178 protein-coding genes, 12 tRNA genes and 10 pseudogenes (1 of these 200 running past the window's edge) are annotated in these 230,686 nt (G+C 41.9%); 118 read left to right on the forward strand and 82 right to left on the reverse strand.

Annotated features, from left to right (window positions below; genetic code table 11):
* The first annotated feature begins 84 nt into the window (after nucleotides 1-84).
* Together EGC80_RS12955 and EGC80_RS12960 are read left to right on the forward strand one after the other, a co-directional pair.
* Nucleotides 85-3,618 carry a PAS domain S-box protein gene (locus EGC80_RS12955; protein WP_124013380.1) on the forward strand — a complete coding sequence of 1,178 codons (3,534 nt, stop codon included), beginning with the start codon at nucleotides 85-87 and terminating at the stop codon, nucleotides 3,616-3,618.
* Between the two features lie 29 nt (nucleotides 3,619-3,647).
* On the forward strand, nucleotides 3,648-5,111 hold the full coding sequence (locus EGC80_RS12960) for a sigma-54-dependent transcriptional regulator (protein ID WP_124013379.1): 1,464 nt from the start codon (nucleotides 3,648-3,650) through the stop codon (nucleotides 5,109-5,111).
* A 63-nt stretch (nucleotides 5,112-5,174) separates the two neighbouring features.
* Here EGC80_RS12960 and folD read toward each other — a convergent pair whose 3' ends face one another.
* A complete protein-coding gene (gene folD, locus EGC80_RS12965) occupies nucleotides 5,175-6,029 on the reverse strand; it encodes a bifunctional methylenetetrahydrofolate dehydrogenase/methenyltetrahydrofolate cyclohydrolase FolD (RefSeq protein ID WP_124013378.1) in 855 nt (284 codons plus the stop codon).
* 291 nt (nucleotides 6,030-6,320) lie between these two features.
* On the opposite strand from folD, the gene EGC80_RS12970 reads away from it, so the two are divergent.
* From EGC80_RS12970 to EGC80_RS13020, 11 genes are all read left to right on the forward strand, one after another.
* Nucleotides 6,321-6,397: transfer RNA gene (locus EGC80_RS12970), tRNA-Pro, on the forward strand.
* Between the two features lie 86 nt (nucleotides 6,398-6,483).
* Nucleotides 6,484-6,560, forward strand: a tRNA-Arg gene (locus EGC80_RS12975).
* A gap of 8 nt (nucleotides 6,561-6,568) precedes the next feature.
* Nucleotides 6,569-6,644: transfer RNA gene (locus EGC80_RS12980), tRNA-His, on the forward strand.
* A 396-nt stretch (nucleotides 6,645-7,040) separates the two neighbouring features.
* Complete coding sequence (gene tig / locus EGC80_RS12985; protein WP_124013377.1) at nucleotides 7,041-8,345, forward strand: trigger factor; 1,305 nt, start codon at nucleotides 7,041-7,043, stop codon at nucleotides 8,343-8,345.
* A gap of 90 nt (nucleotides 8,346-8,435) precedes the next feature.
* Nucleotides 8,436-9,047, forward strand: coding sequence for an ATP-dependent Clp endopeptidase proteolytic subunit ClpP (gene clpP, locus EGC80_RS12990; protein WP_101030322.1), 612 nt, complete (start codon nucleotides 8,436-8,438; stop codon nucleotides 9,045-9,047).
* A 129-nt stretch (nucleotides 9,048-9,176) separates the two neighbouring features.
* Nucleotides 9,177-10,457, forward strand: a complete 1,281-nt coding sequence (gene clpX, locus EGC80_RS12995; protein ID WP_101030323.1) for an ATP-dependent protease ATP-binding subunit ClpX — start codon at nucleotides 9,177-9,179, stop codon at nucleotides 10,455-10,457.
* Between the two features lie 131 nt (nucleotides 10,458-10,588).
* Nucleotides 10,589-12,940, forward strand: coding sequence for an endopeptidase La (gene lon, locus EGC80_RS13000; RefSeq protein WP_124013376.1), 2,352 nt, complete (start codon nucleotides 10,589-10,591; stop codon nucleotides 12,938-12,940).
* Nucleotides 12,941-13,201: 261 nt separating this feature from the next.
* Nucleotides 13,202-13,474 (forward strand): nucleoid-associated protein HU-beta, encoded by a 273-nt coding sequence (gene hupB, locus EGC80_RS13005; protein WP_059745462.1) that lies wholly within the window; start codon nucleotides 13,202-13,204, stop codon nucleotides 13,472-13,474.
* Nucleotides 13,475-13,694: 220 nt separating this feature from the next.
* Complete coding sequence (locus EGC80_RS13010) at nucleotides 13,695-15,572, forward strand: SurA N-terminal domain-containing protein (protein ID WP_124013375.1); 1,878 nt, start codon at nucleotides 13,695-13,697, stop codon at nucleotides 15,570-15,572.
* A gap of 75 nt (nucleotides 15,573-15,647) precedes the next feature.
* Nucleotides 15,648-16,271, forward strand: coding sequence for a pentapeptide repeat-containing protein (locus EGC80_RS13015; protein WP_124013374.1), 624 nt, complete (start codon nucleotides 15,648-15,650; stop codon nucleotides 16,269-16,271).
* Nucleotides 16,272-16,419: 148 nt separating this feature from the next.
* The gene (locus EGC80_RS13020; protein WP_124013373.1) at nucleotides 16,420-17,334 is read left to right on the forward strand and encodes an AraC family transcriptional regulator; all 915 of its coding nucleotides are present in this window, start codon (nucleotides 16,420-16,422) and stop codon (nucleotides 17,332-17,334) included.
* A 411-nt stretch (nucleotides 17,335-17,745) separates the two neighbouring features.
* On the opposite strand, the gene fabV is transcribed toward EGC80_RS13020, so the two are convergent.
* The 7 genes from fabV to pspF all read right to left on the reverse strand — a co-directional run bounded on the left by fabV (nucleotide 17,746) and on the right by pspF (nucleotide 25,528).
* Nucleotides 17,746-18,948 (reverse strand): enoyl-ACP reductase FabV, encoded by a 1,203-nt coding sequence (fabV, locus tag EGC80_RS13025; RefSeq protein ID WP_124013372.1) that lies wholly within the window; start codon nucleotides 18,946-18,948, stop codon nucleotides 17,746-17,748.
* Nucleotides 18,949-19,053: 105 nt separating this feature from the next.
* Nucleotides 19,054-19,839, reverse strand: a complete 786-nt coding sequence (locus tag EGC80_RS13030) for a peptide ABC transporter ATP-binding protein (RefSeq protein ID WP_101030329.1) — start codon at nucleotides 19,837-19,839, stop codon at nucleotides 19,054-19,056.
* Nucleotides 19,820-20,827, reverse strand: a complete 1,008-nt coding sequence (locus EGC80_RS13035; RefSeq protein WP_124013371.1) for an oligopeptide/dipeptide ABC transporter ATP-binding protein — start codon at nucleotides 20,825-20,827, stop codon at nucleotides 19,820-19,822. The genes EGC80_RS13030 and EGC80_RS13035 overlap by 20 nt, the downstream gene beginning before the upstream one ends.
* Nucleotides 20,828-20,830: 3 nt before the next feature.
* The gene (locus EGC80_RS13040; protein WP_124013370.1) at nucleotides 20,831-21,721 is read right to left on the reverse strand and encodes an ABC transporter permease subunit; all 891 of its coding nucleotides are present in this window, start codon (nucleotides 21,719-21,721) and stop codon (nucleotides 20,831-20,833) included.
* The gene (locus EGC80_RS13045) at nucleotides 21,708-22,739 is read right to left on the reverse strand and encodes an ABC transporter permease (RefSeq protein WP_101030332.1); all 1,032 of its coding nucleotides are present in this window, start codon (nucleotides 22,737-22,739) and stop codon (nucleotides 21,708-21,710) included. Before EGC80_RS13045 ends, EGC80_RS13040 begins: the two co-directional genes overlap by 14 nt.
* On the reverse strand, nucleotides 22,740-24,365 hold the full coding sequence (locus EGC80_RS13050) for an ABC transporter substrate-binding protein (protein WP_124013369.1): 1,626 nt from the start codon (nucleotides 24,363-24,365) through the stop codon (nucleotides 22,740-22,742).
* A gap of 83 nt (nucleotides 24,366-24,448) precedes the next feature.
* Nucleotides 24,449-25,528 carry a phage shock protein operon transcriptional activator gene (gene pspF / locus EGC80_RS13055; RefSeq protein WP_101030334.1) on the reverse strand — a complete coding sequence of 360 codons (1,080 nt, stop codon included), beginning with the start codon at nucleotides 25,526-25,528 and terminating at the stop codon, nucleotides 24,449-24,451.
* Nucleotides 25,529-25,719: 191 nt separating this feature from the next.
* Here pspF and pspA point away from each other — a divergent pair, with 191 nt between their 5' ends.
* From pspA to EGC80_RS13085, 6 genes are all read left to right on the forward strand, one after another.
* On the forward strand, nucleotides 25,720-26,403 hold the full coding sequence (gene pspA / locus EGC80_RS13060) for a phage shock protein PspA (protein ID WP_101030335.1): 684 nt from the start codon (nucleotides 25,720-25,722) through the stop codon (nucleotides 26,401-26,403).
* 19 nt (nucleotides 26,404-26,422) lie between these two features.
* Entirely contained in the window at nucleotides 26,423-26,662 is a 240-nt protein-coding gene (gene pspB, locus EGC80_RS13065) for an envelope stress response membrane protein PspB (RefSeq protein ID WP_101030336.1), read from the forward strand.
* Nucleotides 26,649-27,044, forward strand: coding sequence for an envelope stress response membrane protein PspC (pspC, locus tag EGC80_RS13070; protein ID WP_101030337.1), 396 nt, complete (start codon nucleotides 26,649-26,651; stop codon nucleotides 27,042-27,044). The genes pspB and pspC overlap by 14 nt, the downstream gene beginning before the upstream one ends.
* A gap of 52 nt (nucleotides 27,045-27,096) precedes the next feature.
* The gene (locus tag EGC80_RS13075) at nucleotides 27,097-28,539 is read left to right on the forward strand and encodes a YcjX family GTP-binding protein (RefSeq protein WP_124013368.1); all 1,443 of its coding nucleotides are present in this window, start codon (nucleotides 27,097-27,099) and stop codon (nucleotides 28,537-28,539) included.
* A gap of 35 nt (nucleotides 28,540-28,574) precedes the next feature.
* Nucleotides 28,575-29,666 carry a TIGR01620 family protein gene (locus tag EGC80_RS13080; RefSeq protein WP_124013367.1) on the forward strand — a complete coding sequence of 364 codons (1,092 nt, stop codon included), beginning with the start codon at nucleotides 28,575-28,577 and terminating at the stop codon, nucleotides 29,664-29,666.
* A gap of 141 nt (nucleotides 29,667-29,807) precedes the next feature.
* Nucleotides 29,808-30,146, forward strand: coding sequence for a ComEA family DNA-binding protein (locus tag EGC80_RS13085; RefSeq protein WP_206191864.1), 339 nt, complete (start codon nucleotides 29,808-29,810; stop codon nucleotides 30,144-30,146).
* 77 nt (nucleotides 30,147-30,223) lie between these two features.
* Here EGC80_RS13085 and EGC80_RS13090 read toward each other — a convergent pair whose 3' ends face one another.
* Nucleotides 30,224-30,961, reverse strand: coding sequence for a YciK family oxidoreductase (locus EGC80_RS13090; protein ID WP_101030340.1), 738 nt, complete (start codon nucleotides 30,959-30,961; stop codon nucleotides 30,224-30,226).
* Nucleotides 30,962-31,220: 259 nt separating this feature from the next.
* On the opposite strand from EGC80_RS13090, the gene EGC80_RS13095 reads away from it, so the two are divergent.
* Nucleotides 31,221-33,707 (forward strand): VolA/Pla-1 family phospholipase, encoded by a 2,487-nt coding sequence (locus EGC80_RS13095; RefSeq protein WP_124013366.1) that lies wholly within the window; start codon nucleotides 31,221-31,223, stop codon nucleotides 33,705-33,707.
* 121 nt (nucleotides 33,708-33,828) lie between these two features.
* Nucleotides 33,829-34,839, forward strand: coding sequence for a protease SohB (gene sohB, locus EGC80_RS13100; RefSeq protein WP_164839466.1), 1,011 nt, complete (start codon nucleotides 33,829-33,831; stop codon nucleotides 34,837-34,839).
* Between the two features lie 82 nt (nucleotides 34,840-34,921).
* Here the strand turns inward: sohB and EGC80_RS13105 are convergent, their stop codons facing one another.
* On the reverse strand, nucleotides 34,922-35,989 hold the full coding sequence (locus tag EGC80_RS13105; RefSeq protein WP_101030343.1) for a DUF3083 family protein: 1,068 nt from the start codon (nucleotides 35,987-35,989) through the stop codon (nucleotides 34,922-34,924).
* A gap of 201 nt (nucleotides 35,990-36,190) precedes the next feature.
* Nucleotides 36,191-36,748, reverse strand: coding sequence for an arylesterase (locus EGC80_RS13110; protein WP_124013418.1), 558 nt, complete (start codon nucleotides 36,746-36,748; stop codon nucleotides 36,191-36,193).
* Between the two features lie 61 nt (nucleotides 36,749-36,809).
* Here EGC80_RS13110 and EGC80_RS13115 point away from each other — a divergent pair, with 61 nt between their 5' ends.
* Both EGC80_RS13115 and EGC80_RS13120 read left to right on the forward strand, forming a co-directional pair.
* The gene (locus tag EGC80_RS13115) at nucleotides 36,810-37,559 is read left to right on the forward strand and encodes an ABC transporter ATP-binding protein (RefSeq protein WP_101030345.1); all 750 of its coding nucleotides are present in this window, start codon (nucleotides 36,810-36,812) and stop codon (nucleotides 37,557-37,559) included.
* Nucleotides 37,559-40,042, forward strand: a complete 2,484-nt coding sequence (locus EGC80_RS13120; RefSeq protein ID WP_124013365.1) for an ABC transporter permease — start codon at nucleotides 37,559-37,561, stop codon at nucleotides 40,040-40,042. Before EGC80_RS13115 ends, EGC80_RS13120 begins: the two co-directional genes overlap by 1 nt.
* Before the next feature lie 56 nt (nucleotides 40,043-40,098).
* On the opposite strand, the gene EGC80_RS13125 is transcribed toward EGC80_RS13120, so the two are convergent.
* Nucleotides 40,099-40,356 carry a TIGR03643 family protein gene (locus EGC80_RS13125; protein ID WP_101030347.1) on the reverse strand — a complete coding sequence of 86 codons (258 nt, stop codon included), beginning with the start codon at nucleotides 40,354-40,356 and terminating at the stop codon, nucleotides 40,099-40,101.
* A 285-nt stretch (nucleotides 40,357-40,641) separates the two neighbouring features.
* On the opposite strand from EGC80_RS13125, the gene EGC80_RS13130 reads away from it, so the two are divergent.
* Together EGC80_RS13130 and EGC80_RS13135 are read left to right on the forward strand one after the other, a co-directional pair.
* Nucleotides 40,642-41,334: a pseudouridine synthase gene (locus tag EGC80_RS13130; RefSeq protein ID WP_124013364.1), complete on the forward strand. Its 693-nt coding sequence runs from the start codon at nucleotides 40,642-40,644 to the stop codon at nucleotides 41,332-41,334.
* A gap of 419 nt (nucleotides 41,335-41,753) precedes the next feature.
* Entirely contained in the window at nucleotides 41,754-42,251 is a 498-nt protein-coding gene (locus EGC80_RS13135) for a lactoylglutathione lyase family protein (RefSeq protein ID WP_124013363.1), read from the forward strand.
* 935 nt (nucleotides 42,252-43,186) lie between these two features.
* Here the strand turns inward: EGC80_RS13135 and EGC80_RS13140 are convergent.
* Nucleotides 43,187-43,636 carry a hypothetical protein gene (locus EGC80_RS13140; protein ID WP_101030352.1) on the reverse strand — a complete coding sequence of 150 codons (450 nt, stop codon included), beginning with the start codon at nucleotides 43,634-43,636 and terminating at the stop codon, nucleotides 43,187-43,189.
* Nucleotides 43,637-44,349: 713 nt separating this feature from the next.
* Between EGC80_RS13140 and EGC80_RS13145 the strand changes: the two genes are divergently transcribed.
* The gene (locus EGC80_RS13145; RefSeq protein WP_124013362.1) at nucleotides 44,350-45,246 is read left to right on the forward strand and encodes a LysR family transcriptional regulator; all 897 of its coding nucleotides are present in this window, start codon (nucleotides 44,350-44,352) and stop codon (nucleotides 45,244-45,246) included.
* 15 nt (nucleotides 45,247-45,261) lie between these two features.
* On the opposite strand, the gene EGC80_RS13150 is transcribed toward EGC80_RS13145, so the two are convergent.
* A complete protein-coding gene (locus EGC80_RS13150) occupies nucleotides 45,262-46,152 on the reverse strand; it encodes a TIGR01777 family oxidoreductase (RefSeq protein ID WP_124013361.1) in 891 nt (296 codons plus the stop codon).
* Nucleotides 46,153-46,233: 81 nt separating this feature from the next.
* The gene (gene folX / locus EGC80_RS13155; protein WP_101030355.1) at nucleotides 46,234-46,602 is read right to left on the reverse strand and encodes a dihydroneopterin triphosphate 2'-epimerase; all 369 of its coding nucleotides are present in this window, start codon (nucleotides 46,600-46,602) and stop codon (nucleotides 46,234-46,236) included.
* 157 nt (nucleotides 46,603-46,759) lie between these two features.
* Here folX and EGC80_RS13160 point away from each other — a divergent pair, with 157 nt between their 5' ends.
* From EGC80_RS13160 to EGC80_RS13190, 7 genes are all read left to right on the forward strand, one after another.
* Complete coding sequence (locus EGC80_RS13160; protein WP_124013360.1) at nucleotides 46,760-47,950, forward strand: AI-2E family transporter; 1,191 nt, start codon at nucleotides 46,760-46,762, stop codon at nucleotides 47,948-47,950.
* Nucleotides 47,951-47,988: 38 nt separating this feature from the next.
* A complete protein-coding gene (locus tag EGC80_RS13165; RefSeq protein ID WP_124013359.1) occupies nucleotides 47,989-48,897 on the forward strand; it encodes a class I SAM-dependent methyltransferase in 909 nt (302 codons plus the stop codon).
* A gap of 713 nt (nucleotides 48,898-49,610) precedes the next feature.
* Nucleotides 49,611-49,769 carry a periplasmic nitrate reductase, NapE protein gene (locus EGC80_RS13170; protein WP_101030358.1) on the forward strand — a complete coding sequence of 53 codons (159 nt, stop codon included), beginning with the start codon at nucleotides 49,611-49,613 and terminating at the stop codon, nucleotides 49,767-49,769.
* A 32-nt stretch (nucleotides 49,770-49,801) separates the two neighbouring features.
* Nucleotides 49,802-50,059, forward strand: coding sequence for a chaperone NapD (locus EGC80_RS13175; protein WP_101030359.1), 258 nt, complete (start codon nucleotides 49,802-49,804; stop codon nucleotides 50,057-50,059).
* A 2-nt stretch (nucleotides 50,060-50,061) separates the two neighbouring features.
* Nucleotides 50,062-52,551 carry a nitrate reductase catalytic subunit NapA gene (gene napA, locus EGC80_RS13180; RefSeq protein WP_124013417.1) on the forward strand — a complete coding sequence of 830 codons (2,490 nt, stop codon included), beginning with the start codon at nucleotides 50,062-50,064 and terminating at the stop codon, nucleotides 52,549-52,551.
* An 11-nt stretch (nucleotides 52,552-52,562) separates the two neighbouring features.
* Complete coding sequence (locus tag EGC80_RS13185) at nucleotides 52,563-53,027, forward strand: nitrate reductase cytochrome c-type subunit (RefSeq protein WP_101030360.1); 465 nt, start codon at nucleotides 52,563-52,565, stop codon at nucleotides 53,025-53,027.
* Nucleotides 53,028-53,035: 8 nt separating this feature from the next.
* Nucleotides 53,036-53,635 carry a cytochrome c3 family protein gene (locus tag EGC80_RS13190; RefSeq protein ID WP_372491452.1) on the forward strand — a complete coding sequence of 200 codons (600 nt, stop codon included), beginning with the start codon at nucleotides 53,036-53,038 and terminating at the stop codon, nucleotides 53,633-53,635.
* A 79-nt stretch (nucleotides 53,636-53,714) separates the two neighbouring features.
* Here EGC80_RS13190 and EGC80_RS13195 read toward each other — a convergent pair whose 3' ends face one another.
* From EGC80_RS13195 to EGC80_RS13205, 3 genes are all read right to left on the reverse strand, one after another.
* Nucleotides 53,715-54,725 carry a D-alanine--D-alanine ligase gene (locus EGC80_RS13195; RefSeq protein ID WP_124013358.1) on the reverse strand — a complete coding sequence of 337 codons (1,011 nt, stop codon included), beginning with the start codon at nucleotides 54,723-54,725 and terminating at the stop codon, nucleotides 53,715-53,717.
* 243 nt (nucleotides 54,726-54,968) lie between these two features.
* Nucleotides 54,969-55,319, reverse strand: a complete 351-nt coding sequence (locus EGC80_RS13200) for a YkgJ family cysteine cluster protein (protein WP_206191863.1) — start codon at nucleotides 55,317-55,319, stop codon at nucleotides 54,969-54,971.
* Nucleotides 55,320-55,480: 161 nt separating this feature from the next.
* Nucleotides 55,481-55,915 carry an excinuclease gene (locus EGC80_RS13205; protein WP_124013357.1) on the reverse strand — a complete coding sequence of 145 codons (435 nt, stop codon included), beginning with the start codon at nucleotides 55,913-55,915 and terminating at the stop codon, nucleotides 55,481-55,483.
* A 609-nt stretch (nucleotides 55,916-56,524) separates the two neighbouring features.
* Here EGC80_RS13205 and EGC80_RS13210 point away from each other — a divergent pair.
* The 6 genes from EGC80_RS13210 (at nucleotide 56,525) to EGC80_RS13235 (ending at nucleotide 64,117) form a co-directional block, all read left to right on the forward strand.
* A complete protein-coding gene (locus EGC80_RS13210) occupies nucleotides 56,525-58,219 on the forward strand; it encodes a DUF885 domain-containing protein (RefSeq protein WP_372491451.1) in 1,695 nt (564 codons plus the stop codon).
* 711 nt (nucleotides 58,220-58,930) lie between these two features.
* Nucleotides 58,931-59,968, forward strand: coding sequence for a sodium:calcium antiporter (locus EGC80_RS13215; protein ID WP_206191862.1), 1,038 nt, complete (start codon nucleotides 58,931-58,933; stop codon nucleotides 59,966-59,968).
* Between the two features lie 252 nt (nucleotides 59,969-60,220).
* Nucleotides 60,221-60,442, forward strand: coding sequence for a penicillin-binding protein (locus tag EGC80_RS13220; RefSeq protein WP_124013414.1), 222 nt, complete (start codon nucleotides 60,221-60,223; stop codon nucleotides 60,440-60,442).
* Between the two features lie 817 nt (nucleotides 60,443-61,259).
* Entirely contained in the window at nucleotides 61,260-62,138 is an 879-nt protein-coding gene (locus tag EGC80_RS13225; RefSeq protein ID WP_124013356.1) for a hypothetical protein, read from the forward strand.
* Nucleotides 62,131-62,364 (forward strand): hypothetical protein, encoded by a 234-nt coding sequence (locus EGC80_RS13230; RefSeq protein ID WP_124013355.1) that lies wholly within the window; start codon nucleotides 62,131-62,133, stop codon nucleotides 62,362-62,364. Before EGC80_RS13225 ends, EGC80_RS13230 begins: the two co-directional genes overlap by 8 nt.
* On the forward strand, nucleotides 62,357-64,117 hold the full coding sequence (locus tag EGC80_RS13235; protein WP_124013354.1) for a DUF2326 domain-containing protein: 1,761 nt from the start codon (nucleotides 62,357-62,359) through the stop codon (nucleotides 64,115-64,117). Before EGC80_RS13230 ends, EGC80_RS13235 begins: the two co-directional genes overlap by 8 nt.
* A 385-nt stretch (nucleotides 64,118-64,502) precedes the next feature.
* Here EGC80_RS13235 and EGC80_RS13240 read toward each other — a convergent pair whose 3' ends face one another.
* From EGC80_RS13240 to rmuC, 11 genes and pseudogenes are all read right to left on the reverse strand, one after another.
* A complete protein-coding gene (locus EGC80_RS13240) occupies nucleotides 64,503-65,597 on the reverse strand; it encodes a reverse transcriptase domain-containing protein (protein WP_233768500.1) in 1,095 nt (364 codons plus the stop codon).
* Between the two features lie 29 nt (nucleotides 65,598-65,626).
* Nucleotides 65,627-66,786, reverse strand: a protein-coding gene (locus EGC80_RS13245) for an IS3 family transposase (protein WP_407695556.1) whose coding sequence is annotated in 2 segments (ribosomal slippage) — nucleotides 65,627-66,513 and nucleotides 66,513-66,786 — 1,161 coding nt in all. Because the reading frame shifts where the segments join, the coding sequence is not laid out codon by codon here.
* A gap of 67 nt (nucleotides 66,787-66,853) precedes the next feature.
* Nucleotides 66,854-67,234: pseudogene (locus EGC80_RS13250) on the reverse strand (reverse transcriptase N-terminal domain-containing protein); the annotation flags it as partial.
* Nucleotides 67,235-68,116: 882 nt separating this feature from the next.
* Nucleotides 68,117-70,180: an exodeoxyribonuclease V subunit alpha gene (recD, locus tag EGC80_RS13255; RefSeq protein ID WP_124014200.1), complete on the reverse strand. Its 2,064-nt coding sequence runs from the start codon at nucleotides 70,178-70,180 to the stop codon at nucleotides 68,117-68,119.
* A complete protein-coding gene (locus EGC80_RS13260) occupies nucleotides 70,174-74,019 on the reverse strand; it encodes a UvrD-helicase domain-containing protein (protein WP_124014199.1) in 3,846 nt (1,281 codons plus the stop codon). The genes recD and EGC80_RS13260 overlap by 7 nt, the downstream gene beginning before the upstream one ends.
* The gene (gene recC / locus EGC80_RS13265; RefSeq protein WP_124014198.1) at nucleotides 74,019-77,774 is read right to left on the reverse strand and encodes an exodeoxyribonuclease V subunit gamma; all 3,756 of its coding nucleotides are present in this window, start codon (nucleotides 77,772-77,774) and stop codon (nucleotides 74,019-74,021) included. Before recC ends, EGC80_RS13260 begins: the two co-directional genes overlap by 1 nt.
* 103 nt (nucleotides 77,775-77,877) lie before the next feature.
* Complete coding sequence (locus EGC80_RS13270; protein ID WP_124014197.1) at nucleotides 77,878-79,929, reverse strand: transglutaminase TgpA family protein; 2,052 nt, start codon at nucleotides 79,927-79,929, stop codon at nucleotides 77,878-77,880.
* Nucleotides 79,926-81,044, reverse strand: coding sequence for a DUF58 domain-containing protein (locus EGC80_RS13275; RefSeq protein ID WP_124014196.1), 1,119 nt, complete (start codon nucleotides 81,042-81,044; stop codon nucleotides 79,926-79,928). Before EGC80_RS13275 ends, EGC80_RS13270 begins: the two co-directional genes overlap by 4 nt.
* Before the next feature lie 14 nt (nucleotides 81,045-81,058).
* On the reverse strand, nucleotides 81,059-81,970 hold the full coding sequence (locus tag EGC80_RS13280; protein ID WP_124014195.1) for an AAA family ATPase: 912 nt from the start codon (nucleotides 81,968-81,970) through the stop codon (nucleotides 81,059-81,061).
* A gap of 272 nt (nucleotides 81,971-82,242) precedes the next feature.
* The gene (locus tag EGC80_RS13285) at nucleotides 82,243-84,171 is read right to left on the reverse strand and encodes a transglycosylase SLT domain-containing protein (protein ID WP_124014194.1); all 1,929 of its coding nucleotides are present in this window, start codon (nucleotides 84,169-84,171) and stop codon (nucleotides 82,243-82,245) included.
* A gap of 141 nt (nucleotides 84,172-84,312) precedes the next feature.
* A complete protein-coding gene (gene rmuC / locus EGC80_RS13290; RefSeq protein WP_124014193.1) occupies nucleotides 84,313-85,809 on the reverse strand; it encodes a DNA recombination protein RmuC in 1,497 nt (498 codons plus the stop codon).
* A 355-nt stretch (nucleotides 85,810-86,164) separates the two neighbouring features.
* Here rmuC and msrP point away from each other — a divergent pair, with 355 nt between their 5' ends.
* The gene (msrP, locus tag EGC80_RS13295; protein WP_124014192.1) at nucleotides 86,165-87,202 is read left to right on the forward strand and encodes a protein-methionine-sulfoxide reductase catalytic subunit MsrP; all 1,038 of its coding nucleotides are present in this window, start codon (nucleotides 86,165-86,167) and stop codon (nucleotides 87,200-87,202) included.
* A complete protein-coding gene (gene msrQ, locus EGC80_RS13300; RefSeq protein WP_124014191.1) occupies nucleotides 87,202-87,807 on the forward strand; it encodes a protein-methionine-sulfoxide reductase heme-binding subunit MsrQ in 606 nt (201 codons plus the stop codon). The genes msrP and msrQ overlap by 1 nt, the downstream gene beginning before the upstream one ends.
* A gap of 12 nt (nucleotides 87,808-87,819) precedes the next feature.
* On the opposite strand, the gene EGC80_RS13305 is transcribed toward msrQ, so the two are convergent.
* Nucleotides 87,820-88,149 (reverse strand): hypothetical protein, encoded by a 330-nt coding sequence (locus EGC80_RS13305; protein WP_101030374.1) that lies wholly within the window; start codon nucleotides 88,147-88,149, stop codon nucleotides 87,820-87,822.
* A 320-nt stretch (nucleotides 88,150-88,469) separates the two neighbouring features.
* Between EGC80_RS13305 and EGC80_RS13310 the strand changes: the two genes are divergently transcribed.
* On the forward strand, nucleotides 88,470-88,934 hold the full coding sequence (locus EGC80_RS13310) for a lysozyme inhibitor LprI family protein (RefSeq protein WP_124014190.1): 465 nt from the start codon (nucleotides 88,470-88,472) through the stop codon (nucleotides 88,932-88,934).
* Nucleotides 88,935-88,987: 53 nt separating this feature from the next.
* Here EGC80_RS13310 and EGC80_RS13315 read toward each other — a convergent pair whose 3' ends face one another.
* From EGC80_RS13315 to EGC80_RS13325, 3 genes are all read right to left on the reverse strand, one after another.
* Entirely contained in the window at nucleotides 88,988-89,164 is a 177-nt protein-coding gene (locus EGC80_RS13315) for a DUF6435 family protein (protein WP_124014189.1), read from the reverse strand.
* Nucleotides 89,165-89,473: 309 nt separating this feature from the next.
* Nucleotides 89,474-89,674 carry a hypothetical protein gene (locus tag EGC80_RS13320; RefSeq protein WP_124014188.1) on the reverse strand — a complete coding sequence of 67 codons (201 nt, stop codon included), beginning with the start codon at nucleotides 89,672-89,674 and terminating at the stop codon, nucleotides 89,474-89,476.
* The gene (locus tag EGC80_RS13325) at nucleotides 89,646-90,851 is read right to left on the reverse strand and encodes an MFS transporter (RefSeq protein WP_124014187.1); all 1,206 of its coding nucleotides are present in this window, start codon (nucleotides 90,849-90,851) and stop codon (nucleotides 89,646-89,648) included. The genes EGC80_RS13320 and EGC80_RS13325 overlap by 29 nt, the downstream gene beginning before the upstream one ends.
* A 539-nt stretch (nucleotides 90,852-91,390) precedes the next feature.
* On the opposite strand from EGC80_RS13325, the gene EGC80_RS13330 reads away from it, so the two are divergent.
* The 3 genes and pseudogenes from EGC80_RS13330 to EGC80_RS13340 all read left to right on the forward strand — a co-directional run bounded on the left by EGC80_RS13330 (nucleotide 91,391) and on the right by EGC80_RS13340 (nucleotide 95,308).
* Nucleotides 91,391-93,097 carry an AMP-binding protein gene (locus EGC80_RS13330; protein ID WP_124014186.1) on the forward strand — a complete coding sequence of 569 codons (1,707 nt, stop codon included), beginning with the start codon at nucleotides 91,391-91,393 and terminating at the stop codon, nucleotides 93,095-93,097.
* A gap of 71 nt (nucleotides 93,098-93,168) precedes the next feature.
* Nucleotides 93,169-94,054, forward strand: a pseudogene (locus tag EGC80_RS13335) (IS1595 family transposase).
* Nucleotides 94,055-94,423: 369 nt separating this feature from the next.
* Nucleotides 94,424-95,308, forward strand: coding sequence for a DMT family transporter (locus EGC80_RS13340; protein WP_233768502.1), 885 nt, complete (start codon nucleotides 94,424-94,426; stop codon nucleotides 95,306-95,308).
* 480 nt (nucleotides 95,309-95,788) lie between these two features.
* Here the strand turns inward: EGC80_RS13340 and EGC80_RS13345 are convergent, their stop codons facing one another.
* From EGC80_RS13345 to EGC80_RS13370, 6 genes are all read right to left on the reverse strand, one after another.
* Nucleotides 95,789-97,669, reverse strand: a complete 1,881-nt coding sequence (locus tag EGC80_RS13345; RefSeq protein WP_124014262.1) for a methyl-accepting chemotaxis protein — start codon at nucleotides 97,667-97,669, stop codon at nucleotides 95,789-95,791.
* Between the two features lie 1,184 nt (nucleotides 97,670-98,853).
* Nucleotides 98,854-99,597: a cupin domain-containing protein gene (locus EGC80_RS13350; protein WP_124014261.1), complete on the reverse strand. Its 744-nt coding sequence runs from the start codon at nucleotides 99,595-99,597 to the stop codon at nucleotides 98,854-98,856.
* A gap of 199 nt (nucleotides 99,598-99,796) precedes the next feature.
* Nucleotides 99,797-100,864, reverse strand: a complete 1,068-nt coding sequence (locus EGC80_RS13355; RefSeq protein WP_164839556.1) for a DcaP family trimeric outer membrane transporter — start codon at nucleotides 100,862-100,864, stop codon at nucleotides 99,797-99,799.
* A gap of 218 nt (nucleotides 100,865-101,082) precedes the next feature.
* A complete protein-coding gene (locus EGC80_RS13360; protein ID WP_124014259.1) occupies nucleotides 101,083-102,216 on the reverse strand; it encodes a hypothetical protein in 1,134 nt (377 codons plus the stop codon).
* 54 nt (nucleotides 102,217-102,270) lie between these two features.
* Nucleotides 102,271-102,639: a cytochrome c3 family protein gene (locus EGC80_RS13365; RefSeq protein WP_124014258.1), complete on the reverse strand. Its 369-nt coding sequence runs from the start codon at nucleotides 102,637-102,639 to the stop codon at nucleotides 102,271-102,273.
* Nucleotides 102,640-102,644: 5 nt separating this feature from the next.
* Nucleotides 102,645-104,162, reverse strand: a complete 1,518-nt coding sequence (locus EGC80_RS13370) for a flavocytochrome c (RefSeq protein ID WP_124014257.1) — start codon at nucleotides 104,160-104,162, stop codon at nucleotides 102,645-102,647.
* A 341-nt stretch (nucleotides 104,163-104,503) separates the two neighbouring features.
* On the opposite strand from EGC80_RS13370, the gene EGC80_RS13375 reads away from it, so the two are divergent.
* Nucleotides 104,504-105,283 carry a TetR/AcrR family transcriptional regulator gene (locus EGC80_RS13375; protein ID WP_124014256.1) on the forward strand — a complete coding sequence of 260 codons (780 nt, stop codon included), beginning with the start codon at nucleotides 104,504-104,506 and terminating at the stop codon, nucleotides 105,281-105,283.
* Between the two features lie 85 nt (nucleotides 105,284-105,368).
* On the opposite strand, the pseudogene EGC80_RS13380 reads toward EGC80_RS13375, so the two are convergent.
* Nucleotides 105,369-106,892: pseudogene (locus EGC80_RS13380) on the reverse strand (methyl-accepting chemotaxis protein); the annotation flags it as partial.
* A gap of 323 nt (nucleotides 106,893-107,215) precedes the next feature.
* A pseudogene (locus EGC80_RS13385) lies at nucleotides 107,216-107,368 on the reverse strand (IS4 family transposase); the annotation flags it as partial.
* Between the two features lie 34 nt (nucleotides 107,369-107,402).
* On the opposite strand from EGC80_RS13385, the pseudogene EGC80_RS22720 reads away from it, so the two are divergent.
* The 3 genes and pseudogenes from EGC80_RS22720 to EGC80_RS13405 all read left to right on the forward strand — a co-directional run bounded on the left by EGC80_RS22720 (nucleotide 107,403) and on the right by EGC80_RS13405 (nucleotide 110,700).
* Nucleotides 107,403-108,205: pseudogene (locus EGC80_RS22720) on the forward strand (transposase).
* 760 nt (nucleotides 108,206-108,965) lie between these two features.
* Entirely contained in the window at nucleotides 108,966-110,027 is a 1,062-nt protein-coding gene (locus EGC80_RS13400; RefSeq protein ID WP_124014252.1) for a GmrSD restriction endonuclease domain-containing protein, read from the forward strand.
* The gene (locus tag EGC80_RS13405) at nucleotides 110,017-110,700 is read left to right on the forward strand and encodes an MAE_28990/MAE_18760 family HEPN-like nuclease (protein WP_124014251.1); all 684 of its coding nucleotides are present in this window, start codon (nucleotides 110,017-110,019) and stop codon (nucleotides 110,698-110,700) included. Before EGC80_RS13400 ends, EGC80_RS13405 begins: the two co-directional genes overlap by 11 nt.
* Before the next feature lie 306 nt (nucleotides 110,701-111,006).
* On the opposite strand, the gene tnpC is transcribed toward EGC80_RS13405, so the two are convergent.
* The 4 genes and pseudogenes from tnpC to EGC80_RS13430 all read right to left on the reverse strand — a co-directional run.
* Nucleotides 111,007-112,512, reverse strand: coding sequence for an IS66 family transposase (gene tnpC, locus EGC80_RS13415; RefSeq protein ID WP_124011563.1), 1,506 nt, complete (start codon nucleotides 112,510-112,512; stop codon nucleotides 111,007-111,009).
* Nucleotides 112,513-112,596: 84 nt separating this feature from the next.
* Nucleotides 112,597-112,947, reverse strand: coding sequence for an IS66 family insertion sequence element accessory protein TnpB (gene tnpB / locus EGC80_RS13420; protein ID WP_124011564.1), 351 nt, complete (start codon nucleotides 112,945-112,947; stop codon nucleotides 112,597-112,599).
* Nucleotides 112,944-113,246, reverse strand: coding sequence for an IS66 family insertion sequence element accessory protein TnpA (gene tnpA, locus EGC80_RS13425; RefSeq protein WP_124011565.1), 303 nt, complete (start codon nucleotides 113,244-113,246; stop codon nucleotides 112,944-112,946). The genes tnpB and tnpA (EGC80_RS13425) overlap by 4 nt, the downstream gene beginning before the upstream one ends.
* A gap of 184 nt (nucleotides 113,247-113,430) precedes the next feature.
* Nucleotides 113,431-114,531: pseudogene (locus EGC80_RS13430) on the reverse strand (IS3 family transposase); the annotation flags it as partial.
* An 82-nt stretch (nucleotides 114,532-114,613) separates the two neighbouring features.
* On the opposite strand from EGC80_RS13430, the gene EGC80_RS13435 reads away from it, so the two are divergent.
* Nucleotides 114,614-115,773, forward strand: a protein-coding gene (locus EGC80_RS13435; protein WP_407695556.1) for an IS3 family transposase whose coding sequence is annotated in 2 segments (ribosomal slippage) — nucleotides 114,614-114,887 and nucleotides 114,887-115,773 — 1,161 coding nt in all. Because the reading frame shifts where the segments join, the coding sequence is not laid out codon by codon here.
* A gap of 16 nt (nucleotides 115,774-115,789) precedes the next feature.
* On the opposite strand, the pseudogene EGC80_RS13440 reads toward EGC80_RS13435, so the two are convergent.
* Nucleotides 115,790-116,245: pseudogene (locus EGC80_RS13440) on the reverse strand (transposase); the annotation flags it as partial.
* A gap of 51 nt (nucleotides 116,246-116,296) precedes the next feature.
* Between EGC80_RS13440 and EGC80_RS13445 the strand changes: the two are divergent.
* From EGC80_RS13445 to EGC80_RS23020, 4 genes are all read left to right on the forward strand, one after another.
* On the forward strand, nucleotides 116,297-116,905 hold the full coding sequence (locus EGC80_RS13445; RefSeq protein ID WP_124014184.1) for a DUF4145 domain-containing protein: 609 nt from the start codon (nucleotides 116,297-116,299) through the stop codon (nucleotides 116,903-116,905).
* Nucleotides 116,906-117,324: 419 nt separating this feature from the next.
* Nucleotides 117,325-117,954, forward strand: a complete 630-nt coding sequence (locus EGC80_RS13450; RefSeq protein WP_124014183.1) for a hypothetical protein — start codon at nucleotides 117,325-117,327, stop codon at nucleotides 117,952-117,954.
* Nucleotides 117,955-118,123: 169 nt separating this feature from the next.
* Nucleotides 118,124-118,699 (forward strand): hypothetical protein, encoded by a 576-nt coding sequence (locus EGC80_RS13455; RefSeq protein WP_124014182.1) that lies wholly within the window; start codon nucleotides 118,124-118,126, stop codon nucleotides 118,697-118,699.
* Between the two features lie 347 nt (nucleotides 118,700-119,046).
* Nucleotides 119,047-119,196: a DUF4406 domain-containing protein gene (locus EGC80_RS23020; protein ID WP_372491497.1), complete on the forward strand. Its 150-nt coding sequence runs from the start codon at nucleotides 119,047-119,049 to the stop codon at nucleotides 119,194-119,196.
* A 138-nt stretch (nucleotides 119,197-119,334) separates the two neighbouring features.
* Here EGC80_RS23020 and EGC80_RS13460 read toward each other — a convergent pair.
* The 3 genes from EGC80_RS13460 to EGC80_RS13470 all read right to left on the reverse strand — a co-directional run bounded on the left by EGC80_RS13460 (nucleotide 119,335) and on the right by EGC80_RS13470 (nucleotide 121,816).
* Nucleotides 119,335-119,411: transfer RNA gene (locus EGC80_RS13460), tRNA-Pro, on the reverse strand.
* A gap of 315 nt (nucleotides 119,412-119,726) precedes the next feature.
* Nucleotides 119,727-121,517, reverse strand: coding sequence for a DUF3413 domain-containing protein (locus EGC80_RS13465; protein WP_124014181.1), 1,791 nt, complete (start codon nucleotides 121,515-121,517; stop codon nucleotides 119,727-119,729).
* A gap of 86 nt (nucleotides 121,518-121,603) precedes the next feature.
* Nucleotides 121,604-121,816 carry a YejL family protein gene (locus EGC80_RS13470; protein ID WP_101030423.1) on the reverse strand — a complete coding sequence of 71 codons (213 nt, stop codon included), beginning with the start codon at nucleotides 121,814-121,816 and terminating at the stop codon, nucleotides 121,604-121,606.
* A 182-nt stretch (nucleotides 121,817-121,998) separates the two neighbouring features.
* Between EGC80_RS13470 and yejK the strand changes: the two genes are divergently transcribed.
* A complete protein-coding gene (gene yejK / locus EGC80_RS13475) occupies nucleotides 121,999-123,027 on the forward strand; it encodes a nucleoid-associated protein YejK (protein WP_124014180.1) in 1,029 nt (342 codons plus the stop codon).
* A gap of 484 nt (nucleotides 123,028-123,511) precedes the next feature.
* Nucleotides 123,512-124,459, forward strand: coding sequence for a magnesium/cobalt transporter CorA (corA, locus tag EGC80_RS13480; RefSeq protein WP_124014179.1), 948 nt, complete (start codon nucleotides 123,512-123,514; stop codon nucleotides 124,457-124,459).
* 357 nt (nucleotides 124,460-124,816) lie between these two features.
* On the opposite strand, the gene EGC80_RS13485 is transcribed toward corA, so the two are convergent.
* The gene (locus tag EGC80_RS13485; protein ID WP_124014178.1) at nucleotides 124,817-126,067 is read right to left on the reverse strand and encodes an HD-GYP domain-containing protein; all 1,251 of its coding nucleotides are present in this window, start codon (nucleotides 126,065-126,067) and stop codon (nucleotides 124,817-124,819) included.
* 115 nt (nucleotides 126,068-126,182) lie between these two features.
* On the opposite strand from EGC80_RS13485, the gene EGC80_RS13490 reads away from it, so the two are divergent.
* Complete coding sequence (locus EGC80_RS13490) at nucleotides 126,183-126,878, forward strand: 2OG-Fe(II) oxygenase (RefSeq protein ID WP_124014177.1); 696 nt, start codon at nucleotides 126,183-126,185, stop codon at nucleotides 126,876-126,878.
* A gap of 91 nt (nucleotides 126,879-126,969) precedes the next feature.
* Here the strand turns inward: EGC80_RS13490 and EGC80_RS22905 are convergent.
* A pseudogene (locus EGC80_RS22905) lies at nucleotides 126,970-127,065 on the reverse strand (DNA-binding response regulator); the annotation flags it as partial.
* A 252-nt stretch (nucleotides 127,066-127,317) separates the two neighbouring features.
* On the opposite strand from EGC80_RS22905, the gene EGC80_RS13500 reads away from it, so the two are divergent.
* From EGC80_RS13500 to EGC80_RS13510, 3 genes are all read left to right on the forward strand, one after another.
* Nucleotides 127,318-128,172, forward strand: coding sequence for a putative selenate ABC transporter substrate-binding protein (locus tag EGC80_RS13500; protein WP_124014176.1), 855 nt, complete (start codon nucleotides 127,318-127,320; stop codon nucleotides 128,170-128,172).
* Nucleotides 128,172-128,849 carry an ATP-binding cassette domain-containing protein gene (locus EGC80_RS13505; protein ID WP_124014175.1) on the forward strand — a complete coding sequence of 226 codons (678 nt, stop codon included), beginning with the start codon at nucleotides 128,172-128,174 and terminating at the stop codon, nucleotides 128,847-128,849. Before EGC80_RS13500 ends, EGC80_RS13505 begins: the two co-directional genes overlap by 1 nt.
* 75 nt (nucleotides 128,850-128,924) lie before the next feature.
* A complete protein-coding gene (locus EGC80_RS13510) occupies nucleotides 128,925-130,442 on the forward strand; it encodes a PhnE/PtxC family ABC transporter permease (protein ID WP_124014174.1) in 1,518 nt (505 codons plus the stop codon).
* Between the two features lie 147 nt (nucleotides 130,443-130,589).
* Here the strand turns inward: EGC80_RS13510 and EGC80_RS13515 are convergent, their stop codons facing one another.
* Together EGC80_RS13515 and EGC80_RS13520 are read right to left on the reverse strand one after the other, a co-directional pair.
* Nucleotides 130,590-131,273, reverse strand: coding sequence for a LysE family translocator (locus EGC80_RS13515; protein ID WP_124014173.1), 684 nt, complete (start codon nucleotides 131,271-131,273; stop codon nucleotides 130,590-130,592).
* Between the two features lie 347 nt (nucleotides 131,274-131,620).
* Nucleotides 131,621-132,922 (reverse strand): dicarboxylate/amino acid:cation symporter, encoded by a 1,302-nt coding sequence (locus EGC80_RS13520; RefSeq protein ID WP_101030450.1) that lies wholly within the window; start codon nucleotides 132,920-132,922, stop codon nucleotides 131,621-131,623.
* A 224-nt stretch (nucleotides 132,923-133,146) separates the two neighbouring features.
* Between EGC80_RS13520 and EGC80_RS13525 the strand changes: the two genes are divergently transcribed.
* Entirely contained in the window at nucleotides 133,147-135,714 is a 2,568-nt protein-coding gene (locus EGC80_RS13525; protein ID WP_124014172.1) for a hypothetical protein, read from the forward strand.
* A gap of 103 nt (nucleotides 135,715-135,817) precedes the next feature.
* On the opposite strand, the gene trpA is transcribed toward EGC80_RS13525, so the two are convergent.
* Genes trpA through EGC80_RS13555 form a run of 6 tightly spaced genes read right to left on the reverse strand, consistent with a single transcriptional unit; the run spans nucleotide 135,818 to nucleotide 142,525 of the window.
* Entirely contained in the window at nucleotides 135,818-136,621 is an 804-nt protein-coding gene (gene trpA / locus EGC80_RS13530) for a tryptophan synthase subunit alpha (protein WP_101030455.1), read from the reverse strand.
* Nucleotides 136,614-137,825, reverse strand: coding sequence for a tryptophan synthase subunit beta (trpB, locus tag EGC80_RS13535; protein WP_124014171.1), 1,212 nt, complete (start codon nucleotides 137,823-137,825; stop codon nucleotides 136,614-136,616). Before trpB ends, trpA begins: the two co-directional genes overlap by 8 nt.
* A gap of 57 nt (nucleotides 137,826-137,882) precedes the next feature.
* Nucleotides 137,883-139,286 (reverse strand): bifunctional indole-3-glycerol-phosphate synthase TrpC/phosphoribosylanthranilate isomerase TrpF, encoded by a 1,404-nt coding sequence (gene trpCF / locus EGC80_RS13540; RefSeq protein ID WP_124014170.1) that lies wholly within the window; start codon nucleotides 139,284-139,286, stop codon nucleotides 137,883-137,885.
* Complete coding sequence (gene trpD / locus EGC80_RS13545; RefSeq protein ID WP_124014169.1) at nucleotides 139,279-140,322, reverse strand: anthranilate phosphoribosyltransferase; 1,044 nt, start codon at nucleotides 140,320-140,322, stop codon at nucleotides 139,279-139,281. The genes trpCF and trpD overlap by 8 nt, the downstream gene beginning before the upstream one ends.
* Nucleotides 140,322-140,924, reverse strand: a complete 603-nt coding sequence (locus EGC80_RS13550; protein WP_101034639.1) for an aminodeoxychorismate/anthranilate synthase component II — start codon at nucleotides 140,922-140,924, stop codon at nucleotides 140,322-140,324. The genes trpD and EGC80_RS13550 overlap by 1 nt, the downstream gene beginning before the upstream one ends.
* A 29-nt stretch (nucleotides 140,925-140,953) precedes the next feature.
* A complete protein-coding gene (locus EGC80_RS13555; RefSeq protein ID WP_372491498.1) occupies nucleotides 140,954-142,525 on the reverse strand; it encodes an anthranilate synthase component 1 in 1,572 nt (523 codons plus the stop codon).
* A gap of 448 nt (nucleotides 142,526-142,973) precedes the next feature.
* Here EGC80_RS13555 and rnm point away from each other — a divergent pair, with 448 nt between their 5' ends.
* The 4 genes from rnm to scpB are packed head-to-tail and all read left to right on the forward strand — an operon-like array spanning nucleotide 142,974 to nucleotide 146,057.
* Nucleotides 142,974-143,834, forward strand: coding sequence for an RNase RNM (gene rnm / locus EGC80_RS13560; protein WP_124014168.1), 861 nt, complete (start codon nucleotides 142,974-142,976; stop codon nucleotides 143,832-143,834).
* Nucleotides 143,831-144,448, forward strand: coding sequence for an L-threonylcarbamoyladenylate synthase (locus tag EGC80_RS13565; protein ID WP_101030476.1), 618 nt, complete (start codon nucleotides 143,831-143,833; stop codon nucleotides 144,446-144,448). Before rnm ends, EGC80_RS13565 begins: the two co-directional genes overlap by 4 nt.
* Before the next feature lie 42 nt (nucleotides 144,449-144,490).
* Nucleotides 144,491-145,279, forward strand: a complete 789-nt coding sequence (locus EGC80_RS13570; protein WP_124014167.1) for a segregation and condensation protein A — start codon at nucleotides 144,491-144,493, stop codon at nucleotides 145,277-145,279.
* A gap of 22 nt (nucleotides 145,280-145,301) precedes the next feature.
* Entirely contained in the window at nucleotides 145,302-146,057 is a 756-nt protein-coding gene (gene scpB / locus EGC80_RS13575) for an SMC-Scp complex subunit ScpB (protein WP_124014166.1), read from the forward strand.
* Nucleotides 146,058-146,445: 388 nt separating this feature from the next.
* Here scpB and EGC80_RS13580 read toward each other — a convergent pair whose 3' ends face one another.
* A complete protein-coding gene (locus EGC80_RS13580) occupies nucleotides 146,446-147,672 on the reverse strand; it encodes an RNA-guided endonuclease InsQ/TnpB family protein (protein WP_124693487.1) in 1,227 nt (408 codons plus the stop codon).
* A gap of 37 nt (nucleotides 147,673-147,709) precedes the next feature.
* Here EGC80_RS13580 and tnpA (EGC80_RS13585) point away from each other — a divergent pair.
* The 5 genes and pseudogenes from tnpA (EGC80_RS13585) to EGC80_RS13605 all read left to right on the forward strand — a co-directional run bounded on the left by tnpA (EGC80_RS13585) (nucleotide 147,710) and on the right by EGC80_RS13605 (nucleotide 150,686).
* A pseudogene (gene tnpA / locus EGC80_RS13585) lies at nucleotides 147,710-148,105 on the forward strand (IS200/IS605 family transposase).
* Between the two features lie 167 nt (nucleotides 148,106-148,272).
* Nucleotides 148,273-148,708, forward strand: a pseudogene (locus EGC80_RS13590) (efflux RND transporter permease subunit); the annotation flags it as partial.
* Nucleotides 148,709-148,988: 280 nt separating this feature from the next.
* Complete coding sequence (gene rluB, locus EGC80_RS13595) at nucleotides 148,989-149,861, forward strand: 23S rRNA pseudouridine(2605) synthase RluB (RefSeq protein WP_101030484.1); 873 nt, start codon at nucleotides 148,989-148,991, stop codon at nucleotides 149,859-149,861.
* Between the two features lie 192 nt (nucleotides 149,862-150,053).
* Nucleotides 150,054-150,383 (forward strand): hypothetical protein, encoded by a 330-nt coding sequence (locus tag EGC80_RS13600; protein WP_101030488.1) that lies wholly within the window; start codon nucleotides 150,054-150,056, stop codon nucleotides 150,381-150,383.
* A 217-nt stretch (nucleotides 150,384-150,600) separates the two neighbouring features.
* Nucleotides 150,601-150,686, forward strand: a tRNA-Leu gene (locus EGC80_RS13605).
* Between the two features lie 872 nt (nucleotides 150,687-151,558).
* Here the strand turns inward: EGC80_RS13605 and EGC80_RS13610 are convergent.
* Nucleotides 151,559-151,834, reverse strand: coding sequence for an HU family DNA-binding protein (locus EGC80_RS13610; protein WP_101030490.1), 276 nt, complete (start codon nucleotides 151,832-151,834; stop codon nucleotides 151,559-151,561).
* A gap of 486 nt (nucleotides 151,835-152,320) precedes the next feature.
* Between EGC80_RS13610 and EGC80_RS13615 the strand changes: the two genes are divergently transcribed.
* The 3 genes from EGC80_RS13615 (at nucleotide 152,321) to rplY (ending at nucleotide 154,965) form a co-directional block, all read left to right on the forward strand.
* The gene (locus EGC80_RS13615; protein ID WP_124014107.1) at nucleotides 152,321-153,748 is read left to right on the forward strand and encodes a L,D-transpeptidase family protein; all 1,428 of its coding nucleotides are present in this window, start codon (nucleotides 152,321-152,323) and stop codon (nucleotides 153,746-153,748) included.
* A gap of 261 nt (nucleotides 153,749-154,009) precedes the next feature.
* Nucleotides 154,010-154,561, forward strand: coding sequence for a DUF882 domain-containing protein (locus EGC80_RS13620; protein ID WP_101030497.1), 552 nt, complete (start codon nucleotides 154,010-154,012; stop codon nucleotides 154,559-154,561).
* Nucleotides 154,562-154,677: 116 nt separating this feature from the next.
* The gene (gene rplY, locus EGC80_RS13625; protein WP_101030500.1) at nucleotides 154,678-154,965 is read left to right on the forward strand and encodes a 50S ribosomal protein L25; all 288 of its coding nucleotides are present in this window, start codon (nucleotides 154,678-154,680) and stop codon (nucleotides 154,963-154,965) included.
* A gap of 88 nt (nucleotides 154,966-155,053) precedes the next feature.
* Here the strand turns inward: rplY and tamB are convergent, their stop codons facing one another.
* On the reverse strand, nucleotides 155,054-158,965 hold the full coding sequence (gene tamB, locus EGC80_RS13630) for an autotransporter assembly complex protein TamB (protein WP_124014106.1): 3,912 nt from the start codon (nucleotides 158,963-158,965) through the stop codon (nucleotides 155,054-155,056).
* Nucleotides 158,962-160,752: an autotransporter assembly complex protein TamA gene (locus EGC80_RS13635; RefSeq protein ID WP_124014108.1), complete on the reverse strand. Its 1,791-nt coding sequence runs from the start codon at nucleotides 160,750-160,752 to the stop codon at nucleotides 158,962-158,964. The genes tamB and EGC80_RS13635 overlap by 4 nt, the downstream gene beginning before the upstream one ends.
* 188 nt (nucleotides 160,753-160,940) lie before the next feature.
* On the opposite strand from EGC80_RS13635, the gene EGC80_RS13640 reads away from it, so the two are divergent.
* From EGC80_RS13640 to hrpA, 3 genes are all read left to right on the forward strand, one after another.
* Nucleotides 160,941-161,975, forward strand: coding sequence for an isoaspartyl peptidase/L-asparaginase family protein (locus EGC80_RS13640; protein WP_124014105.1), 1,035 nt, complete (start codon nucleotides 160,941-160,943; stop codon nucleotides 161,973-161,975).
* A 170-nt stretch (nucleotides 161,976-162,145) separates the two neighbouring features.
* Nucleotides 162,146-162,562 (forward strand): CBS domain-containing protein, encoded by a 417-nt coding sequence (locus EGC80_RS13645; protein WP_124014104.1) that lies wholly within the window; start codon nucleotides 162,146-162,148, stop codon nucleotides 162,560-162,562.
* A 77-nt stretch (nucleotides 162,563-162,639) separates the two neighbouring features.
* Nucleotides 162,640-166,515: an ATP-dependent RNA helicase HrpA gene (gene hrpA, locus EGC80_RS13650; protein ID WP_124014103.1), complete on the forward strand. Its 3,876-nt coding sequence runs from the start codon at nucleotides 162,640-162,642 to the stop codon at nucleotides 166,513-166,515.
* 1,258 nt (nucleotides 166,516-167,773) lie between these two features.
* Here the strand turns inward: hrpA and EGC80_RS13655 are convergent.
* Nucleotides 167,774-168,229 carry a hypothetical protein gene (locus EGC80_RS13655; protein ID WP_124014102.1) on the reverse strand — a complete coding sequence of 152 codons (456 nt, stop codon included), beginning with the start codon at nucleotides 168,227-168,229 and terminating at the stop codon, nucleotides 167,774-167,776.
* Nucleotides 168,230-169,125: 896 nt separating this feature from the next.
* Complete coding sequence (locus EGC80_RS13660) at nucleotides 169,126-169,905, reverse strand: hypothetical protein (RefSeq protein WP_124014101.1); 780 nt, start codon at nucleotides 169,903-169,905, stop codon at nucleotides 169,126-169,128.
* A 388-nt stretch (nucleotides 169,906-170,293) separates the two neighbouring features.
* Here EGC80_RS13660 and cysB point away from each other — a divergent pair, with 388 nt between their 5' ends.
* Nucleotides 170,294-171,271 carry an HTH-type transcriptional regulator CysB gene (gene cysB / locus EGC80_RS13665; protein ID WP_124014100.1) on the forward strand — a complete coding sequence of 326 codons (978 nt, stop codon included), beginning with the start codon at nucleotides 170,294-170,296 and terminating at the stop codon, nucleotides 171,269-171,271.
* Nucleotides 171,272-171,368: 97 nt separating this feature from the next.
* On the opposite strand, the gene purN is transcribed toward cysB, so the two are convergent.
* Together purN and purM are read right to left on the reverse strand one after the other, a co-directional pair.
* Nucleotides 171,369-172,013, reverse strand: a complete 645-nt coding sequence (purN, locus tag EGC80_RS13670; protein WP_124014099.1) for a phosphoribosylglycinamide formyltransferase — start codon at nucleotides 172,011-172,013, stop codon at nucleotides 171,369-171,371.
* Nucleotides 172,013-173,050, reverse strand: a complete 1,038-nt coding sequence (gene purM / locus EGC80_RS13675; RefSeq protein ID WP_101030538.1) for a phosphoribosylformylglycinamidine cyclo-ligase — start codon at nucleotides 173,048-173,050, stop codon at nucleotides 172,013-172,015. Before purM ends, purN begins: the two co-directional genes overlap by 1 nt.
* Nucleotides 173,051-173,290: 240 nt before the next feature.
* Between purM and upp the strand changes: the two genes are divergently transcribed.
* Nucleotides 173,291-173,917: a uracil phosphoribosyltransferase gene (upp, locus tag EGC80_RS13680; protein WP_124014098.1), complete on the forward strand. Its 627-nt coding sequence runs from the start codon at nucleotides 173,291-173,293 to the stop codon at nucleotides 173,915-173,917.
* Between the two features lie 131 nt (nucleotides 173,918-174,048).
* On the opposite strand, the gene EGC80_RS13685 is transcribed toward upp, so the two are convergent.
* Nucleotides 174,049-175,371: a Na+/H+ antiporter family protein gene (locus EGC80_RS13685; RefSeq protein ID WP_124014097.1), complete on the reverse strand. Its 1,323-nt coding sequence runs from the start codon at nucleotides 175,369-175,371 to the stop codon at nucleotides 174,049-174,051.
* Nucleotides 175,372-175,748: 377 nt separating this feature from the next.
* Between EGC80_RS13685 and EGC80_RS13690 the strand changes: the two genes are divergently transcribed.
* Entirely contained in the window at nucleotides 175,749-176,354 is a 606-nt protein-coding gene (locus EGC80_RS13690) for a peroxiredoxin (RefSeq protein ID WP_101030547.1), read from the forward strand.
* Nucleotides 176,355-176,494: 140 nt separating this feature from the next.
* Here EGC80_RS13690 and rnt read toward each other — a convergent pair whose 3' ends face one another.
* The gene (gene rnt, locus EGC80_RS13695; RefSeq protein WP_101030551.1) at nucleotides 176,495-177,160 is read right to left on the reverse strand and encodes a ribonuclease T; all 666 of its coding nucleotides are present in this window, start codon (nucleotides 177,158-177,160) and stop codon (nucleotides 176,495-176,497) included.
* 187 nt (nucleotides 177,161-177,347) lie between these two features.
* On the opposite strand from rnt, the gene EGC80_RS13700 reads away from it, so the two are divergent.
* From EGC80_RS13700 to EGC80_RS13765, 14 genes are all read left to right on the forward strand, one after another.
* A complete protein-coding gene (locus EGC80_RS13700; protein ID WP_124693488.1) occupies nucleotides 177,348-178,217 on the forward strand; it encodes a flagellar protein MotY in 870 nt (289 codons plus the stop codon).
* Nucleotides 178,218-179,602: 1,385 nt separating this feature from the next.
* Nucleotides 179,603-180,004 carry a tol-pal system-associated acyl-CoA thioesterase gene (gene ybgC, locus EGC80_RS13705; RefSeq protein ID WP_101030557.1) on the forward strand — a complete coding sequence of 134 codons (402 nt, stop codon included), beginning with the start codon at nucleotides 179,603-179,605 and terminating at the stop codon, nucleotides 180,002-180,004.
* Nucleotides 179,994-180,683 (forward strand): protein TolQ, encoded by a 690-nt coding sequence (gene tolQ / locus EGC80_RS13710; RefSeq protein ID WP_101030561.1) that lies wholly within the window; start codon nucleotides 179,994-179,996, stop codon nucleotides 180,681-180,683. Before ybgC ends, tolQ begins: the two co-directional genes overlap by 11 nt.
* Nucleotides 180,683-181,111: a protein TolR gene (gene tolR / locus EGC80_RS13715; protein ID WP_101030564.1), complete on the forward strand. Its 429-nt coding sequence runs from the start codon at nucleotides 180,683-180,685 to the stop codon at nucleotides 181,109-181,111. Before tolQ ends, tolR begins: the two co-directional genes overlap by 1 nt.
* Nucleotides 181,112-182,074 carry a cell envelope integrity protein TolA gene (gene tolA, locus EGC80_RS13720; protein ID WP_101030567.1) on the forward strand — a complete coding sequence of 321 codons (963 nt, stop codon included), beginning with the start codon at nucleotides 181,112-181,114 and terminating at the stop codon, nucleotides 182,072-182,074.
* A 42-nt stretch (nucleotides 182,075-182,116) separates the two neighbouring features.
* Nucleotides 182,117-183,445, forward strand: coding sequence for a Tol-Pal system beta propeller repeat protein TolB (tolB, locus tag EGC80_RS13725; protein WP_124014095.1), 1,329 nt, complete (start codon nucleotides 182,117-182,119; stop codon nucleotides 183,443-183,445).
* Between the two features lie 23 nt (nucleotides 183,446-183,468).
* Nucleotides 183,469-184,005, forward strand: coding sequence for a peptidoglycan-associated lipoprotein Pal (pal, locus tag EGC80_RS13730; RefSeq protein ID WP_101030573.1), 537 nt, complete (start codon nucleotides 183,469-183,471; stop codon nucleotides 184,003-184,005).
* A gap of 54 nt (nucleotides 184,006-184,059) precedes the next feature.
* On the forward strand, nucleotides 184,060-184,797 hold the full coding sequence (ybgF, locus tag EGC80_RS13735) for a tol-pal system protein YbgF (protein ID WP_101030576.1): 738 nt from the start codon (nucleotides 184,060-184,062) through the stop codon (nucleotides 184,795-184,797).
* A 522-nt stretch (nucleotides 184,798-185,319) separates the two neighbouring features.
* Nucleotides 185,320-185,395: transfer RNA gene (locus tag EGC80_RS13740), tRNA-Lys, on the forward strand.
* A 123-nt stretch (nucleotides 185,396-185,518) separates the two neighbouring features.
* Nucleotides 185,519-185,594: transfer RNA gene (locus tag EGC80_RS13745), tRNA-Lys, on the forward strand.
* 89 nt (nucleotides 185,595-185,683) lie between these two features.
* Nucleotides 185,684-185,759: transfer RNA gene (locus EGC80_RS13750), tRNA-Lys, on the forward strand.
* Nucleotides 185,760-185,848: 89 nt separating this feature from the next.
* Nucleotides 185,849-185,924, forward strand: a tRNA-Lys gene (locus tag EGC80_RS13755).
* Between the two features lie 171 nt (nucleotides 185,925-186,095).
* Nucleotides 186,096-186,171 (forward strand) — tRNA-Lys (locus EGC80_RS13760).
* 89 nt (nucleotides 186,172-186,260) lie between these two features.
* A tRNA-Lys gene (locus tag EGC80_RS13765) sits at nucleotides 186,261-186,336 on the forward strand.
* A 171-nt stretch (nucleotides 186,337-186,507) separates the two neighbouring features.
* On the opposite strand, the gene EGC80_RS13770 is transcribed toward EGC80_RS13765, so the two are convergent.
* A protein-coding gene (locus tag EGC80_RS13770; protein ID WP_407695557.1) for an IS630 family transposase occupies nucleotides 186,508-187,576 on the reverse strand; the annotation gives its coding sequence in 2 pieces (ribosomal slippage) (nucleotides 186,508-187,071 and nucleotides 187,073-187,576; 1,068 coding nt in all).
* A 265-nt stretch (nucleotides 187,577-187,841) separates the two neighbouring features.
* Between EGC80_RS13770 and EGC80_RS22445 the strand changes: the two genes are divergently transcribed.
* A tRNA-Lys gene (locus EGC80_RS22445) sits at nucleotides 187,842-187,930 on the forward strand.
* 505 nt (nucleotides 187,931-188,435) lie between these two features.
* On the forward strand, nucleotides 188,436-189,587 hold the full coding sequence (locus EGC80_RS13775) for a DcaP family trimeric outer membrane transporter (RefSeq protein WP_124013795.1): 1,152 nt from the start codon (nucleotides 188,436-188,438) through the stop codon (nucleotides 189,585-189,587).
* A gap of 69 nt (nucleotides 189,588-189,656) precedes the next feature.
* Here EGC80_RS13775 and EGC80_RS13780 read toward each other — a convergent pair whose 3' ends face one another.
* The 3 genes from EGC80_RS13780 to acs form a co-directional block, all read right to left on the reverse strand.
* The gene (locus EGC80_RS13780) at nucleotides 189,657-189,917 is read right to left on the reverse strand and encodes a GrxA family glutaredoxin (protein WP_124013794.1); all 261 of its coding nucleotides are present in this window, start codon (nucleotides 189,915-189,917) and stop codon (nucleotides 189,657-189,659) included.
* Nucleotides 189,918-189,996: 79 nt separating this feature from the next.
* On the reverse strand, nucleotides 189,997-191,730 hold the full coding sequence (locus EGC80_RS13785) for a DEAD/DEAH box helicase (protein ID WP_124013793.1): 1,734 nt from the start codon (nucleotides 191,728-191,730) through the stop codon (nucleotides 189,997-189,999).
* A gap of 286 nt (nucleotides 191,731-192,016) precedes the next feature.
* Nucleotides 192,017-193,969 (reverse strand): acetate--CoA ligase, encoded by a 1,953-nt coding sequence (gene acs / locus EGC80_RS13790; protein WP_124013792.1) that lies wholly within the window; start codon nucleotides 193,967-193,969, stop codon nucleotides 192,017-192,019.
* Between the two features lie 256 nt (nucleotides 193,970-194,225).
* Here acs and EGC80_RS13795 point away from each other — a divergent pair, with 256 nt between their 5' ends.
* Nucleotides 194,226-197,648 carry a hybrid sensor histidine kinase/response regulator gene (locus EGC80_RS13795; protein ID WP_124013791.1) on the forward strand — a complete coding sequence of 1,141 codons (3,423 nt, stop codon included), beginning with the start codon at nucleotides 194,226-194,228 and terminating at the stop codon, nucleotides 197,646-197,648.
* A 600-nt stretch (nucleotides 197,649-198,248) separates the two neighbouring features.
* Here the strand turns inward: EGC80_RS13795 and bioA are convergent.
* A complete protein-coding gene (gene bioA / locus EGC80_RS13800) occupies nucleotides 198,249-199,583 on the reverse strand; it encodes an adenosylmethionine--8-amino-7-oxononanoate transaminase (protein WP_124013790.1) in 1,335 nt (444 codons plus the stop codon).
* A gap of 114 nt (nucleotides 199,584-199,697) precedes the next feature.
* Here bioA and bioB point away from each other — a divergent pair, with 114 nt between their 5' ends.
* From bioB to bioD, 4 genes are read left to right on the forward strand one after another with little or no spacing between them, the layout of a single operon-like run.
* On the forward strand, nucleotides 199,698-200,750 hold the full coding sequence (bioB, locus tag EGC80_RS13805) for a biotin synthase BioB (RefSeq protein ID WP_124013789.1): 1,053 nt from the start codon (nucleotides 199,698-199,700) through the stop codon (nucleotides 200,748-200,750).
* 6 nt (nucleotides 200,751-200,756) lie between these two features.
* On the forward strand, nucleotides 200,757-201,953 hold the full coding sequence (locus EGC80_RS13810) for an aminotransferase class I/II-fold pyridoxal phosphate-dependent enzyme (protein ID WP_233768504.1): 1,197 nt from the start codon (nucleotides 200,757-200,759) through the stop codon (nucleotides 201,951-201,953).
* A gap of 21 nt (nucleotides 201,954-201,974) precedes the next feature.
* The gene (locus EGC80_RS13815; RefSeq protein WP_124013788.1) at nucleotides 201,975-202,733 is read left to right on the forward strand and encodes a methyltransferase domain-containing protein; all 759 of its coding nucleotides are present in this window, start codon (nucleotides 201,975-201,977) and stop codon (nucleotides 202,731-202,733) included.
* A gap of 7 nt (nucleotides 202,734-202,740) precedes the next feature.
* Nucleotides 202,741-203,448, forward strand: coding sequence for a dethiobiotin synthase (gene bioD, locus EGC80_RS13820; RefSeq protein ID WP_164839559.1), 708 nt, complete (start codon nucleotides 202,741-202,743; stop codon nucleotides 203,446-203,448).
* Nucleotides 203,449-203,678: 230 nt separating this feature from the next.
* Here the strand turns inward: bioD and EGC80_RS13825 are convergent, their stop codons facing one another.
* From EGC80_RS13825 to EGC80_RS13835, 3 genes are all read right to left on the reverse strand, one after another.
* Entirely contained in the window at nucleotides 203,679-204,704 is a 1,026-nt protein-coding gene (locus EGC80_RS13825; protein WP_124013786.1) for a GGDEF domain-containing protein, read from the reverse strand.
* 154 nt (nucleotides 204,705-204,858) lie between these two features.
* Nucleotides 204,859-205,764, reverse strand: coding sequence for a hypothetical protein (locus tag EGC80_RS13830; protein ID WP_124013785.1), 906 nt, complete (start codon nucleotides 205,762-205,764; stop codon nucleotides 204,859-204,861).
* Nucleotides 205,765-206,202: 438 nt separating this feature from the next.
* Nucleotides 206,203-206,637: a DUF413 domain-containing protein gene (locus EGC80_RS13835; RefSeq protein WP_124013784.1), complete on the reverse strand. Its 435-nt coding sequence runs from the start codon at nucleotides 206,635-206,637 to the stop codon at nucleotides 206,203-206,205.
* A gap of 108 nt (nucleotides 206,638-206,745) precedes the next feature.
* Between EGC80_RS13835 and EGC80_RS13840 the strand changes: the two genes are divergently transcribed.
* A complete protein-coding gene (locus tag EGC80_RS13840) occupies nucleotides 206,746-207,600 on the forward strand; it encodes a LysR family transcriptional regulator (protein WP_124013783.1) in 855 nt (284 codons plus the stop codon).
* Between the two features lie 17 nt (nucleotides 207,601-207,617).
* Here EGC80_RS13840 and EGC80_RS13845 read toward each other — a convergent pair whose 3' ends face one another.
* Nucleotides 207,618-207,989: a diacylglycerol kinase gene (locus EGC80_RS13845; RefSeq protein ID WP_101030617.1), complete on the reverse strand. Its 372-nt coding sequence runs from the start codon at nucleotides 207,987-207,989 to the stop codon at nucleotides 207,618-207,620.
* Nucleotides 207,990-208,601: 612 nt separating this feature from the next.
* Between EGC80_RS13845 and EGC80_RS13850 the strand changes: the two genes are divergently transcribed.
* Together EGC80_RS13850 and EGC80_RS13855 are read left to right on the forward strand one after the other, a co-directional pair.
* Nucleotides 208,602-209,450 (forward strand): DNA ligase, encoded by an 849-nt coding sequence (locus EGC80_RS13850; RefSeq protein ID WP_124013782.1) that lies wholly within the window; start codon nucleotides 208,602-208,604, stop codon nucleotides 209,448-209,450.
* Nucleotides 209,451-209,598: 148 nt separating this feature from the next.
* A complete protein-coding gene (locus EGC80_RS13855; protein ID WP_124013781.1) occupies nucleotides 209,599-210,084 on the forward strand; it encodes a low molecular weight protein-tyrosine-phosphatase in 486 nt (161 codons plus the stop codon).
* Between the two features lie 76 nt (nucleotides 210,085-210,160).
* On the opposite strand, the gene ylqF is transcribed toward EGC80_RS13855, so the two are convergent.
* Complete coding sequence (gene ylqF / locus EGC80_RS13860) at nucleotides 210,161-211,102, reverse strand: ribosome biogenesis GTPase YlqF (RefSeq protein ID WP_124013780.1); 942 nt, start codon at nucleotides 211,100-211,102, stop codon at nucleotides 210,161-210,163.
* Between the two features lie 130 nt (nucleotides 211,103-211,232).
* Nucleotides 211,233-212,072: an isopenicillin N synthase family dioxygenase gene (locus EGC80_RS13865; RefSeq protein ID WP_124013779.1), complete on the reverse strand. Its 840-nt coding sequence runs from the start codon at nucleotides 212,070-212,072 to the stop codon at nucleotides 211,233-211,235.
* A 159-nt stretch (nucleotides 212,073-212,231) separates the two neighbouring features.
* Between EGC80_RS13865 and EGC80_RS13870 the strand changes: the two genes are divergently transcribed.
* The gene (locus EGC80_RS13870; protein ID WP_124013778.1) at nucleotides 212,232-213,149 is read left to right on the forward strand and encodes a bifunctional methionine sulfoxide reductase B/A protein; all 918 of its coding nucleotides are present in this window, start codon (nucleotides 212,232-212,234) and stop codon (nucleotides 213,147-213,149) included.
* A gap of 199 nt (nucleotides 213,150-213,348) precedes the next feature.
* Here the strand turns inward: EGC80_RS13870 and rne are convergent, their stop codons facing one another.
* A complete protein-coding gene (gene rne / locus EGC80_RS13875) occupies nucleotides 213,349-216,729 on the reverse strand; it encodes a ribonuclease E (protein ID WP_124013777.1) in 3,381 nt (1,126 codons plus the stop codon).
* Nucleotides 216,730-217,357: 628 nt separating this feature from the next.
* Between rne and rluC the strand changes: the two genes are divergently transcribed.
* The gene (gene rluC, locus EGC80_RS13880; protein ID WP_101030639.1) at nucleotides 217,358-218,314 is read left to right on the forward strand and encodes a 23S rRNA pseudouridine(955/2504/2580) synthase RluC; all 957 of its coding nucleotides are present in this window, start codon (nucleotides 217,358-217,360) and stop codon (nucleotides 218,312-218,314) included.
* Nucleotides 218,315-218,345: 31 nt separating this feature from the next.
* Nucleotides 218,346-218,999: an HAD-IA family hydrolase gene (locus EGC80_RS13885; RefSeq protein WP_198554720.1), complete on the forward strand. Its 654-nt coding sequence runs from the start codon at nucleotides 218,346-218,348 to the stop codon at nucleotides 218,997-218,999.
* Between the two features lie 180 nt (nucleotides 219,000-219,179).
* Here the strand turns inward: EGC80_RS13885 and EGC80_RS13890 are convergent, their stop codons facing one another.
* Nucleotides 219,180-219,818: a Maf family protein gene (locus EGC80_RS13890; RefSeq protein WP_124013776.1), complete on the reverse strand. Its 639-nt coding sequence runs from the start codon at nucleotides 219,816-219,818 to the stop codon at nucleotides 219,180-219,182.
* 247 nt (nucleotides 219,819-220,065) lie between these two features.
* Between EGC80_RS13890 and yceD the strand changes: the two genes are divergently transcribed.
* The 12 genes from yceD to EGC80_RS13950 form a co-directional block, all read left to right on the forward strand.
* On the forward strand, nucleotides 220,066-220,590 hold the full coding sequence (gene yceD / locus EGC80_RS13895) for a 23S rRNA accumulation protein YceD (RefSeq protein ID WP_101030645.1): 525 nt from the start codon (nucleotides 220,066-220,068) through the stop codon (nucleotides 220,588-220,590).
* Between the two features lie 18 nt (nucleotides 220,591-220,608).
* Nucleotides 220,609-220,779 (forward strand): 50S ribosomal protein L32, encoded by a 171-nt coding sequence (rpmF, locus tag EGC80_RS13900; protein ID WP_101030648.1) that lies wholly within the window; start codon nucleotides 220,609-220,611, stop codon nucleotides 220,777-220,779.
* A 15-nt stretch (nucleotides 220,780-220,794) separates the two neighbouring features.
* Entirely contained in the window at nucleotides 220,795-221,823 is a 1,029-nt protein-coding gene (gene plsX, locus EGC80_RS13905) for a phosphate acyltransferase PlsX (protein WP_101030652.1), read from the forward strand.
* A gap of 8 nt (nucleotides 221,824-221,831) precedes the next feature.
* Nucleotides 221,832-222,791: a beta-ketoacyl-ACP synthase III gene (locus EGC80_RS13910; RefSeq protein WP_124013775.1), complete on the forward strand. Its 960-nt coding sequence runs from the start codon at nucleotides 221,832-221,834 to the stop codon at nucleotides 222,789-222,791.
* A 33-nt stretch (nucleotides 222,792-222,824) separates the two neighbouring features.
* A complete protein-coding gene (gene fabD / locus EGC80_RS13915) occupies nucleotides 222,825-223,751 on the forward strand; it encodes an ACP S-malonyltransferase (RefSeq protein WP_124013774.1) in 927 nt (308 codons plus the stop codon).
* 10 nt (nucleotides 223,752-223,761) lie between these two features.
* Entirely contained in the window at nucleotides 223,762-224,508 is a 747-nt protein-coding gene (fabG, locus tag EGC80_RS13920; RefSeq protein WP_101030661.1) for a 3-oxoacyl-ACP reductase FabG, read from the forward strand.
* Nucleotides 224,509-224,671: 163 nt separating this feature from the next.
* Nucleotides 224,672-224,905, forward strand: a complete 234-nt coding sequence (acpP, locus tag EGC80_RS13925) for an acyl carrier protein (protein ID WP_011496723.1) — start codon at nucleotides 224,672-224,674, stop codon at nucleotides 224,903-224,905.
* A 162-nt stretch (nucleotides 224,906-225,067) separates the two neighbouring features.
* Nucleotides 225,068-226,309, forward strand: a complete 1,242-nt coding sequence (gene fabF / locus EGC80_RS13930) for a beta-ketoacyl-ACP synthase II (protein ID WP_101030663.1) — start codon at nucleotides 225,068-225,070, stop codon at nucleotides 226,307-226,309.
* A 119-nt stretch (nucleotides 226,310-226,428) separates the two neighbouring features.
* Entirely contained in the window at nucleotides 226,429-226,917 is a 489-nt protein-coding gene (locus EGC80_RS13935; protein WP_124013773.1) for an acyl-CoA thioesterase, read from the forward strand.
* Nucleotides 226,918-226,933: 16 nt separating this feature from the next.
* The gene (locus EGC80_RS13940; RefSeq protein WP_124013772.1) at nucleotides 226,934-227,809 is read left to right on the forward strand and encodes an NAD(P)-dependent oxidoreductase; all 876 of its coding nucleotides are present in this window, start codon (nucleotides 226,934-226,936) and stop codon (nucleotides 227,807-227,809) included.
* Between the two features lie 407 nt (nucleotides 227,810-228,216).
* A complete protein-coding gene (gene cctA / locus EGC80_RS13945) occupies nucleotides 228,217-228,552 on the forward strand; it encodes a tetraheme c-type cytochrome CctA (RefSeq protein WP_101030672.1) in 336 nt (111 codons plus the stop codon).
* Between the two features lie 602 nt (nucleotides 228,553-229,154).
* On the forward strand, nucleotides 229,155-230,686 hold the 5' portion of the coding sequence (locus tag EGC80_RS13950) for a nitrate reductase (protein ID WP_124013771.1). Its footprint extends 1,258 nt past the window's final position; the window shows 1,532 of its 2,790 coding nt (coding positions 1-1,532); the start codon lies at nucleotides 229,155-229,157; its stop codon lies beyond the right edge, outside the window.

Genomic DNA, 230,686 nt, shown 5'->3' on the forward strand with positions numbered 1-230,686 from the left:
ATTGCAAAATGCAACAGCCTCATCCATAGTAATTGTATAAGACGTTTATCAACGTTATTTGCTGGTCCGTAAGGGAGAGGAAATTTGTCTTTTCGATTAAAAACGATTATAGGAGTGGCACTGATTGAAGCCATATTGCTATTTATTTTGGTCTACACCAGTATTGATTACCTCAAACAATCTAACCAGTCTGAAATTGAGAAACGAGCGAGCCTAACCACGAGCTTATTTTCGGTAGCGGCTAAAGATGCGCTAAATGAGTTGAATAAAACCACCTTAAGAGAGCTAGCCAAAGAGCTTAGTCACAAACAAGAAGTCAGCTACGTTTATATTTTTAAAAATAATCAACTTATCGTCGCAATGCACAAAGAGTCCAGCAATGTTATATGGGGCGTTGATGAAGTAGGCCAAATTGATGAACAAAACAATATTTTTGATATAAACAGGCCAATAATTAAAGATGGGCTTGATATTGGGGCTGTTCAAATCGGATTTGATCGCTCTGGATTTGATGCCTTTTTAATCCAAGCTTCTAGCCGGCTTTTATCTATTGCGGCTGTTGGAATACTCCTCGTCGCACTATTTTCTTGGTTATTAGTTGTGTATTTGACTCGTAATCTGATGCAATTACAAATAGCCTCAAAACTTATTTTGCAAGGTAAAACCGGGGTACAAATACCGGTTGTCGGTAAAGATGAAATTGCTCAAACCACCACTGCTTTTAATCAAATGGTACAAAATATTGATTCAAGAGCTCATGCCTTAACGGGAGCAAACGTCAGATTAAATACTATTTTAGAATCAGCTGCTGACGGATTTGTTATCATTGATGTTAACGGCTTGATTACTGAAGTGAATAAATCCGTAACCCGTCTTTTTGGCTATAGTAACGAGGAGCTGGTGGGTGAAAATGTTTCGATACTGATGCCAATAGCCGATCGAGAAATGCATGGCCACTATATAAAGCGTTACCTTGACGGGGCTGAAGCTAAGATAATCGGTACCGGTAGAGAGTTAATTGCTGAGCACAAAGACGGACATCAATTTCCTATTGAATTGTCAGTGTCTAAAATGGTCATTGATAACAACATTTTATTTTTGGGATTTATTAAAGATCTTACTGCAATAAAGCTTAATCAGAAAGCGGCTGAACGAAGCCAGTCAATTTTACTGACGACGCTTGAGGCAAGCCAAGATGCATTAATTACTATTGATATTACCGGTAGTGTAGAAGAATTTAATCCAGCAGCGATTAAGCTTTTTGGTTATTCCCGCGAAGAAGTGTTAGGTAAATACTTAGAGGATTTAATTATTCCTAAGGCATTTCAACAAGCTCATCGAAAGGGTATGGAACATTATCGGCAAACGGCCAAAGGGGCTGTGTTGCACAAACGGATTGAGGTACCCGCCCACAATAAAGACGGTAAAGAGTTTCCCATTGAGTTAAGGGTCATACCTATTCAGCTGGGAGATGATATTTTATTTACCGCATTTGTACGGGATATTTCTGAGCAAAAATCAAAAGAAGAAGAGTTGCGGCTTGCCAAAGAGCAAGCTGAAGCCGGCAGTAAAGCAAAATCACGCTTTTTAGCCACCATGAGTCATGAAATCCGCTCGCCATTAAATGCCGTGCTGGGTAGCGTTGAGTTACTTTTGGGGTCGTCGCTTCAAAAAGAGCAACGAATTTATGTTACAACGGCTAAAGAAGCGGGCGATGCGCTATTAAATACCATTAACGATATTTTAGATTTTTCTAAAATTGAAGCTGGGCAAATGGTGCTTGAGTCTCATGAGTTTGAACCCGATAACCTAGTAGCTCAGGTGCTGCAAATCCTTGCCAATAAAGCATTAGAAAAAGGCGTGCATCTTGCCAGTTATATTAATCGCAATGTTCCACAGCGTTTAGTCGGTGATCCTCAGCGGCTTCGTCAAGTGATCCATAACCTGGTTGACAATGCGATTAAGTTTTCAAACTCAGGCTGTATTACTGTAGAAATGTGGATACCTGATAGTCATAAAGAACGCGTTGAGCTATGTTGTTCAATATCAGATCAAGGTATTGGTATCAGTGAGGATGCTCAAGCAAAGCTATTTGTTGAATTTTCCCAAGTTCACGACACCCATACCACTAATTATAAGGGGACGGGTTTAGGGTTAGCGATTTGTGCCGAATTGGTACGAATGATGGATGGTGATATCTCGGTGGAAAGTGAACTTGGTAAAGGCAGCCGATTCAATTTGTTTGTGACGCTAGATAAAAGTACCAAAGCAATAAATCATTATGCAAAATTACCTGAACATTCTCGAGTGCTGATTATTCACCCTGATAAGCAATTGTGCAAATTGGTAAAAAAACAGTATATAGAATACGGTGTAAAAATAACGTATATAAATGATGTCGCTAACGTTTTTAAACTATCGCGAGTTCGGGGACAGTTTGACCTCATTTTACTCGATGATTCATACATTATGTCGGTTGATAGAAAGTTATTGAAAATTTTACATAATGACTTTTTATTGCCACAAGGTATTTTAGCTGCATTGAGCACTGGAGTGAATACTCAAGTGTCGCAACTATTAAATGAAATGGGCATAGAGCAAGTCGTTAACAAACCCCTTAGTCGCGCGATGTTGCTAAATCTAATCAGCGGATCAACCCAAGAAACCAAACTTGAATCGCAACAGCGAGATAATTTTTCATTTCCTCAACACTGTAAAATCCTCTTGGCTGAAGACAGTCCTGCAAATCAAATGGTTGCAGGAACGATGCTGGCTAAACAGGGGGCTAATATTGAGTATGCTAATAATGGTGTAGAAGCGGTTAACATGGCGCTTAAAACTGACTATGACATCATTTTAATGGATATTCGTATGCCAGAAATGGATGGGTTAGAGGCGACAAGCCTTATTTTACAGCAAAAACCTAAACAAATTATTCTGGCGATGACAGCCAATGTATTCAAAGAAGAGTTAGAGGCTTGTACTCAGGCAGGAATGCTTGATTTTATTGGTAAACCAGTCAATAGCAAAGATTTGATCGACGGTGTCGCTAAGTGGGTCAATAAAGCGCAAACATCAACACGCGATGAGCCAGACGATCAAGTCGAAATAACTTCGCAGCCTAAGATGGCGCTTGAATTACCGCATAGTGTTGATTGCCCCTCAGAGGAACAATCTGAGGAAGACATTAACATGAATTTATCTTTATCACTGTCGCCAAACAATGATATTGCTGCTGTCCAAAGCAATATATTGCAAGAGACTAAGATGAACATTGGCCTATTAAATTTTGATGTAATAGCTACTTTAGTCGATGTTATTGGCGAAAAAACCTTAAAGAAGATGCTAAAGGTCTTTTGCCAAGAAGTACAAATGAGAATAGAAACATTACAAAGACTAGGACCTGACGGTGACATGAGTCGAATTGAAGATGAAGCTCATACCCTAAAAAGCAGTTCTGGTAGTTTTGGGGCTGCAGCATTGTATGAAGCCGCTAAAACGTTAGAAGTGGCTTCAAGAGAGGGCAAGGATCCCATAGCAGAATTATTAGAACAGACTATTGTCATAGCAAATCAAAGTGTTGATGTAATTAAACAAATTTATCAATTAGATGATTGAAGATTCATTTCAGCAACTGAAGGAACATTATGGGATTTCGAGTCGTTTTAGTCGAAGACAGTATATCTTTAGGGGCGCTTTATACCGAATACTTATACAGCGAAGGTGCCGATGTCACTTTAGTGCATTATGGTGAAGATGCGCTAACAGAAATACATCGTCAACCGCCAGATATACTTATTCTAGACATCAAACTGCCTGATATGTCTGGAATGGATATTCTTGCTCAGGTGAATGAAAGCCATCCAGATATTACAGTGATAATGATCACCGCTCACGGCACTATTGATATTGCTGTAGATGCCATGCGATCCGGTGCGTTTGATTTTTTAGTTAAGCCATTTGACAGTAAACGTTTAGCGATAACGTTACGTAACGCGTTGAAGCAAAGGCAATTAGTTAAACTGGTTACACAGTATGAAAACAGCCTACCCAAAGCCAACTATCAAGGGTTTATAGGTGAGTCATTAGCCATGCAAACCGTGTATAAAACGATTGATTGCGTCGCTAATAGTAAGGCATCGGTGTTTATTTTTGGTGAAAGCGGTACTGGCAAAGAGGTCTGTGCACAAGCTATTCATAATGTTGGTAATCGCAAGCATAAATCATTCATAGCACTCAATTGTGCTTCTATCCCAAAAGAGTTGATCGAGAGTCAGATTTTTGGTCATACCAAAGGCGCTTTTACTGGGGCGGTGAGTCAGCGAGATGGGGCTGCAACACAAGCTGATGGTGGTACATTCTTTCTTGATGAAATCTGTGAAATGGAGCTTGAACTACAAAGCAAGTTACTGCGCTTTATTCAAACCGGAGTATTTCGTCGAGTGGGGGGAAGTAAAGATGAAAAGGTCGATGTGAGGTTTATCAGCGCCACCAATAAAGATCCTTGGCAACAAGTGCAAGAAGGCTTGTTTAGAGAAGACCTGTATTATCGATTGCATGTTATCCCGATTGAGTTGCCTCCACTCAATCAGCGCGGTAAAGATATTTTATTAATTGCCAATAAACTGTTAAAACAATACGCGAAAGAAGAACAAAAAAACTTTAAAGGCTTCAGCGCTGCAGCTCAAAAGCAACTTCAACTATATGCTTGGCCTGGCAATGTCCGACAGCTACAGAATATTGTTCGCCAAATTGTGGTATTGAACAATGCCGATGAAGTCGAAGTAGCCATGTTACCCTCGCAAATCAGCAAACCGTTATCAAATCTGGTTCAGGCTCCTAGTGTGTATGGTGCTAATCAAACCGTTGCCGTTATGCAAACTGCGCCGACAAGTTCTGCACAACCTGAAAACAGCACTCTTGATAATACGCCATTAAGTGACATCAATACGGTCGTGATTGAAGCCTTATGGAAAACTGAGAAGCGAACGATTGAAACCGCAATTGAACTTTGCGAAGGCAATATCCCAAAAGCGGCAGCTATGTTAGATATCAGCCCCTCTACGATATATCGAAAGAAGCAATCTTGGGATGATATGGAGCTTAAATAGTCGTGTTGCTGTGTAACAAAAAAACCTGCAAATACAGGCTTTTTGTCATATCGCTGCACGATGTTAACTATGGTAGTGCTCGCAAGCGTATAAAGTATTTTCAAGCAAACTGGCAATGGTCATCGGGCCAACTCCACCAGGAACCGGGGTAATAAATGCCGCATTTTCAGCGGCAATATCAAATTCAACATCACCCACTAGGCGACCATTATCCAAACGAGTGATACCAACATCAATAACAATCGCGCCGGGTTTTATCCATTCGCCAGGAATAAACCCTGGTTTACCCACCGCAACAACCAACAGATCGGCCTGACGGACTTTTTGTTCTAAGTTTTTAGTAAAACGGTGACAGGTTGTGGTGGTACAACCGGCTAATAATAATTCCAGTGTCATTGGACGACCGACAATATTTGATGCACCCACCACGGTAGCATCTAGACCATAAGTATCGACACCGGTTGATTTGATTAAGGTCATAATGCCCATAGGGGTACATGAACGTAGCACTGGAATGCGTTGTGCTAAACGGCCGACATTATAGGGATGGAAGCCATCAACGTCTTTATCTGGACGTATACGTTCAATGACCTTTGAATCATCAATATGATCAGGTAGAGGCAGTTGTACAAGGATCCCATCAATGCTTGGATTAGCATTACACTGGTCGATTAGAGCTAATAGTTCTGCTTCAGTAGTGTTGATGTCGAGGTCAAACGATTGCGATTCAAAACCGACTTCCTCACAAGCTCTGCGTTTACTGCCAACATAAACTTGAGATGCGGCATCACTGCCCACTAAAAGAACCGCAAGTCCTGGCGCGCGAAATCCAGCTTGTCTACGTACTGCTACTTTTTGTTTTAGTGTGGTGCGGATAGATTGTGCAATGGCTTTACCGTCAATAATTTGAGCAGTCATGGCTGTTGAGTTTCCTTTGAGTGGCGCGGGTGTTGAAGTCAATTGTCGATCGGCGGTTATTCTAGCAGGCGTATTGAAGAGTGTCATTTGCTAGACGAGGAAAATACAGTTAATAAACTATTCGCGCTATGATACTAATCATAGTTTTTGCTGCTAAATTCGGCATATAGCATTTAGGGGTAAAAAAATCGTTGACGATAGCAAGGTGACTCGTTAATATGCGCTCCGTTCTCGAGACAACCTTGTTATTGTTTATCGATAATATAAAACTCGAATACAAGACTAGATTTTCGGTGATTAGCGCAGCCCGGTAGCGCATCTCGTTTGGGACGAGAGGGTCAGAGGTTCGAATCCTCTATCACCGACCAAATTAAATGTTATTTGCTATCATAGTGAGTAACAGAACAAGTAAACTTGTTCAGCCAGACAGGATACAGCGTTTAGCTGTGACCATGCGCCCGTAGCTCAGTTGGATAGAGCACCCGCCTTCTAAGCGGGTGGTCGCAGGTTCGAATCCTGCCGGGTGCACCATTTCAGTGGTGATTGTAGCTCAGTTGGTAGAGTCCCGGATTGTGATTCCGGTTGTCGTGGGTTCGAGCCCCATCAGTCACCCCATTTTTTCTGATTAACTCAAACTATCGAATAAAGACCCTTTATGGGTGTCGTTATGTTCGTTTTGGTCACGATAATTATTTTGCTGCAGAGCATTATCAACCTAAGTCAACAATCTCATTTCGCACATTAAACGTGCAAACACATCAAAATTGATCACAAGTCGGCTTTTTTATCACGTAAATCGACCTTTTCAGGCTCGACTCTGTTAAAAACGGTAGCTATAATGTCGCGTCTTGATAAATATCAAAAATAAGCTAACTGCACCAACAGCGTCTTCAGCATCATTAATATCGCTGTGCTGGGTGTCAGAGCTAAACCCGTGGTCAAGAAACGAATATCTAATGGTTGAGTTGTCGACCATTACAAAGAACGTTAGACATATTTCGAGGTAAAACAATGCAAGTTTCTGTTGAAACAACTCAAGGCCTAGAGCGCCGCCTAACTATTTCTGTACCTGCTGAGCAAATCGAGAAATTGGTTAAAGACAATGTATTGCGCGAAGCAAAGCGTGCTCGTCTTCCAGGTTTCCGCCCAGGTAAAGTACCTATCGGCGAAATCAACAAGCGTTATGGTAAAGCCATTCGTCAAGACATCACTGGTGAAGTGATGCAACGCAACTTTATTGAAGCGGTTGTGGCTGAAAAGTTGAACCCAGCGGGTGCACCCGTATTTACTCCTGGTACAACTGAAGGCGAAACATTTGAGTTCGTTGCTACGTTTGAAATTTATCCAGAAGTGGTACTAACTGGCTTAGATAACATTGCCGTTGAACAGCCTAAAGCTGAAGTAAATGATGCAAACGTAGACACTATGATTGAAACGTTACGTAAGCAGCACGCTACTTTCGCTGCGGTTGAACGTGAAGCAGTTGCTGACGATAAAGTTAAAATGAACTTTATTGGTACTATTGATGGTGAAGAATTCGAAGGCGGAAAAGCTGATGATTTCGAACTTCAATTAGGCAGCAGCCGTATGATCCCTGGTTTTGAAACCGGTATCGTAGGCCATAAAACCGGTGACGAATTCGAAATCGAAGTGACTTTCCCTGAAGATTACCATGCTGAAAACTTGAAAGGTAAAGCGGCTAAGTTCGTTATTACCTTAACTGAAGTTCAAGCGGCTAATCTACCAGAAGTGAATGATGAGTTTGCCTCTTTGTTTGGTATTGCGGAAGGTGGCTTAGACGCACTTAAGACTGAAATTCGTAAAAACATGACTCGCGAACTAGAGCAAGCGTTAAAAGCGAATGTGAAAGAGCAGGTCATTACTGGTTTACTTGCAGCAAACGACATTACCATTCCTAAAGCACTTGTAGAGGGTGAAGTGAATGTACTTCGTCAACAAGCAATGCAACGTTTTGGTGACCAAACTGAAAATATGCCAGAACTTCCGGCTGAACTTTTCACAGAACAAGCTGAGCGTCGTGTTAAGATTGGTTTGCTATTAGGCGAAGTGATTAAGACCAATGAGCTAAAAGCTGAAGATGATCGTGTCAATACATTGATCGAATCTATGGCTTCAGCGTATGAAGATCCGTCAGAAGTTGTGTCATACTACAACTCAAATAAAGAACTTATGCAAAACATGCGCAATGTAGCGCTTGAAGAGCAAGCTGTTGAAGCTTTGTTAACATCAGCAAAAGTAACCGTTAAAGACGTCGCTTTTGAAGAATTTATGAACAAGGCTACCGGACGAGCGTAAGCTAAGCTTGACTTAACAAGCCGTTCGCCATTTATAATGGCTCGTATGAGGTTCCTCATGCGGGCCATTTTTATTTTAGGGAAATGAATAATGCATAAAGCACCAGAATCAGTACTCAATGCGCTTGTACCTATGGTTGTTGAACAAACAGCGAAAGGTGAACGTTCTTATGATATATACTCTCGTCTATTAAAAGAGCGAGTCATCTTTTTAGTTGGCCAAGTCGAAGAACACATGGCTAACCTCATTGTTGCTCAACTATTATTCCTTGAGTCAGAAAGCCCAGATAAAGATATTTATTTATACATTAACTCTCCCGGCGGTTCCGTAACGGCAGGCATGGCTATTTATGACACTATGCAGTTCATTAAGCCTAATGTGAGCACTGTATGTATTGGCCAAGCTGCGAGTATGGGCGCCTTCTTATTAGCCGGTGGCGCTAAAGGTAAACGTCATTGCTTACCGAACTCACGAGTGATGATCCATCAGCCATTAGGTGGTTTCCAAGGTCAGGCATCAGACATAGCAATTCATGCTAAGGAAATCCTAGGCATCAAGAATAAATTAAACCAAATATTAGCTGATCATACTGGCCAGCCGCTAGAAGTGTTAGAGCGTGATACTGACCGTGACAACTTTATGAGTGCTACACAAGCTGTTGAATATGGTATTGTCGATTCATTACTAACAAGTCGCGGCTAAAACGGGTAGCTGATTTTTTAGTTACATTAAGGTATTCTGTATTGAGAGACGTTCGGTCATCAATGTGGTTATGATAAGTATCTGCAAGCAGGGCTTAGGTTAGCTTAAGTTGTAAACAGAGGTAGAATAATGGTCGATAACAAAAATAACGGTGACAGCGGCAAATTGCTGTACTGCTCTTTTTGCGGAAAAAGTCAGCATGAAGTGAGAAAACTCATTGCTGGTCCATCAGTTTATGTATGTGATGAGTGTGTTGATTTGTGTAACGACATCATCCGTGAAGAAATCAAAGAGATTTCTCCTAAGCGTGATGAAGACAAGTTGCCGACACCCCATGAGTTACGCAAACATCTTGATGACTACGTAATAGGTCAGGATCAAGCTAAAAAAGTGTTAGCCGTAGCGGTATATAATCATTATAAGCGTTTACGTAATGGCGCAATGAAAGATGGTGTTGAACTTGGTAAAAGTAACATTTTACTATTAGGCCCAACCGGTAGCGGTAAAACATTATTAGCTGAAACACTTGCACGCTCACTGAATGTCCCTTTTGCTATGGCTGATGCAACCACATTAACCGAAGCTGGTTATGTGGGTGAAGATGTTGAAAACATCATTCAGAAGCTACTGCAAAAGTGTGATTACGACGTTGAGAAAGCCGAGCGTGGCATCGTCTATATTGATGAGATTGACAAAATCAGTCGTAAATCAGACAACCCTTCAATTACTCGTGATGTGTCGGGTGAGGGTGTTCAGCAGGCGTTGCTTAAGTTAATTGAAGGCACTGTTGCTTCAATTCCGCCACAAGGCGGACGAAAGCATCCACAACAAGAATTCTTGCAAGTGGATACGTCTAAAATTCTGTTTATCTGTGGTGGTGCATTCGCTGGACTTGAAAAAGTCATTGAGCAACGTGCACACACAGGGACTGGAATTGGCTTTGGTGCAGAAGTAAAAGGCGAAGCAGATAAAGCGACTATTTCACAGATCCTTAGCAAAGTAGAGCCTGGTGATTTAGTGAAGTTTGGGTTAATCCCTGAATTTGTTGGTCGTCTACCTGTTGTTGCTACGCTAACCGAGTTAGATGAAGCAGCATTAGTACAGATTCTATCTGAGCCTAAAAATGCATTAACTAAGCAATACAGTGCATTATTTGAGATGGAAAATGTCGAGCTTGAATTTCGTGATGATGCATTACAAGCTATTGCTCATAAAGCCATGTCACGTAAAACCGGTGCCCGTGGATTACGTTCTATTGTTGAAAGCATCTTGCTCGATACCATGTACGATATTCCATCGACTGAAGGCGTGATCAAAGCGGTTATTGATGAATCAGTAGTGAAAGGTGAATCAGTTCCTATTTTGATTTACGAAAATACAGAGACACAGGTTGCTTCAGGCGAGCAATAATTGCTCTGATAGCAAGTAAGTTGATAAATAAGGAGTCCATTGGGCTCCTTTTTTCGTATTGCCCATTGAAACTGATAACATTACCCCAATATAATTATTATTAAGTCTATTTCATTAAACGGAATCGAGCCATGACTAAAGAGCGTGAAGCGCATATCGAACTCCCCGTATTACCACTGCGAGATGTGGTGGTATACCCACATATGGTAATTCCGCTATTCGTAGGACGGGAAAAATCAATTCGTTGCCTTGAATCGGCAATGGAACAAGACAAGCAAATTTTATTAGTCGCTCAGCGAGACGCTGATCTTGACGAACCGACCAAAGACGATATTTTTGATATTGGTACGGTAGCCTCTATTTTACAGTTGCTTAAATTACCAGATGGCACGGTTAAAGTATTAGTTGAAGGTGGTCAACGAGCCAAAATCAAGCAATACATCCAAGAAGAGGCATTCTTTACTGCAACAGCAGAATACCTCGAGTCACAACAGTTAAGTGACAAAGAGGAAGAAGTGCTAGTTCGCAGTGCGATTGGCCAATTTGAAGGCTACATTAAGCTAAATAAAAAAATCCCACCTGAAGTATTAACGTCATTGTCAGGTATTGATGAAGCCGCTCGTTTAGCTGATACCATGGCTGCACATATGCCATTGAAGCTTGAAGACAAGCAATCTGTGCTAGAGATGATCAATGTCGGTGAGCGTCTTGAATACCTGATGGCAATGATGGAATCGGAAATTGACTTGCTTCAAGTTGAAAAACGTATTCGTACCCGTGTTAAAAAACAGATGGAAAAAAGTCAGCGCGAATACTATTTGAATGAGCAAATGAAAGCCATTCAAAAAGAGTTAGGCGACATTGACGAAAGCCATGATGAATTTGAAGTGTTGGCGCGTAAGATTGAAGACGCTGGCATGCCAAACGACGCAAAAGAAAAAGCCATTGCTGAGTTGAATAAGCTCAAAATGATGTCACCAATGTCAGCTGAAGCCACTGTTGTGCGCAGCTACGTTGACTGGATGACTGCGGTGCCTTGGAAACAACGCTCTAAAATTAAGCGTGACTTGGCCAAAGCACAAGAAGTACTTGACGCAGACCATCATGGGCTTGAAAAAGTCAAAGAACGTATTCTTGAGTATTTAGCAGTACAAAGCCGAGTTAGGCAGCTTAAAGGGCCCATTTTGTGCTTAGTAGGACCTCCAGGCGTGGGAAAAACCTCGTTAGGTCAATCTATCGCTAGGGCTACTGGTCGTAAGTATGTTCGCGTTGCATTAGGCGGCGTGCGTGATGAAGCAGAAATTCGCGGTCATCGCCGTACTTACATTGGTTCTATGCCAGGTAAAGTCATTCAAAAGATGGCCAAAGTAGGCGTTAAAAACCCATTATTCTTACTCGATGAAATCGACAAAATGAGTTCCGATATGCGTGGCGATCCATCGTCAGCGCTATTAGAAGTACTCGATCCTGAACAAAATGCAACGTTTAACGATCATTACCTCGAAGTCGATTACGACTTATCTGATGTGATGTTCGTTGCTACGTCAAACTCAATGGATATTCCAGGCCCTTTGCTTGACCGTATGGAAGTTATTCGTTTAGCCGGTTATACCGAAGATGAAAAGCTTAATATTGCTAAGAAACATTTATTGAGTAAGCAAATTGAACGTAACGGCCTTAAAGCAAAAGAAATCAATGTCGATGACAGCGCTATTTTAGGCATTATTCGTTATTACACTCGTGAAGCGGGTGTGCGTTCATTAGAACGTGAATTGTCGAAGATTTGTCGTAAAGTAGTTAAGCACATTCTGCTTGATAAAACGGTCAAAGTGATTGACGTTAACCAAGATAATTTAAAGTCATTTCTAGGTGTACAACGTTTTGATTTTGGCAAAGCAGAATCGAACAACCAAATTGGTCAAGTGACTGGCCTTGCATGGACTCAAGTCGGCGGCGATTTGTTAACCATCGAAGCCACCTCAGTAGCAGGTAAAGGTAAATTAACCTATACCGGTTCGCTGGGCGATGTGATGAAAGAGTCTATTCAAGCAGCAATGACGGTTGTACGCGCTCGAGCAGAAAATTTAGGCATCAATAACGACTTTTATGAAAAACGTGATATTCATGTGCACGTACCAGAAGGCGCGACACCAAAAGACGGTCCTTCAGCCGGTGCAGCAATGTGTACCGCGTTAGTGTCTAGCTTAACGGGTAACCCAGTGCGCAGTGATGTTGCTATGACAGGTGAAATCACCTTACGTGGTGAAGTATTGCCCATTGGTGGCTTAAAAGAAAAGCTATTAGCAGCGCATCGCGGCGGAATTAAACACGTATTAATTCCTCAAGAAAATGAACGAGATCTGGAAGAAATTCCAGCCAATGTGATTGCAGATTTAACCATTCATCCAGTACGTTGGATAGATGAAGTGTTGAAATTGGCGCTTGAACGACCAGTTGAAGGCTTTGAAGTGGTCAAAAAATAGCTTGTTAGTTAAAAAGTTGCTATAGAGCATAAAAAAAATGAAAAAAGGGGCTTAACAAAGCGCTGACCTGTGGTAGCCTAGGTCGGTGGAGAGTCAGTCGCACCAAGCCCTTGGGGCATCTGACGTAGAGCTGTATCCAATTTCATTTTTTGGTTTTCGTACTAAGTTTGGTGTGTTATCAAACTTATAAAATAAAGCCTCCGCAGACTGCTCTAATCATAGATTTGGTTGCGGCGCGACAATAACATTCAAGGGGATGACATGAACAAATCTGAACTAATCGAGAAAATCGCATCTGGTGCTGATATTTCTAAAGCTGCTGCTGGCCGCGCACTGGATTCTTTTATCGCTGCGGTAACTGAAGGTCTTAAAGATGGCGATAAGATTTCTCTAGTTGGTTTTGGTACTTTTGAAGTACGTCAACGTGCTGAACGTACTGGCCGTAACCCACAAACGGGTAAAGAAATTAAAATTGCTGCTGCGAACATTCCTGCGTTCAAAGCGGGCAAAGCGCTAAAAGACGCTGTTAATTAATTATTAACAACGTGGCCTTTGTAAGGCATTCGTAAAGTAAGCACTGCTTAGGCGGTGCTTTTTACGAAAAGCAACCTGTAATATGCGCGGCATAATACATGTTGGGAGTATTGGGTTTTACCCGTGGTAGCGTCTGATAACTCCATATAATTTACAATAAGGCGCAGCCACAAGGTGATGCGCCTTTTTATTTTATTAATCGCAACAAGCGAGAATTCAGATGTTAGAAAAAATTCGTGAAGGATCACAGGGGATTGTTGCTAAAACAATTCTAGTCCTTGTGATACTTTCTTTTGCTTTTGCCGGTGTGAGCAGTTATTTAGGCTCAAACACGGGTGTACCTGCTGCAGTTGTTAATGGTGACGCAATCGCCGCCAACGATCTAGAACAAGCTTTTCAAAATGAACGCTCTCGTATTGAGGAACAGCTTGGCGAAATGTTTACCGCATTAGCGGCTGATGATTCTTACATGAACGGCATTAAACAAGGTGTATTAGATCGTTTAATTGCTGATAAACTCATTGATCAAGCTGCTTATAAATTGGGCTTACGTGTATCTGATGAGCAAATCAAACAAGCGATTATCGAAGAACCTGCATTTCAAACTGATGGTCAATTTGACAATGAACGCTACCTAGCAGTATTGCGTCAGTTAGGCTATCAAACCACAAGTTTTAGAAACATGATGCGTGTTGATATGACTCGTCGTCAGTTACTCACCGCACTAGTGGGCAGTGAGTTTGTTTTGGATGGCGAAGCTAAGCAGCTTGCACAAGTTCAAGGCCAAACCCGTGACATCCGCTACTTAGTGGTCGACTCAACACCTTTTTTATCAAGTGTGTCGGTGTCTGATGAAGAAGTGCAAAGCTATTACGATGCTAATTTATCGCAATATATGAGCCCTGAAAAAGTCAGTCTTGAGTATGTTGAATTGAATGCTGATGAAATGGCTAAAAACAGTGAAACCTCTGATGAAGAAGTAAAAGCTTATTACGCCGATAACAAAGCACAATATAAAACGGCTGAAAAACGTCTTGCTGCGCATATTTTTGTTGCCGCAACCGATGACGACAGTGCAGATAAAGCCAAAGCTGACGCCATTGAAGCCAAGTTAATAGCGGGTGAAGATTTTGCTGAAGTGGCAAAAACTGATTCTGATGAACAGCTTAGCGCTCAACAAGGTGGTAAGCTAGATTGGTTTGAACAAGGTGTAATGGATCTGGCATTTGATGAAGCACTTTTTGGATTACAAAAAGATCAAGTCTCGTCAATTGTAAAAAGTGAGTTTGGCTATCACATTATTAAGCTACTTGATTTACAAGCCAGCCAAGCGACATCGTTTGACGACGTTAAAGCCAAAATAGTAGCACAGCTGCAACAAAAGAAAGCGCTAGATGTATACTATAGCTTACAAACTAAGCTGGCTGATACCAGTTACGAAATCCCTGATTCTTTAGCTGAAACCGCGCAAGCTGTTAATGCGAAAGTACAAACAACTCAGTTATTTTCTCGTGACGACGTACCTGCTAAATTTAACACCCCAGAGCTTATCAAAGCGGCGTTTTCTGACCAAGTGTTAGCCAGTGGCATGAACAGCGATGTGATTGAACTTGCGCCAAACCATGTTGTGGTGATTCGCATAAAAACACATCAAACAGCAGGCATCATCAGCTTAGTTGATGTTAAAGCGGGTGTTATTGAACGTTTGAAGCAAGATAAAGCCAATGACGGTGCGCGTGATAAAGCCGCTGAATATATGGCGCAGTTAAAAGCGGGTAATAACACCTTAACCGGTGCAACCTTAACCGCCTTGCCTAAATTAGGTCGTTTCAATCAAGACATCGACCAAGCCATTACCAACAAAGCCTTTAAGATTGCTGCTCCTACTGAAAACAGTGTCACTATTGACACTGCATCATTAGCTACTGGTTATGCGGTTATTGTTGTTGATAAAGTCAATGAAGCAGAAGGCATCAATGACAAGCTGATCAATACGCTTAAACAACGTATCGCGCCTCAATACAGTGAAGCTGATTACCGTGCTGTGATCACCTCACTAAAAGCGGTTGCTGAAATTGAGTATCCTGTTGCTGACTAATTAAGTCATTTTAATAGTAAGTAATAACAGAAGACCTAGGCTAGCCTAGGTCTTTTTTTTAAAGGTAATATAGGCATGAAACCATTAACCAGCGGAGATGATATTGAGCGGTTTGAGTTATCGCATTATTGCGATGAGACGTTTGAGCTTATCAAGCAGGGAGTCTTGCAGATTAAGCTGGTTATATTTGAGCGATGTCAGTTTATTCAATGTGATTTGAGTCAGAGTGATTTCAATCACTGCCAGTTTATTGAATGTGTCTTTAGTCAATGTAATTTAAGCGTGTTATCTGTCGTCGCCACTGAGTTTGATGATGTTATTTTTCGCGACTGTAAGGCCATAGGTATTGACTGGACTAAAGCTCAGTGGCCGCAATTTATGACTCAAACCAGCATTAAATTTGAGCAATGTTTACTCGATGGTAGTAACTTTTACTCGCTTCATTTACCCGAGATAACATTGGTAGATTGTCGTGCCCACGATGTTGATTTTAGAGAAGCCAATTTAAGCAAAGCCGATTTGCGACGGACAGATTTTACTTTAAGCCAATTTAGTCATACTAATTTAAGCGGTGCTAATTTTACCGATGCAAGCAATTATCACATTGACATCACCCGTAATGAGGTTAAACAAGCCATATTCAGCCGATTTGAAGCCTTGAGTTTGTTAGAAGGCTTAGATATTCAATTAGTTGATTAATTTCATTATTCCAATTTTGGTTAAACTTTGGCTAAACAATGGCTAAAGATTAGGTATTATTGCCTGCGCACAAGCAACAAGTTAATTTACATTAGTTAGGTTCTGATAGCGATCGGGATGTGATGACTTACACCCAAAAGGAGACGACATGAGCCATAGACTTGATCAGGCATTTGAGCGAGCATTAGCTTATTTAGATCAGCATTTACATGAGCCGTTTGACCTGGGAATGTTAGCTGATATTGCCGATATACCACAAAGCCATTTTGAAGCGCTATTTTATGCGCTGTATCATATCTCCATTGACGCCTATGTAGAATTACTAAAAAGCCTAGAAGCCGCCCATTTATTAGGTTTTGCCAAGCAAGTTTCTCTGACTACAATCGCGGCTAAATTGGCCTATCGTAACGAACAGCACTTTATCGAATCGTTTACTCGCAGTATTGGTCAAAGCCCTCAATCATTCCAACAAGCGCCTGATTGGGGCAACTTTTTTGCTAAGCAACAACCGCTTAAATCGTTTCAAGCAGATGTTAGTCAGCAAGAGAAGCAACCCTCAGTTGATATTGTATCGTTTGATACGCAAGCATTAGCGGTGATGGAACATCATGGTGATCCGGCTTTATTACCTCAAACTATTGCGCGATTTATTGAATGGCGTCGACAGTTTGCTTTATCTCCTACAAGCGGTAGAACCTTTAATTTGCTTTACTCAAGCTCGGAGTTATCTGCTAAAACGCAATATCGAATTGATATTGGTGTATCGTTAAATACCGAGACACAAGCAAGGTTGAACCCTTTAGCGTTAGAATCGAGTCAGATTAAGCTCAAAGAGATCCCTCAGGGACGATGTGCGAGGGTTAAATACAATGGTGATGATAATGGTATTACGGCGGCAATAGGCTACCTGTATCGCGATTGGGTTAATGCGAATGATGTTACCCTAAGAGATTTCCCCTTATTTTTAGAGCGACTCGTGATTGCTGATAATGAGTTTGGTGACCCTCAGCCAAAACAACAGCAAGACTCACAACAAGTACTGATTTATTTACCGATTGTTTAACCTCAAACCATCACGGGCTGACCATGGTCAATAAATATTCACTTATTCACTATTAATATAGGGATCTAATGCTGACTTCAACCCTCAAAGAGCAGGTATAAAGGGCGTTTATTACTTGTGAGTCATCACTACTATCCGCATGAGGTTATTGAATCATGTCATCCCAGACAGGGTAATCTAGCCACGATAGCCTAAAAAGCTAAAAAGAGACAGATATGGGTGAATGGCAATTAAAGGTGAGGGCAACGACGAGATTTGGGCATTTTTGTGTGTGCCCGGCTCAAAAATAGTAAACATCTTTCAGGGCGGGACTGGAGTCATAAAAAAGCCGTAATGCAGGGCATTACGGCTTTTTACGTTAACGTGCTATAACTGAGCTTCTAGTTCACTTATGCTTCCTGTTCACTTATGCTATAGCTCAATCACATCAAACGTGACACTCGGATCAACGTCGGCTTCATAATCAATACCATCAATACCAAAGCCGAACAGTTTTAAAAACTCTTGTTTGTATTCATCGTAGTCAGTTAATTCACTTAAGTTTTCAGTGGTGACTTGCGGCCATAAATCACGGCAATGCTGCTGAATTTCTTCGCGAAGTTCCCAATCATCAAGGCGTAAGCGATTTTCGCTGTCAACAGCTGGTGTTTGGCCATCAACACGGTATAGGCGTTCACTGAATAAGCGGTAGATTTGTTCAATACAGCCTTCATGTAAGCCTTCTTGACGCATTTTCTTAAATACCATCGCGATGTAAAGTGGCATTACGGGAATTGCTGAGCTCGCTTGTGTCACCACACTTTTTAACACCGCAACGTTAGCTGAGCCACCCGTAACTGATAATTTGCTGTCAAGGGCGTGAGCTGCGCGGTCTAAATCCATTTTGGCTTTACCCAAGGCGCCATGCCAATAAATAGGCCAAGTCAATTCGGTACCAATGTAGCTATAAGCAACCGTTTTGCAATTGTCAGCTAATACGCCAGCTTCGCTTAGCGCACTCATCCATAATTCCCAATCTTGGCCGCCCATTACCGTGATGGTGTCAGCAATTTCTTGCTCAGTAGCAGGCTCTACAGAGGTATCAATAATGGTGTTTTTGTTGGTATCAACAGCCGTGGCAGTATACGTTTGGCCAATTGGTTTAAGTGATGAACGGATAACTTCACCGGTGTCTGGCAATTTACGAACTGGAGAAGCCAGTGAGTAAACCACCATGTCGATTTGACCTAAATCTTGCTTGATAAGCTCAATAACTTGTTGCTTTGCTTGATGGCTGAATGCATCACAGTTAATGCTTTTTGAATACAGGCCTTCTGCTTTGGCAAACTTGTCAAATGCCGCTGTGTTGTACCAACCGGCAGTACCGGGCTTAGTTTCAGAACTTGGTTTTTCGAAAAACACCCCGATGGTGGCGGCGTCGCTACCAAATGCTGAAGCGATACGAGAAGATAGGCCATAGCCACTTGAAGAACCGACAACCAGTACTTTTTTTGGCCCATTAGCCATTTTGCCTTTGGCTTTAATTAGTTCGATTTGTTCTTTTACGTTCGCTTCGCAGCCAACAGGATGAGTCGTGGTACAAATAAAGCCACGAATTTTAGGTTTAATAATCATATTTAAGCTTCTTCCTTTAACATTGGCTCTAGGATAAATAGTTCGGCGACTAAATGGCACTGATTTTTGCTAAAAAGGTCTCAAAACCATAGTGGTTGGAGCAGTTTAGCGCTTTTGCATAAATTGACTTTGCTCTTTAATGAGTCGCTGGGTGTATTCATGCTGTGGTGCGGTAAACAAGGCCTCAGTGGTGGATTTTTCAACCATATGACCATTTTGCAGTACCATAATTTTATCACTTACATGACGGATAATATTGAGATTATGTGAAACGAAAATATAGGATAAACCCATCTCTTTTTGGAGTTTTAATAGCAGATTAATAATTTGAGATCGAACCGATAAATCCAGTGCTGTCAGCGCTTCATCTGCAATAATAATTTTGGGATTAAGCATTAATGCCCGCGCAACGGCGACACGCTGCTTTTGGCCTTCTGAAATCATGTGCGGATAAAAGTCTGCGTGCTCGGGCAATAAGCCGACTTTTCTTAAGGTTTCAATGACCAAGGCTTTACGTTCCGTTGAATTTAATTGTGTATTAAATCGCAACGGTTCTTTAAGCAAGTTACCAATGGATAAACGTGGATTTAGCGAGGTGGTTGGATCTTGGAAAATCATTCTAATTAACCGACATCGCTGCTTTAAATTATGCGTTTCTAATGTTTCACCTTCAAAAAATATTTCGCCGCCACTACGTTGCTCTGCACCGACTAAAATTCGGGCAAGGGTACTTTTGCCTGATCCCACTGTTCCCACAATTGCCAGTGTTTCACCGCGCTCGAGTTCAAATGAGACTGGAGACAATGCCTGATAATATTGAGGTTTAAAACGCTTATAACCGGTTAAGTATTGCTTACTTAACTCAGTCACTTTAAGCAATGGTGTCGTCATCTTCTTGCTCACTTTTATAAGGGAAATGGCAGGCAAAATAGCGGTCTTTAATATGTTCAAGTTTAGGCTGTTTTACACAAGTTCGCTGCGCTTCAGGGCAACGTGGGCCGAGTCGACAACCCGCGGGTAAATGTTGCAGAGACGGTGCCGACCCTTGCAGTGTGGGTAAGTTAGCTTTGTGACGCATTTTTTTAGTATGATCAGGTAGGTTTTTTAATAATGCCCGCGTGTAAGGATGATAGGGCATGGCCACCATTTCGTTAACGGGTCCTGATTCCATAACCTGACCACTGTACAGAATGGTTAAGTTGTCACACCAATGCACCATGGTTTCGAGCTCATGGCTGACCAATAAAATGGACACATTTTGCAGTTGATTGAGTTGTGATAATAATCTAAAAATCTGCGCTTGAGTATTAAGCTCCATAGAGTTGGTTGGCTCATCGGCAATGAGTAGTTTGGGATGATTGGCGACAGCCATTGCAATCATGACTTTTTGGCATTCGCCTTCAGACAATTCCCATGGATAGCATTTCATTAGCATTTTGGGTTTTTTTATACCCACTTTGTGGAGCCATTTTTGCGCGTTTAAATAGGTCGCATGACTGCGTCGCCAAAAAGGAATATTTTTATTGGGCACCATAGCTTCAATTAATTGACTACCAATGGTTTTAACCGGATCTAAACTGCCTGAAGGATCTTGGAAAATCATCGCCATTTCGCTGCCCATTAGGCAACGCCGTTGTTTGGCATTCATTTCCAATAAGTTTTTTCCATCCCACATCATACGATCGGCAATAATATGCCAATTAGGACCCAACACCCCCAAAATCGCTTTGGCTAACAAACTGCGCCCAGAGCCTGATTCGCCAACCAGCCCATGAATTTCACCTGGGTTGATTGTCAAACTGACTTTTTCGAGCACTTTTACAATGCCCTCGGGGGTATCTAGTTCAATCGTGAGATTACGAATATCGAGTAAAGGCATAAGTTAGTTTCTTATCGGTGCAAGCGCAGAACGTAAACCATCACCAACTAAGTTAACCGATAACACGGTAAACAAAATGGCGATACCAGGGATACTTACGGTCCAAGGTGCGAGCAGTAAATTATCAAGCCCTTGTGCGACCATCGCCCCCCACTCTGGACTCGGTGCCTGAGCTCCGAGGTTTAAAAAACCGAGTGCAGCGATATCTAATATCGCCGCAGAGATTGCCATCGTGACCTGAATAATCACCACATCCCATACGTTGGGCATAATCACATACCAAAAAACTTGCAATGAGTTGGCACCGTCTAGTTTTGCTGCAGTGACATATTGTTTTTGTAGCTCTTCATGAACGGCTTGATGAATAACACGGACAAATTGTGGAACCATCGCGATCCCCACGCCCCAAAACACATTATTAAGTCCTGGCCCCATAACCGCGACCACTAAAATGGCCATTAATAATGAAGGAATAGAGAGGAGTGCATCTAATAAGTGACCCAGAATACTCGACTTAATACCGCGCATCATTCCTGAAAGCGAACCAATAATAAAGCCAAAAAACAGCGAAGCCGCCACAATAAGTAGTGACATACCAAAGGTTAATTGTACGCCGTGTAAGATGCGGCTAAAAATATCTCGTCCAAGATCGTCAGTCCCAAGAAAGTGTTCTACTGAACCGGCAGGATCCCATGATGGCGGCAATAGTAATACTTGTTGGTCTTGCATCTCGGCCGAATAAGGCGCGATGATCGGGGCGAAAATAGTTAATATTAATAAAAATATGACGGCCCATAGACCGATTACGGCAAATGGATTAGCCGAAAACGTTTTCCACATTCGCCACAGCGGTGAGGCAATATGATCTTCTTGGTAAATTTTAATTCGAGGCATACAATTCCTTTCTGCTCATTGGATTGATTGCGGTATGAAGCAAATCAATCAAAATGCTCAAGAAAATGATTAATAATGAGACAGATAAAATGCCTGCTTGAATGACGGTATAATCACGCTGATAAATGCCCGAAACTAACCAGCTGCCTACACCTGGCCACGAAAAGATAACTTCAACCACGATGCCATAGCTAGCAAACGATCCCAGCATTAAACCAATACTTTTTAGCACTGGAATTAAGGCGTTGGGTAATGCATGGCGCAACAGTATTTTAGCTGTGTGTAAACCTCGCGCTTCAGCGGCTCGAATATAGGTTTTATTCATTACATTTAAAATGGCTTGTCGAGTGATCCTCACCACCAATGTAAAGGGAAGTACCGCTAAAGTGACTGCGGGTAATATCAAGTGCAGTAAAGCATCATGAAATGCCGGAATGCGATAAGCAGAATCAGATAATAAGGTATCTATTAACATGAAGCCCGTGACAGGTTCAATTTCATAAAGTAAATTAATTTGGCCTGAAATCGGCAACCAGCCTAAATTGACTCCAAACCACATAGATAGGGTTAACCCCAGCCAAAATACCGGGATAGAATAACCCGTTAAAGTGACCGCTAAAATACTATGTTGAAGCGCTTTATTATTGCTTAAGGCAGCCAGAATACCTATGGGAACCCCAAAGAACACCGCAATAAATCCTGAAAATAACGACAGCTCAAATGAAGCAGGCAATACTGAAGCCAGTTCCTCTGAAACCTCTTGCTGCGAGTTACTGGATATCCCTAAGTTACCCGACAAACGCTGGCGTAAATAGGCAGTAAACTGCAATAATTGATTATCGTTTAATTGATAATCTTGTTCAATTTGCTGTTTTTGCTCAATCGTTGGGTACTGAATCCCCGACAGCGAGTAAGTTTTACTGACAGGAAATTGTCCCGATGCCATAAATAGCACTGCTATCATTAACAGTGATGTGGCCATAAACAGCGTTATGCGCCTAAAGAGGTAACGCCACATTTATTGGTTTTCCTCTTTTGTTTTGGTTGTTCCGGCAAATGAAATGCCGCCATAAGATCTAATTTGCATGCTAGTAATATTGTTCTTTTTCAAGACCACTTTTTTAGCGTGAGCAAGTGTCACCATAGGAACTTGATCGCTGATAATCGCTTCGGCGGTTTGATAAAAAACTTTACGTTCTGGTTGAGTTGAGACACTTTGGGCTTGGGTTAATAAGTGTTCAAAGTCTTTTTGGCACCAGCGAGAGCGATTATTGTTAGAGGCTAATGCTGCGCAGCTTAATAACGGGGTAAAAAAATTATCGGGGTCGCTATTATCAGCATTCCAACCAATGAGAACCGAATCATAATTAGAACTGGCTAACTTCTGGGTGAACACGCTCCAATCATAGCTAATGATATTAAGTTTTACCCCAATACGGGCTAAATCTGCCTGAATAAGCTCCGCTGTTTTCAGTGCGCTAGGATTATAAATCCGCGCCACAGGCATGGCCCACACATTAATGGATAAATTAGATACGCCTGCTTGTTGCAGTAAAGCTTTGGCTTTTTCAGGGTTATATTCATTAGGCGATAAGTTTTTCGAATAAGCCCATGATGCTGGAGGCAAAACCCCTGTAGCCTCTACGGCGGTATCATTATATACCACGTCTAAAATATTATTCTTATCGATAGCATGTGCAAGCGCTCGCCTTACCCTAACATCATCTAATGGCGGTTTTTGGGTGTTAAATGCCCAAAATGCCACGTTCAGTCCGGGTTTGGTATCGACAATAATATCCTTATGTTGGTTAAGTACTGCAAGCTCACCCGCTTTGGGCAATGCTGAAACACTGCAGTCTCCGGTGATTAATTTGGCAATGCGCGCGGTGCTTCTTGGGGTAATATCAAACACCAATTGGTCTATCTCAACCGTGGGTCCCCAATAGACTGGATTCTTTTTATAGCGAATATATTCATTTTTAACATACTGATTGAGCTGAAAAGGTCCTGTGCCTACAGCGTAATAATCAATATCTTCAGGCTTGCCCTGGGCTAAAAGTTGATAACCATATTCTGCCGATAACACTACGGCAAAATCAGTGGCGAGATTAGATAAAAAAGAAGCATCTTTACGCACTAAATGAAAGATAACTTGGTAATCGTTTACTTTTTCAATTTTATCGATTAAATCAGCAAAACCTATACTTTGAAAAAATGGATAACCGGTTCTGCTGACTAAATGATATGGGTGCAAGGGGTCAATTATACGGTTAAATGAAAATAACACGTCGTCGGCATTAAAATCTCTTGTAGGGGCAAAGTGCCGCGTCTTATGAAAGCTAACATGCTCACGCAAGGTAAATAGATAACGTAACCCATCATCGGAGATTTGCCATGATGTTGCTAAGCCGGGAGTCATCTCGGCTTTTTGTTGGCTGTAATTCACCAATCTGCTGTAAATCTGATGTGAAGTGGCATCAATAGTGGTGCCAGATGTGACAAGCTGGGGGTTAAAACTTTCGGGATTACCTTCGCTACAATATACGAGACCAGAAGGTAATTGTGCTTGTCCGCATGCAGCCAACATAACGCTGGATAGACATAGAGACATCAGCTGGTACCAACGTTTTACTATAACAGGCATGGTGTGATCATATTTTATCGATTTTGAGTGGTTATTTTAACAGTGTTCATTGCATTGGGGCAATGAGCATATCCAAGCTTCATTCAGCTCTTATCGAGTAAGTTGTACTTTTTCAAAATACCACGAAGTTGATGATAGCTTAAGCCTAATAAATCGGCGGTTTTTTTCTGATTATACAGGCCTTCAGCCAATGCGCGTTGCAATAATTCTATTTCACTGTTTTCGGTATATTCTTTAAAATCTATTGGAAATTCGATGCTACTCAATACGGCTGATGTGTCGGTGTTAATACGGGACTCAATGGGCTCAGCAACAGAGGCCGTGGCATGTTCAATCTGCATAGCTTGACGTTCTCGGGTTTTGACTCTATTTACTGGACGGTAGGGTGATGCAAAAGGGTCTAAAATAATATGATCAATTTCTTGGCCATCAGTCCCTTCGCGATAAACACTTCGCTCGACGACATTTTTTAATTCACGGATGTTCCCTGGCCAGCTGTGCATCATTAATTGTTCTATCGCCAGCGGACTAAAACCGCCAAAATATTCCAGTGATAATTGTCTTGCCATGCCAATAGCAAAATATTCTGCTAATGTCATGATATCTTCGGTTCTATGTCTTAATGGAGGTAAGGTGATTACATCAAAGGCTAAACGGTCGAGTAAATCAGCTCTAAATTCACCATTTTCTGCCAAGGTCGGTAAATCTTCATTGGCGGCACAAATAAGCCGAACATCAGATTGAACTGTTTTACTGCCACCCACTCGTTCAAATTCACCATATTCGATGACACGTAATAACTTTTCTTGGATTAATCCCGAGGTGTTTGCGAGTTCATCTAAAAAGAGTGTTCCACCATCAGCGCGTTCAAAACGACCTTCGTGCCGACCTTTTGCGCCAGTAAATGCACCAGACTCATGGCCAAAAAGCTCAGTTTCGAGTAAATTTTCACTTAGTGAAGAACAATTAAGTTTAATAAAGCTTTGATCCCAACGAGGAGATAAGTAGTGTAGTCGTTCTGCAATTAATTCTTTGCCAGTGCCGCGCTCACCAATAATGAGCACAGGCTTGGATAATGGCGCGACTTTAGACACATGTTCTAATACTTCAAGTAATGCATTAGATTGGCCGATGAGATTATTTTGCTGAAATTGTTTACTCACAGTTAGCTACTCGCAAAATTGTTAGTGATTTAGACTAATAATTGGTGAAAATCATAATAAATGGCTTGAGTGTTAAAAGAAAGCAAAAGTTAAATATTTGTTTAAGTGTATGATATTATTTAACTTGTAAATATTGGCACGTAATGTGTATTACTAACTGCGACATCCACGTTAATTTTGAGGAACACATTATGGGAATTTTCTCTCGCTTCGCTGATATCGTTAATTCAAATATCAGCTCAATACTTGATAAAGCCGAAGATCCAGAAAAAATGGTCCGTCTTATCATTCAAGAAATGGAAGACACTATTGTTGAAGTACGTTCAACCTCAGCGAAAGTATTGGCTGAGAAAAAAGAATTACTTCGTCGGATTGCTCGTGTTCAAGAGCAGGTTCAAGATTGGCAGAATAAAGCTGAGTTAGCGTTATCCAAAGATCGTGAAGACTTAGCCAAAGCTGCTTTGAGTGAAAAACAAAAAACAGTTGGTTTACTGCAAGCTCTTGAAATGGAACTGCAAGTTGTTGAAGAACATGTTGCTCGTTTAAAAGATGAAATCGCTCAACTTCAAGAAAAATTGAATGATGCCCGTGCTCGTCAAAAAACCATCATTATGCGTAAGCAAACTGCCACTTCACGTTTAGAAGTAAAAAAGCAGCTTGATTCAAGCAAAATCGATGATGCGATGATGAAGTTTGAACAATATGAGCGTCGAGTTGAAGGGATTGAAGCACAGGTAGAATCATATGATTTAGGTAAAAAGAACGTTCTCGCTGACGAGTTTGCAGCATTAGAAGCAGAAGACTCTGTCAATGACGAATTAGCAGCATTAAAAGCAAAAATGAGTGCAAAAGCACAACCTAAATCTAAAGCATAAATTTATTCAGAGGTGAGTTATGGATATGGATCTTCTTATTGCACCAATTATCATCTTTATGGTGATTGTGGCACCTATCTGGTTGGTTCTTCATTATCGCAGTAAGCGACAAGTGAGCCAGGGACTCACTGAGGAAGAATTTAATCAGCTTAATGGTTTAATTGCTAAAGCTGAGAAAATGAGTAGTCGCATCGAAACATTAGAAGCGATTTTAGATACTGAATCACCAGAATGGAGAGCAAAACATGAGCTCAGCTAATGGTCGTACTTTATACCGCAACCCCAAAAGTGGTAAAGTGGCTGGGGTGTGTTCAGGTATCGCTGATTATTTTAACTTTGAAACATGGCTAGTACGTGTCATCGCTGTGTCGATATTCTTACTCGGTGGCTCAGGGTTTGTGTTTGTTATTTATATTGCCTTATGGATGATATTAGATATTAAGCCACAGAACTTACAACACAGAGATCAGCACAAAGATATTGAAGTTAAAAAGAAAGTTTGGCAAGCGGGTGAACCTGCAAAGCAAGCGTTGTTTGATGTTAATCGTCAATTTAATGGATTAGAAGTCCGTTTACGACGACTCGAAGAACATGTCACTTCAGACAACTTTGATCTTAAACGCCAAATAAATAGTCTTTAATCCTACTAATGGGCGGTTTTCCGCCCGTGTTTTTGGGGAGCCATCAGCCATCATGAGATTTTTAGATCGTTCCTTGTTTCACGTCACTCAAACCGCGCAATCTTTGGTTCATCGTAGTACCGACCGTCATGTTAGGTTAGCTGTGACTGGATTATCAGGTGCAGGTAAAACGGCTTTTATCAGCGGATTAGTTAACCAATTATTGCATGCCGGGAAAGGGGCCAAGCACAATCCTTTACCATTATGGCAAGTGGCGCGCGAAGGTCGATTAATTGCCGTCAACCGTGCCATGCAACCTGATTTAGATATTGCCAGTTTTGATTATCAAGGTGCAATAAATGCATTAAGCTCGTCGCCTCCCTATTGGCCCGCTTCAACCAAAAATATTACTGAATTACGCTTGGCGATTAAGTATCAGCCACAACAAGGCTTGTTAGCAAAGTTGACGGATACCGCAACCTTGTATGTCGATATTGTTGATTATCCTGGTGAGTGGTTACTTGATTTACCTATGCTTAAACAAGACTTTACCCATTGGTGTTTGTCGCAACAGGCCACCGTGACATGTTTAAGCCATTCACCTTTATTTGCGGCATTTAATCAGGCAGTAGAGCAGTTAGACTTAAGCCTATTAGCGGATGAACAACAACTTAAGCACATTGCTGATTTGTATCAAACCTTATTGGTTGATTTGGTTCGGCAACAGGGGTTTTATCACGCCCAACCAGGGCGTATGTTATTACCGGGTGAATATGAAAATACCCCGTTACTGACATTCTTTCCATTGATTACCTTGAGTCCAATTCAGCATTCGGAATTATCTGCAAGCTCAAGTGATTCAAATTATCACGTACTTAAACGGCGTTATGAACAGTACGTATCACAAGTCGTTAAGCCCTTTTATCGTGACTACTTTTCTCGATTTGATCGCCAATTGGTATTAGTTGATTGTTTAAATGCGCTTAATCATGGTCAGGCGCAATTTAATGACATGGGCCGTGCACTTAACAGCATTATGGAGAGCTTTCAATTTGGTCAGTCGAGTTTAATAAAACGTCTGTTTTCACCGCGGATTGATAAAGTTTTATTTGCTGCTAGCCAAGTAGACAGAGTGACCCGTGATCAACAGAGTCATGTGCTCAGTTTGTTAACCGCAATGCTACAACAAAGCCAGCATTATGCCAATTTTGAAGGCAGTGAAGTTGAAACCATGGCGATAAGTGCGATTAAGGCCACTCAACATGGGATGGTCAATATTGATGGTGTTCAACAAGAAGTGGTAAAAGGGACTGGGCTTGATGGTAAGAAAGTGACCTTATATCCTGGCGATGTTCCGGCATCATTACCTGATGCAGCATTTTGGCAACAACAAGGATTTAGTTTTAGTGCTTTTCTGCCGCCTAATTTAAGTCATATTCATGATCACAATCCGCAATTTGAACACATTCGTCTCGATCACCTTTTAGAGTTCCTATTAGGCGATAAATTGTCTTAATGGATTTATTTTGAGCAATAATTTGGGCCTTAGTTATGAATGAATCTACACATAGTTCGCCGATAAAGAAATCGCAAATATTTACGGAGTCAGACTTAATCGTGACTCAAGAGGCGCATTCCAAAGCGGATCCTATTAAGCCCGCTAAACCGTTTGAAGACATTGACTTTATTTGTGAGAAATCCTTAATAGAATTACCAGCCTCAATGGAAGACAGCATTAAACCTGCAACACCCAAGCGTTGGTCACTATTGGCAAGATTATCGATTATTGGTTTGGTGTTCTTCGTCATAGTTCAAACCGTGATGGGGTTAATTGACTCTCTTCAGCAAAGTCCGTGGTTATTTGGTTTTTATGCAACAGTGTTATCCATTGTTAGTGTATGGGCGATGGTGTTGACCCTTAAAGAATGGCGTAAATTAGTTAATCTTAAAAAGGTGAGTGACCATCAAGCGAAAGCTGAACGGTTGTCGCAAAGCATGCAAATGGGTGAAGCTAAACAATTTCTGGCACCAATATTAGCCAAATACCCAAATAACGAGGCAAAGCAACAATATCTACAAGCCTGTAGCCATGAACATAATGATGCTGAAATCGTTGTATTATTTGAAGATATTGTGTTGTCTGAACGTGATCTACTTGCTAAAAAGCGAGTTAATCGTTTTGCTGCAGAGTCGGCATTATTATTAGCGGCCAGTCCGCTCGCCGCGCTGGATATGGCTATTATTTTGTGGCGTAATCAAAAAATGATCAATGAAGTCGCTGCTATTTATGCGATTGAGTTAGGTTATTGGAGTCGGATAAAACTTATTCGTAGCATTGTGGTTAATCTTATTTACGCGGGGAGCACAGAGGTGATTACCGATTTAGGGACCCAATTATTATCGGTGGAAATGACCGGCAAGTTATCTGCCCGAATTGCACAGGGGCTCGGTGGCGGTTTACTTACCGCAAGACTCGGTTATCAAGCTATGAGTTTGTGTCGCCCTATTGCATTTAATAAACACAATAAGCCTAAATTATCCCACGTTCATCAGCATTTATTGGGTGAATTAAAGCAGTTTACCTCGTCAATGATGTCCAAAAACAAATCGAAACAAACTCAGCCTGTTGATAAGAACGAATAAAATATGTGTTTTTTTTGTACAATGTGAGTTTATTGACTACAGTTAGCCTCCGATCCGGAAACCCTACGCGTTCCGAATCGTTCGAGCTTGGTAATGGAGAAGGACGCATACCAGCAAATTAAGGACAGAAAGGAGAATCTAATGAAATCACCATTGACATTAACTGCAATATTTATGGGTTTATGCTGTTTGTTAAGCAGTCATTCTTACGCCGCAGAAACGGCAAAAACAATGGCAGAACCTACACAGAAAATGACAAAAGCGATTAAAAAAAAATCAACTGATATGCAAAAGGTCAATATCAATAATGCCAGTGTTGAGGAATTACAAGCCCTCAAAGGTATTGGTCAAGCGAAAGCAAAAGCGATAGTTGATTATCGAACCAAAAATGGCAAATTCACCGATTTACAACAGTTAACCATGGTGACAGGTATTGGCGATAAGCTAGTGAGCCAGAATACCGAGAATATGAGTTTCTAAACGAGACTGTTATTAAAAATTAGAATTAAAACTAAAACGGAAGCAATTGCTTCCGTTTTTTTTCGACGCTGCATTACTTACTGAGCATTTAACGCTTGGCCATTTGTGTCGATAGAGCCATTGCCCATCAAAAATAAATAACTAGGCATAATTTCTTGTGCTGTTTTTAGGGTTTTTGGATCTTCACCAGGATAAGCCTTTGCCCGCATTTCAGTGCGAGTTGCGCCAGGATTAATACTATTAACTCGTACCGAAGTGTTATCACACTCATCGGCTAATACTTGCATCATTCCTTCGGTGGCAAATTTAGAAAAAGCATAAGGTCCCCAATAAGCTCGACCTTTACGGCCAACACCGCTTGAAGTAAACACAATTGAAGCATGCTCGGCTTTACGCATTATAGGCAATAATGACTTGGTCATGATGGCTTGAGCCGTGACATTAACCTTTAAAATGGTTTCAAGAGAGGTTAAATCAATATGCTCAAATGGGCCTAATGCTCCCAGTTGAGATGCGTTATGCAATAAACCATCTAAATGACCAAACTGCTCAGCAATGGTGTCTGCCATATCAATATAATTCTGTTCAGTCGCGCCTTTCATATCTAAAGGCACAATGGCAGGCTTTGGATAACCCGCATTGACAATTTCATCGTATACGTTTTCGAGTTTTTTGACGGTCTTACCGAGTAAAATTACCGTTGCGCCGTGTTTGGCAAATTCGATTGATGCTGCACGACCAATCCCGTCTCCAGCGCCCGTAACTAAGATTGTTTTGTTATTGAGTAAATCTTTTGCAGCTTGATATTCCAACATGATTGATTATTTCCTCTTAGCGCAATCGCCCGTCAAATCTAGTACCGGATAAAAAATAAACGACCGTTTGAAACAAATGATTAATAATTGTATGCCAATAGGTCATACGTATGTAACAAACTTGTAGCTAACTCAATAATTTTACGTTAACTTGAGAATAGTTAAGGACTAACATAAGTCCTTATGGTCGCATGATTGGACTTATTGTGACTAGTTTTTGGGGAAAAAAAATTATTAAAACAAGATTTGGGGAAAAAAGATGAAAAGACTCATTTTGGGTGTTGCAATAACATCTGCTCTTGGCTTAACAGCATGTGGTGGTGACAGTTTTAACGAAGCCGTAGCGAATGCTGAGCCGTTAGTGCCTGTTTCACATATGCAGTTTGATCCTGCTAATAGCCTAGTACCATTACCAAACGATTTACTTTTTAGTGGCACAACCGATGGCACATTATCTATCCCTGGCGAGGCCAGCGGTAACTATACTGATCCTCAAATCGCATTAGGTGCATTAGATGGCTGGTCAACTAGCTCACCTATTACGGTTACTGTTGAACTTGCTAATGATTTACAGGGCAATGCGTTAACGTTGGATGCAGCCTCTGTGTTTCAACCGGGTGCGGTGCGTATGTTCGAAGCGACGGTGGGCGGAGCATTATCAAGTGATGCTGAGTGTCAATCAGCACCTTCAGTTTCTGCCTGTAAAGTGGGTGAAGAGCTTCAATTTGGCGTTGACTTTGTATCAAAAGCATCAGGCAATAAAGTTGCCATCGTACCGCTTAAACCATTAAAAGCTGGCCAGTCTTATATCTACGTGACTACCGATCTTATTCAAGATTCGTTAGGCCGTGGTATTGCTCCGTCTACTACATATGGTCTGTTAAAGTTAGATTTTGAAACTCAGCAGCTTGAAACAGAACAACAAAAAATGCTCCAGTATCTCGTTAACAGTTATGAGAAAGGCGTTGCTGCAACACATGGCGTTGACCCTGAGTCGATTAGTTTTTCAGGCTTATTTACCACTCAGTCCGTAGCTGATGTGTATGAAACCACTAAATTATTGATGGCGTCTAACCCAGCCTATATGCCTGCATTTGCAGAAGCGATAACGCCAACGGGATACACTGTTGCTCAGGCTGCGGGATTAACTGTAGAAGACGGTGCAGCATATGTTGTTGCTGACATGGCCGATCTTTACACCGCAAAAATTAAGCTGCCTATTTACGGTGATTGTTCATCTGCAACTTGTACTATTCCAATCATCGATGGTGCCCCAACAGCCCCCAATGGTCGCTGGTTTGCTCAAGGCGACAGCCCGGTATCAGTATTATTAGCACTACAGGCCGGTACATTAAGCCAAGCTAATTATTTTGCCCAAGCATCTGACAACGGTGTTGACCCTCAAGCAGCGTTGAGCAACCCAGCACTGCTTGCAGGTAAGCAGTGGAAACTTGACGATGGTACTGCAGCTGACACCACTAAACATTTAACTAAGTTTAATCCTATTCCGGCTATCCAAGGTTATGAAACTGTTGCCGTTCAAATTACCTTACCCAATGCGGCTAAGCTTGCCGCATTTACTGCTGCTCAAGGGGGTACGTTTGTACCACCAACCAGTGGTTGGCCAACAACGATTGCACTGCATGGTTTAGGCGGTGGTAAAGAAATGGCGCTTGCTTATGCCGGCACTTACGCTGCTGCTGGTGTTGCCACTATCGCGATAGATATGCCATTACACGGTGCCCGCTCATTTGATTTAGACAAAGACGGCATTTATGAAATATCTGCTACAGATCCTTCATTTGGTCCGGTAGTGGGTACACCTGATGCGTTTACCAATGGTAACCCATTAGTGTTTGTCAATATTTCAAGCACACTGACAGTACGTGACAATTTCCGTCAAGCAACCTTAGACCATTTAGGTTTAAGATTATTATTGACTGGAATGGCGCAACAACTCGCTGCGGCAAGTCAACCTCAAGTATTTGATGTATCTAAAATGAGTGCTCAAGGTTTGAGTTTAGGAGGCATTGTGGGTACCACATTCTCAACCTATGCGAGTACCGGATTAGTTAATCCTATGACGGGTGATGCTTTACCTAACGCTTATGCAATTAATGCAGCATCGTTAGTGGCGCCATCGGGTGGTTTAGCGGGTGCTTTTGCTGGATCTGCGGCGTTTGGGCCAGTGTTGTTTAGTAACATTACTGCCTCTAGCACTTTCATGGATCTTGTGACGGCGGCTAATACAGCAGGTTATGAGCCTGGTACCCCAGAATACGCAGCATTAGTGCAGGCGGTTTATGCTGGCTTTATTCCTACCTTTGCGTTTGCAGTGCAAACGGCTATTGATTCAGCAGACCCGATTAACCATGGTGAGAAATTAGCGTCTACCGGTTTACCTGTGCACCTGATCGAGATTGTCGGTGATGGTGCTGGTAATTTACCAGACCAAACCTTACCTAATAGTGTTGAAGGTTTCCCATTGTCGGGTACTGAACCATTAATAGCTTCGTTAAGCCTAGATTGTGTTGATACAACAACGCCTGGTTCTGGTGCGGTACGTTTTTCTAAAGGTCATCACAGTTCGATTGTGAGTCCTGGTGAGACACCTGCAACAGATGGTATGGCAATGCAAGCTACTGTTGAAATGCAGTCTCAAGTAGCAGGTTTTGCAAAAACAGCTGGTTTAGGACAAGCGACGATTGTTGTGAATAATAGTGATGTGATCCAAAGTTGTAACTAATGCTTACTAATTAGTATGTAATATCTTAAAAAACCCAGCAATTAGCTGGGTTTTTTATTGTCTACTTATTGGTTATTGCTGTTAAAATACCGCAGATTGTCATCCCTGTATGGAGCGAAATTTGGAATTTTTATATGAATACGGCCTGTTTTTAGCAAAAGCGGTAACAATTGTTGTCGCTATTTTAGCGGTAGTAATATTTGTACTGGCTAGCAGCATGAAAAACAAATCTGATAAAGGTGAGTTAAGACTGACTGATATTTCAGATGAGCTGCTGCAACTTAAGCACCAGTTAAAAGAAGAGTTACTGCCTAAAAAGCAATTTAAAGCCTATGAAAAGCAAGTGAAAGCAGACGAAAAAGCCGCTGAAAAACAAGCTTTAACCAAAGGCAAAGTGTTCGTTATTGATTTTAAAGGCAGTATTGATGCCAATGAAGTCGCGTCATTACGTGAAGAAGTCACCGCTATTCTAACCATTGCTGATAAAGATGACCAAGTGTTGGTGAATGTTGAAAGTGGTGGCGGTATGGTTCATGGATATGGTCTAGCTTCAAGCCAATTAGATCGCTTGCGTCAAGCTAATATTCTGTTGTCTATCTGCGTGGATAAAGTGGCGGCGAGTGGGGGTTACATGATGGCGTGTGTGGCAAACAAGGTGTATGCCGCTCCTTTTGCGATTGTCGGTTCTATTGGCGTAGTGGCACAGGTTCCTAACTTTAATCGCTTGCTTAAAAAGCATGATATTGACTATGAGCAGCACACTGCCGGTGACTTTAAGCGTACCTTAACCATTTTTGGTGAGAATACCGATGAAGGCAGAGCTAAGTTCCAACAAGAACTCGAAGAAACTCATGTATTATTTAAAGAGTTTGTTGGCCGTTACCGTCCCAATATGGACATTGCCAAAGTGGCAACAGGCGAACATTGGTATGGACAACAAGCCATTGATTTAGGGTTAATTGATGAAGTATCTACCAGTGATGATGTGATTTTAACTTTAGTTAAGACCCATCAAGTGATCAAAATAAAGTATCAAATGAAGAAAAAGCTGGCTGATAAAATTGCCCATGGTGCATCATTATCAGTAAATACCGTGATGAATCGTTTAGCTGAGCGTAACCAGTCGGTGTAGCATTACATTGTGAGTGATTGGATAGATCAAAAAACGACAGCTCATGCTGTCGTTTTTTTATGCTAGAAAAACCTCAATATGATTAGGCTTTGTAACTGATGTGTTGATGAAAACGTAAAATAACATCTGCATGTTCTTTATCGATGTCTAGCTCATTAGTAAAGAGACGTAAAGCGTCTTCTACTTGGTTCATGAAGCGGCCATAACCTTCGTCTGTTTCATCACTTTTACCCGCTACAATGACAAACCGGAAAGCATCTACAAGCTTATTGGCATCCCAGTGGCAAATAGGTTCAGGTGATTCAGTGTGAGGGTCAAACCCGATCATCTGAAACTCGTTGGTGCTGGTTAATTGCTCATACTTACTGTTACGTACAAGTGGCAACTTACCGTTAGCAACAACAGCAACACGATTTAACTGCTTACTGCTTGTCGCTTTGAAAAACTTATCGCATAAATTTTTATACAGACTTGAAAAATCAGTTGTATCATTTGCAAGCAATTGCTTTTTGATACGACGCTCAACCGGAATGTTAATGGTGACATAATTAAGCGTGCTCACATCGTCTGGTAGCTCGCAGTGACGACGATGATAGCGGCTGTCTACTGCGCGTAATTTATAGCCGTATGTTTCTTTGAGCCCCTTGGATTTTGCAAAAAAGTCATATGAAAGATGCTGGTGGTCACGCACTTTAATCGGTACATCTTTGACGGGTAATAACGGTTTTAACTCAGCAATAAATTTTTGCACATGAGAATGGAATTCAGCTGAATGGCTACGAAGATCTTTACCTGTGGCTAAAAATACAATTCTGAGCTTTCTGGCTCGAAAACCTGCAACGCTGTGCAAACTGTTTGCTTCATGATGGGCTGGATTATAGAAAAAACGTAATTGCTCTTCTGAGTTTAAGCAATAGGCTTCGTTGTGGAAGCGTACCATAGGTAATTTGTCGGTGGTGACAACGTGGACGTTGTACAATTCTTGCTTTTCAGCTAATTGATAAACTAATTTACTGAATTCATCGTAACAATTTTCTAAATCACTGTATGCGTTAAGATATTCATCGGTTAACGGGAAACCAATGGTAATGTATTGATTTTTACGTGTTGCGGTTGGCAAGTATACTTTTTTTTGACGACTGACGGACATATTATTTCCTTATTGCCTTAGTTGTTGTCTAAAGTTTATCGTTATTTATTTATTGTTATTTATTCACTGTTAATTATTCATGGTTATCTAATGTGCTAGCTGTGCTCATTTTAAACATTGGAGCTTAAATTAAAATGACTTTCGATCACTTTATTAAAAAAAAATTAACATTTTGAGCTAAAGTCAAACAAACTGAGCGATTTACTCTACTAGTGCCTGAGTGATCCAAGGTAACATCCACTGCGTAATCATCGGTTGAGCCTGTTCATTAGGATGAATGCCGTCGCGTTGCATTAATGTTTTATCGATGGCGATATCTTGCATAAAAAACGGTATCAGCTTAATCGCGTATTCTTCGGCTAATTGATGGTAAGTCTGAGTAAAAGAGCTGGTATATCGGGGACCGTAATTGGGTGGCACCATGATTTCAGTCAGTAAGACTTTGGCGCCATGTTGCTGGGATAGGTTAATGATTTTTGTAAGATTTGATTTCAATTTATCGGGTGGAAAACCACGCAGGCCATCATTGCCTCCTAACGCAATTATAATTAGATCGGGTTGGCTTGACCTCAGTAAACTCGGGAGTCTACGTAATCCACCCGCGGTGGTTTCACCACTCACCGAACCGTTAATAATGTGGGCGTTTGGCAGTTCATCACGGAGTAATTGTACCCAGCCTTGGTTTTCTGCCATACCATAGCCTGCACTTAAACTATCACCTAATATCAGAATCGTGGCAGCATAGGTTGGTGCGCACATCATTATCACTAAAAGCACGCTAGTAAGTACGCGTTTAAGTGACGAATATAAGAAGGATTGTATGTCTAATAATATCGATCGAAATATCAGTGCCATTACTGTAACTAACCTCAATAAAACTGTCGTGACCCAAGAGGGAGAGTTGACTATCCTCAACGGCATTAATATAGAAGTCAAGCAAGGAGACAGTATAGCCATTTTGGGACCATCAGGTTCAGGTAAGTCGACACTATTGGGATTACTTGCGGCGTTAGATACGCCTACCTCAGGTGAAATTGTATTAGATGGCGTAGCATTATCAGGCTTAAATGAAGAGCAAAAAGCTGCGCTACGGAAACAAAAAGTCAGTTTTATCTTTCAGTCATTTATGTTGGTCGATACGTTAACGGCCCTAGAAAACGTGATGTTACCTGCTGAGCTTGCTGGGGTGAAAGATGCCAACCAAAAAGCCCAATCGATGCTCGACCGAGTCGGTTTATCTCATCGATTAAATCATTTACCCAAACAATTGTCCGGTGGGGAGCAGCAACGTGTCGCCATCGCACGGGCGTTTATTTGTGAACCCAAAGTCCTGTTTGCAGATGAACCGACAGGTAATTTAGACAGTGTTAACGGTGATAAAATCGCTGATATGTTATTTGCCCTCAATCAAGAGAGTGATACTACGCTTGTGCTGGTGACCCATGATTTACATTTGGCCAAACGTTGTGCTCGGCAATTAGTGATGGAAAATGGTCATTTGTCAGAACCCTATTTAGATACCAGTGTGACCGAACATAAGCATTCACAGCCTTTAGCGGAGGTTAATTAATGGAATGGCAAATTGCGTGGCGATTGTTTAAACGAGAACTGGCTCAAGGGCAGTTAATGCTTATTGTATTGGCCATTACGTTAGCGGTGTTATCAGTAACGGGCCTTGCGCGGGTGAGTGAGCGTTTACAAGTGGCCATTAATGGCGAAGCCGCTAACTTTATTGCCGCCGATCGTATTATTGATTCGCCGGTTGAACTTGACCCACAATTGCTGACACTGGCAGATAAAATAGGCCTGGCTCACGTCACGAACATGCAATTTAACTCGATGGTATATTCGGGCAATAAGTTTCAGTTAGTCACGGTAAAAGCGGTAGGTGATGGTTATCCGTTAAAAGGCGATATAGAGCTGAGTAACGGTATCACTAGAGCACTGCCACAAACGGGTCAAGCTTGGTATGAAAACCGTTTAGGTGGTTTGCTTGGCTTCCCAAAAACCATTGAATTGGGCAATAGTGAGTTATCGCTTACAGAAGAGATTAGCCGTTTACCTGATGCTGGCTTTAATCCGTTTGCCTCCTCGCCGGTGTTACTTATCCGTTTAGATGATGTGGCGGCAACCGGCATTATCCAACCGGGCAGCAGGGTGACTTATTTATACCAATTTACCGGTAATGCTGAACAACTAGTGGCGTTTGAACAGCAAGCCAAACCTCTACTGAATAACAGCCAGCGCTGGGTGGATGTGCAATCGGGAGATTCTCCTATTGCCTCAGCAGTGCAGCGTGCTGAGCGCTTTCTGTTGCTCGCCAGTCTACTCGGCATTGCTTTAGCGTGTGCCGCGATTGGCATAGCCGCCCAGCGTTATTGTCAGCGTCATTATGACGTAGTGGCCATGCTAAAAACCTTTGGTGCTTCGGGTCAGCAAATTCGAGTATTATTTGGACTGCATTTGTCGTTAGTCACACTACTGGGTATTGTCCTTGGTTTGCTGGGCGGGGTATTGCTCGACCTTGGGATTACCGCTTTTTTACCGGCCGAAATCGCCGCTTACTCACCCCCGTATTTCCGCCCCATATTATTAGGGGTTAGCACGGGATTGATCAGCGCATTTATGTTTTCCGCATATCCATTAATGCGTTTATTGGCCATTCCGCCGTTAAGGGTATTGCAACGTCAATTAGAAGGCTTGCAGCTAGGCATGTGGTTGCATCTGTTATTAAGCTTGGCTGCGATGGCCTTGTTGGGTTATTTATATTCAAGAAGTTTAGCGTTGACCATGACGGTGGTACTCGCGGTGATGTTGTTGGGAGTCTTATTGAGTGTGCTGGGGTTTGTGATGATCCGCTTTGGTCATGGCATTGGCATGAAAACCACTAATCCTTTTCAATTGGCTTTAGCCGGACTTCGTCGTCGTGCGCGGCAAAACGCAGTACAGTTGGTTGGTTTTAGCAGTGCACTGGTATTGCTGTTAACCATATTAGCGTTGCGCCAAGATTTACTCAATGAATGGCAGAAACAGTTACCTGAAAATGCCCCCAATTACTTTTTAGTCAATATAGCGCCAGAAGATGCTAAGCCACTTGATGACTTTTTAACCCTCAATCATATTAAAGCAACCGATATTTATCCTGTGGTTCGTGGGCGACTGACTCACATTAACGACGAGGAATTGATTTCAGGTAAGCAGGCAGAGAACGGTGTTGAAGGGCGTGTGGGTATTTCACGCGAACTTAATTTAACCTATCGTGAAACCTTACCGCCGAATAATACCTTACTCGAAGGCGCATTTAACCTCGCTGGCGATGATGTGTCGGTCGAGTCTGGTGTGGCAGATCGACTCGGCATTGTAATGGGGGATACACTAACTTACCTCATCGATAATCAATCATTTTCGGTTAAGGTTGCCAGTATCAGGCAAGTGCATTGGGAAACCTTACAACCCAATTTCTTCATGATCTTCACCCCTGAAGCACTCGCGCCGTTTGCTTATACTTCTATGGCAAGCTTTCATCTAAATGATGCGCAATTGGCGGCCGATGGAAGCCTGCTTAGCGCAAATCAAGTGGTATTGCAGTTAATTCAACAATTCCCCACGGTATCGATTATCGATGTCGGAGCGATTGTTCGGCAGTTACGGCAAATCATTGAGCAAGTGTCATTGTCGTTGTCTTTGGTGTTGGTATTAGTGTTACTGGCCAGTGCTTTGGTGTTGGTTGCGCAAACGGAGGCGGGAATGGCGACTCGGCAGCGAGAGCTCGCCGTGTTGCGTACTTTTGGCGCCTCCGGTTGGCTGCTACGCGCTTCAACGGGATTTGAGTTTGCCATACTCGGTGCTATTGCTGGCTTGTTGGCGGTGATTGTGGCCGAGTTTGCCTTGTTTATGTTAAAAACCCAAGTGTTTGATCTGGTGGTTTATATGCATTGGCCATGGTGGGTATTAGCCCCTGTTGCGGGGGCGGCAATTGTGTCGATATTAGGTATTTGGCGCTGTAGGCAATTACTCAATATGTCCTGTAGTGACATGCTCAAAGCCGGTTAGGTTGGCACCAAAAAAGGAGATGATGATTCATCTCCTTTTTTACTTCGTTAGTCGGGTTACTTTTTTTGTCTTGGTTTGTATTGTGTAGGACAATAACCTCTATCAATGCCTAGAGGACGTAATTTAAGGTGTTTGGTTTTACGGCCACTGACACGTGATCGCCATAACTTAAAACTATTAGGTTTAAGCGCTAGGCGCATCAGTTTGATCACATTGGACTCGCTTAAGCCGTAAAGGTGTTCAATGGCTTCAAATGGGGTTCGGTCTTCCCAAGCCATTTCAATAATTCTTGAGGTATCTTGAGGTGGTAGCATTGCTTTTCAACGTCTTGATTGGGTTTGCAGACTAATACGTTAGTCGATTCAGTTTAGATTAGTGCGTTAAGGTAAATGTGCGACAGAAAATTAGCTTTAAGCAAATTTTTTATTGCAATGATGTTTATGGGGTTTGCGTTAAGTGTCGGTGCTACATTTATTGACGCTTTTTTACTTGAGTAATGTGTTTGCTATTACCCTAATAATACAAACAGCACTTGACGTCTGTGGCATAATCCCCTCAAGTAGCCAATAAAAAATGATTACCCCACGTTAAGGTTATTTATGCGTCTTGATCGATTTATTTGTAAAAGTACTGAGCTATTAAGGTATGACGCGATCCAACTAATTCATAGTGGTGAGGTGTTGGTTAATGGTGTGGTTGTTAGGAATGAAGCTGTTCAGGTTCATGAAAATAATGAAGTTAGCTTAAACGGTCAAAAGCTTGCAGCTCGAGCTTTTCGCTATATGTTAATCAATAAACCAGCCAATACTCTTTGTTCGAATGTCGATGGTGTCTATCCGTCGTTATTTTCGTTAATTGACGTCGAACGCCCATCTGAGTTGCACATTGCCGGACGATTAGATGCCGACACAACCGGATTAGTGCTTATTACCGATGATGGTCGTTGGACATTTGCTATCACATCTCCGTCTGGACAATGCCATAAAGTTTACCGGGTTAAATTAGCTAAGCCGATAGCCGCAGATGCTTGTGAGTCTTTTTTACAAGGCATTGCTTTGCAAGGGGAACAAGAGCTGACATTACCGGCGCATTTGCTCATTATCACACCTCAAGAAGTATTGCTGACTTTAACGGAAGGCAAGTTTCATCAAGTAAAGCGTATGTTTGCTGCTATTGGTAATAAAGTGTTGTCTCTTCATCGTGAAAGTATTGGTGCTGTGAGTGCCGATGTAGCAGCAGGGGAGTGGCGTTATTTAACCGATGTGGAAATTCGCTCATTTGGTGATAAATGACTCTGCAGTCATATTACGCCTCTGCCAGATAATCTGTATCCCCACCAAGCGATTGCATAACCATCAGTTATTATCTGAATTCGGGTGTAAACCATTCCAGATTTACCCGCTAAATTATCAAAAATAAATCTTAACAGACTAAATATGCCACTGCTTAGGCTAAGATCCTATAATCAAATAAGGTGCGATTAATAGATGATTTTATGAGTTTGTTGATAGATTTATCCCCGTAGATATTTACAGATCTCGATTAGAATACCTTAACTAGTCGCTTTTTTATTGAAGCCCCCCATCATCGCAAGTGTTTTTGATAATATAAAATTATTAAAATAATACTAATTGAAAATTTAACGCTACAAAAAATAATAGCTATACTTTCTTTATTGAAACTAACCACCCAATAGTAAGGAAGTCATAACATGGTTTATCCTCGTACATTTAGCCACATTGGTATATCAGTACCAGACTTAGAAGCCGCCGTTAAGTTTTATACAGAAACGCTAGGATGGTACATCATTATGGAGCCTACGGAGATTGTTGAAGATGGATCGGCAATCGGTGAAATGTGTACTGACGTATTTGGTGCCGGTTGGGAGCACTTCCGTATTGCGCATCTATCAACGGGTGATCGTATTGGTGTTGAACTTTTTGAATTTAAAAACCAACAGAACCCAGAAAACAACTTCGAATATTGGAAAACGGGTATCTTCCATTTCTGCGTACAAGACCCCGATGTAGAAGGACTAGCAGAGAAGATTGTTGCTGCTGGTGGTAAAAAGCGTATGAAGGCTCCTCGTTACTATTATCCAGGTGAAAAACCATATCGTATGATTTACATGGAAGACCCATTTGGTAATATTTTGGAAATTTACAGCCACAGTTATGAGTTGACTTATGCAGATGGTGCCTATAAATAAAGCGTATTTATACACTATAGGAATGTGAGGGGATTTAAGGTTCATGGATAACTTTGTGTGAGCGAGCGTATAATTTATTACAGATTAGATAATGAAAAAGACCACCATTTTAGGTGGTTTTTTTATTTTAATCTAGGTCTGCTAAGTCATCACCTTTAATGGGTGCCAATGCCAATAACCTTCGATATTAATCAGTGAGTAAACTTAACCTAAAATTTGTAATCCGTTAGGCTATTGGCTTTAAATGCGTCAATCATTTATTTTTAATGAGGTTATAAACCGTTTTTATACTTCAATATAAAATTAAGCTTCAGCGTCTACATCCGTAACTGAAATACCAATATGTGAAAAACTACTTAGATACTTATTATTCAATTTAACCGCTTAATACCGCTGTGTTGCCTCTTATGCCGCATGAGTTGATAACGTGAGTGCATAAGATTATGTGGTGGCCATGAATGATTAAAAATACGTAAAATAAAAAATCTTTCTGATCATTTTTATTAACAGTGACGTTAGCACTGACACAAAGGATATTCATTGTCGATAGTAATAAAGTGTTATCAACATGCTTTAGCTATCCATTCTAAATATCCCATGCCATAACCTTGGAAGAACTTTGTTACTATCGGGCAGATATGTTGAGACGGCGGCAAGTTTAAAACAGGCAATCGCATTAAAACCTAATTTAAATATCACTCGTATCGAACTCGCAAAACATTATAGGGATTGAGATCGCAACAAAAAATTGAATTTACAGCAAATATACTCGAGTCCTTCTACCAAAAGTTCCTGTGGGATATAAATATAGTCAAAGCGATGGATCAGATAAAGCTCTTAACGTTGGCCATTTAAATTCAGCGGCGTTAGTTGCCATTGGCCTTGATTTTTAATTCAGCGCCCTTTAGCTTCTCCGCAAAAAAGCGCTTTATTAATTATTTCATCATGATCTCACGCATGCGATATTCACCCGTTAACGTCCTCACTTCAGGGTATTTTGCTGAAATTTCGTTAGACATTTTTTGATCCGCCTCACTCCACTTCTTCATGAACGCTTCATACTTCTTTTTGTTAGGCTCTATGTCTGCGCCATTAGCCATGGTCACTACTAATAACATATTAAAATCACCACTCACGGGCAAGTCACTAGCATAGATTTTCCAGTCTTTGATAAAGCCTAGCTCTTTTTCAATTTTAACCGCTTTAACCCAACTTCCACTCAGACCGGCCAAATATACATCAGACATATTAGGGTCCACTTTAACGGTAGTGATTACCATAATTTCGGTACCTAGATCGTAATCTTCGTAAATTTCTAATCTATCTTTGGCAAATAATGTAGAACTAAACACAACGCAAGCTAATGTAATTAATATTCTTTTCATTTTATTTTCCTTTTTTATAATTAATTAAATCGTTTGTTTTTTGAACTTTTTAATAATAGTAAGGAATTAGGCACAGTCAAGTCACTCTAAAGTTTGACATTTTAAAAAATGAGTTTTATAAGCGTTGGTGAGGATTGCAAAAACTAATCGTATTAACTAGCGGGTCATGCAGGGGGAATTCAAGTTGTTTTAATCAAGATGAAGACTTAAAGGCATAATGTTGTTCGGCAACGGGTCCTGCGTTGTTCAACCTCTTGCATCTGACCTCCATGGGCGGAGGGAATGCCTTATTTTGTCATTCGTTAGACTATTCACTTTAAATCAATTAAATATCGATTTTTCAACGAGGTGATACAGGTTTTATACTTCAGTATAAAAATGTAACTTCAGCGTCTATATCCGTAACTAAAATGCCAATATGTGAAAAACGACTTGGATATGTATCACTCACCTTAACCTCTTAACCTCTTAACCTCTTAACCTCTTAATTTCTTAACAATGCAGTCGTGTTGTCCGTTATACCGCCCGAGTTAATAGCGTTACTATATGAGATGGTGTGCTAGTTATAAGTTATTAAAAATACTTAAATTGATAATTTTTTGTTATTATCATTTTATTATCAATGTTCATTATCAGCAGTGACGTTAGCATTTGCACAAAGGATATTCATTGTCGATAGTAATCAAGTGTTTGGTGTAAAATAGAGGCGCGATATGTTAAATCAACAATGGTTAACCACCTTCATTAAACTCGTGGAAGTAGGGCATTTCACTCACACCGCCGAGCAGCTTTTTATGACTCAACCCGGTGTCAGTCAGCACATTAAAAAGCTTGAACAGCAGGTGGGTGTTGATTTGCTTATCCGAATAGGGAAAAGCTTTGAGCTAACCGAGGCGGGGATTATTTTATATCAACGAGCATTGGTTTGGCAGCAACAACAACGGCAAGTTTTGTCACAATTAGCGGTGGATGATGAGCACATTGGTGAGTGTCGTTTAGCTTGTTCTGGATCGATGGCACTATTGTTATATCCCCATCTAATTGACTACCAGTTACCGCATAAGCAATTACAAATCTCACTGGAAGCGGCGCCCAATCACCGCATCATCGATAGTGTAATGGCCAATACCATTGATGTCGGCATTATCACTCAGTCGATTAATATGGACGATTTGGTCGTCACCCCATTAGCCACACAAGCATTGTGTTTGGTATTACCTGAGTCGTGCTCATATCAATCGGTCACCTTTGAACAGTTAATGGCCCTTGGCATGGTCAGCCACCCCGACGGCATGCATTATTGGTCGCAAATAACCCAGCAGTATTTTTCCGATAAACAAGCGTTAGCGATGCAGGTGCCGATCCGAAGTTACGTTAATCAACTGAACCAAATTCTGGTGCCGGTAGCCAAAGGATTAGCATTTGCTGTGTTACCACAATTTGCTGTAGATCATTTTGCGCAACCAGAGCATATTCGAATTGCATCTTTTGCCACTGAGCAAACAGCTCATGTAGTCGTGAGTGAACCATTGTTCGTCATTTATAAAAAACATCGACCACTCGCTCGACGCTATGGTCCTATTATCGATAAAATTAAACAATGGGTTTAGCCATTACTATAGAAACTAGTTAATCACTTGTTGTAATGCACTGTTGATGTCGCGGTATTGAAACCCAAAGCCTGCCGCTAAAGTGCGTTTTGGCAATACAAATTGACCTGTAGTGAGTAATTCTGACATTTCACCCATTGCCAGCCTTAATGCTAATGGTGGCGTGGTTATTTTGGTGGGACGATTTAATGCACTGCCTAATGCTTTAGCAAATTCTGCATTGCTAACAGGCTGAGGCGCGGTTGCATTATAGATGCCTTGTAAGTTTGGATTGCTGAGTAAGTAGCACAATAATCTAATTAAATCATCGATGTGGATCCAACTCATCCCTTGCTCACCATTACCTATTGGGCCGCCTAAACCAAGCTTGAATGGGGGTAACATTTTTGCCAATGCGCCGCCATTTTTGCCGAGTACAATACCAATGCGCGTGATACACACTCTGGTATGTTGCGATTGAGCTTGAAGGGCAATGTTTTCCCATTCCTGGCATATATCATGGCTAAATTCAGCATTAAAACCACTGGTTTCATCAATAGGTGTGTTGCCTTGTCGGCCATAGTAACCGATGGCTGAGGCGCTAATAAACGTATGCGGTGGATTGGTGCTTTTACGGATAAGCTGAGTTAAGGCCGAAGTGATGTCCCAACGGCTGTCGCAGATCAGTTTTTTTTGCTTGTTGCTCCAACGTTTATTGACTATAGGTTCGCCTGCAAGGTTTATTACTGCATCAATATCGTTAAGATCTGGTTTGTCTGCAAGGGTTTGCCAGTATTGATGATGGCTGCCAAGAAGACTTTTTCCGTTACTAACATTCCGCGTCAATATGATCAGCTGGTGCTCGCCAAGCGATTTGACTAATTGTTTACCCACAAATCCTGTTGCGCCTGTTATTAGTATTCTCATGTAAATCCCCCTTTACTCAATGTAGCTATATACGATAATAAGCTTAAAAAATGATCACAAATTCTGCGAGTAACATAGCTGCTACTGCGGCTTTTGGTAGCATAATTCCATCGACACTGAGTCTGCAAAGCGCAGTGCATGGGGTTTATCGATTTCAACACTGGCAAATTCAACCCAATCATGTTCACTGGCAATAGAGAGGGTTTGATGCGTTAAGTTTTCTAATAAAGAAAATCGGTTATTCTCAATCAAGGCAATGATTTTTTTAGTAATAGTGCGATAATTCAATGCATCTGCTACGTTGTTACTGTTGCGGGCTTTATCGGCACAATAATGGATCACCACGTTGATGATAACATCCTGTTGATTATTAATTTCTTCTTCTTTGATACCAATAAAAGTACGTAAACGTAAGTTTTTAATGCGTATAATGGCAGTTTCTGGTTTCATATTATGTCAGTAAGTCCCTGAAAGTGGTTGAATGCCAATATTGGCATCAGCTGAATATGAATAGACAATAATTTTTAACTTAGATTGCAATATGTTACTGGGTTTAGCTTAGCATATAGAATCATTTTAATAAGCAACAATAAGGATTTTTCACCCTATGAAAGGAATACAACAATCCCCCATGGCTGTTCGCAGTTTTGTGGTAATGGCCTGCGTGGTGATTATTTTAGCCGGGATTAAAACGGCCAGCCCTATCGTGGTGCCTTTTGTCTTATCTGCATTTTTAGCAGTGATTTGTAATCCTGCCATTCGATTGATGTCGCGTTTTCATATCCCTAAATGGCTGTCGATCATCTTATTAATGGGTTTTATTGTGTTAATGGGACTGTGGCTGGCCAGTTTAGTTGGCAGTTCAGTGAATGAATTTTCCCAGCAAATGCCGTTGTATCGTCAGCAATTAATTGAGCAATTTGCTTGGGTGCTTGAAAAACTGCAAAGCTTTAATATTCAGATATCTAAGCAAAAAGTGCTCGACTACTTTGACCCTGGTATGGCGTTATCCATGACCACCAACATGCTCTCTGGGGTCGGCAATGTCATGGCTAATTTATTTCTGATCATCCTGACCATAGTGTTTATGTTATTTGAAGCACAATCGTTACCTAAAAAATTCCATTTAGCGTTAGATGACCCCGATATGCGACTCCAGCAAATCGATAAGTTTTTACATTCGGTTAATCAATACATGGTGATAAAAACCTTAGTCAGTATAGCCACTGCGATTGTGATAGGCATTGGCTTGAGCATCATTGGGGTTGACTATGCGTTGTTGTGGGCGGTGATTGCTTTTCTGTTTAACTATATTCCTAATATTGGGTCCATTATTGCCGCCATCCCAGCCGTGTTATTGGCTTTTATCCAAATGGGTCCGGGTGCTGCGGGTATTACCGGTTTACTGTATGTGGGTACCAATATGGTGATGGGCAATGTGGTTGAACCACGTTTTATGGGACGTGGCCTTGGACTGTCTACCTTAGTGGTCTTTTTATCATTAATTTTTTGGGGCTGGCTGCTTGGCTCTGTTGGGATGTTGTTGTCAGTGCCATTGACCATGATTGTTAAAATTGGTCTTGAGTCGAGTCAATCGGGTAGTTGGTTGGCTATTTTATTATCGGATGATGTTGAGGAAACGCTCAGTGGATCTGCTAGTCATACTGAGGGCGACACTTTAGCCGCGACTGAAACAGAATCGAGTAAGGGTGTTGGCAATGATATTGGCAATGCCGCTGAAAATGATAACGATAACGACAATGCTGTCAAAGCCAAGTCATCAACCACTGATGCCTGATCCTATCGATTGTATAAGCTGATAAAGTAAGAGAGTGTATGAAGCGTTTTTTACAAGTACTACCCAGTTTGACCCTAGGTGATGATGTTTGCCGCTTATTTCACGGTCGTGGAGGGTTATATGCAGGCGATGAGCATCTGTGTTTAGATTGGTACAAACCGGTGTTATTACTCACCAGTTTTAAAATGCTCGAAAGCGAGCAACTCGATGAATTAGTGACTGCTATCGTGAATTTTTGGCAACAACAACGCCCAAATGAGCCACTTAATTTGGTCTACCAATACCGCCAAGGTGGCCAAACCTTGAGTGAATTGTTGTATGGACAAGTACCTGAACAGCACGTGGTCAGCGAAAATGGCGCGCATTTTTTAGTGCATCTTTTGCGCGGACAAAACCACGGTTTGTTTTTAGATATGGCCAACGGCCGAGCTTGGGTCAAGCAGCATGCTAAACATAAAAAAGTGTTAAATTTATTTGCATATACCTGCGGTTTTTCGGTAGTCGCTTTGCAAGGCGGCGCAGATGAAGTGGTTAACATGGACATGAGTAAAGGAGCGTTAAGCATTGGTAAGCAAAACCATGTATTAAATGACTTACCTGCTGGGGCGCGTTATTTAGGCCATGATATTTTTAAATCTTGGGGTAAGCTAACCAAGCTTGGCCCTTATGACTTGATTGTGGCCGATCCACCCAGTAATCAACGCGGCAGTTTTGTCGCCACTAAAGATTATGATCGGCTACTAAAACGCCTGCCTGATTTACTCGCTCCACAAGGTGAAGTGTTGTTATGTTTAAATGCGCCCGAGCTAGGTTGTGATTTTTTGATGCAACAAGTGGCTAGCACTGCGCCAACATTAACTTATGTTGAGCGAATTGCTAATCCGCAAGTTTTTGCAGATATTGATGAGCAAAAATCATTAAAAGTACTGCGTTATCGCCTTAATTAATCTATTTATGCTGACGAACATATCAAACCGATACTGAGTATCGGTTTTTTTATTTAATTTGGCGAGAAAACCCCATCATCCGAGCAAAGTGAAAGTCGTGGGGGGGTGTTTTTCAAGGGAGTTGGCTAGGGTGTTTTTTTTGAACCAAGATTGAATATTTATCTTTAACTCGGTTTAGCGCGGCATTTATAATCTTAAGCTGTGATTATTCATTTACATAATCAATACCCGAGCCGCCATGTTACATCAAGTGTCATTTCAGTCCTCTCTTGCGCAATTCAACAACATCGCGACGGTTAAATTCTGCTAGCGATAGGGAGTCTTGTTTAGTCAATTAAGGTCACTGCAATTAAAATTTGTTTATTCAAGCACTAACGCCTCAGCGCACATTTCAAACCCCGGCTATCAACCATTACCTAACCTTTAATCGCGGGAAGCCTCTCATTGTGTCTTATACTCAATGTTAGTAAAGGGTGAAGTTGGTCATAACATCGGTAAGTAAGTCTTTATTTAATCAATATTTATGCTTAATAACCCTCAACTTGATAATGATTTATGTAAATTGATGATCTAGATCATATTAACCTCGTTTTACCAATTTGTGAGTATATAGTTTGTTCTTTGATTAGCGCTAAAATTCTCACGAGTCCTAATGATGAAGCAGCAAAGTGATGATAATTTGTTGCTTTTTATCCCCCACTCTTGGAGGGTCCATGAGTAATGATACCGAAAGCAAAAAGGGTCTGGAGTTAAAGATTTTTATCTTTTTGACTGTTTTTTTAGCCCCCATTTTATCTGTGTTACTGGTTAGCGCACTTGGATTTAGCATCTGGTTTAGCCAAATTTTAACCGGGCCGCCAGGCGCGGGTTAATCCTCAAAATATAAACAATATGAGAGCGATATATGAGCAATGAACTGCACGTAACCAGCCTAATTGTCCAAGTACACCCAGATAAAATGGCTGACGTAAGACAGCAAATTATGGCGATCGAGAATGCTGAGTTATCAGCCAATAATGACGTTAAATTAGTCGTCGTCGTTGAAGGCCCGAGCCAAAGATCCTTGATGGATGATATATCAACGATTAATGCTATTCCGGGTGTGTTGACTGCCACCATGGTGTATCACCAAAGTGAAGAGCTTGAAGAAGGTGAAGTATGAATATGAATAGACGCGATTTTATGAAAGCCAATGCCGCTATCGCAGCGGCAAGTGTTGCGGGCTTAGCGTTACCAACGAGTGCAAGTAACCTAATCACTAGCTCTGAGCAAACCAAATTAGAATGGAACAAAGCCCCTTGTCGTTTTTGTGGCACAGGTTGTTCCGTCATGGTTGCCACTCGCGATGGTAAAGTCGTTGCCACTCATGGCGATGCAAAAAGTGAAGTTAACCGCGGCTTAAACTGCATTAAAGGTTATTTCCTGTCTAAAATTATGTATGGACGTGATCGTCTGCAAACGCCAATGTTACGTATGACGGACGGCAAGTATGACAAACATGGTGAATTTACTCCTATTACATGGGAGAAAGCATTCGATACTATGGCTGAACGCTGGAAAGCCACCATAAAAGCCAAAGGCCCAACAGCGGTTGGTATGTTTGGTTCTGGTCAGTGGACTGTGTGGGAAGGCTATGCCGCGGTTAAGCTAATGAAAGCCGGTTTTGGCTCGAACAATATCGATCCTAACGCTCGTCACTGTATGGCATCTGCGGTCGGTGGCTTTATGCGCACCTTCGGTATTGATGAGCCAATGGGTTGCTATGATGATATGGAAGCGGCCGATGCGTTTGTGCTTTGGGGCTCAAACATGGCAGAAATGCATCCTATTTTATGGACTCGTATAACTGATCGTCGTTTAAGTGCGCCACACGTTAAGGTGGCGGTATTGTCTACCTTTGAACATCGTTCATTTGATCTTTCTGATTTATCCATAGTGTTCACCCCACAAACCGATTTGGCGATGCTTAACTTTATTGCCAATTACATTATTCAACATGACAAAGTCAATAAAGATTTCGTTAAAAAGCATGTGAATTTCCGCAAGGGAACTACCGACATTGGTTATGGTTTGCGTCCTACACACCCTTTAGAAATGAAGGCCAAAAACGTGGCGACGGCAGGTGATTCTACGCCGATGACTTTTGACGAATTTGCCAAATATGTTGCCGATTACGATGTTGAGTCAGTCAGTAAGTTATCGGGTGTACCAGAACATAAGCTCATCGAATTGGCTGAGCTTTATGCTGATCCTAACCGTAAAGTCACCTCATTCTGGACCATGGGCTTTAACCAACATACTCGTGGTGTGTGGTGTAATAACCTGATTTATAATATTCACTTGCTAGTGGGTAAAATTTCGACTCCAGGTAACAGCCCATTCTCATTGACAGGTCAACCCTCTGCTTGTGGTACCGCGCGTGAAGTGGGCACATTCTCACATCGTTTACCTGCAGACATGGTAGTGACTAACCCTGAGCACAGAAAGCGTGCCGAAGAGATTTGGCATATTCCAAGTGGCATTATACCGCCTAAACCGGGTTATCATGCGGTTGAGCAGAACCGTCGCTTAAAAGACGGCGATCTCAATTGCTACTGGGTTCAAGTGAACAACAATATCCAAGCGGGCGCCAATATTAACGAAGAAGGCTTGCCGGGTTATCGTAATCCAGAAAACTTTATCGTGGTGTCTGATGCGTATCCAACCGTCACCACTCAAGCTGCCGATTTGATTTTACCTACAGCCATGTGGGTCGAAAAAGAAGGTGCCTATGGTAACGCTGAACGTCGTACCCAGTTCTGGCATCAAATGGTCAAGGCCCCAGGTGAGTCACAGTCAGACTTATGGCAGTTAATGGAGTTTTCAAAGCGCTTCACTACTGACGAAGTATGGCCAGCTGACGTGTTAGCGGCTAACCCTTCATTTAAAGGTAAAACCTTATATGAAGTGCTTTATCAAAATGGCAACGTTGATAAATTCCCATTAGCCGACGCTGACCCTAAGTATTTGAATGATGAAGCTAAGCACTTTGGTTTTTATGTCCAAAAAGGCTTGTTCGAAGAATACGCTACCTTTGGCCGTGGCCATGGTCACGATTTAGCTGACTTTGATGTGTACCACAAAGAGCATGGTTTACGTTGGCCGGTCGTCGATGGCAAAGAAACTAAATGGCGTTTCCGTGAAGGTTCTGATCCTTATGTTAAAGCCGGTAGCGACTATGAGTTTTATGGTAAGCCTGATGGCCGTGCGGTTATCTTCGCATTACCTTACGAACCTGCTGCCGAGTCGCCAGATGAAGAATACGATATTTGGTTGTCTACCGGTCGTGTGCTTGAACATTGGCATTCAGGTTCGATGACTCAACGTGTCCCTGAGCTTTATAAAGCCTTCCCTGATGCGGTGTGTTTTATGCATCCAGATGATGCTAAAAAGCGTGGTTTACGCCGTGGTGATGAAATTAGAGTGATATCTCGTCGTGGTGAGATTAAAACCCGTATTGAAACCCGTGGACGTAATAAGCCGCCAGTTGGCTTAGTATTTGTACCTTGGTTTGATGCCAGCCAACTCATTAATAAAGTAACGTTAGATGCGACAGATCCACTGTCAAAACAAACAGACTTTAAAAAATGTGCCGTAAAAATTGTTAAGGCTTAAGGAGACAGACCATGAAAACAGGTAAATTATTATCGATTATCGCGTTATTAGGTTTCTCTGTAAGTGTAATGGCTACCAGCGTACCTGAAGACAAAATCGACACATTACGTTTAGCACCAATCAATATCGAACCGACACCACCTGCGATGCAAAAGGTGGTCAATAACGATGTTAAGCAGGTACGTAGTTATCCGATGCAACCACCGATTATCCCACATAAAATTGATGGTTATCAAATTGATCTTAAAGTGAATAAGTGTCTCCAGTGTCATTCTCGTACCAGTGGCTCACCCGCGCCAATGGTCAGTGTGACTCACTATATGGATCGGGATAATAACTTCTTAACTAATCTATCACCACGGCGTTATTTCTGTACTCAATGTCATGCACCGCAATTAGATGCCAAGTTACTAGTTGAAAATGACTTTATCGATATTGAACAATTAATTAAAGCGAAAGCCGCGGTTAAGCATTAGGAGTGACTATGTTTGCAAAACTGTTTGAGCAACTAAAACTGGTGTGGAAAGTATTGCGTCGTCCGAGTGTCCATTACAGTTTAGGCTTTTTGACTATCGGCGGGTTTATCGCTGGAGTAATTTTTTGGGGTGGATTTAACACTGCTTTAGAACTCTCCAACAGTGAGCAATTCTGTATTAGTTGCCATGAGATGGAAAATAACGTCTATAAAGAGTTACAAAGCACCATTCACTTTACTAACCGCAGTGGGGTACGTGCAACGTGTCCAGATTGTCATGTACCACATAACTGGACCGATAAAATTGCCCGTAAAATGCAAGCGTCTAAGGAAGTGTGGGGTACAATATTTGGTACGATTAACACGCGTGAAAAGTTTGAAGGTAAGCGTCGCGAGTTGGCTGAGCATGAATGGAAACGCCTTAAAGCCAATGATTCGTTAGAGTGTCGAAACTGTCATAACTTCGATTATATGGATTTCACTCGTCAGTCTACGCGTGCATCACAAATGCATTCAACGTCTCTGGCTAGCGGTGAAAAAACCTGTATCGACTGTCATAAGGGGATTGCACACGAATTACCTGATATGGCGGGTGTAGAAGGGTTCTAACTTATTGGTTAATGTCATCATAAAGGCCAGCAATTTGCTGGCCTTTGTTTATTTTATCGAGCTGACTTAAGTAAAACGCTTACGTTAAATCAAGCTGTTGTCCAATCGCATCAATTAAATATTCAGTGAAATCGTGACCATGGTTTTGCAACATTTTCGGGAACATTGAAATAGGTGTTAATCCTGGAAAAGTATTGATTTCATTTAGGAGGATTTGATTATCTTGGGTTAAAAAGAAATCGATGCGCGATAAGTGACGTAATTTCATTCCTTTAAATGCTTTTACCGCATAGTCACGAATTTGCTGACTGATTTCAGGGCTGAGGTTATCTGCCACTACGTCGGTACGAGCTTGACTATTTTTGGCGTACTTTTCTTCAAACGAATAAAAAGTATTGGTATTACAAATAATCTCCCCAGGCAAGGTTGCCACCACATTACCTTGGTACTCATAAACGGCCACTTCTAATTCACGCGCATGGATCGTTTGTTCAACCACGACATAAGGGGCATAACGAAACGCGTCTTGTAGCACGTTGGCAATATCAGCTTTCACATCGACTTTATAGCAACCGACCGATGAACCTTGCGAGGCCGCTTTCACGAATACCGAGCCCCAATTGTCAAATGCCGCTTCGGTTTGTTTAATCGCATCAGCATTTAATTGGTGTAAGAAAATGTATGGCGTATTAGGGACGCCTAAGGCCGAAAACCACATTTTTGCGGTGACTTTATTAAAACAGTTGCTCGATGCTTCTGACTCACAACCAAAGTAGGGCAGTTGGATTAAATTAAAGTAAGATTGGATATCGCCTGTCTCACCGGGAAAACCATGAATGCACGGAATAACATAATCAACAGGCCATATTGGGGATCGGTCATCTTCAAAACGGATTTCACGACGGTTGGTTAAATCGCATGATTTACCGTCTTCTGTATGATAATGTCCGCGCTTGTCGAGTACTAATTTAAGTACTGAAAATTTATCTGACTTAGCCAGAGATGACTCAAAAAAACGGGCCGACATCAGCGAAATATCATGTTCAGCACCGCCACCGCCGCATAATAACAGCAGATTGACTTTTGGCATGGTTACTCCTGGAAAAGGTAAAATATAAGCTGGAAATGGGCCGGAACAAGCAAGGTTATTCGCCCTGAAAAATTGTACTTATGATAAAGACCGACGGCTATAAAGTGCAAGCAAGCGTTAACATTATTTCAGCTTTGGGAGCAGATTTTTTAATAAAATAAGCTGTGAAGGCTCGGTGCCACGATTTACGCTCAGCAACATGTAGTGATGATATTTTAGTCATGTTGATTTGGTCATGTTAATTTATTCTGGTAAATATTTCTTACGCTCAATAATACATTCATAATCAGCCATTTCAAACTCACGGCATATTAACGGACGCTTTTCGTAAATCGAACACATCATAGTGTCTCGGTCTAACGCCGCGCACCAACCATCATCGAGCCGCAGCATCACTTCTCCACCCCAAGAATCGTTATCGATATACTCATCAGGCACCCCTGTTTCAGTAATCAGCATTACTTCAAGACGGCAGCAACAGGCTTGGCAAGTTGAACACGTCACCGCTACGGGCTGTTCTGCAGAGTTTATTGCTAGGGGAGTCGCTGACTTATCGGCCGACTCAGGGAACATAGTAATGATATTGGTGGGCATTAATGGCTGCTGTTAAACATTTTTGCTAAGCATACCGTAAATTAATCGCGATGACGTTATTTTTGGTTAAATAACCGCACATCTGTGCCCTGGTTGAGGTTAAATCATCATTATATTGAGACTTCGCCAAGCAATTCGGTGAATGCTTGGCTGTTAATGGGTTATAATTTGACCACTTTTCCAGTCAGTGCAACGCCAGCAACGAAAGTGCCTGCACCGCATTGGAAAGTGTCATTGCTGCTAGTCAGATTGTTTTTATAATTAGATTTTATTTCAATGACAGCATTACCGCCCTCTCTAATTGCACGCTCTTTGAGCGTAATCATTGCCGATAAAAATACCCAATGGCAGGCTTCAAGATCTGATTTATTAAAGGCATTAGTTTTTTTGCTAGTACTGAACTCACCAAATTGTTGCTGAGGTTCGCCATAAACTTGATCGCCAAAATAAAAGCTTATATCTGTGCCAAGTTTATTATTTGCTTGCTCTGTGCTTAATGCATCGGTGACAGAGTAATTACCAATATCATCGCGGGCAAAAGAGGTGGCTGGAATTAAGCAAAGTGCCAGTGTGATGGCCGCTAGCGTGTTTTTCATAGGGTTAAATCCTTTTAATTGCTGTTGTTTTAAGACGATAGAAATCCATTACTCGAAGCAAAATAACATTAACTCACTGATTTTACGACTATCAATAAGGATTATTTAACTCTGTAGGTATCAAATAAAATTTGATAAAACAAAGATTCACTCATCTGGTCATTGATTAAGCCTAGTGCTTTTCCTCGTCAAATAGTCACAAAAGGCTATCGTCATCCAAGCTGAAAAAAATGATGTTATTGAGTTAGAAGAACAGGCGTAAGAGAAATGGCATCGTTGGTCCACTTTGCTCGCTTCAATTTTGTTTGGGTATTTACACTCGGTTACTGTTTAAATTCCTGAAATAATATCAAAATTCTGCAAGCTCACCTATTGCGTGTTAACTTATTGTTAACAATGTCGACTGTCATTATTAGCGTAATAATCGTCATGCTTATTTTCGTCATGTAGGTATTTCAAAAGGAAGGGATATGATTAAGAAATCATTAAAATGGATCGCAGTAGGTACCTTAGGACTCGCGACACTGGGGGGGGGGATTTGCCGCACACGAATGGTATGCAGACAAACCTTTTTTATTTAGGGCTTATCTCGACCGAGCATTGGTCAAAATGGCCTTTAAAGACCCAAAAACATTAACGTCATTAGGCTTTCTTGAGTCAGTAGGAATAACAGGTCATAACGCTCACTTAGATAATGTTGACCCCGCCAACGATCAAGTTATGTTTGATGAATTGGTCGAGTTTCGTAAGGGGTTAATGCAATATCAAAATGTTGATTTAGATGAAAATCAACAACTGTCGAAAGACGTGGCCTTGTATTTATTAGATATGTTGGATGAGTTCAAAAAATATCAATATCATAATTATCCCGCTAACCAAATGTTTGGTATTCAAAGCGCTTTTCCAAGCTTTATGGAATCGACTCACCAAGTGAATACTCTAGAAGATGCGCACAATTATTTGTCACGATTAGGAGAAGTTAATCGCAAGTTTGGTCAATATTTATTGGGGCTTAAGAAACGCGAACAAATGGGCATCATTCCTCCACGTTTTGTTATTGATCGCGTGTTAGATGAAATGCGCGGTTTTATCGCTACTCCTGCCACAGACAATATTCTGTATACCTCATTACAAACCAAAATGGATAAAGCTGAGGACATCAGTGACGAAGATAAAAAAACTATTTTAGCCCAAACCGATGTCGCTATTCGTGATGCGGTATACCCAGCTTATGACCTGTTTATTGATTACTTTGATACCTTAAAAACGAAAGCCGGTACTGACGATGGTTACTGGCGTTTGCCTGATGGTGATAAAGCGTACAAATTAGCATTGCGATTTTTTACCACTACAGATTACAGCGCAGATTATATTCATGACTTGGGCTTGTCTGAGGTGGCGCGTATTCACCTAGAAATGATGGCCATTTTTGACGCTGAAGGTGTTGATGTTTCAAATGGATATTTGGCGGCAATGAATGAGTTTTCTGCCAGACCAGAGTTTTATTATGACGATTCAGATGCAGGCCGCGCACAAATTCTAAAAGATTATCAAACAATATTAGATGAAGTTGACCAAGGATTAGGTGAGACATTTAATATTCGCCCTAAAGCGGGAATGGAAGTGGTCCGTATTCCTGAATTTAAAGAGAAAACAGCACCAGGTGCGTATTACCAAGGTCCATCATTGGATGGTACTCGTCCAGGACGCTTCTTCGCTAATTTGTACGATATCAAAACAACGCCTAAATACGGCATGAGAACCTTAGCCTATCATGAGGGGATCCCGGGGCATCATTTTCAAGTTTCTATTGCGATGGAACTGGAAGGTATGCCACTTATTCGACGTTTTGCCCCTTTTACAGCCTACATCGAAGGTTGGGCTCTTTATGCTGAACGCTTAGCCTATGAGCAAGGGTTTCAAAAAAAACCTGCAGATAATATTGGTCGTCTTACGGATGAGTTACTGCGAGCAGTAAGGTTAGTTGTCGATACAGGGCTTCACCATAAAAAGTGGACCCGAGAGCAGGCTATCGAGTATATGGCCAATAATACCGGCCGTGCTGAGCGCGATGTGGTGTCTGAAATTGAGCGCTATATTGTAATGCCGGGTCAGGCGACATCTTATAAAGTGGGTATGATGAAAATTTTAGAGCTGCGTCAAAAGTCAAAAGACAGCTTAGGCGATAAGTTTGATCTACGCGAGTTTCATGATGCAGTCTTAAAAAATGGCGCGATGCCTCTGGACTTACTTGAGCGGGTTATCGACAGTTATATTGCGGCCAAGCAAGCAGAAACGACATAAGTCGTCATAAGTTAGCCATAAGTTAGCCTCAATCAGAGCTGTTAACTTGATTTACGCTCTAAAAACCAGTTGCATCACAACTGGTTTGTTAACTTTTTGTCCCGGTAATCCCGCCTCGTTATTACACCATTATCTTCATTATTATTTTGCTATTACTTGAATATGCCTGCAGAAAATAGGTTGAAAATAATCACCGAATTTGGCCATTCATTTAAAAATGCAGTAGGTGCTTTACTGACATTAACCGAAGATGGTGAAAGTGTAGAGTGAAAACGAGCTTGAAAAACACCGGCAGAGGGACCTCATCCAGCCAACACTGGCTCTGTGCTTAAATACTAGTTTATAAAACTAACCACTTCTTTAACTTGATTCGTATTAAGCCTTTCTGCTGAGTTGGACCTGGCATATTGGTCACGACGATTACACATCTCGAGGGTAATTAATGAATGAAATCTATCTTATTCCCGTTTGAATAGTCGTAAAAGTGCATAATCTGGATTAAGCATCGGCCAAGTCCAACAAGCGATTTATGCCTTGCAAAAAGAACAACCCATGAAGACTAAATTGTTATCTTGAATACAGATTCACTGGCGCCGTCTGTGTTTATTCCAAACGGGTTATTAAGCTAGCAAACTTACCTCAATCATAGGTATTCAAAAAAGGCTGTTGACTGCTATTATTGAGTTCTAACAGGATGTTTGGAGTACTCACATGATAGTCGACCCAGGCAGCTGGTCGCTGGCGGTTGTTGTGACAGCCTTCGCTGGCATCACAACTATCATCGGTTGGTTTGGTATCAAGATGACTAAAACCGCACGCGACCTTGCCCACAATACGGGCTTAGGTGAAGCACTTATGGGAGCGGTTTTCATTGGTGCATCAACATCGCTGTCTGGGATCACGACTTCCGTTTCAGCCGCTGCCGCGGGATACGCGGAACTGGCAGTAAGCAACGGCTTAGGAGGCATAGCGGCACAAACCGTGTTTCTTGCTTTAGCTGATATTGCATACAAGCGCGCGAACCTGGAGCACGCAGCTGCATCCGCTGAAAATCTATTCATGTCAGCCTTTCTTCTGACCTTACTAAGCATCCATGCGCTAGCGTTATCTTTCCCGACTATCAGCTTCTTCGCCGTCCATCCGGCGACGGTGATTGTGATCTTTGCATATATTTTTGGTGTTCATCTGCTGGCCCGTATGCACCACATGCCGATGTGGTTTCCGAGAAAGACGGCCGACACTGCATCAGAACCAGCGGGTCACCGCTATCGCAGCCGTTACCTTTGGAGGCTCTGGCTACAATTTATCGGCTATGCGGCTATTGTCGCCTTGGCTGGTTGGGGTCTCGCGCAACTTGCAATACCTCTTGGGGATAAAACGGGTTTGTCACACAGCATTGTCGGCGGAGTGTTTACGGCCGTCTCTACGTCAGTTCCTGAACTCGTTGTCGCCATCACCGCGGTTAGGATGGGCGCGCCAAACTTGGCTGTCGGTGATATTATCGGCGGCAATGCATTTGACACGCTATTCATCGCAGCATCGGATTTAGCCTATAGAGAAGGCTCTATTTATGCTGCCATTTCGAGCGCCGAGCAATTCTGGCTCGCCAACTCGATGCTGATGACATGTGTGCTTATCATGGGATTGATCTATCGTGAGCGCCACGGGCTAGGGAACATTGGTTTGGAAAGTGTTATTTTGCTGATGTTGTATTTCGGAGGGATAGCTACTTTATTTGTATCCCCGTAGCGCGGTTCAAAATCCTTTTGTTGAAATACGGGATGTTAACCATGAGAGAGCGGCCTAATAAGCTAGCCAAAGGTATCTAGAGAAAGTTGGGCCATATAATGTAGCATGGTTATTTTTACTCCAGCGGACCGACATAACTCGCCTGGTTTTTACTTACACAATCAATCGCAAGTCTGCGTGAAGTGGTCAAGTTAAATAAGGCGCTTTAAAATCCAAACAATTAGATGAGGAATTTTTTATATGAGTGAGGAAATGAGTGAAAAAATGAATGGACCTGCTTTAAACGCATTGAAAATTGCGTTTACCTACATGCCTAAATCAATTGAAGTCACTAAATATGAGTATGGTGATGATTACAAAAAGATATTAGATCACATTGAAACCGTTAGGGGAATGTTATTGATTAATGATGTTGATCCTGAAGAGGTTTACGGTGAAATCAACCCTGAGAGCACGCCCAATTCATCATATTGATTTAGTGGTGTTGAGTGTCGTTAGGTGATATAGCGATAAAAATGGAACGGTAATAGTAGTGCAGGTAACCCAGTGACGTGCTGGCAGTCGACAACCCATTTTTTGGTAACGTCTTGGGTTGCTTAATCTAGTGTTTTGGGTGAATGTTTCAAGGGTAGAAAAATGGGTGGCACGATTATACTAAGTCCTCAACACCTTTTGTATACTTCGGTTGATAAAAAACTTCCATCACCTAGAGGAATTAGGCTTAGTGTGGAGAAAACTAATGTCATAAATCGGATGTTGGTCGAGAATAGTCACAGATATGTCATCTCTGATCGTCAATGCTCTCAAATTGGTGAATTTCATAAGAGGCTAGTGCTTCCTGAGGAAGTGAAGTATGAGTTATCTAAATGGAAAGCGCTGAATGAGCATCATGCTTATAATGAAAAAGAGTTCTATTCGAAAAAATATGTTTAACAATCTTTAAGGATTAAAGGTACTTTTTCTAATCTACTTTTGTAGCGCGTCGCGAGGTTTGGCAAAACAATCGAGCTGAAGCTCGGTATGCGGCGAAATGGTCTTCACTTTAATGCTGGTTGGACTTGATAAATTTGATTGAGAAGTATTTCCGCCCCTCTAAACCAGACCAATCTCTATTAGCTAAAACTAATCTGGATCTTGTTATATTCCTTTTAAAATAAGGGTTTAATATGCTATCGTCGAATAGTAATCAGACCGTAGTCCCGTTATCTAACTGAAACCGTAAGCTAGACCTATTCAGGGAAGAAATGAGTGCTTTGGTGACATTAAGTTAAAACCTAATAGAGCGTTTTACATGGATAACATTTTACGAGAAATTATAAAAACAAAGCTTGTAAGCCTAAAAGGAACTGCTTTTCAAGATGGTATGGATCGGGTTTACTTGTGTATACATGGCTCAACAGAGTTCCAAAGAGTCAAGCAGAAGCGAGATGGTGGTTCAGATGGGATTTTGAATGGAGACACTGTATTAGCAGCTTATGCCCCTGAAAAATATAGCTTAACTGATTTTAAGAAAAAAACTAAAGATGATTTCAGTTCATATAGTAATAACTGGGCAGCTACTCATAAGGGGTGGAGAGTCGTAACTAATTTAGAAGCTACCGCTCAAATGATTCAACACGTTGAAAAGCTTAAACCTGACTCTACAATCATATGTATAGAAGCTTTACTCCAAGAAATTAATGAACAAACATGGTCAAAAAAAATAACAATTTGCAGATCATTAAACATTCCTGAGCATTACTTATCAAACGATGTTATTTCTACTGTTATAGAAGATTTAATAAAGATATGTGAGGAAGGTCAACCATTCGAACCCTATAAAAAGCCAGCATACATCCAAGATAAGATTAAGCTTAATGTAAGTGAAGATAATTGGGATATGTTCTTTGATGAGTATGAAGAATCTCTCGCTATTTTTCCAATAGTATCAAGCGTGGTAGGGTGTGCAAGACAAGAGAGTGTAGCTGCGATAAGAAGTAAAATCCGCTCTACATACTCTATTTTTTCAGGTAGTTTTGAGTGTAAAATGAATTCATTAGTTGAAATCATGGGGCAAAATAAAGCAGTGCAGGATGATTATTACCGCCATAATATGAGAATCGTTATGCTTTACTTTTTCGAACAATGTTTATATGGAAAGAAACCCTCCTCGGAGACTATCAATGGTTAATGCTCATATAGAAATGGATTTGAATAACCATGTTTCAGTTATCTCATCAAAGATAATCCAGTTAATCAAAGCTGGAGGAGAGATGATAATAGAAACGTTGATGAAACAGTTTTTGAAGAAATACGAAAACTACACGCCAGATCAATTTATGGAAGGCATCTTGTTTTTATTCTCTTTAGGCTGCCTCACCATCAATGATTACAAGGTAATATTGAAAAATGTTTAAACTTACGTCTCTATCTTCACCTACAGACCTATTTCATAAAATTGTATTCAAGGATGGTCTGAACATCATTCTAGGTAGATACTCAAAAGCGGGAAAAGACATAAATGGCATTGGGAAAACAACCATAATCAAATTTATTGATTATTGCCTACTATCTGACGGTGTTAAGGCTGATTTCTTTAGCGAGAAGTATTCTTTTTTGAAAACAGAAACTGTAAAACTTGAATTTAAACTCGGTAACAACAACTGCTCTATAGAGAGAGGGTTTGAAGATAGAAGGAAAGTGCTGTACAGAGTTAACGATGGTGCTCTAAACGAGTTTACCGATACTGACCTCCGTTTAATCCTAGGTGCTGAAATGGGGAAAGGCCAGTCAGGGGTTTACGACCCATTGTGGTTTAGAACACTAATGTCTTTTTACCTACAGAATGATCATAACTTTTCTCAAAGAGACCCAAAAAATGTTCTTAAATTTACAGTAGGGAAGCGTCAACCAGAGTTATTCGCCTACATTTTCTTTCTATTAGGAATCGATAATACTTTAATTTGGGATTTTGATAATAACAGCGTTGAGTTAAAGAAATTACGATCTGACCAATCCAGAATTAATAAGCAAATCACTGAGCAAACAGGTAAGTCTATTGAAGATTTTCGTGGCGAGTGTGATGCTATAGTCAGAAAGATTGATAAATTGGAATCGGGGTTAGATAATTATAATTTTGACGAAAACACCTCTAATATTGAAAGTAAGATCCTCATTCTAAATAGTGACATTTCAGAACTTAATAAGCAGCGTATAGCCTTAGCTAGTAAGTTTAAACAAATTAAAGAAAGCCTAAAAATTGATATAGATGTTGACCCAAAAGATGTAGCCAACTTCTATTCTCAAATACACTCTGAATTCTCTGATTTTATTCTTAAAAGTCTTGATGAAGTCGTTAAGTTTAGAGAGGATATTTCTTCCAATCGAAAGAAGTTCCTAAAAGAAAGAGAAGTGCAATATCAAAACAAGCTTAATTCTATTAAGACAAAGGTTGTAGGGCTTGAAGAAAATCGTTCAAAATTATATGGAATGTTAGATGAGCAATCTGCTTTTGACGCTTTGAAATCTGCCTATTTAAACCTAATTGATGAGAAGGCTAACCTGTCTGGACAACTGGCATATATTGAGCAATTGGACTCTATTGAAGAGGCAATAGCGGATAGAAAATTGGGAGTGGGGAACACAGTAAAAAACATACTTGCTGAGAAGCCAACTCTTGCTAAATTGAGTCAAGATATTAAAAATGTATACCTAGACTTAGTCGAAGGCTCTGTTGATATTGAAAGTTCGGATATTAGCCCATATTTCAACATTGAGTTCAAGGCAAACCAAAACAGCCCAGTTAAACTGAGTTTAGAAGTCCCACGAGGGAGTTCATTGGGTAAAGGCAGGTTTAAGATCCTTGCGTTTGACCTTACAGTTTTCATTTGCTCACTAAAGGGGGGGAATAACTTACCAAGTTTCATGATTCATGATGGAGTATTCCATGCGATTGCTCATAAGACTCGAATTAAGTTTCTAAATTATATCAATAAGATGCTAAATTCCTTCGAAGATGTACAGTATATAATCACTGTAAATGAAGACGAGATAATCTTTCCCGAACTTGAAGGTGTTTCTGTTGCCTTAGATTTTAAGCTAGAGGACAGGACTCTAATAACGCTAGAAGATAAGCCTGAAGCCATGTTTCTTAGTAAAGAGTTCGGTTAAGTCGTGAAGGTATTACAAACTAAATAAGCTCCTGAAAAAGATAAATATAGCCACCCACAATTCAGGATAAATTTTGAAGCTATGACTAAAAGATAAATATAGCCACCCACAATTCAGGATAAATTTTGAAGCTATGACTAAGCTGAAATTATCGTCGTTGGATTGAAATTGTTATTGATAAAGGGGGCTGAGAAAATTAGGGATTTCGAATAAACTAAGATACTTTTTCTAATCAATCTGAGATTGATTAGGCTCAATACTCTAACAAGCTTTTGTCGGATAGGCGGCACTTGTTACCAAGTACCGCCCTCCTAAGAACCGTACATGCAACTTTCACTGCATACGGCTCAAGCCTCCACTAAGGCGTGTTCTGTTACCCAGCACCCTATATAGCAGCCAAGACAGGATCAAACCAAGAGTTTCTGCTTTCCTTTACCCGCTTGCGCTTACCTAAGTAAACTTCATATTCTGGGTCGTAAGGCGTCGCTGCACTCCTGATTTTCACATGTCTTTTTATCGGCGTTTGAGCTATCTGAACCAGATTAAAATGGCAGTCCATGTTGGCAATCTTCTGCCAGCCGTGGAATTGCCACCCACCTATGCGATTCATGTAGTATTTTCGACGTACCCAGTCTTTGCTTTTCGTGGGGTGACGCCTTACCGCCCATCGCCATAAAAGCCAGAAAAGTTGATGGCCTACATAACCGAAAACTTGCTTTGCAACACTGTGGCGATAATAGTTCGCCCATCCTCTCAGTTTCGGATTCAATATTTTGATTAAATCATTAACAGGTATTGTGGGATGTTTTCTGATGAATTCACGTAGATTGCTCAAAAATAATAGAACGTTGCTCTTGCTCGGTTTAATGAGCAGTTTGCCTTTGTACTTCCTGATATTGAATCCCAGAAAGTCAAAACCATCATTGATATGAGTAATGTGTGTTTTCTCATCAGAGAGTGTTAAGCCCCTTTCCTGTAGAAAGCCAATGAGTTGCGGCTTGATTTCATTAACTAGGACTTCTTGCGAAGAACCTGTGATGACAAAATCGTCTGCGTATCCGATAAAGTTGACTCTATTCCCTGTTTTACAGGCAATAGACTTAACCAACTGTTCTAACCCAGCCAGCGTGAGCAACATCAGCGTTGGGGAGATTATCCCACCTTGTGGTGTTCCTTCAGCTGTTTTATAGAACAATCCTTTATCAATATAACCACATCCAAGCCATTGTTTCAGCATTCGTTTATCTAATTGAATGTTGTCGATAAGCCATTGATGACCAATCTTATCGAAACAGGCTTTGATGTCACCCTCAAGAACCCATTGGCTAGAGCGCTTCATACATAAACATTTGAAGCACTGTGCAATTGCATCTGCTGCGCTTCGATTAGGTCGAAAGCCATAGCTATTGAGGTCGGCTACCGTTTCCGAAATAGGCTCCAAAGCGAGAAGATGAAGCGCTTGCTGCGCTCTATCTATCATTGTAATGGTCAAGTATTTCTGGAGAGATTTTAAGCCGCTTTTTTTAACTCATTATATTTCTGATGTGGCGTCTTATAATCTATTGCCGAATGTCTGCGTTTGTAATTGTAGAACTGAATATATTGCTCAACCACGCTCACTACTGCGCTGTGATTGGTAAAAGCTAAACGGTTTAATCTTTCAGTCTTTAAACTCCTAAAAAATCGTTCCATCACCGCATTATCCCAACAATTTCCTCTACGACTCATACTTTGTTCAATGCCTAAGTGCTTTAGCTTTTCTCTGAACACCTTAGCTGAGTACTGACAACCCTGGTCTGAGTGAAACATCAACTCCTGTGTATTTGGCCTCTGACGTTGTATCGCGTTATTTAATGCCGCTGTCGCTAACGCTGCATTGGGTTGGCTTGATAAGGCATACCCAACGATTTCTTTGGTCCCTAAATCAAGTACACAGGCTAAATAACTCCACCCCTGATGTGATTTTATATAGGTAATATCACCCACCCAATGGGTATTATAAGTCGTAGGGTTAAACTGTCGTCTAAGCAAATTAGGTGCGTAAACTTGCTCCTCACCTTGATTTGGATAGTAATGCTTTTTCTTTGGCTTAATCGCTATTAATCCCAATTTTTTCATTACGCTAGCTATGGCGTAAACCCCAACCTTACAATTTAAATCTAATAAATCAGCCTGTATTCGACGTTTGCCATACGTCGAGTGTGACTCAGAGAAAGCTTGCTCTATCAATTGTATCTGAGCCTGTTTTTCAACGCTTTTTGGGATCGGTTTGTAATAGAGACTACTACAACTGATCTCGAATACTCGGCATAATTCACTCATTTTAAAGCCTGGGTTTGCTTTCTTTACTTCGCGCATCATTTTAAGTTTTGATTGTCTCGAATGAAGAAAGCTGCAGCCTTTTTTAAGATATCATTATCCCTCATGGCTTGTTTTAGTTGGGCTTCTAGAAGCTGTATTCTTCGTTGTTCTTCAGTTAATGCTTTGACATTTTTCGGTGTTTTACCGGCTAATTCAGCCTGGTACTGCACTTTCCATCTAGACACCGCAGATTTACCTGCACCTGACATATCTTCAATTTGCTTGTTCGTGTAACCCTGTTCGACCATCAGCTTGGCATATTCTAATTTTTGAAGAGGGCTGACAGTGATTTTAGTTTTTCTAATCATAATAAATACCTTTAAGATTTTGCTTATTTTAAGCTATAAATCTCTACAGTTTCATTAGACCATTACACATGCAGGGTATGCCTAAAGGTCTGAGTTTGCCGTTTTTCTTGGGGATGTAGATACGCCTGAGCGGTTTGGCATGATAGCCTTTTCGACTCAGTTGATTCACCGCAGTCATACAACGAGCATCAGTGTTCCAAATGATGCCGTCAATTCCTGGTGTTTTGCTGCCTTTATTTTGAGAAACTCTTTTAACAGCAAGCAATTTTGCTGATGTAGAGTGGGTGAGTATCCACTGCAATGCTTTCGACTTACCGTGTTTACCTTCTCGGGTTGCTTTTGCAATGCGCATTTGAAGCTTTAATACATGTTGCTTAACAGCCTTCCAGTTAATGGATTGCCATTGAGTGCTGTCAGAAGAGGCACTAACTTCGTTTGAAGCCATCATTTGCGTTTCTCCTTGAATAAAGTTCTTCAAATCATCTTGCAACGGGAGACCAGCTAGAAGTCAGCTCGCTTTCGCGCCAGATAACAACCTGTATCCATATCATTACAATGCGGCATTTGCTTTTTCTAGCCTCCTTTACCTGCATTACTATCGGCAGTCTTCGCAGACCACTTTCCCAAAGGGAGCAATACAGGCTTACCCTGTTCCGTATGTCACGCAACGTCAGGTTAGATGCCCACTATAGTGCGGAGAGCGTATCGATCACGAAAGAATACTGGACAATTTCTTTCCAACTCTCATTGCCATTTTGGCCACAGCGTATAAACCACTTCCGCTGTTTCTCGTATAACGCACCTTACATGGATTCACTTACGTTCATCATACTGACACCCTAGCACTTACCCGATTTGTGGTTATCAGGAAGAACATCCTCTCACGATTCTGTTCCCATTCGGCAAAAGCCGAATATCGTTACATTGTCAGACTCGCTGCTTTATTCAGAGTCTTAGGGGCACCTGGTGATACAGATGGTTCACTCTTATCGCGGTGAACAGCGCTTCATACGACCTCAGGTCGCACGTCCAAAAACGAGTTAGTTGATTATCTTTTATCATGTTCTTGTATAGATTTTACCTCCAGACAACCATGAAGTTAAATCGAAGATAGTTAAATTACAGGTGCAGATGAGTCAGTGAGTATCCAAAACAGGGACGTTTTGGTTAAGCCCACATGGAGGTGCTTGTGGCGTCTCACTTAATCATCTGCACATAAGTCTGCGGCAGGCAATTAACAACAATGAACAAAAAGTTTAGCTAAAGCCTAGTAAGTACGAATTAAGGGAATAATTATTTAGCACTACTCTCCCCACAATTAGCCCCACAATTAGCCCCACAATCTCCATGCGAGTCCTGATGCGCGGGATGTGGCTTGTTTGCTGGCTTTTTCAAATATCATGTTAGTGCCTAAACAATAGAAATGGTTCTTTGCGCGGGTGATGGCGGTGTAAAGCAGTTCTTTACTGAGTAACTGCCATTGGGCTGGGCTGGGCTTATGGGGTAATACAAAGCTGACCTTATCAAACTCGCTGCCTTGGCTCTTATGTACTGTCATGGCATAGCAAGTGTCGTGGCTCGGTAAGCGTGCCGGTAATACTTTGAGCAAGCTGCCATCGGCCATCACAAAGTGGGCCATTAAGCGACTCGGCTTAGTGCTGTCTTGCAAGATTAAGCCAATATCGCCATTAAATAAGCCTAAGTTGTAATCGTTACTTTGAATAATGATTGGTCGACCTAAATAGAATTCATGGTGTGGATTAATCAGTTTGGTCTGTTTAAGGCTGTCGGTGATGGCGATATTCATGCCCTCAACACCAAACTCACCGGCGCGCATGGCGCACAACACCCGATAGTGATTGAAGCTGTCGATGATGGTTTGTTCTGAATGGGGCAATGTTATGACACTGTCTTGTACATCCGCTTGATCCAACATCGTCTGCTGATTTATCCTTTGCTGATTTTCTTGCACCAAACTTAGATACTCACCATAAGCTTGTACCGATAAGGTCAATAACGCTTGTTTGCCGCTGTTATCGCCCAGGGCGTTATGTTGATGCTCAAACCAGTTTAATTCGGCATGTTTTTGTAGCCATACTTGGCGGATTGCACTGACATTGGATTGATTGACCGCACTCGCTAACAGCCCAATACCCGCATCGCCTTTAAAACGATGGCTGTGCATCAGCATGCATAAACTGTCACCCATTTTTGGCAGTGGATCAATAAACTGACTGACATCTTGTTGGGTTAATTGCCCAATTAACTTGGCCTGCTCGGCGCTGTAGCGCATTGACCACTGTGATGTGTTTGCTTGGCTAGACTGTTTTAGGCCAACACAAATATCCGCCAGTACTGCGCCTGCTTCTACCGAGGCTAATTGGTCTTGATCACCTAATAATATCAAACGGCCATGAGACGGTAGGGCGCTGAGTAATTTATACATCATAGGTAAGTCGACCATTGATGCCTCATCGACAACCAATAAATCTAACCGCAGTGGATTATGTTGATAATGCCTAAATTGATGCGAGTTGGGGATCACCCCCAATAGTCGATGCAATGTTGAGGCTTCTTCAGGAATTTGTTTTAGCGAATCGATTAATATTTTCGCCAATGCTGGGTCGCTGACTTGGGTTAGCTCTTGCAGTAAACGCTGTTTAGACGCCTTGATAGACTCACTCAATCTTGCTGCCGCTTTACCTGTGGGCGCGACCAAACGAATTGTTAGCGCCGATTGGGTCAACAGTAACAATAATAATTTAGTCACTGTGGTGGTTTTACCAGTTCCTGGGCCGCCAGTGATCACCGCTAATGCCTTGGCTAATGCGGTGGCAGTGGCAATTTTTTGCCAGTTAAACTGCTTGTTATCGCTGTCTTCTGCGGCAAATAAGCACTCGATAAGTTGCGGCAGGTTGGTGTGAGTTAACTCGTTTTCAATCGGTTGATGGGCCAGTTGGGTTAACTTAGCGGCGACTTGAGTTTCAAAGAAATGGTACTTGTTTAAATATAAGCGCCCATGCTCAAAAATCATCGGGGTGTTATCGCCCGGCTGACCCACAGCGTCGAATAAACAAATTTGATCAATCAATTGTTGATGGTTGAGTTTGATAGAGCAATTGATCTCAGCATGACGATAGCTGTCTTCTGCCATCGGATTGGCTAAATCAATTTGATCGATGACTAAACAACTGTGCTGATTAGACAATTGCTGACTGAGCAAGGCGCAAATGAGTAAAAATAGCTGCGATTGTGCTTCGGTGATGCTTGGATCGTTATTGATAGTTTCAATATTGGCCAGCTCTAAAGCAAAATGCCGATCGAGCGCGGTAATGAGTCGCTGCTGTTGCCAAAGCTGGAGTAACTGTGTGATCGGGTGGCTGAGCATTAACATGATGACGTCTCCGGTGCACGATTGTCGGTCTGACCTGAAAATAAGCGGTCGAGTTGTTCGATTAATGCTTGCGGTGGTTTGTCATAAAACACCCCCGCACCTGGGTGCTGTGGATGCATACCGCGCAAAAACAGATAATAACAGCCGCCAATATGCTGCTGATAATGGTAGCCCGGTAATCTGAGCGACAAGTAGCGATGCAGCGCCAAGGTATAGAGGATGTATTGTAAGTTGTAGCGATGACTATCAATGGCTTTAGCCATAGCCGAGTGAGTGTAATCGCTATATTTATCACCCAAATGATTAGACTTGTAATCGGCGATAAAGAATTGACCTTGGTGTTCAAAGGTTAAATCGATAAAGCCTTTTAGCATGCCTTTTAAGGTGTCAAAGTCGAGTCCGCCGACATAACCGTGTTGCTGCAAAAGGTGATTTAATTTTGATGCTTGTAAGGTTGAAATCGGCAAGTAAAACTCCATTTCGACCATTTTTTGCTGCATGCCTAATTGGCTCAATGTCACCGCCGAAGTGGGTTGAGCTTGGCTATTATCTATAGCAGACAGTGACGCATCCTCTGACGCTGACGCGGTAATTAATGGCGCGGAAAACGATGGCGGAATAAATAGCGGTGCGGTTAATATTTGCTGATACCAAGTGGTTAACGGATCATGCCAAAGGGTTTCATCAAAACCATATTGTTTCATGGCTTTAGCCAGTGCTGGTGGCAGTTCGCTGTCGGCTTGGGTGAAATCAAATAGTTCTAACACTAGATGCATAAAACTACCGGCATTGGCGCCACGCTCGAAACTAAAGCGATCCAGTACCGGTTCGGTGATAACGTCATCTTGCAACTGTAATTGGATTAACTCGTCACTGAAATCTTCATCATCGGCGCCGGGCGCGACTCTTTCATGTGGCAGGTGTTTGACTAAGCCTGAATAACTGCCCACCCGCCAAGCTAAGCTCTTTGCGCGATTCACTTTTTTGGCCATTAAGGCGTCATTATTATCATTGATATCTGCGAGTACTGAATCGTCAATATCGCTGGTTAAACATTGCACACTCATCGCCGGTAAGGTCGCAATCGCATTCACTCTGGCTTGAATAAGGGCAAAGTCAGTTTTCTTGTCGGTAATACCTAATAAATAACCGATACCGGTTTCATGCAACTGGCTGCTGATCCCAGCCTTTAACTGGCGGCTTTGGTTGGCAATATACACATAACACACGTAAACCGGTCGTGTTAACGCCACATACAGCAGGCGTAAATCTTCGGCGAGGGTTTCTTGTTTCAGTTGCTCCCAGCCTTCGTCGGTGGCGTCGACATCCCAAATAAGCTGCTCATTTTTATGGTACATCATAGGTGCTGGGCGTTTTTTATTGCCACGGGCTAAGCTGACAAACGGCACAAAGCACACTGGATACTCTAGGCCCTTACTCTTATGAATGGTGACAATTTGCACCAAGTTCTGTTCACTTTCTAAGCGTAGTTGCTGCTCATCACCACCATTGTTACCAATCAGTTGTTGCTCGTACCAGTTAATAAGCGCGCTGCTGCCATCGAGTTCAGTGGCTTTTTGCTGCAGTAATTCGGCTAAATGCCTAAAGTCGGTTAAGCGTCTTTCACCCGATGCTTTTAAATCTGCTGCGTTGTCTTCATCAGCATCATTGAAGTTACTGTCAATGCTAGTGTAATGGTCATCAACATCGATGGCCTCGGAGGTTAATGATTGCGACAAATAGCGGTGGATCAGTTGGGTTTCGCTGGCAAAGTTAAGCAGCGCTGGCATTACGCCGCGCTGTTGCCACAACTGATGCCAATGTAGAAATTGATCTAATACGTGCTGACGTTGCTCTTCATTCTGATTAAATTGATGAATGCGTTGGGCATTAAAACCGACCAGTTCGGTGGCGAGTGCGGCGCGGATAGCGCGTTCATCTTTGGGCGTGGCTAATGCGTACAGTAGAATCGCCATTTCACGGGCTTCAATGGTGTTAAATACACTGTCCCGGCTTAAAAATACTGCGCCAATTTTACGGGCTGATAACGCGGCTTTCATTATTGCGGCTTCATTACGGTCGCGCACTAATATAGCAATATCTTTAGCGATTAACGGCTCGCCTGGACGATCTAGGCTTGCATGGACTTTACATAACCCTTGTTGTGCTTCGGTGAGTAAGCGCTTTATTTCACTGGCCGCATCAGCGGCTAAGCGCTGCCTTGCGGTGGTTTTATTTAGGCCGTTAACATCGTCTTCTGCTAATAAGCGGATCCGTAGTGCTGCGGGATTTGGCTTAGCTTCGCTAAGGTGTTTATTGGCCGCCGATGAGGGTGTTTTGACACTATCATAAGGAATGGCTTGGCTAATAAAAGGATCGTCATGTTGGCTGAATAACTGATTAACCCCATTAACTAACTGAGTCGATGAGCGGTAATTAGTATCAAGATTATAATGCGCTTGAGTTTGTTGGCGCGCGGCAATATAGGTATAAATGTCAGCGCCACGAAAAGCATAAATAGCCTGTTTGGGATCGCCAATCATTAATAAGCTTAAGTGACCTTTAGGCGTATCATTTTGTTGAGCCTTAGCAGATGTATCTGGGGTTAACTCAAGTTGTGAGGCTAACGGCTGCTGATACACCTGATTGAAAATAGTAAATTGCAGTGGATCGGTGTCTTGGAATTCATCAATTAACGCCACCGGAAACCGCTTAGCAATGGCATGGGCGAGGGTGATTGGATTTTGGCTTAGCGCCATGGCTAAGCTGAGCAACAAATCATCTGGGGTCATTAAGTTGCGTTGCTGTTTTTGGCCGGCAAAACGCTGACGTATTCCCTCACGGGCACGCACTAAAAACGACGGGATCAGCTCGTTAATCAGTTCCAGTAAACGCTCAATATGATCCAGTAATGGCGCTTCAGTTGCCGTCGGGATCACGCCACCTTTGTTGAGCTTTAGCTCGGACAATGCTAACTGTTCAAGCGCTTTTAATGGCGGTAATCCCTGGCCAAATTTAACCCAGTTAGTCACGCTGTCAAACAGTTGGCTAAGCTTAGGGTAGCCGTCGGCGGCTTTACCAAAACGTTGGCCGTTTAAGGGTAACGATTGTAATAATTCCAGCGTGTTGTCGTGCAGGCTTTGCCAAAGTAAGGTAAAGCGGCTGATGCTTTGGCTTAGCTGTTGTTGCAGTTTTTCAAAGGCTGGTGGTTGTTTTGATAGCACAGCTTGGCTGGCACCTAATAATGGTCGCAGCTTTTGGGCTAAAACATCGGGTTCTGCAAACACATCACTAATGGCTTGGGCCAAAAAGGGTGGCAATGGATAACAGACTTCACGCCAGAAATCGCGCACCGCATGGTGTAAAAACTCACTGTCATCGAGAGTAAACTCTGACTCAAATAACAATGATGATTCAAATGCCATGTCGGACAACACCCGTTGGCAAAAGGCATGAATGGTGAAAATAGCCGCTTCATCTAACGACTTTAAGGCTAAATCTAAGCGTCTTAAGGCTATTGGGCGCTCAGCCTCTGAGGTGTCTTGGTAAAGTTGTTCAATAAAGTCATCATTAACGGCTAAGCCTAAAAAACGCTTAAACGCTAAGTTAATCCGTTTGCGAATACGGTCTCGCAGCTCTTCGGTTGCGGCGTTGGTGAAGGTGACTACCAAAATTTGCTCACAACTTAACGGCGATTGCTCACCGTGACCGAGTAACAAGCGTAAATATAAACCTGAAATAGTATAGGTTTTGCCGGTCCCCGCACTGGCTTCAATTAAGCTGGAGCCGGAAAAAGGTAAGGTGAGGGCATTTAGCGGTGCGACGTTAATAGGCTCCATTATTGCGCTCCTTGTTGGGCTGCGCTGGAAATGAATTGCGCTTGAATGTCTACCGCTGTGCCACTGACAAAGGGTTCTAATTCCGCCAGTTTATCTTTGTGATATTGGCTTAACATGGGCTGCAGTAATTGGTTGGCTAACGCGCCAAATGTCGCTTCACCAAAGTCGTCTGGGAAATGAAATAACCGCTGGTTATGTGGATCGTGACCTTCACCAAATTTATTTTGGCCATCATCCCATTTTTGCTGGGCTTTGAGCAGCTTTTCATCATGATCGCCTTCGGTTTCAACATAGGTAAAAGCTGTTTTAGGCATAAAACACAAGGGTTGAGCTTGGCCTTGAATAAAACCAGTGATAAAGCGCATCAATTGCGCTTTGGCTTGCTCGGCAGTAATTGGTGCAAAGGCATGAAAATGACCAATGTCGAGTAGGTAACTAAATTGATTTTTACCTAAGCCCGACGTTGACGAATTGGCCATAGCATTGATGCACAAATGGCGTAAGTATACTCGAATAAAATCCCGTCCGTGGGCGGTGCCTGGGCGGTAATTAACTAAACCTTTAGGCAAAATATCGTCAATACGCCCGACAAGATTCACTCGCACCTTTGGTGCATGCTCTTGTGCTGGTAAATCCTGCACCAGTAGATCAAAGTTAACATCCACATGTAAAGTGTGCATGGCTTGTTGATCTTGTAAAAATTGTACCCGATTAATCAATGGCGATATATCGCGTAAATATTGGCTGATTAACAAGTCGTCAAACGGCGCCATCGGCAGTTCACCACTGGTTTTGAGCTTGCTGAGCAACTCATTATCAGGGCTGTCGAGTTGGTGTTCAATGGCATTGTCGAGCATTCTTGATTGCAGTAAATAGCGCTCGAGTGCATTTAAGCTAAAGGGTTCGTCGTTGTCATCGGCTTGAATATTGAGCGACAAATCCACTTTTAAACTGCGGTTAAAGAAAAATTGCGCCGGATTACGATAAAAACGGATTAATGACGATAACTCAAGCTCGACCACTTTAATCCCTTCACTATTGATTTGAGTGTGGGCAAATACCTCATCGGCTTGTTCGACCGATAAAGGTAATGCTTGCTGGAAAAAGTGATTATTGATGGTCGCATTGGCTGGTGGCGGGCACCATTGGGCATTAAAACTGTGTTGTAATTTGCTTAAGCTATCGACAGCTTGTTGTGTGTCGCGAAACAGTTTAGCGTCAAAAGGTTGTAATGGTTGTGCTTGAATGAGCTGGGTTAATACGGCTTTGTCGGCGTCATCAAGGTTGATATCAGCTTGCTGTTCAAGCTGCTGCACCATTTTTTGCGGCAGGTAGCTTAGTTGGCAATATTCCACTAACTCAGAGACTAACATCGACGCAATACGCTCAGCGTTATCGCGTTCACTGTGGCCAATATAACTAATATACAGTTGCTCTCTGGCTGACAATAACGCCTCTAAAAACAGGTATCGGTCGTCTAATCGGCGCGAACGGTCACCTTTTTTAGGGCCAAAATGGGCCATTAAATCAAACCCGACAGGATGTTGTACCCGTGGATAGACGCCGTCATTCATGCCCAGCAAACACACCACCTTAAAGGGAATAGAGCGCATGGGCATTAAAGTACAAAAATTGACGCTGCCGGCAAGATAACGTTGGCCGACTCGGGATTCTGTTAAGCGTTGATTAAACCATTGTTTCAACACTTCGATATTCACTTGGCCTTGATGACCGGCACTGTCAAGTTCGGTGTCGAGGGTAACCAAGGCGTCGCGAATGGCTTGAATCTGCTCGCGTTCATCATCGTCTGTGTCGTAACAATCGGCTAGTAACTGCTGTAATTGCTCGAGGCGTTCAGTTGTACTGAAGTCGCTGGCAAATAACGTAAAATAGCGGTCAATGGTTTCTAAAAAGTTGAGCAGTTTACCTAATGCCTGTGATGACTGACCTTCAATGCCTTGTACCATTAAGGTGTCGCGGTAAATGTCGGCCTCGTCGTTAAAGGCGTAACCTAGGATTAAACGCTTAATGCCAAATGCCCATGAGTTTTGTGTAAAAGGTTGCACGCCTAATTGGCTGCGCGTTTGTTCACTGCGCCCCCAACGCACATTGGCATCATCTAACCAGCGGCGGATCAATGACAATTCGTCATCATCGAGTTGGAAGCGGCGCAAAATGGCCGGCACTTCTAAAATACCGATAATGTCCGTTAGGCCAAAGCGACTTTGATTGATGTTTAACAGGCTTAAAAAGCTATTAATTAATGGTGACTCTTGCGCCGCGCCTCGGTCGGCAATGGCATAGGGAATATAGTAGTCGCCTTTTTGCGGGTTTTTATCGGCAAAATACTGACTGTTGGCGGTGCCAAATACCGCATCAATATAAGGCGCGTAAGCGGCCACATCGGGCATCATGATCACGATATCTTTCGGGGTTAATTCACTGTTGTTAGACAGTAACGCTAAAAGGTGATCATGTAAGGTTTCTACTTCTCGCAGGGCACTGTGGCAACTGCGCAGCGTAATCGAATCATCGCTGGGTAATAATTCACGGCGAGCATGAATATCTTGGTATAAATCTGCATTTGGCCCTAATGGCTGGCCAAGAGTTTCCATTTGTAGGATATCGTATTGCACCCCGTGCAGCAGGTTGTTGGGCTCGGGTTCCACATAACAATCGTAACCAAAGTCGGTATGTTCTGGCGGTAGGCCAAGCATTAAATCGAGCAGTTCACGGCCCATTTGACCATTATTGGCCAATATCGGGTTACCCACTTCTAGCTTGTCTTCCCAGTCTTGGTCGAGTTGTTTTTTGTTGGCGTATTGCAGTGCCATGCGAGCGCGGGTTTTGGGTTCAATAATGTCGCCCCAATAATGCTGGCAAGGGCTGAGTGATAACATAATAACGTCAATACGACTGGCCAAGTGGTACAAGACATCCAGCGTTTGCGGCGGCATGGAGGAAATACCAAACACGTATAATCGTGCGGGTAGCATGGATAAGTCAGTGTCTGGATTGGCTAAGGTTGCGATTAAGTCGGCATGCAAATTGGCGCGATGATAATGGCTGGCGTGTAAATGGTGTTGGTTATAGTCGATTAATGCCCGCCACAGGATCGGTTGCCATTGTTGGTTTTCATCTAATGTAAGGCGATTGTCTAGGCTCGATAATGGCTGGTTTTGCTCCCACGCTAAAATCCACTCGGGGCGATAGACTAAGTATTGGTCAAAAATATCGGCAATACGGCCACACAATTGAAACAGCTTAATCGCGTCATGTGACTGATTGAGTTGCAATAAGGCGTGGGTATTTGCTGTATGAACATCGGTATCAGTATTCGCGTCTACACCTACATCTGTATCAGCAACATCAGTTGATGCATCTATTGTGGTATCTACTTGCGGTGATAAGTATTGTTTTAGCGGACTAAAATCAGGGTTATCTAACAGACTGGGTAATAAGTCCATCAATTTCCACGTCATGGCGGCTTTGGTAAAGGCGTTATCTTTTGGCACATTAGGCAGCAAGTCATGGCACAACTGCCAGGTAAAACTTGATGGCAAAGGGAACGATAATGCGGCAGCGATACCATTGTGTTTAGCAATCTCTAAGCGTAGCCAAGTCGACATTCCCGGGCTTTGTACTAACACATGCTCACTGGCTAATAAACTGACGTTATCTAAGGGAATGGCCAATAGTTTGGCCAGTTGTTCAGATAACACTTCCATCTGATTAGATTGAATTAAAGTAAGCATGGGCAACCCGCTAATTTGAGATTAATTCATTCTATGGACTCTGTCTGAATTCATCAATCAAAACCGTTAATAATCAGAATGATTGCTGATGTTGTGCCCAACATCAGCGGCGCAGAAGTCGCAGCCGTAATCGACGGTATAACTGCTTAAATTGTTGCTGCCGTTGCTGTGCTTGTTGCACCGTGAGCGGTTGGTATTTAAGTGCCACAAAGGCATTGCTCAAGGCAGTAAAGTCAGAGGCTATCTGAGGTGATAGGGCGCTTAAATGTGCGTTAACCGCTGCGGCGTAATCAGACGAGGCTTGGCCTTGTTGGCGGGCGATGCCTTTTTGAGCTAAGCGCTGACAAATGATCTGATAACGTTTATTAAGCGGGTCTTGTTGGCGGTCAACATTGAATAACCCCGCGTAGTAAGCAATCATCAGCGCGATGATCATAAAGCTGAAAATCATCAATAAAGCGATTTTACTGCTACTCACATCACCCAATAATCTTGCTAACACTTGCTGTTTTCGTTGTTCGTCAAAGCCTAGCACCCACACGCTCCAATAATAATCGACACTGGCAAGCTGTTGACGCAACTCGTTTAACCATGGGTATTGCTTCATGTGCAGAGAACTAAAAGGACTGTCTTGTAAGTAGCTGCTTTGGCTGTCAAAAGTGGCATCAAAACCATCGAGTATCCGTTGCGGTGCGATCATCGCGGTAGGATCAAAGCGTTGCCAACCTAGGCCTTCAAACCAGACTTCGGTCCAAGCATGGGCCATGTATTGATAAACGCTATAGTAACCCGCTTTAGCATTGTACTCGCCGCCTTGATAACCCGTTACCATCCTGGTTGGAATACCACTGGCACGCGCCATAAATACCATTGCAGAGGCGTAATGGGCACAAAATCCGGCCCGGTTTTCAAACATAAAATCATCTATTTGCTGCCCACCGACACTGGGTGGACTTAACGTGTAGTAATAGGCTTGCACGGAAAAGTAATTCATCATGGCATTGATGCGCGCCTGTGGGTCGGGATAATCTTTGGCAAATTGTAAGCCGAGTTTGCGCGTTTTCGGGTTGCTATTGGACGGCAACGTGAGGTTTATCAGTTTGGTATTGCGGTCGAGTTTGGGGTCCATAATGAGATCTGGATATGACGTCACCCGATAGCTCATACGTTGATCGACAGGTCTTAATGAAAACAAACGATAATCCGCTAATTCAACCACGAGATCATTTTGGCTAAACGCTTCATCTAAACCATACAACCATTTTTGATGACTGGGTTCGCTAATGACCACGTAGTTAATTTTCCTACTCATATCATTAGCGCTAGGTGCTTGACGTTCGGGCTGTTGAAAATAGGCCTGATGCTGTACCTGCTGAATACTGGGGTCTTGGCGCCAGGTTTTGCCATCATAATTTTCCATCACCAAGGTGCGCCAGTAGAGATCTTTATTGGCCGGACCTAAGGTACTGCCGTCTGGGTTTTCAAAACCGGCTCGAAAAGCTAATTCAGCAGAGCGGGTTAACTTGCTAATGTCACCAAAGGATACTTCATCGGATAAACCCGTTGTGGCGGCTTTCATGTTCGGTACTAACCACAGTGGGCTTAATCGTGGAAATACCACAAATAGTAAGATGGCTAATGGCAAACTCTGCAGCACCAATTTAAGGCTAAAACTGAGGTTGGCGGCTTTATTCGACTTATCTTGGTAAACACTGATTAACACCCCGGTATTGAGTACTGTTACCGCCAACAAGTGCAAGGTATTAAGCATGCTTTGCTGATCAAGCAAGGTCAGCGCGATTAGAAAATAGCCCACTAAGACAATGGCTTTAACGTCTCGGAGTTCCCGCATTTCAATGTATTTTAACGCATAACCTAGGATTAATAAGTTAACCAGCGCATTGAGTAACCCTATTTCACTGGACACCAATGCGAGGGTAATGGCGGCGCCAATAGCTAAGGAGGTCACCAGTATTTTGGGTGGTGCGGCCACTTTACCGAGAAAAATCCCGACTCGCCAAATAAAACAAATGGCACAAATGCCAAGACTCCATAACGTAGCTTGTTCATGCAAGGGACTGAGGATGGCGACATTGGTGATTAATAACCAAAATAAGGTATTACGACTAATAATAGTATCAAAGTTATCGGTCATAATGGCTCACCTACTGACGAGTTTGTCACATGACTTGGACTAAAATCTGGATTCATATTCGCGGGTAAATGATAAGTCCCAATGGCTGTTTGGCAGGCCACTCGGTGTGCTTCGCCTGTTTGCTGGTTGATGATATGTTCATCCAGTATTAAGCCAAATATTTGTTGGGATTGGCTTAGCTTATCGACTTGCCATGCTAATTTACTGAGCTTGTGTTCAATGTTATTCCCCGACGTATTGGCTAATGTTAACCACACAGGTAGCCCTTCAGGTTCAGCAAATTCTTTGGTTAACATCCCTTTGTCTTGAGCCCATTGTTTCCACGCGACTTGTTTGAGTGATTCGCCTGGAATATAGCTGCGTAAGCCTTTGTAGTCGTCAACGCCTGGATGCAATTTGCCGTGTTCATATTGTGTGTCATTGTCGCTGATGTGGCTTGCCAGTTTGATATCACACACTTCTGGTTTGGCGAAAATAACATGATGAATGTCTAAGTCGACATAGGACCAGGCGCGGCATAATCCTAACGGGAAGTACGATGAGACTTTGATCCGTCCCGGATTTAATCGACCGCGTTTGGTGTGTTCAAACACTACGGTTGCAATGGTTTGTTCTTGCATTCTCTTCACGCGAGCATGGCGCTGATGGCTAAATTGCAAGCAAATCTGCTGGTGGGTGGTATCGGGATTATCTTGTCGAGTATGGCCGGTTAACATGATCGGGAATGGCATACTGTCATCAGCGTAGGCATGTGGCGGCGTGACGGCCTTGAAGGTTAATCCTGCTAAATTTTTGTAACTGTAAATAATGCAGGTATGGAACACACTGGCGAGTAATAAGCTTAAGCCAATCACTAAGTTGTTTTGATAATTGGTGCCAAATAAATACAGTAAGACGATCAATCCAAGCCAAAACAGACCAAAACCACTGGGTAAGATAAAAATGCCTTTATGGCTGAGGGTAACTTGTTTTTGCGGTGGCAGACGTTTACTTATCCATCTTGACCAGCGTTGTGTCAACCATGAGGGTGTTAGGCGACTTAATCGAGATGGCTTGAACGCGCCACTAGCATCATGTGGTGAAGCATGCTTTTTTGCTGTTGTCGATTTAGCCATGAGAGCCAGTACCGTTAACGTATGGGGTTGACGCTGGCGAGTATGGTGTCAGACAAAGCTTGGCCTTGAAATTGACTACTGCTGCGAATGCGATGTTCGGCAACCGAGGCAAATACCGCCTGAATATCTTCGGGTACCACGTACTGGCGCTGATGAATAAAGGCCCATGCTTTGGCTGCTTGTAATAGGGCAATACTGGCTCGTGGCGATAAACCGTTGGCGGTATTGTGTTGACGAGAAAAATCCACCAAGGCAATTAAATAATTAAGTACCGCATCAGAAGCTGACACTTGGGCCACTTGTTGTTGCAACAGCATCAGCTCTTGCGGGGTTAAACATTGTGATAATGATGCCGGTTTACTGGCTTGGGTGTGCGACTTTAACATGGCTAACTCGGCTTCGGCGCTGGGATAGCCGATGGAGATCCGCATCATAAACCGGTCAAGTTGCGACTCGGGTAAAGGGAAAGTACCCGCTTGATCAACCGGATTTTGGGTCGCAATAACAAAAAACGGTGAGCTTAGTGGGTGGGTGATCCCATCAATGGTAATTTGTTGTTCTGCCATGGCTTCGAGTAAAGCACTTTGGGTTTTAGGGCTAGCGCGGTTAATTTCATCAGCCAGTAACATTCGATTAAACACCGGGCCTTTGTGAAATATAAACTGTTGTTGCTCTTTACTGTAGATGGATACTCCAAGAATATCAGCAGGTAACATATCACTGGTAAATTGGATCCGCTGATAACTCATGCCTAAACTGCTGGCAATGCCTTGGGATAAACTGGTTTTACCCATGCCAGGTAAATCTTCAATCAGTAAGTGACCTTTGGCGAGGATACAAGCGACGGCAAGTTTGATTTGCTCAGGTTTACCTAGCAAAACTTGGCTCAGTTGATTGAGTAATGTTTGGATATTTGATTGCGACACGAAAACTCCAACTTTTAGTCATGAACCATTATCGGTTGATTATTGATTATCGATTACTGTATCTAGTGATGGTTTGTCGTTATCGCTTAGCGTTATGGTTTGTCGTTACCGGATCAGCATAAGCGTAATGGGTTAAATCGCAAATGATTATCAACAATTATTGAGTCAGCAGAGAATGGTGATCATACGTTACCCCTGCGACTTGTGTTAAGTAATAATAGCCGCCACGTTGTGGCGGCTATTATTACTAACGACGAGTAAACTGGTCATTATTAATAACGATGGCTGAACTCTTTTGAGCTAAACATCCCCAAACTTGGATTATCTTTGTGTTGAAAAATCATTCTGTAACTGAGCACCGCTTGCACATATTCACGGGTTTCAGTGTATGGAATTGTTTCAATAAAGCTCATCACATCTAAGCTTCCTTTAGAGACTTTTAACCAGCGTCGAACACTCCCGGGACCGGCATTATAAGCTGCCGTTGCGAGCACCCTATTTTGATCAAACTGTTTAAGTAATTCACTGTAATACGCACTGCCCAACATAATGTTCACTTTAGGGTCGTACAGGTCTTTTATGCCATTAAATCGTATTTTGTTCTTTGTAGCGGTTTGCTTGGCGGTGGCGGGCATTAATTGCATTAACCCCCTGGCACCCACACCTGAAGTCGCATAAGGATAGAATGCACTTTCTCGACGAGAAATCGCCCGGATCTCGTCAATGTTTACCGTGAACTTTTTACTGGCTTTGACAAATTCATCATTGGCGGCTTTAGGAAAACGTAAGGCTAATGAATTCCATAATTGCCCTTGAATGCTCGATTCGACACTAAAAGCATGCCAGCCGTTATTTAAGGCCAATAGGCCATATTGTGCCTTCATTTCGCTGTTGTGGCGGCGCATTAAATAGAGCCATTCGTTACGGGCATCAATCTGTTTATCTAAGGCCATTAATTCAATCACGCGAGCAAGCCCTGGGTCTTGGTGTAACCTGGCTTGCAACTCGGGGTTGGGTGCCAAATTATCATCATTCATCGCCAGAGGTTTACCTAAGGCTTCAGCGGCATTAAAACCGTAAAAATTACGTTGGCCACTTAAGCTTGACTGTAATTTTATCGCCGCTGTTTTGTCGTGGCGAGAGGTCATCTTAGCTTGCCAATATTGCCAGCGCGGATCGGCTTTACCTTGATCGCTCAGCAAGGCTAAATACTTCTCTACGGTAGTAAAGTCTTGCTCACCAATGGCCCAACGTAAGCGAATTTCGTATAGGTCATCAGATTTAATTAAGGGCAGCATGGTATCAATGTGTGACACCAGTTTTTCATCTTGCTTAATTAATGCTCGGCGGACTAAATAGCGATTAAGTTGGCGCCCTTCAACGTCGGTGAAACGATTGGTTTTTTGGTATTTAACATATAATTTAATCGCTTGATGTAAATCTTTGAGTGCCAGTTTACGCAATCCGGCATCGACAATATCACCTATGATCGGTTTAGAACTGGCAAATTTTTTCATATGACGCAAACGATTGGGATCGCGATAAACAGACAATAATAACTTGGCTTCGTCATCATGTTGGGTGACTTTTTGCGATAAATAACTCAGCAAACTAGATTGCCCTGCATTAAAACTCAGCAGCATACGGGCCCAGAGGAGTTCTTGTGTGCGGTAGCCCGCTTTAGTCCATTGGTTAATCACGGCATCACATTCTTTTGGACGTGAGTAACCATGAACCCATAAACGTTCTATCCCCTTGTATGCCATAGTGTTATTACCTGCATCAAGTTGTGCTTGGTAATAATAACACTGTAGACGTACATCATTAGGCGTGTCTGGGGATATCACCAGAAAGTCTTGCCAATGTTGTTTGTTCCCCGCATGGAGCAGGTATCGATAACGGGCGTTATTGTATAACGGGGTGGTATCAAATTGGTTAATTGAATTCAGTGCCGTTTGCCCAGAAGATCGCACTATGCTATCGATATTAGCGTGGTAATCGAGGTAAACCGTTAACGGATAATCGGCTAATTTTTGACGTAATGCTTGATACTTGTCGAGTTGATTGTTATCCAGTGCTTGACGAGCATCGAGATAGTTTTGCTGTTGCGATGTCAATGCATGAGCTTGGCCGAAAAAGGCCAATGATGTACAGAGTAATAATGCGCCAGTAATAAAAGTGTTTGCCCAAGTGTTACGCATTTAAATGTGAATCTCCGCCTCAGTATTTCATTTGCTACTGAGTGTTTGTGATAAGTGTTTGCGTTAAGAGTTTGTTGTACGTGTTTTGTCACTATTAGGCTTGTTGATTAAATAAAGATTAATAATTACTCCTGCTAGCCGTTAAATATTTTGTTGATGGGTTTCGGCTGACTCATCTAGTGCACGGTTAAGCAATTGTTTGTCTAACTGTTTGCTGGTGTCGACTCCAAATTGCTGCATCTGATGCGCTTGTCTAATGACATTGCCTTTGCCTGACGATAATTTTGCCATGGCACTTTGATAGCTTTTATCTGCCGTATCTAAGGCGCGACCGAGCTTTTCCATATCTTCAAGATAACCACATAATTTGTCATAAATGCGGCTTGCTTGCTTGGCAATATTTTGTGCATTTTGATTTTGATATTCATAACGCCATATATTATTGATAGTGCGTAAGGCCACCAGTAAATTGGTAGGACTGACGAGCATAATATTTTGTTCAAGCGCGAAATTGACTAAGCTTGGATCGTATTCAATGGCCAGTAAAAAGGCGGGCTCAATTGGGATAAACATAAGCACATAGTCCAAACTCTTGAGGCCGTGCAGCTTATGATAATCTTTTTGGCTTAGGCCTTTAATGTGCTGCCTAATCGACAGTGCGTGTTCTTTTATGGCTTGATCTCGAATGTCTTTATCTTCGCTATTAAAGTAACGTTCATAGCTGACTAGCGACATTTTTGCATCGATCACCACGTCTTTTTGCTCGGGTAAATGCACGATAACATCGGGTTTAAAGCGCTTACCATTGTCGTCTTTTAAATCTTGTTGTGTTTGGTACTCATGGCCTTCGCGCAAACCACTTTCTTGTAATACGCGATCTAAAATGACTTCGCCCCAATTACCTTGCTGCTTGTTGTCACCTTTAAGTGCATTAGTCAGGTTAATGGCGTCTTGGCTCATTTTTAAATTAAGATCACGTAAATTATCTAATTGATGTTTTAACGCGCTACGTTCAGATTGTTCATGAGTATATGACTCTTGAATTTGACGTCTGAAGCCTTCTAATTGCTGCTTTAACGGCCCGATTACGCCGTCTATTTGTGAGACATTTTGTTGTTTAAAGCTTTCACTGCGCTCTTCAAAAATTCGATTGGCCAGGTTTTCAAATTGCAGTTTAAGGCGCTCTTCTGCTGACTCGAGTAGAACAATTTTATCTTGTAATGACTTTTGCTCTGTTTCTGCTTTGACCAAAATGGTTTGTTGCACAGCGTTCGACTTGGCTAAATTGAGTTGGGATTCCATTAAACGATGCTGGCTATCGACCATTTGTTGCTCGACGACATTAACCCGATCGGCTTTGGTTTCTGCGCGAGACAGCTGAGCAATCAGTTCTTCTATCTTATGTTGCAGATGATTACTGTGATCGATTTTATCATCGAGTTTATCTTGTAACCTCGACATCTCAATATGCACTTCATTAAGTTGTTGAAGTGTTTGTTGTTCATGTTGAAGTTTTAGCTGCTCCCATCGTTTACGAGTTAATCGTTGATTGATGAGGGCGCCAATTAAAAAGGCAAGGAACGCGACAGCAATCAGAGCTGCAATTTGAGGGGGAGTTAACGACACTGCAAAAGGCATAACAATAACCGATAGAAGATAATGGTTAAGGGTCGCACGGCTAATAAACGCCTGCAAGGGGCAAAACAAGGATTGGATGAAATATTGTTGTTAATGATTAAATTTAAATCTACCTGTAACTTGAGTTCGTATCAACTGTCATTATGGCGGCGGTTATTGTGCTATTTTACTGACAAATTATGACCAAATCTGCTTTTGGCGGTTTTTAATAGTATGTTGAATTAACAAGATCAGTACGTTGAATTAAAAACAGCAATACGTTGAAATAAAAAACCAATGTAACCTGTCTATTGAGAGATGAAGAGCAGATTTTGGTCTCGATAGGCTGTCGACAAACATTTATAAGAGGTGATTTATGGCGGGTAATAAACGCTTTACTAAAGGCATACTTAAACGGGCTCCTTGGCATCTTGCCGATAATCAAGTTACACCTGAATCGGTATTTAATGATCGCCGTAATATCGTTAAAGCCTTAGGTTTAGGGGCGTTAGGGGCCAGTTTGCCGGGGCAAGTTCAGGCGGGTATTTTTGATCTATTTGGTGAACAACAAGCCAAAAATCCCTTTACTACTCAAGGCCTACAATACGCAACACCGGCAAAGTTTGTATTGCCAAGTCCTAAAACACCAGAAGATAAAATCACTCGTCATAATAATTTCTATGAATTTGGTAATAGTAAGTCGGATCCTTATGACAATGCCCAAGGTTTTAAGGTTGATCCTTGGACGTTAACCATTGACGGCTTGGTCGATAAACCCATCACCTTAGATTTAAATGAACTGACGACACGTTTTGCTCTGGAAGAACGCACTTATCGCCTACGCTGTGTTGAAGCGTGGTCTATGGTAGTCCCTTGGGTGGGTTTTTCGTTAGCCAGTTTACTCAAACAAGCCGGCGTGCAAAGTAATGCAACTCATATCGCTTTTGAGACCTTGTTTGATCCTGAGCAAATGCCAGGGCAAAAGAGTCGCTTAATGGGGGGCGGGATCCATTATCCGTATGTTGAAGGCTTAACGGTTGCCGAAGCGATGAATGATTTATCGTTTTTAGCGGTAGGCTTGTACGGTAAAACGTTGCCGCCACAAAATGGTGCTCCAATCCGCTTAGTCGTGCCTTGGAAATATGGTTTTAAAAGTATCAAGTCTATTGTGCGTATTCGGGTGATGGATAAACAACCTCCGACAAGCTGGAATCAATTGGCCTCAAGTGAGTATGGTTTTTACGCTAATGTAAACCCAGAGGTGGATCATCCTCGTTGGTCGCAAGCCTCTGAGCGCAGCATCGGAGAAGGCGGCTTATTCTCTGCTAAGCGTATTCCGACCCAAATGTTCAATGGTTATGCTGATTCAGTGGCCGATTTATATAAAAATATCGATCTGAGGAAGTTTTACTAATGCGCATAAGTCCTCGAGGACTGTTTTGGTTAAAGGTGTTATTGCATATTAGCTTTTTATTGCCCGCCTTTTATCTGGTGACATTAGTGTTAACTGACAATGCGGGTGGCGATCCGGTGCAGTATATTATTCATTATACCGGTATGGGCGCGATTAATAGTTTATTAGCCACGTTATTGATTTCACCCATCGCCAAACGTTTTAAGATAGCGGCGCTAATGCAAACTCGCCGTTTGGTGGGCTTGTATGTGTGTGCTTACGCACTATTGCATATTAGTGCTTTTATTAGCTTAGATTTGCTGTTTGCGTGGGGATTATTGTTTGAGGAGGTGATCAAGCGGCCTTATATCTTAGTCGGCGCAGCAACATTAATTATTATTGTATCACTGGCGTTAACCTCGCCTAATGCTATCAAACGACGTTTGGGAAAGCGCTGGCAGTCATTGCACAATTGGGTTTATCTGGCTGCCATATTGGCACCGATCCATTTTTATTGGTCGGTAAAGTCAGAGATTATTGAACCCAGCATCTATATTGTTTTATTTGCCGCGCTATTGGTTTACCGCAAAGACAGTATTTATAAATGGTTGAAACCGAATAAATAACCTACGTTATTACTAACGGCGCAATTTTTGATTGAGGCCGTTGGTTGAAAATGCCGCAAACACCGTAAATATCATGACTGATACCATGATTATGGCCAATCTTAACCAAGGCTGTTCGAGTGCAATGCGCATATCGATGAAATTGAACGTGGTTACTGCCCACACAAATATCACGCTGATCAGTAAGCCTATCTTGAGTAATGTGTATACAAATGAATGTTTAATAAACATCAACAAGGGCAAACTTATGGCGATAATGGCCAATATATGCTGATCAAAGCGTAAAAAATGGGCGCCCAATAATAGGTAAGCCAAGCTGATAATGGTTACTCGCCACCACATGCCAATTCTCCTCAATAACGCGTAATAACAAATGTAATTATTAACGTAACAACTCGCGCAATCATTAAGAAAATCACTAGCGCAACAGCTGACGTTGACCTGTGCAGCATAACGTTAAATGAATGGCTATTCTTGATTGTGGTTCACAGATCACTTAATTACCTCTGCTCGGGGTAATAAAGGACCATCAAACCGCTCTTTGTCCTGCTATCTGCGTTGATTTGCAAGCGGCACGCTATTGACGCGTCAATGTACCTTGTGAGTAAAAAAATGCTAAGTTTGATATGACATAGGTTGAAAGACTGTAAGGAGTATTATCAATGAAACAATATATCATCCTAGTATTACTGGGTTGCACTATGGTGTTAAGTGGCGGGGGTTGGGCGCAAGAAACTGACTATCAAGCAAGTGTGCATCAAGAAACAGGCCATGAAGTAGCGGTTGACTGTAGTAATCCGATTAACACCCTTGAAATTAATGACTGTGCTAGGCAGCAAGCCGATGATGCACAAGTAATATTGGACAAGTATATGGCTAAAGCCAATGAGCAATGTCATGATTATCCAAAGGCGCTTGAAGCACTACATCTGTCTCAACGAGACTGGCTGCCATATCGAGAGTCTTATTGTCATGCTATCTATGAGTTATGGCGAGATGGGACTATAAGAGGTGCAATGTACCATGGATGTATGCTGCAACTTACTGTGCAGCGCACTCATAATATTTGGCAACATTATTTAACGTATATGGACTCCAGTGAGCCTATATTACCCGAGCCAAAATAATGATCTCCAATAAGTGGGTAATGGCTCCCGAATTCAGATAATAACTGTGACGATTATTTACTTGCAGCCTCTAGTGTGACTATTTTAGCCCAAATCTGTTCCGATTCTGCGGTTAGCAGAGAATAGGTCTTTATATCGCCTTTACGCTGTGCTTGCATGGCTTGCTCCAGTATTGAATCATAGCTTTTACGTAATTTTTTGACTGGATCTGGCTTTAAAAATGAAAACATTGTTTGGCTCTTTGTGATGGCTAATAGCATCAGATACGAAGTAACTGAGGTTATAGCCCATTATAATTAACGGTTTTCTACTGGATTTTGCTATTTATGCAAAGATGGTTTGCTGTTTGTTCGGTCAATAAATTCCCCATAATTAGCCAAGCTGTGGGAGATGTAGACTGATGACATGCATTATGAACGCAACACTTTTCAAAACACTTTTTAACTGCTTATATTGGCTAATGTAAGCTTTCTCCTTGTTGTATTATTCTACCTTGGCGTGAGTCTTCAGCCGCCAAGGTAAATCATTTTCTAATGGGATTATATTGGCCCATTCAGCATGTCGGCGATGACATTTTCATCTACAATGTTATCGCCAATGAAGTAGATAATGTCATCTACAAGGTCATCTATAATGTCATCTACAAGGTCATCTACACTGTGATCTACAATGTCATCTACACTGTGATCTACAATGTCAGCAATAAGGTGATTAAGCAGGGCATTGCTGCAATTGGGCATTTTTCTTGCTCATTTGCAGATAACTTAACAGCCACATTATGAAGCCGCCAGTAAATAGCACCGCCGCAACATAACCCGTCTCGTTGGGTAATGCACCTTGTGCGATAACCATGCCGCCTACCCAAGGGCCGATGGCATTGGCGATGTTAAATGAACACTGCACCAAGGCACCTATCATGGCGTGGCCGTTTGGTGATACATCCATCAGTAAGGTTTGAATTAAGGTGGCTAAGCCTAAACTGCAGCCAATAAAGAAAATCACCGCATACAATAGCCAAATGTTATGGCTGGCACCGACGTAGGCAAGCGAAAATATAATCATACAAATTAAGGCTATGCCTGTGGTGTATAAAGCCGCACGATCGGCCGCTTTGCCTAATACATAGTTACCCAATGTACAACCAATACCAAACATCACCATCGCGATTGAAATTGTGTATGCCGGCGTTTGGGTGACCACTAAAATGGTGTCGGCAATATAAGTGTAAATACAAAATACGCCGCCAAAGCCAATAATCACAATACCTAGAATTGACCAGACCAATTTATTTTTCAACACGCCAAATTCATTGATTAAATTTGACGGCTGGCTGTTTTCTATTTTAGGGATCACTACATACACGCACGCCAGTGCAACTAAGGCCAGAGCTGATGCACCCGCCAAGCAATAGCGCCAGCTTAAATTTTGCCCAACTAAAGTGACAATTGGCACCCCGACGATAGTGGCTATGGTTAAGCCCATAAACACTTTGGATATATAGCTGGCGCGTTTATCTTGTGGGGCAATATCGGCGGCTAATAATATGGCCGCGCCAAAGTAAGCGCCATGGGGCAGGCCACTTAAAAAACGAAACACAATCAGCTGCTCAAGTGAGGTTGCCATTGCACTTAAGCCATTGGCGATAAACATTAATGTTAGAAAAATAACCAAGGCATGGCGTTTTTTCATGTTGGCCGTCGTCAGCATTAAAATCGGCGCCCCGACAACAACCCCTATCGCGTAAGCACTAATGGCATAACCGCTCTGTGACGGTGTTGAGGAAAATGTTTCGCTGATTAAGGGCAGCATTGGCATCATCGAAAACTCCGATAATCCCAATATAAATGTGCCTAAGGCTAATACCAGCAAAATGGCGCGAGTATTAAGTTGACTTGGTAACGTTGCCGCCGATGCCATAAAAATCCTGTTAGTGATAAGAGATAAATAGTGATAAGTACGACTTCACTACTGAGTACATGGCGATAGAGACAAGCACCATTTGGGCTTGAATGTTGCAGACAAACAAGAAGCTTTATCTGTCACACAAAAAGTGTCCGAATCGAGCTAAACATCATCGCAATAATAGTAATGTCGCGATTGATTGTTTTAGATTATCGACGGTAAGGTGAAAAAGTATGGGCGTTTATTCGATATTTAATCAAACGTTTTATAAATTAATTATTCATTTAAACAGATGGTTATGATTGTTTTTTTGTGATTTTTTTGATCTAATCAGTGGCTGTAATGTAATCATGTAGTTAATTAAAGCGGTTAATGCTGTTTAAAATGGATTATTGAAATATTCACGTTCTACAGTGTAACAAATCCCTTCCGTCGGCATCAATCTTTAGTCTAATTACCGCCGTTTTTTACTTGTGAGTGACCCCATGTATTGGTTAGTTTGAATAAGACTAATCATAATATTCATTATAATAATAAATGCCATGGAGGCTTCAATGTTTATCCCGCCAAATCAAGCAACATTTCCACTAACGTTAAGTGAATATCATGGTGCCACTTCAACTACGCTGATTGATAACACCATTGGCCAATATTTTGATGATATTGCTAACACCTATCCAGATAATCTTGCCGTCGTCGTTCATCATCAAGATATCCGCTGGAACTATCGCCAGTATCAAGCAAAGATTGATGCACTTGCCACAGGCTTATTGAAACTAGGTATTCAGCCCGGGGATAGAGTAGGGATCTGGTCACCCAATAATATTGAGTGGTGTTTAACCCAATTTGCTACCGCTAAAATTGGTGCAATTATGGTGTGCATTAACCCAGCTTATCGCCCCGAAGAGTTAGAATACTCCCTGAATAATGTTGGCTGTCGCGCAGTGATTTGTGCCGATAAATTTAAGTCCAGTAATTACCTGCAAATGTTGAATGAGCTAGTGCCAGAATTAAGCAGCAATCTAGGTCACTTATCTGCTCGCGCATTACCCGAACTTGAGTTTGTGATCCGCATGGGGATTGACAAGACACCAGGCATGCTTAACTTTAACGATTTGCTGGTTGATGTTAACGCCGATGACCAACAAGCGTTAGCCACTATTGCTGATACACTCAACAGCCATGATTCGATTAATATTCAATTTACTTCTGGCACCACGGGTAGCCCTAAAGGCGCGACGCTATCGCATCATAATATTTTAAATAATGCCTATTTAGTGGCGGAGGCAATGAAGCTTACTCCTGTCGATAAATTGTGTATTCCTGTGCCGCTATATCATTGTTTTGGTATGGTATTAGGCAGCTTATCTTCTATTATTTACGCTTCAGCGGCTGTGTACCCAAGTGAGTCTTTTGATCCACTAACCACCTTGCAAATAGTGGCACAAGAGCGCTGCACCGCATTACATGGCGTGCCGACCATGTTTATTGCAGAGTTAGAACATCCACAATTTAACCAGTTTGACCTTAGCTCACTGCGCACTGGCATTATGGCTGGCGCCACTTGCCCCGAAGAAGTCATGCGACGAGTACAAGAACTGATGTACATGAAAGAGGTGCTGATTGGTTACGGACAAACCGAATGCAGCCCGTTAAACCACATTACTGAAATAGATTCTCCCATCGAAAAACAAGTGCTCACCGTTGGCCGAGCATTGCCACACACCGCAGTGAAAATTATCAATGAATTTGGCGACGTGGTTGCTATTGGTCAACCCGGTGAAGTGTGCAGTCGAGGCTACTGCATTATGCAAGGTTATTGGAATGACCCCGCTAAAACCGCTGCAACCATCGACAGTGCTGGTTGGTTACATTCGGGCGATATCGGTCAAATGGACGAGCTGGGTTATGTGCAAATTGTGGGTCGTATTAAAGACATGATCATCCGCGGCGGCGAGAATATTTACCCACGAGAAATTGAAGAAGAGCTCTACAGCCATAAGGACGTGCAAGACGCGGCAGTATTTGGCGTGCAAAGTGACAAATATGGTGAGGAGGTGTGCGCCTGGATTAAAGTTCGCGCCAATGCCGACATTACCGAAGACGATATTCGTCATTTTCTAACTGAAAAATTCGCCTATTTTAAAGTGCCGCGCTACATCAAGTTTGTCGACCAATACCCCATGACCGTCACTGGCAAAATTCAGAAATTTAAAATGCGTGAGTTAATGTACGAGGAGTTACATAAAGCGATAAATTAACATGCCTATGCATCTGACTCAGTTTTGGCCTATTCTTATAGTATAAATCAAGACTAGAAGTGAGATCTGCTATGAAAATGCCTGAAACGAGTTTTTTTTGAATGGCAACGTCAATTCAGCTCTGAAACTGATTGCTTAAATCACATTAAGAAAATGAGATGGCCTAATGGTTTTGTTTGCCCTAGATGCTCTTGTGAGCATGCCTATGAGCTTACAACCCGCAATTTATATGAATGCAGTCAATGTCATAAACAAACATCGGTCACAGCAGACACATTATTCCACGGTAGCCGTATTCCTATCACTAAGTGGTTTTGGGCTATCTACTTTTTAGGCTCAGATAAGGGCAGTATTTCAGCATTAAGACTGAGTAAGCACATTGAAGTTAATTGGCGAACGGCACGTTTGATATTAAGTAAGCTGAGAACAGCTATGGGCCATAGAGACAGCTTATATAGACTGTCAGGGGTCATTGAAATTGATGATTCGTTAGTGGGTGGCAAAAGCAAGGGCAAGCGTGGACGTGGAGCAGGAGGTAAAACACCTGTTTTAGTTGCCGTTGAAAGCAAAGGAAAAAGAGCTGGATTTATTGCTATGCAGGCTGTGAATAGCGTTTGCCATGATAGTGTTGAAAAGTTCGTTGCCAAACACTTAACGAGACAGCAAAAAGTGCATACAGACGGCTTACCTGCGTTGAACATTATAGATAAGACTCAACAACATGAAGCGAGGGTTACCCCCAGTGAGCTTGTTGATGAATGGCTGCCTTGGGTTCATATTGCCATTGGTAACTTAAAAGCATTTTTACTTGGGACATTCCATGGTGTTTCAGGAAAGTACCTACAAGAATACCTGAGCGAGTTCTGTTATCGGTTCAATCGTAGACAAATGGAAAGAGAAATACCTAACAGATTGTTAAATTTGGCAATCATTCACACGCCAATACATTCTTACTGAGCCAAGTGCATAGGCATGTAAATTAATGTTTTGCGTGTAATCATTTAAGCCCAGTGTTGAGTTATCGCACTGGGCTTTTATATTGAAGGGCAATCTATTTGGAAGTGAAGTAGATACTTCACGCGGCGGACGAGTACAGCATTAATTGGCTTAGACATAACCGTCATAACATTGATCTAATTGACACAGCCTGACTTTCGACAAAAAGTTTGAGTTTGAGTTTGAATTAAACACAGTTGTAAATAAATGATGTTTTCTCGATAGCTCATGGTGAGTGATACCATTGGCAACTTATTTTGTGTAATGGCTCAGAACGGTAGCGCCAACACTTTTTCAGCTGAATACAATCTACCCATTGTTGGAGTTATTTTGAATAATACTAAAGGTAGTCTTTTTATGGTTGCCGCGATGGCAGCATTTTCTATTGAAGACATGCTGATTAAATCGGCAGCCGAAACCACTTCTATTGGTTTGATTTTAGCGTTATTTGGTTTCGGTGGAATGTTGGTTTTTATGCTGCTGACTTGGCGTAAAGGTCAAACAATTTTACATCCAGCACTGATGTCTAAGCCAATATTGATCCGTGCGGCGTGCGAAGTCGTTGGCCGATTCTGTTTTGCATTGGCTATCACGCTAACGCCTTTATCGAGTGCATCAGCTATTTTGCAAGCCACACCGTTGATCGCAATGATAGGTGCAGCCTTATTGTTTGGTGAACAGGTTGGCTTTAAACGCTGGATTGCCGTAATGGTTGGTTTTTGTGGCGTGTTGATGATTATTCGCCCAGGCCTTGATGGCTTTGAAGTAACGTCTTTATTTGCGGTGGTGGCGACCTTAGGTTTTGCTGGCCGCGATTTAGCAACCCGTGCAGCTTCGCCGGTATTGTCTAATATGCAACTTGGGGTGTATGGATTTTTTGTGTTAATCCCTGCGGGCATTGCGATACAGCTATACCAACACGAGCCATTACAACTCGGTTCAACTGCCGCAGCACAAATTATCGGTGCCATCGTGTTTGGGGTGATGGCTTATAATGCCCTCACCATCGCTATGCGCGCTGGCGATGTATCGGTTATTTCTCCTTTTCGTTATACCCGTTTATTATTTGCCTTAGGCTTGGGGATATTTATATTTGGAGAGTCCCCAGATTTAGCTACCCTACTTGGAAGCTTGCTGGTGGTATTAAGCGGCGGATATACCCTAATCCAAACGCGTAAAACAGTCACAGCAAGTTTGATAAAGAATAGCGCATGAGTAGAGTGAGTTGATTTACTTTACAAATAACATGCCACCCAGCCTAACTCTGCGTTAGATAAATGTGTTGATAAATACCTAATGACCATTAGTGTCAAAATGCAGTAATTTAAAATGCGCCAATTGATACGATAAATTGAGACCTTAGTTTGAGTGATTGCGCGAATTGATGTTGATGGGGTCTGGCACTCGTCGCCAATCGGTCTTCCTACTGACGAGGTTCAGCCCAAAGCGCTTGAATGAGCAGGTTAGCTTCGCTGATATGTGAAAGTGTCGACGGTACTTATGTAAATTATTTTTTATGTACACCAGAAGTGGCCGAAAAAGCATCGTTCAATAGTTAAATGCTAACGCTTTGTTGATCATCAAAATGGTGTCAAGTCAATCTCGGTGAACGCTTATATTGGCAGCATGTCATAGCCCTCAATATCACCAAAAGTAATGATCTTTCGATGATATTGAGGAATACTTAAGTCTGCCTTAAAGCTTAAATTTGCTCACAATACCATTTAGAGTATTCGCCATTCCGCCCAGCTCATTTGCAAGTTCGGTAGTGCTATCGGCGTGCTTATTGGTTTCTTTTGCCGAATCATTGATCTCCAGCACACTCTGGTTAATTTCCGCGGCGACCTGAGTCTGCTGCTCTGATGCTGTGGCGATCTGGTCATTCATATTAAGAATAACAGAAACAGAAGTGGTGATTTGTGTCAGGGATAGGTTTGCTTCCTCTGTCTTGGTCGACGTTTGTCGAGCGAGCAGCGTACTCTTGCCCATTTGATCTACCGCTTTTTTAGCCTCTGTTTGAAGCTTTTCAATCATCATAGTGATCTCATTGGCGCTATCTTGTGTTCGGCTTGCAAGGTTTCGAACTTCATCTGCGACTACCGCGAATCCGCGACCTTGTTCACCAGCACGTGCCGCTTCAATGGCAGCATTTAGAGCCAAAAGATTAGTCTGATCGGCAATGCCTTTAATCACATCGAGAATGCTACCAATATTGACCGTTTCTGCCTCAACGTTTTCGATGACATGGGTGACACCGTTCATCTCATTGACCAGTAAACGGATATTAGCATTCATATCCTCGACCACTTTCATTCCAACCTCAGAATATTCGCTAGCGCCCTGGGCCGACTCTGCCGCTTGCAGTGCACTTCGTGCTACTTCATCGACGGTGGAGGTCATTTCGTTCATCGCGGTCGAAGTCTGCTCAAGCTGGACTGTTTGTGCCTTCGAGCCATCACTCATCGTTTCGGCAGACGATGAAAGCGAAGCAGAAGAGCGATTAAGATCATTTGTTGTGTTATTAATATTGGCGACAATGGCCCTAAGATTCTGTGCCATGGCGATCACATTGCCATAAATACCATCCTCCTGCCCGGAAGAGGATAAATTCATACTCAAATCTCCCTCTGCTACTTGCTTAACCATGTTTGATATTTCAAGTGGTTCCCCGCCAATAGGTTTGTAAATAAGGCGAATAACCATCTGGTAAATAACGGCCATGAGTACAATCAGGGAGATTATAATCAAAATAAGAGTATCATATAGATTATTAAAACTAGCAGCTTCTATGACTTTCATCGATTCATAGCTAGCCACAGTCCAATTACGGACTTTCATTTTATGACTTGTGACAAAGTAATCGCCCAAACCCGGAGCCGTGTACGTCATCGACTTGTTTGAGTCAGATATTACCTTGTATTGCGGGCGTAATTCGAATATGTTCTTGCCAATATTGTCTTTTACCTCACTCGATACTATGTAGCCATCGCTGCGGTAAACGAACATCTGATTGTTACTGGTAAGAGATGCAACAAAATCACTAAATAACTTAACCGGGACATTGATTAACACCACCCCAGAAATTTCCCCCTGGTGCATAATAGGCACTGAAAGGCCAAATACTTCGACGTTCTTGGTGACATCGACAAAGGATGTGCTGACGACGTAGCGCTCACCTGCAAAAATATTTATGAACCACTCACGCTTGGCCGTGATTGCATTGAAATTAGCGACAACCTCACCGTCACTAATCAGGGTGCCACCTTTCAAGCCTAAATAGATCCCCGCTTCACCACTAATCGTCTTGGCTATTTCCTCAACGGTGAGGTTTGCTCGTTCCAGATCAAGTTCGCCATTTTCATCGAAAAAGAATGCAGCGGAATCGATCACATCGAAAAATCGCATTAATTTTTCATCTAATGCCTGAGCCACCAGTTTAGATTGTGTTTCAACCTTGTCTTGGTAACTGACCTGGCTGAATTCTGCAAAGTTTTGATAAGCAACGATGGATACCAGCAACACCATAAAAAAAGATAACGAGGTAAATAGCCCCGTTATTTTGTATTTCAACAACATAAATATTCAGCCCATAATGTAAAATAAACAATCAGAGATGTTTCAGCTAATCATTACAGACGTGATCAGAAAAACGTGATTTTTAATTGAAGATAAGGTACAAATAATGTTTATAATTAGCAATTTATTTGCGCCAGACTTTTGAAGTCTTCAGCAACAGGGTGTGTATGTGTAACCTATATCCACTTATGGAATTAATTCCAAATAAATCAATATACAGTGGTCTATAAAATAGTCACTTTTTAGAGCCTAAGCAAAATAATTGGTCTGATCCATTTGGCGTCAACCCACTCGATAGTGCAGGGCAACCGCATGAACGTTTTTCACTCACAAATTGTCCGATAAACATTCAATAATTGTACGGCCGTTAAGCTGAAAACAAGCGCGGATTAATGCAATCGAGTCCACCTTCATCACATAGGTGAATTATTAAGCACTCATGCGGTCGCCCTGCTCGATAGTGTGTAACAAGGAAGGAGTCTATGAAACAACGTTAAATGAGAATAGATAGGTAAAATAAAGATAATAAACCGTATGAAACCCCATAAAGTAAATTTATTTATTCGCTAAATTAGTCATTCAATTCTGGATATCTTTAATGTTTATATAATACTTTTTTAATATAAACTAAACACGATGTTTTTCTGTATCCGAATAATAATATTAGCTGGTATTTTTGTGTGTAACACAAATAAAAACCCTCTTTTTTAAGTACAAAAATATAATCTAAATTTAACGATATGGATGTCAATTCTTGATGTTCTTAATAAAATAAAAATAACATGGACACCCATCTTAAAATACTATTTTGAAATGGTAAATAAAGCGTAGTTGAATGGCTAACATTTAGTCATTAGGTGTGGCTGGCTATGTTAAATATTATCTTCAACATACAAAATATATTTTTATTATTATAGTGTTATGAAATTAATTCTGGTTTGTCTCGTTTGAGCTGGGTATTTGTTCTGTATCTGTTAATTAGCTTAATATGAACAATGAAACTAGGTAGTTCAGAGAATCTATCCAATATATTATGCTCAGAATTGGATTAATATAGTGGGACTGGAGTTTGAATGATGTGACTATTTAAGGGGGGGCTTACTGTGCGGCGAGCAGATAGTGTATAGGGTGTTTACTTGCAGATATTACGGCCGATTATTCTCGGCCGCAAACGTTAAAATCAGTTATTTTTTGAAGAACGCTTTGTTAGTGCCATATGGACCTAAGTTTAGATCGCGCTTACGAATTTTATCCACACGATCGAATGCTTCTTCTGCAACATGAAGGTTCTTCACGTCTTTACGCCAGTAGTACTTGAAGCCATCGAAGTGAGCATTCTTTGGATACCAGTACATCACACCTAAACCTTTATCGCTCATGATTGGTGTATTGTGAATGGTGGCGCCTGGAATGTAGAAGTACTGGCCCGTTCCCAAGGTTTGGAATTTGTTGTCGGCAAGGGTCTTGCCTTCGCCGTTAACCACGTAATAACACTCAGGTTGACCATGGAAGTGTGGTGCGTGATCTGATTTACCACCATTGGTGATACCCATTACCGTTGGGCTGTCTGAAAGCTCTTTCCACAGATATCCAACTGGCGCATTTTTAAGTTCACAGTTCTTGGCTTCCATGATGTTGCCTTCGTCGTCCATGGTCTTGCAGAAGCGCTGATCTAAGGCAATGCTGGCATTTGACTGGATGCTGTTAAAATCAATTTTGCCCGCTTCCCAGTCGGCAATATAGGCTTCAACCATTGGGTCGCTACACTGGGAAGGCATAGTATCTTGTGGCGAATATGGCGTGCTGTCATAAGGAACCGGCGTTATCTGCTGGAATGGTAGTTGTACGTGGTTACACTGTGGACCCGCAGCCAATGCCGTGGTTGAAGCGAGTGCGGCAAGGCCGAACATAATTTTTAGTTTCATCATTCATATCCTGTTATGGCTTGATGCCCGAAAGCTGCGATATTGTGCTTGTTCTTTTGGGCTTGAACTAACAATAAAGTGATAATGGTACTGTAAAGGTGAATTGGATCACGCGCCCTTTTTAGCAGCAAACTTATTCGTGACACAGCTCGCGAATAATCTTACCTATCGGCTGAGTTTATGACGTTTTTTCACATGACCATTAAATATGGAACTGCAGGGTGAACTGGGCATAGTGAGATTGCCCCGTTTGTGTCTGCGTGTTTGACCATGAGTATTGGTTGTCGCTGATCTGATAATGACCAAGCTCAACACCCACTTTTAAGGCCGGGGTTAAGTTGGTGAACAGGTTTACACCGAAGTGGCTCCGATCGGTTTGTTCAACTTGAGTTCGGGTATGACCATAAAAAATGGTTGAGCGGGTGGTCTCACTCCAGAAGTGCCGATAGGCGAGCATCGCCGAACTTGTGGTTTCTATTTCACCTTGAATGATATCTTTAGCTGCATCAGTTCCGACATAACGGCCCAGATTGCCATAGTGTAGCTGAAGTCTCAGATCGTCTTTACCAAAGGTATTTATTTTAGCCGCCAGTGAACCGCCCAGACCTAGTTGGGCCGTCTCGCTGGGGTCGAGGTACCTGACTAAGCCTGACAGTGATACATTTCCCCAGTGGCCTTGCTGGTCATAGCGGATGATGGCATCGGGGACATAGTCATTGCTGGTCTCTATCCAGTTGGTTTGTTCCGGGCTATTGCTGACCTGTGTGCCATAGGTATAAGGGTTTTCCAATGCGACCTGCCAGTGACCCGTCTGGTATCTCAGTAGGGCTTGTCTCACCATCGCTTGCCCTACTAAGGGACCGCCAAGATCTGCCGTTTCGGCGAAGGTGCTGGTGTTAACTAATGTTGACCAGGTTTGGCCGGCCGTAAACGCCTCATATTGGATCATCGCATGTCTGACTCTCGGGCTGTAAGAGTTCGATATCACCGGGTTGCCTTGGGAGGAACCGACAAAATCAATCTCGACAAAACCACTGACGTCTCCCTGTGTCAGCTTGAGGTTAAATCGACTCTCCTGAGCGCCAAACTGGGTACGTTTCGCCTCATCCTGAATCGATCCATCTCCATTCCAGCTGGGTTGAAATGCAATGGTGCCGTCGACGTAGCGGGCATTGGTCTTGATAAAACCACCTAATTCATACTCAGTTGCAATAACTGTTGGGGTGGGGAGGAAAGTCAGTAATAGGGTGAGAGGTAAAGATATTTTTATGTTCATAATCTTCTACATGAAGGGATGGAACTAAAAAAAAGCCCTATCAAATAGGGCTTTTTTCAATAATTTATGGGGAAATCAGTAAGTAAAAGTCATGGACTGATATGAAACATGATCCGTATTTAAATCAGAAGTTTGAGCTACTATGCTGGCACTAAAAATCAGGTTCAGATGCGGGAGCGGCATTGAACCTGAGATGACTTAGCTTTTGGTGACTAGAAGTAATAACCAAAGTTGATGTTGACGCGCTTGTCCCAATCATTGCCCGCTTCAGGCAGACCGACGTGATCATTGTTGGCGGTTGAGAAGGTCATGTTTTTACCCATGACGAAATCGAACATAGTATAAGTTGGGCCTGCAGATACTGCGCAACCTGTGACGTTCTGCATGCTGTTGTCGTAGCTGCTGTCATCGACGTCAGGCGTCATAATGCCAAAATCGTTATAGCACTTCACGCTACCCCAGTCTGTTTTGAAGGTCTTAGCGATATTGGCGTTATAGGCTTGGCCTTTAGAAGCGATCTCGTATTGCCAGCTAACTACAGATACACCAATCTTATTTGAATCGACCGCATCAGCGGCATCATATTCATACTGCATCGCTTGAAGTTGTAGGTTCCAGCTATTGTAACTGCTGTCTAAATGAAGCGCCGCGGCGTAGCTATCACCGGTATTGCCCGTTTTATTGTTGTAGATCTGACCATACTGAACAGAACCACCGAAGGTTGTTGAACCGCCTTTATGTTCTGCTGTGTAGGTCTGACGCACGTTAACTTGGTTTGTCTCTTCGTTGTTATACTCGTTGCCATTGATGGTGCCAGTATAGAGATCGGTCGCGTAACGCTTATTCTCGGTTGGACCATATTCAGCATTCTTGTAGAAGGCTAAATCTGTATGCCAGCCATTGCTGTTATAAACGGCCTTAACCCCAACATCGTGGTCATCTTCGAAACCTAAGTAGTAAGGTAGACCAAACCACCAGCTGTTAGAGATAAAGCCACGGTTACCAAATGGTACCTTGTTGATACCAAACTGTAGCTGCCATTCAGGATCGATATTGTAGATACCGTATCCGTATTTGATGTATTCAGTGCTTGAGGTGAAACGGTACTCAGCGGCTAATCCCCAATCGCCTTTCTTACCGTTAAACTTGATAGCGGCCATATCGAAGGTCAGATCGCCAGCCTTGTCTTTAGACGCTTCACTGTAATCTTTGTAACCATAGTTAACACGTACCGCGCCGCCTACGTTGATACCGTCTTCTTGCTCTTCTGCACTGGCGCTAAAGCCAGTTAGTGCTACCGCGGTTGCCACCATCGACAACATGAACTTGGTGGATTTTTTCATCATCATTACCCATTTAGTATGTTTATATTTATGTTTCTGTTTAATGTTTTGAACTCGTTACATCACATCGAACCAGGTACGGTGACACTCGGCGCAGACGGGTGCTTTTTTCTCGTGTTCGCCGTGACAAGCTAAACAGCTGGCGCCCTGGTTGTAGTGGAATGATTTATGAGGATTGGCTTCTTCGATAGCAAGCTTTGACTTGTCGATCTCAATACTGTTGATGTCGCCATGACATTCGACGCAGGCGCTATCGGTCGCATTCTTTTTTCCTGAACCTTGATGGCAGCTCTGACAGCCATCCTCATAGATAAACTCATGATTGGTTCGGCCTTCAGTATTGCCCATCATTTTCACTAAATCGCCGGCAAATGCGCTCGTTGACAGGGATAGTCCTACGAGTAAAGCCAATAGTAATTTGCTCATGTTGATCACCCCTGCAGGTCGCTTTTAATAGTTTCAGATACAACGATACCCATCGCCATACATTCCAGACAGGAGGTCGAACTCAATCGAGCCTCACCATGGACGCCACCTGTGACTTCACCTATGGCATAGAGCTTTTTGATTGGCTTCATGGAGCGACCATCGATAACCCGAGCCCCGATATCTGTCTTTAAGCCACCCATGCAGTAGTGCACCTTAGGCCAGACTCGAGATACGACGAATGGCGGCTTTAGCTCGACAGCCGTATCCATCTTACGACCGAAGAGAGGATCCTGACGTGTGCTGACTTGAGCATTAAACTCTTTCACGGTCTGTTTTAACTGAGTCAAAGGGATATTGAATTTTCCGGCCAATTGCTCGAAACTATCAACCTTCCATGCCATCTCATCACGAAGTGCGCGAACAACTCGGTCATCATCCGGATGATCTTTGTGGTTAAAGAAAACGACGGGGTAGGCTGGAGAACCATCTTGGTAGCGGTTCTTCATGATAGCTGCCGAGCAAGTCTTACGATCGGCTCTTTCATTCATGTAACGCTTACCATTCAGTACGCTGACTGAAATGCCTTCATGCCAGCCGATAGAGAGTAGGGCATTTGACCAGCCGAAGCCTCCTTCATCGGGTGAGCCCCAATGACCAGTTTGGATCATGCTCATATGAACAGGAAGCGCTCCTTGGGCCATGGCTGTTAGGGTGACTTCACCTGTCGCGCCTAGGGCATTAGTACAATCGAGGGATGGATCAAGAGAGGGATCGACAGCGGCACGCAGCTCCATATTGCGGGCAAAACCGCCATTGGCGAGAACGACTGCCTTGTTTGCCTTGATAAAGATGCTCTTACCGGTTGTAAGATCTGGGAAACGGTAGTTTTGACGTACCTTAAGGCCGATGATCTCCTGTCCATCCATGATGAAATCTTCGATGTAATGTTGGAGGCGATAATCGATCCCCTCTTTTACACCTGTTTCATAGAGCTTGGTGGTGATGTCGCCGCCAGTGCCATGTTGAGTCCTGATGGCACGAGCCTTGTTATGGCCACCGACCTGAATGTTAAAGCCTTCACGGAACTTAACACCTGTTTCGATACACAGCTGGTAAACGTCCAGAGCATGGTTGGCAATATTGCTCAGTATGGCCTCATTGGCCATGCCTCGCCCCGAAATCATCTGATCCGAGACTAACTCTGCTGGGCTGTCATCGGCTATCCCCTGGGCGAGTTGGATTGGATTTTTAGGGATCGCCAGCCAGCCGCCATTGATAGCCGAGTTACCACCGATAACCTGCATTTTTTCCAGCACCAGTACTGAGCCGACACCACTACGCTTAGCGTTTAACGCCGCAGAAAGTCCCGCAAAACCTGAGCCAACAACGATCACATCGGCCGACTCGTTCCACTTTATTTCGCCGCATTCACTGGCCATGACAGTACCCGGCATAGTCGATGCCAGCCCGCCCAGTGCCGCTCCGGCACCCAGTTTTAAAAAATTTCTTCTATTTTGCATTTGTGTACCCTCAACTTAGGAATGACACTAAGATAAAGGGAACCAGCGGCAGTAAAGGTGAACTAAATCACGGGTTTTTTTCAGTGACAAACTTATTCGTGAGTCATGTCTCGAATAAATTTACTCACGAGCAACTCCATATTTAACGGCCTGTAAAAATGTTGGAGGAATTTGATAGAGAGTTATTAAACTTTGCCGGAATGTTTATTTGACGTGATTCACAAAGGCCATGAATAACTATTCATTTACGTGAGATATCTCCCGATTGTTAATGGTGTCGCTATAACATCCGCTAGCGTTGAGACCATACTCATAGCATTTAGAGACAGAGAGTATGTAAAATGAAATGCCCGACAGATGCACTACCTACATTAAGGTGTAATCAAATTTTAGATGCTGCAGAGTATCTGATTGAATCACAGGGAGTGGTATCTTTTAGGTTTTCTCAACTCGCGAAGGAAGTGGGCTGCTCTACGGGAACGCTGTATAAGTATTTTGAGCGGAAAGAGGATGTTTTAGTCTGCCTGTTTCTTCGAAGTGCAACCTCAAATCACCTCCAAATCTTTATCGATAAGTACCCGGAACTGACGGCCCAAGAGAAAGTCTTATTGCCAATCTTGTTTACATTCGAAACCATCAAGCGCAGCAAGAGTTTCTTTACCCTGCGATCTGTGTCGGTCAATACTATGGTTTGGCAGCTGGCCAGTGATGAGAAGGTGAAGCGATTTAAGAAACGTATCAATGCATTCTGGGAGTGGTTTACCGCCTCTCTTCATCAGGCGGTCGACAATGGAGAACTTGAAGCAACACCATTGCAGATTAAAGAATTGGTACAGGGGATCGTATTTTATCTTACAGGCTCTCTGACCCAGTTTGAGAGTGAATTAATTGCGCCCGAATATATGTCTAATCATCGTGAGACCTGCTACCGACATCTTTCAAGGTTGATGGCGCAATACCGATGGAAAAAGCCGTTTAATCAGGCCCTGTTTGATTCCCTAGAAGCGCAAACGACTCAATTTTTCAATAAACACTTCCGTGACCATATGACGTGTGCGGCGTGTAGTGCACTGGCTAACGCACGTGAAAATAGTGTGACTCAATGCAGTCGGTTTGAATGATTAGCGAGTTAAGCTGTTTCAAAAAAAAGCCTTCGAGCTAAATCGAAGGCTTTTTTTCACTATCTATTTGAACTAATCGTTGAACCTATACCTTGAACTGGCCTAGTGTCGATGATATATCAGTGGCTAACGCCTGCAGTTGCTGTCCGGCTATCTCTATCTGCTGAGCTCCCAGGGCCGACTCATCGGATGCCTCTCTGATGTTCTCAATATTTTGATGCAGGGCATCGACCACCACACTCTGCTGCTCTGTCGCCGAGGCTATCTGGGTATTCATATCGGCAACCACATCGATATCGGCACTGATGTCACCAAATGCCACGGAGGTGAGTTTTGCCTGCTTAACACTCGCATCCGCCTTTTGTCTGCCTAAGTCTATGGTGTGTACCGCCTCCTCGACTTGATTTTGCATGCCCAGGATCATTCGTTCTATATCTTGCGTCGACTGTTGTGTTCGCATCGCTAAGGTGCGCACCTCATCGGCGACAACCGCAAAGCCGCGGCCATGTTCGCCTGCTCTGGCGGCTTCGATGGCGGCATTGAGTGCCAATAGGTTGGTTTGATCGGCAATCGACTTGATCACATCTAAGATACTGTTGATATCTTGGGCCTCCTGTTTCAGGCCATTCATCGCGCTGACAATCTGATGGACTGTGTCGGACAGCTCATTGATGAAGGTGATGTTATCCTCTACTAATACCTTGCCTTTCAATGCTCTGTCTTGAACCGTTAGTACTGATTTTGCTGCATCAGCGGCGTTGCGGGCGACATCGGTTATGGTTGCGCTCATCTCCTGGATAGCCGTTGCCACTTGATGATTTTCATGTTGATGCTGGGTAAGCAGTTCTCGTGAACGGCTGGTGATCACCGACATCTCACCAGTAGCACAATCTAATACGGTTTGACTCTGCTGCATTTCGATAACGATCTGTCGGACTTTCTCGGCAAACTGATTAAATCCGATGGCCAATTGAGCCAGCTCATCTTTACTCGATATCGCGAGCCTGACGGTCAGGTCGCCATCGCCCTGAGCAATCTCTTCCATCGCAAACGTAGTCGCATTTAGTGGGCGGGTAATTGAGCGAATAACCAGCATCGACGCGATAAAGATCATCGTTAATAGCAGACTAAAAAATATTAATTTCTTTTTAATGAGCTGAGCAAACTCGGCATCAATATCATCGGTATAGACGCCAGTTGCTAATATCCAATCCCAAGGACGGTATAACTTAACAAACGTCACCTTGGGCTCCAGAGCAGAGGAGCCAGCTTTAGTCCAGACATAATCGACATAACCTTCGCCTCCTTTGCGTACAGCATCGAGGAAGGCAACATAGACTTTTTTGCCCGTGGGGTCGGAAAAATTTATCAGGTTATTGCCCACATCTTTCTGGCTGGTGCCATGGGCCAATTGTTTGGCGTCGGTATCAAAAATCCACAGGTAGTTCTGCCCTCGGTAACGCATTGCAGTAATTTCAGATATGACCATCTCCTGAGCCTCAAAAAGGCTCATCTCACCACGCTCGACCGACGCTTGTGCTCGCTTGAAAAGGGACAGTGCGGAATTAACTACACTGCTGATTTCAGCTTGTCGTTGTGTCAACATTTTTGACTTTTGGCTAAAGGACTCGTATCCGGAGCTGACGATAAACGCCAGCACTACAAAGATTAATAGCAGCCAGATCCTTTGAACGATAGAGAGCTGATTTAGCATTTTTTTTTCCAGTGGTAATTGAAGATAATTTAGTTCGTGCTAAATTTTGTTTTTATATTGTTTTTCATTTGCATGTTTTGTGTTGTGATGATTACCGCGAATAACTTTTCCGGTGTTCTTGGCTTGTGTGTTTGCACAAAGTTTTGTTTATGCTAGGGAAAAGCCTTCGAGTTACGTCGAAGATAAATGGGGTCAGAGTCTGAGGGATCCCCACGAATTTAATAGCATGCTTGTGGATCCTTGATTAAATCTTGTGGCGTCTTGATCCCTGTTAGCCAGTGAGACTTCAGCAGCCTCAATGACTTATCTTTGTAGGCTCTTAATCCTATAAATTGGTTTGATAAAACATTACGATGTTTGATCGAATTTGCTAACAAATAACATGGCCACCCATCCTAACTGCTTATGCAATGGCATAAAGGTTTTAAAGGTACCTTACTGTCACACAAGTTTGTAAAAGGTGAAGACTTAAACGAATTTGAACGTAAAACAGTGAATGATTGTATAACCCAATACCGACAACGCTTAGTTGATATCAGTTGGTTTATGCGTACCTTAAGTGAGCCGATTGCTCGAATGGCCAATAAAGAAGATAAGTGCACAGGCAGGTTTTATTCTCCGTCATCCATGGTTCTCACCCTTCGGGCCAGCTAAAGCTGTTCAAATTCATTCCCGATGAATTTGTGGGAAGGGCGGTTTACCTTTTCTTTTATAAATAGCCAAGCATTATTAGACAAAGCAGCCGTTCTGAGCTGTATGGCCTATGTCGACCATTATTTATTAATAGAAAGGCCTATCCGCGCCAAAATGACCACCCCCCCGAAACCTCAGACTACACCAGCATTCAACGCCGAATACACTCAGCGATAAAAGGTGAACAACCAACAGAGTTATTGCCTTTTGTGGGGAATGAGCGTGTAAACATGCCTAATGGTTTAATGTTCAGTGTCAAAGACTACATAGTGCTGGTGGAAGATACTGGGCGAATTGTTCGAGAGGATAAACGGGGTGCAATTAGTTCAAGCAGTCAAACTATTCTTAATAGACTAAACATACCTGCCGAGAACTGGTTAAAAATCACTACAGAGTTTGGTTCATTATTTAAAGGTGCTGTTGGGGCGTTACCTGCCTTAACAGAATATTGTGAGCATCTAGAGCGAAAGCTACGCCAAGGCGCTTCAAACTCCCAGCGCTGGTTGTGTGCCTAAACGCTAACTCTTAACTCCATAACACCACTCTCCACTTGATTGATATCAAGCTTTCCTGCCGCGTTAAATCGACCATATTACTGACTGATTGACCATCGAGTACTAATTTGTTAAACCATCCTGTTGAATTTGCTCGATGATAAAATTATACAAAGTGATCGCAACTCAAATAGAAAGGGGTTATGTTGTTACTTCAAAAAATGGGTGGCTATGTATTTCGTCAAACTGCCAGCGTTGGTTGTGTGCCTAAGCAATCATTTCTTAATCCCACAAAACCATCTTCCACTTGATTGATATCAAGCTTTCCTGCTGTGTTAAATTGACCACATTACTGATGGATTGGCCATCGAGTGCTAATTTGTTAAACCATCCTGTTGAATTTGCTCGATGATAAAATTATACAAGGTGATCGCAACTCAAATAGAAAGGGGTTATGTTGTTACTTCAAAAAATGGGTGGCTATGTATTTGGTTGGCTTTAGATTAATAACGACTCTAGCCCATTGAATTAAGGTGCTTTTGTTAAAAAATAATATACATAACGAGCCATATCATTCTCGGTTATCTAAATTCTCGCTTTCGTCCAGACTAAAGAGTGATTGATTTGAGATATTTAAGCTGATAAGTTACTAAAATTATTAATAATTAAATTGATATGGACGCTGGTTTTTGGTTAACTTCTCAGAATGTTTATCGGAATTCACGCTAAAACGATAGAAGCTCCCGAGGCGCCAGTTTAAAATTTAAACTAAGGATTAGAATTGAATATTATAAAAATTCAAGAGCAACTTGACTCAAATCGTAGATCTGTTGCATTTGATAGTTACGACATTACGTTAAAGCAACTTTATGACATGGTTCTTGAAGGGATGGTTGATATAGCCCCTGAGTATCAACGCCATTTTGTTTGGGATTCAAACAGACAATCAGCTTTAATTGAGTCACTTTTCCTAGGAATACCTATTCCAAGTTTATTTATGGCGTCTAATCGAGATGCATCTTGGGAAGTAATTGATGGACTTCAAAGACTAACGACAATATTGAATTTTATCGGAAACGATAATGAGCTTAAAAACATATTAATTAAGCATGAAAAGTTAAAATTGTCAGGGCTTGAGAAATTAGATTCAATGAATGGGTTGATATATGACGACTTACCAAAATCCATGCAGTTTATGTTGCAAACTAGGCCGTTAAGAATAACCGTTTTGAATGACAGGAGTGATTTTAATGTTAGGTATGATCTATTTGAGAGGCTGAATACTGGTGGCGTAACCTTACACGAACAAGAAATTAGAAACTGTGTATATATCGGTCCATTTAATGATTTTATAAAAGATTTATCGGTAAATTCTGATTTTAGAGCTGTTGTCAAAATGACTGCAAATGCAGAGAGAAGTGGTAGTTACGAAGAGCTTGTTCTTAGGTTTTTCGCTTACCATGAAGATGCTGAACAGTTTGTTCATAGCGTGAAAGGTTTTTTGAATGAATTTATGGAGAAAAAAACAGAGTCATTCAAAGATAAAGAAAGTAAAGAGTTGAAAAAAATATTCCAAAATACTTTCAAGGTGCTTAGAGATAATTTGCCTGATGGTATTGTTCGTGGTGCTAGAAAGAATATAACTCCAGTAGTTTTATATGAAGCAATTTCAGTAGGCTGTGCTAAGGCAATAGGCAGTGGTGAAAATTATGCCCCCGAAAAACTAGAAGCACTGCTTAATGATCCAGAAGTAAAAAAGTCTACTACGGGAGCTACGAATAGTAAAAAAATGGTACTCAAGAGAATTAATATCGTAAAGGATACGTTGGTTAATGGCATTTAATATTGTACGAGCTAACTCAAGAGAGCGGTTTAGTGAAGTTCAAATCAACCTGAATTACATTGAATCAATTGAGCCAGATGGAGAGGCTACGCCCGAAGTTAAGATAATGAGGGGGCTTTATTACGTGCACCTTTATTCTGCGTTGGAAAAGGCATTAAATGAAACAATTGAACAAACGATCCTTATAATAAAAAGTAAAAGCATTAAGAACCTGCATTTTTCTACGCCATTCAATGTGATTTCGTTGAATTCTAAAATGCAAAGTTTTAAACAGTGCGGATATAAAGAATACTTCGATAGATCATCTGAGGTGTTTGGAAATATTGACTCAGAAAATATATTCGATATAAGTAATACTATATTTTCTCAAAACCTACAAAATGTTTGGTATAAAACTATTCAGGATACAATTCAAAGTTTCGGGGCAACACCTATCCAAGTAGAACCGAGAGTAAAGTTAACCATCGATGAAATAGTTGATAAACGAAATGCTGTTGCGCACGGGCGTGAAACACCTATCGTAGTCGGAGAACGACATCGTTCTAACATACTAAGAACTAAGACTCAAGAGATACAAATGGTAATAGAGCAAGTCATTTCTACTTTTGAAGAGTACATTGCTAACTACGGATTTCTAAAACCACTTTATATTCAAGAGTATAGCTTGGCTTAATAGGCTTCTAACAAGTGTATGAACTCGGATTTTTTCCCGTGCTTCGCACTCCAAAATAAACCAGTAATACAAGCGTTAGGTGCAATAAGGAAATCCAGTTTTGGCACATGAAAATACTATTCCATTAATATCAAAGACAGCATTTAGCTGTCCCCATTGTGGCGCATATACAACTCAGCATTGGTATAAAATGAATGCTGCCCCTTATGATGAAGATAATCGAACCCCGATGATTCCTGATGAATCACTAGCTGAGAAATTCCGAAACGAAGTAAGCGGTCAATTAAGCGGTGGAGCCCGATATCATCAAGCTTTTAGATCGGCATGCCAAGGTAATAAATCACTTAAATCAGCAAATTTATCCCGTTGTGGCAGTTCCGTGAAAAGTTTTTGGAAGTAAAAGTACGGGTTAATATCGTTGGCACGGCAAGTCATCACCAAGCTATAAAGTGCAGCACTGGCTTTTGCACCATTTACCGATTGGCAGAACATCCAGTTTTTCCGCCCCGTCGTAAACGGCCTGATATCGCGTTCAGTGACATTATTATCAATGCCTAATTCACCTGATTCAAGGTAACGCCTCAGTTTTTCCCACTGATTCAATGTGTACTTGATTGCTACCCCAATTTTACTTTTGGGCAGGACTGTTTTCTCGCTTTTTTCTAACCATTCATGCAACGATGTTAAGATTGGCTCAGCCTTTTCCTGCCGGAGTGATTTTCGCTTATCGGGCGGTAATGTTTTTGCCCGCTTTTCTATTGCATACAGTTTTTGAATATAATTGATACCGACTGTTGCTTTGCCGGTTTTCTTCGGTTGCACCGCTAAGGCATCGTGGAATTTGCGTCTGGCGTGTGCCCAGCACCCGACTGGCATTATTCCTTCTATATTGTCGTAAACACTGTAACCATCACATTGTAAATATCCGGCATAATCTGCTAGAAATGCTTCTGGGCAACTGCGTGCACGACTCGGTTGATAATCATAAATAACAACAGGGTTATCGCTAAATTCATTGCTGCGATAGACCCACATATAGGATTTAGTTGCTGCTTTTCTATCTGGTTCATCCAATACTTGCACCGTTGTTTCATCTGCGCACAGCGTTGATTGAGCGAGTAGATTAGCTTTCATCGCAGCAATTAACGGCCTAACTAATTCGGCACTGGCTATGCACCAATTGGCCAGTGTAGCGCGGCTAATATTTAAACCGCCACGGGCAAATATGTCGGTTAACCGATAAAGCGGTAGGGCATCACAGTATTTGGCGGTCACCACAGCCGCAAGCGCTTCAGGGCTGGCGATACTCTGGGGGATCGGCTGTGCAGGCTTAGGCGCGGTAATGACAGAGGTACTGGTTGATGTTGTTTCACATTCACGGCAAGCATACTTGGTTTGCCTGTGCTTAATGACGCTGATCTTCTCTGGAATAATGTTGACTTGTTCGCTTTCTTGCACACCGCATTCACGCATCACATGACCACAGCAATCGCACATAGGGCTGTCAAGAGTATAAGATCTTTCTTCACGTTCAAGGTGCTCAGGTAATCGTTTTCGACCCGTTTTACCTTGTTGTTTATTTTCATTTTTATTTGTGGATTGATCCTGCTCAGCTTCATTGAATGTGCCTTTCGGCATTTTCTCACTGCGTTGACCAAACTGCTTATTGCGGTTGAGTTGCAATTGTTCCAAAGCGATATTAAGGCGGTTTTCCAAGTCTTTATTTTTAGCATTGAGCACCTGATTTTCATGCTGCAACATTGCCAGCATTTTTTTTAGTTGTTCAATATTATCAGGCTGTTCAGTTGTCATTAATTAGCGTTCAAGACCAATAGATAGCGCTAGTTTGCCTGCTGTATTTGATCATGCAACCGCTATTTAGCGATCCAGTGATGATCACCTCACTGTCAGGCCATTTAAGGGTTTATGCCCATGGGATACTTCTAACGATAAGCCTGATAGTAACCAATTTAGCTGATGCTGGTTGATTGTCAGCGCGTCTTGTTCGTCGTTAGCGCCAGGCCACTTAAAGCGACCTTTTTCTAGCCGCCGATAGTAAAGCCAAAAACCATTAGTATCCCAAAATAAAATCTTAATTTTGTCCCGGTGGCGATTACAAAAAATAAACCAGGCTTGATTCAACGGATCCATTTCCAATACATCACTGACGATTAAAGATAAGCCATCAATGGCTTTACGCATGTCGGTATGGCCGGTAACAAGATAGATCTGCTTATGTGGTGTCATGCTGATAGCACGCGTAAAAATTGTTGTAATTTGCTTGGCGCTAATGAGGCTGGAAAAGAAAACAGATAGCCGTTGGGCAATGCCAGCGTGAGTGGCTGGTCAGGTTTAATTTCAGGAAAAATCAGCGGCACCACTTTTTGCTTAGTTGATGACGAATGCGGGTTAAGTTTTTTAGTCCACGCATAAAATGTAGATAGGGTTAAGTCATTGGTTTTACAAAATTCAGCTTTGGTTAATTTACTTTCAGTTTGCTGCTGAAAAATGCGTTGCCAGTATTGTATTTTATCGTTTTTTGACATGATTGTTTTCCTAGATTTAGTTAGGAAATAATCATGTCACATTTGAAGATTATTGGTATGTGCGGTTAATTGAGCGCTTACGAAACGAAAGAGATATTTCTGAAGAAGAAAAACATGAATTTATCAAATGGGTCAACGACATGCACGGTGTTTTTCAAGGTAGTTGGCACTCTTTACTTAAATTTTAAGCTGCATTTCTTGTTTCTGTTTCAGACTTCTTATCTGGGTTCAGTGTGACTTCACCTACAGCGTCACAATTCCTTATACCGTTTGGCCAGCGTTTAGGATTTCTTGACCTCGCTTCCTCTAGCACTATCTTACGCTTAGATAAAATAGTCCTGTCTTGCATCGCATGACGCTCACTCGGTGACACAAAGTTGAGCTTGCTGTGTTTATGCTTAGTATTGTACCAAGTCACAAATACTTCGACCCATTCTCGTGCTTCGGTGATGCTTTTAAAGCCAGAGCTGGGCCATTCTGGCCGATACTTTAATGTTCTAAACAGCGACTCGGAGTAAGGGTTATCGTTACTGACACTCGGGCGGCTTAATGACGCGGTAACGCCCAACTCTTCAAGCTTGGCTTTCATTGTTAACGACTTCATCGGAGCACCATTATCTGAGTGCAATACCAGTGGCTTCTTAAAGCATTGCTCACGCAGCATATTGCGTTGCATTAACTCGGCCGCTAGCTCACCACATTCACGTTCATGGACTTCATAACCCACAACCTTACGGCTATAAATATCCTCAAACATATATAGATAATAAAAGCGTCCTTTGATGACCGAAGCTAAATAAGTGATATCCCAAGACCACACTTTGTTCGGCCCATCTGCAACATAAGCATCTGGTTTACTTCTTTTTGTTATGCTTTGGCTTCGTCCACGTCGATTTAATTGAGCATTGGCTTTTAACACTCGGTAAAAACTCGACTCTGAAGCGATATAGACCCCTTCATCAAGCAGCGTCGGCACGATTTGTGAGGGAGGTAGACTCGCAAACCTTGCCTCATTCGAGGTTGCCAGTATCAGCTTTTCCTCGTCATCACTAAGCTTGTTGGCTGGCTCCTGTCTTACCGCCGAGGGCCTTAAATCAGCTTGTACTTTTCCTGCTCGATACCAGCGCCGATACGTCCGCTTACTTAGCTCTGCTTCAGCGCAAGCCTTGTAAAGACGTGCACCGTGGGCATACGCTTCTTGTATTAAATTCACCAATGTTATGCGCTTAGGCAAAGGCGTTAACTCTCCTCGTTGTCGTCCTCCCAAAGCGCATTGAGCTTTTTTCTAAGCACCAGTAAATGTAATGGTCTAATGAAACTGTAGAGATTTATAGCTTAAAATAAGCAAAATCTTAAAGGTATTTATTATGATTAGAAAAACTAAAATCACTGTCAGCCCTCTTCAAAAATTAGAATATGCCAAGCTGATGGTCGAACAGGGTTACACGAACAAGCAAATTGAAGATATGTCAGGTGCAGGTAAATCTGCGGTGTCTAGATGGAAAGTGCAGTACCAGGCTGAATTAGCCGGTAAAACACCGAAAAATGTCAAAGCATTAACTGAAGAACAACGAAGAATACAGCTTCTAGAAGCCCAACTAAAACAAGCCATGAGGGATAATGATATCTTAAAAAAGGCTGCAGCTTTCTTCATTCGAGACAATCAAAACTTAAAATGATGCGCGAAGTAAAGAAAGCAAACCCAGGCTTTAAAATGAGTGAATTATGCCGAGTATTCGAGATCAGTTGTAGTAGTCTCTATTACAAACCGATCCCAAAAAGCGTTGAAAAACAGGCTCAGATACAATTGATAGAGCAAGCTTTCTCTGAGTCACACTCGACGTATGGCAAACGTCGAATACAGGCTGATTTATTAGATTTAAATTGTAAGGTTGGGGTTTACGCCATAGCTAGCGTAATGAAAAAATTGGGATTAATAGCGATTAAGCCAAAGAAAAAGCATTACTATCCAAATCAAGGTGAGGAGCAAGTTTACGCACCTAATTTGCTTAGACGACAGTTTAACCCTACGACTTATAATACCCATTGGGTGGGTGATATTACCTATATAAAATCACATCAGGGGTGGAGTTATTTAGCCTGTGTACTTGATTTAGGGACCAAAGAAATCGTTGGGTATGCCTTATCAAGCCAACCCAATGCAGCGTTAGCGACAGCGGCATTAAATAACGCGATACAACGTCAGAGGCCAAATACACAGGAGTTGATGTTTCACTCAGACCAGGGTTGTCAGTACTCAGCTAAGGTGTTCAGAGAAAAGCTAAAGCACTTAGGCATTGAACAAAGTATGAGTCGTAGAGGAAATTGTTGGGATAATGCGGTGATGGAACGATTTTTTAGGAGTTTAAAGACTGAAAGATTAAACCGTTTAGCTTTTACCAATCACAGCGCAGTAGTGAGCGTGGTTGAGCAATATATTCAGTTCTACAATTACAAACGCAGACATTCGGCAATAGATTATAAGACGCCACATCAGAAATATAATGAGTTAAAAAAAGCGGCTTAAAATCTCTCCAGAAATACTTGACCATTACAAAAGCCGCTGTTTCTGCTAACGCCTTCTCTTTGTAGCGTAGCTCTCGTTGCAGGGATTTGATTTCTGCTTTGTCTGATTTGGCTTGCTGCTTAATCGTTTTGGCTTGAACTTCACTTGTCGTAAAGCCCCCTAAACAATCTTGTTTCCACTGCTGAACTTGTTCTCGAAACAAACCATTTTCTCGGCAATATTGGCTTACTTCAGCTTCAGACATTGGCGCTGTTTCAATGAGAACGGCAAACTTAGCTTCGGCCGACCAATCATTACTGGTCAATTTTTTACCTGGCACTGGGCGACCCTCTTTTTTAGCTTTATCGCGCCAATGATACAGGGTTTGGTAGGCGATCCCTTCACTACGTGCCACTTCCATGACGGTCATATTGTGGGGAGGCAATAACTTCTTTAAAACTGCTTTTTTACGTTCAGATGAATATCGTGCCATTGAGCTCTCATTGACCGCCCCCTCTATTTAATTATTGGATGATTTTAAGGGATGACAACAATCCTGACACAGGGGGTGCATTCAGGAAAACCTTTTTTCGAGAGTTCAAATGGCAGCCTATATTGTGCCCCTGTTGTTCAAAACTGTAATATTTCACGTTGCTATAACTGCAAAGATATATCAGTTTGGATACACGATAAAATTGTATATCCAAATACTAAGATTGATATTAAGCCAAACTCTGATCTTCCAGAACATATTCAAGCACTATTTAATGAAGCTAGAGAAATTGCAGAACTTTCACCGAAAGGTGCGGCTGCTTTACTGAGGCTATGTATCCAGCACCTTTGCAAGGAACTAGGTGAGAGTGGTAAAAAGATAGATAAAGATATTGCTAGCTTGGTTAGTAAAGGGCTTAACCCTTTAGTTCAAAAAGCACTGGATGTTGTTCGAGTAGTAGGTAATGAAGCGGTTCATCCGGGAGAGATTAATTTAGATGATGATAAAGGAATCGCTATTAAGCTTTTTGGTTTAGTTAATTTAATTTCAGAGCAGATGATTTCACATCCTAAACACGTTGAAGCTTTGTATGGTGACTTACCTGAAGATAAGTTAAAAGGCATTGAACAGCGAAATAACAAAGCGCTGGAAACAAAATAAAGCACGTAACAATAGCTTTAAAGTGTTACTAAAACAGTTGGTTAGGTTTCGTTGCACTCCACATTAAAACCAACTATTTAGTCCGCTTAGCGCGGCGTTGAACCAAGCCGCTGCGCGGAGCCAAATGAGGACTCAATCGCGTATATTATCCTCATTGAATCAGCCAAGCTTAAAGATGTATGATAGGAAAATACGATGAAAAGGAATTTCAATGAAAAACTTACCCACTACTCGATATCAATTGACTCACAACTGCTCTGTAGCCCAGAGCCAGCATCAAAAAAAGCAAATCCTTATAGCATAAAGCGTACCAATTAACCTGGACTCGGCAACAACCAAGTCCAACAAGTGATTTGTGCCATGCAAACGGTGCAACGCACAAATACTAAAACGTTATGTGGCAAGGAACATCGAACAACATGGGTGATGAATTTAAGCTCTGGATATTTGGGCTATATGCTGTAATTATTTTATTTGGGATGGGCGGTGCGGTCTGGACCGTAAAAAGAAGAAATGAGAAAATAAATAACCTACAACAGGATTTGAAAAGCAAAATTAAAAATGATTTTGAGTTAACTTCACAAGATATTACTTTAATAGGGAGTGCATATGATTTGTCTGCGTCCAGTTCAAGGTTAGCACTCTATCGTGTTTATAAAGATATCGATAAAAAAGATGATTTTAAAAAACTCAAAACTTTAGTTGAGCAACTTCAAAAAGATGAACCTTTTGATACAATGCCAGATGAAGTAAAACCTTCTTTATCACGAATCTCTAATTTAGCCTCGGATTCCCCCGTGGACTCTGATAAGCATATACTTACACCAATTACGAATATACTAACTAAATATCAAGATTTACTTGAAGAACAGAAGAAGACTAAAAAACAAGCCAGTATTGCGTATACACTCACCGTTGCTAGTTTTTTTGTAGGTGCTATAAGTTTGTATTATGCTTTTGTAAGTCCATCGGCAAAAGATATTGCTGCTGAACTTATTCAAATAGAAGAAACAAATTCACATAACAACAAGCCAATTAAGCCGGACTAAAAACAGTTTGCTGTTTTCGTTCCTCAAGCATTTTAGCCAACTGTAATTCTCCGCTTATTGCGGCCTTGAACTAAGCCACTGTGCGGAGCCAAATTAGTGCTCAATCGAGTATGTTATCTTCATTGAATCAGCAGGTTACCTTCACTTAAATATTACAAGGACTTATAAATTGGATTATAAAAAGAGATTAGAAGAAGCTTTTTCTAAAACAAAAAACCTTGATTTTACAATAGATATTCCGCTATTTCCTTTAAAAGTAGTCATTCCGAAAGAAATTAAAAAACATATTTTTCAGTTATGTACGGATGCATTAAACCATTATGGCTATGTCAGTTCTTCTGAACTTGCTGCTAAGTGTACACCTGTACATTTAATGATTCAAAGCCACCTGAAATCAAATCTAAACATAGATAGTTGTATCACAATCGGTGACCTATATTGGGATGATTACATTTACTGTGAAATGACTGGTGATAGTATAAAAAAAGAACTTGAAAACCCAAAAGTACACGAGACAATAAAAGCGCATGTATGGTTAACACTTCTTGATGGTACTATTCTAGATTGTACCGCCCAGGCACATTTAGATTTATTACAAGATCGCGGTGTGCACCCAGCACATGAATGTATAATGCTAGTTGAACCAAATAAGTCCGAAGATGCTAAGTCTGGTTACCACAGACCGTTTCTTTTAGGTACAGACTTTTTAACGAAGACAGGAATGGTACGGGTAGGCTACTTATAATCTCAATTCACTAAATTTAGCATAATGTTATTCAGCGTGTTAAAGCGCTATTGCCCTATTCTTATTTGCAGCAAATCACTTAACCGATAACTTTTAAATCTAGTTTTGAAAAATATCGGTTTTACATATCACGAAAACCCAAACACCTCACGCCATATGTGGCGTAAAACACGCCATATATGGCGTGTTTGCGGCCCTTGAAACAGGGTATATTTAGATATGCTTGATACGACTACGTAACTGGCTTTGCTTCTTCTCTGGTTCCTCTTTGCGTTCACTCTCGTTACATCCTCGCCGTTGGGCTCCTTTATAGGATCCCATTTTTTTGCTCGCTATTTGGTGAACACATGATCCGCAAAAAGGTGTATATCGCCGGGCCTATGTCTAGTTTGCCAGATTGCAATCGCCACGCATTTAACTTAGCTGCACAAGTGCAAAAGTCGTTAACCAAAGCTAAAAGTGCCACCAACCTAATAAGATTACACTTTAGACATTAGAAAACCTTATTATGAAAATAACGTAAGTTGTAATTGTAGAGTTGATGGTTTGACCGGATTAATAAAATTTATGTATTGTTTTTAGACACAAAAAAGCCTGTAAACATATGATGTATACAGGCTTTTCTATTTTAGATTTGGTCGGTATGAGGAGATTTGAACTCCTGACCCCTGACACCCCATGACAGTGCGCTACCGGGCTGCGCTACATACCGAATTTTTTGCTAGTGTTTCACAATGTTAATGCGTCCAATATTCATCTTCAGCTAGATTTGCAAAACATCACTTAGTTAGTCTATTAGCTTTGGGGTGACTAAGTGAATAAGCACTTTATCAACTGTAATTAACTAGTGCAAGTAGTTAATTATCAGCCATTTATCAATTGATTATAAAACATCCATTTGCTGAAAAGCCTAGATTACTCACTATCGAAATATACCATTAAGATTAAGGATCTGGTCGATAATGAAGGGGCTATAGATTGTGAATGCGACCACTGAGGTTATTGCACACACAATCAATAGTGTTAACTATTGATTGAAGAGCCTGCGACCTTCGCGCATCACTTGGATCAATTCTGGCGCACTCAACTTTTTATCCAAGCGTTTGCTATAGTCTAAATCGTAAATGCGGTATTTGCCGAAACGATCTAATACGGTTATCTCTGATTTTTGATAAATGGCAAAGCGGCGGCTGTCGCCAATATATACCCAGGTTTCATTGTTGGGCTCAAGTAAACCGCGGCCTGAGCTGTAATCTGTGCTTGGGTTCGTGCAGCCTAAAACATGGCTAAGCAAGGTTGGCGCGATGCCATAATGGCTGGTGCGGTAGTTGATTTTATTACTGTGACTATTTGGCCAATGAATAATAAGTGGCACGTTGACATTATCTGGCGATAAATTACTGCGAGCATCATTAGTGTTGCTGGTAAATACTTGGCCGTAAGTGCCGGTGATCAGCACGACGGTATCATCACTGACGTTATCGAGTAGAGTAGCCAGCTGTTGGTCAATAAAGTTAAGTGATTGACGATATTGATTAAACAACACTTTTTGTGCCGGCTTTAATGCCACGTGAGGTTTAACGGTTTGTATGCCTAGAAAACCTACGGGGGTGTCGTAGTCTTTTGGTGCAGTAAGGTTCACTAGGGTAAACCACGGTTGTGTTTGGTTAAGTTGCCATACATTTACTGCATTAATAGTGTTGATGTCGGCATCGGCGCTGCCATTTCTACCTTCACTGGTGTGCATGTGTATATCGTTAAACATGGCACTATTGGCAATATATTCATCACTTTTAGGCGCAAACATGGCCAATTGATAGCCTTGCTGCGTAAGAATGTTGGTTAAGATCGGGCTGGTGCTATCAAACTCTTTGCGATCGCTATAATTGCCTTGTAAACCATACATTAAGGTAAACATGCTGGTTTCAAAGTCAATGCCACCAGTATAATGATCCATAAAGCGCTGATTTTGATTACGGTATTGACTTAAAAACGGCATGGTGACCTTGTCGACCATGTCTGCACGAAGGCTGTCTATGCTAATGACAAGAATATTTGGCTGGCTGTCTACAGTACATTGCATCGGGCTGATGGGATAGCTCAAATTGCGTGATTTAGTATTGCGATATTCAGTTGACCGCATGCTGCTGTCAATGCCATGGTTTTCCATAAATGATCGTGCTGTTGCAGGGTATGACACTGGGTATGCATCGTCAAAACGGGTGATTTCGGTTATGTTTGTAGCATCGGCCCAAATATGCAATAAATGGCTGCTGACAAAGCAGATACCAACAAACAGTACGACTTTGTTGCCCCATTGTTTTTTCTGAATTTTGTCGATGCGTTTCCACAAAAAATTGGCAACCGTGAGTTCAACAACCACAATAACGATAGGGGTAACAATGTATGAGGTACTGTGTAATAGGGCGTTGAGGTCTTGCCAGGCTAAATCGAAGGCAAAGGGGCTTAAGTGGATGCCGTAGTCATCATAAATAATAGTGTCATATAGCAGAGCATATAATCCAATTGAGGCGATAAATGCAGCAAAACCGCGTAAAATTTTAGAATAAGGAAGCAATAAGGTAATCGGGAAGATAAAAATTAAGTAAACGATAAAGGCTAAAAACGTAAAGTGACCAATGGTACTGATGGCAAGATATGACCAACCAATAACGGATTCTGGGTAGCCCACACTGCCAATATATCGAGCGCCAATTAACATCGCCAATATGCCATTAAAGAAGGCAAACCAGTGACCCCAATTAACTAAGCGTGACACTTTATCACGCGTCATTTGCTGCTTTTTACGCTCGATCATGTTAACTCGTATTCCTGCATTATTATCAAAGACTATTCTCAGTGTAACTGATTGTTAGCCTTAGCGATAAAAATTTATTGAGTCGATTACTTAACCGACTGTGTTAAGGCTTTGGCAAATTGCTCCGCGACTTTTTGACGTGATTCACCTGGGACTTTTTGCTCGAGTAAATGCGTCACGCAGTTACCTAATACCATTAGGCTTAAATCGGTGGGGGCTTGATGCTTAGCGAGAACTGCAAGCAGCTCGCTGATAAGTGCTTCAACTTGAGTGTTTGTATATTTAGATTGAATTGCCATAGTCAGAAAACGTCAATAAAGAATGAATTAGCTGCACATAATAACGGATTTAGTCGTCGCTCGCCTCAAGTTTTATTCGGTCTATGTAAGGAATATCGTAAACCCTGTTCGATTTACACGCTTGGTCTGATATCATTCTTTCATAAATTATCATCTGCGACAGACTAGGATTAACAAGGCTTATGAGCATTAGGATTGAGCAAGCAATTATTCACGAAATCTCTCAAGACAGTCAGGGGGAAATGCGCTGTCGTTTACGCCCGCAACCGTTGTTTAATACTCACGCTGTTGAAACCATGTTAGAAGAGTTACATCAAACCTTTACGGGTAAAGCGGGTAAGGGGTTTGGTTTTTTTGGTACCAGTGGTGATGATGGCGAAGCCAATGATGCTTTTTCTAATGCTCTGACAGGATATCGCAGTAGCGATTTAGGCTTTGTTGAATTTAGTGGCCAAGCGAGCCAATTGTTACAGCAAGAACTGGCCAAGTACGATTTTAGCCAAGGCGGTTTTTTATTGATGTCTTGCTACACCAGCATGACGAGCGATTATTTGTTTGTGGCGCTATTAAGCGCGAAGTCGTCGATGACGGTGTTAGATGATATGGAATTGTCGCAAAACAACCATTTAGATTTAAACAATATTCAACTAGCCGCGCGAATTGATTTAACCGAGTGGCAGGCAGATAAAAGCTCTCGTAAGTATATTTCGTTTATTCGTGGCCGCGCGGGCCGTAAAGTGGCTGACTTCTTTTTAGATTTTATGGGCTGTGTCGAAGGCGTTAACATCAAAGCGCAAAACAAAACCTTGATCCATGCGGTTGAAGATTTTGTGTCGGGCAGTGAGTTAACCAAAGATGAACGCCAAGAGTGTCGCAATAAAGTGTTTGAATATTGTTCTGAACGAGCGGATTCAGGGGATGCGATTGAAGTAAAAGATTTAGCCGACGAGTTAGCCGACACGGGTATGGATTCATTTTACGATTTTGCTTGTGGCGGCAGTTATGAGTTAGATGATGAGTTTCCGGCAGATAAAGCCAGTTTACGTAGCTTGAAGAAGTTTTCAGGTACCGGCGGCGGGGTGACATTGAGTTTTGATAGTGGGCATTTAGGTGAGCGGGTTATTTATGACCCGATATCTGACACTCTTTTGATTAAAGGTGTGCCGGCCAATTTGAAAGACCAATTGGATCGTCGTTTAAAAGGCGATTAATTTAATTTTAACCGGTTATATGTTGTTTATGTGTTTTAATCGCGCCCTATTTGGGCGCTTTTTTATGAGCGAATATACTGACACCAAGTCATGTAAGTCTAACTCGGGTTATGTTTTTTTGAATGTGCGAGCAACTGAGGCTGATGTTGGGTATGTTAGGTATTACTTCACGAGTGATGTTTCCGTTGAGTGGTGCGATGCGTTACGCTAATGAGTAGTAAAAAGTATGCCAACTATTTACATCAATACACTTAACCGTAACGCTGGATAAGCGTTGAGGTTACTTATAGTTAGACAGTGTAAGTCAGTCTGAACTCATCACTGTGATATTAGAATTTATATAACTGCTTATATTAAGTGGTACGATTTTTGGCGCTATTGAACATTTTACTTTTCATTCATTGGTAGTTGGGTAAACTAGCGCCACTTTTTGAGTGTTTATGTTTGTTATGCTTTGTATGGCCTAACAGACTTTGGGGGAGCGATGATCACTGCATACGCCTATCAAAATAGAGAATTAATCACCACCGAATTGAAGGTTGGCGATAAAGTGCCCGAGTCGACCTTGTGGTTAGATTTATTAAAACCCGACGACGAAGAGCGCAAATGGTTGAGATTATTTTCTGCTGAAGAAGTCCCTGATGAAGAAGATATAAATGAAATTGAAGCCTCAGCGCGTTTTTATCAGAACAAAGATGGCTTACATATTAACTCGTTGTTTCCACAGCGAGTGAGTTCAGATGTACGTGCTGTGAACGTGTCATTCAACTTGCGTGAACGTTTCTTGCTGACATTACGTGAAGAAGATGTGGGTCTTATCCGTTTATTACGTAATTACTTACGTTTAGGCCGCTTGGATATTACGACTCCACAGGGGTTATTGTTAGAGTTGTTTAATTTAAAAGTAGATTATCTATCTGACTTAATTGAAGACGTGTACAGCGTATTAGAAAATGTCGGCGAGCAAGTGTTTAATGACGAAGAGCTTGATGACGTGTTTAAACTAATCATCTTGCAAGAAGATTCTAACGGTAAAATTCGGTTAAGTTTATTGGATACTCAGCGTTCACTTCGTTATATGCAACGTTATTACCGAGACAGTTTATCGGATGAAAATTTAAAAGATATTCGTGAGATGTTATCGGATATTGAATCATTGATGCCACACAGTCAGTTTATTTTCGACAAGTTACAGTTCTTGCTGGACGCGGCTATGGGCTTCAGTGGTTTGCAACAAAACAAAATTATTAAGATATTTTCGGTATCGGCAGTGGTGTTTCTTCCTCCTACATTGATTGCTAGCAGTTATGGGATGAACTTTCATATTATGCCTGAACTCGATTGGCGATTTGGCTATCCGATGGCGGTCGCATTAATGCTTGCCAGCGCGGCGGGAACGTATTTTTTCTTTAAACGAAAAGGTTGGTTATAGCAGCAATCTATCTGACAAGATTAACGCCATCAATTGTTGTCAGTTGATGGTTTTTTTACACCCAAAAATAACGGAAGTGGGTATTAGTTATCTGAACTGACCTTAAGACCATTATTGTTTAATTGGACTCAATAACCCAAAAAAGCCACGACTTACTTCAACATTATGGTGGTGTCATATTGATCTTTCATTGTTAGATAAGGGCCTGACGGAAAGCAGTAATACGTAACCTCAACTCAGAATAGATGCTGAAATAGGCTGTTTTATAACCGTTTATAATTCCACGTTGAGGTTATTTAGTTTGCAACGTTGAAATGAGCCAGTGATTAACAAAAACAGCGTTATTTCTCTAGCCCACTAGTTTTGGCCAATACCTACGCTAATTTTTTCTCTAGGATTTAAGTATTTATGGACTTTTTCAGGTAATGCTGCGGCAGGTAGACTGCGGACAATACTCAGGCCTTCATCTTGTAAGCTAATGATTGGGGCTAAATCTTTAGGTACCAGTTGATCGTAAACCACAATATTAGGGCACAACAGCTTCTGTAAATTTACCGACATAACCATCGCAAATTGGCCACTGGATAACTCAATAATACTGCCAGGCGGGTAAACACCTAATATTTTGATTAGTTTACTAATGTATTCAGTATTTAATTTACTTTTATAATTTTTATACAACAACCCCAAGGCGATACTGGGCGTTTTCCCCTTGATTTGGTTGGTTCCATTACACAGGTTGTCGTATTCATTAACCACCGCGATCAACTGTGACAGCTTGTCTAACTTGTCGGCTTTGAGCCCTTGTGGGTAGCCACTGCCATCTAAAAACTCGTGGTGATTAGCGATTAACGGTCTGGCTTCATCCGGAAAACTGTCAGCCAGTTTTAACAAGTTAATACCCATCAGCGGATGTTGTTTTATAAAATTTTGTTCAGGTGTGGTTAGCGCCAGTCGTTTATTGAGGATATTGCTGGGTACTTTTAATTTACCTATATCGTGAAATAACCCACCAATACCAATAATTTCAACTTCTTCGCGGCTCCAGCCTAGCTCTTTTGCGGTTAACATACTTAACATGGCGACGTTGAGTGAATGGTGATAAATATGCTCATCATTTTTAGCATCGCCCATTAAATGCAAGGCTAAATTGTCGCTATTAAGTAGCATGTTGGTCATGTTGCTGATGAGGTCTTTCACTTCACTGACCGCATTGAGTGGCCGGCTACTGATTTTAGAGACCATTGAACGCATCATCGACACTGAGCGATTAAATTGTTGTTCGGTTTTCTTTAAATCTCGTTTGAGCTTTTGTTGCTCATCTATTTTGGCCGACTTCTGGCTGATCATTTGTTCTTTTAGTGCGTTTAGGGCCTGCTCGTCGGGTTTTGGGATGTTGGCATTCTGGGACGTTACAGGTTCAACATCACTCTTTTCGGGATCAAAAAAAACATCTTTTAGACCTAAGCCTTTGATAAGTTCGATTTGTGCCGCGTCTTTAATTTTAAAACTGCTAAACAGGAAAGGGTGGTCTTTCCAGGAAATCGGCAAGCGGATAAAGGTGCCAACTTGTAATTGTTCAACAGAGATTTTTTGGTTTTTTTTCATATTCAATCGATAGTTACTTTGAAGAACAATGAGCTATGTTATGCATTGCCCTTTACAGGCACTTAAATTGCGTGGCAGCATACTACTATAAATTTATTAACAATAGTTACTCCCTATGGATTTTATTGAAGTATATCCCAATGCGATAAGTAATGATTTATGCGATCGCTTAATTGCGGCATTTGAAACGCATCCGAGTGTGGGTCCTGGCCATACAGGTGCTGGTGTCGATACCGAAAAAAAACGCAGCCGTGATTTAATGTTAGATGCTTGTGATGATTTAGCCGAATTAAAAAACGAACTATTAGCGGCGACGTTTACTCACATCAGCAACTATTTTACTCAGTATTCATTAACTTTAATGGGGTCGGTGTCAGTGCAAGTGACTGATGAAAACGGTCAACCACAAACCTTAACACCTGATAATTTTGCGGCATTGGGTCAACCAAGGGCGGCGGCGTTAACTAAGTACCTGTATCGCAGTGGTACCATCAATGTGCAGCATTATCAGCAAGGTGTAGGTGGCTATCCACATTGGCATTCAGAGCAGTTTCCACAGAAGGGCCATAATGAAGCACTTCATCGGGTGGTGTTATATATGTTTTATCTCAATGATGTGGAAGAGGGGGGTGAAACGGAGTTTTACTATCAGCAACGAAAAATAAGCCCTAAAAAAGGCACCATGGTGATAGCACCTGCCGGTTTTACTCATAGTCATCGTGGTAATGTTCCCATTAGCAATGATAAGTATATTGCCACTTCGTGGGTGATGTTTAATCGTGCCGAGCAGCTTTATGCGCCATTAAGTTAGCGATTACTGTCGGGTAAAGCGAGTGATAGCATTATATGCTTAGGTGCTTATACGGTTAGTTGCTTAGTTGCTTAGTTGCTTAGGCTTATACGGTTAGCGCCACTTGCACTTGATTACCCAGAGTTGATAACGGCACTGGTAAGTGATGTGACAAAATAGGATCCTCTTTAATGACTACTATACGCATAATTGATCCTTGTTGAACCGTCACTATTTTGAAATTTGTTGTTTTGATATTAGCTGACAAGTTGATCTGGTTGAGTATTGAACAGGCTTATAGTGGCCTTTATATAGCGTTTTGTTGCGAGAGTGACAATAACCAGCGTTATTTTAACTGCTATTTTTGCTCATGTTTGTCACATTGAATTCGCTTTTCGATGTAATCAAGGATCAGGTACGGTAGAATAGCCGCATTGATAAAATACCTTCCAAGATTGAAATGAAACTAACACACTTATTATCAGCAAGTTTTTTAAGCTTATTTTCGACGTTTGCATTAAGTGCAACCTTTACCTTTACTGCTATACCCGATGAAGATGAAAGTCAGCTTCGGACTCGGTTTGATAAAGTGGCCGTTTATTTGTCTGAGCAATTGGGCGTGGACGTTAAGTATATCCCGGTAAAGTCTTACTCCGCTGCGGTAACTGCTTTTCGTAATAATCAGGTACAACTTGCATGGTTTGGCGGTTTATCTGGTGTGCAGGCGCGCCGCTTAGTGCCCGGTTCAGAGGCGATAGCACAAGGATTTGAAGATCAGTCTTTCAAGAGTTATTTGATAGCTCATCATTCTACTGACATTACCCCTTCAGATAATTTCCCTTTACTCAATGATTATACCTTTACATTTGGCTCTAAAGATTCAACTTCAGGGCGTTTAATGCCGCAGTATTTTATTGAGCGCAACTTAGATAAGCCGATTGAAAAGATTTTCAAACGTATTGGCTTCTCGGGTGATCATAGTCGTACCATTAGCCAAGTTGAAGCCGGTGTATACCAAGTGGGTGCGGTTAATTATAAAGTGTGGGACACAGCCGTTGAAAAAGGTGAGGTTGATACCAGCAAAGTTAAGGTGATTTGGGAAAGCCCTAGCTATCCAGATTATCAATGGACTGTCCGTGCTGGTGTAGATAATGCCTTTGGTGAAGGTTTTAAAGAAAAGTTAACCCAAGTATTAATTGGGATGACGGATAAGGATTTATTAGCCAGCTTTCCGCGTCAATCGTTTGTACCTGCCCAAAACAAGGACTATGAACCAATTGAGCGTGTCGCGAAAACAATCGGAATGCTTGATTAATGTTGTCGTTGACCGATGTTGATTTAGGTTATAGCCAGAAAATTATTTTACCTAAGGTTAACTTGTCATTTAAGGCAAATGAGCATGTGGCCATTTTAGGCCCTTCTGGCGTGGGTAAAACCACGCTGTTGCATTACTTATATCAACAACTGTCTGAGCAAACGTGTTTGTGTTCTCAAGCACAAGGGCTGGTTGATAATTTATCGATATATCATAATGTGTTTATTGGTGGGTTAGCGCGTTATTCTCGTTGGTATAATTTGGCTAATTTGCTGTTGCCGTTTAGCAAACCACAACAACAAATAGCCGTTCTTTGTCAGCAATTAGAGTTAGCGGTGCCGCTGCAACAAAAAGTCAGCGAATTGTCGGGCGGCCAACGTCAACGTGTGGCATTAGCCAGATCGTTATTTCAACAACAAACTATATTTATGGGTGATGAGCCCTTTTCTGCGTTAGACCCATTAATGGGCTTACGATTATTAAGCTTGATTAAGCAAACACATCAGAGTGTGATTTGTGTGTTGCATGATGCCGAATTAGCGTTAGCACATTTTGACCGTATTATCGTGATCAGCGATGGCAAAGTGGCCCTAGATGATAAAGCCGATCAATTATCTCTGGCTTATTTGTCTCAGCATTACGCATTATCTGATGTACCAAAACATGATGTGGCATAAATATGAGCATGTCGATGTTGCTAAGCACATTTTTTATAACCGACTTTTTATCATTCTGTAACAGCCTCTTCTATTATGCCTAAAACCATGACTTTTAGTGGCCGCTCTTTTGTGGGTCACTGGCAGAAAATCACTGTGTTACTTTTATTGATGGTAGCTGTGTGTTGGTTTTTTGCCGATACAGAAATCATTGCGCTCGAACCTTGGACTGAGCTTGGGCGTATGATGCAAGGCTTTATTCATCCCGACTTTTTTGCGACAGAGTATTTGCTTGATGCTCTGTGGCAAACCATCAGTTTTGCGCTGCTTGGGATCACGATTGGGTTGCTATTGGGGTTTCCACTGGCATTGTGGTATCAACATCCTTTGATTGCGGCAATGTGTGCATTTATCCGTGCTATTCATGAGATATTTTGGGCGTTGATATTTTTACAAATATTTGGTCTTTCAGCCATTACCGGCATTTTAGCCATTGCGCTTCCTTATGCTGCTACGTTTGCCCGTGTGTTTGCTGATATTTTACAACAAGCGCCAATGCATACCTTATTTTCTCTGCCTAAGGGCACCGATAAACTGTCGGCATTTATATATGGTCGCTGGATGCACATGTATCCGCAGATTGTCGATTATATCCGGTACCGTTTTGAATGTGCGCTTCGCAGTAGTGCGGTATTAGGTTTTATTGGCATGCCGACACTAGGCTTTTATTTAGAATCGGCTTTTCGCCAAGGGCATTATCAGCAAGGCGGTGCGTTATTAATCTTATTTGTGCTATTGATTGGAAGTATACGTTTCTGGGCTAAGCCGTTTATGCTTTGGCTGTATTTACCGCTTGCGGTATATTTCTTACCCCCCATACCGGTTATCGACTCGCAACTTATTTGGCGTTTTATCAGTGTTGATGTTTTACCGCCTATGCTGCAAGGGCAAGCCTTCTTAAGCTGGTTTACACCTGATAACCTGTCGAAGGTATTTGACTGGAGTTATAACTTAATAAGCCAGCAAGTCATTCCTGGGATGATTGCTACCTTAGTACTGGCTTTTTGTGCCTTAGGGCTAACTCATATATTGACCATGATATTACTGCCTTTAAACACTCGATTAATGATGCCCAAAGCGGTTATTCTGCTCATGCGTGCTGTGAATTTAATATTACGTTCGCTGCCAGAATATTTGTTGGCCTTTGTGTTTATGATGTTATTAGGACCTTCGATGTTGCCAGCGATTATCGCGTTGGCATTGCATAATAGTGGCCTAATGGTCTTTTTAATGGCGCGCCAAGCTGACAAGGTTAGTGTGCCGCTCACTTATCAGCCAAGGGTTGACCAATATAGTTATCTGGTTATTCCTACTATATACCCCCATTTTATGGGATTGTTGTTTTACCGTTTTGAAGTGATTATCCGTGAAACCGCTATTTTAGGTATGCTTGGCGTGATGACGTTAGGTTTTTATGTGGACAGTAATTTTTCTGAAATTCGCTTTAGTGGAGCCTTGTTATTATTGGTTTTCACTGCGGGGCTAAATGTCGTAGTGGATTATCTGGCGCGTAGATTATTGCGTTATCCTCAAAATCGTATACAGGCTTGCTAAAATCATTCCATGATGAAGCCGATTGGCTTGATGTTGTCATCGCTAACAACTGATGAATGTGCGAGTAAAGTAGCGAATGCTTAACTCGTTTACTCATTAGACGTGAGATGTCATCTGCTTGTGCAAGTTATATCGACAATATGATGTTCAAAATTGGCTAATAATTTGATGGAGAATATTATTAGCAATGGTGACGGCAACGGCAATAAAAATAACCCCTACAAGTAAATCAATAATGCTGTTGGCTGCAAGTAATTTCTGCTGTACCCGAGGTTTAGATAAAATGAGCGCTAATAAACTAAACCATGCTAATGACAAGATAAATAATAATATTGTCGCGGCTACTTTTGTCGAGTCATTGACTTGCGGCGTAATCAATACTGAAAATAAGGTAATAAAAAAGATCAGCGCTTTAGGATTCAGTAGGTTGGTATATAGGCCGACTTTAAATCCTGTTAACGACGACATCAGAGTATTCTTCGCCATATTATGTTGAGTCGGAGATATGGATATGTCTGCAGTACGTCGTTTGCTGATGATACTGGTTAGGGCTGATTTGAGTGCTCCATACCCCATCCATGCTAAATAGCTACTACCGATCAGTTGTACTGCCATAAAGGCAACATGGGATTGCTGGATCATCACACTTATGCCCATCAAAGATAGAAAGGTGTGAACTAAGATGGCGACGGCAATGCCTAGGGCGCAATAAAGCGCGGTTAAGCGTGTTTGCTGTGTGGCCATTTTGACGATAATGGCAAAATCAGGTCCGGGGCTCATTAATGCCACAATGTGAATAACCGCTAAACTTGCCAATAAAGTCATGTCCATATTTATTCCGTTTGTTGTTAATTAACCTTAGCTCGGGACAATAATTGGTAATCAAACAACTTGTTGTCCTGCTATTTGTGTGACATTGACTTGAAATCGTTCCGCGATTGACTTGCAGTAGGCCTTATTAGTAAAACAAATGACAAGTTTGATAGAGTGGACTTGAGATAAATTCGCTTTTGCTGATTTATCTCATGTCCCATCTATTATCTCGAACTGAGGTTAACTAAAACAGGCGACACTAGTCGTTATATCAATGTAAGTTGATGATAATGGCATATTTATGCTGAAAAAAGATAATAAAAAAGCGCTAAATTAGCGCTTTTTTATATAACGAAAGCTATGCGTTAATTTTTGTCATTAAGCACTTGCTCTTCAAACTTTTTACCTGCTTGTGAATTATTGAATATTTCTTCGTTAAATTCACCCTCAGATTTAGCAATGATGACGGTAGCCACAGCATCACCCGTTACATTCACCGCAGTGCGGATCATGTCTAGCATTCTGTCGACACCAATAATCAAGGCAATACCTTCAACCGGCAAACCTACTTGGTTTAATACCAATGCCAGCATAATAAGGCCTACACCAGGCACACCCGCCGTACCGATAGAGGCCAGTGTAGCCGTGAGCACGACCGTGGCATAATCCATGATGCTAAGGTCAATACCATATACTTGGGCAATAAATACCGTTGCAACACCTTGCATAATGGCGGTGCCATCCATGTTGAGTGTGGCACCTAGTGGCAGCGTAAAAGAGGCAATTTTATTGTCGACACCCATTCGGTGTTCGGCGGTTTCAATGGTAACGGGTAATGTTGCATTAGAACTTGCAGTACTAAATGCAAACAGTTGCACATTGCGAATTTTACGCAAAAACATTAACGGACTGAGGCCTGAAAATAGTTTTAGTAGAGTAGGGTAAACAACAAGCCCTTGTATAAATAGCACTGCTACCACTAAGAAGAAGTATTTGACTACGCTGCCGAAGGTTTCTAATCCTAGGGTTAAACTCAGTTTGGCCATTAATGCGAAAACACCATAAGGCGCCAATTGCATAATTAATGTCACGACTCGCATGATCACATCATTTAAATCGTTAAAAAATGATGCAACACGAGAGCCTTTATCACCGATATGCGCGATAGCAAATCCAAAAATTACCGCAAAGATGATGATCTGCAGCATATTGCCTTCGCTCATGGCTCGCATTGGGTTTGTGGGGACGATATTAATCAGTACCTCAGACAAACTAGGTGCATCTTTAACCGTAAATTCTAGCGCATTATTTGCCAGACTTGCATTACCAGGGTGAATAATTACCGCGGCTAAAATCGCGATGGAGAGCGCGATTGCTGTGGTGAATAAATAAAAGGCAATGGTTTTGCCCCCTAAGCGACCTAATTTAGAGGGATCACTTAACGAACTTGTTCCACACACTAGTGAAACGAACACTAATGGAACAACGAGCATTTTTAAACTCGAAATAAAGATCGTGCCGATCACATGTAAAAAACCATTAGTAATGTATTCTTCAATGAATTGACTATCTGGAAACACATTCCTCAACAACAGGCCTAAAATAATGCCTGCAGCCATACCTATTAAAATTTTGCTCGTGAGCCCGAGCTTAAGTTGTTTACTCACAGAGTGTTCCTTCTAATCATATTATTTTATGCCTTTATTTAATGCGCTAAAGACTAGCAGGAATTGATAACTTAGGAAATGGTCTTAAAGTGAAAGTTTTAGCGGATAAGTAGCGAAGAAAATAGTAGAGTTATGCTAAGGTTACACGATGTCTGCGTATTGTTAATCTATAACAAACTATAATAATTCTTAAGTTTTACCTTAATGTAACAGGGAGCCTGACAATGAAGTCAGCATATAAAGTTTATTTAGCACTTTTATGTACATTTTTTATCGTCGCATGTGGCGGTGGTGGCGGTATAACCGATGATGGAACCGGAGATGGGACCACTCCTGATCCGACTATATCTATTGCGTTAAGTATCGACAATGATCAAATTTCAGTTGCTGAACCTGCGGTTATTACCGCAATAGTGAAAGACTCAACGGGTGCAGCTATTAGCACTTTAGTTTCTTTTTCATTAAATAATGCTGAATACGGCACCTTTTCTCCCGGTACGGGTGAAGTTGCAACTAATGCTGATGGTGTTGCTACTGTACAGTTAAATTCTGCGGCAATAAACTCTGGCGCAACCATTAGTGCGACCATTACATCTGGCGAGACTAATTCGCTTAACGTGACTATGGCCGGTGACGGTGGCGTAGCAGGTGGTGGTGCCCAAGTCTCATTGGTACTAACCGATGAAGACGGTAACGCAATACAATCGATTAACACATTATCACCAGGCAAATTAACGGCGACCGTTAGTGGGCTTTCTAAGGCGGTAATTGTGACCTTTGATAGCCCGATAGGTGATTTACCGGTTAAAACGGCCGTCACCAATGCACAAGGCAAAGCGACAGTCGATATCTATGCAGGCAGTTCTTTAGGCGCTGGAGAAGCCACGGCATCGCTCTCGACTAATGAAATCGGTTCAACAATTGTTGTCGTTGGTGCGACCGATGTTGTCATGGGCAGTGGCACACCTTTTGTTCAAGGTGTGGCGGCGGTTAGTGCAACAGATCTTTCTGCGGGTGGGACTGCAACGATTTCAGTGCTGATTCAAGATGATCAAGGCAATCCTTTTACCCAACCTGTTGATGTGAACTTCTCTTCAACATGTGCGACAAAAAGTCCAGCGCAAGCCGTGATTAGCTCGCCAGTTTCATCAAGCAATGGGGTTGCAACCTCAACGTATCGTGCTCAAGGTTGTGTTGGTGAAGATCAAATCAATGTAACAGCCAATGCGGGTGGAATAAGTTTATCTGCTGCAGGGACTATTAATGTACTGCAGGCTGATGTCGGTAGTATTGTGTTTGTATCAGCCGCTCCTCAAAACATTAGTATTTTAGGCACTGGAGGTGATGAATCATCAGTGGTTAAATTTAAAGTGCTCGATAAAAATAGCAATGTGGTTACCAACCAAAATGTGATTTTTAAACTCAACACTACTATTGGTGGCGTCAAAATTGATCCATTGCAAGCCACAACCGATAACAGCGGTGTGGTACAAACTGTCGTCACTACCGGTACTGTTGCAACATCACTGCGTGTTACCGCGACGGTAGATAATGGCTCAATCCCTGCTATTTCTAGCCAATCAAGTCAGTTGATTATATCAACGGGTATTCCTGACCAAGACAGTTTTTCGTTATCGGCTGAAGTACTTAATGCTGAAGGTTGGGATCTAGACGGGACGGTTGTCAAGGTTACTGCTCGGATGGCCGATGCGTTTAACAACCCTGTACCCGATGGGACGACAGTATCTTTTACCACTGAAGGTGGCTCTATTGAAGATGCATGTCAAACAGTAAAAGGTGCGTGTTCGGTCTCTTGGACAAGTCAGCTTCCTCGACCTGAAGGCTTTGTACTTTTTAATGGATTAGGCCAACAAAATAACGATCCCCAAGCTAATTTAAAATGTTACAACCTAAGTGATGGTTCTGAAGACAATGCTTGTGCTAATGCGAACATCGTTTATGGCAATTTTTATGGCCAAAAATACGGTGGTCGAGCGACTATTACGGCAACCGCGATTGGTGAAGAGTCCTTCCCCGACTTAAATGGTAATGGCCGTTTTGATCCTTCGTATGAAGCTGAAAGAGAAGAGTTTTTGAAACAGGTAGATGTTACAGGTCAGCGCTTTGATTTAGACGATGCCTTTAATGATTATAATGAAGATACTGTCTTTAATCCTGATCCTAAAGATCCTTCATTAACAGGTTTAGATGGTGGTGATTTAGAAGAATTGATTGATTTCAATACCAATGGTCAGTTTGATACAGCAGATAAACACTACAATGGTGTGCTGTGTGCTAAAGAACTCGCTTCATACAATAAAAATGATCCAAGTGCAGTAAATACAGCATCTGATATTGAAATGTACTGTGCAGATGGAATCACAGATGCTAAGTCACTATTTGTACGCCGTAGTATAGTCATGGTGATGTCTGGAAGTGCTGCTTTTGCAACTCGACCTTCAGGTATCGATATTGTAGACAGTACTGGAACTCATACTGGCGGTAGTATCACTATCGAGGGTAAAGGTTCTGCTACGGCAATGTTCACGATTTCTGATTTACATAATCAGCAAATGCCCGCGGGTTCGATTGTGAGATTCAAGACCTCTGCCGGTTCTGTTGTCAGCACCAGCGAATTTACTTGGCCAAGTTCTAACTACAATGGTGGACGTCAGTTCAGCACAACGCTAAAAGGTGAAGATGAACCTAATACAGGGGTCTTTATTGTTGAAGTGGAATCACCAAATGGTTTAATCACCCAAGTGGTATCAATCGGTGTGACCATTCTATAATCGATTGATAGTGACTCTAACCATTGCGTTAGGGAACACCCATTAAAAAAGGCGCTTAAAGCGCCTTTTTTGTTTTTGTTGATAATACCAATTATAAATACTTCTAGGTTGCCGCTTTCATTGCAACGGTAAATTCAGCCATTTTTGCTAGTAATGTGACTTCATCGTGTTGATGAGCGGCAATAATTTTAACCACCGCAGAACCTGAAATTGCCCCCGCGGCGCCAGCCTTGATGGCGGCGCGCACTTGTTCTGGTTCGGCAATACCAAACCCTAATAGTGGCGGTGGGGCATTAAACTCGACGAGTTGTGTGAGAATATTTTCAATTGGCTCACCGGCTTTTGACTCAGTACCCGTGACGCCGGCACGTGATAATAGGTAGGTATAACCTTCACCTTGTTCACTGACCAGTTTTAGGGTGTCAGAGTCAGCATTTGGCGGAGCGATAAAGATTGGTGCAATAGCATGTGCTTTTGCGGCTTGACTAAAGGGTTCAGATTCTTCAACTGGCACGTCGGCAATTAACACTGAATCCACACCGGCAGCTTGTGCTTTGGCATAAAATGCATCGATACCATTGGCAAAAACTAAGTTGGCATACAACAATAATCCGATAGGCAGATCTGGGTATTGCGCCCGTACTTTGGTGATGATGTCAAAACAATCACTTTGTTTAGTGCCTGCAGCCAATGAGCGTAAATTTGCGCCTTGTATGACGGGGCCATCGGCTAATGGATCTGAAAAAGGAAAGCCTAATTCAAGCGCATCAGCGCCATTATCAACTAAGGTCTGGATAATTTTCAACGATAATTCAGGGCTCGGATCGCCAATGGTGACAAAAGGAACAAACGCGCCTCTGTGTTGTTTTTTTAGTGCAGCAAATGTTGCTTGATAACGGTTACTCATTGCCGCTCTCCTGTTGTTTTTGTTTGGCCTCTAAAATATCTGCCACAGTGAATATATCCTTGTCGCCACGCCCAGATAGATTAACCACTAAAATCGTTTCTTTAGTGGCTTCTTCGGCCATGCGTACCGCATAGGCAAGAGCGTGGGCAGATTCTAATGCGGGGATAATCCCTTCGCATCGCGCGAGTTTTTGGAACATATCCAGTGCTTCATCATCAGTTGCTGATTCATAGCGTGCACGACCAATGGCATTCAAATGTGCATGTTGTGGACCAACCGATGGGAAATCAAGCCCAGCAGAAACAGAATAAGACTCTTCAACTTGACCGTCGCTGTTTTGCATTAAGGGTGACTTCATCCCAAAGAAAATACCGGTTTTACCGTGTTTAAGCGGCGCGCCGTGCATAGCGGTATCGAGACCTTTACCAGCGGGTTCCACACCAATCAATTCTACTGACGGTTCATCAATAAAATCGGCAAACATGCCAATAGCATTTGAACCGCCGCCGACGCAAGCAATAACGGCATCGGGTAAGCGTCCTTCCTTTTCAAGAATTTGTTTTTTAGTTTCTTCACCGATCATACGTTGGAATTCTCGCACAATTGTCGGGAATGGATGCGGCCCGGCTGCAGTACCCAGCAAGTAATGCGCTTTATCATAGCTGCCTGACCAATCGCGCATGGCTTCGTTGCAAGCATCTTTTAGGGTTGATGAACCTGAGGTAACCGGAATAACTTCAGCGCCCATTAATTTCATCCGAAATACATTCGGCGATTGACGTTCAATGTCCTTGGCGCCCATATAGACTCTACATTTTAAGCCTAAAAGGGCACAGGCTAGGGCAGTGGCTACGCCGTGTTGTCCTGCGCCTGTTTCAGCGATGATTTCTTTTTTGCCCATACGCTTAGCTAACAGCGCTTGACCCAATACCTGGTTGGTTTTATGGGCGCCACCGTGAAGCAAATCCTCACGCTTCAGGTAAATTTTCACCAAAGGGTTCGGACTTAAATTACGGGTAAGTGTTAGCGCCGTTGGGCGTCCGGCATAGTTTTTTAACAAGTCGGTAAATTCAGCGATAAAGCTTTCATCTTGTTGCGCATCGATAAAGGCTGTTTCAAGTTGTTTTAATGCAGGGACTAAAATTTGTGGTACGTACATACCGCCATATTCGCCGAAATAAGGGTTAAGCTTGAGCTTGGTCATAAAATTTCCCAATGAATCATAGTGTAATAATGTCAATAAATTGTTCGCAACTGCTCGCTAATTAAGGCGTAATTGTGCAAAGGCGGCAATCAGTTGTTGGTGGTCTTTATGGCCAGGGCTAGATTCTACTCCTGAATTTAGGTCGACCCCATAAAATCCTTGCTGGCTGGCGAGATAAACATTGTTTGGGGTTAATCCTCCCGCCAACATCGCCTGTTGTTTATCTATGATGCAGGTTTGCCAATTGAATGTTTGACCTGTACCGCCAAATTGTTGTGCTGACTTGCTGTCGTATAAATAACGATCGGCGCCAGCAGGCTTTGCACTCATCTCGCCGGTGTTACTGTCAATAGAGACCGCTTTCCAAATTTGAGTATTCAGTTGCTGATGATTAAGTAATGCTCTTAGCTCGTTGATTTCAAGTTCTGTTTCATTGCCGTGCAATTGCACCGCATAAAGATTAAGCGTTTGAGCTAACAAGGCGATATCGGCAATGGGATGATTAACAAATACACCCACCATATTTAATCCAATATTACGCTGTTGCATTTGTTCTACTAAATCATTGGCTTGAGCCGGGGTAACCGCTCTTGGTGATTTGGGATGAAAAATTAATCCACCCAATACTGCACCAGCTTTGGCTGCTGCTTTAATATCGTCAATTTGGGTCAAACCGCAGACTTTATTGTGACCAAAAATAAGCTGTCTGCAAGCTAAATCAATATCGTCTTGCGCCATAATTGAACTACCAACAAGGTAGCCGTCAACCAAGGGATTTAGGCGGCGGACTTGTTGGTGGTTGTAAATACCTGATTCGCTAATCACCACTCTGTCGGCAGGGATCTGCGGAGCTAATAATTCGGTGGTTGCAAGATCAGTGCTTAAGTCGCGTAAATTACGGTTGTTAATACCAATGATCGGTGCATTTAGATCAATGGCTCTAACCAATTCAGCTTGGTTACTCACTTCGGTTAAGGTATCTAATTGATACTTTGCCGCTTCGTTAGCTAATAAACGATATTGTTCATCATCAAGCACTGACAGCATGAGTAAAATGGCATCAGCACCTTGGTGGGCAGCCAATTTTACTTGATAAGGGTCGACAAAGAAGTCTTTACAGATAATCGGCTGAGTCACTCTGGCGCGGACTTTGGGAATGTAGTCCATGTCACCTTGGAAAAACTGTTCATCGGTGAGCACTGAGATGCCAGCGGCGTAGTGAGTATAAATATCTGCGATGGCTTCAACATCAAAGTCTTGACGGATCAGTCCTTTTGAGGGGCTGGCCTTTTTACATTCAAAAATGAACTGAGCATTAGGCGCTTTGAGGGCGTCATATAAGCTACGGTCAGATATTTTAGGCTGTAAACTGGCTTCTGGGAAACGCAGTTTAAGCGCGGCGATATGCGCCACTTTAGTTTCAATGATGCGGGTTAACACATTACTTTCTGGCTTACTCATGGTTTTCTCCAGCTTGGCTCGCGGCAGCTAGTTCGATTAATAAGGTAAAGGCTGCACCACTGGCAAGTGTCGCTAGTGCTAGCTGAGTACCCGCTTGAACTGAGTCGCAAATGCCGCTGATGTACAAAGCACAACCAGCGTTAATTGCGACAGCATCTCGATGAGCGGGTAGACCTTTGCCTTGTAAAATGGCTTGGGTGATTAAGGCATTTTCAGCCGGTTCGCCACCGGTTAACTGCGCTATACCTGCGCGGTTAACACCAAGATCTTCAGGGCTAAGTTGGTAAGTACGCACCACGCCGTCTTTTAGTTCTGCCACATGAGTATTGTCATGCAATGCGACTTCATCTAAGCCACTGCCATACACCACCATGGCGCGTTTAACCCCGAGGGCATGAAGCACGTGTGCGATAGGCTCGATCAGTCCAAGTTTGTAAACTCCTAGCAACATAAACTCTGGGTTTGCAGGGTTAATTAACGGGCCGAGCACATTAAAAATGGTACGGGTTTTTAAGGCTTGTCTAACGGGCACGGCATGTTTAACTCCGCCATGGTAATGGGGCGCAAATAAGAAACATAAGCCAAGCTTATCTAAACACTGGCTTGCCGCATCTGGCGCCATGGTGAGCGTAATACCGCAATGGGACAATAAGTCAGATGAACCTGACTTACTTGATACGCTACGGTTACCGTGTTTTGCTACCTTAGCGCCTGCTGCTGCGGCAACAAAAGCGGCAGTGGTTGAAATATTAATGGTGTTATGGCCATCACCACCGGTACCGACAATATCAACAATGCCGCTGTGTTTAGAGGCGTCACTGCGCGGGAATGGTTTGGCTGCTTGTCGTAAAGCATCAGCGGCTCCGGCTATTTCGTCAATGGTTTCGCCGCGCATTTTCAGCGCCACCAACATACCTGCCATGGCTGCTGGCTGCATCTCACCTTGAATAAGAGCGCTAAAAACTTGCGCCATTTGTTCGCGAGTTAACGCGCTACCTTGGTAAAGGCGGTCGAATAAAGCTTGTAGGTTATCCACTATGCGCCTCCGGTAAAAGTATGCTCTTGGGTTAAATACGCCAATGTTTGCGTCAGTAACTGGCTACCTAAAGTGGTTAAAATCGATTCTGGATGAAATTGAAATCCGATTGCTTGATGTTGTGGGTGCAATATTGCCATTGGCATCTCATCGGTGGTAGCAATGATTTTCAAGCAGTCTGGCACCTTTGTTGCCACTAAACTGTGGTAACGGGCAACGGGCAAAGGTGAGGGTAAATTAGCAAATACGCCTTCACCATTATGGAAGGTTGGACTGGCTTTGCCGTGGACCACAAACGGCGCGCGTTCAACTTTGCCGCCATAATATTCGACCATGGCTTGATGACCTAAACAAATGCCAAGCATCGGGACTTTACCGGCGACTTTACCAATGAGTTCCATCATGCAGCCTGCTTCGTGAGGCGCGCCAGGGCCAGGCGATAGCACTAATGCGGCTTTACCGGTTTCATTGATCAGTTTTTCTGCAACATAATCGGCACTGACATCATTACGATAAATGATCACCTCACAGCCAAGGCTGCGGAATTGATCCACTAAGTTGTAGGTGAATGAGTCAAAATTATCGAGTAAATATAACTTCATCCGGATAGTCGCTTGTGGGGTTGTTGTGCTCATAGTCCACCTCCCATTTTGATCGCCGAAATCACCGCTTGGGCTTTTTGACGCGTTTCATCGGCTTCTGCTTGTGGATCTGAATCAAACACCACCCCAGCACCCGCTTGTATATGGGCAATATCATGTTTAACAAAGGCGGAGCGGATAACAATGCAGGTGTCCATGTCGCCCAGACCATTGAGGTAACCGACCGCGCCGCCATAACTGCCACGACGAGCTTGTTCTGCTTGACGCACTAATTGTGATGCACGCACTTTTGGCGCACCCACTAAGGTGCCCATGTTCATACATGCTTGATAAGCATGTAAGGCATCTAAATCCTCTCGTAATTGGCCAGTGACACGGCTAACTAAATGCATAACGTGCGAGTAACGATCGACTTTTAATAGTTCGGTGACTTTACGGCTTCCGCTTTGACTGATGCGGGCGATGTCATTACGGGCTAAATCGACCAGCATTAAATGTTCTGACAATTCTTTCTTATCTAAACGCAGCTCAAGTTCTATGCGGCTGTCTAAGTCAACATCAATCTCACCTTGGGCATTTTTACCGCGCTGACGAGTGCCGGCTATGGGATACACTTCAACTTGATTACTGGCAGCATCATATTTCAAGGCACTTTCTGGCGAGGCGCCAAATAAAGTGAAGTCTGGGCCTCTAAAATAGAACATATACGGACTTGGATTGGTTAAGCGTAAAGCCCGGTAAGCCCCTAATGTATTAGGACAAGGTAAGCTAAAGCATCGAGATGGCACTACTTGAAAAATATCACCGGCGACAATATGTTCTTTTAAATCAATAACGGTTTGCTTAAATTGTTGGTCGGTGATGTTGACTTCTGCGTCGGCTGCTACTGGCGCAAAGGGAGCAATATCGTCTAATTCGGCGCATTGTTGTATGACGTGTTGCAGTTGCTGAGCGAGCTGTTGTGCAATTATGTTATCTTGACCAAATTGATGACTGACAATCTCCGCTTGTTGGGTTTGATGGTCAATTAAAATAAGTGTTTCCGCAAGATAGAATAAGTAGTCGGGACAGTCATTATTTGCGTTGGGCGCCGCGGGGAGTGGCTCGACGGTATCAATTAAGTCATATGCTAATACGCCCCCTAAAAATAAATCTTCAAACTGTAGCGGATTATTGGTTTGAATGTGTTTGATAAACATTCTTAAGCCATCAAGCGGAGATGTTGACTTTAAGCGCGCATCTTCGTCTTGTAACTCGGTGGCCTTTTGCAGCGTGACTATTAGTGTCTCATTGTCGCGTTGTTGCTGTGCATCACCAAAAAAACCGGCAATGGGCGTTAACAGCGCGGCGCCATTGTGAGTCAATGCACTAAAGGTGAGTTGATAACCATCGCAACGGATCATCATCGCGGCATGGGTTAACACAATACTTTTTAAATGGTCTTTACTTTCGACCTCAGCTGACTCTAATAGCATGGTATGCGGCGCGTTATGGGTCACTTGCTGATAAAGTTTTAGTGGATCCGTATGGTAGGTTAACGTCTGCTTTTGCGTCGTAACCTGAGCGAGTTGGTTTGGTGTCGTCACGATTGTAGTCACTATGTGGCCGCTCCCTGTGTCATTGTGTTTATCATCTGTTGGCCTTTAATCTTGTGTAACCCGAGTGATAAAATCGAATGAGCCAAATAACAAAAAAGCCCACATCTCTGCGGGCTTTCTGGTAAAATCTTGTCTCTTAAAAATGAGCTCAAAGCTTCACACCACCCGTTAATTTGGGAAGTGCCACCACCAAGTAATGTTTAATGAAGCTAAAGAGTATGTCATTGTTAATCGCTGTGTTGTAACTGTGTTTAATGTCTATAGGAAAACCCAACTGGAGATTAATGTCAATTGAATATTTCTCAAAAGTCGTCAAAAAATGACAATCAGGATAAATCTCGTTTATTTATTGAGCACTTCAGCTAACTTATACTTAAAGAATTCATCAATTGGTATTATTTATTCATAAATCCAAGCAGTATTCTTATCGCTACTCTTGTACAATAAGCACATGATTACAGAGACTCTCTTGGCCGATCTTCACAGCCACACGACCGCATCAGACGGTCAATTAACACCAACAGAATTACTCACTCGCGCTATTGAAAAAGGCGTTGAGATGTTTGCAATTACTGATCATGATACTGTCGCAGGGTTAGCAGAAGCTCATCTTGCTAATCAAAGCCATGCCACACCATTATTATTAATTAATGGTTGTGAAATTTCGACTCGTTGGAATAGTTTTGATATTCATATCGTCGGATTAAACTTGGACATTACTCACTCTGGATTGTTGGGTTTTTTAACTCACCAACGGCAATTGCGTGAAGTGCGCGCCCAAGAAATTGGCGAACGTTTAGCTAAGGCTGGGATAGAAGGCGCCTATGACGGTGCAAAAGCTATTGCTGGCGATGCGGCGTTGAGTCGTGGCCATTATGCTAGATGGTTAGCCGACAATGGCCACGCATCAGATATGCCGAGCGTGTTCAAACGCTTCTTAGCACGCGGTAAAACAGGTTATGTACCCAATAATTGGGGCGACATGGCCAATGCCATAGAGCATATTCATCAAGCGGGTGGCGTTGCTGTATTAGCGCACCCTAGCGGTTACAAATTATCGGCCAAATGGCTTAAGCGCTTAGTGCGTGAATTTGCAGAGGCTGGTGGCGATGCGATTGAAGTTATTTTAGGCCAACAAACGTTGGACGACCGTAATAATCTTATCGCATTAAGTAAGCAAAATAACCTACTTGCTTCAGTGGGGAGCGACTTTCATTTCCCCAGCAATTGGATCGAGCTAGGTAAAAACTTATTCCAACCACAAGGTGTGGAATGGGTTTGGCAATCACAATATTGGACGGAAAGAGCATGAGTCAATTTTTTTATATCCATGACGAAAACCCACAAGCACGGTTAATTAATCAAGTGGTAGCGATTCTTAAACAAGGTGGGGTCATTGTTTATCCAACAGACTCGGGTTATGCATTAGGTTGTATGATTGGTGAGAAAAACGCCATGACGCGTATGGCGCGTATTCGCCAGATTGAAAACGATACAAACTTTTCATTAATGTGCCGTGATTTATCTGAACTGGCCAATTTTGCCCGTGTTGATAATCAAGCATATCGTTTATTGAAAAGTTGTACGCCTGGCCCTTACACGTTTATCTTTAAAGCGACCAAAGAAGTACCTCGTCGTTTACAATGTGACAAAAAACGCACCATAGGTATTCGTGTTCCTAATAATGTCATTGCGCTGGCGTTGCTTGAGGCATTAGATGAACCTATGATGACCACGAGTTTGGTGATGCCCAATGAGCAAATTGCCGAGTCAGATCCTGAGCATATTCGTGATATTTTAGATCATCTAGTCGATGGCATTATTCACGGTGGTTATTTACCTGAAAATCAAACGACAGTAATTGATATGTCTGAAGATGAGATGGTTATTTTACGTCAAGGCGCTGGCGATACCAGCACATTTTAATAAACGAGGGAAACCCCCGTTGATAAATCGTCAAGGATAAACATGCAAGGCAGTCAGCAAAGCCTGCCATTGGCAGTGGTTCGTGGTCAAGTTCTTGATAGCATGCCATTGGACTTGTTTATTCCGCCGGAAGCCCTAGAAGTGTTTCTTGAAACCTTCGAAGGCCCACTGGATTTGTTACTCTATTTGATCCGCAAACAAAAATTGGATGTGGTTGATTTACCCATCCAACAAATTACCCAACAATATTTACTCTATATTGAGATCCTCACCGAAGCGCGGATTGAGCTGGCAGCCGATTACCTGGTCATGGCCGCAACGTTGGCTGAAATTAAGTCACGTTTGCTGTTGCCCAAAATGGCGACGGAAGACGATGAGGAAGAAGATCCCCGTGTGGTACTTATTAGGCAATTAAAGGCTTATGAGGTGATCAAGCAAGCGGCAGCCGATATTGATGTGCTACCGCGTATTGAACGAGATGTGTTTCAGGCATCTGTTAGCGCAGCTCCCGATATTAAACCGGTGACGGTGCCACCAGAGGTTTCACTTGTAGACATTGCTCGTGCCTTTGGGGAAGTGCTCAAACGGATTGATGCCAACGAAGATCACCATGTTAAGCGCGAACAGTTATCCACGCGCGAACGTATGAGTCAAATTTTAACCAAGTTATCCAGTACTGAATACATTGGTTTTGAGTGCTTGTTCGATGTGAGTGAAGGTCGAGCCGGTGTGGTGGTGAGTTTTTTGGCATTAATGGAGCTGGTTAAAGAATTATTAGTTGAGTTAGTGCAAAATGAACCGTTTTCGCCAATTTATGTAAAAGCGTATTAATTAACGATATTCGAAGAGATCCATGAAGCCAATTAATCCTATTCAACTAAAACAACTCATAGAAGCCAGTTTATTTGTCTTAGCTAAGCCGTTGTCGGTAAAAGCCATCAAAGAAACCGTACTCGCTGATTTTAGTGTGTCGAGGACGCGTATTCAGGAAACGCTCGATGAATTACAACAAGATTATCAAGAACGTGGTGTACAACTGGTTAAAGTAGCTAGCGGCTATCGCTTCCAAACTCAAGAAATACTCAGTCCTTATCTACAACCACTGTGGCAAGAAAAAGCCCCTAAATATTCGCGGGCTACACTTGAAACCTTGGCCGTTATTGCCTATCGGCAACCCGTGACTCGTGGTGATATTGAATACATTAGAGGCGTTGCTATTAGCAGCCAGATTATTAAAAGCTTGGTCGATCGCCAGTGGATTAAAGTGGTTGGCCATAAAGAAGTGCCCGGTAAGCCAGCGTTATATGCCACTACCAGTGCATTTCTTGATTATTTTAATGTAACAAAACTTGCCGATTTACCTGCGTTAACGGATGTTGATTCTTTACATGCATTATTTAAAAAAGCCCAGTTAGCCATGGATGATATTGTTGAGCTTGATGAGACGGTTGATCTAAATGAAGCGGTTGATCTAGTCCAGATGGAGGACCTAGGTGAAAAGCATGTTGCAACGGACAGTCATACTGACAAGCATCATGACAATAGCGATACGGTTGAGGCACAAGCTGAACCAAACTCCCGCGATGCTGATAATGCTACTCAATATTAATCAATAGCTGTCTCTTCTGATAATATTTTATTATCAATTGCCGGTGGGCGACAGACACACTTTTTGCTGTGTCTATGGTGATTGATAACGGCCACTTTCGGGTAGATTATTTACTATATAATCGATAAATCGCTGATCGATGAGGCTTAAAAATCATCTTGATGGATACACAAAAAATGACACGCTAATATATGGTGGTCACTTAGCAAACAAACGCACCCGTTTGGCATGTTTAAATTCTTGCTGACAAATACGCAGCGGTAAATAACCTATACCTCGTCCAAAAAGCGAAGCCTCGTAAGCTAATTTAATACTCGTTAGTACGTGAATTACCCCGCGACTTCGCTTCGCTCTGATCACGGGGCTTCTGCAATCTAGCTTTTAACGACTAAGCTGCTTCTTTTTTCTCAGTTCCCACACCAAACTTTGATAGCTCAAAGACTTTCGTTTTAATCGATGTTTTCTGCTGAAATTTGGGGGTTACCCTGGCGACTATCCCAGTCGCCATTAAATCATTTTCGCCTGTGTTCTCGATAGACTTAGCTGCCGCTAAATCTCTGCACTGGACTAAACCGCAGCTTTCGCAGGCAAATTCTCGCACGATAAGGCCAAACTTGTGCGGGTGTTTGCATTGATAACAAATGCCTGTCGATTTCACAAACCGACCAATTTCATGGTAAATACCGCCATTCAATTCAACTTTGTATTTAGTCAGCGAAGTGATCATACCCATCACGTTATCGTTCACCATATGGCCGTTAAATTGCTGCATACCTTTCACGTTTAAATCCTCAAACACTATGATATCACTGGTCTTGGCTATCGAACATGATACTTCGTGAGCGAACGCTAGGCGTTGGCGTGAGATTTTTCCGTGAAGTGTATTTAAGCGGAATTTGGTTTTATGCCAGCAACTAGAGCCTTTTTCCCTTCGGCTCAACTGGACTTGAATTTGCTTTAGCTTTGTTGATGAACGTTTAAGAGCTTTTGGGTTTTTAACGTACCAACCGTTCGAACCTACAACCGTATGTTGGCTGTTGATGTCGTAGCCTACAATTGAATGCAAGACCCGCTTCGCGGTCTTGCATTCAACCTTTTGGGTGAGCGATACATTCCATTTAGCATGTGATAGTTGGATAGTAACAGTCTTGATTTCACTGACTAATTTACGGTGTAAAACAATCGGTACTTTGCCAATTTTCGGAATGCTGATCGCGCCATTTTCGATGCGGATGCAGTTCGAGTTATTTACACACCTAAAACTGTCATTGTGCAGTTTTTTCTGTTTGAAACTGACTTTAAACGTCGGGAATTTTTGCAACCGACTCTTAGAAAAAGAGTTTTTCAAAGCCGTATCCAGATCCCTTGCCACTTGCTGTGCAGCCGCAGAATCAAAGGATTTTAACCAAGAGAACTCTTCGAATACCTTTAACTCTTTAATTAATTTTGCCATTTCTGGATAGAACAAAAACGTTTTGTCGTACCTATAACGACGCAGATTTTCTGACAACAACAAATTCCACAACCCACGAGCATATGAGCCAAACTCAATGAGTTTGGCTTCCTGTTCTGCTGTCGGTTTGAGCCGAAAGTTGTATCTGAGCGTTTTTTTCATATACTGTATAGACTACTGTGTAGTTTGAGATAGTCAAGTGGAATACCAAACCAATTCACACTGTAAGCATCTCATTGTGCTGCACTTAATACTGGTTGTTAAATATCGAAAGCAACTACTACATGGTGAAGTTGGCGAGTTTATGAAGAGAGCTGTTCTAGATATTTCGCAGAAGTCTGACTTTTCAGTTGAAGAGATCGAAATAGATAGGGATCACATACACATTCTTTTGAGGATTTCGCCAAGATATGCTGTTGGGCAGCATGTTAGAAGAATTAAGCAGCAAACCAACAGATTAATTTGGAGTAGATATCCGAACCTTAAAAAGCAATTTTGGTTTTAGAATACTTTTTGGTCTGATGGATATTTTGCTTGCTCAGTCGGCAATGCCTCCGCTGATACAATTCGAAAATATATTCAAGAGCAAGGTTAGTTTATCGATTCATCCCCGCGACTTTCGCTACGATCGGATCACGGGGTTTTCTCGACAGATTAGATAAATCATCCTTAACCGCTCGCATAGCATCATAGGCCTGTGGCACTTCGCTAAACGTTTTACCATTAGCGAAGCGAAATAAAATCGAATTGTGTTGTTCTATAACGGCTGTCTCTAGCTTGATCCCAATAGGCTATTTAGCGATATTTTTACGCACCTTGTTCCTGTTTAATGTGGTGCGACAACCACTAATTACCCGGTTCACTGTACCATTGGCTATTACTGGCGTATCAGCAGGATTATTGATATTGGATGCGCTGTTTAGCTTTAGGGTGTTGTTTGAGTTATCGAATCTATCTGGCATGGTCATCAAAATGGCATTGTATTGGTTGCTCAAATCAATTTGAACACAAAGAAGGTAAGGACGCTGGATTTGCACGGCTTGATCCGTGTGTAAGCCGTGTTCGTCCTGTGATGATGGCGGCTATCACCACTATGTTAGGGATGATCCCATTAATCAGTGATGCCTTTTTGGGCTCTATGGTGATAACCATCATTTGGGGTTTAGGTTTTGCGTCGCGAGTAACTTTAGTGGTGTAGCTAGTCAGGTATAGCCTAGGCCCTAGTGTTTAATATTAAAGTGACTCGTTAACAGCGGCATTTCTTCGTTAATAAGTCACTTAAAGCAGCAATTTTGCGTAAGCATGACTGATATAGTTGAGAAACACTGGTATTTTTTGCTCACCAGCTCCATTCAGCGTATAATCGATGCACTTTTCTAAATTGTATGCGCTCCTTGCGGGTACAATCCTAAAAAGATAATGGAACAAGAGTTATTAACATCTTGTTTTTCATATTTAATCCTTTAAAGAGTCCGCTAATGAGTGAAAAATTGCAGAAAGTCTTGGCCCGTGCAGGCCATGGCTCCCGTCGTGAGATGGAGGCATGGATTGCTGCAGGCCGAGTTAGTGTTGACGGTGAAATATCTGGTTTAGGTGATCGTGTTGAGGCTGATGTCAAAATACGTATCGATGGCCGCGCTATTTCATTAAAATCAGCTGATGACATTGTTTGTCGTGTACTGGCATACCATAAACCTGAAGGTGAGATTTGTTCGCGCAAAGATCCTGAAGGCCGTACTACCGTGTTTGAACGTTTACCTAAAGTGCGTGATGCTCGCTGGGTTGCGGTAGGTCGTTTAGACATTAACACTTCAGGGTTACTATTATTTACCTGTGATGGTGAGTTAGCTAACCGTTTAATGCATCCGTCGAATGAAGTAGAGCGTGAATACGCTGTGCGTACCTTTGGTGAAGTGTCAGATGTCGCAGTACAGCGTTTACGTAATGGTGTGCCCTTAGAAGATGGTCCAGCAAAGTTTGACAGCATCAAACCTGCTGGTGGCGAAGGTATCAACCAATGGTGGCATGTGACCCTGAGTGAAGGGCGTAATCGTGAAGTCCGTCGTTTGTGGGAATCGCAAGAAGTGCAAGTCAGCCGTTTGATCCGCGTGCGCTATGGCATGGTTGAATTACCAAAGACCTTACCCCGTGGTGGCTGGATCGAGCTGACTATTGACCAAGTAAACTACTTACGTAAACTTGCCGGTTTAGAAGCTGAAACCCGTTCAATTTTAGGTACCGACAAACACAGTGTTGCGCGTTCTAAAGTTAAAAGCGCTAAAATCCGCCGTGCAGTGCGTAAGCATAAAGTGGTCGGTAACCATGGAAAACCAAGTCGTCAGCGTAGCTAATGTCTTGATTTAGGTTAATGTGAATAAGGTCGCGGATGCGGCCTTTTTTTGTGGTTTGTTTAACGGACAATTATTTTTTCTTATCCTACTTGTCAAAAAAAATTCTCAGATATGATCCACAAAATTTACGATCTCTTATGCGTAATTTGACGATTTATGTGCAGTGGTATTTATGTTGATTATCAGGAATTTATGAAAAAATTATTGTCAGGTTTATTAGTATTATGTTTAGTGGCTTGTGCATCAGTACCTAGCTGGCAAGGCATGTCTGAGCGTGAGATTAGTCAATGGAAAGCCATCGGCTTTGATTCGACCCAAGCGCAAAACTGGCGTGTAAGGGGCTTTGGACCTGCTGAATCTGATGGTTGGATAAAAGCTAACTTCAATTTAGACACCGCAACCATTTGGGCTAAAGAATCATTTAATGTTGATGAAGCACAAGTGTGGAGCGAAGCAGGCTTTGAGATTGAAGAAGCCGTGACTAATCGTAGCAAGGGCTTAACCCCAGTGAGAGCCAACTAATCAGATGTCTGTGCTAAACACTTTGTTTTGTTGGATTTTACATCGGATTGGCGTTTTTTGAAGCGTTCAGTTCGATGTGATCAATGTTTTAGTTGCTTGGCCAAAAAAAATCAGTAAAGTGTGCTTCAAGTTAAGCGGGAGGCTAAAGCCGCTCAGTTTATCTTATGTAAAACAAATTAAGTGAGTTGATGTTTTTCTATCAAAGCACACTAAGTTTGCCCGAGTGGTGGAATCGGTAGACACAAGGGATTTAAAATCCCTCGCTGAATAAGCGTGCCAGTTCAAGTCTGGCCTCGGGTACCATTATAATCTCTAGCAATAGAGAGTGGTGTAAAAAAGCCTCAACATTAGTTGGGGCTTTTTTATGTCTGAAATTTAGGCTGAAGAGTAAGGTCAAAGATAAAATCCCTCGCGCTCTTGTTGAACATCAGGCGTGCCACTCTCTGTTATCAAGAATAGTCTGGCCTCGGGCACCTTTATAATCTCTAGCAATAGAGAGTGGTGTAAAAAAGCCTCAACATTAGTTGGGGCTTTTTTATGTCTGAAATTTAGGCTGAAGAGTAAGGTCAAAGATAAAATCCCTCGCGCTCTTGTTGAACATCAGGCGTGCCACTCTCTGTTATCAAGAATAGTCTGGCCTCGGGTACCATTATAACCTCTAGCAATAGAGAGTGGTGTAAAAAAGCCTCAACATTAGTTGGGGCTTTTTTATGTCTGAAATTTAGGCTGAAGAGTAAGGTCAAAGATAAAATCCCGCGCTCTTGTTGAACATCAGGCGTGCCACTCTCTGTTATCAAGAATAGTCTGGCCTCGGGCACCATTATAATCTCTAGCAATAGAGAGTGGTGTAAAAAAGCCTCAACATTAGTTGGGGCTTTTTTACGTCTGGAATTTGGAAATTTGGTTGTAATGGTAACAAGCGTTAGAACGGTGAGAGTGATAAAAGCGAACAAGCCTAGGTACTAGAACGGACTTCGTCCTGCTAGTTCGCTACGCGGCTATAAGAGCGGGTAAGGTCTGAATGCTGCAGTTATAGTCTAGCTGCTAAGCACTCTAGCACTCTAGCACTCTAGCACTTAGGCTCTGAATGTCTAACGTTGGCTTCAGTAAGCCCAGCATTCAACCGTCTTCCCGCTACTGCTGCAGTTATAGTCTCTAGCACCTTGATTTAACGGTTAAGTGTTGATTAAGGTTTTTAAAGCCGGTGATGCTTTAAAGCTAGGTTGATTAAATCCGTCAATGTCTATTGTTTCACCTGTTTGTGGATTACGCCCTAATTTGGGTAAATAAAAACGCAGTTCGAATGTGCCAAATTGGGGAATGTAAATCTTCTCGCCTTCAGTAAGCCCTTGATGAATCACCGCTAAAATTTGCTCTAATTGCGGCTTAACTTGGTTTTGTGGGATGGCCAATTGTATTGCCATTGATTGAATGAGTTGTTTTTTATTCATAAGAGTCTCACAGTTATTATCTGAATGCTGGCTTAAGTACCCGCTAACGTCCCTTATAACAACTCAGGATTAACCTTCATAGCAACTTGATGATAACCGCATGCTAATTGGTTATTTTTTATAATGTTGCTTGATATATGTACACTAAGGTAACGCTTTGGTATTAAGTTTTGTTGCTCAGATGTATCTGTTATTCAATCCTGCTCAACATTTGCCATACTGGAATAGTGGTTTAAGAGTATGCTCAGTCATTACGTTATGCTGTTTATATGCAGTAATATCGTTAACGGGTTTGGCTAACACCTCATGGTCATTTGCAAATGTGCCCATGAGTGTTAACAAGGGTTGTTTTCATTATTCATGGGATTAAGAAACCATATTGAGTAATAGTCGGTGTCCGTTATATCGATTTTTAAACTTTATTAATAGGCTGATTGCGATAAGAGTATGCCTTAGCGTAGAGATAAAAGTGTGATGGGGAAGAACATGAACAGTGGTTTAGGCTTTGTGAGGGGATATAAGTGCGTAGCATGGCTACTGTTATTTATTTCGCTGTTTTTGTCGGCGAATGCACGAAGTGAATTTGATAACTTAACACAAAACCTTTTACTTCAGTATCTTGCAGAACCGACATTAGAACGTGAACAGTATTTAACGACGCTACAAGCGGGCACAATATCTGAGCAACTAGAGTCTGTCGATATGATTCAGTTATCTGTCGCTGATTTTTGGCGTCAAAAAAATGTGCCGTTATCTTTTGATAAGCTCAACTCAGGAGCCAGTATTGTTGAGAAGAATATTAGCTTAGAGCCTGAAGTCGATGATTATCTTTGGGTTGTTAATTACCTTCGTAAACTTATATGGTTATCGCAAACACAATCATGGCCAGCTATTGAACCTGGTGGTTTGTTACGCCTAGGTGATGGTCATCAAAGCATTAAACTGATTAGTCAACGGTTATGGTTGCTAGGCGACGCTATTGAGTATGCTGCTGATGAAGTGGTCTATAAAGAAGACCTAGCGCAAAGCGTTAAACGATTTCAAGCCCGTCACGGCTTAACACCTGATTCGGTTATCGGGCCAAAAACGTTATTTTGGTTAAATCAAACACCATTAGCGCGCGGCCACTTATTGGCAAAAAGTTTTGTGGAAAAAACCGCTTATTCAAGCCAATTATCTCAACCATATTTATTGATCAATATTCCTGCTTTCAACATGGTGTTAGTAGAAGATAATCAAGTGGTACTGCAATCGAAAGTGATTGTGGGTAAGTCGTATAGGCAAACACCAGTCATGCAGGGTAATATTTCAAATATCGTACTTAATCCCACTTGGACAGTACCGAGACAGATATTACGCAAAGATGTGTTGCCTCTAATTCATAAAGACGGCCATTATTTAGCTAAAAAAAAGTTTGATGTGTTTGATTATGAAGGTCACCTAGTTGAGAAAAGTGCACAGCAATGGCAGGAGGCTGCCGTAGGGCGGTTTCCTTATCGGGTTGTTCAACGCCCGGGGACATTTAATTCGCTAGGGCGGTATAAATTCCATTTTAAGAACGATCTAGATGTATATCTACATGACACGCCTAATCCTGAATTATATCGCCAATCTCAACGGGCTTTGTCATCGGGGTGTGTGCGGATTGAAAAAGTACAACTGTTAGCGGATTGGTTTGCACGATATTTGATCATTGATAAGCGCATTTGGAACCGAATGCAATTAAATTACGATAAAACTCAGTGGTTTGCGCTATCTGCTACTTTACCTGTGCATTTGGTTTACTGGCGAGCTTGGGTTGATGATGAACATGTGGCTCAGTATCGGGATGATATTTATGATGTCGATTCCGTTGACGTTATGAGTTTGATTGGCCAACATGCTATTTTTACCGATAAAGTGATCACACAGTAATAATGAAGTAAAGTTAATCACTATGCTAAGGCATTGACCTATCTCACAGATTAGTCTTTATTTGCACATTTACTGTGCAAGATAAAATGACCAGACTTGCAATTATTGTCATTAATGTTTAATTTACTCACCAGTTGGGCAAAAAACCAACAATTCTCAATGTTCAATTCTCAGTATTAAATTATAGAGAAATTAATTAGACATAAACTGTGTTCAATAACATGGTTAACTCCCGAAGATGTAGATTATAGTGGTGTGTAAATGACAGTAGAGTGCCTAACTCGTCGGCAGTTATTATTAGGCTTAAGCGGCGCCGCAGTGGTAACTCTGTTACCTAATACCGCTCAAGCAAGTCGTTCAACTCATGGTGTTAAAGATTTACGTTTTTATAACCTCCATACCGGTGAAAGAAGTCAGGGGAGTTTTTGGGTTGATGGCCAATATCAATCTGAGACACTGATTGAATTTAATCAAGTATTACGTGATCACCGCCAAAATATCGCCGCGCCTATTGATAAAAGATTATTTGAATATTTGTATAAATTACAGACTACATTAGATAATCATGATGAAATTAATGTTATCTCGGCTTATCGCTCACCCAAAACAAATCAAATGCTCGCATCGCGAAGTAACGGTGTTGCTAAGAAAAGTTTCCACATGAAAGGGATGGCGATGGATATTGCTTTACCCGGTGTGTCGACTAAACATTTACGAGATGCAGCGCTTTCTCTAAAGTTAGGTGGGGTGGGGTTTTACCCTCGCGATGGATTTGTACATGTTGATTGTGGCCCCGTGAGGCATTGGGGTTAATTAATCTGCTTGTGGGCTGTTGGTGATTGTGGTAACATCCGCGCGCTTTATTTGAGTCATCGTTGGTCGAAAATGGTGACGCCTTCATACTTTATTAATTATTAAGTGAGTGACTAATGTCTTACACAATCAATGCAGAAACCCGCACAGAAATCGGGAAAGGTTCGAGCCGCCGCCTACGTCATGCAGATCAAGTTCCTGCAGTAATCTATGGTCCAGGTAAAGAGCCTATATCAATCAAGTTTGCACACAAAGACATCATTAATATTCAATCAAATGATGACTTTTATACAACTGATTTAACCATCTCTATAGACGGTAAAGAAGTTAGCGTTCGTGTAAAAGCTATTCAACGTCATGCATTCAAACAATTGATTGAACATATCGACTTCATGTTTGTTTAATTGCTGAGTTGAAAAAAAGCGCCTAAGGGCGCTTTTTTTGTGACTGAATTTTTTCGCTAAATTCTATAATTACGCTAAACGCTAAACGCTAATCGATTTCGAAACTATAGTAGATATCCAATGATTGACTTAAGGTACTCGAGACACTTTCTAAATACAATTGTGAAAATAAATAATATCGCACGGTCATTTCATAACCGGGGTTAAATACTCCCACACCATACTTAATCATTAAGTCTTCGCCAACATAACCACTCACGGCCACTTTACCATCATCGTTGGTATCAAGTTGTACGTTGGAAAAACCAAATTTTTCAACCAGCCCCGTAGCAGTACTGCCAATGCTATTCATTGCTCCACCATCAAATTGAGAGCCTAAACTGAGTGCAGCACCCATCATTAATGAGTTGCTTTGTTGGTTGGTTGTACTGGTAAAGCCTTTACCCGTCAAAATATAAGATAAAACCTCAGCTTGCTCTTTCGCGGGGTTAGAGAATAAGGTGACAACTGGACGCATTGGTGTGCCAGTGACTCGAACTCCTGCAGTTATATTGCTGTCTTTAATGTCTCTTGTTGCTTCTATATTCAGGTTTGGCAATGCTGTCGGACCAACAAATTGGACTTCACCGGTATCAATACTTAAGGTTTGTCCCATAAACTTATAGGTACCTTTATTGACTTTGATATCACCAAATAGCATGGGAGGCTTAAAAGCTTGCTGCTGTAGTACAAGATCACCTCCTAGCTTCCCCTTAAGACCCATACCATCGATGGTAAGGTTTTTACCCACACTGATATTTAGATCGGCCGTAACGGCGTAAGGACTGGTTTTAACCATTTTGTCAGAAACGGAATCGTTAAATACCACATCGTTTGATACCGCAACGCCTCCTTCTGCTAATTGAGAGATTTTTATTTGTCCTGATGGCACGTTGACGTTGCCTTTTATCGCAAACAGTTGCTCATCAAAGGTGATATTAATATCTGGAGAGACATTTAAGATTGCTATAGGTGGTTGGATAACAGCTAAATTAGTGCCTTTGATATCAATATCACCACTAAATTTTCCTTGTGGCCAATCGAGGGTCCCTTGAGCGCTCACTTGTCCGTCACCCATATGCCATTGGCCATTGAGTTGTCCTTGTTGGCCTTCTAATGCCAGTGACAAGTAGATTTTATCGATCAATGTTGGATTGGTTGATAAGGAAAATGCACCGTCGTTGAGTTTAATATTACCCGATACACTAGGATCCATAAGGGTGCCGGATAGGCTTAATTGACTGGATAAAATGCCTTCTAAGGTTTCGATCCTAGGGAAGAACTCTCCAAAAGGAGCCAGATTCAGTTCATTAACATTGATCGTACCTTGTAAGGTGCGATCAGGAGTGATGTTGACACTCAATTGACTTTGCCAACTGGCGATGCCGGACGAATCAAAACTTAATGAAGTATTAATTTGTTTTTCATCGAGAGAGGCTTGTAATAATAACTGCTGGTAGTCGATGCTAATGGTATTATTTTTGGTACGGCTAAGCTTAATGTTACCTGGCAAGAGCGTAAACTGAACATTGGCAGTGGGCTTTTTACCTTTAGCCCAATTAACTTGAGTGGTTAATGCCGCTTCACCGTGCCAGGTAATTTTTTTAGACAACATCGGTGCTAATGATTTACCTGGGTTACCGGTAAATGTCATATTGGCTTGGCCAGTGTGACCCAAATTAACATCATTGATTAAACATAATTTATTGTGGGGATGCACTAAGCAAAAACGGCCCACGCTGCCACGATGATTAAGTTGATCCCAACTGGCAGTAATTTGTTTATCTTGTTGCCATTGTCCAAGAGCATTACTGATCCTGAATTCTGTTAATGTGGCATTGAACTGTTGTTTATCGATATTGCTACTACTGGTCATTTGAGTGTTGATGACCACATCACCTTGAGTATTGAGCTTACTTTGTTGTTGATGTTGATTGCCTTCACTGAAGAATGCGATATCCGTCAGTTTATAGCTGTCCCATACGAGATTAGTATTATGCAGTTCAATCCAATACTTGTGCTGCGCATAGGGGTGGTAATTGGCGCGTAAATCAAGGCTGTCAATTTTACTGCCTTGGTAACTGAATTGGCTGATTTTTGCATTAATATCAACTATTGGGTCTGCACTATTGCCGGTTACATCAACTTTAGCAAAGATATTACCGCGGCCACCTTTTAGCCATTGGCTAACATCGGGCACGCTAAGTTCGGCAGCGATGTTCCAGGCTTTGTTGGCTTGGCCATTGATGACTAACTGAGCCCCTAGTGCATTTGCTTGAAGATTGGTCGCATTAATAGCAAGCTCTTGATTTAATGAAATATCACCTTGTAAATTCAATGGATAACCATTTAAATATCCTGTTAAGTTCGCATCTTGGACTGCCACTTGCCATTGTTTATCAGCGATGGTGCCACTGCTGTTAAAACGGCCACCGAATTTACTTTTGATGGAGGTTTGCTGATTAATATAATCAATGTATTGCAATTGAATAGCGTCGGTAAGCACATTGGCTTGCCATGTTATTTTATCTCGATATGACAGCTGTCCTGTCAGATCTATATTGCCAGCAACTGATTGGAGATTAAGTTTATTAATGGTCAGTTTTTGCTTACGATTAACGACATCTGCAATAATAGCCAAAGCAGGGTGGTAAGGCGTGGTCAGTTGCCCTTCAAACTGCGCCACTTGGTCTTTAATATTACCTTGACTGGTAAAACGGCTAATATTGCTGGTGTACTGCGGATTTTTTAGCGGCCACTGTAATGCGGCGTCGGTAAGCGTTACTTGGTAATCAAGCGCTGCTGTGGTGAGATTCATTTCAGCGGCAAGATTAAAATGAGTATCGCCCTTAGCAATAGCGTTGATATTTAACCGACTTAAGTCTTGGGTGAGATCCAGCTGGAGTTGTTGTTTAAGCCCCGGCAATTCAGGTAGATTATCGACATTGGCAACGAGCTTTAATGTGAGTGGATAATGGTCGAGTAAAGCTATTTCCCCCGTAACACTCACATCACCATCATTGTGTTGAATATCCAGTTGGGTTATTCCAAGTTGAAATTGACGAAAACTGGCGGCTAACGCGATATGGCTAAAATGGTCGGTACGTTTACCGATAATGAGCTGACTTTCAGTGGCATTAAATTGCCTAACATTGACAGGAAAAGGCATAAATACTTGTGGCAAATTAGCCAGTGGCCATGAAACTGCTTTGGCGTCAGCAGTTTGATTAGTCGCTTTGTTATCTGCTTGATGATTGGTTTGGCTTGCTGATGTTGTATCAGGAATATTGACGATTAGCCCTTGGCTTGTGAGTGATTCAACCACAAGCCCTGTGCTATTCCAGATGGCTTGAGTCGTTAAATTATCGGCATAAAATGTCATGTTATTCACATCAACAGTAACGTGTGCCAATTGAGCGTGGCTAAGGCTAATGTCAAAGGGTAATTCAAGCTCGGTAAAAGGGTCTTCGATATCACCTGTTTCATTAGCGTTTGTAGATACTGGAATTTTATCGCTGACAATATTTACATCAATGCTCGATGCAACGAGATTTGTCACACAAATTTGTCTGTTAATCAAACAGGTAGGCAGCCATCCTAATGATAAATTTTCTGCATTGACACTGATCCCTGGCATTGACCACGACACGTGATGCAAAGTGAGTTCACCATTTAAGGTGCCAGAGGCATACTCAACGTCAACATCGCTGACAAATTGATTGACTAGTATGACTCCCATTCTACTGCCAAATGGGGTGCCGATAATGATGGCAAACAGCATCAATAACACCAAAGGGACATAGATGAGTATTCGGGTATAAAGCTTAACACTGCGCCAAATTCTTGCCGATAGGCCGGTTGATCTGTTTACTTTTTTATGACTAGGCTTGAGTGATTCCTCTGATTGAGTATTTTGCTCGTTATTTTGCAAAAGACTTTGCTCAGTATGTTTATCTATCATAAATCTGTTCCCATGGTTAAATGGAAACGATATGAACGTGCGACCGTCTCGGTTTCTTTTAAGCCAAAACCTAAGTCCATTCTAATTGGACCAATGGGTGATATCCAGTGCACTCCACCGCCAACAGATACAACAGGTTCAAATTGCTGAGTATCAAAAGCATTGCCAGCATCGACAAAGGTCGCGACGCGCCAGGTTGGAGTGAGATAGTATTGATATTCTACACTACCAATGGCTAAATAGCGTCCGCCGACGACCTGTCGAGATAAGCCTCCTTCGCTGTTGATATAGTCAATATAAGGCCCTAATTCTTGATAACTGTAACCCCGTATACTTTGGTCGCCACCGGCGAAATAACGTAACGATGGTGGAATATTGTCAATATCATTTTTATCAACAATATTGGCCGCTAAGTCCATTCTGGCGACAAACCTGTGCTTATCAAATAGAGTATCAACCCATTTAAATCTGGCTTGTAAATGGACAAGACGAATGGTGGAGCCTAAGGAAGGATCAGCGTATTCAAGGCTATAAGTTTGACGATAACCTGACTTGGGATCGAGGCTATTATCACCACGAACGGTTTTTGTGAGGTTGTAACCCAATAAATAAAAACGTGGGTCGAAATCTGTATCGAGTTGATTATAGAATTCTCTAATAGACTCAACTGAATAACCATGTAACCAATTGCTTTTAGAGCGCCGTTGACGGGTTAATCCAACCAAGTACTTTCTAGACTCTAGTTGACCGGTATTATTAAATTGACGTTTTTCAGCGTCATAATCTTGGGTGACACCATATGTGTCACGTAATATTCCTAGTTTTATTTTTAGTTGATCATCCAAAGGGTGGGTTAATGGAATAGTATAAGTCGTCAAAATTTTAGGTCGTTCAGGAGACCACTCTGCACTGGTTTCTTGATTATGGCCATAGCGATTTATTTGCGGCGTGCGCCAAGTGACTCGCACGCGAGGATCGACACTGTTTTCAGTACTGTTACCGATATCAGCACCTAAACCTACTCCAATAAGATGACTAGGGCGTGGACTTAACTGAACGTTAATGGGCACTACCCCAGTATCAATTTTATCTAATTGTGGTAATACTTTAATGTTACTGAAGTAACCTGTGTTTAATAAATTGCGATTAAACTCAGTTAATAGCTGTGTGGCGTAAGGCGCATCAGCATCAAAAGGAATTAATGATTCAACAATGTCATCATTGAGAGTACTGCCTTCAAAGTGAACATCACCAAATAAATAGCGCTTACCAGAATTAAACAGTAGGTTAATTTGGGCGGTATTTAAGTCACGATTAATGTTGATTTCTGATTTGGTGTATTGACCATCAAAATATCCTCTTGCCAGCGCTAACGTGATTAACTGTGATTTTATCGAATCATAGACACCGTGGTTTAAGGTATCACCAGGCTTAATTTTTAGACTGTTTAGCCAGAGTGAAAAGGTATTATCTTGGAGCATGTCACCTTGAAAATTAATATCCACCCATTGAATAATGACTGGTTCGCCTGGGGTTATATTGAGGCTTAACTCCCAAGGACCTTTATCATTTTCTTTAACATCAATATCTAAAATTGCATGGTAGTAGCCCATGGATTCAAGGGCGTCATGGGTGTTATCGTCAACGGTAAATAAAAATGCACGCCGTTGAACATCGTTGTCTGGCAAGGTGCCTAAATGAGCAAAAATGTTCTTTTCAATTTTTTTCGGCACGCCGGTAACGTTAATCGTTAACCAATTTTCGTCGGCCAGCACAAAGCCTGACATCAGTAAGGTCAACGAAAGTAATAGGAATTGGCTGATTTTAAGGCGTTTTGTCGACAAGTTAAGCTAACTTCCCCAAAATTTATGATGATGACCATTGTCGCTACAAAGTATAAAAGTCGCAAGGATATGATTGAAATTACAAGCCGAAATGGTTACAAAGATAAACCACCTTCAAGGATTTTTCTAACATGAATAAATTATATTTAACGATTGCGCTATGTTTAAGCTTAACGTCCAATACCAGTGTTGCGAAAGGTGATAAACCTTTTGCTATTGCAATCCATGGTGGCACCGGCACTATTTCCGCAGCCAGTCTAAGCCCTGAGCAAGAGAAAGCCATTCGCAACAAACTTAAGCAGGCAGTTGATGCTGGATATAAAGTGTTAGATAAAGGCGGCGACAGCCTCGATGCGGTGCAAGCTGCGATAAATGTGTTAGAAAATAGTTCATTGTTTAATGCTGGGGTTGGTGCTGTTTATACCTTTGATGGTGGCCATGAGCTTGATGCCTCAGTCATGGACGGTAACACTATGAATGCAGGTGCGGTTGCTGGGGTTAAACATATTAAAAACCCGATTGATTTAGCGAGAAAGGTGATGGAAAAATCACCTCATGTAATGCTTTATGGACAAGGGGCTGAAGAATTTGCGTTAACACAACAATTTAGTTTAGTGCCTAACAGTCATTTTGATACCCCACATCGTTATTCACAGTTGCTTGATGCTAAAGCGAGTATCATTGAAGCCGAGCAAAATAACGGTGGCGATTATCAGGCGTCAGTAGAACAGTTAAGTGCCAATTATAAATATGGCACAGTGGGTGCCGTAGCACTTGATAAGCAAGGTAACCTTGCTGCAGGGACATCAACCGGTGGCATGACAGCAAAACGTTTTGGCCGTATTGGTGATTCTCCGGTCATTGGCGCCGGAACCTATGCTGAAAATGGCGTCTGTGCGGTATCTGCAACAGGGCACGGTGAGTATTTTATCCGTTATCAGGTGGCGGGTGACATATGCGCTAAAGTTAAATACCAACAAGTATCGATTATTCAAGCGGCTGATGAAGTCATTAATCAACGCTTAATATCGGCTGGTGGAACTGGAGGCGTGATAGCAATTGATCAGCGTGGCAATATCGCTACGCCATTTAATACCGAAGGTATGTATCGTGCAACTCGAAGCAAAGGCCAAGCTGCGTCAATCATGATCTGGCGTGACAAGTAAGTTCTAGCTGTGATAATAAGTACCGATTAATACAATCGGTTTTATTTTCTATCCACTGGACCATTATTGACTAAACTTAATCAAGTCAGTACTTGAATGTTGATTCAATATGAATTGATTGACGAGATTTATTATGCACGTAGTCAATTAGCGTGCATTTAGGGGGTTATATGGATTCAATAAAAATTAAAGATTATATGGACAGGCATCCAGTATTATTAACTGCGGATATGTCACTGGCTATTGCAGTAGAAAAACTACTTGATAGTAAGAAAAATGGTGCGCCTGTTATTGATAATACTGGGCTATTAGTGGGCTTTTTGTCTCAACAAGATTGTTTATCTGTGATGTTAAAAAGTAGCTATCACTGTGACATGACCAGCACCGTACAAGACTGCATGAAAAGCCCTGTATTGTCTGTTACGCCCGATGAAAGCATATTGGCATTAGCCGAACAAATGTTAGGGCCTAAACCCAAGATTTACCCTGTATTGAGCGCGGGGAAAGTCATTGGTACCATTAATCGGACCAATGTGCTTAAGGCGATGAATATTTATATGCAACAGTGTTACTTATCTCCAGTCTAACAATCGTTAAAATCAATACCATTCTGCTGTTTTCCTTGCTAGGATCGCTTTTTTTGATGTAAGCAAGGGAATCAGATTTGAATTCGGACCTTCACCCGCTATCTAAGGCGTATCTCAATCTTTGTTATCAAACCGACGCGGCTAAAATTCGTCGTCGTTTGTATCGAGTCAATAAAGAAGCCGAGTCTGAAAAAAAATCCCAAACGTTAGCGCAGTTGACTGAAGCCGCGCAGCAAGCCTTCGCAAAAGCGCAACAGCGCTTACAGTCTAGACCGGTTATTGATTATCCCGATGAGCTGCCAGTTTCACAAAAACGAGATGATATTGCTTCTGCCATAGCCAATAACCAAGTGGTGATTGTGGCGGGGGAGACTGGGTCAGGTAAAACCACTCAGTTACCTAAAATCTGTCTTGAACTGGGCTTAGGGACTCGAGGCTTAATTGGCCATACTCAACCGCGTCGTCTTGCTGCACGAAGTGTCGCGAACCGTATTGCTGAAGAACTTAATAGCCCATTAGGCGATGTCGTTGGCTTTAAAGTTCGTTTTGCTGATGCCATGAGTGACAAGAGTTACATCAAACTGATGACCGACGGTATTTTGCTCGCGGAACTCACCTCGGACCGATTTTTAAACCAGTACGATGCGATTATTATTGATGAAGCGCATGAACGAAGCTTAAACATTGATTTTATTTTGGGGTATTTGAAACAGGTATTAAAAAAACGTCCAGACTTAAAAGTCATTATTACTTCCGCTACCATCGATGTAGACCGTTTTTCAAAACATTTTAACAATGCCCCTGTTATTGAAGTGTCTGGACGTACCTTTGAAGTTGAAACGCGTTATCGTCCATTAGTTCGTGATACCGATGTTGATTTAGATGTCAGTGATGGGATTTTTAGTGCCGTTGATGAGTTGATGGCAGCAGGACCTGGCGACATCTTGATATTTATGAACGGCGAGCGTGAAATTCGTGATACTGCTGATTTACTCAATAAACAACAGTATCGCGATACTGAAGTTCTACCTTTGTACGCTCGTCTTTCTTACGGTGAACAGTCTAAAGTTTTTAAAAGCCATATTGGCCGCCGTATCGTATTAGCCACCAACGTTGCCGAAACCTCATTAACCGTGCCAGGGATCCGCTTTGTTATCGATCCCGGTACCGCTCGCATTAGCCGTTATAGTTACCGTACTAAAGTGCAACGTCTACCGATAGAACCCATTTCACAAGCCAGTGCAAATCAGCGTCAAGGACGTTGTGGCCGTGTCGGACCTGGTATTTGTATTCGACTTTACGATGAAATGGATTTTATTCAGCGCCCCGAATTTACCGATCCTGAAATTTTGCGTACCAATCTTGCCTCGGTCATTTTACATATGTTGTCGATTGGGTTGGGCGATATTGGCGGATTTCCATTTATTCAGCCACCGGATCAAAAACACATTCGAGACGGTTTTTTATTGCTTGAAGAGTTACAAGCGGTTAAAAAATCTGGGGATGACTTAATCTTAACGCCATTAGGCAAAGACTTAGCCAAAATTCCCCTCGATCCGCGTTTGGCTCGAATGGTCATTGAAGCCAATAAATTGGGATGTTTACACGAAGCATTAGTGATTACTACCGGTTTGTCGATCCAAGATCCGCGAGAACGCCCCACAGATAAGAAACAAGCAGCAGACGAGTGCCATCGGCGTTATGCCGATAAAGACTCTGATTTTGCAAGTTGGGTGAAGTTATGGGATCACGTTAAAGATCAAAAAAATGAGTTGTCAGCCAGTCAGTTTAGAAAGCAATGCCGTGATGAATATCTCGCGTATTTACGCGTACGTGAATGGCAAGATCTGTATACCCAAGTAAAACAAGCAGTACATGAATTGAAATGGCGTATTAATGCAAGCGCGCCCAGTTACGAGCAATTACATAGAGCATTATTATCAGGATTGTTAAGCCATGTTGGTTTTAAAGGTGAAAATAATGAGTATTTAGGGGCCCGTAACCGTAAATTTTTCGTTTTCCCCGGTTCACCATTAGCCAAAAAAGGTCCTAAGTGGATTATGGCCGCCGAGCTCACGGAAACCTCACGTTTGTTTGCCCGTTGCTGCGCCAAAATTGATCCAGAATGGTTAGAATCACTCGCGTCTCATTTAGTGAAAAAGCAGTATCTCGAGCCCCATTTTGAAGCGAAAGCGGCCAGTGTGATCGCACTCGAAAATCAAATACTGTATGGCTTGATGATAGTCAACAGACGTCGAGTACAATATGGCCCTATTGACCCGATAGAAGCCCGAGAAATCTTTATTCACAGTGCATTAGCAGAAGGGCAGTTACAAACGAAAGAAGCCTTTTTTGTTAATAATCAAAAGCTATTGAATGACATAGAAGCGTTAGAGCACAAGTCACGTCGTAGAGATATTTTAGTCGACGAACAAGTGCTGGTGGATTTTTATGAACCCTTGATCCCGCCAGGCATTTATAACGCGCCGCTATTTTTTGCTTGGTGGAAAACAGCACGTCAACAAACACCTGACTTACTTGATTACAGCCAATCTTTATTAATGCAGCGAAGTGCCGACCATATATCTGCACTCGACTTCCCAGAAATATGGCATAAAGGTAATTTAGCCTTAACTGTCAGTTATCATTTTGAGCCGGCTAGTGTTGATGATGGTGTATCTGTGCATATTCCTGTTGCACTGATTAATCAAATTGATGACAGTGATTTTGATTGGCTCGTTCCAGGATTACGAGAAGAAAAGCTGATTGCATTGATTAAGTCACTGCCTAAAAATCTGCGGCGTAACTTTGTTCCTGCTCCGGACTATGCCCGGGCATGTTATCAAGCAATGAAACCGTTTGAGTTATCGATGCTTGATACTATGTGTAAACAATTATTGCGCATGAGCGGTGTCAGAATTTCTGCAGATGATTTTGAGTTAACTCAACTGGCAGAACACCTTAAAATAAACTTTAAAATTGAAGACGATCAAGGTCGTTTAGTCGCTCAAGGACGTGATTTAGAAGCGCTAAAAGGTCAGTTACAAGGCGTTGTGGCCAAAGCGATCCGTAAAGTGGCAGATAAAGGCATCGAGCAACATGCGATAACAACATGGTCATTTGGCGATTTACCGGTTCAATATCAACAGCGAAAAGGTAATTACGAAGTCAAAGCGTATCCGGCATTAATGGATAATAAAACCGATGTGTCGATTAAGTTATTTGATGATGAACATGAAGCTAAACGCCATCATCGAGTCGGACTGCGCCGATTATTATTGATTAATATCCCTTCGCCAGTGAAGCACTTGCAACAAGCATTGCCTAATAAGGCCAAGCTGGCGATGTACTTTAATCCGTTTGGGCAAGTGCAGATATTAATTGAAGATATTATTAATGCTGCTGTACAGCAGTTGTTAGATCAAAAACAACTCGACATTCGCAACGAGCAGCAGTTTGAACAAGCAAAAGATTGGGTCCGCCAAGAGCTTAACCCGACTGCAGAGTCTATTGCGCTAAATGTAGAGCAAATTTTGACGATTTATCAACGTATTAAAAAACGTTTGAAAGGTAAAATTAGCTTGGATATCGCGTTTGCGATGAGCGATATTCAAACTCAACTTGATAGCCTCGTTTATAAAGGCTTTGTGGACGACTGTGGCTGGCAACGGTTAACTGATGTGGGTCGTTATCTGAAAGCTATTGAAAATAGACTAGAAAAGCTGCCAGTTGACCCCGCGCGCGATCGCTTACACATGCACAGCATTGCTAAAGTACAACAGGCATTAACGGCCCAATCGGCCAAAGTGCCACGCTCACAACCCGTTCCTGAAGCCTTGATTGAAGCTCGCTGGATGATAGAAGAGTATCGGGTATCATGTTTTGCACAGGTGTTAGGCACCGCTTATCCCATTTCAGAAAAGCGTGTGTTGAATTATATCAATCAAGTGTAATCTGATGAATTGATCTTCCGCATGACGGCATAAATACAACCGAGATCACTTAGCTGATGTCGGTTTTTTATTGCTTATCCTAAATTGATAAATTATTTAGTACTTAGTCGGCATAGGGCGCTCTCTGGGTAACTATCCTCAGCTCTGGATAAGCGATGGGATAAATCGATAAAACGGGATTATTTCAAGTCGGCAATATCAAACTTACCCGTTTTTGACAACAAGGCTTTTCCCCACGTCAATAGCGAGTCGATGCAACACACAGAGTAAGGCAACAAGCTATTTGATAACCGTATATTATCCTGAACTTAACTAATATGATTGTAGGAAGAATTGTTCTGGACAACTATTCCTGTCTTGATGCTGTTGTTGGCCAACATAATGTTGAACACTTAGCGGTGTTTTTCAAGATAGTGGTTCCTGAAACTCGTATTTTAGGATCAACTCAAGCATTCCACTTTTTTTGTTACCTATCTCTTAAGGAATAACCATGATTTTAAAAATATGCCAGAAACATAAAAAACTGAGTATTTCTTTTTACTTAAACAACTAATGCAATGGGTGTGAATCATAATCTTATCAAAACAAGAGTCGGCAATTGCTGCAATAGTTCAAGACATCTCCCCCCTTTTTAATGTTCACTTTCTTGAAAAACTTTCATAAAAGTGAGTGTTTCCTTCATTTTGTGGTGTTATGTAGACTATTCGCGCAACAGAACTGAAAGTTTTTCGTAATTGCGGTTTAAATGTGATCTGACTATTGATATACTCGTTCTAAGAAGAAAGTGATTGTTACTCTTCTCTCTGTAAGGTAAATGTCATCCCCGCCCAGCATTAACAAGATGTCGTCAGTTTTTAGGATTCAACATCGTGTTTTTGTATATAAAAAGACATGCCTACACCTACAAAAAGACTTAAAAGATTGGAGTGATTATGGAAGTTCATGAATACGAAAACGCTTACTATCAAGTGAAAGATGACGTGTTAGAGTCTTTGCCTTCTGACGAAGAATAAGACCATTGAATGAGCATCTTAATGCTAAGGCTATTTAGTTCTCGCATTAAATACTTCGACACAGAAACTAAAAATAGCAGCCTAGGCTGCTATTTTTTATTGGTTATTTTTCATTGTTTGTTTGTATCAATAATGTGGATCAATAATTTTTAGCAAGAATACATAGCGTTTTATTGTCAGTACACAGTGATGATGGCTCCACTCAACCAAAGTCGTCAATATGTGCGACTTGGTACGATCCAACATTAACCTTCAATGCGACCCTTTTCAGGTAATATTTCAACAATAATCCAAGTATTACCTTTTTTATGGAGACGAATGGTGCGATCGTCAATCCATTTTTGGCCACCTTTTAGTCCTTGCATCTTAACTATTACGGTAACGTCGTCGGTAAATTTGCGGAAGAAATCGATATCAATTTCATCAATAGACATTGTGACTTGCTTCATGGATAAACCTAGTACATTCCGTTGTACTGCCGACGCAATATGGTAATGGTCAATCACATCCCAGATATCTGGAGAGACAAACTTTTTAGCTTTATCAACATCACGATCAACATAAATAGCTTCGAAGAAACCTAATGAGACCTGTTCTGGTGTGAGTTGAGGTTCGCCTAGCTCATTTGATTGGCCGCATGCACTGAGAAGGAAGAGTAGGCACAATGGGAGAAGTTTTATCAAGGTAATTTTTTTAAGCATAAATTTTTAACAGCTAATATTATTATTTTTAACCAGTATCTCGGTTTATGGCAAGTGTTACAAGGTTAAGGTCCATATAAATAATGGCACCACGAACAATTGTAGCGCAGATCATAATTTGCTTTTTGTTTTATGACTGATAGAACGTGTTTATGGAAATGATGGCGCTGTATTGAGCTATCACTCACATCACGACTAACAATAACAATAACACTATCAGGACACGACTATTCTGATCTTAATCCGTTAAAGCCCAACTCAGCAGCCTGACAGTTTTTCCATGTAATGGTCTTGATGTGCATTCACAGATTTGTTTACCTGTCAGCCCATGTTGAAGTGCAATGGGTACCTCCTTACAGGCAGATTTCAGCTTTGGCGGGCTGTGCTGAATTCCCTCATAGGACAAGGGTATTTTATACAGTAGCTTTGCGGAGCTGCGTTACATCTCGAAAATTGAACATCTACTGGGTAGTCGCGTCTTTTAGAAATAGACCCAATAAGTTAATATTTGTTCGATTGGCAGCTTAATGAGATGATTTTGATGCTAATGGCTTGACGCGGTCAAACTGGTATGTCATATATTAACAATGCACTCCATATTGAGTGACACAGGTTGAGTGACACTAACCTTAATAAAAATACAGATTGGCAATTGCTTTGCCTTATTGGTTTTCTGGTAATTACGTTATCATAAGTAATCGATAATTCCACTAATGTTATCCACAGATTCTGTGGACAACCTTGTTGACGAACCTAAGTTATTTTGCTAACCCCTTGTATCTGCGGGTTTTTTTTGTGTGGTTAAAAAGTAGCGCAGACTTATTTTGAATCGAATTTACGTGCAAAAATAAAGCCTCATTACGAGGCTTTATTTTTTGTGATGACGACAAAGATATTTACCATTTCTTTTTCGGCTGAAACAACATATCAATATCATCACCTTCTTTTTTCGGTTTTGGTGCACTCGGTTCACTACGTTTTTGAGCGCCCATTATTTCATCCAGTAGTTGTTTTGCTTCATCGACTTTACGGGCAATAAAAGGATCATTAGGCGTTTGCGCTTTAATTATGTGTAGCGTGTTTAAGGCTTTCGTGACCATTTGTTTACTAGAACCGTACTGCTTCATAAAGCAAGCTGCACGCGCCCGACTAATCATAGAGTCGACATTTATTCTTAATTGAAGGTTGTCGATACGTATTTCTTCTTCTGCAAAAATAGACGGATCAACTTTTCCCTTATTATGTTCCGCACGTAAAATGGCTTTAAGTTTTTTTAGTGTTTTTACTAATTCTAAAATTTGTCTATCATTATCAGGTAAACGAAAGCTCTCAATCGCAGGGACTTGGCTAGGTGAGTTAGACACTGAGGCTATTTGCATTTTGATGTCGGCTAGACGACGTTCATAATCAGATTTTAATTGGCCTGATGCACGAACTATAGATTGTTCTAAAGCATCTTGAATGCGGCGATAAAGCACTAACATGATATGGCTAGAAGATGGGGTCATGCCAGTGTTAGATAAGACGGCATCGGTTTCATCTATGATGGCTCGCTGACGAGAAACTTCTACTCGACGCTCGGCTTCTGCCCGCTCTTTTTGCTGTTGGACAATACTAAAGCCGATAATCAGCAATAATAGTGCGCCAATAAGAATTAATATCAAAATTAAGGACATAAACGTTCCATTTTATCTTTCATATTACATGGTAAATATAGCCAAGTAGCTATGACTAAAAGTTATTTTGATGCTGGAATAAATAGTCCTGACAAAATATCATCAAAATGATTCTATATCTTAGCGTATGTTATCGCGGCTGTCGTTGAATAATAAGTCATTTTGTTGATAATTCATTAAACAGATGAGTCACAATGTTCATCAAAAGCTCAGTCAATTAGATAGGAGGTGATTTTACTTGCTCGTTATTCCTATTTATATTACATTTCATTCATCATATAACTTTTTATCATAGTTGAACGACTGTTCTTGTTATGTAAAACAACGTTCGATTTGTTCTTGTTTACATATTTTGCAGATGAGATACGGATAAATCAAGGATAAAACCATGAAACTGCAGCAACTTAGATATATTGCAGAGGTTGTGAAACACAACCTAAATGTGTCATCAACGGCTGAGAATCTCTATACTTCACAACCTGGGATTAGTAAGCAAGTCAGAATGTTAGAAGATGAATTGGGCATTCAAATATTTGGTCGTAGTGGTAAACACCTTACTCATGTAACCCCAGCCGGTCAGCAAGTTATTGATATAGCAAATGATATACTAGGCAAAGTCGATAGTATTAAAAAGGTGTCTGAAGAATATACTAAACCGAATCAGGGCGAATTGAATATTGCTACTACGGATACTCAGGCTCGATATGCTCTGCCGCAAATTATTGGTGAATTCATCAAACGCTATCCTAAAGTGAATTTACATATGCATCAAGGCACACCTTCACAAATTAGTGAGCAAGCCGCTAGAGGTGATTCGGACTTTGCAATTGCGACAGAAGCTATGCATTTATATACCGATTTAATTATGCTGCCTTGTTATCATTGGAATCGATCAATTGTCGTGACTCGTGATCACCCGCTGGCTTCCCAATCAACAAAAGTTAGCATTGAAGATTTAGCCAAGTTTCCATTGGTGACTTATGTTTTTGGTTTTGATAAAGCGTCTGAAATTGAAAAGTCATTTAAGCGTGCTGATCTCGATCCGCGTGTGGTGTTTAGTGCCACCAGTGCCGATGTGCTTAAAACTTACGTACGTCTGGGGCTTGGGGTAGGGGTGATCGCTTCTATGGCAATCGATCCTGCTGTTGATAAAGATTTAGTGGCGATTGATGCGAGTCATCTGTTTGCTCATAGTACAACTAAAATCGGCTTTAGACGTGGTAGTTTTTTACGCAGCTACATGTATGACTTTATGCGACATTTTGCACCGCATTTAACCCGAGACGTGGTTGAAAAAGCGGTCGGGCTTCGAGATCAACAACTGATTGATGAAATGTTTGCGGACATGGTATTACCGGTACGATAGTACTGAATATCGGTAATGTGTATCGTATAAAAAACCTCGCTCATCGGCGAGGTTTTTTTATAATCAATATAAAGGCTTAATCACGGATTAATTGATATTAATCTGGCGCGTAACCCGATCCACCAATTAACTCGCTATCCAAATAGGCTTTACCATCAGTCATCGCTAAACGACCTAAGCTAAACCATTTTACCACCAGAGGATAAATAGCATGCTCTTGTTCATGAACACGCCTGGCTAATATTTCAGCATCATCTTCAGGGTAAATAGGGACTTTAGCTTGCAATATCACCGGTCCAGCATCGAGTTCAGGGATAACAAAATGCACACTAGCGCCATGTTCAGTGTCGCCTGCATCGATAGCACGTTGATGTGTATGTAATCCTGTATACTTAGGCAATAATGATGGATGAACATTAATCATTTTCCCAAGGAAATGGCGAACAAACTCATCGGTCAAAATACGCATAAAACCCGCAAGAATAATCAGATCTGGTTGGTATTTCTCTATTGTTTTTAATAAACGTGCATCGTAATCGCTGCGTACTTCATTGATATAAGGAATAACGCAACTGGTATCAATTTCGCTTTGATGAGCGCGAATTAATCCATAAGCATCCGGCTTGTTACTGATCACACCAACAACGTCAGCCTTTAGGTTATCGTCACAACCATCAATGATAGCTTGAAGATTACTGCCCTTACCGGAAATCAATACCACAACACGACAGCTTTGGGTCATTAGATGATCTCCACTTGCTCTTCGTCGCCTTGACGCGTGGCAATTTCACCTATCAACCATGCATTTTCGCCTTCTGCGGTTAATAATGCTAATGCGGCATCCACTTTGTCTGTTGGCAGCGCAATAACCATACCTACACCACAGTTAAATGTGAGGAACATTTCATGTTGTGCAATATTGCCGTTTGTCATTAACCAATCGAACACCACTGGCCATTGCCAAGAGTCACCCTTTACCACAGCTTTACAATCATCAGGAAGTACTCGTGGGATATTTTCCCAGAATCCACCACCAGTAATGTGCGCCATTGCGTGAATATCTGATTGTTCAATCAGTTTCAATAAAGGTTTAACATAAATTTTTGTCGGCTCGAGTAAATGGTCAATTAACGGCTTACCAGCAAGATCTTGTTGCGGGTCCGCTTTGCTGACTTCTAATACCTTACGGATTAACGAGTAACCGTTTGAGTGAGGACCACTTGAACCAAGCGCAATGAGTGAGTCACCCGCTTTTACTTTTGTACCATCAATGATATCTGCTTTTTCAACAACACCAACACAAAATCCGGCAAGATCGTAATCTTCGCCTTCATACATGCCGGGCATTTCAGCTGTTTCGCCACCGATTAATGCACAACCTGATTGGAAACAACCTTCTGCGATTCCACTGACAACCGAGGTCGCCGTTGCAACGTCAAGTTTACCAGTCGCGTAGTAATCGAGGAAGAAAAGCGGTTCAGCACCTGAAACAATCAGGTCGTTGACACACATAGCAACTAAATCAACGCCTACGGTGTCATGCTTTTTATAATCAATGGCTAATCTTAATTTGGTGCCAACACCATCAGTGCCAGAAACAAGTACTGGGTGTTTGTATTTAGTCGGTAATTCGCACAATGCGCCAAAACCACCTAAATTGCCCATAACTTCTGGACGACGAGTGCGTTTTACCGCTGATTTAATGTTGTTTACTAACGCATTACCTGCATCGATATCAACGCCGGCATCTTTGTAACTTAGGGGGGTAGGAGTGGTCACGGAGGATCCTCTAGGGTACATCGTTTTATGGAATTTTATGCGCCGATATTCTACCAGTTTGTGTCCCGAGTCGAAAGTCATGTTTTTACTTTATCCTATAAATAAAACGATGAATTACCTATTTTTATTGGTTTAGGTCACGATTTACTGCAATTTTGAAACTTTATGTTTTATAGATAGGATAAATCGTCTAACATTTATCAAATTTGCCTGAAATAGTCAGAAATCTAGGAGAAATAAATGAAAGTCGTTGAAGTAAAGCATCCTCTGGTTCGTCATAAAGTCGGTTTGATGCGTGAAGCGGATATCAGCACCAAACGATTTCGTGAACTTGCAACAGAAGTTGGCAGTTTATTAACCTATGAAGCCACCGCTGATTTTGAAACGGAAATGGTGACAATTGAAGGTTGGAATGGTCCGGTCAATATTGAGCAACTTAAAGGTAAAAAAGTGACTGTAGTGCCTATTTTACGTGCGGGTTTAGGCATGATGGATGGCGTACTTGAGCATCTTCCCAGTGCACGTATTTCTGTTGTCGGTATCTATCGTGATGAAGAAACACTTCAGCCTGTGCCTTATTTTGAAAAAATAGTCAGTAATGTAGACGAGCGTATCGCTTTAGTGGTTGATCCAATGTTAGCCACTGGCGGCTCAATGATTGCGACAATCGACCTGCTGAAAAAACGTGGTTGTACATCAATTAGAGCTTTAGTTTTGGTTGCTGCGCCTGAAGGCATTAAAGCCCTTGAACTAGCTCACCCTGATATTGAACTGTACACTGCAGCGATTGATGATTGCTTAAACGAGAAAGGTTATATCTTGCCAGGTTTAGGTGATGCGGGCGATAAGATATTTGGTACCAAATAATTCGTTATACGGATTGTAGATACCCAGGCTCGGTATGATTAACATCATCTGCGAGACCATAAAAACGGGAGCCTTTATTGAGGCTCCCGTTTTTATTTCTATCTTGATAAGCCGTAGCCAGCTGTTGAATGTTAAAGCACCATCGCAGCAATCCAACCAAAAACAAGCAGTGGAATATTATAGTGAATGAACGTTGGGATCACGCTGTCGCGAATATGATCATGTTGCCCATCGGCATTAAGACCTGCTGTGGGACCTAGAGTCGAATCCGATGCTGGCGAACCTGCGTCACCAAGCGCGGCAGCGGTACCGACTAGCGCAATGGTTGCCGCCACAGAAAAACCAAAACTGAGTGCTAACGGTACATAAATGGTGGCGATAATCGGAATGGTTGAAAACGAAGAGCCAATGCCCATGGTAATCAATAAGCCAACAATAAGCATCAATAATGCGGCTATTGCTTTGTTGTCACCTATCATGTCGCCTAGAGACGTCACCAGTGTGCCGACTTCCCCGGTCGACTTAACCACGGCGGCAAAACCTGCTGCTGCAATCATAATAAAGCCAATGTTGGCCATCATATGTACACCTTGGTCGAACAGGTCTTTACTCACTTCATGTTTAATAATCCCTGAAAAACGGAAAATAATAAATCCGCTTAATGCACCAAATATCATTGAATCAGTTTGTAATTGAACCACTAAAGTCACCACTATTGCTGATAATGATATCAACAGACTTTTTCGACTAATCGTGGTTGAAATGCTGTCATTTATCACAGGTTGTTCAATAATATATTGTCTAGGTTTGCGGTAACTGATAAATATCGCCGTGAGTAGACCAACAACCATGCCCATAGCAGGTAATAACATTGCCTTAGGAATTTGTTCACCGACTGCATTTAAACCATTAATGTTCAAATTTGCTAAAAGGATGTCATTGAGGAAAATTCCGCCAAAACCGATAGGTAATATCATATAAGTGGTGACCAAGCCGAACGTTAGAATACAGGCTATAAGACGGCGGTCGATATGTAGCTTGGAAATGACATGTAATAATGGTGGAATAAGGATCGGGATAAAGGCAATGTGAATAGGTAAAATATTTTGCGATGAAATAGCCATTAACAGTATTGTGACCAATAACAACCAACGTACCACTTGAGTATTACCACTATTGGGTTCTTTGCCGAGCTTTTTAATAATTGAATGGGAAATTAACGTTGTTAAGCCCGAATGTGACAATGCTGCCGCAAACGCGCCAAGCAATGCATAACTTAATGCAATTTGAGCTCCGCCGCCGAGTCCGTCATTAAAGGCTGCTATCGTTTGATGAATATCTAATCCACCGACTAAACCCGCCACAACAGCACTAATGGTTAACGAGACCACAACGTTAATTCGAATAAAGCTTAAAAAAAGCATTAAGCAAACCGCGATAACAACCGCATTCATAATTATATTTCATAAAAGTAAGTGAAGCGGCTATTCTTGACCGCCTACAGCATATTTGTCCAGCGTATATCGATTTTTTACTTATTTATGCTGATTTTTCAATCAATATTGCTTGCCGTTGTGGATAACGTTTGCCTAGGTCATGTCAGCAAATCATTTTTGTAATATTCGACAGTTATTATTTAGTGGGTCAGCATGTTTTATTTTTCAGCAGGTAAACCCATTTTCATTTGAAATAACTTATAAGTCCGCTAAATTAGATGTATGGTATACCTCTGATATAAGTCCCAACGGCATAGTCAATTGTTAAGTAGATCACAATTAGCAAGAACGCTTTACCGTTGTTGAATGTTTAAGCCATTAAATGGAGATAGATAATGAGCGTATTAGTAGGCCGTCCAGCCCCAGATTTTACCGCAGCAGCCGTTCTTGGTTCTGGTGAGATTGTTGACACATTTAACCTCGCTACCGCAATTAAAGGTAAGCCTGCGGTTATTTTCTTCTACCCACTCGATTTTACTTTTGTATGCCCATCAGAGCTAATTGCTTTTGATCACCGCATGGAAGAGTTCACCAAGCGTGGTGTTGAAGTGATTGGTGTTTCAATTGACTCACAGTTCACTCATAACGCATGGCGTAACACTCCAGTAGACAAGGGGGGTATTGGCCAAGTTAAATACACACTAGTTGCTGACGTTAAACATGAAATTTGTAAAGCATACGACGTTGAGCATCCAGAAGCTGGCGTGGCTTTCCGTGGTTCTTTCTTAGTAGACAAAGAAGGCCAAGTTCGTCACCAAGTGGTTAACGATTTACCATTAGGCCGTAACGTTGACGAAATGATCCGTATGATCGACGCTCTTCAGTTCCATGAAGAGCACGGTGAAGTTTGTCCTGCTGGCTGGTCAAAAGGCGAAAAAGGCATGACTGCTAGCACAGAAGGTGTCGCAGCATACTTAAGAGATAACTCTGACAAGCTATAATCTAGCGGATTAGAGACAATAAAAAAGCTGCTTCGGCAGCTTTTTTATTGAGTAAGATAAATATTTTATCGACGGTTCTAAGGCGATATAGCCTGCTTGAGATGCAATTGTTATCGCGCGCGGAGGTTACCTAGTATCCATTATTCGCTGGCTGGATCGCTCTTCTCTTCCACAGCGGCTAATGGCCAACCACCTAATGCTTTCCAACGATTGACGATAAGGCAAAATAATTCGGCGGTGCGTTCGGTATCATATAATGCTGAATGCGCTTCTTTGTTGTCGAAATCGATGCCAGCCATTTTACACGCTTTAGCCAATACCGTGTGCCCAATAGCAAGGCCAGCAAGTGTTGCGGTATCAAAGCTCGCAAAAGGATGAAAAGGAGATCGTTTTAAACCGTTTCGTTCTATGGCCTTGTTCACAAACCCTAAGTCAAAAGCGGCATTGTGAGCGACAATAATACTGCGATGACAATCTACTGCCTTTTGGGCTTTTTTGACTTCTTTAAAAATCTCTAACAAAGCGACTTTTTCGTCTACAGCACCACGAAGTGGGTTGGTGGGATCGATACCATTAAAAGCTAAAGATTCAGGCTCTAGGTTCGCGCCCTCAAAAGGCTCAATATGAAAATGAAGGGTTTTATCAAGTTCAATGACCCCATCACTATTCATTTTTAATAAGCTGACGGCAATTTCAAGCAACGCATCGGTATTGGCATTAAAACCCGCAGTTTCGACATCGATAACAACAGGGAAATAACCACGAAAGCGGTGTTTAAACTTGTTAGCGTCGCAAATATCAGTCATTACAGTCTTTATCCTCAATAGCTATCATTCATCGGTGCAAATGATGTAAGCCGAGTATTATGCGCAAACTCAAGCTCAGTGTCATGTTTGATTGTGGTTTTTATCATCGATTAAACATGATTGTTTACTAAAGGAACTGACTTTGTGGCCGATAGAAAGTATGTAATCAGGTATATAGGGTGTTTTTATGTGGCGAAAACTGATAATTCTCGCAAGTTTGTGTCTTTGCTCAACGGCTAATGCTGATTTGAGGCACTACGTGGCGTCGCTGGAAAACTCAGCATGGCGCATTGGTGAGAGTAATCCGATAGAGTGTCGTCTTGAACATGATATTCCTGACTATGGTCGCGCGGTGTTTACCAGTAGGGCAGGTAAAGATTTAAATTTAAACTTCACCTTAGATATGTGGCTTAAGCCTGATGCGGTGACCAAGGCAACATTAATTAGCCGAGCTCCGAGTTGGCGTCCTGGGCATAATTCCAAAGAAATCACCCAACTGACTTACAATAAGCAACTTAATGGTGAAGTACCCAAAAAAGCCGCTTGGTCGATGTTGAATGAATTGAGCCAAGGAATGGAACCCACTTTTTACTATGCTGATTGGTATAATCACAACGCTAAGATTGCAGTGGGATTGTCGTCGGCTAATTTTGGCGGTAAATATCGTCAGTTTCGCGCTTGTTTAGCTAATTTGCTGCCTTACAGTTTTGATGATATTGCTTTTACGGTATTACACTACCAAGAGGGCGGGGTCGATCTGACGCGTTTCTCTACCCACCAATTACAAAAAATACAGCGCTATTTGTCTTATGACTCCGAAGTGGAACTCGTTCTTATTGATGCTTACACTGACAGCTACGGTGGGCGCTTGGTTAACCAAAAGGTGTCAGATAAACGGGCTGACTCAGTGAAAAATATTTTAATTGCTAGCGGTATTACTAAAGATCGTATTCATACCGAGGGGCATGGCGAAAAACGTCATGTTACTGGCAATCACCTTGCTGAAGAACGTAAGATGAACCGCAGAGTTGTGATTAAAATAACCAAGCCGATATAAACCCACCTCATGTCTTATTAACTGCACTACTAATCGCAGTATTGACCCTATTTAGCCCGTAACAAGATTAGCTATCTATTTATTCAGTTGTTGTATGTATATTCCGCCACAGTATCCTCTTTTTCTCGATACCATTGAGATATAAATAATAATCAATAAACGGGTTTTCCACGCTAAGGCATTATATCAACGCTCATCAATAAGGCCTCACTCGGCGGTCATTCAACATTCGTTAGACCAAGCTAATACTAATATGAAAGAGTCATTTGCAAACGATGGTTGCTCCTTTAGAGCCTAACGAGTAAAGCGATGCAAGCGTGTCTCGTTTTCCTCCATATTGATTAGAAAGACTCAATTTTTTCTCCATTAATATGGCTTGAATTGAAATGCTCTGATTTGTTCGCTTATAAGTTTGTTTATGAAGATACTGAAAAAAAGGCAAAAAAAGACCCACTTAATCCAAGTGGGCTAAATAATTTGCAATCAACAAATTTAAGGAAGGAAGTCAAACATAAGAACGAAGGATAACTGAAGTATTGGGTTACATCAGTTTGGCGTTCTTGGTTTTCAACATCTAAATCAGATGTGTCCTGAAAACAAGGTCATAGTAGAATGAATACACTCATCTGGCAAACTAGAAAAAATACGCATTATGATTAGTAAAACTAATGCTTTTTAGTGATCTTAATATGGTTTTTATACGCTGAACGGCTTATATAGTGGTTTTTTAGTTTGTTATATACATTTAATGCATAATTATTCGGATTAGTTAATTTTAAAACAATATTATTTAACAAATAGAATATATCTTGCTGTGACATAAAGCATGTTTATCTTCTTGATGTTGATAAATATGGCTCTTAACCAAGGTGAACATCATCAAGCTACTTATATCTGAAACAGAATAAACTCCGAAAATGTCTTTATGAGGCTAAGTTCATATCCAGTGATAAACGCGCTGAATAATCTCCCTTCTTGAATCACTGAAGACTTGATTACTGACAACGTAAGCATCCAATATTATTAGATGATATTTTATTCATGTTTACATTTTACAGGGCGTGGGATGATAAGTTACAGTGCGCGGTTTACGTTCACCTTGGCCGCGTTGCTTTTAAGGCTTTTTTAGGTTTTTAAGTGGCTAGAACTAGGCCGTTGTCACCAATAAATGTTTTATTTGTATGCCATGTTTTGTTTAATAGGTCGTTAATTTTTTTGGAAAATACATTAATAAAGCTTCATCTCTTACAGTTTCTGAGGTTTTTCGTGTGTTTAAGCGCATTTTGAGCAAAATAAAGTCTGCTTTTCACTTAGTACATTATTCACAAGCGTGTTGGTACTCGGTATAGTAAGCCAACTTTTACAACCTAAAAATTGATGTTCAAATTATGTTTGTTTGGCCTATTTCAGTCTATTACGAAGATACCGATGCGGGTGGTGTTGTGTATCATTCGAATTACTTAAAATTTTTTGAACGAGCTCGTACTCAATGGTTAAAAGCACTGGGTGTCCGCCAAGCAGAACTGTTGGCAGAAGATATTGCTTTTGTCGTTAAACATGTAGAAATAGATTTTCGTAAAGCGGCAAAGTTTGAACAGGATTTAGTTGTTGAATCCAAGGTTATAGAATTAAAAAAAGTGTCGTTGGTATTTCACCAGCGCCTAGTTGATCATCAAGGTGATTGCTATTGTGAAGCGACAGTGGTTGTTGCGTGTATATCTTTATCACGTATGCGTCCCCGCGCTATTCCCCTAAATATTGTTCAGGAGTTTGACAGTGCACGCTGAAATTTCATTTATTGGTTTGTTTTTAGAAGCCAGTGTGTTGGTAAAGTTAGTTATGCTGACCTTGTTGGCATTATCGATTGCCTCATGGGCCGTGATCCTTCAACGCAATAAATTATTAACTTCAGCAAGAGTTAAATCATTACGTTTTGAAGACACTTTCTGGTCTGGTGTTGATTTAAATCGTCTTTATAAAGAATTGATTGCACGTGGTAGTGCTATCTCTGGTTTAGAAGCCATGTTTGTGGCGGGTTTCAAAGAATATACTCGTTTGAGTAAAGTAAACAGTAAAGCTCCACAAGCCGTTATGGATGGAACATCTCGAGCAATGCGAGTGAGTTTGTCGCGAGAAATGGAAAAACTTGAAAACAATTTGCCTCTATTGGCAACAATTGGTTCAACCAGCCCATACATTGGTTTATTTGGTACCGTTTGGGGAATTATGAATTCCTTTATCGCACTGGGTTCGGTAGAAAATGCCACGTTAGCTATGGTTGCACCGGGTATTGCTGAAGCACTCATTGCAACGGCAATGGGTTTGTTTGCTGCTATTCCAGCCGTAATTGGTTATAACCGTTTTACAACGCAAGTTGATAAAATTGAAATGACTTATGCTAACTTTATGGAAGAATTCTCCAACATATTGCAACGTCAAGCATATAGCGAGAAGGAAGCCGTTTAATGTATCAGCGTAAACGTCATCGTCCAATTGCAGAAATCAACGTTGTACCTTATATCGATGTCATGTTGGTGTTGTTGATTATTTTTATGGTGACAGCGCCAATTGTTTCGCAAGGGGTTAAAGTAGAATTACCTCAGGGTAATGCGGAATCGTTACCACCTGATAGTAAGCCTCCAATCGTGGCATCAATTGACGCTGCTGGGCAATACTTTTTGAATACTGGTAGTAGCTCTAACTCTCAAGCGATGGACATAGAGCAAGTCTCTACGGAAGTCGGAGCATTAATTCAGCTTGAACCATTAAGACCCGTGGTAGTCAAAGCTGACCGCACCATACCTTATGAAAGCGTTATTCAATTAATGATTAGTTTGCAAGGTGCTGGTGTGCCAGCCGTTGGGTTAATGACTGATTCACCGAAGGAGAAATAGGTGGCTGGAAAATCAGATTTAACCGTACCCGTTTCTATTTCTGCCGGTATTCATATTGGGTTTATTGTCATCCTTGCTCTAGGCATTAGTTTTGATGATAAGCCCAAGCAAATGCAAACTGCAGCGGCAAGTGCGCCGGCCATGCAAGCTATTGTGATTGATCAACAGAAAGTAAATGATAGAGTTGAGCAATTAAAGAAGCAAAAACAAGATGTGGCTAATCAAGAAAAGGTACGTCAAGCTGAGTTAGAACGTAAAGCATTGGAAGCGCGTCGCGAGCGTGAACGCGAGCAAGACAAAATTAAGACATTAGAGATCCAGCGTAAACAAAAAGAGCAGGAAACTCAAAAGGCCAATGATGCGGCGAAAGCGGCTCAGGCAAAACAACGGCTTGAAAAAGATCGGGCAGACAAAGCTGAAGTTGTGCGTAAGCAGAAAGAGCAGGAACAAAAAGTTGCAGAAGATGCCGCCAAGCTAGCGTCTGAAAAACGTAAGCAAGAAGAGGCTGCTGCGAAAAAAGCTCAACAAGAACGTCAACGAGCTGATGATGAACGTAAACGCAAAGAAGAAGCTGAGCGTAAACGCAAAGCCGAAGCCGACACTAAAGCGCGTCAAGAGCGTGAAATGGCAGAGGCAATGTCTGCAGAACAAGACTCGCTTTCTAAAACGCGTAATAGGCAAGTGTTGTCAGAAGTCGATAAGTATAAAGCCATGATTATTGCCACTATTCAACGTAACTTAGTAGTTGATGAATCAATGCGTGGTAAAAGCTGCCGGGTATTTATTCGTTTAGCGTCTGATGGCTTTGTTACTACAAGCCAAACGTTGGACGGTGATCAGGTAGTTTGTCGAGCGGCCAAAGCGTCTATAAATAAAGCTGGACGGTTACCCGTATCGCCTGAACCGGCTGTTTATCAGCAATTAAAAGAAATTAATTTAACTGTTTCACCGGAATTTAATTAAGATCAATGGTATTTAATGATGGAATTGAGTAAAAGGAGTCCCATGAAAAATTTGGCTAAATGGCTAACACTGGTATTGATAGTGTTAACTACTCCCGCGCGCGCAGCGTTAGAGATTGTGATTACTGAAGGGGTTGATGCCGCGAGACCCATTGCCGTAGTTCCTTTTGTTTGGCAAGGACAAGGGCCTGCTCCAGAATCTATTTCTGATGTGGTCGCATCTGATTTGGCTCGCAGTGGTACATTTAAAACGCTTGATGTGCGTGCATTGCCACAGTCAACTATTTCTTCAGTAAACGGTTTTACGGCTCAGAGCTGGGCTAATGTAGAAGCTGAAGCAGTTGTTGTTGGCTCGGTTAAACCCTATGGCGCTGATAAATATTTAGTGAGTTTTGAGTTGATTGATTTAGTCAAAGCACAGCTTCAAGCGGGAAAAGGGCCTCAGAATAACAGTGAGTTATTGCTTGAAAGTCGTGAAACCGTTATCAGTGCAAACCAATTTAGACAATATGGTCACCGTATAAGTGATATTGTTTATGAAAAACTCACGGGGATCCGTGGTGCGTTTTTAACTCGTATTGCGTATGTTGTGGTTAAACAAGGTCAAAAAGCACCTTACCATCTTATGATTGCTGATTATGATGGTTATAATGAACAAATGTTATTACGTTCACCAGAGCCATTGATGTCACCGGCTTGGTCTCCAGATGGACGTCGTTTAGCCTATGTGAGTTTTGAAAATAGAAAAGCCGAAATTTTTGTTCAAGACATCTATAGCCAAACTCGTACTCTGGTGAGTAGTTTTGATGGCATTAATGGCGCGCCAGCATTTTCTCCCGATGGCAAAAAGTTAGCGGTTACATTGTCAAAGGATGGTCAGCCAGAAGTTTATGTCGTCGATATTGCTACCAAGACAACTCGACGCATTACAGAACATTACGCAATTGATACTGAACCTTCTTGGTTCCCAGACGGCAAATCAATTTTATTTACTTCTGAACGTGGTGGTAAGCCGCAGTTATATCGCGTAAGTTTAGATACAAATAAAGTCTCGCGTATGACTTTTGAAGGAGAATGGAACCTAGGTGGTTCAATTACCCCAGACGGTCGTAGTATGATTTTTGTAAACCGTACTAACGGTAAGTTCCATATTGCTCGAATGGATCTTGCAACACGCTTTATGCAGGTGCTTTCATCAACTCAACTTGATGAATCGCCAAGTGTTGCCCCTAATGGCACTATGGTTATCTACGGTACAACCCATCAAGGTAAACAAGTGTTAGCTGCTGTTTCTATGGATGGCAGATTTAAAGCAAGATTGCCTGTCGGCCAGGGCGAGGTGAAGTCACCAGCATGGTCTCCGTTTCTCTAAATAGATATTGATAAGGATTTAAAATGGATCTGAATAAGTTGTTTAAAGCTATGTTGGTTGCAGTTCCGCTTATGGCACTGGGTGCCTGTAGTTCAACTTCAGACTCGGAAACTGATGCTAGCGGTTCTATGAGTGGTACTGGTAGTGAATATGGTGCTGGTGGTGTTGAAACTGGTGGTGTAGCACCTGTGCTAAGTTCTGCAGAACAGCAGCGTTTAAAAGAACAGGAATTACGTCGTCAAAATATCATTTACTTTGATTTTGACCGCAGTGAAGTTCAAAGCGAAAATGCTGAAATTCTTCAAGCACACGGTAATTATTTAGTTGGAAACCCAAATGTTCGTGTTTTGATCGAAGGTCATGCCGATGAACGTGGTACTCCTGAATACAACATTGCACTAGGTGAGCGACGTGGCAAAGCGATTGCAAAGTATTTGCAGAGTATGGGCGTACAGCCTAGCCAAATGAGCGTAGTCAGTTATGGCGAAGAAAAGCCATTAGATTATTCTCGTAGCGATACTGGTTTTGGTAAAAACCGTCGTGGTGTGTTAGTTTACTAAAGGTATGAAGAACAAGGCCAACCGTTATCGGTTGGCCTTTTTTAGGAGATAAAAATGAAACAAGCCATATTAGTTGCGGCAATGTTCTTCACAACGGCAACTGTTTTAGCCGCTCCAGCGCCTGTTGAAGATGTTGCAGGAGGTTCGAATGATGACAGAGTCTCAAGGTTAGAGCGCATCATGAAAGCAAAGCAACAAGGCGATTTTGAGATGCAACGTCGTATGGATGTATTGCAAAATGAAGTGTTGGATTTAAGAGGCATTACTGAGCAACAAAATTATCAAATGAATCAAATGTTACAGCGTCAACGACAGCTGTATGAAGATATTGCAAATCTTACTGCTCAGTCATCAACACCCGCTGCGCCAGTTCAAGCGGATGCCACTTCGGTCGCAGCAGCTAGTTCAACTTTGGGTGAAACAGGAAGCTATGAGGCCGCAGTGAATTTGGTCCTTAAAGAACGCAAATATGATGAAGCAATCCCTGCTTTTCGTAATTTCATAGCCAAATACCCAGAATCAAATTATGCAGCTAATGCAAACTATTGGTTAGGCCAATTGTTGTACAACAAAAATGAATTCAGTGATGCTAAACAAGCATTTAGCACAGTGGTTAGTCAATTTGCAGATTCAAATAAGCGTGGCGACAGTTTGGTCAAACTTGGCATGATTGCAGAAGAAGAAAATGATCTTGCAGGTGCTAAAGCGCTTTATAACAAAGTTATCAAAGAGTATGCCGACAGTGCCTCTGCACGACTAGCTCAACAGCAATTATTAGCATTAAAAGGCTAGTTAAGCCAAAAAACCGCCTCTTAGTCTGTTTTTCATGCAAACAACAAGAAATTATACATTTGCGCTTGCATGAGAAATTGAAAAAGGTATTATAGGCGCCCTCAGAACGGCATAGCCTTTTGGGGGTGTTAGAAGGTTAATTACTTAGTCTACAGTCTCTGTGTTTTAAGTTATGGTCTTTTAGTTACCAAGATGGGTCGTTAGCTCAGTGGGTCTTGAAATAGAGACAGTTGGCTTTTGTTCCCGTAAGAATATAAGTTCTTGCAAAACCAAGATGGGTCGTTAGCTTAGTTGGTCTTGAAATAGAGACAGTTGGCTTTTGTTCCAGTAAGAATATAAGTTCTTGCAAAACCAAGATGGGTCGTTAGCTTAGTTGGTCTTGAAATAGAGACAGTTGGCTTTTGTTCCAGTAAGAATATAAGTTCTTGCAAAACCAAGATGGGTCGTTAGCTTAGTTGGTCTTGAAATAGAGACAGTTGGCTTTTGTTCCAGTAAGAATATCAGTTCTTGCAAAACCAAGATGGGTCGTTAGCTCAGTTGGTAGAGCAGTTGGCTTTTAACCAATTGGTCGAAGGTTCGAATCCTTCACGACCCACCACTTTTTTGATAGTGGCTAAATAATCTAAATATTATACAGATGGGTCGTTAGCTTAGTTGGTTTTGAAACACAGACAGTTAGCTTTTGTTCCAGTAAGAATATAAGTTCTTGCAAAACCAAGATGGGTCGTTAGCTCAGTTGGTAGAGCAGTTGGCTTTTAACCAATTGGTCGAAGGTTCGAATCCTTCACGACCCACCACTTTTTAAATAGTGGCTAAATAATTTAAAGGCTATACCGATGGGGCTATTTCACTCCAGTAAGAATATCAATTCTTGCAAAACCAAGATGGGTCGTTAGCTCAGTTGGTAGAGCAGTTGGCTTTTAACCAATTGGTCGAAGGTTCGAATCCTTCACGACCCACCACTTTTTTGATAGTGGCTAAATAATTTAAAGGTTATACCGATGGGGCTATTTCACTCCAGTAAGAATATCAATTCTTGCAAAACCAAGATGGGTCGTTAGCTCAGTTGGTAGAGCAGTTGGCTTTTAACCAATTGGTCGAAGGTTCGAATCCTTCACGACCCACCACTTTTTAGATAGTGGCTAAATAATTTAAAGGCTATACCGATGGGGCTATTTCACTCCAGTAAGAATATCAATTCTTGCGAAACCAAGATGGGTCGTTAGCTTAGTTGGTCTTGAAATAGAGACAGTTGGCTTTTGTTCCAGTAAGAATATTAATTTTTGCAAAACCAAGATGGGTCGTTAGCTCAGTTGGTAGAGCAGTTGGCTTTTAACCAATTGGTCGAAGGTTCGAATCCTTCACGACCCACCACTTTTTAGATAGTGGCTAAATAATTTAAATGTTATACCGATGGGGCTATTTCACTCCAGTAAGAATATCAATTCTTGCAAAACCAAGATGGGTCGTTAGCTCAGTTGGTAGAGCAGTTGGCTTTTAACCAATTGGTCGAAGGTTCGAATCCTTCACGACCCACCACTTTTTTATATCTCCCCAATTTAAACTTCCAGATAATCTAACCATTACACATCTCTCATAGGCTAAAACTAGCCATTAGTTCTACAGGCTTTTAAACGCCGACAGTTGGCTTTGTTCCAGTAAGAATAGCGGTTATTGCAAAACCAAGACGGGTCGTTATACCAATCCGCATTAGACTTTACCCATATTGGCCCAGTCTCGTGTGCACAAACTTTTTACCCTGTCCTTACACTGAATAAACGTATTCCAAGCGCGGCAACACTGTTCAACGATATCGTCATAACCTTCAAAACACCTATTTGCCAAACAATGCTGTCTTAGCCATTGCCATACCTGTTCAATGGGATTTAATTCCGGAGAATAGGGTGGTAATTTGAGGACCGATAAATTACTGAATTCTTTTGCTATATCATCCGTATGCCAACCTGCACCATCAATGATAACAAGTGCATACCTATCCGAATGAGTTGCTTCTGAAATTTTTTTTAAGTGTTGCCACATAGCCGCCCTATTAACAAATGGAGTGACCAAGGCTTCTGTTGCACCCGTCGCAGGGCAAACTGCACCAAAAAGATAAGCATATTCAAATTGTTGCTGCCTTACCGCTCTTGGCCTCGAGCCTTTTGCTGCCCATAGTCGCGTGGTGGTATTTTGTTGACCAAATCGAGCCTCATCTTGAAACCAAATATCGACGGTGTCTAAAGGAATATAGACAGGGATCGTTGCGATCGTTTTAGAAATGAGTTTTTTTAAAATCTTCTTGGGCTGCTAAGGATTGTTTTGGGTGCTTAGAGCGACTTGTTATCCAGCTTAGGCCAATATTTTTTAGTACCTTATATACATGGTTAATATGATAATGGATGCCAAACTGCTGCTCTATATGTGATTGAACGTCTAACCCCGTTAATCGTCCACCCTGTTCGGAGCGGCTAAACTCATCTATATATTGATAAAGAACCTGCTTTTGGTGTTCGTCGAGTTTATTAGCATTTGTCGAATTCATATTGGCTTTCAAGCCATCAATGCCAGTATTTAAGTAGTTTTTAACCCATTCATTGACACTGCGACGACTAACCTTTAATTGGCGAGCGACTTGAGCGCGATTGTGACATTCCAGAAAGCAAGAAACAGCCAATATGCGGATACGCATACGGGCGTCTTTTTCTGACCTTGATAGCTTAACAAGCTCAACAGATGTGTAGTTTTTCACAGTATAAAATAATTTGAAAGTGGTGAGCATATTAGATCATAATTTAATGCGGATTGGTATTAGCTCAGTTTCTCTTTGTTAAATCAATAGCTGCAGTTGGCTTTTAACCCATTGGTCGAAGGTTCGGATCCTTCACGACCCACCACTTTTTTATATCTCCCCAATTTAAACTTCCAGATAATCCAACCATTACACATCTCTCATAGGCTAAAACTAGCCATTAGTTCTACAGGCTTTTAAACGCCGACAGTTGGCTTTGTTCCAGTAAGAATAGCGGTTATTGCAAAACCAAGACGGGTCGTTAGCTCAGTTCCTCTTTGTTAAATCAATAGTTGCAGTTGGCTTTTAGCCCATTGGTCGAAGGTTCGGATCCTTCACGACCCACCTCTTTTTTATATCTCCCCAATTTAAACGTCCAGATAATCTAACCATTACACATCTCTCATAGGCTAAAACTAGCCATTAGTTCTACAGGCTTTTAAACGCCGACAGTTGGCTTTGTTCCAGTAAGAATAGCGGTTATTGCAAAACCAAGATGGGTCGTTAGCTCAGTTCCTCTTTGTTAAATCAATAGATACAGTTGGCTTATAATCCATGAGTCGAAGTTTCGGCCCCTTCCTTCACTACCCGCTATTTATTATTACTTCTGAGTTAATTCCTAAATAGCTGATTAAATTCAAATAAAACACTTTACATAATCAGCTGACTTTCTATATCTCTTTGTTGCATTTTTATATGCTTTTATCACACGCATAATGCAAATGTGTGGGCTTTGATTGTTAAGGTAATACTTGTTTACTTTTGTCTCATAGACTTATTGCTAATGTTGCATGCTTGTTAATTAGCTCATATTAATTAGGATTAGAACAATATAAATAGGGAGATAATAATGAAAAAACAAAAGATAAGTCTTTATGTTGCTGGCGCTTTATTGACTATGAGTGGGAGTGCTCAGGCGGCTACTGAAATGACTTTTGGTGGTTATATTAAAGCAGATGTGATGTTTAGTGATTATGGCAACGGGGCGCCTGACTCAGGTTCATTGTCTCGTCAGTTTTATGTGCCAGACACTATTTACGGGACAACTGGAAATGGTAAGCAAGTTGTCGATTTTCAAGCTCGTGAGTCACGTTTTAATTTTAAAACCGTTACCGATGTTGAAGGGCATAAACTAACTGGTTTTATTGAACTGGATTTTTTGACACATACTGATGGTAACGAACGAGTTTCTAACAGCTATTCTCCACGCATACGTCATGCATTTATGAGTTATGACAATTGGACTGTAGGACAAACGTGGACTACTTTTCAAAATCCAGGCGCTTTACCTGAGAACTTAGACTTTGTTGGTGCGGCTGAAGGAACACCGTTTGTTAGACAATCACTACTTAGATATACCAGTGGTAATTGGCAATTCTCGATTGAAAATCCCGAAACGACAGTCACGCCATTAGGTGGTGGTGGTCGAATTACCAGTGGTAGTGGGGTTGTACCTGATGTTGTCGGTCGTTATAACTTTAGTACTGCAAATGGTTCTGCACTTTCGCTTGCTGCGATTGTAAGGCAAATAGATTTAGAGCAAGTTGTCGGTACTACCGTATACGATACCTCTGAGCTGGGCTATGGCGTCAGTTTTGCTGGTGTTATCCCTGTTGGTAAAGATGATCTTAAGTTTACGGCTACTTACGGTGAGGGACTAGGTCGTTACATGGCGCTAAATTATGCCAATGCAGGCGTACTTGATTCAAACGGTGAAATTCAAGCGATTAAATCCTTTGGTGGATTTGTGTCGTATCGTCACTGGTGGTCAGAGCAATGGCGTTCTAGTGTGACATTCTCAGGTTTTAGCGCAGATAATGATGTAGCCCTTACTGGTGGCTCAGTTAACAAAGAGGCCTATTCTAGCTATGTTAACTTATTGTTCTCACCTTCAAAGCCAGTGACATTTGGGGTTGAATATATGTATGCTTTGAATGAGCGTGAAGACGGTTTCGATGGTGACTTAAATCGCATTCTGTTTTCAGCGAAATATGCCATTTAGATTTAGCATTAGAGCGAATAATAACAAGGCAACCAAATAGGTTGCCTTGTTACTTTTAAGAAATAAAACTTAATTGAGTAGATTGTTTTGACGAATATAAGCTTCGAATTCGGTGCAACCACCAATAGGCTTTTCATCAATAAAGATTTGTGGAACGGTTTCTACTGTTTTACCTACATTTTTTGATAAATCAGCTTTAGTGATACCTTCAGCATGAATATCGATATATTTAAATTTGAAATCTTCACTTTGTGCGGCTAACTTTTCTGATAGTTCCACAGCACGAACGCAAAATGGACAAGCTGGGCGGCCAAAAATAACTACAAACATGGTGACTCCTGTTTAATGATATGGGCATTTTATACCATAAGTATTTTTCAAATGGTAATTCAACCCAATTAATTTTGTTTTAACTCATATCGATTTTATATTTGCCTTGATAGTCAAAAAATGAGTCGACTAAATCCCAGCGATGTTTATTTTTCTTCAACAATAATAAATCAGGTTTTCTAAATCGAGTTTGATCCGCCAATACATCTACTACCTTGTTATATTGAGGATGACGCAGGCCTGGAGTGCGAGTATGACTGAGAACAAACACCGCATAAAAAGCTTTACGTTGCGCAGGTGTCTCAAAGCTAAAAGTTTGTTTAAAATCATTACCTTCAATATCAATATATTGAATAAGTAACTTACTATCGTGGTCGTGCAACAACATTTGCTGACATTTAAATAAATGATGATGCTGTGCGTTAAGGACCTGCTTTAACCGTTTATCAGGATCTATCAAGGTTGATTGGCAGCTGTGGCAAATACGTGCTGCAATATCGTTTTCAGCCCCACAGTCAGGACAGGATTTTGATCTAAATCTAAAATCACACTGCTGTTGATCATTGATTAATCCTTGGCAGCGTCTGCCATAATGTTCGACAATATCGCCATCGCCATCAACAATCCCCCAAAAGGTATTGGCAAATTGACACACAGGACAATGCACTTGAACTGGTACTGATTTGCTATTGGGTTTTACTTGACCGACTTCTGGATAAAATAAATCATAGCCATTAGCGGCATAATCAATGATTAAGCAGTCTGTTTTATCCGGCGCCAAACGTAAACCTCGGCCAATCATTTGCTGGAATAAGCTAACTGAAGCAGTAGGTCGTAATATGGCGATAAGGTCAACATGAGGTGCATCGAAGCCTGTGGTTAACACGGCAACGTTAACAATGTACTTGAGTTGTTGGGCCTTAAAGCGTTCAATGATGTCATCACGTTCGACATGAGGTGTTTGAGCGGTAATTAATGCGGCATCATTATCTAAAAGATCCATTACTTCATTGGCATGCCTGACTGTGGCAGCAAAAATCAACACTCCTTTGCGGAGTTCGGCAAGTTGTTTTACTTGTTTGATAATAGCGGTGGTTGCTCGTCCTTGATGATGAAGCAAGGAGTCTATTTCTATTTGCGGATATTCGCCGCTGTCATGGGGGGCTAGTGCGCTAAAGTCATATTGGGCACTCAGCCCATCGAAAATAATCGGTTTGGTGAGGTATCCTTGGTTAATTAATGGCCGCATTGGGAGTTCAAAGATACATTTATCAAAAACGGGGGTGTCTGTATTGCCCACTTTCCCGTGGTAGTGGAGTCGATAAATCCAGCCTACACCAAGGCGATAAGGCGTGGCGGTTAACCCAAGTAGTTTGATATCGGGATTACGTGCTTTAAGGTGTGTGAGCAGTTGTTGATATTGGCTAGTTGACTCGTTACTGACTCGGTGGCACTCATCTATAATGACTAATGAAAACGGTTGTGTAAATTTTGTCAAAGCCCGAGCGGCAGATTGGACGCTGGCAACCACCGTTTTGCCATTGGCTTTTTTTTGATTTAATCCAGCAGAGTAAATATTTGCTTGTTGTGTGAGTAAGCCCACTTTTTGTGCATTTTGAGCGACTAATTCCTTTACGTGAGTTAATACCAGTACGTTGCCATTGGCAATACGCGCTAATTCGGCAATCACGATACTTTTACCCGCGCCAGTGGGAAGAACCAACACCGCTGATTGCTGGCTTTGCTTGAAATGAGCAATTGCAGCGTCGACGGAGTGTTGTTGATAATCACGTAAAGTGATTTTAACGGGCATGGGGGATGAGTCTTTCAATTTATCGATAGTATTAATCTGGTTTTTATAAAGCTTAACATAGCCAATGGCTGATATAACTATATTACATAAAGTGAATTGACTTTGACTGAAGTCGATAAACATACAACGGTGTTATATTGTGAACAGAAGATCAGTTACTTAGGAGACAGTAACGCAGACGGGATCTCATATTAAGTTTAAAAAAAAGCCCCTCTAATGAGGGGCGAAACGAGAAATTGGTCAGGATTTCTCAGGGTGGATAGATCAATGACAATGGTTGAAGCAATTACTCCGTTTTGTTCAAACGATATTCAATTAGCGTATCTATGACTGCTGGATCTGCCAATGTTGAAGAATCACCTAAGTTGGTTACTTCGTTAGCCGCAATTTTACGTAAGAATCGACGCATAATTTTGCCCGAACGCGTTTTAGGTAAACCACTGGCCCATTGGATAAGATCCGGTGTGGCAAGGGCACCAATTTCTTTACGTACCCATTGGCGTAACTCTTGACGTAATTCTTCAGTCGGTTCAACACCACGAGTCAAAGTGACATAAGCATAAATACCTTGGCCTTTGATGTCATGGGGATAACCTACCACGGCAGCCTCAGCAACGAGTTCATGGGACACTAACGCACTTTCAACTTCTGCGGTGCCTAAGCGATGTCCTGAAACGTTAATCACATCATCTACACGGCCCGTGATCCAATAGTAGCCATCTTCATCACGACGAGCACCATCACCGGTAAAATACATACCACGAAAGGTTTTGAAGTAGGTGAGGGCGAATCTGTCGTGATCACCAAAAACGGTGCGCATTTGTCCTGGCCACGAATCTAGGATAACTAAGTTACCTTCACCCGTCCCTTCTACAAGATCACCCATGTTATCAACCAGTGCCGGTTGTACACCAAAAAAGGGTCGCGTTGCGGAGCCAGGTTTTGTATCTGTTGCACCTGGTAGTGGACTGATTAAAATGCCACCCGTTTCAGTTTGCCACCAAGTATCGACGATTGGGCAGTTTGCATGGCCAACCACTTCATGGTACCAACGCCATGCTTCTGGGTTTATTGGTTCACCAACAGAGCCCATAATCCGCAATGAGTCACCTTTGTAACTGTTAAACGGTTCTTTACCTTCAGCCATTAATGCCCGAATTAAGGTTGGCGCGGTATAAAGAATATTGACGTTATGGCGGTCGATCATTTCACCTAATCGAGCAGGTGTAGGATGATTAGGTACGCCCTCATGAATTAATACCGTGGCGGCATTAGCAAAAGGACCATATACCATATAAGAATGGCCGGTAATCCAACCCACATCAGCGGTACACCAATATACTTCGTCAGCTTTATAGTCAAACACGTATTCATGTGTCATTGAGGCATACACCATATAACCGCCAGTGGTATGCAGCACACCTTTAGGATTACCAGTAGAGCCAGAGGTATAAAGCAAAAACAGCGGGTCTTCGGCATTCATTTCAGCTGGTATGCAATACTCTGAAGCGACTTCCATGAGTGAATGCCACCAAACATCTCGGCCTTCAACCCAATCTACGTCACCACCAGTTCGCTTAAATACAATGACCTTCTCGACGCAAGTTACATCAGGATTTGATATCGCTTCATCAACACTGCGTTTTAAAGGGATTTTACGACCAGCACGAACACCTTCGTCAGCGGTAATCAAGACTTTTGATTTACCGTCAATCACCCTTGCTGCAATCGAGTCTGGTGAAAAGCCGCCAAATACCACTGAATGAACTGCACCAATGCGCGCGCAAGCCAGCATGGCAACTGCAGCTTCAGGCACCATAGGCATGTAGATAGTGACGATATCGCCTTTATTTACCCCTTGGCTGCGCAGCGCGTTAGCAAACTTACAGACTTCGTTATGCAGTTCTGCATAAGTCAATTTGCGCTGTTCGTTGGCGTCATCGCCCTCCCAAATAATGGCCAGCTTATCGCCGTATTCTTCGAGGTGACGATCTAAACAATTGGCAGAGGCATTGAGCGTACCGTCATAAAACCAATTTATGGATAGGTTATGATCATCAAATGACGTTTTCTTGATTTTAGTATAAGGTTTAATCCAATCAATGCGTTTGCCGTGCTCTCTCCAGAAACCTTCTGGATTAACAATGGACTCCTGGTACATTTTCTTATATTGATCGTTATTAACCAGTGCGTTGTTCGCTATGTCGCTAGGAACTTTGTAAAGAGACTGCGAGCTCATAGGGCTTCCCTTTCTAAAAATGGCGTAGTTAAAGTATCATCTGCAACGGGCTGTTTGCACTATTAGACCTTGGTCTATTTTTAAAATATCCTTAATATTTAGTCTGTTGCACGTGTTAATATAACAAGGAAAGCTGCAGAGTTAGTCTATCATTTATAACAATTCTCTTATGTAGGTTGTTTTATGTTCAATACATGATGTTTTAGATAAAAATAAAACAGATTTTTAATAACAATAAAGTGATATCGGACGTTTCATGAACTTAACCTTAATCGTTGCCGTGATTGCGGTGTGTTATGTGTCTCTACTGTTTATTTTGGCATGGGGCGCAGAGCGGTGGTTTAGTAAAATAAACCAAAAAGTCCAAGTATGGATTTATGGACTCAGTTTAGCTGTGTATTGCTCTTCATGGAGTTTTTTAGGCACAGTAGGCCAGTCTGCCAATGATTTGTGGTCTTTTTTACCTATTTTTGTTGGCCCAATATTGGTGTTCACCCTTGGGTTTGGCATGCTACGAAAAATGGTCGTGGTGTCTAAAGCACAAAACATCACTTCAGTTGCCGACTTTATTGCCGCTCGTTATGGAAAGTCGCAATTGTTGGCTGCATTAGTCACCCTTATTGCATTATTTGGCATCATGCCATATATCGCCTTACAGCTTAAAGCGATGGTATTTAGTCTTAATTTATTCCAACCCGATGATAACCCGCTGAGTCCAGTGGCGGTGCCATTATTGATCACCATGTTGTTAGCCATTTTTGCCATTTTATTTGGTACTCGTAAATTAGATGCTACCGAACATAATCCTGGGATGATGGTGGCGATTGCATTTGAGTCATTGGTTAAACTCGCCGCATTTATCTCTGTTGGTGTCGTCATTAGTTTCGGTGTTTTTGATGGTTTTGGTGATATTTGGCAACAGGCATCTGATAAAGCATTAATTGAAAATAGTCATATTCGTTTAGAGTCGTTTCTCCCTGAGCTTTTTGTCGGTATGGCGGCATTTATGTGTATGCCAAGACAGTTCCATGTGATGGTGGTTGAGTGTGGTGGCGAACATGTGCTGAAAAAAGCCCGTTGGATTTTTCCGATTTATTTGGCTTTGTTTGGTCTATTTGTTGCGCCATTGGCGTTAGCTGGCAAAGTGATATTGGGTGATACTGTGTCAGCAGATACCTATGTCATCAACTTACCTCTGGTGCTCGACCAACCGATCTTAGCCGTTGTTGCATTGTTAGGCAGCTTGTCTGCGGCAACCGGAATGGTCATTGTGGCAGTGGTTACCATCAGCGTGATGGTCAGTAATGAATGGCTGGTGCCATTTTTACTGCGAACTGGGCAAATTAGAGAAAAGAACTTTAGTCAGTTTTCTCAATTATTGTTAAATGTACGCCGTTTATCCATAGTAGTGATTCTAGGTTTTGGTTATTTGAGTTATTTACTGTTTACCGACAGAGATTCACTTTCACATTTGGGGATGATGTCATTTGGCGCTTTTTCTCAATTAGCGCCTGCATTAGTTGGCGGTTTATATTGGAAGCATGGTAATCGATCCGGCGTCTATCTTGGTCTTGCTGTGGGCTTTAGTCTGTGGTGTTTTATTTTACTTCAAGGTGCCGGTGAAGCTCGTTTGATTGGTGGCGAGTTTGGTTTACTTAATTCGATAACCCCAAATGTTAGTGATACTTTGATCGCCTTGTTAGCGAATATCTTTTGTTATGTACTGGGTTCTATTTGGTTTAGAGCCGGCGTTGCAGAGCGTATTCAAGCGAGTAATTTTGTAAAGCCTTGGTCATCAAAGCAAGATTCTAAAAAACGTCAAGGGCCTATTTCGCAACAAGATTTATTAATTTTGGCCAGCCGGTTTGTGAGTCCCACTCGTGCTTATGAGAGCTTTAGCCGTTTTTCGGCTGATGCGGTTAAAAGTGATAGTTGGTACAAAACGGCCCCTGAAGAATTAATCGCCCACACCGAACACATGTTGTCGGGTGTTTTGGGCGCATCAAGTGCTTCATTAGTGATGGATTCTGTGCTGCAAGGCCGAGATTTGGGCCTTGATGAAGTCTTTAGTTTAGTTGATGAAGCATCGTCGAAAATTATTTTAAGTCAGGATATGTTGCGAGGCGCTATTGAACACGCTTACGAAGGCATGAGTGTGGTTGATAAAGATCTTAATTTAGTTGCGTGGAATTATCGCTATATAGAATTATATCAGTATCCAGAAGGATTTTTACAACAAGGTATGCCTATTGCTGACATTGTGCGGTTTAATGCTTCGCGCGGTTTTTGTGGTACGGGAGATATTGAAGATCAAGTCGCAGTGCGAGTACAGCATATGCGTAATGGCACCCCTCACACTTCAGAGCGTGAACGCCAAGATGGTAAGGTGATTAAAATTCAAGGTAACCCTATGCCTGACGGCGGTTTTGTGATGACTTTTACTGATATTACTCAATATCGTTTACAAGAAAAAGCCTTGCTGGAAGCCAATGAAACATTAGAAAGCCGCGTGCAAGAGCGAACCTATGAGCTGGCGATGTCAAACAGCGAATTACTTGAAGCCAAAGCACAGGAAGAGCTGGCTAACGCGTCTAAAACACGCTTTTTAGCAGCTGTGGGCCACGACTTAATGCAGCCATTAAATGCGGCTAGATTATTTACCGCCTCATTATCACAATATCCTAATCTGGATCTCGAAGCCCGCACGACATTAACCCATGTGAATAGTTCGTTGAAAATAGCTGGCGAGTTATTGACCGATTTATTAGATATCTCTAAGCTCGACTCGGGCATGGTGGAAGTTAATCGCCGCGATTTTGCCATTGCGGAGGTGATTAACGGTTTGTCGGTTGAATTTGATGCGATGGCAAGTGACAGTCAGATCTCTTTTTCGATGGTGCCCTCTACGGCGACCGTAAACTCAGATCCATCATTATTACGGCGTGTTTTGCAGAATTTTTTAACCAATGCTTACCGTTATGCTCGTGGCGGTAAAGTCTTATTCGGTTGCCGTCATCGAGGTGACTTTATCGAGATCCAAGTGTTAGATACTGGCTGTGGGATTAATGAGTTTGATATACAAGAAATTTTTAAAGAGTTTAAACGTCTAAATCATCCCAGTAGCCGTAATGTCAGTGGCTTGGGATTAGGATTAGCGATTGCCGATCGGATTAGCAAGGTACTTGATCATCAAATTCATGTGAGTTCGACCTTAGGTCATGGTTCGATATTCTCGATTTCCGTGCCAATAGGCAAAACGATAAGTCAAATAAGCAGTAAGCCTTTACCGACATTATTGCAGCCTTTAGCGGGAATTAAAGTCTTATGTATCGACAATGAAGAGGCGATTCTCGCGGGGCTAGAGTCGTTATTAAGCCGTTGGCAATGTGAAGTTATTTGTGCCAAAGATCTTGCCGATGCACGGATTAAATTAGGCCTTAAAGGCGTTGCTCCAGACATCATGTTAGCTGATTATCACTTAGATGATGACCAAAATGGTATTGATGCGATGAATGGCATCCGCAGCCGATATGGTGAGCATTTACCCGGGATCTTGATTACCGCTAATACCAACAAAGATTTGGTTGATGATGTCGAAAGACGCGGTTATCACTATATGGCGAAAATGGTTAAACCAGCCGCATTGCGGGCGTTAATTTCTAGTCTAGTTAAAAAGTAAACATTAGAATTATTCAATTATTTAGGCGTATCGTTTAGGCTTGCTATGATGATGGTACAAGGTAATAGCGTGTAGCTATACTTTTTTGAACGTTATTTTTCGGCTGGCAGTAACGCGAAACATTACAGTGTGCACCCAGTAATCATTTGACTACACAGACAAGATGCAGACTCACTTTAGATACAGTCTTTTGGCCTAAAGCAGCCTATATCTGTTACATGCCGAGTGTCCATATCTGACGTTTTTGTCAACATGGTCAAATAGGGTGCGGATATTGATTAGTGTCGCAGTTGCAAGTAAAAGATGAATTAGCTAGTGGAGAACGGGTGCATGTTTTGCGCGACAACGTCATTAAAAAGCCCTTTATTGGCACGATTGGATTTTTCGCTAAGTGGGGCGTAACTCACCCAAGGTGGGATAGTAAACAGTTATCAAACAGATCGTTAGCAAAAAATGGCAAGTTTGATATTGCATACTTAACACAACGCCATTTTTATCGATTCATCCCATCTCTTATCCCTCCGATTATCCCGAGTTGAGGTTAACTCCTTCTCTGATACAAACGTGTCTCATTGACAAAAATAATTTAGCTGAATGTGATTAACCGTGACTAATAAATTGAGCGGTTACTGGCGTAGCATCAATGCCTTTTACGACGGTGATCATCGCCGAAGTCAGCTTGCTTAATTGCGCTGCATTGATGGTGTAGGGCGGCATCAGATAAATATATTTATTAAACGGTCTTACCCAGACGCCCAGCTCAACAAAGGCTTGCTGTAATTGGGCTGTATTGACCGTATTGATCATTTCAATAATGCCAACAGCACCGAGCACACGGACATCGTTCACTTGAGGTAAATCAATCGCACTTGCGAGTTCTTGCTTGAGTTGGGTTTCAATGGCGTTAACTTGTTGTTGCCAGTCACCTTGAAGCAGTAAATCTAAACTGGCTGTTGCCGCGGCGCACGCTAATGGATTACCCATAAATGTGGGGCCGTGCATAAACACACCCGCAGGTGAGTCACTAATACCATTGGCAACTTCGTCACTGCACAGGGTGGCAGCAAGGCTGATATAGCCGCCGGTTAAGGCTTTACCCACACACATGATATCCGCCTCAATATTGGCATGCTCATAAGCAAACAGTTTGCCTGTGCGTCCAAATCCGGTGGCAATTTCATCTAAGATCAGTAGTACATGGTATTGATCGCACAGTTGACGAAGTTTAGTTAGATAAGCCGGGGAGTAAAAACGCATTCCGCCAGCGCCTTGCATGATGGGTTCGATAATCACGGCGGCAATATCATGGTGATGTTGAGCAAATGCAGCATCTAAAGCGAGTGAATCCGTTTGATTAAGCGGTTCATTAAACTTAGACGTTGGCGCAGGGATAAATACTTGTTTAGTCACATTATTGCCAAACATGGTGTGCATGCCACCGTCTGGATCGCATACGCTCATTGCGGCAAAGGTATCACCGTGATAACCGTTTTTCACGGTCATGATCTGTTGTTTTTGTGGTTGGTTTCGACCTTGCCAATATTGCAGTGCCATTTTTAATGCGACTTCTACCGCAATTGAGCCTGAATCGGCTAAGAATACTTTGGTTAAATTTGCGCTGGTCATCTGCACTAAACGTTTTGATGCTTCAATGGCGGGTTGGTGGGTTATTCCGCCAAACATCACATGACTAAGCTGTGAAAGCTGTTGTTGCATTGCAGCGACAATGGTCGGATGACTATACCCGTGCACACATGACCACCACGAACTTGTGCCATCAATGAGCACTTTGCCATTGTCTAAAATCAGCTCACAACCTTGAGCTGAAACCACCCCATATACAGGTAAAGACTGGGTCATAGAGGTGTAAGGGTGCCAAATATGTTGTGCATCGAAAGCGTAATCGATAGTGCTGTTTACGTCGGAAAGTGCCATAGTTATATGTGCTCGTTTTTTAACCGCTAGTAAAGCGTGAAGTGGCTACTGCGTTGACAGTTTACGGGCTCAGGGTATCCTAGCCAACATAAAATAAAAATAAAGGAATGCTCCATGTCGTTAGCTGAAGTTCGTCAGGATTGGAAAAAAGCACAAATTGAAGCATTGTTTGCGTTGCCTATGAATGATTTATTATTTAAAGCACACAGCATTCATCGAGAGATGTTTGACCCTAACGAAGTGCAGATCAGTCGTCTTTTATCGATTAAAACTGGTGCATGCCCTGAGGACTGTAAATATTGTCCACAAAGCGCGCGTTACGATACTGGCCTTGAAAAAGAACGTTTACTTGAAATTGAAAAAGTATTAACTGAGGCTAAAAGCGCTAAAGCTGCTGGTGCATCACGCTTTTGCATGGGCGCCGCTTGGCGTAACCCGCGAGACAAAGACATGCCATATTTAACTCAAATGGTACAAGATGTCCGTGCCTTAGGCATGGAAACTTGCATGACATTAGGCATGTTGTCGCCAGAACAAGCCAGCAAATTAGCCGATGCCGGTTTAGATTATTACAACCATAACCTGGATACTTCACCAGAATATTATGGCGAAGTTATCACCACTCGCACTTATCAAAGCCGCTTAGATACGCTGACAAATGTGCGAGCATCAGGGATGAAAGTTTGTTCGGGCGGGATTGTTGGCATGGGCGAAGACGCCACTGACCGTGCAGGTTTACTACAACAACTGGCTAATTTAGAACAACATCCAGATTCAGTGCCTATTAACATGTTAGTTAAAGTGGCTGGAACGCCGTTTGAAAATATTGATGATCTTGACCCACTTGTGTTTGTCCGCACAATTGCAGTGGCCCGTATTCTTATGCCTAAGTCGCGGGTGCGCTTGTCTGCAGGTCGTGAAAGCATGAGTGATGAACTGCAATCAATGTGTTTCTTTGCCGGTGCTAATTCAATTTTCTACGGTTGCAAGTTGTTGACGACGTCTAATCCTGAAGAAAATGATGACATGAGTTTATTTCGTCGTTTAGGGTTACATCCCGAACAAGGCCCACAAGCCAACATCGAAACCGACAGTGCCTTATTAGCCAAAGCCAGTGCTAAACAAGATAAGTCGACCAAGCAGTTTTTTGATGCAGCGGCGTTGTGATCTAATATGACGTTAATAGGCCAAACTGGCATGGGACAACATCCATTAACCCAGCGGATAAGTGATAAGCTGGCTGAGCAGCAGGCCGCGGGCCTTTTACGCCAACGACATGTGTCGGCAACCAAGCCACATGCGACAATTGATTTTAGCCATAATGATTATTTAGGCTTAGCCCATGAACCCGCTTTAGCCCAAGCACTTTATGCTGGAGCACAAGAGTTTGGTGTCGGCAGTCGGGCATCACCTCTTGTGAGTGGTTATGGCCAAGCCCATTTGGCACTCGAGCAGCGCCTATGTGAGATTACTGGCCATCAAGCTTGTATGCTATTTAGCTCAGGTTTTAGCGCCAACAGCGCGTTAATGAAAACCCTGTTTAGTGCCGACGATACGGTTATTGCCGACAAGTTGGTTCATGCCTCAGTCATCGATGGCTTAAAAGACAGTGGCAGTAATATTCGGCGTTTTCTACATAATGATATTAGTAGTGCAGCGCGCATTATTGCACGTAACCCTCATAGCGCTGTTGTTACCGAAAGTGTGTTTAGTATGGATGGAGACATCGCCCCCATTGCTGAACTTTCATCCTTATGTCAACAACATAACTCTTGGTTGATTGTCGATGATGCTCATGGTTTTGGGGTATTACCAAGCTCGTTTGTTAATGCCGATAAGGTCGATATTCAAGTGGTCACCTTTGGTAAAGCGCTAGGGTGTCAAGGCGCGGCCATTTTAGCCTCACAAGATGTGATTGATTATTTGGTCGCGACTTCTCGTGAATATATTTATTCAACTGCGTTGTCTCCGGCTAATGCTCATCTGGCATTAACCGCCATAAATTGGCAACAAGATCACCCACAGTTATTGGCACAATTAACGGCTAACATCGCGCTTTTCAGAGATCTTGCACAGAAGCAACAATTAGCCATAACGTCTTCGACCACGGCTATTCAGCCGATTATGATCGGTGATAATCATCGCGTGATGACAATTGCTCAACAGTTAACACAACACGGTTTTTTGGTTGGTGCGATCCGCTCACCAACGGTGCCCAAAGATCAGGCGCGTTTGCGGATTACCTTAAATGTACTGCATCAAGCCAGTGATATTCGTGCGCTCGTGAGCGCAGTGGCTCAGCTTATTGATCAACATGATGATAATACCTCGCGGCAAGCAGTATTAGCACCACCATCAGTGACTAAATAAATCGTATCTTTGAGAAACTCCATGACGTTAGATAATCCGGTTGCAAAAAAGTTTTCAATAGCCGCATCTCATTACAAGCAACATGATGTGTTGCAGCGCATGAGTGCTCAGCAATTGTTACAACAAGCGCATTTATTTGGCACCTTGCTTGATGTTGGAGCCGGCCCTGGTACATGTTTTAAAGCTTTTAATGAGGTAAAACAGGTTGTCGCCGTTGATATTGCTCATGGCATGCTTGCTCAACTTGTGCAACAACACCCCGATTATTTACCCCTTTGCAGTGACGCACAAGCATTGGGTTTACAAAGCGGATCCATTGACAGCATCTATTCCAATTTAGCCTTGCAGTGGTGCCAAACATTACCCAATGCGTTTTCTGAGTTTCATCGAGTATTACGACCCGGCGGCGAATGTCATCTTAGTGTGGTTGTTGATGGCAGCTTGGCTGAGCTAAAGCACTTAGGTTTTAGAGTAAACCAATTTGATTCCATATCAGTGCTTAAGGCGGCATTTATCTCATCTCAAACCACCACGAATGACTGGTATAGCGTTAATATTCACGTTAATAGTATCAGCATTTATTTTGATGATTTACGCAGCTTACTATATTCAATAAAAGGTGTTGGGGCGTCATTTGACCAACAAAGTACTGGCAAAGAACGTCTCGCACTCACCAAGCAACAATGGCAGCAACGGGTGGCGTTAGCAGAAACCCTACGCACCAATAAAGGGTTACCATTAACTTATCAAATTGCGTATATTCACGCGAAACGAGGCTGAAGCTATGCTGTATTTTGTGACAGGCACCGACACCGACAGTGGTAAAACGCTAATTTCAGCGGCATTGTTATCTAAAGCCCAAGGCAATAAATGTGGTTTTAAACCTATAGCATCAGGATGTGAACACACTGAAAATGGCTTGCGTAACCCAGATGCGATGATGTTAATTGCACAATCGAATATGGATTTTTCCTATCAAGTGGTTAATCCTATTTGCTTTGAACCGGCTATTGCACCGCACATTGCTGCCAAGCAAGCTAAACAAACATTAAGTGCACAAAGTGTGCTAGAGACTATGTATCACCCAGCGATGCAAAGCGCTGATTTTGTATTAATTGAAGGTGCTGGTGGCTGGCGTTTACCCTTGGGCAATGGCGAGTATTTGTCTGACACGATCACGTTACTGCAAGCCAAGCTGCTACAAGCGAGATTGACTCCAAATTCAGAGGCCACATCAGCCGTCGAAATTATTTTAGTCGTAGGGATGAAACTAGGTTGTTTAAACCATGCGTTATTAACTCAAGAAGCTGTGCTAGCAGATGGGTTAACGATAGCAGGATGGGTGGCGAATCAAATCGATGCTGATATGGCTTTTATTGACGACAATCTCGACAGCTTACAACAAATGATGCGCGGTCCATTTTTGGGCTATGTGCCTTACTTAACCGATCCCACAGCCGAAAATGCGGCGCATTATCTTAAATTACCACAGTAACCTCAATTCTGGATAATAAACGGTTATCAAACAGTCCTTTGTTCCGCGATCAAACTTGTACCGACCTACCATTGGCCTACTATTGACGGCTATCCACACGTGAAGATGCCTTGTTAGCAAAACAAATGGCAAGTTTGATATGAAATAGGTCGTTACACAGAATCTGTTACAGGGTTAATATTTGGATTGTAACGTACTCAATTCATCTATTAACCCGAGTTGAGGTTGTGTTAGTTTGCGATTGGCATCACGCGGTTACGACCTAAGCGTTTTGCTTCGTAAAGTAACGTATCTGTCGCTTCAATCAATTGAGATACATTTTGTTTTGGTTTCCATTCAGCCACGCCAAAAGAGGCGGTTATTGAATCGATGACTTTGTCATTGCGTCGGTCTTTGACACTGAGCTTCTCGAGCGCTCTGCGAATGGCTTCGGCAAGTTGTCTGGCGACTCTAAACTGACTGCTTGGCACAATGATGGCAAACTCTTCACCACCAAAGCGGTACAATTTAATTCCGTCGCGGCACGCTTCTTGGGTCCGTTTCGCAACCGTTTTCAGGACTAAATCGCCGAGTTGATGACCAAAATTATCGTTGAATATTTTAAAGTGATCAATATCAATCAAAATCAAGCAGGTACCTGCAGGATCTGAACTAATTTGCGCTTCAATATCATCGTTAAATGCGCGGCGATTTAATACATTGGTTAAGGCATCAAATAGCATGTCTTTTTCTGATTCTGCTAAACGTGTTTTGAGCGTATCTATTTCAGACTGGGCTTTTTGTAGTTGTTCAGTAAAACTCACGGTACTAGAACGGATGCTGGAAGACTCTTTAACGATATTTCTGACAATGCCGATAACTTGTTCAAGCGAGAAGCCTTGGTTTTCAAGGTTGCTTAATTTTTTAAAATCTTTATCAATTTGGGTTTGAAAGGTTTCGGTGTCTGAATTAGTGTCTTTGAGTGACTGAGATAATTCACATACCATCACATCAAGATTTTTACGCATTTCACGTACATTGAGCTCAACCGGGTCCGCCACATGCTTACGATATAATAATTCACTGGTTACTGGTGAACAGGTTTGATTCTGTTTGACCGCAATATCTAACTCTTGGTTGAGTAACGGGTTCTGTTCGCCCACGTAAGCATACCAAAGCGCGTAGTTTGTCGGCGTGGTGGGTATTCTATATTTTAACATTAACGGAACTGCTTTTTTCAAATTGGCTGCAGCGGTTTGCAGTAGAGTGTTCGACATTAAGTGCCTCATGAACCGGGCTAAGAAAAGACTTTGAAAAAATCTACAATTGAGTTGAATATAACAAGAATAACGTGGTTTGTACTATGGCATTATCACGAGAGATGTCACAAAAAAAGCATCCTAAGATGCTTTTGGGGGGACTCGAGTGATATTAAAACACGTAAGAGACCGCAAACATTGGGCCGGTAAAGCTGTAATTAATATTGTAATCAAAAGTACGTTGTTCAATATTACCGACATTACGTGTCTTTTTGATAGTGACATCGACATCATAATAGTTGTAAGCCAGTTTTATTGACCAGTTATCACAAAATTTAGCTTCAACACCTAAACGGACATCGACTAATGATCCATCGACATCATCATATTTGAGGGCAAAATACTGTGCGTGTGCATCAAATGTCCAGCCAGGATAAAACTCGTAAGAGCCGTAAACACCAATGTCTGGTAATGGCGCCGTGAGCGTTTCGTCTACAACTTCTGGCGTGGCTACCGCATTGGTGCATAAACTGCTTAAGCTTGAATCTGGGACGCAAATACCGATAGTGCCTTTAAAGGCTGTTTCGATAAACATGGCATGTAAACCGACTGACACCCCAACTGCGTAATGAGTACCTTGCCAGATGTCATAACCATAACCAATGCGTAGAATATCAATATTGAGTTCGGTACTCAGTTTCGAGCCAGTTTCAATGAGGTAATCTTTGCCGTCAATATCTTCAAGGATAAAATCTTGCGATACTGTTTCTGTGTCTGCTTTGCGATCCAACGATTTCCAATCAATATAAATGCTATGACGTTGGTTGAAAGAGAAAGTAAATTCAAAGTAGGGTAAATATTGTTCTTCAGCTAGTAGAAGTTCATCTTCAAAATCAATTGGGAATGTCCCGCCTGTTTTAGGGCTTGTTGCGATGAAGTTTGAATCAGAATTAGCATAGAATATACCGATATCGAGGGTATAATTGTCAGTTGAGCTATCAGTTGATAGATCCGTCTCTGCCAAAGCGGCACGAGTACCGAATATCAATAACACTATACAAAAAAAAGATCTTATCATTGAAACTCCGCATTTATTTTTCTATATCACAGGATATACGTCTCATATAATGCTGCTGTCGAATTTATGACTTAATCTAATCTGCGCCGATAACTAAAATCAGGGCATCAAATACAGAGTTATAAACATTAAGTTAAATAAATGGGACAAATTCTTCAGTGGGTATACTAGCACTTTGTTACTAAATGTGAAGTATTTGTATAAGATTATTGCGCTAAATCATGTTTTCGGACGTAGTTTGATCTTAAAGGCATAAAATAATCGTTTCGGCGACAGAGTGAGATGTAGCGAGGGCGCCAGAGCATTGACGTTAACTGCGGTGAGTGACAATTATGTGACAAAACAAAAAAAGTAGAGCAATATATTGACTCTACCTTTTGGCTATTGTAGCGCAAATGTTAAAACTGTGAGAGGTTGCTTTAACCGTTAAAATAGGATTTATTCTGGCTCATCGGTGTCAGAAACATCCTCTTCAACATCGTCAAATTCAACTTCAATTTCAACTTTAGCGCTGGCTGGCGTGTTAATAGTCCCTAAAACCGCATAAAACGGTTTCCCTTTTGCTAGACGACAATACTTAGACCACAATAACTCCATTGGTGTTGTTGCGGGTAAAGTACCTTGTATAACGCTAATAAATTGGTCTTCGTCGACATTACGAGGTAATTGTGATCCATCGACTAAATTTTTCATTGCTTGACCATGTTGTTCAAGCAAGTCAGCCTCCTTGCTGGTAAAATCACCACAACGCTTAAATCCTTTTGGAAAATTTGCATCATCATAGAAACGTTTAGTCGATTGGAAACTGTTGCTGTGACCATTGGTGTTAGCATCAATACCCTGTTTAGCATTGATAAATGATTGCTCAGACATGGCTAATACCTTCTAGATTATGAGATATAAAGATTTGCAACTGGAGTATTGGCTAGTATTATCATTTTTTAAATCAAAATATTTTGTCCCTAATGGTAAACAATTTTTATGGATACAGATTTATTAAAAACCTTCTTAGAAGTGTCTCGCACTCGGCATTTTGGTAAAGCGGCTGAAAATCTTTACCTAACCCGAAGCGCTGTCAGTTTTAGGATAAAACAGCTAGAAAATATTTTGGGGATAGCGCTATTTGAACGTTTGCGTAACAATATTCAGCCAACCCCCGCAGGCGAAAGAATGCTTGGCCATGCTGAAGCGGTGCTTAATGCTTGGGAAAGAGCAAAACAAGATATTATTTTAAATCAGCAGCACAGTGCCCAGTTGGCTTTGTCTGCTGGGGATAATATTTGGGATGCGTTTTTACAAGGTTTGTTACAACCATTACATTTACGCTTGGAAGGCGTGGCCTTAAGAACTGATGTCTTGCCGGCATTGGTAATGACTCGCCAACTTATTGAGCGCACCTTAGACATTGCGATTACTTTCGATCCGCCAAAGCTTGATGGGGTCACATTAGTTAAGCTTGCTCAAATCAAATTGTATTTAGTGTCCAAACAACAGGGGATCACGCTTGATCAAACACCTTCTTTACCTTATATAAAAGTAGACTGGGGTACCGCGTTTAATATTACTCATGCTCAAGATTTTACTATGTTGCCGTTACCGGTATTGCATACAAGTTCTGCCCGTATGGCATTGGATTTTATTCTCAATAATGGTGGGTGCGCTTTTTTACCTGAAGCTCTCATTCGACCTTTTTTAGACAATGGCACCTTATATAACGTGGATGATGCACCATGTATCTATCGACATGTGTATGCGGCTTATTGGGCCAAAAATGAAAGAATTTCTTATATTGAACAAGCCATTTCAATTTTGAAAACTGATAAATGCGCTGATTAATCTTTGCTTGGCTGTTATTAAAACAGTAATGGCCAAATAATGATGCTCCAGGTGAGCGCGCACAATACTAAACTGATAAATACTGCTGCAGAAGCGATGTCTTTTGCCTGACCACTGAGAGGGTGGATCTCATCACCAATACGATCAACAACGGCTTCAATAGCTGAGTTCAACAATTCGACAATCAATACAATTAACACGGTCATGATAAGCAAAATACGCTCAGGTGTGCTGATGTTGATCAACAGTACAATGGGTAACATTATGCAAGCAAGCACGGTTTCTTGCCTAAATGCCGCTTCATTTTTCCACGCGGACATCAGACCTTTCATTGAAAATCCCGTAGCCCGAAAAACGCGTTTTAGACCGTGATTATTCTCTGGTTTCATTTTGTTAATTATCTTTTGGGTTTTATTTGCGTAGATTGTAACATTCCGTTCATATGCTTCCAGTAGTAATTTAATCTCAGTTCGGAATAATAAAAGGTTATCAAACAGCTCTTTGTCCTGGTATCTGCGTTGCATTGACTTGCAATAGGTACACTATTATCGCGTCAATCCGTTTTGTTAGTAAAGCAAATGACAAGTTTGATATGAATTAGGTGAAAGAGTTTGCGCTTAGCTTACCAACCCCACGTCTTAGCCTGAGTTGAGGTTGATTTAACCTTAATGATGTGTCGCAGGGAAAAGAAAACACCTATTTTAGTAAGTTCATGATGGCCTCATCACGGGTCAATGGGTATCAGAGTAGGCTGTAGCATTGATTGGATAATTCTGCTGTTTGTACTAGGCTTTAATATATTCAATTTAACAACGATAGGATCTCGATAAGTACGAATTTGTGGTTTTATCAAAGGTACGATTATGTATTAAAAGGTTTTTATTGGTATGACTTGGAAAGCGCTTTGTGGCCAATAAGTACAACTTATCGAGGATCAACATAATTTTTCAACGAAAGCGAAATAAACATTATATGGATTTAATTAAAAGCAAGGATTGCATATGCGTAGGATACCCACTCTTTTATTTTCGCTGATTGTTGCACTGTATTGTTTACCTACAAACAGTGAAGTTTTATCCACACCGCCCATTCAGTTAGCAACTCAATATCAACAAGACACAGTGGTGGCTGAGTATTTAGTGAGTGAAAAACTAGATGGCGTTCGAGGCTATTGGGATGGTAGTAACATGCTGACTCGTAGCGGCAGAAAAGTGGCTTTACCTGCGTCGTTTACTCTTGGCTTTCCTCATGTGGCCATTGACGGTGAACTATGGTTAGGTCGAAATCGTTTCGAGCAGATTTCTGCGTTGGTTCGACGTCAACAAGTACCCGATCAAGAATGGCAGGAGGTAAGGTTTATGATGTTTGACTTACCACAGCATCCAGGGCCCTTTAGTGAACGTTATTCTGCGATGAAAATGATGGTAGAACAAACCGCTTCCACTCATCTACAGGTTATTAAGCAGGAAACTGTGGCTTCAACCGAAGCACTGTTTACGATACTAGATGGCGTTGTTAATGCTGGTGGGGAAGGGTTAATGTTACATTATCAGCAAGCTCATTATGTAGTGGGGCGCAGTGAGTATATTATTAAACTAAAGCCCAAGTATGATGCTGAAGCTGTGGTGATTGGCCATACTCAAGGAAAAGGTAAGTATCGAGGTAAGCTGGGCGCTCTGGTGGTAAAAACGCCCGCGGGATTGGTGTTTAATGTTGGCAGTGGTCTAAGCGATAAACAACGAGAAAATCCACCCTTGGTGGGGTCGATAATTACTTATCAGTATCTAGGGTTTACTCAAAAAGGGACGCCAAGATTTGCCTCCTTTTTACGAGAAAGGCCGTCACAATAACATGTCATATTCATTCAACCACTGTGACATGTTGAGCCGCGAGTTAATGTAAAGCTCAAATGAACAAGGCTAAGTGATGAAAAATGCGCTTAAGGTATAGGCCCCAGAGTCAGTGATGAATTGAAACTGGAGATAATGGCGGTTATAAATGATGGATGATAAAGATCTTTTAAATGTAAACTCCGTCCTCTTTGTATGTATGGGCAATATTTGCCGTTCACCGACGGCAGAGGCGGTATTTAGGCAGCAAATAAAACACTACCCACTTCAGCTGGAAATCGATTCTGCTGGTACTATTGCCTATCATCAAGGTCATTCTCCTGACCGGCGCAGTATTATTGCTGGTAATAAGCGCGGACTTGATTTTTCGGGAATGAAAGCACGACAGGTGATAGACACCGACTTTGAACGATTTGATTTAATTCTAGCAGCAGATTTTGTTAATCTAGCTGATTTGACCGAACGATGTCCTGCCCATTTGCGTTATAAATTACAGTTGATGTTAAGCTTTGGTGATTCGTTAGTCGAAGAAGTACCGGATCCATATTATGGTGGTGAAAGAGGGTTTGAGATGGTTATCGATTTGCTAGAAGCCAGTTTAATGGCATTGGCGATAAAGCTAGCTTCACGTTGAAATATTATTGCGTCAGCAACGTTCTCTTCAATGACGAGGTCGACATTCAGTTGACGACCTAGTCCATTTATTGTGCTTAATCGTTATAACGTTTACCGGAGCGTTTAAGTTTCTCTTGTTCTATTTTCTGCTGTTTAATGAGTTCTTTCTCCGCTAATTTACGTGCAACTTCCTCTTTTTCTACTTCAGCCATCGCTGGGGTTTCAAGGCTTAATAGGCCGATTTTCCCTGAGCGGTATTCATGTAGTAATAGTTCAGATACTTTATGGTAATCAACTCGTGCGCCAGGGCGAAGTGCTCCGCGAGAACGACTGATAGCTTCAAGTAATTCGATATCGCTGGCTGGTAGCGATTGAAGCTTATAACGTTCGCAAATTTCGTCAGGATAGGCTTTAAGGAAATAGCCTGCAGCAAACATGGCCACATCTTCGTATTCCATTGCGGTATCTTTAATTGCACCAGTGACAGCAAGGCGATAGCTACTGGCTTCATTGTCCACTTTTGGCCATAAAATGCCCGGAGTATCCGACAGTACGATTCCGTTACGCAAGTTAATACGTTGCTGACGTCTTGTGACTGCAGGTTCATTACCTGTTTTGGCTATAGTGCGACCCGCTAAGGTATTAATAATCGTTGATTTACCGACGTTAGGTATGCCCATGATCATGGTGCGGATGTCTTTTTCCATGATGTCACGGTGTGGCACCAGCTTACGGCAAAGATCTGGAATGCTTCTTACCATAGCGGGTTGTAACGTTGTGATTGCTGATGCCTGAACGCCTTGTTCACGTTCTAAGTATTCAATCCACTGAGCCGTGACCTCAGGATCCGCTAAATCAGACTTATTGAGTAATTTAATACAGGGTCTATCACCACGTAGTTGTGACACCATTGGGTTTTCACTGCTGTAGGGAATACGTGCATCGAGCACTTCAATAACGAGATCCACTTGAGGCATTGCCTCCTCGATCTCTTTACGTGCTTTGTGCATGTGTCCTGGATACCACTGAATTGCCATGATGTTGCCTTATAAATCGGAAAATAAATACAATATATACAAAAGTGATATTCTACCTCGTTAGCCGATTAAATACATAAAAAAAGCGCCGGAAGGCGCTTAGTATCGTCGTAAAATGAAGTCTTAATGCTTAAATAAGGCCTAATTCCCGTAATCTTTCCTTTAAATAGCTGTCAGCAGTATAACGGTCTGATAACACCACTTCTGGATTGGGGTGCAAAAACAGCGGTAATGAGATCCGCGATTTAGTTTTGTCAGTCCCTTCAGGGTTTATCACTCTATGGGATGTTGATGGAAAATAGCCGCCAGATGCTTCTTGGAGCATGTCACCGATATTAATGATAATACTACCAAAATCACTAGGTACATCTATCCATTCACCTTCTTTGGTGAGAACTTGTAAGCCTGGTTCATTGGCAGCTGGCAACAGAGTGATCAAATTTATGTCTTCATGTGCAGCCGCTCTAATTGCGCCCATTTCCTCATCTCCTTTCATCGGAGGATAATGCAGAATACGCAACAATGTTTGTTGGCTCTTTGCGATCATGTCGGGCAATGGAATGCTATATTTAGCGGCGACTTCAGCTGGGGTATATTGTTCAATCCAACTCAGTAGTTCAGTTGCTAATGTATTTGCGTGTTCGTAGTAGGCAATAATATTTGCTTTTAACGACTCAGGAATACGTCCCCTAGGATAGACATGATAATATTCTTTGATATCTTTTACGTTGTTGCCTTTGGCGGTTTCAGAAATCGATGCGGGAAAGAATCCATCGTGTGTTTCTGGTGTAAACAAAAAGTCATGTTTTTGTTCAGACTGAAAAAAGTTGTACCATTCTTGATAAATATCTTCGACAAGTTGCTTTTGAATAGGGTGGTTAGATAATACACCAAAGCCTGTTTGTTGAAGCGATTCAACAAAACGCTCAGCACTATCAGGTGCTAGGTAATCAATTGTATTTAGTTTCATTTTGTATTTCTTATTAGTGTGTTGACCCACCGCTAATGGTAACCTTAGTCACACTTTGTCGCAATTATTTGCGTGTCATCATATTATTTGATTGAACTGATGCCGCGGATTTCACGTATTCTTTATTTAAGCGACAAGTAAACTCAATGAGAGCAGACAATGAATAAACTAACCGAATTTGAACAGTACGTTATCGAGCAAAAGGGCACTGAACGTCCCTTTAGTGGCGAATTTGTCGATCATGATGCTCAAGGTGTGTATTTGTGTAAAAAATGCGATGCACCACTTTATAATAGTGAATATAAATTTAATGCACATTGTGGCTGGCCCGCATTTGATGATGAGATTGAGGGAGCCGTAAAGCATACACTCGATGCTGATGGTCATCGAACCGAAATTACCTGTGCCCAATGTGGTGGCCATTTAGGCCATGTATTTGAAGGTGAACACCTAACGGATAACAATATTCGTCATTGTGTGAATTCTGTGTCGATGATTTTTAAATCCTCTGATGAGTTAACTCAATCAAGTTTGGCAACGCCTTCTTACGAAAAAGCGACTTTTGGCGCGGGTTGCTTTTGGTGTGTTGAAGCCATTTTTGCTCAGCTTAATGGCGTGCAAAGTGCGACTTCAGGTTATTGTGGCGGTGATGCTAAAGATGCCAATTATGATGCGGTGTGTTCTGGTAAAACAGCACATGCAGAAGTCATTCATATTGAGTTCGATTCGGCCGTTATTCAATATGAAACACTGCTTAGCGTGTTATTTGAAAGCCACGACCCCACCACACTTAACCAACAGGGTAATGATAAAGGCCCACAGTATCGGTCGGTAATTTTTACTCATAACAGTGCTCAAATAGATGCCGCCAACCGATTTATTAATCGGTTAACGGAACAACAAGTTTGGTCTAGGCCGATAGTGACCGAAATCAGTGCGTTCGACACGTTTTACCCCGCTGAAAGCTATCACGATGACTACTTTGCTAAAAATGGGCAACAGCCTTACTGTCAGTTAGTCGTTAAGCCTAAATTTGATAAAGTCATGAGTAAATTTGCTGATAAACGTAAAGTATAAACCAATGGGTTTGTTGTGCTGAAAGAACGGGATAAACAGATAAAAAAAGGGGGCATTGATTATTCAATGGCCCTTTTTTTGTATTACAGTTATGTCCGGAAATGTGTTTACACTTTTAGGTCGAGACAATTTTTTCAATAAAAAAGCCATGCTTAGCATGGCTTAATCAACAATAGGGCTTAGTTAGCCCTATTTAGCGTTACTCTCCAGGGCGAGTCATATCAGCTGATGCACTGTTATTCATTGCTACTTTCGGAGCATTGGTTTCAGTTGCTTGTGCTTGATAAGTACGTCCTTGAGGTACGGCCTTCTGTTCACGGACATCTACGGTAGGTTTAGTCGTGTCAGATGACACCATAGAACCAAAGCGACTTGTTTTCACCGGTGCTTTTGCTGCTGTGGCGACATCAGCAGAAACGATTGCTGGCGCAACTTCTTTTGCCGCTGCCGGCTTAGCTTGACGGACAATAGCCGCAGGCTTAGCCGTCGGGGCTGATGCATTGGCTGCAACCGCTTTATCTTGTTTGCTGCTCACTGCAGTTGTTTTCTCTGTTTCTGCAGTATCGGCGACTGGCGCTTGTACAGCTGGAACAGCAACAGGCGTTTTAGCAACTTCAACGGCCGCTTTATCTTCGGCTACTTCAGGAGCTTTTACTACCGGAGGTGTTTGAGGTACTTCCTCTTTAGCCTCTGGCTTGTCAGCAACAACAATCGTTGGCTCGACATCAGCCTTGGTCACTTCAGCCTTGTTAGCGTCAGTCTTCACCATTTCCACAGCCGTACTAACTGTTTCAACAACAGCCTCAGTAACAGGGGCATTATCCTGGGTTTGATTTCTGCTTAGCTCAGCGTCTAATTGCTTCTCTAGCTCATCATTAGGAGTGAAAACGGCTTGCTGCGTTGAACCGGATTCATCATCACGACGACGACGTTGACCAGCAGCACGTAGATGACGAGGACTGCGACGGCTTCGACGTTGACCTTCACGACCTTCAGCTTTGGTGTCATCGGTTTCATTTTCTGATGCGGTATCTTCAGTGTCAGTGCTTGACTCATCCGTTTCATTGGCAACATCAGCATTAGCAACGACAGTTTCACTGTTAGTGTTAACATCGGCTTCAATTGCTTCCGCTTTACCTTCAACGACATCAGTCGTGTCGGTGTTAACTGGCTCAGTAGTCGTAACGTTTGTTACTTCAGTCGCTTGAGTGATAACGCTCTCTGCTGGTGTTTCAGTCGTTTGTTCAGTTTTCTCTTTACGAGGTTGACGACGACTACGCGGCGGTCTCGTTTCTGATGTTTTATCCTCAGATACTTTTGACTCTACGGCTTTAGCTTCAGATGTTATTACATCGACTGATTGGTCACTTGATTCATTAACATCGGTTGCTGATAATGCTTCATTCTGTTCGCTTTCAATACGCACTTTACGACGTAAGTTACGACGCTGGCGACGTTCACGAGCAGCTTCTTGCTTTGGAGACTTTTCTGTAGTGACTTTACTGTCTGTTGCTTTAGTTTCTGTTGCTTTTGATTCTGTTACTTTGGTTTCATTGACTTGTAATGGCTTGTCAACTTTTTCATTTCTCGGCTTGTTTTTTGCGTTGTCGTCTTGACCTGTGTTTCTGCTATTACGTTCATTACGCTTATTTTGAGGACGAGCCTCTGTGCCTTCTTTTGATTTGTCGCTGTCATTGCGCTGACGGCGGCTATCATTACGACTGTCATTACGCTTGTCATTACGGTTAGTACTGTCGTTACGTGTGTCATTACGACGAGTGTTACGACGGTTACTCGTCGGCGCATTTTCTTTGGTTTGCGGTACCGCTTTGGTGTCTTTGACCTCAGCTTCATTAGCAGAAAACAAGGCACTAACCGCTGAGGCCATCCGAGCGAATAATCCTGGCTGACTAGGTGCTGCTGCCACAGGGGCGGTATTTACAGGTGTTACTTTTACAGCCGGTTTTGCGGTGTCTTCTGCTGCTTTTTGAGGGGCGGTGAAGCCTTTTAATGCAGGCTCTGGAGACGCTGCGCGCTCAAGTTTACGAGGCTCATACAGATTTGCGGCAGGTTGCTCAACACGCTTGTAGCTTGACTCAATGACTTCATCATCACTTTTGCGACGAACCATTCGGTAATCCGGAGTCTGCATGTGTGCATCAGGGATAATGTACACTTCAACTTGGTGGCGTTCTTCAGTAATACGGATCGTTTTACGTTTTTCATTTAATAAGAATGCCGCCACATCAACAGGCACAATGGCTTCGATTTGTGTGGTGTTTTCTTTAATGGCTTCTTCTTCCATTAAACGCAAAATAGACAGTGCTAAAGATTCGGTACTGCGAATAGTGCCTTGGCCATGACAACGTGGGCATATATGTGCTGCGGACTCTTCAAGTGAAGGGCGCAAACGTTGGCGTGACATTTCCATCAAACCAAATCGTGAAATACGGCCTAACTGCACGCGAGCTCGGTCATGGTGTACTGCATCACGTAAACGGTTTTCAACTTCACGCTGATGGCGTACTGGTGTCATATCGATAAAGTCGATAACCACCAAACCACCTAAGTCACGAAGACGTAATTGACGTGCAATTTCATCTGCTGCTTCTAGGTTGGTGTTTAAAGCTGTTTCTTCGATATCGCCGCCTTTTGTTGCGCGGGCAGAGTTAATATCGATAGAGGTTAATGCTTCAGTTGGGTCGATAACAATTGAGCCACCAGAAGGCAAGCGCACCTCACGTTGGAAAGCTGATTCAATTTGAGATTCGATTTGGAAGTGAGTAAATAGTGGCACTTCAGAATCGTATTGTTTCACGCGTTCAACAAAATCTGGGCGAACCAAACCAATATGCAGTTTAGCTTCTTCGAAAATGCGCGGGTGGTCGATAAGAATTTCGCCTACATCGCGACGTAAATAATCGCGAATGGCACGAACAATCACATTACTTTCTTGGTGAATTAAGAATGGAGCCGTTTTACTTTGAGCGGCTTCTTGAATCGCATCCCAGTGATGTTGAAGTACTTTTAAGTCCCACTTTAACTCTGTGGACTCTTTGCCTACTCCAGCAGTACGGACGATTAACCCCATACCGTTAGGCACTTCAAGTTCCGACATCGCCTCTTTAAGCTCGGTACGCTCATCACCTTCAATACGACGTGAAATACCGCCAGCACGAGGGTTGTTTGGCATTAACACCAAATAAGAACCCGCAAGACTGATAAACGTCGTCAGTGCAGCACCTTTATTGCCACGTTCTTCTTTGTCGATTTGAACGATGACTTCTTGGCCTTCATGCACCACTTCTTTGATGTTAGGACGGCCTTGGAATGAATAACCTTTAGGGAAATATTCGCGACCAATTTCTTTCAGGGGTAAAAAGCCGTGCCGATCTGCGCCGTAGTCAACAAAGGCTGCTTCAAGAGAGGGTTCTACGCGGGTGATTTTACCTTTATAGATATTTGATTTTTTCTGTTCGTGACCAGGACTTTCAATGTCTAAATCATACAGTTCTTGCCCATCAACTAGGGCTACGCGCAACTCTTCTGATTGAGTTGCATTAATTAACATACGTTTCATGATGACGTGATTCTTCTAAATGAGGTCATCAAACAACACGATTTTTCTGCATTACGGGCCTGAATTAATCGGTATAACCTCACGGTTAGATCCAGGCAATTTAGGTGCTCATTACTGTAAAACGCAGTCTCTGCGTGTCGCATCCTATTTATGGCTTATTTTCTAATGTTTACAAAAACAAGGAATTGGTTGAGTTACAACCAACCCCATAAATTATGGTATTTTAATCCGTTAATGCCCAAGTCGAATCGGTTTGTTTGATAACAAGCTAAAATGTTGTTCGAATTTGGGGCGATTTACCACAGTTAAATTAAAATATTTATTGATTACTTACGGTTTAATTGTACAAACGGGTTTTGCCGTTTTTTTAGTAAATACAATTTGCAAATCAATGAGTTGCTACCGGTTAAGTTCATTTTTTTAACTGTTAGTGTTTCGCATTTGGTGAAAGTTGTGAACACTTTATCCACTGTTTACTCTCAACCTGTGGGCAAATATAGCAACAATCGTTATTTTCAGCAATCAAAAGCCAATATTCTTTCGTGTATTTATTTCAAGTCCGATGTGGCAATAGCCAAGCATTTACCAGATAAGGTACACTATTAGGGTTCCCACTATATGGCGCATCATGAATACTGAAACCACCCCCCAAGTTGAATACGTGACTATCGACGAAGATAATTTTGAACAACGAATCGATAATTTTTTGCTAACTAAATTAAAAGGTGTTCCCAAAAGCATGATTTATAGGATCGTGCGTAAAGGGGAAGTGCGGGTGAATAAAAAACGCATCAAGCCAGAATACAAATTGCAAATCGATGACATCGTTCGCATACCGCCGGTTCGAGTTGCAGAAAAAGATAATCGCAAAGCACCTTCGCCTAATTTATCTCGAGTGTCACAGCTCGAAGATCGCATTATCCACGAAGATAATCATTTAATTGTATTAAATAAGCCTGCCGGCATTGCGGTACATGGTGGTAGTGGTGTTGATTATGGTGTGATTGAGGGCTTACGCTCACTTCGCCCGCAACAAAAGTATTTAGAGTTGGTGCATCGTTTAGATAAAGATACTTCTGGCGTCTTGCTTGTTGCTAAAAAACGCAGTGCATTAAAACATTTGCATGAACAGTTACGCAGTAAAACCATGCAGAAAGATTATTTAGCCTTGGTGCGTGGCCAATGGCAAGCAAGTGATAAATCGGTCAAAGCGCCGTTGTTAAAAATTACCTTAAAGTCTGGCGAGCGTATTGTTCGAGTTAATAAAGAAGGTAAAGAGTCGGAAACGCGTTTCAAAATCATGCAGCGATACCAAGGGTGTACCTTGGTCAAGGCCAGTCCTGTGACAGGGCGTACTCATCAGATTAGGGTACATTGTCAATATGCGGGTCATTCTATTGCCTGTGATGATAAATACAGCGAGCAACAATTTGACGACAGCATGCGCGCATTAGGCTTAGATCGTCTGTTTTTACATGCGGCTGAGCTTAAGTTTACTCATCCTGAGAATAATGAAGTCACGCAAGTTAAGGCGCCTTTAGACCCAGTGTTACTTAGCACACTTGAAAAATTAAAAAGAATATAACATCCACAGCGGTGTGAAAATGAAGTAAGGAATGGTATTGAATATTCAACATAAAGCTTATGAACTGGTCATTTTTGATTGGGATGGCACGCTAATGGACACGATTGGTAAAATAGTGTCTTGCATGCAAAATGTAGCACAAGAACTCATTTTGCCTATCCCGTCTGAACAGCAAATAAGAGATGTCATAGGCTTATCTTTACCTAAAATTATGCCGATTTTATTTGCCGATCATCAAAACCATGAGCAAATTATTGATTGTTATCGTCGTCATCATGTTGCCAATGTGCACCCTACGCCTTTATTTGAGGGCGTTGAATCACTTATTCGCAGTTTACATGCTGGCGGTTATCAATTAGCGGTTGCGACGGGTAAAGGGCGAGAGGGTCTTGATAACGTATTGGCACGGACAGGCTTAGGCCAGTACTTTCATGCGACGCGCTGTGCCGATGACGCTGAAAGCAAACCGCATCCTGAGATGTTGTTTTCGTTATTGACTCATTTTGATGTTGCCGCAGATAGAGCCATTATGATTGGCGATTCAATCCATGACTTAACCATGGCCAAAAATGCTGGTATGGCGAGTATTGGTGTGAGTTATGGCGCCCATAATCAATCAAAATTGCAAGCGCTAAATCCGCGCGCGATTGTCGATAAGCCACTTGCGATACGTGATTATCTTTAACTATCTTGTGTTTATGATGATTGATAATTGAAATGCAGCAGCGTCGCACATAAGTGTTGCCGACGCTGTATTTCATTAACTTAAATAATTTTTAATTACCTCTGCGTTTATGCCCTGTCATTTTGTTAATCACTTACCCAATCACCCATCTTTATGCACAGAAATGTTAAATAATGCCGGTCAATATTTTAGACCAATATTATTTGATTGATTATTGGAGGCTTCGCTGAGTACATCAACACCATGCTGTGCCAGTAAATCGATAAGCCTAATTAATGGCAGACCAATTAAAGTATTAGGATCATCACCTTCTAAGCGGCTAAAGAGTGCGATTCCCAACCCCTCTACTTTAAAACTACCTGCGCAATATAATGGTTGTTCTTTGTCGATGTAGTAGCGAATTTGCGCTTCTGTTAACGATTTAAAGTGCACTGTAAAAGGTTCAACACACGACAACATGCGTTGATTATCACAATTAAATACAGCTAGACCGGTATAAAAAGTGATTGCTTGACCAGAAGCCGCGCTTAATTGAGCAATAGCATTTTCGATGTTATTTGGCTTACCGATAATCTGACCATTAATCATCGCGACTTGATCTGAGCCAATAATTAATTGTGGCACGGATGTTTGATCAATTAAGTTCGCTCCGGCTAATGCTTTTTGTTCAGCTAACCGTTTGACTAATGCTAATGCTGTTTCATCTTTTGCAGCAGTTTCATCAACATCAGGGTTAACGCAGTTAAAAGGCAGCATTAAGGTTTGTAATAATTGCTGACGAAAAGGTGAGGTTGATGCAAGTACTAGGTTGAATTTCATTGGCTTTTCTTCATTATTTTTAGGCTAATAACAGAATATTAGTCAGTTTACTGTATTCATCTAGGCAAATGGATCATTTTTATCGAGTAATGCTTGTGTGATGGAGTTGGGTTCGGTAAAATTTGCCAACTTTCAAACCTAATGCCGGATTAAAGAGTACCTAAAGTTCATTGTTAGGTGAGATTACCGTATTTTTACGGAAATTTTCTTTGACTCCAGCGTTTTCAAACTATAATATGCGCGCCTTATGCAAACAGTAAAGATACCGGTTTCAATTGATCCTATACGCGCAGCCTCTAGCGGCCTTCGTTATGAAGGTACCATTTTAGGTAAGCAACTAAAGCGATTAAGCGAGTTATGTACCGGCGACTGTTCCGACGTAGTTGTGTCGTTGGAATGTGGCGTCGATATACAGGGGATAGTCTACCTTCGCGGGAAGGCTGTGACGGAGCTCACTCTGCTATGTCAACGTTGTATGACACAAGTTACTACTGAGGTTACGGTCGACTTTTGTTTTAGTCCTTGTAAGACTGAGGCAGAAATCGATGAGCTCCCGGATGCGTATGACCCAATTGAGTGTAATGAGATTGGTGAATTACGTCTGCATCAATTGATTGAAGATGAATTGATAGTCGCTATGCCTATCATCCCGATGCACGATGATAATAATTGTAAGTCTGGATCGAAAGATGTAGTTGTAGGCGAGATCGAACCCGCTCATGAGGAGCGTGCAAATCCATTTGCAGTGTTAGAAAAACTGAAGAGCAAGTAATCGTAGGAGACAGGTCCAATGGCTGTACAAAAGAATAAAAAATCACGTTCAAAGCGTGGTATGCGTCGTTCACATGATTCATTGAGCACAGCTCAATTATCAGTAGACGCAACCAGCGGTGAATTACATCTACGTCACAACGTGACTGCTGATGGTTTTTACCGCGGTGTAAAGGTTATCAACAAGTAATTTGTTGCTAATCTAATGATAAATCTGACGCTTGCGTTAGATGCGATGGGGGGCGATCACGGCCCCCACGTGACAGTGCCTGCAGCCTTGCAGGCATTGAAATTTCACACATCTTTAAATATTATTTTGGTTGGTAATCAAACCGAAATAGAAAAATATCTACCTCAAGCTCACTCAACAGATCTATCCCGTATTGAAATAATCCATACCACTGAAGTCGTGACAATGTGCGATAAGCCCATTCATGCTTTGCGTTCACGTAAAAACAGTTCTATGAGAATTGCCCTTGAGCTCGTGCGCGACGGCAAAGCCGCTGCTTGCGTTAGTGCCGGTAACACGGGCGCATTAATGGCGATGGCTAAGGTGTTATTAAAAACCTTACCGGGTATTGATCGACCTGCACTTGTGTCTTGCTTACCCGCAATGACCGGAAAACCGGTTTATTTATTGGATTTAGGGGCTAATGTATCTTGTGACTCAGATACCTTATTCCAGTTTGCTATTATGGGGTCTGTATTATGTGAAGCTGTCCATAAGAAATCCCGTCCCAAAGTCGCTTTGCTTAATGTCGGCATTGAAGCGATTAAGGGTAACGACCAAGTTCAGCAGGCCGGTCAAATTCTACAACATACCGAGCAAATTAATTATATTGGCTTTGTAGAAGGCGATGAAATTTACACAGGTAATGTGGATGTGATTGTTTGCGACGGATTTGTCGGCAATATTACCTTAAAGACTTCAGAAGGCATTGCAAAACTGTTAGTACACCAATTAAAACGCGGCTTAAATGACGGTTTTTTTGTTCGTTTACTCTCCAAACTCATCGCTCCTCGTATACAAGCTGTTCTCAGTAAGATGAACCCCGACCACTATAACGGTGCAAGTCTGATAGGATTGCGCGGAATAGTAGTAAAGAGTCATGGTAACGCGGATGAAGCTGCATTTTTACAAGCATTAAATTTAGCAGCAACAGAAGCAAAACGTCGTCTTCCTGAAATGATTAAAGATCGTTTGGAGTCGATTCTTTTAGACATCAATAGCTGATCTCATATATGCAAACAAAAATTCTCGGAACAGGTAGCTATCTACCTGTGCAAGTTCGTAGCAATCAAGATCTCGAAAAAATGGTTGAAACCACTGACCAATGGATTGTTGACCGAACCGGTATTTCTGAGCGGCGTATTGCTGCAACAGACGAATCGGTTTCAACAATGGGTTATCAAGCGGCATTAAAAGCGCTTGAAATGGCGGGGCTCGAAGCAAGTGATCTTGATATGATTGTTTGTGGAACCACAAGTGCCTCAAACGCATTTCCTGCTGCGGCATGCGAAATTCAAGCCTCATTAGGCGTCAAAAATATCCCTGCCTTTGATATTGCTGCCGCGTGTTCTGGTTTTATTTATGCTTTATCGGTTGCGGATCAATTTGTTAAAACCGGTGCCGCTAAAAAAGTACTGGTTATTGGTTCCGATGTGTTGTCGCGAATGTGTGATCCTTCTGACCGCTCCACTGTAATTTTATTTGGTGATGGTGCGGGCGCTGCGATTATTGGTGCCAGTGATACTCCCGGTATCATTGCGACACATATTTATGCTGATGGGAGCCAGGGGGACTTATTAAAATGTTCTTTCCCACCTCGAGCGAATGAAAGTTCTGAAGCTGTCGGTTTTATGACGATGAAAGGTAACGATGTGTTTAAAGTGGCGGTAACTCAGTTGTCTAATGTGGTCACCGAAACCTTGCTCCTTAATAATGTCGATAAATCAGAAATTGACTGGTTAGTGCCACATCAAGCTAATTTCCGCATTATCAAGGCAACAGCAAAGAAACTTAACATGAGTTTAGACAAAGTCATTCTCACATTAGCTAAACACGGCAATACCTCTGCGGCATCAGTACCGATAGCGCTTGACGAAGCCGTTAGAGATGGCCGAATCCAGCGTGGACATTTATTACTACTCGAAGCATTTGGCGGTGGTTTTGCTTGGGGCAGTGCACTAATCCGTTTTTAATTTTGAAATTTATTTTTATACAGGTAACCGTTGATGGAAAATGTTGCTTTTGTATTTCCTGGCCAAGGTTCACAGGCCGTAGGAATGTTAGCTGAATTGGCTCAAAATCATGTCATTATTGGGCAAACCTTTGCCCAAGCAAGTGATGCGTTAGGTTATGATTTATGGGATCTTGTTGCCAATGGCCCAGCTGAAACCTTAAATGAAACAGATAAAACCCAGCCTGCATTGCTCACGGCAAGCGTGGCTATCTGGCGCGCATATCAGGCATCGAACAAGCCCATGCCCTCATTACTTGCAGGTCACAGTCTTGGTGAATACTCTGCGTTAGTGTGCGGTGGTGTGATTGAATTTACTGATGCAGTTAAATTAGTTGAGCTTCGTGGTAAATTAATGCAACAAGCCGTTCCAGCTGGGTCTGGCGCGATGTATGCCATTATTGGCCTTGATGATGATGCTATTGCCAAAGTGTGCGCAGAGTCTGCTGAAGGCTGTGTGGTGAGCCCTGTTAACTACAATAGTCCAGGTCAAGTGGTTATCGCGGGTGAAAAAGCCGCCGTTGAACGCGCTGCTGCTGCATGTAAAGCTGCTGGTGCTAAAATGACAGTGGCATTGCCAGTGAGCGTGCCATCACATTGTGCGTTAATGAAGCCAGCAGCTGATGAATTAGCCAAAGCCTTAATGGAAGTGACGTTCTCTGAACCTATAATTAATGTTGTTAACAATGTTGATGTGGCAATGCCGACAAATGCTCAGGCCATTAAAGATGCTTTAGTGCGTCAATTGTATTGTCCAGTGCGTTGGCGTGAGTCGGTTGAATTTATGGCGACACAAGGTGTTACAAAATTAATAGAGTGTGGACCAGGGAAAGTATTAACCGGTTTAACAAAAAGAATTAATAAATCGATATCCGCTCAAGCGGTCAATGATGTTGCTTCATTTGCAGCATTAGTCGAATAAAGGAGTTGATATGAGCTTTAGCATTAATTTAGACGGCAAAGTTGCCTTGGTGACGGGGGCCAGTCGTGGCATTGGCCGAGCGATTGCTGAATCGTTAGTACAAGCCGGCGCGATGGTTATCGGAACGGCAACCAGTGAAAAAGGCGCCGCGGCGATCCAAGCATACTTGGGTGACAAAGGCTTTGGGATGGTGTTAAATGTCACTGATACTCAGTCAGTGGCTGATTTATATAGCCAGATCAAAGAAAAAGCCGGTGAAGTTGATATTCTCATCAACAACGCAGGTATTACCCGTGATAATTTATTGATGCGGATGAAAGATGATGAATGGCAAGATATTATTGACACTAATTTGACATCACTATTTAAATTGTCTAAACCAGTAATGCGATCTATGATGAAAAAGCGTTTCGGACGTATTATCAGCATCGGTTCTGTTGTGGGTACAATGGGCAATGCAGGCCAAGTAAATTACTCGGCTGCCAAAGCGGGTTTGATTGGATTTACAAAATCTCTTGCAAGAGAGGTTGCATCTCGTCAAATAACAGTGAATGCTGTTGCACCTGGATTTATTCAGACAGATATGACAGATGAGCTGACAGTAGAGCAGCAACAAGCTATCATGTCGCAAGTTCCGATGGAACGATTAGGGCAAGCACAAGAAATTGCCAATGCAGTATTGTTTTTGGCCTCGGATTCAGCCGCTTATATCACAGGCGAAACATTGCATGTGAATGGCGGCATGTACATGGTTTAAGAGCGATAGGTAGGCAACTACCTTCATTTGAGTCAGTGTTAGTGACAATTCAATGTTATTTTTTGTGGTTAGACCACAAAATCTAAGCTTGCATTGTTATCTAATTCGAATAAACTACTCGCAATCTTACGCAAGTGCGTAATTTGAATAGGAAAGAAAACTAATGAGCAACATCGAAGAACGTGTAAAGAAAATCATCATCGAGCAACTTGGCGTTAAAGAAGAAGACGTTAAATCAGCTGCTTCTTTTGTAGACGATTTAGGCGCAGATTCTCTAGACACTGTTGAATTGGTTATGGCTCTAGAAGAAGAGTTTGACACCGAGATCCCTGACGAAGAAGCTGAAAAGATCACTACTGTTCAAGCAGCGATCGATTACGTTTCTAAGAATCAGTAATCAAGAATTCACAAAAACAGGCGGCATTTATGCCGCCTGTTTTTGTTTAAAGCATTTGTAAACGCTCGTTCCATTTAATTGCATTAGAACATCCTTCCTTATACTTCTTTATCTATATCGCAATAATGGCATCGTGGCAGATTTTATTTAAAGGTGAATATCATGTCTAAACGTCGTGTCGTCATCACAGGTCTTGGCCTCGTGACTCCAGTAGGTAATGATGTCGAGTCTTGTTGGAATGCCTTACTGGCTGGTAAGAGTGGTATTGCTCCCATTACCAAATTTGATGCCAGTGGTTTTAATACTCGTTTCAGTGGCTCAGTAAAAGATTTTGACGTCGAACAATATTTAACGAAAAAAGATGCCCGTAAAATGGATTTATTTATCCAATATGGCATAGCTGCAGGTATTCAAGCAGTAAAAGACTCTGGCCTAGAGATGAGCCAAGAAAACCCTGCTCGTGTGGGTGTTGCTATTGGTGCCGGTATGGGCGGTATGTGGTTAATTGAGCAAGGCCATTCGGCATTACTCAATGGCGGACCACGCAAGGTGTCGCCTTTTTTTGTGCCGAGCACCATTATTAATATGATCGCCGGCCACTTGTCAATTATGTACGGTATGACAGGGCCCAATTTTGCGGTTACCACAGCTTGTACTACCGGTGTGCATAACATTGGTTTTGCCGCTCGGACTATTGCTTATGGTGATGCCGATGTTATGGTCGCCGGTGGTGCTGAAGATGTCACTAGCCCATTAGGGGTTGCTGGTTTTAGTTCAGCTAAAGCATTATCTACTCGTAATGACGACCCAACAGCAGCAAGTCGCCCATGGGACAAAGACCGTGATGGTTTTGTCATTGGCGACGGTGCAGGTGTCATTGTGATGGAAGAATATGAACGAGCTAAAGCACGTGGCGCTAAAATTTACGGCGAGCTGGTTGGTTTTGGCATGAGTGGTGATGCATTCCACATGACATCACCACCGAGTGATGGCGCTGGTGCTGCGGCGGCTATGGTCAATGCCATTAACGATGCACAAATTGAAAAAGAGCTAGTGGGCTATATCAATGCCCATGGCACATCAACGAATGCAGGTGATAAAGCCGAAGTGGCTGCGGTGAAATCTGTGTTTGGGCCACATGCCTATGATGTATTGGTGAGCTCGACCAAATCAATGACCGGTCATTTACTCGGTGCTGCAGGTGCTGTTGAAGCAATCATTACTTTGTTGGCATTACGTGATCAGCATATTCCTCCTACTATTAATTTAGACAATCCTGATGAAGGTTGTGATTTAGATTTTGTCGCACACACTTCTCGTCGTCATCAATTTGATTACGCATTATGTAATTCATTTGGTTTTGGTGGCACCAACGGTTCATTATTGTTTAAAAAAATCAATTAATGATAGTGACATAGATAAAAAGCGCCGATGGCGCTTTTTTTGTATGTTTAAGCTTTTTTTGGATTAAGACAAAGTGTATCGTTAATTTCCGATACATCCTGCGATGACTTGGAGGCTTTATGGCCGGTATAGATAGAAAGCTTACGTTACGTTTTTTGGCTGAGCCTGCAGATGTCAATTTCGGCGGTAAAGTACACGGCGGCGCCGTAATGAAATGGATCGATTTAGCGGCTTACGCTACCGCTGCAGGTTGGAGTGGTAAGTATTGTATTACCGTCTATGCAGGGGGTATTCGTTTTGTTAAACCCATTCACGTTGGCCATATTGTTGAGGTGACGGGTAAAGTGATTTATACCGGCAGCACATCTATGCATGTCGCAATTGATGTTAAGGCTGGCGATCCTAAAGATTCAGAGCGTTATCTCACGACCCATTGTATTGTGATTATGGTGGCGGTTGATGATGAAGGCAAACCCACCTCGGTACCTGAATGGATCCCAACGACAGCCGACGATATTCATTTACGTGATACAGCATTACGTTTAATGGACATGCGTAAGCGTATTGGCGCCGAAATGGAAGCTCACGTTAAACCTTCAGTAGCATAAATAAAAGGGACAAATCATGGCCAAGGTAGCATTTATTGGGTTAGGCGTTATGGGGTATCCTATGGCGGGACATTTAGTTAAACAGGGTCACGATTTGACCGTGTATAACCGAACGGCCAGTAAAGCTCAACAATGGGTTGAGCAGTATGGCGGTCGACGCGCGGATACACCAAAAGCCGCGGCTAAAGGACAAGACATTGTGTTTACCTGTGTGGGTAATGATGATGATTTACGTCAAGTGGTATTGGGTGATCAAGGCGCCATTCACGGTATGCATGCAGGTGCTATTTTGGTCGACCATACCACAGCTTCAGCCGATGTCGCGCGCGACATTGCCGCCCAATTGACCCCACAAAATATTGGCTTTTTAGATGCGCCTGTTTCAGGTGGCCAAGCGGGTGCTGAAAATGGTGTGTTAACCGTGATGATGGGCGGTGAACAGGCTGATTTTAATACGGTTAAACCCGTTATTGATGCATATAGTCGCTGTGCTGAATTGCTTGGACCTGCAGGTTCGGGTCAGTTGACTAAAATGGTCAATCAAATTTGTATTGCGGGTGTGGTTCAAGGCTTAGCTGAAGGACTTCATTTTGCAAAGAGTGCGGGTTTAGATGGCTTAAAAGTCATTGAGGTCATCAGTAAAGGTGCTGCACAAAGTTGGCAGATGGAGAATCGTTATCAGACTATGTGGCAAGGTCAATATGATTTCGGCTTTGCTATCGATTGGATGCGAAAAGACTTAGGCATTGCCCTAGATGAAGCTCGCCGAAATGGTAGCCATTTACCTGTCGCGGCATTAGTTGATCAGTTTTATTCTGAAGTTCAGGCGATGAAAGGCAACCGTTGGGATACTTCTAGTTTACTCGCTCGTTTAGAAAAATCTCGCAGTTAATATCAACAAAGCATTATTATAAATGTGATAGCTCAACGATAGCCCCAACATTAGTCGGGGCTTTTTATTGGCGCCAACCCAACTTAAATTAACCATGACTACATTAGCTATCATTGGTGGTAAGTCGGTTTGTTGACTAAAAACCATTGCGTTACATGATGTGGCGCACATACTCCAAATGTTAACGCTGCTATTATTACCTAATCTATATTAATTTTGCTTAAAGTAGATTGATTAGCTACGTTTATATTACCATTCAATTTTCGATTTTTTTATGAATTGTTTTTATGAATTGTTGATAAATAAAGTTGTTGAGTAAACCCTTAAGTAAAGTGTCGTACTGCAGTGTGATGATCCGCGTCAGATAAAAAGAATGCGGGCACACACTAAAATTGGAGGAATGAAAAGTGAGCAATAAATTACTAAGTACATTGTTTGCGGCCGGTTTCGCGGTAATGATGATGTCTTCTGCATCATTTGCTGCTGATGAGACCCTCGCTGAGTTTCATGTTGAAATGGGTGGCTGTGAAAACTGTCACGCTGATGGAGAGCCATCATCAGATGGTGTATATGAATTTGAACAATGTCAAAGTTGTCATGGTTCTCTTGCTGAAATGGATGATAACCATAAGCCGCATGATGGTATGTTAATGTGTGCAGATTGCCACGCACCACATGACGCAAAAGTAGGCGAAGTACCAACGTGTGATACATGTCATGACGATGGCCGTACTGCAAAATAAGCTATCTTGATAGCTGAAAAATACCGACTTTATGTCGGTATTTTTGTTTTTATTCTTTTAATAACTGACTAAAACCTTACATCTGTCTGCATAAATAAGCCTAACTTAACCTCAATCCGGTATACGGAGTGGGGTAAACCGATCGGGATCAGTCTATTTCAAGTCATAGATATAACTTGCCATTATTTTTGGTTAGCGAGGCGATGAGGGAGGCTTGTTTACCCGTTTGGGCTAAAGCCTGATGAATTTATTCAGCAAAAGATAGGCAGTGTTGCCACTCGACTTGCAGGCATTCCCATTGGTTACGCCTCTGCGTTGTATCAACTGACTAGAAAAAACTATTCCTACCTCAATATGCCTTGAGTTGATGATTTGCTTATAAGGGATGAAACAACAAGGTAATACCTCTTTATAGGTATTAAAATCCCTTTATTTTCAGATAGATGCGCAACAAAAGTGCGCAGGCCTGCACTTTTGTTGCACAAATATTGCGGTTATCAATCTAGACGGTTTTTATTTCTATTGTAAATCAGTAAGTTAATTTTTTGGCACAGCTTTCGCAGTAGTTAACTATGAAATAATCAAGGTGAAAGGGTAGATGTATGTCAAAGATCCAATCGAGTTGTGCTTATTGTGGTGTCGGGTGTGGCGTAAGCGTGTCACCGAACAAAGCGGATTGGACTGATATAAATACAGCTGATTTATCATTAGTGGGTGATATCAATCATCCTGCAAATTACGGTCATTTATGTGCTAAAGGTGAACGCTTACTCGACAGTTTAGATCAGCCCAATGTGCTACGTTATCCAAAATATCGTTCAGGTAAACCCCTTGATTGGAATAGTGCGAGCACCTTAATTGCTGATACTTTTGCACAAACCATTGCTGAGCATGGCCCCGGCTCTGTTGCCCTTTATCTTTCAGGGCAATTACTCACTGAAGATTATTATGTCGCGAATAAGTTCGCCAAAGGTTTTTTAAAAACGGCTAACATCGATACTAACTCTCGTTTATGTATGTCGTCAGCGGTGAGTGCAATGCAACGCGCTTTTGGTGAAGACGTGGTGCCAGCTTGCTTTGATGACCTAGAGCAAGCAGAAGTCATCGTGCTGGTGGGTGCTAACACTGCTTGGACTCATCCGGTGCTTTTTCAACGAATATTAGCGGCTAAAAAAACCAATAATGCCCGTTTAGTGGTTATCGACCCGCTATCAACCGCGACAGCTAAACAAGCGGATTTACATTTAGCGATTACCCCAGGTGCCGATTTAGCATTATTTCATGGCTTACTGGGTTATTTAGCCGATCAAAATTGTGTTGATCACACTTACATTGCAGCACACACCGAGGGTTTTGATTCTGTTGTGTCCGAGGCGCAACAATTAAGTGCCAATTTAGCCGAACTCGCAAATCAAGTGGGAGTATCTGTTACTCGTCTTACTGAGTTTTATCAATTAGTGGCGGGTCATAAAAAAGTACTTACCGCATCTTGTCAGGGAGTGAATCAATCAACTATAGGCACAGATACCACCAATGCGATGATTAACTGTCATCTTGCCTTAGGTCAAATTGGACAAATAGGCAGTGGATTCTTTTCGTTAACCGGACAACCTAATGCTATGGGCGGCCGTGAAGTCGGTGGTTTAGCGAGCCAGTTAGCCTGTCATATGGGATTTTCAGCACCTGAACGTCAGCTATTAGCTGATTTCTGGCAAACCGACAGCGTAGCCGAACAAAAAGGCTTAGCAGCAGTAGAGATGTTTGATGCCCTTGCCGATGGCAAAATTAAAGCGATTTGGATTATGGGTACCAACCCAGTGGTGTCGTTACCTAATAGTGAAAAAATTGCCAAAGCCTTAGCCGATTGCCCCTTTGTAGTGGTATCTGAAATTAGCCCAGACTCAGATACCGCCAAGCTTGCTGATGTGTTATTGCCAGCGCAAGGTTGGTCAGAAAAATGCGGTACTGTGACCAACAGTGAACGCACCATTACCCGCCAGCGTGGGTTTATTACCCCCAAAGGTCAAGCTAAAGCTGATTGGTGGGCTATGAGCCAAGTGGCCAAAAAAATGGGCTTTCACGGATTTGATTTTGAAGATAACGCCAGTGTTTTCAACGAATTTTCAGCCATGTC

The sequence above is a fragment of the Shewanella psychromarinicola genome, assembly GCF_003855155.1.
Lineage (GTDB): Bacteria > Pseudomonadota > Gammaproteobacteria > Enterobacterales > Shewanellaceae > Shewanella > Shewanella psychromarinicola.

Bases quoted from the DNA above. Each gene is read 5' to 3' on its own strand.
- EGC80_RS13135 (WP_124013363.1), top strand. From the start codon at position 41,754: ATGGTTTATCCTCGTACATTTAGCCACATTGGTATATCAGTACCAGAC.
- EGC80_RS13775 (WP_124013795.1), top strand. From the start codon at position 188,436: ATGAAAAAACAAAAGATAAGTCTTTATGTTGCTGGCGCTTTATTGACT.
- acs (WP_124013792.1), bottom strand. From the start codon at position 193,969: ATGAGCTCGCAGTCTCTTTACAAAGTTCCTAGCGACATAGCGAACAAC.
- EGC80_RS13660 (WP_124014101.1), bottom strand. From the start codon at position 169,905: ATGTCCTTAATTTTGATATTAATTCTTATTGGCGCACTATTATTGCTG.
- EGC80_RS12960 (WP_124013379.1), top strand. From the start codon at position 3,648: ATGGGATTTCGAGTCGTTTTAGTCGAAGACAGTATATCTTTAGGGGCG.
- tnpA (WP_124011565.1), bottom strand. From the start codon at position 113,246: ATGTCAAAAAACGATAAAATACAATACTGGCAACGCATTTTTCAGCAG.
- EGC80_RS13160 (WP_124013360.1), top strand. From the start codon at position 46,760: ATGAAAGGAATACAACAATCCCCCATGGCTGTTCGCAGTTTTGTGGTA.
- fabV (WP_124013372.1), bottom strand. From the start codon at position 18,948: ATGATTATTAAACCTAAAATTCGTGGCTTTATTTGTACCACGACTCAT.
- pspA (WP_101030335.1), top strand. From the start codon at position 25,720: ATGGGAATTTTCTCTCGCTTCGCTGATATCGTTAATTCAAATATCAGC.
- EGC80_RS13170 (WP_101030358.1), top strand. From the start codon at position 49,611: ATGAGTAATGATACCGAAAGCAAAAAGGGTCTGGAGTTAAAGATTTTT.
- EGC80_RS13870 (WP_124013778.1), top strand. From the start codon at position 212,232: ATGAATAAACTAACCGAATTTGAACAGTACGTTATCGAGCAAAAGGGC.
- pspB (WP_101030336.1), top strand. From the start codon at position 26,423: ATGGATATGGATCTTCTTATTGCACCAATTATCATCTTTATGGTGATT.
- EGC80_RS13165 (WP_124013359.1), top strand. From the start codon at position 47,989: ATGAAGCGTTTTTTACAAGTACTACCCAGTTTGACCCTAGGTGATGAT.
- tnpC (WP_124011563.1), bottom strand. From the start codon at position 112,512: ATGACAACTGAACAGCCTGATAATATTGAACAACTAAAAAAAATGCTG.
- EGC80_RS13045 (WP_101030332.1), bottom strand. From the start codon at position 22,739: ATGTGGCGTTACCTCTTTAGGCGCATAACGCTGTTTATGGCCACATCA.
- trpA (WP_101030455.1), bottom strand. From the start codon at position 136,621: ATGAGTAACCGTTATCAAGCAACATTTGCTGCACTAAAAAAACAACAC.
- clpX (WP_101030323.1), top strand. From the start codon at position 9,177: ATGGTCGATAACAAAAATAACGGTGACAGCGGCAAATTGCTGTACTGC.
- bioA (WP_124013790.1), bottom strand. From the start codon at position 199,583: ATGGCACTTTCCGACGTAAACAGCACTATCGATTACGCTTTCGATGCA.
- EGC80_RS23020 (WP_372491497.1), top strand. From the start codon at position 119,047: ATGATCCGCAAAAAGGTGTATATCGCCGGGCCTATGTCTAGTTTGCCA.
- recC (WP_124014198.1), bottom strand. From the start codon at position 77,774: ATGCTTACTTTAATTCAATCTAATCAGATGGAAGTGTTATCTGAACAA.
- rplY (WP_101030500.1), top strand. From the start codon at position 154,678: ATGTCTTACACAATCAATGCAGAAACCCGCACAGAAATCGGGAAAGGT.
- EGC80_RS13450 (WP_124014183.1), top strand. From the start codon at position 117,325: ATGGGTGATGAATTTAAGCTCTGGATATTTGGGCTATATGCTGTAATT.
- rpmF (WP_101030648.1), top strand. From the start codon at position 220,609: ATGGCTGTACAAAAGAATAAAAAATCACGTTCAAAGCGTGGTATGCGT.
- msrP (WP_124014192.1), top strand. From the start codon at position 86,165: ATGGCGGGTAATAAACGCTTTACTAAAGGCATACTTAAACGGGCTCCT.
- tamB (WP_124014106.1), bottom strand. From the start codon at position 158,965: ATGATAGATAAACATACTGAGCAAAGTCTTTTGCAAAATAACGAGCAA.
- EGC80_RS13635 (WP_124014108.1), bottom strand. From the start codon at position 160,752: ATGTCAGGCTTTGTGCTGGCCGACGAAAATTGGTTAACGATTAACGTT.
- EGC80_RS13020 (WP_124013373.1), top strand. From the start codon at position 16,420: ATGAGCCATAGACTTGATCAGGCATTTGAGCGAGCATTAGCTTATTTA.
- EGC80_RS13235 (WP_124013354.1), top strand. From the start codon at position 62,357: ATGTTTAAACTTACGTCTCTATCTTCACCTACAGACCTATTTCATAAA.
- EGC80_RS13240 (WP_233768500.1), bottom strand. From the start codon at position 65,597: ATGATAGATAGAGCGCAGCAAGCGCTTCATCTTCTCGCTTTGGAGCCT.
- EGC80_RS13080 (WP_124013367.1), top strand. From the start codon at position 28,575: ATGAATGAATCTACACATAGTTCGCCGATAAAGAAATCGCAAATATTT.
- EGC80_RS13150 (WP_124013361.1), bottom strand. From the start codon at position 46,152: ATGAGAATACTAATAACAGGCGCAACAGGATTTGTGGGTAAACAATTA.
- tolR (WP_101030564.1), top strand. From the start codon at position 180,683: ATGTATCAGCGTAAACGTCATCGTCCAATTGCAGAAATCAACGTTGTA.
- fabD (WP_124013774.1), top strand. From the start codon at position 222,825: ATGGAAAATGTTGCTTTTGTATTTCCTGGCCAAGGTTCACAGGCCGTA.
- lon (WP_124013376.1), top strand. From the start codon at position 10,589: ATGACTAAAGAGCGTGAAGCGCATATCGAACTCCCCGTATTACCACTG.
- EGC80_RS13200 (WP_206191863.1), bottom strand. From the start codon at position 55,319: ATGCCCACCAATATCATTACTATGTTCCCTGAGTCGGCCGATAAGTCA.
- EGC80_RS13320 (WP_124014188.1), bottom strand. From the start codon at position 89,674: ATGCCCAATTGCAGCAATGCCCTGCTTAATCACCTTATTGCTGACATT.
- EGC80_RS13465 (WP_124014181.1), bottom strand. From the start codon at position 121,517: ATGATCGAGCGTAAAAAGCAGCAAATGACGCGTGATAAAGTGTCACGC.
- EGC80_RS13935 (WP_124013773.1), top strand. From the start codon at position 226,429: ATGGCCGGTATAGATAGAAAGCTTACGTTACGTTTTTTGGCTGAGCCT.
- EGC80_RS13685 (WP_124014097.1), bottom strand. From the start codon at position 175,371: ATGAATGCGGTTGTTATCGCGGTTTGCTTAATGCTTTTTTTAAGCTTT.
- EGC80_RS13365 (WP_124014258.1), bottom strand. From the start codon at position 102,639: ATGAGCAAATTACTATTGGCTTTACTCGTAGGACTATCCCTGTCAACG.
- EGC80_RS13810 (WP_233768504.1), top strand. From the start codon at position 200,757: ATGACGTTAATAGGCCAAACTGGCATGGGACAACATCCATTAACCCAG.
- pspC (WP_101030337.1), top strand. From the start codon at position 26,649: ATGAGCTCAGCTAATGGTCGTACTTTATACCGCAACCCCAAAAGTGGT.
- EGC80_RS13850 (WP_124013782.1), top strand. From the start codon at position 208,602: ATGCGTAGGATACCCACTCTTTTATTTTCGCTGATTGTTGCACTGTAT.
- EGC80_RS13485 (WP_124014178.1), bottom strand. From the start codon at position 126,067: ATGAAAAAAAACCAAAAAATCTCTGTTGAACAATTACAAGTTGGCACC.
- EGC80_RS13105 (WP_101030343.1), bottom strand. From the start codon at position 35,989: ATGTCCGTCAGTCGTCAAAAAAAAGTATACTTGCCAACCGCAACACGT.
- EGC80_RS13500 (WP_124014176.1), top strand. From the start codon at position 127,318: ATGAAACTAACACACTTATTATCAGCAAGTTTTTTAAGCTTATTTTCG.
- bioB (WP_124013789.1), top strand. From the start codon at position 199,698: ATGTCGTTAGCTGAAGTTCGTCAGGATTGGAAAAAAGCACAAATTGAA.
- rluB (WP_101030484.1), top strand. From the start codon at position 148,989: ATGAGTGAAAAATTGCAGAAAGTCTTGGCCCGTGCAGGCCATGGCTCC.
- tnpB (WP_124011564.1), bottom strand. From the start codon at position 112,947: ATGACACCACATAAGCAGATCTATCTTGTTACCGGCCATACCGACATG.
- EGC80_RS13865 (WP_124013779.1), bottom strand. From the start codon at position 212,072: ATGAAACTAAATACAATTGATTACCTAGCACCTGATAGTGCTGAGCGT.
- purN (WP_124014099.1), bottom strand. From the start codon at position 172,013: ATGACCCAAAGCTGTCGTGTTGTGGTATTGATTTCCGGTAAGGGCAGT.
- EGC80_RS13580 (WP_124693487.1), bottom strand. From the start codon at position 147,672: ATGAAAAAAACGCTCAGATACAACTTTCGGCTCAAACCGACAGCAGAA.
- EGC80_RS13505 (WP_124014175.1), top strand. From the start codon at position 128,172: ATGTTGTCGTTGACCGATGTTGATTTAGGTTATAGCCAGAAAATTATT.
- EGC80_RS13550 (WP_101034639.1), bottom strand. From the start codon at position 140,924: ATGAAGTTATATTTACTCGATAATTTTGACTCATTCACCTACAACTTA.
- recD (WP_124014200.1), bottom strand. From the start codon at position 70,180: ATGTTAATGCTCAGCCACCCGATCACACAGTTACTCCAGCTTTGGCAA.
- EGC80_RS13115 (WP_101030345.1), top strand. From the start codon at position 36,810: ATGTCTAATAATATCGATCGAAATATCAGTGCCATTACTGTAACTAAC.
- rmuC (WP_124014193.1), bottom strand. From the start codon at position 85,809: ATGCCTTTTGCAGTGTCGTTAACTCCCCCTCAAATTGCAGCTCTGATT.
- clpP (WP_101030322.1), top strand. From the start codon at position 8,436: ATGCATAAAGCACCAGAATCAGTACTCAATGCGCTTGTACCTATGGTT.
- EGC80_RS13270 (WP_124014197.1), bottom strand. From the start codon at position 79,929: ATGACCGATAACTTTGATACTATTATTAGTCGTAATACCTTATTTTGG.
- folX (WP_101030355.1), bottom strand. From the start codon at position 46,602: ATGAAACCAGAAACTGCCATTATACGCATTAAAAACTTACGTTTACGT.
- EGC80_RS13140 (WP_101030352.1), bottom strand. From the start codon at position 43,636: ATGAAAAGAATATTAATTACATTAGCTTGCGTTGTGTTTAGTTCTACA.
- tig (WP_124013377.1), top strand. From the start codon at position 7,041: ATGCAAGTTTCTGTTGAAACAACTCAAGGCCTAGAGCGCCGCCTAACT.
- EGC80_RS13600 (WP_101030488.1), top strand. From the start codon at position 150,054: ATGAAAAAATTATTGTCAGGTTTATTAGTATTATGTTTAGTGGCTTGT.
- EGC80_RS13825 (WP_124013786.1), bottom strand. From the start codon at position 204,704: ATGTCGAACACTCTACTGCAAACCGCTGCAGCCAATTTGAAAAAAGCA.
- EGC80_RS13330 (WP_124014186.1), top strand. From the start codon at position 91,391: ATGTTTATCCCGCCAAATCAAGCAACATTTCCACTAACGTTAAGTGAA.
- upp (WP_124014098.1), top strand. From the start codon at position 173,291: ATGAAAGTCGTTGAAGTAAAGCATCCTCTGGTTCGTCATAAAGTCGGT.
- hupB (WP_059745462.1), top strand. From the start codon at position 13,202: ATGAACAAATCTGAACTAATCGAGAAAATCGCATCTGGTGCTGATATT.
- EGC80_RS13090 (WP_101030340.1), bottom strand. From the start codon at position 30,961: ATGTTGGAATATCAAGCTGCAAAAGATTTACTCAATAACAAAACAATC.
- folD (WP_124013378.1), bottom strand. From the start codon at position 6,029: ATGACTGCTCAAATTATTGACGGTAAAGCCATTGCACAATCTATCCGC.
- EGC80_RS13350 (WP_124014261.1), bottom strand. From the start codon at position 99,597: ATGATGAAACTAAAAATTATGTTCGGCCTTGCCGCACTCGCTTCAACC.
- EGC80_RS13830 (WP_124013785.1), bottom strand. From the start codon at position 205,764: ATGATAAGATCTTTTTTTTGTATAGTGTTATTGATATTCGGTACTCGT.
- EGC80_RS13230 (WP_124013355.1), top strand. From the start codon at position 62,131: ATGGTTAATGCTCATATAGAAATGGATTTGAATAACCATGTTTCAGTT.
- pal (WP_101030573.1), top strand. From the start codon at position 183,469: ATGGATCTGAATAAGTTGTTTAAAGCTATGTTGGTTGCAGTTCCGCTT.
- rne (WP_124013777.1), bottom strand. From the start codon at position 216,729: ATGAAACGTATGTTAATTAATGCAACTCAATCAGAAGAGTTGCGCGTA.
- EGC80_RS13215 (WP_206191862.1), top strand. From the start codon at position 58,931: ATGATAGTCGACCCAGGCAGCTGGTCGCTGGCGGTTGTTGTGACAGCC.
- EGC80_RS13015 (WP_124013374.1), top strand. From the start codon at position 15,648: ATGAAACCATTAACCAGCGGAGATGATATTGAGCGGTTTGAGTTATCG.
- msrQ (WP_124014191.1), top strand. From the start codon at position 87,202: ATGCGCATAAGTCCTCGAGGACTGTTTTGGTTAAAGGTGTTATTGCAT.
- EGC80_RS13285 (WP_124014194.1), bottom strand. From the start codon at position 84,171: ATGCGTAACACTTGGGCAAACACTTTTATTACTGGCGCATTATTACTC.
- EGC80_RS13815 (WP_124013788.1), top strand. From the start codon at position 201,975: ATGACGTTAGATAATCCGGTTGCAAAAAAGTTTTCAATAGCCGCATCT.
- EGC80_RS13210 (WP_372491451.1), top strand. From the start codon at position 56,525: ATGGCCTTTAAAGACCCAAAAACATTAACGTCATTAGGCTTTCTTGAG.
- EGC80_RS13510 (WP_124014174.1), top strand. From the start codon at position 128,925: ATGCCTAAAACCATGACTTTTAGTGGCCGCTCTTTTGTGGGTCACTGG.
- EGC80_RS13445 (WP_124014184.1), top strand. From the start codon at position 116,297: ATGACAACAATCCTGACACAGGGGGTGCATTCAGGAAAACCTTTTTTC.
- EGC80_RS13220 (WP_124013414.1), top strand. From the start codon at position 60,221: ATGAGTGAAAAAATGAATGGACCTGCTTTAAACGCATTGAAAATTGCG.
- EGC80_RS13195 (WP_124013358.1), bottom strand. From the start codon at position 54,725: ATGCCAAAAGTCAATCTGCTGTTATTATGCGGCGGTGGCGGTGCTGAA.
- EGC80_RS13645 (WP_124014104.1), top strand. From the start codon at position 162,146: ATGGATTCAATAAAAATTAAAGATTATATGGACAGGCATCCAGTATTA.
- EGC80_RS13615 (WP_124014107.1), top strand. From the start codon at position 152,321: ATGAACAGTGGTTTAGGCTTTGTGAGGGGATATAAGTGCGTAGCATGG.
- EGC80_RS13835 (WP_124013784.1), bottom strand. From the start codon at position 206,637: ATGTCTGAGCAATCATTTATCAATGCTAAACAGGGTATTGATGCTAAC.
- EGC80_RS13940 (WP_124013772.1), top strand. From the start codon at position 226,934: ATGGCCAAGGTAGCATTTATTGGGTTAGGCGTTATGGGGTATCCTATG.
- EGC80_RS13405 (WP_124014251.1), top strand. From the start codon at position 110,017: ATGGCATTTAATATTGTACGAGCTAACTCAAGAGAGCGGTTTAGTGAA.
- yejK (WP_124014180.1), top strand. From the start codon at position 121,999: ATGAGCATTAGGATTGAGCAAGCAATTATTCACGAAATCTCTCAAGAC.
- EGC80_RS13490 (WP_124014177.1), top strand. From the start codon at position 126,183: ATGGATTTTATTGAAGTATATCCCAATGCGATAAGTAATGATTTATGC.
- trpB (WP_124014171.1), bottom strand. From the start codon at position 137,825: ATGACCAAGCTCAAGCTTAACCCTTATTTCGGCGAATATGGCGGTATG.
- EGC80_RS13910 (WP_124013775.1), top strand. From the start codon at position 221,832: ATGCAAACAAAAATTCTCGGAACAGGTAGCTATCTACCTGTGCAAGTT.
- EGC80_RS13035 (WP_124013371.1), bottom strand. From the start codon at position 20,827: ATGCCTTTACTCGATATTCGTAATCTCACGATTGAACTAGATACCCCC.
- EGC80_RS13370 (WP_124014257.1), bottom strand. From the start codon at position 104,162: ATGCAAAATAGAAGAAATTTTTTAAAACTGGGTGCCGGAGCGGCACTG.
- EGC80_RS13190 (WP_372491452.1), top strand. From the start codon at position 53,036: ATGTTTGCAAAACTGTTTGAGCAACTAAAACTGGTGTGGAAAGTATTG.
- EGC80_RS13525 (WP_124014172.1), top strand. From the start codon at position 133,147: ATGAAGTCAGCATATAAAGTTTATTTAGCACTTTTATGTACATTTTTT.
- EGC80_RS13315 (WP_124014189.1), bottom strand. From the start codon at position 89,164: ATGTTTTCATTTTTAAAGCCAGATCCAGTCAAAAAATTACGTAAAAGC.
- EGC80_RS13145 (WP_124013362.1), top strand. From the start codon at position 44,350: ATGTTAAATCAACAATGGTTAACCACCTTCATTAAACTCGTGGAAGTA.
- EGC80_RS13075 (WP_124013368.1), top strand. From the start codon at position 27,097: ATGAGATTTTTAGATCGTTCCTTGTTTCACGTCACTCAAACCGCGCAA.
- EGC80_RS13040 (WP_124013370.1), bottom strand. From the start codon at position 21,721: ATGCCTCGAATTAAAATTTACCAAGAAGATCATATTGCCTCACCGCTG.
- EGC80_RS13795 (WP_124013791.1), top strand. From the start codon at position 194,226: ATGAACTTAACCTTAATCGTTGCCGTGATTGCGGTGTGTTATGTGTCT.
- EGC80_RS13360 (WP_124014259.1), bottom strand. From the start codon at position 102,216: ATGATGAAAAAATCCACCAAGTTCATGTTGTCGATGGTGGCAACCGCG.
- EGC80_RS13125 (WP_101030347.1), bottom strand. From the start codon at position 40,356: ATGCTACCACCTCAAGATACCTCAAGAATTATTGAAATGGCTTGGGAA.
- fabF (WP_101030663.1), top strand. From the start codon at position 225,068: ATGTCTAAACGTCGTGTCGTCATCACAGGTCTTGGCCTCGTGACTCCA.
- EGC80_RS13620 (WP_101030497.1), top strand. From the start codon at position 154,010: ATGACAGTAGAGTGCCTAACTCGTCGGCAGTTATTATTAGGCTTAAGC.
- EGC80_RS13640 (WP_124014105.1), top strand. From the start codon at position 160,941: ATGAATAAATTATATTTAACGATTGCGCTATGTTTAAGCTTAACGTCC.
- EGC80_RS13095 (WP_124013366.1), top strand. From the start codon at position 31,221: ATGAAAAGACTCATTTTGGGTGTTGCAATAACATCTGCTCTTGGCTTA.
- rnm (WP_124014168.1), top strand. From the start codon at position 142,974: ATGATTACAGAGACTCTCTTGGCCGATCTTCACAGCCACACGACCGCA.
- EGC80_RS13570 (WP_124014167.1), top strand. From the start codon at position 144,491: ATGCAAGGCAGTCAGCAAAGCCTGCCATTGGCAGTGGTTCGTGGTCAA.
- EGC80_RS13885 (WP_198554720.1), top strand. From the start codon at position 218,346: ATGGTATTGAATATTCAACATAAAGCTTATGAACTGGTCATTTTTGAT.
- tolB (WP_124014095.1), top strand. From the start codon at position 182,117: ATGAAAAATTTGGCTAAATGGCTAACACTGGTATTGATAGTGTTAACT.
- EGC80_RS13375 (WP_124014256.1), top strand. From the start codon at position 104,504: ATGAAATGCCCGACAGATGCACTACCTACATTAAGGTGTAATCAAATT.
- EGC80_RS13690 (WP_101030547.1), top strand. From the start codon at position 175,749: ATGAGCGTATTAGTAGGCCGTCCAGCCCCAGATTTTACCGCAGCAGCC.
- EGC80_RS13260 (WP_124014199.1), bottom strand. From the start codon at position 74,019: ATGGAGCCTATTAACGTCGCACCGCTAAATGCCCTCACCTTACCTTTT.
- plsX (WP_101030652.1), top strand. From the start codon at position 220,795: ATGATAAATCTGACGCTTGCGTTAGATGCGATGGGGGGCGATCACGGC.
- EGC80_RS13845 (WP_101030617.1), bottom strand. From the start codon at position 207,989: ATGAAACCAGAGAATAATCACGGTCTAAAACGCGTTTTTCGGGCTACG.
- EGC80_RS13610 (WP_101030490.1), bottom strand. From the start codon at position 151,834: ATGAATAAAAAACAACTCATTCAATCAATGGCAATACAATTGGCCATC.
- EGC80_RS13890 (WP_124013776.1), bottom strand. From the start codon at position 219,818: ATGAAATTCAACCTAGTACTTGCATCAACCTCACCTTTTCGTCAGCAA.
- EGC80_RS13700 (WP_124693488.1), top strand. From the start codon at position 177,348: ATGTGGCGAAAACTGATAATTCTCGCAAGTTTGTGTCTTTGCTCAACG.
- EGC80_RS13205 (WP_124013357.1), bottom strand. From the start codon at position 55,915: ATGAAAAACACGCTAGCGGCCATCACACTGGCACTTTGCTTAATTCCA.
- EGC80_RS13085 (WP_206191864.1), top strand. From the start codon at position 29,808: ATGAAATCACCATTGACATTAACTGCAATATTTATGGGTTTATGCTGT.
- EGC80_RS13565 (WP_101030476.1), top strand. From the start codon at position 143,831: ATGAGTCAATTTTTTTATATCCATGACGAAAACCCACAAGCACGGTTA.
- EGC80_RS13175 (WP_101030359.1), top strand. From the start codon at position 49,802: ATGAGCAATGAACTGCACGTAACCAGCCTAATTGTCCAAGTACACCCA.
- EGC80_RS13050 (WP_124013369.1), bottom strand. From the start codon at position 24,365: ATGCCTGTTATAGTAAAACGTTGGTACCAGCTGATGTCTCTATGTCTA.
- EGC80_RS13310 (WP_124014190.1), top strand. From the start codon at position 88,470: ATGAAACAATATATCATCCTAGTATTACTGGGTTGCACTATGGTGTTA.
- fabG (WP_101030661.1), top strand. From the start codon at position 223,762: ATGAGCTTTAGCATTAATTTAGACGGCAAAGTTGCCTTGGTGACGGGG.
- EGC80_RS13305 (WP_101030374.1), bottom strand. From the start codon at position 88,149: ATGTGGTGGCGAGTAACCATTATCAGCTTGGCTTACCTATTATTGGGC.
- EGC80_RS13515 (WP_124014173.1), bottom strand. From the start codon at position 131,273: ATGGACATGACTTTATTGGCAAGTTTAGCGGTTATTCACATTGTGGCA.
- EGC80_RS13780 (WP_124013794.1), bottom strand. From the start codon at position 189,917: ATGTTTGTAGTTATTTTTGGCCGCCCAGCTTGTCCATTTTGCGTTCGT.
- EGC80_RS13345 (WP_124014262.1), bottom strand. From the start codon at position 97,669: ATGTTGTTGAAATACAAAATAACGGGGCTATTTACCTCGTTATCTTTT.
- EGC80_RS13325 (WP_124014187.1), bottom strand. From the start codon at position 90,851: ATGGCATCGGCGGCAACGTTACCAAGTCAACTTAATACTCGCGCCATT.
- EGC80_RS13275 (WP_124014196.1), bottom strand. From the start codon at position 81,044: ATGGCTAAATCGACAACAGCAAAAAAGCATGCTTCACCACATGATGCT.
- EGC80_RS13185 (WP_101030360.1), top strand. From the start codon at position 52,563: ATGAAAACAGGTAAATTATTATCGATTATCGCGTTATTAGGTTTCTCT.
- EGC80_RS13010 (WP_124013375.1), top strand. From the start codon at position 13,695: ATGTTAGAAAAAATTCGTGAAGGATCACAGGGGATTGTTGCTAAAACA.
- EGC80_RS13120 (WP_124013365.1), top strand. From the start codon at position 37,559: ATGGAATGGCAAATTGCGTGGCGATTGTTTAAACGAGAACTGGCTCAA.
- EGC80_RS13470 (WP_101030423.1), bottom strand. From the start codon at position 121,816: ATGGCAATTCAATCTAAATATACAAACACTCAAGTTGAAGCACTTATC.
- EGC80_RS13855 (WP_124013781.1), top strand. From the start codon at position 209,599: ATGATGGATGATAAAGATCTTTTAAATGTAAACTCCGTCCTCTTTGTA.
- EGC80_RS13785 (WP_124013793.1), bottom strand. From the start codon at position 191,730: ATGCCCGTTAAAATCACTTTACGTGATTATCAACAACACTCCGTCGAC.
- EGC80_RS13030 (WP_101030329.1), bottom strand. From the start codon at position 19,839: ATGACGACACCATTGCTTAAAGTGACTGAGTTAAGTAAGCAATACTTA.
- EGC80_RS13225 (WP_124013356.1), top strand. From the start codon at position 61,260: ATGGATAACATTTTACGAGAAATTATAAAAACAAAGCTTGTAAGCCTA.
- EGC80_RS13130 (WP_124013364.1), top strand. From the start codon at position 40,642: ATGCGTCTTGATCGATTTATTTGTAAAAGTACTGAGCTATTAAGGTAT.
- yceD (WP_101030645.1), top strand. From the start codon at position 220,066: ATGCAAACAGTAAAGATACCGGTTTCAATTGATCCTATACGCGCAGCC.
- ylqF (WP_124013780.1), bottom strand. From the start codon at position 211,102: ATGGCAATTCAGTGGTATCCAGGACACATGCACAAAGCACGTAAAGAG.
- napA (WP_124013417.1), top strand. From the start codon at position 50,062: ATGAATAGACGCGATTTTATGAAAGCCAATGCCGCTATCGCAGCGGCA.
- trpCF (WP_124014170.1), bottom strand. From the start codon at position 139,286: ATGAGTAAGCCAGAAAGTAATGTGTTAACCCGCATCATTGAAACTAAA.
- cysB (WP_124014100.1), top strand. From the start codon at position 170,294: ATGAAACTGCAGCAACTTAGATATATTGCAGAGGTTGTGAAACACAAC.
- EGC80_RS13110 (WP_124013418.1), bottom strand. From the start codon at position 36,748: ATGTGCGCACCAACCTATGCTGCCACGATTCTGATATTAGGTGATAGT.
- rluC (WP_101030639.1), top strand. From the start codon at position 217,358: ATGAATACTGAAACCACCCCCCAAGTTGAATACGTGACTATCGACGAA.
- ybgF (WP_101030576.1), top strand. From the start codon at position 184,060: ATGAAACAAGCCATATTAGTTGCGGCAATGTTCTTCACAACGGCAACT.
- acpP (WP_011496723.1), top strand. From the start codon at position 224,672: ATGAGCAACATCGAAGAACGTGTAAAGAAAATCATCATCGAGCAACTT.
- corA (WP_124014179.1), top strand. From the start codon at position 123,512: ATGATCACTGCATACGCCTATCAAAATAGAGAATTAATCACCACCGAA.
- EGC80_RS13655 (WP_124014102.1), bottom strand. From the start codon at position 168,229: ATGCTTAAAAAAATTACCTTGATAAAACTTCTCCCATTGTGCCTACTC.
- scpB (WP_124014166.1), top strand. From the start codon at position 145,302: ATGAAGCCAATTAATCCTATTCAACTAAAACAACTCATAGAAGCCAGT.
- rnt (WP_101030551.1), bottom strand. From the start codon at position 177,160: ATGACTGATATTTGCGACGCTAACAAGTTTAAACACCGCTTTCGTGGT.
- EGC80_RS13840 (WP_124013783.1), top strand. From the start codon at position 206,746: ATGGATACAGATTTATTAAAAACCTTCTTAGAAGTGTCTCGCACTCGG.